General features: G+C 44.1%; 165 protein-coding genes, 3 pseudogenes and 1 riboswitch (1 of these 169 running past the window's edge). Of the genes and pseudogenes, 79 read left to right on the top strand and 89 right to left on the bottom strand.

The window, feature by feature from the left end:
* Positions 1-11 precede the first annotated feature (11 nt).
* The 3 genes from OCV12_RS09830 to OCV12_RS09820 form a co-directional block, all read right to left on the bottom strand.
* Positions 12-1382, bottom strand: a complete 1371-nt coding sequence (locus tag OCV12_RS09830; RefSeq protein ID WP_017631290.1) for an SLC13 family permease — start codon at positions 1380-1382, stop codon at positions 12-14.
* Between the two features lie 196 nt (positions 1383-1578).
* The gene (locus OCV12_RS09825; protein ID WP_261884546.1) at positions 1579-2379 is read right to left on the bottom strand and encodes a SanA/YdcF family protein; all 801 of its coding nucleotides are present in this window, start codon (positions 2377-2379) and stop codon (positions 1579-1581) included.
* Positions 2380-2539: 160 nt separating this feature from the next.
* Complete coding sequence (locus tag OCV12_RS09820; protein WP_009846476.1) at positions 2540-4228, bottom strand: NAD-dependent malic enzyme; 1689 nt, start codon at positions 4226-4228, stop codon at positions 2540-2542.
* 184 nt (positions 4229-4412) lie between these two features.
* Between OCV12_RS09820 and OCV12_RS09815 the strand changes: the two genes are divergently transcribed.
* Both OCV12_RS09815 and OCV12_RS09810 read left to right on the top strand, forming a co-directional pair.
* The gene (locus tag OCV12_RS09815) at positions 4413-6812 is read left to right on the top strand and encodes a helicase-related protein (protein WP_261884545.1); all 2400 of its coding nucleotides are present in this window, start codon (positions 4413-4415) and stop codon (positions 6810-6812) included.
* A gap of 203 nt (positions 6813-7015) precedes the next feature.
* Positions 7016-7393: a transporter gene (locus tag OCV12_RS09810; protein WP_176680991.1), complete on the top strand. Its 378-nt coding sequence runs from the start codon at positions 7016-7018 to the stop codon at positions 7391-7393.
* A gap of 124 nt (positions 7394-7517) precedes the next feature.
* Here the strand turns inward: OCV12_RS09810 and OCV12_RS09805 are convergent, their stop codons facing one another.
* From OCV12_RS09805 to OCV12_RS09775, 7 genes are all read right to left on the bottom strand, one after another.
* Entirely contained in the window at positions 7518-8621 is a 1104-nt protein-coding gene (locus tag OCV12_RS09805; protein ID WP_261884544.1) for a phosphoribosylaminoimidazolesuccinocarboxamide synthase, read from the bottom strand.
* Between the two features lie 237 nt (positions 8622-8858).
* The gene (locus OCV12_RS09800; protein ID WP_261884543.1) at positions 8859-9266 is read right to left on the bottom strand and encodes a SulA-like leucine-rich domain-containing protein; all 408 of its coding nucleotides are present in this window, start codon (positions 9264-9266) and stop codon (positions 8859-8861) included.
* 369 nt (positions 9267-9635) lie between these two features.
* Positions 9636-9824, bottom strand: a complete 189-nt coding sequence (locus tag OCV12_RS09795; protein WP_004733419.1) for a hypothetical protein — start codon at positions 9822-9824, stop codon at positions 9636-9638.
* Positions 9825-9989: 165 nt separating this feature from the next.
* Positions 9990-11105 carry a J domain-containing protein gene (locus tag OCV12_RS09790; protein WP_261884542.1) on the bottom strand — a complete coding sequence of 372 codons (1116 nt, stop codon included), beginning with the start codon at positions 11103-11105 and terminating at the stop codon, positions 9990-9992.
* 157 nt (positions 11106-11262) lie between these two features.
* Positions 11263-11928, bottom strand: coding sequence for an OmpA family protein (locus OCV12_RS09785; RefSeq protein WP_261884541.1), 666 nt, complete (start codon positions 11926-11928; stop codon positions 11263-11265).
* A 113-nt stretch (positions 11929-12041) separates the two neighbouring features.
* Positions 12042-12731, bottom strand: a complete 690-nt coding sequence (locus tag OCV12_RS09780) for a DUF2786 domain-containing protein (RefSeq protein WP_132763329.1) — start codon at positions 12729-12731, stop codon at positions 12042-12044.
* A gap of 209 nt (positions 12732-12940) precedes the next feature.
* Entirely contained in the window at positions 12941-13624 is a 684-nt protein-coding gene (locus OCV12_RS09775) for a DUF3334 family protein (protein ID WP_132763326.1), read from the bottom strand.
* Positions 13625-13846: 222 nt separating this feature from the next.
* Here OCV12_RS09775 and ydiJ point away from each other — a divergent pair, with 222 nt between their 5' ends.
* Together ydiJ and OCV12_RS09765 are read left to right on the top strand one after the other, a co-directional pair.
* A complete protein-coding gene (gene ydiJ / locus OCV12_RS09770) occupies positions 13847-16882 on the top strand; it encodes a D-2-hydroxyglutarate dehydrogenase YdiJ (RefSeq protein ID WP_261884540.1) in 3036 nt (1011 codons plus the stop codon).
* Positions 16883-16949: 67 nt separating this feature from the next.
* Positions 16950-17411, top strand: coding sequence for a methyltransferase family protein (locus tag OCV12_RS09765; protein WP_261884539.1), 462 nt, complete (start codon positions 16950-16952; stop codon positions 17409-17411).
* A gap of 147 nt (positions 17412-17558) precedes the next feature.
* Here OCV12_RS09765 and OCV12_RS09760 read toward each other — a convergent pair whose 3' ends face one another.
* From OCV12_RS09760 to hutC, 6 genes are all read right to left on the bottom strand, one after another.
* Positions 17559-18284 carry a DUF3581 domain-containing protein gene (locus OCV12_RS09760; protein WP_261884538.1) on the bottom strand — a complete coding sequence of 242 codons (726 nt, stop codon included), beginning with the start codon at positions 18282-18284 and terminating at the stop codon, positions 17559-17561.
* A 211-nt stretch (positions 18285-18495) separates the two neighbouring features.
* Positions 18496-20028 (bottom strand): histidine ammonia-lyase, encoded by a 1533-nt coding sequence (hutH, locus tag OCV12_RS09755; RefSeq protein WP_261884537.1) that lies wholly within the window; start codon positions 20026-20028, stop codon positions 18496-18498.
* A gap of 14 nt (positions 20029-20042) precedes the next feature.
* On the bottom strand, positions 20043-21737 hold the full coding sequence (gene hutU / locus OCV12_RS09750; protein WP_261884536.1) for a urocanate hydratase: 1695 nt from the start codon (positions 21735-21737) through the stop codon (positions 20043-20045).
* An 84-nt stretch (positions 21738-21821) separates the two neighbouring features.
* Complete coding sequence (gene hutG / locus OCV12_RS09745) at positions 21822-22850, bottom strand: formimidoylglutamase (RefSeq protein ID WP_261884535.1); 1029 nt, start codon at positions 22848-22850, stop codon at positions 21822-21824.
* On the bottom strand, positions 22837-24081 hold the full coding sequence (hutI, locus tag OCV12_RS09740; protein WP_261884534.1) for an imidazolonepropionase: 1245 nt from the start codon (positions 24079-24081) through the stop codon (positions 22837-22839). The genes hutG and hutI overlap by 14 nt, the downstream gene beginning before the upstream one ends.
* 113 nt (positions 24082-24194) lie before the next feature.
* Positions 24195-24908, bottom strand: coding sequence for a histidine utilization repressor (hutC, locus tag OCV12_RS09735; protein WP_261884533.1), 714 nt, complete (start codon positions 24906-24908; stop codon positions 24195-24197).
* Between the two features lie 181 nt (positions 24909-25089).
* Here hutC and OCV12_RS09730 point away from each other — a divergent pair, with 181 nt between their 5' ends.
* The gene (locus OCV12_RS09730; RefSeq protein ID WP_261884532.1) at positions 25090-25833 is read left to right on the top strand and encodes a sporulation protein; all 744 of its coding nucleotides are present in this window, start codon (positions 25090-25092) and stop codon (positions 25831-25833) included.
* A 91-nt stretch (positions 25834-25924) separates the two neighbouring features.
* Here the strand turns inward: OCV12_RS09730 and OCV12_RS09725 are convergent, their stop codons facing one another.
* Positions 25925-26908, bottom strand: coding sequence for a DUF3187 family protein (locus OCV12_RS09725; RefSeq protein WP_261884531.1), 984 nt, complete (start codon positions 26906-26908; stop codon positions 25925-25927).
* Positions 26909-27270: 362 nt separating this feature from the next.
* On the opposite strand from OCV12_RS09725, the gene thrS reads away from it, so the two are divergent.
* The 6 genes from thrS to OCV12_RS09695 all read left to right on the top strand — a co-directional run bounded on the left by thrS (position 27271) and on the right by OCV12_RS09695 (position 31473).
* Positions 27271-29199, top strand: a complete 1929-nt coding sequence (gene thrS, locus OCV12_RS09720) for a threonine--tRNA ligase (protein WP_176681003.1) — start codon at positions 27271-27273, stop codon at positions 29197-29199.
* Positions 29200-29282: 83 nt separating this feature from the next.
* Positions 29283-29753, top strand: a complete 471-nt coding sequence (gene infC, locus OCV12_RS09715) for a translation initiation factor IF-3 (protein ID WP_008224693.1) — start codon at positions 29283-29285, stop codon at positions 29751-29753.
* Between the two features lie 104 nt (positions 29754-29857).
* Positions 29858-30052, top strand: a complete 195-nt coding sequence (rpmI, locus tag OCV12_RS09710) for a 50S ribosomal protein L35 (protein WP_004738430.1) — start codon at positions 29858-29860, stop codon at positions 30050-30052.
* Between the two features lie 42 nt (positions 30053-30094).
* Positions 30095-30448: a 50S ribosomal protein L20 gene (rplT, locus tag OCV12_RS09705; protein ID WP_004733517.1), complete on the top strand. Its 354-nt coding sequence runs from the start codon at positions 30095-30097 to the stop codon at positions 30446-30448.
* 209 nt (positions 30449-30657) lie between these two features.
* Positions 30658-30975, top strand: a complete 318-nt coding sequence (gene yqfB, locus OCV12_RS09700) for a N(4)-acetylcytidine aminohydrolase (protein WP_261884530.1) — start codon at positions 30658-30660, stop codon at positions 30973-30975.
* A 60-nt stretch (positions 30976-31035) separates the two neighbouring features.
* Positions 31036-31473 (top strand): hypothetical protein, encoded by a 438-nt coding sequence (locus OCV12_RS09695; protein ID WP_261884529.1) that lies wholly within the window; start codon positions 31036-31038, stop codon positions 31471-31473.
* Between the two features lie 103 nt (positions 31474-31576).
* Here OCV12_RS09695 and OCV12_RS09690 read toward each other — a convergent pair whose 3' ends face one another.
* From OCV12_RS09690 to OCV12_RS09670, 5 genes are all read right to left on the bottom strand, one after another.
* The gene (locus tag OCV12_RS09690; RefSeq protein ID WP_261884528.1) at positions 31577-32815 is read right to left on the bottom strand and encodes a leucine-rich repeat-containing protein kinase family protein; all 1239 of its coding nucleotides are present in this window, start codon (positions 32813-32815) and stop codon (positions 31577-31579) included.
* 114 nt (positions 32816-32929) lie between these two features.
* Positions 32930-34504 (bottom strand): ABC-F family ATP-binding cassette domain-containing protein, encoded by a 1575-nt coding sequence (locus OCV12_RS09685; protein WP_261884527.1) that lies wholly within the window; start codon positions 34502-34504, stop codon positions 32930-32932.
* Positions 34505-34992: 488 nt separating this feature from the next.
* Positions 34993-35571: a TetR/AcrR family transcriptional regulator gene (locus OCV12_RS09680; protein ID WP_261884526.1), complete on the bottom strand. Its 579-nt coding sequence runs from the start codon at positions 35569-35571 to the stop codon at positions 34993-34995.
* Positions 35568-37004: a coniferyl aldehyde dehydrogenase gene (locus OCV12_RS09675; protein WP_261884525.1), complete on the bottom strand. Its 1437-nt coding sequence runs from the start codon at positions 37002-37004 to the stop codon at positions 35568-35570. The genes OCV12_RS09680 and OCV12_RS09675 overlap by 4 nt, the downstream gene beginning before the upstream one ends.
* A 234-nt stretch (positions 37005-37238) precedes the next feature.
* Positions 37239-37943: a class I SAM-dependent methyltransferase gene (locus OCV12_RS09670; protein WP_261884524.1), complete on the bottom strand. Its 705-nt coding sequence runs from the start codon at positions 37941-37943 to the stop codon at positions 37239-37241.
* 442 nt (positions 37944-38385) lie between these two features.
* On the opposite strand from OCV12_RS09670, the gene speA reads away from it, so the two are divergent.
* From speA to OCV12_RS09655, 3 genes are all read left to right on the top strand, one after another.
* Positions 38386-40275 (top strand): arginine decarboxylase, encoded by a 1890-nt coding sequence (speA, locus tag OCV12_RS09665; protein ID WP_261885952.1) that lies wholly within the window; start codon positions 38386-38388, stop codon positions 40273-40275.
* A complete protein-coding gene (gene speB, locus OCV12_RS09660) occupies positions 40275-41204 on the top strand; it encodes an agmatinase (RefSeq protein WP_261884523.1) in 930 nt (309 codons plus the stop codon). Before speA ends, speB begins: the two co-directional genes overlap by 1 nt.
* Positions 41205-41867: 663 nt before the next feature.
* Positions 41868-64667: a retention module-containing protein gene (locus OCV12_RS09655; protein ID WP_261884522.1), complete on the top strand. Its 22800-nt coding sequence runs from the start codon at positions 41868-41870 to the stop codon at positions 64665-64667.
* 70 nt (positions 64668-64737) lie between these two features.
* Here OCV12_RS09655 and OCV12_RS09650 read toward each other — a convergent pair whose 3' ends face one another.
* The 5 genes from OCV12_RS09650 to OCV12_RS09630 form a co-directional block, all read right to left on the bottom strand.
* Positions 64738-65502 carry a transporter substrate-binding domain-containing protein gene (locus OCV12_RS09650; RefSeq protein WP_261884521.1) on the bottom strand — a complete coding sequence of 255 codons (765 nt, stop codon included), beginning with the start codon at positions 65500-65502 and terminating at the stop codon, positions 64738-64740.
* Between the two features lie 309 nt (positions 65503-65811).
* Positions 65812-67578, bottom strand: coding sequence for a sodium:solute symporter family protein (locus OCV12_RS09645; protein ID WP_048663527.1), 1767 nt, complete (start codon positions 67576-67578; stop codon positions 65812-65814).
* A gap of 856 nt (positions 67579-68434) precedes the next feature.
* Positions 68435-69061, bottom strand: a complete 627-nt coding sequence (locus OCV12_RS09640; protein WP_017069898.1) for a bifunctional 4-hydroxy-2-oxoglutarate aldolase/2-dehydro-3-deoxy-phosphogluconate aldolase — start codon at positions 69059-69061, stop codon at positions 68435-68437.
* A 73-nt stretch (positions 69062-69134) separates the two neighbouring features.
* Positions 69135-70067, bottom strand: coding sequence for a 2-dehydro-3-deoxygluconokinase (locus OCV12_RS09635; RefSeq protein WP_176681014.1), 933 nt, complete (start codon positions 70065-70067; stop codon positions 69135-69137).
* Positions 70068-70101: 34 nt separating this feature from the next.
* Complete coding sequence (locus tag OCV12_RS09630; protein WP_009846518.1) at positions 70102-70437, bottom strand: cupin domain-containing protein; 336 nt, start codon at positions 70435-70437, stop codon at positions 70102-70104.
* A gap of 332 nt (positions 70438-70769) precedes the next feature.
* Between OCV12_RS09630 and OCV12_RS09625 the strand changes: the two genes are divergently transcribed.
* The 3 genes from OCV12_RS09625 (at position 70770) to OCV12_RS09615 (ending at position 76319) form a co-directional block, all read left to right on the top strand.
* Positions 70770-72977 carry a heparinase II/III domain-containing protein gene (locus OCV12_RS09625; RefSeq protein WP_261884520.1) on the top strand — a complete coding sequence of 736 codons (2208 nt, stop codon included), beginning with the start codon at positions 70770-70772 and terminating at the stop codon, positions 72975-72977.
* A 2-nt stretch (positions 72978-72979) separates the two neighbouring features.
* Complete coding sequence (locus OCV12_RS09620) at positions 72980-75133, top strand: heparinase II/III domain-containing protein (protein WP_261884519.1); 2154 nt, start codon at positions 72980-72982, stop codon at positions 75131-75133.
* A 355-nt stretch (positions 75134-75488) separates the two neighbouring features.
* On the top strand, positions 75489-76319 hold the full coding sequence (locus OCV12_RS09615; protein ID WP_390904522.1) for a fumarylacetoacetate hydrolase family protein: 831 nt from the start codon (positions 75489-75491) through the stop codon (positions 76317-76319).
* A 98-nt stretch (positions 76320-76417) separates the two neighbouring features.
* Here OCV12_RS09615 and phnE (OCV12_RS09610) read toward each other — a convergent pair whose 3' ends face one another.
* The 4 genes from phnE (OCV12_RS09610) to phnD all read right to left on the bottom strand — a co-directional run bounded on the left by phnE (OCV12_RS09610) (position 76418) and on the right by phnD (position 80004).
* The gene (phnE, locus tag OCV12_RS09610) at positions 76418-77248 is read right to left on the bottom strand and encodes a phosphonate ABC transporter, permease protein PhnE (RefSeq protein WP_261884518.1); all 831 of its coding nucleotides are present in this window, start codon (positions 77246-77248) and stop codon (positions 76418-76420) included.
* 10 nt (positions 77249-77258) lie between these two features.
* A complete protein-coding gene (gene phnE, locus OCV12_RS09605) occupies positions 77259-78092 on the bottom strand; it encodes a phosphonate ABC transporter, permease protein PhnE (RefSeq protein ID WP_261884517.1) in 834 nt (277 codons plus the stop codon).
* Positions 78089-78907, bottom strand: coding sequence for a phosphonate ABC transporter ATP-binding protein (gene phnC, locus OCV12_RS09600; protein ID WP_123304921.1), 819 nt, complete (start codon positions 78905-78907; stop codon positions 78089-78091). Before phnC ends, phnE (OCV12_RS09605) begins: the two co-directional genes overlap by 4 nt.
* Before the next feature lie 140 nt (positions 78908-79047).
* Complete coding sequence (phnD, locus tag OCV12_RS09595; protein WP_261884516.1) at positions 79048-80004, bottom strand: phosphate/phosphite/phosphonate ABC transporter substrate-binding protein; 957 nt, start codon at positions 80002-80004, stop codon at positions 79048-79050.
* Positions 80005-80269: 265 nt separating this feature from the next.
* Here phnD and OCV12_RS09590 point away from each other — a divergent pair, with 265 nt between their 5' ends.
* The 7 genes from OCV12_RS09590 (at position 80270) to OCV12_RS09560 (ending at position 94666) form a co-directional block, all read left to right on the top strand.
* On the top strand, positions 80270-80989 hold the full coding sequence (locus OCV12_RS09590; protein WP_123302284.1) for a FadR/GntR family transcriptional regulator: 720 nt from the start codon (positions 80270-80272) through the stop codon (positions 80987-80989).
* 805 nt (positions 80990-81794) lie between these two features.
* Entirely contained in the window at positions 81795-83573 is a 1779-nt protein-coding gene (locus OCV12_RS09585) for a sodium:solute symporter family transporter (RefSeq protein WP_239849192.1), read from the top strand.
* 322 nt (positions 83574-83895) lie between these two features.
* Entirely contained in the window at positions 83896-85974 is a 2079-nt protein-coding gene (locus OCV12_RS09580; protein WP_261884515.1) for a DUF4962 domain-containing protein, read from the top strand.
* A 686-nt stretch (positions 85975-86660) separates the two neighbouring features.
* Entirely contained in the window at positions 86661-87542 is an 882-nt protein-coding gene (locus tag OCV12_RS09575; RefSeq protein ID WP_004733521.1) for an NAD(P)-dependent oxidoreductase, read from the top strand.
* Positions 87543-88741: 1199 nt separating this feature from the next.
* Complete coding sequence (locus OCV12_RS09570; protein ID WP_261885950.1) at positions 88742-90613, top strand: methyl-accepting chemotaxis protein; 1872 nt, start codon at positions 88742-88744, stop codon at positions 90611-90613.
* Positions 90614-90851: 238 nt separating this feature from the next.
* Complete coding sequence (locus OCV12_RS09565) at positions 90852-92603, top strand: polysaccharide lyase family 7 protein (protein ID WP_261884514.1); 1752 nt, start codon at positions 90852-90854, stop codon at positions 92601-92603.
* Positions 92604-93097: 494 nt separating this feature from the next.
* On the top strand, positions 93098-94666 hold the full coding sequence (locus tag OCV12_RS09560) for a polysaccharide lyase family 7 protein (protein WP_123304927.1): 1569 nt from the start codon (positions 93098-93100) through the stop codon (positions 94664-94666).
* A gap of 954 nt (positions 94667-95620) precedes the next feature.
* On the opposite strand, the gene OCV12_RS09555 is transcribed toward OCV12_RS09560, so the two are convergent.
* Entirely contained in the window at positions 95621-96859 is a 1239-nt protein-coding gene (locus OCV12_RS09555; protein ID WP_261884513.1) for a right-handed parallel beta-helix repeat-containing protein, read from the bottom strand.
* A 191-nt stretch (positions 96860-97050) separates the two neighbouring features.
* On the bottom strand, positions 97051-97911 hold the full coding sequence (locus OCV12_RS09550; RefSeq protein WP_176681024.1) for an oligogalacturonate-specific porin KdgM family protein: 861 nt from the start codon (positions 97909-97911) through the stop codon (positions 97051-97053).
* A gap of 509 nt (positions 97912-98420) precedes the next feature.
* Between OCV12_RS09550 and OCV12_RS09545 the strand changes: the two genes are divergently transcribed.
* A complete protein-coding gene (locus OCV12_RS09545) occupies positions 98421-99272 on the top strand; it encodes a polysaccharide lyase family 7 protein (protein ID WP_239849068.1) in 852 nt (283 codons plus the stop codon).
* 65 nt (positions 99273-99337) lie between these two features.
* The gene (locus OCV12_RS09540) at positions 99338-100375 is read left to right on the top strand and encodes a polysaccharide lyase family 7 protein (RefSeq protein WP_239849069.1); all 1038 of its coding nucleotides are present in this window, start codon (positions 99338-99340) and stop codon (positions 100373-100375) included.
* Between the two features lie 278 nt (positions 100376-100653).
* On the opposite strand, the gene OCV12_RS09535 is transcribed toward OCV12_RS09540, so the two are convergent.
* The 3 genes from OCV12_RS09535 to OCV12_RS09525 all read right to left on the bottom strand — a co-directional run bounded on the left by OCV12_RS09535 (position 100654) and on the right by OCV12_RS09525 (position 103844).
* On the bottom strand, positions 100654-102021 hold the full coding sequence (locus tag OCV12_RS09535) for an MATE family efflux transporter (protein WP_261884512.1): 1368 nt from the start codon (positions 102019-102021) through the stop codon (positions 100654-100656).
* 147 nt (positions 102022-102168) lie between these two features.
* Complete coding sequence (locus OCV12_RS09530) at positions 102169-102891, bottom strand: FadR/GntR family transcriptional regulator (RefSeq protein ID WP_017632465.1); 723 nt, start codon at positions 102889-102891, stop codon at positions 102169-102171.
* A 176-nt stretch (positions 102892-103067) separates the two neighbouring features.
* Positions 103068-103844: an SDR family NAD(P)-dependent oxidoreductase gene (locus OCV12_RS09525; protein WP_261884511.1), complete on the bottom strand. Its 777-nt coding sequence runs from the start codon at positions 103842-103844 to the stop codon at positions 103068-103070.
* 342 nt (positions 103845-104186) lie between these two features.
* Here OCV12_RS09525 and OCV12_RS09520 point away from each other — a divergent pair, with 342 nt between their 5' ends.
* The 3 genes from OCV12_RS09520 to OCV12_RS09510 all read left to right on the top strand — a co-directional run bounded on the left by OCV12_RS09520 (position 104187) and on the right by OCV12_RS09510 (position 107750).
* Positions 104187-104906 (top strand): FadR/GntR family transcriptional regulator, encoded by a 720-nt coding sequence (locus tag OCV12_RS09520; protein WP_017632463.1) that lies wholly within the window; start codon positions 104187-104189, stop codon positions 104904-104906.
* Between the two features lie 265 nt (positions 104907-105171).
* Positions 105172-107034, top strand: a complete 1863-nt coding sequence (locus tag OCV12_RS09515; RefSeq protein ID WP_017632462.1) for a DUF294 nucleotidyltransferase-like domain-containing protein — start codon at positions 105172-105174, stop codon at positions 107032-107034.
* On the top strand, positions 107034-107750 hold the full coding sequence (locus OCV12_RS09510) for a 3'-5' exonuclease (protein ID WP_048663523.1): 717 nt from the start codon (positions 107034-107036) through the stop codon (positions 107748-107750). Before OCV12_RS09515 ends, OCV12_RS09510 begins: the two co-directional genes overlap by 1 nt.
* A 133-nt stretch (positions 107751-107883) precedes the next feature.
* Here the strand turns inward: OCV12_RS09510 and OCV12_RS09505 are convergent, their stop codons facing one another.
* The 4 genes from OCV12_RS09505 to OCV12_RS09490 form a co-directional block, all read right to left on the bottom strand.
* Positions 107884-108558 carry an oligogalacturonate-specific porin KdgM family protein gene (locus OCV12_RS09505; protein ID WP_017632460.1) on the bottom strand — a complete coding sequence of 225 codons (675 nt, stop codon included), beginning with the start codon at positions 108556-108558 and terminating at the stop codon, positions 107884-107886.
* 74 nt (positions 108559-108632) lie between these two features.
* Complete coding sequence (locus tag OCV12_RS09500; RefSeq protein WP_123304940.1) at positions 108633-109892, bottom strand: alginate lyase family protein; 1260 nt, start codon at positions 109890-109892, stop codon at positions 108633-108635.
* A 723-nt stretch (positions 109893-110615) separates the two neighbouring features.
* On the bottom strand, positions 110616-112169 hold the full coding sequence (locus OCV12_RS09495) for a methyl-accepting chemotaxis protein (RefSeq protein WP_261884510.1): 1554 nt from the start codon (positions 112167-112169) through the stop codon (positions 110616-110618).
* A 494-nt stretch (positions 112170-112663) separates the two neighbouring features.
* Positions 112664-113275: a toxin-antitoxin system YwqK family antitoxin gene (locus OCV12_RS09490; RefSeq protein WP_261884509.1), complete on the bottom strand. Its 612-nt coding sequence runs from the start codon at positions 113273-113275 to the stop codon at positions 112664-112666.
* Between the two features lie 522 nt (positions 113276-113797).
* Between OCV12_RS09490 and OCV12_RS09485 the strand changes: the two genes are divergently transcribed.
* The 3 genes from OCV12_RS09485 to OCV12_RS09475 all read left to right on the top strand — a co-directional run bounded on the left by OCV12_RS09485 (position 113798) and on the right by OCV12_RS09475 (position 117760).
* On the top strand, positions 113798-115570 hold the full coding sequence (locus OCV12_RS09485; protein WP_026084408.1) for a sodium:solute symporter family transporter: 1773 nt from the start codon (positions 113798-113800) through the stop codon (positions 115568-115570).
* Between the two features lie 144 nt (positions 115571-115714).
* Positions 115715-117331 (top strand): polysaccharide lyase 6 family protein, encoded by a 1617-nt coding sequence (locus OCV12_RS09480; RefSeq protein WP_261884508.1) that lies wholly within the window; start codon positions 115715-115717, stop codon positions 117329-117331.
* Between the two features lie 234 nt (positions 117332-117565).
* A complete protein-coding gene (locus tag OCV12_RS09475; RefSeq protein ID WP_261884507.1) occupies positions 117566-117760 on the top strand; it encodes a hypothetical protein in 195 nt (64 codons plus the stop codon).
* 512 nt (positions 117761-118272) lie between these two features.
* Here OCV12_RS09475 and OCV12_RS09470 read toward each other — a convergent pair.
* Together OCV12_RS09470 and OCV12_RS09465 are read right to left on the bottom strand one after the other, a co-directional pair.
* Entirely contained in the window at positions 118273-120159 is a 1887-nt protein-coding gene (locus OCV12_RS09470) for a methyl-accepting chemotaxis protein (protein ID WP_261884506.1), read from the bottom strand.
* Positions 120160-120504: 345 nt separating this feature from the next.
* The gene (locus OCV12_RS09465) at positions 120505-121014 is read right to left on the bottom strand and encodes a peptide-methionine (S)-S-oxide reductase (protein ID WP_261884505.1); all 510 of its coding nucleotides are present in this window, start codon (positions 121012-121014) and stop codon (positions 120505-120507) included.
* Between the two features lie 300 nt (positions 121015-121314).
* Here OCV12_RS09465 and OCV12_RS09460 point away from each other — a divergent pair, with 300 nt between their 5' ends.
* From OCV12_RS09460 to OCV12_RS09440, 6 genes and pseudogenes are all read left to right on the top strand, one after another.
* Complete coding sequence (locus OCV12_RS09460; RefSeq protein ID WP_261884504.1) at positions 121315-122427, top strand: YcjF family protein; 1113 nt, start codon at positions 121315-121317, stop codon at positions 122425-122427.
* A pseudogene (locus OCV12_RS24960) lies at positions 122414-122657 on the top strand (GTPase family protein); the annotation flags it as partial. The gene OCV12_RS09460 and the pseudogene OCV12_RS24960, both read left to right, overlap by 14 nt.
* Before the next feature lie 83 nt (positions 122658-122740).
* Positions 122741-124099, top strand: a pseudogene (locus OCV12_RS09455) (GTPase family protein); the annotation flags it as partial.
* Between the two features lie 757 nt (positions 124100-124856).
* Positions 124857-126329, top strand: a complete 1473-nt coding sequence (gene tnaA, locus OCV12_RS09450; RefSeq protein WP_261884502.1) for a tryptophanase — start codon at positions 124857-124859, stop codon at positions 126327-126329.
* Between the two features lie 308 nt (positions 126330-126637).
* Positions 126638-127333, top strand: a complete 696-nt coding sequence (locus OCV12_RS09445; protein WP_261884501.1) for a DUF3299 domain-containing protein — start codon at positions 126638-126640, stop codon at positions 127331-127333.
* 53 nt (positions 127334-127386) lie between these two features.
* On the top strand, positions 127387-128712 hold the full coding sequence (locus OCV12_RS09440; protein ID WP_261884500.1) for a metal-dependent hydrolase family protein: 1326 nt from the start codon (positions 127387-127389) through the stop codon (positions 128710-128712).
* A gap of 89 nt (positions 128713-128801) precedes the next feature.
* On the opposite strand, the gene OCV12_RS09435 is transcribed toward OCV12_RS09440, so the two are convergent.
* Complete coding sequence (locus tag OCV12_RS09435) at positions 128802-129680, bottom strand: LysR family transcriptional regulator (RefSeq protein ID WP_239849082.1); 879 nt, start codon at positions 129678-129680, stop codon at positions 128802-128804.
* 303 nt (positions 129681-129983) lie between these two features.
* On the opposite strand from OCV12_RS09435, the gene OCV12_RS09430 reads away from it, so the two are divergent.
* Positions 129984-130223, top strand: a complete 240-nt coding sequence (locus tag OCV12_RS09430) for a hypothetical protein (protein ID WP_261884499.1) — start codon at positions 129984-129986, stop codon at positions 130221-130223.
* A gap of 207 nt (positions 130224-130430) precedes the next feature.
* On the top strand, positions 130431-130748 hold the full coding sequence (locus OCV12_RS09425; protein WP_261884498.1) for a Dabb family protein: 318 nt from the start codon (positions 130431-130433) through the stop codon (positions 130746-130748).
* 93 nt (positions 130749-130841) lie between these two features.
* Here OCV12_RS09425 and OCV12_RS09420 read toward each other — a convergent pair whose 3' ends face one another.
* Together OCV12_RS09420 and OCV12_RS09415 are read right to left on the bottom strand one after the other, a co-directional pair.
* On the bottom strand, positions 130842-132068 hold the full coding sequence (locus OCV12_RS09420; protein ID WP_261884497.1) for a DUF3103 domain-containing protein: 1227 nt from the start codon (positions 132066-132068) through the stop codon (positions 130842-130844).
* A 425-nt stretch (positions 132069-132493) separates the two neighbouring features.
* On the bottom strand, positions 132494-133042 hold the full coding sequence (locus tag OCV12_RS09415) for a DUF3332 family protein (RefSeq protein ID WP_026084404.1): 549 nt from the start codon (positions 133040-133042) through the stop codon (positions 132494-132496).
* Positions 133043-133364: 322 nt separating this feature from the next.
* Between OCV12_RS09415 and OCV12_RS09410 the strand changes: the two genes are divergently transcribed.
* The gene (locus OCV12_RS09410; RefSeq protein WP_261884496.1) at positions 133365-134264 is read left to right on the top strand and encodes a LysR family transcriptional regulator; all 900 of its coding nucleotides are present in this window, start codon (positions 133365-133367) and stop codon (positions 134262-134264) included.
* A gap of 124 nt (positions 134265-134388) precedes the next feature.
* On the opposite strand, the gene OCV12_RS09405 is transcribed toward OCV12_RS09410, so the two are convergent.
* A complete protein-coding gene (locus tag OCV12_RS09405) occupies positions 134389-136212 on the bottom strand; it encodes a M4 family metallopeptidase (protein ID WP_261884495.1) in 1824 nt (607 codons plus the stop codon).
* 1445 nt (positions 136213-137657) lie between these two features.
* The gene (locus OCV12_RS09400) at positions 137658-138683 is read right to left on the bottom strand and encodes an IS110 family RNA-guided transposase (protein ID WP_261884494.1); all 1026 of its coding nucleotides are present in this window, start codon (positions 138681-138683) and stop codon (positions 137658-137660) included.
* A 103-nt stretch (positions 138684-138786) separates the two neighbouring features.
* Between OCV12_RS09400 and OCV12_RS09395 the strand changes: the two genes are divergently transcribed.
* From OCV12_RS09395 to OCV12_RS09310, 18 genes and pseudogenes are all read left to right on the top strand, one after another.
* Complete coding sequence (locus OCV12_RS09395; RefSeq protein ID WP_261884493.1) at positions 138787-139458, top strand: hypothetical protein; 672 nt, start codon at positions 138787-138789, stop codon at positions 139456-139458.
* Between the two features lie 170 nt (positions 139459-139628).
* Positions 139629-140762, top strand: a complete 1134-nt coding sequence (locus OCV12_RS09385) for a hypothetical protein (protein ID WP_261884492.1) — start codon at positions 139629-139631, stop codon at positions 140760-140762.
* Positions 140763-140898: 136 nt separating this feature from the next.
* A complete protein-coding gene (locus OCV12_RS09380) occupies positions 140899-141282 on the top strand; it encodes a hypothetical protein (protein WP_261884491.1) in 384 nt (127 codons plus the stop codon).
* Between the two features lie 135 nt (positions 141283-141417).
* Positions 141418-141756 (top strand): hypothetical protein, encoded by a 339-nt coding sequence (locus OCV12_RS09375; protein WP_261884490.1) that lies wholly within the window; start codon positions 141418-141420, stop codon positions 141754-141756.
* Positions 141757-141856: 100 nt separating this feature from the next.
* Positions 141857-142071: pseudogene (locus tag OCV12_RS24915) on the top strand (hypothetical protein); the annotation flags it as partial.
* A gap of 238 nt (positions 142072-142309) precedes the next feature.
* A complete protein-coding gene (locus OCV12_RS09370; RefSeq protein ID WP_261884489.1) occupies positions 142310-143728 on the top strand; it encodes an SLC13 family permease in 1419 nt (472 codons plus the stop codon).
* Positions 143729-143734: 6 nt separating this feature from the next.
* Positions 143735-145090, top strand: a complete 1356-nt coding sequence (locus OCV12_RS09365) for an ATP-binding protein (RefSeq protein ID WP_261884488.1) — start codon at positions 143735-143737, stop codon at positions 145088-145090.
* Positions 145077-145550 carry a response regulator gene (locus tag OCV12_RS09360; protein ID WP_261884487.1) on the top strand — a complete coding sequence of 158 codons (474 nt, stop codon included), beginning with the start codon at positions 145077-145079 and terminating at the stop codon, positions 145548-145550. The genes OCV12_RS09365 and OCV12_RS09360 overlap by 14 nt, the downstream gene beginning before the upstream one ends.
* A 456-nt stretch (positions 145551-146006) precedes the next feature.
* The gene (locus tag OCV12_RS09355; protein ID WP_261884486.1) at positions 146007-146507 is read left to right on the top strand and encodes an opioid growth factor receptor-related protein; all 501 of its coding nucleotides are present in this window, start codon (positions 146007-146009) and stop codon (positions 146505-146507) included.
* Positions 146508-146561: 54 nt separating this feature from the next.
* On the top strand, positions 146562-146969 hold the full coding sequence (locus OCV12_RS09350) for a GFA family protein (RefSeq protein WP_261884485.1): 408 nt from the start codon (positions 146562-146564) through the stop codon (positions 146967-146969).
* 138 nt (positions 146970-147107) lie between these two features.
* Positions 147108-147548 (top strand): hypothetical protein, encoded by a 441-nt coding sequence (locus tag OCV12_RS09345; RefSeq protein WP_261884484.1) that lies wholly within the window; start codon positions 147108-147110, stop codon positions 147546-147548.
* A gap of 90 nt (positions 147549-147638) precedes the next feature.
* Entirely contained in the window at positions 147639-147851 is a 213-nt protein-coding gene (locus OCV12_RS09340) for a hypothetical protein (protein ID WP_261884483.1), read from the top strand.
* 75 nt (positions 147852-147926) lie between these two features.
* Positions 147927-148505: a DJ-1/PfpI family protein gene (locus OCV12_RS09335; protein WP_261884482.1), complete on the top strand. Its 579-nt coding sequence runs from the start codon at positions 147927-147929 to the stop codon at positions 148503-148505.
* 85 nt (positions 148506-148590) lie between these two features.
* On the top strand, positions 148591-149109 hold the full coding sequence (locus OCV12_RS09330; RefSeq protein ID WP_261884481.1) for a GNAT family N-acetyltransferase: 519 nt from the start codon (positions 148591-148593) through the stop codon (positions 149107-149109).
* A 72-nt stretch (positions 149110-149181) separates the two neighbouring features.
* Positions 149182-149631 (top strand): GNAT family N-acetyltransferase, encoded by a 450-nt coding sequence (locus OCV12_RS09325; protein WP_261884480.1) that lies wholly within the window; start codon positions 149182-149184, stop codon positions 149629-149631.
* Positions 149624-150016, top strand: a complete 393-nt coding sequence (locus OCV12_RS09320; protein WP_261884479.1) for a hypothetical protein — start codon at positions 149624-149626, stop codon at positions 150014-150016. Before OCV12_RS09325 ends, OCV12_RS09320 begins: the two co-directional genes overlap by 8 nt.
* Before the next feature lie 89 nt (positions 150017-150105).
* Complete coding sequence (gene cyaB, locus OCV12_RS09315) at positions 150106-150657, top strand: class IV adenylate cyclase (RefSeq protein WP_261884478.1); 552 nt, start codon at positions 150106-150108, stop codon at positions 150655-150657.
* Between the two features lie 27 nt (positions 150658-150684).
* On the top strand, positions 150685-151167 hold the full coding sequence (locus OCV12_RS09310) for a tetratricopeptide repeat protein (protein ID WP_261884477.1): 483 nt from the start codon (positions 150685-150687) through the stop codon (positions 151165-151167).
* Positions 151168-151265: 98 nt separating this feature from the next.
* Here the strand turns inward: OCV12_RS09310 and OCV12_RS09305 are convergent, their stop codons facing one another.
* Entirely contained in the window at positions 151266-152294 is a 1029-nt protein-coding gene (locus OCV12_RS09305; RefSeq protein WP_108021161.1) for a methionine synthase, read from the bottom strand.
* 69 nt (positions 152295-152363) lie between these two features.
* Positions 152364-153341: a DUF1852 domain-containing protein gene (locus OCV12_RS09300; protein WP_017630558.1), complete on the bottom strand. Its 978-nt coding sequence runs from the start codon at positions 153339-153341 to the stop codon at positions 152364-152366.
* A gap of 318 nt (positions 153342-153659) precedes the next feature.
* On the opposite strand from OCV12_RS09300, the gene OCV12_RS09295 reads away from it, so the two are divergent.
* From OCV12_RS09295 to OCV12_RS09280, 4 genes are all read left to right on the top strand, one after another.
* Positions 153660-154469: a sulfite exporter TauE/SafE family protein gene (locus OCV12_RS09295; RefSeq protein ID WP_261884476.1), complete on the top strand. Its 810-nt coding sequence runs from the start codon at positions 153660-153662 to the stop codon at positions 154467-154469.
* A gap of 198 nt (positions 154470-154667) precedes the next feature.
* A complete protein-coding gene (locus OCV12_RS09290) occupies positions 154668-155060 on the top strand; it encodes a hypothetical protein (RefSeq protein ID WP_261884475.1) in 393 nt (130 codons plus the stop codon).
* 183 nt (positions 155061-155243) lie between these two features.
* Positions 155244-156245 carry a metal-dependent hydrolase gene (locus OCV12_RS09285; protein ID WP_261884474.1) on the top strand — a complete coding sequence of 334 codons (1002 nt, stop codon included), beginning with the start codon at positions 155244-155246 and terminating at the stop codon, positions 156243-156245.
* A 212-nt stretch (positions 156246-156457) separates the two neighbouring features.
* A complete protein-coding gene (locus OCV12_RS09280) occupies positions 156458-158074 on the top strand; it encodes an endonuclease (RefSeq protein ID WP_261884473.1) in 1617 nt (538 codons plus the stop codon).
* A gap of 382 nt (positions 158075-158456) precedes the next feature.
* On the opposite strand, the gene OCV12_RS09275 is transcribed toward OCV12_RS09280, so the two are convergent.
* From OCV12_RS09275 to OCV12_RS09235, 9 genes are all read right to left on the bottom strand, one after another.
* Positions 158457-160148: an alkaline phosphatase family protein gene (locus OCV12_RS09275; RefSeq protein WP_261884472.1), complete on the bottom strand. Its 1692-nt coding sequence runs from the start codon at positions 160146-160148 to the stop codon at positions 158457-158459.
* A gap of 114 nt (positions 160149-160262) precedes the next feature.
* Complete coding sequence (locus OCV12_RS09270; protein ID WP_176681064.1) at positions 160263-160640, bottom strand: hypothetical protein; 378 nt, start codon at positions 160638-160640, stop codon at positions 160263-160265.
* A 100-nt stretch (positions 160641-160740) separates the two neighbouring features.
* Positions 160741-162048, bottom strand: coding sequence for a BatD family protein (locus OCV12_RS09265; RefSeq protein WP_261884471.1), 1308 nt, complete (start codon positions 162046-162048; stop codon positions 160741-160743).
* Positions 162048-163631 carry a vWA domain-containing protein gene (locus tag OCV12_RS09260; protein ID WP_261884470.1) on the bottom strand — a complete coding sequence of 528 codons (1584 nt, stop codon included), beginning with the start codon at positions 163629-163631 and terminating at the stop codon, positions 162048-162050. The genes OCV12_RS09265 and OCV12_RS09260 overlap by 1 nt, the downstream gene beginning before the upstream one ends.
* Complete coding sequence (locus OCV12_RS09255) at positions 163624-164619, bottom strand: VWA domain-containing protein (RefSeq protein ID WP_261884469.1); 996 nt, start codon at positions 164617-164619, stop codon at positions 163624-163626. Before OCV12_RS09255 ends, OCV12_RS09260 begins: the two co-directional genes overlap by 8 nt.
* A complete protein-coding gene (locus tag OCV12_RS09250; RefSeq protein WP_261884468.1) occupies positions 164613-165089 on the bottom strand; it encodes a DUF4381 domain-containing protein in 477 nt (158 codons plus the stop codon). Before OCV12_RS09250 ends, OCV12_RS09255 begins: the two co-directional genes overlap by 7 nt.
* Before the next feature lie 7 nt (positions 165090-165096).
* On the bottom strand, positions 165097-166011 hold the full coding sequence (locus OCV12_RS09245) for a DUF58 domain-containing protein (RefSeq protein WP_261884467.1): 915 nt from the start codon (positions 166009-166011) through the stop codon (positions 165097-165099).
* Between the two features lie 15 nt (positions 166012-166026).
* Positions 166027-166986, bottom strand: a complete 960-nt coding sequence (locus OCV12_RS09240) for an AAA family ATPase (protein ID WP_261884466.1) — start codon at positions 166984-166986, stop codon at positions 166027-166029.
* 175 nt (positions 166987-167161) lie between these two features.
* Positions 167162-168685, bottom strand: coding sequence for an arylsulfatase (locus OCV12_RS09235; RefSeq protein ID WP_261884465.1), 1524 nt, complete (start codon positions 168683-168685; stop codon positions 167162-167164).
* A 151-nt stretch (positions 168686-168836) separates the two neighbouring features.
* Between OCV12_RS09235 and OCV12_RS09230 the strand changes: the two genes are divergently transcribed.
* The 6 genes from OCV12_RS09230 to OCV12_RS09205 all read left to right on the top strand — a co-directional run bounded on the left by OCV12_RS09230 (position 168837) and on the right by OCV12_RS09205 (position 175117).
* Positions 168837-170027 (top strand): GAF domain-containing sensor histidine kinase, encoded by a 1191-nt coding sequence (locus tag OCV12_RS09230; protein WP_176681072.1) that lies wholly within the window; start codon positions 168837-168839, stop codon positions 170025-170027.
* The gene (locus OCV12_RS09225) at positions 170028-170621 is read left to right on the top strand and encodes a response regulator (protein WP_176681073.1); all 594 of its coding nucleotides are present in this window, start codon (positions 170028-170030) and stop codon (positions 170619-170621) included. It begins immediately after the preceding gene.
* Positions 170622-170729: 108 nt separating this feature from the next.
* Complete coding sequence (locus tag OCV12_RS09220) at positions 170730-171917, top strand: anaerobic sulfatase maturase (protein ID WP_261884464.1); 1188 nt, start codon at positions 170730-170732, stop codon at positions 171915-171917.
* A 43-nt stretch (positions 171918-171960) separates the two neighbouring features.
* Positions 171961-173445 (top strand): catalase, encoded by a 1485-nt coding sequence (locus tag OCV12_RS09215; protein WP_261884463.1) that lies wholly within the window; start codon positions 171961-171963, stop codon positions 173443-173445.
* 126 nt (positions 173446-173571) lie between these two features.
* Positions 173572-174084, top strand: coding sequence for a magnesium transporter (locus tag OCV12_RS09210; RefSeq protein WP_176681076.1), 513 nt, complete (start codon positions 173572-173574; stop codon positions 174082-174084).
* Between the two features lies 1 nt (position 174085).
* Positions 174086-175117: an HlyD family secretion protein gene (locus OCV12_RS09205; protein ID WP_239848498.1), complete on the top strand. Its 1032-nt coding sequence runs from the start codon at positions 174086-174088 to the stop codon at positions 175115-175117.
* A 394-nt stretch (positions 175118-175511) separates the two neighbouring features.
* Here the strand turns inward: OCV12_RS09205 and OCV12_RS09200 are convergent, their stop codons facing one another.
* Positions 175512-176984, bottom strand: coding sequence for a carboxypeptidase M32 (locus tag OCV12_RS09200; protein ID WP_261884462.1), 1473 nt, complete (start codon positions 176982-176984; stop codon positions 175512-175514).
* 305 nt (positions 176985-177289) lie between these two features.
* Between OCV12_RS09200 and OCV12_RS09195 the strand changes: the two genes are divergently transcribed.
* Positions 177290-177925, top strand: coding sequence for a LysE family translocator (locus OCV12_RS09195; RefSeq protein WP_048659471.1), 636 nt, complete (start codon positions 177290-177292; stop codon positions 177923-177925).
* A 146-nt stretch (positions 177926-178071) separates the two neighbouring features.
* Here OCV12_RS09195 and OCV12_RS09190 read toward each other — a convergent pair whose 3' ends face one another.
* The 4 genes from OCV12_RS09190 to OCV12_RS09175 form a co-directional block, all read right to left on the bottom strand.
* Positions 178072-179550: an aerolysin family beta-barrel pore-forming toxin gene (locus tag OCV12_RS09190; RefSeq protein WP_261884461.1), complete on the bottom strand. Its 1479-nt coding sequence runs from the start codon at positions 179548-179550 to the stop codon at positions 178072-178074.
* Positions 179551-180100: 550 nt separating this feature from the next.
* The gene (locus tag OCV12_RS09185) at positions 180101-180562 is read right to left on the bottom strand and encodes a hypothetical protein (protein WP_261884460.1); all 462 of its coding nucleotides are present in this window, start codon (positions 180560-180562) and stop codon (positions 180101-180103) included.
* Positions 180559-181365, bottom strand: coding sequence for a winged helix-turn-helix domain-containing protein (locus OCV12_RS09180; RefSeq protein ID WP_261884459.1), 807 nt, complete (start codon positions 181363-181365; stop codon positions 180559-180561). The genes OCV12_RS09185 and OCV12_RS09180 overlap by 4 nt, the downstream gene beginning before the upstream one ends.
* 392 nt (positions 181366-181757) lie before the next feature.
* A complete protein-coding gene (locus OCV12_RS09175) occupies positions 181758-183128 on the bottom strand; it encodes an alanine/glycine:cation symporter family protein (protein WP_261884458.1) in 1371 nt (456 codons plus the stop codon).
* A 130-nt stretch (positions 183129-183258) separates the two neighbouring features.
* Positions 183259-183378, bottom strand: a riboswitch (glycine riboswitch).
* A gap of 608 nt (positions 183379-183986) precedes the next feature.
* Between OCV12_RS09175 and OCV12_RS09170 the strand changes: the two genes are divergently transcribed.
* Both OCV12_RS09170 and OCV12_RS09165 read left to right on the top strand, forming a co-directional pair.
* Complete coding sequence (locus OCV12_RS09170; protein WP_019820347.1) at positions 183987-184721, top strand: chromosome segregation ATPase; 735 nt, start codon at positions 183987-183989, stop codon at positions 184719-184721.
* Between the two features lie 340 nt (positions 184722-185061).
* Positions 185062-185238 (top strand): hypothetical protein, encoded by a 177-nt coding sequence (locus OCV12_RS09165; RefSeq protein WP_261884457.1) that lies wholly within the window; start codon positions 185062-185064, stop codon positions 185236-185238.
* Positions 185239-185353: 115 nt separating this feature from the next.
* Here the strand turns inward: OCV12_RS09165 and OCV12_RS09160 are convergent, their stop codons facing one another.
* The 6 genes from OCV12_RS09160 to OCV12_RS09135 form a co-directional block, all read right to left on the bottom strand.
* On the bottom strand, positions 185354-186895 hold the full coding sequence (locus OCV12_RS09160) for an alanine/glycine:cation symporter family protein (RefSeq protein WP_123296870.1): 1542 nt from the start codon (positions 186893-186895) through the stop codon (positions 185354-185356).
* A gap of 582 nt (positions 186896-187477) precedes the next feature.
* Positions 187478-188653, bottom strand: coding sequence for an ABC transporter permease (locus tag OCV12_RS09155; protein WP_261884456.1), 1176 nt, complete (start codon positions 188651-188653; stop codon positions 187478-187480).
* Entirely contained in the window at positions 188650-189894 is a 1245-nt protein-coding gene (locus tag OCV12_RS09150) for an ABC transporter permease (RefSeq protein ID WP_261884455.1), read from the bottom strand. The genes OCV12_RS09155 and OCV12_RS09150 overlap by 4 nt, the downstream gene beginning before the upstream one ends.
* 7 nt (positions 189895-189901) lie before the next feature.
* Positions 189902-190876 carry an HlyD family secretion protein gene (locus OCV12_RS09145; RefSeq protein ID WP_261884454.1) on the bottom strand — a complete coding sequence of 325 codons (975 nt, stop codon included), beginning with the start codon at positions 190874-190876 and terminating at the stop codon, positions 189902-189904.
* Positions 190877-190879: 3 nt separating this feature from the next.
* The gene (locus tag OCV12_RS09140; protein ID WP_176681087.1) at positions 190880-192337 is read right to left on the bottom strand and encodes a TolC family protein; all 1458 of its coding nucleotides are present in this window, start codon (positions 192335-192337) and stop codon (positions 190880-190882) included.
* 214 nt (positions 192338-192551) lie between these two features.
* Positions 192552-192779 carry a hypothetical protein gene (locus OCV12_RS09135; RefSeq protein ID WP_008220782.1) on the bottom strand — a complete coding sequence of 76 codons (228 nt, stop codon included), beginning with the start codon at positions 192777-192779 and terminating at the stop codon, positions 192552-192554.
* 632 nt (positions 192780-193411) lie between these two features.
* Between OCV12_RS09135 and OCV12_RS09130 the strand changes: the two genes are divergently transcribed.
* The 5 genes from OCV12_RS09130 (at position 193412) to gnd (ending at position 199983) form a co-directional block, all read left to right on the top strand.
* On the top strand, positions 193412-195064 hold the full coding sequence (locus OCV12_RS09130) for an ATP-binding protein (RefSeq protein WP_261884453.1): 1653 nt from the start codon (positions 193412-193414) through the stop codon (positions 195062-195064).
* 69 nt (positions 195065-195133) lie between these two features.
* A complete protein-coding gene (locus OCV12_RS09125) occupies positions 195134-195829 on the top strand; it encodes a response regulator (protein ID WP_261884452.1) in 696 nt (231 codons plus the stop codon).
* 442 nt (positions 195830-196271) lie between these two features.
* A complete protein-coding gene (gene zwf / locus OCV12_RS09120) occupies positions 196272-197774 on the top strand; it encodes a glucose-6-phosphate dehydrogenase (protein ID WP_008220790.1) in 1503 nt (500 codons plus the stop codon).
* Entirely contained in the window at positions 197771-198505 is a 735-nt protein-coding gene (gene pgl, locus OCV12_RS09115) for a 6-phosphogluconolactonase (protein ID WP_123296884.1), read from the top strand. The genes zwf and pgl overlap by 4 nt, the downstream gene beginning before the upstream one ends.
* Positions 198506-198534: 29 nt before the next feature.
* Positions 198535-199983, top strand: a complete 1449-nt coding sequence (gnd, locus tag OCV12_RS09110; RefSeq protein ID WP_017059712.1) for a decarboxylating NADP(+)-dependent phosphogluconate dehydrogenase — start codon at positions 198535-198537, stop codon at positions 199981-199983.
* A 145-nt stretch (positions 199984-200128) separates the two neighbouring features.
* Here the strand turns inward: gnd and OCV12_RS09105 are convergent, their stop codons facing one another.
* Positions 200129-201289, bottom strand: coding sequence for an HD-GYP domain-containing protein (locus tag OCV12_RS09105; protein ID WP_261884451.1), 1161 nt, complete (start codon positions 201287-201289; stop codon positions 200129-200131).
* 389 nt (positions 201290-201678) lie between these two features.
* Between OCV12_RS09105 and OCV12_RS09100 the strand changes: the two genes are divergently transcribed.
* Complete coding sequence (locus OCV12_RS09100; protein WP_102431182.1) at positions 201679-202092, top strand: VF530 family protein; 414 nt, start codon at positions 201679-201681, stop codon at positions 202090-202092.
* Between the two features lie 147 nt (positions 202093-202239).
* Here OCV12_RS09100 and OCV12_RS09095 read toward each other — a convergent pair whose 3' ends face one another.
* The 7 genes from OCV12_RS09095 to OCV12_RS09065 form a co-directional block, all read right to left on the bottom strand.
* The gene (locus OCV12_RS09095) at positions 202240-202431 is read right to left on the bottom strand and encodes a hypothetical protein (protein ID WP_017066914.1); all 192 of its coding nucleotides are present in this window, start codon (positions 202429-202431) and stop codon (positions 202240-202242) included.
* A 255-nt stretch (positions 202432-202686) separates the two neighbouring features.
* Positions 202687-203445: a sulfite exporter TauE/SafE family protein gene (locus tag OCV12_RS09090; protein ID WP_261884450.1), complete on the bottom strand. Its 759-nt coding sequence runs from the start codon at positions 203443-203445 to the stop codon at positions 202687-202689.
* 201 nt (positions 203446-203646) lie between these two features.
* Positions 203647-205167: a tripartite tricarboxylate transporter permease gene (locus OCV12_RS09085; RefSeq protein ID WP_176681091.1), complete on the bottom strand. Its 1521-nt coding sequence runs from the start codon at positions 205165-205167 to the stop codon at positions 203647-203649.
* 10 nt (positions 205168-205177) lie between these two features.
* The gene (locus OCV12_RS09080) at positions 205178-205678 is read right to left on the bottom strand and encodes a tripartite tricarboxylate transporter TctB family protein (protein ID WP_176681947.1); all 501 of its coding nucleotides are present in this window, start codon (positions 205676-205678) and stop codon (positions 205178-205180) included.
* A gap of 247 nt (positions 205679-205925) precedes the next feature.
* Complete coding sequence (locus OCV12_RS09075) at positions 205926-206897, bottom strand: tripartite tricarboxylate transporter substrate binding protein (protein ID WP_176681092.1); 972 nt, start codon at positions 206895-206897, stop codon at positions 205926-205928.
* A 291-nt stretch (positions 206898-207188) separates the two neighbouring features.
* The gene (locus OCV12_RS09070) at positions 207189-210863 is read right to left on the bottom strand and encodes a response regulator (RefSeq protein ID WP_261884449.1); all 3675 of its coding nucleotides are present in this window, start codon (positions 210861-210863) and stop codon (positions 207189-207191) included.
* Positions 210864-210895: 32 nt separating this feature from the next.
* Entirely contained in the window at positions 210896-211939 is a 1044-nt protein-coding gene (locus OCV12_RS09065) for a response regulator (protein ID WP_261884448.1), read from the bottom strand.
* A gap of 319 nt (positions 211940-212258) precedes the next feature.
* On the opposite strand from OCV12_RS09065, the gene OCV12_RS09060 reads away from it, so the two are divergent.
* Entirely contained in the window at positions 212259-213488 is a 1230-nt protein-coding gene (locus OCV12_RS09060) for a hypothetical protein (RefSeq protein ID WP_261884447.1), read from the top strand.
* Positions 213489-213651: 163 nt separating this feature from the next.
* Here OCV12_RS09060 and OCV12_RS09055 read toward each other — a convergent pair whose 3' ends face one another.
* The 12 genes from OCV12_RS09055 to tssF all read right to left on the bottom strand — a co-directional run.
* Complete coding sequence (locus OCV12_RS09055) at positions 213652-214305, bottom strand: protein kinase domain-containing protein (protein WP_261884446.1); 654 nt, start codon at positions 214303-214305, stop codon at positions 213652-213654.
* A gap of 82 nt (positions 214306-214387) precedes the next feature.
* On the bottom strand, positions 214388-217780 hold the full coding sequence (gene tssM / locus OCV12_RS09050; protein WP_261884445.1) for a type VI secretion system membrane subunit TssM: 3393 nt from the start codon (positions 217778-217780) through the stop codon (positions 214388-214390).
* A gap of 2 nt (positions 217781-217782) precedes the next feature.
* Complete coding sequence (gene icmH / locus OCV12_RS09045) at positions 217783-218985, bottom strand: type IVB secretion system protein IcmH/DotU (protein WP_261884444.1); 1203 nt, start codon at positions 218983-218985, stop codon at positions 217783-217785.
* Complete coding sequence (gene tssK, locus OCV12_RS09040) at positions 218985-220316, bottom strand: type VI secretion system baseplate subunit TssK (protein WP_261884443.1); 1332 nt, start codon at positions 220314-220316, stop codon at positions 218985-218987. The genes icmH and tssK overlap by 1 nt, the downstream gene beginning before the upstream one ends.
* A 41-nt stretch (positions 220317-220357) precedes the next feature.
* Positions 220358-220846: a type VI secretion system lipoprotein TssJ gene (gene tssJ, locus OCV12_RS09035; RefSeq protein WP_261884442.1), complete on the bottom strand. Its 489-nt coding sequence runs from the start codon at positions 220844-220846 to the stop codon at positions 220358-220360.
* Entirely contained in the window at positions 220843-221793 is a 951-nt protein-coding gene (locus tag OCV12_RS09030) for an FHA domain-containing protein (protein ID WP_261884441.1), read from the bottom strand. Before OCV12_RS09030 ends, tssJ begins: the two co-directional genes overlap by 4 nt.
* 3 nt (positions 221794-221796) lie before the next feature.
* On the bottom strand, positions 221797-222525 hold the full coding sequence (locus OCV12_RS09025) for a type 2 periplasmic-binding domain-containing protein (RefSeq protein WP_239848177.1): 729 nt from the start codon (positions 222523-222525) through the stop codon (positions 221797-221799).
* Complete coding sequence (locus OCV12_RS09020) at positions 222512-223510, bottom strand: ABC transporter substrate binding protein (RefSeq protein WP_261884440.1); 999 nt, start codon at positions 223508-223510, stop codon at positions 222512-222514. Before OCV12_RS09020 ends, OCV12_RS09025 begins: the two co-directional genes overlap by 14 nt.
* The gene (locus OCV12_RS09015) at positions 223507-226074 is read right to left on the bottom strand and encodes an MFS transporter (protein WP_261884439.1); all 2568 of its coding nucleotides are present in this window, start codon (positions 226072-226074) and stop codon (positions 223507-223509) included. Before OCV12_RS09015 ends, OCV12_RS09020 begins: the two co-directional genes overlap by 4 nt.
* A 10-nt stretch (positions 226075-226084) precedes the next feature.
* Entirely contained in the window at positions 226085-228697 is a 2613-nt protein-coding gene (gene tssH / locus OCV12_RS09010; RefSeq protein ID WP_261884438.1) for a type VI secretion system ATPase TssH, read from the bottom strand.
* 46 nt (positions 228698-228743) lie between these two features.
* Positions 228744-229676: a type VI secretion system baseplate subunit TssG gene (locus OCV12_RS09005; RefSeq protein ID WP_261884437.1), complete on the bottom strand. Its 933-nt coding sequence runs from the start codon at positions 229674-229676 to the stop codon at positions 228744-228746.
* A gap of 64 nt (positions 229677-229740) precedes the next feature.
* Positions 229741-230686: the 3' portion of a type VI secretion system baseplate subunit TssF gene (gene tssF, locus OCV12_RS09000; RefSeq protein WP_176681106.1), read on the bottom strand. 806 nt of this gene lie beyond the right edge of the window; the window shows 946 of its 1752 coding nt (coding positions 807-1752); its start codon lies off the right edge, out of view; it ends in the stop codon at positions 229741-229743.

The raw sequence follows: 230686 nt of genomic DNA, 5'->3' as shown, positions 1-230686 counted from the left end.
GCATTTATTGCTTACCAGAAAATCCAAGCGAACAGTGTCAGTACTAGGATACAAACTAGGTTTAGTACCATACCGATTCGCATCATCTCTTTCTGCTTGATATGACCAGAGGCAAACACAATAGCATTTGGTGGTGTTGCTACAGGAAGCATGAAGGCACAAGACGCAGCAACAGCGATCAGTGCAGACAAGATAACTGGCGACATACCAAGTGCTTCAGCGATGGTTGCGAATACTGGCACCAGAAGCGCTGCACTGGCTGTGTTACTTGCGAATTCAGTTAGGAACACTACGAATGCAACTACCGCTAGAATCGTTAGCAGAACGCCTGCTGTTTCCAAGAAGCCACTTAGTGAGTGTGCTAGGAATACGCTGGTGCCTGTTGCTTTAAGAATGTTACTTAGACAGATACCGCCACCGAACAGGATTAATACACCCCAGTCTGTTGTCTTCTCAACATCTTTCCATTCAACCGCTCTAGAAGCGCCTAATAGTACAATCGCACCAATCGCTACCAAGCTGTCAAACTTAGAGAAACCGCCGATCATTGCATTAATTGGCTTACCAAATATCCAAAGCGTAACCGTTAGCAAGAAGATAGAGAGCGTGATTTTTTTGCTGTTCGTCCACTCTACCGGTGCGTGGTCTAGCTCGAATTTGTGGTCAAGCTTAGGCTTTGTCATCACGTAAAGGATGAACATCGCGATAGGCATCAAGATAAGTGAGATTGGAAGACCTAGCGCCATCCACTCAGTAAAGCTCAAACCCACTTCTGCAGCGGCGATTGCGTTCGGTGGGCTACCCACTAAAGTCGCGATACCACCAATCGATGCACAGTAAGCGATACCCAGCAGCACGAACACGTACGTGTTGCGGTCTTCACTTTGGTCAACTTTGTTCATGATGCCAAGAACAAGGGGAAGCATCATTGCAGTGGTTGCTGTGTTCGAAATCCACATCGACAAACCTGCACTCACACCGAATAGCATGAACACTGCCACCGACATTCTGCCTTTTGCAATCAGCAGTACTTTGTCGGCAATCGCCTTATCGAGCTCTTGCTTGTTGAGCGCAGCAGCAAGGGCAAAACCACCCATGAATAGGAAGATGATTGGGTTCGAGAAGTTCGCCAATGCAGCCGATGTGTTGAACACACCAAACAGCACGGCCAAGAGTGGAACGAGCAGAGCAGTAATGCTGACGTGAATTGCTTCGGTTAACCATAAAACGGCGACAAACACGAGAATACTCAGACCAGTATTGACTTGTGTTTCGAAAGGGAGGGTATTGATTAACAGAGCAAATAACATGAAATTACCAATTAATATCATGCTGTTGCGGGTGAACAACCAGTGTTTCAGTGTAGTAACAAGTGCCGTCATAAGACGCTCCTTTTGTTATCCTCGTTTTATTGGTGCACGACTTCATTGAGCCGTGTTTATTATTTTCGAGGTATATAGCTTGATGTAGGGTCAGACTTTGTTGGGAGAATGTTACTTAAGTTAATAAAGGCGTGTTGGTGTGTTTTTGTGTAACAGTGGGGAAATGTGAGGCAACAAATTCAAAATGTGTAGTTTTCTACACATCCGTCTCTGCTGGGTCTGCAATAGGGTTTGTTGTAGGCTCTACAACAGGGTTTACAGAGGGGTCAGTCATAGGGTTTGGAATCGGAAATGATTCTGGTTTTGGACTCGGTTGAATAGGCTCTTTAGGTCCAAGGAACTTTGGCGTTGTCCCCATAATATACAAGTCTAAGAAGGCTTTGGTACGCGCAAAAACTTCACGTAAACGGATAGAGGTGCCTGAATGGTGAGTAGGACCTGAAACCGCTAAACATTGTGCATGAATATCGTAAGAATTAGCGATAAACAGTGCTCTTTCACAGTGGAATTTCTGAGTGATGATCAGGAAGTTGTCAGTGTCGAAGATCTTTTTAGCGCGAACAATCGAGTCTAATGTCCTAAACCCTGCATAATCGAGATTAATACGTTCATCAGGCACACCGGCTTTCAGCAAATCTCGTTTCATCGTCCACGGTTCATTGTAAGAGCGATGAGCGTTGTCACCACTTAACAGAAACTGGTCGACTTTTTCACGGTCGAAGAGCTCAATCGCGGCTTCAATTCGATACTTATAATAGTCGTTGAGTGTTCTACCCAAATACTTGCTGGTGCCAAGTACCACCGCAACTTCAAGCTCAGGCACTTCATCAACATCGTAAATGATGCGGTCTTCTGCTTGCCATGAAACCCAATAATCGATCGCAATAACCGAAGCGCTGCCTACTAAGAACACGAGGAAAGCGCCAAACAGAAAACCTTGCAGTTTTTTGTAAGCTTTTGATAGGTAGCTACGGTAAATGTGAGAATCGAATTTCACTCTCGGTATGGTCCTTGACTGGGCATTAATTTTTGAGTGCTCGATAATACCAAATAAAAATGAGAAAAATCAGTTAAAAAGACAAGACAGTGTAAAGAAAAAAGCCTCTGCGATTGCAGAGGCTCTTGTAAGAGTGGTATTTGAGAACAAGTACGCTCTATTAGAATGCAGTACGCTTGTAGCGACGGTAAACCGGCTGCCAGAAGTGCTGGTCAATCGCTTGTTGTAGTGCTTCTTCAGTGATCTCTAGTGCAACACCTTGTTCAATCGCTTTCTTACCAACAGCAAAAGCGATCTTCTTAGATACTGTGTGGATCTCTTCCAATGGTGGAAGTAGAGCGCCTGAACCGTTGATTGCTAGCGGAGAACATGTTGCAAGCGCACGGCTCGATTCCATTAGCATTTCGTCAGTGATGCGTGAAGCGTTCACAGCCAGTACACCAAGGCCAATACCTGGGAAGATGTAGCTGTTGTTACACTGAGCGATTGGGTAAGTCGTGCCGTTGTGAACCACTGGCTCAAATGGGCTACCTGTTGCTACAAGTGCTTGGCCATCAGTCCAACGAATGATGTCGTTTGGCGTTGCTTCAACACGGCTAGTTGGGTTCGACAGTGGGAACACGATAGGGCGTTCGCAGTGAAGGTTCATCTCTTTGATAACTTCTTTGCTGAACAGACCCGGCGCACCAGATACACCAACCAATACTGTTGGTTTTGCGTGACGAACAACGTCTAGTAGTGAGAAGCCAGTGCCATCGCTTTCCCAATCTTTAGTATTCGCGTTGGTTTGAACTAGGCGCTGTTGGAAATCAAGCAGGTTCTGCATGCCTTCCTGTAGCAGACCCCAACGGTCAACCATGTAAACTTGAGAGCGTGCTTGTGCATCGCTGATACCTTCAGACACCATTTGAGCAATGATAGCTTCAGCAATACCACAACCCGCAGAACCCGCACCTAAGAAGGTAATACGTTGGTCTGAAAGTTTGCTGTTTGCTGCTTTACATGCTGCAAGTAGAGAACCTACCGTTACTGCTGCTGTACCTTGGATATCATCGTTGAAACAACAGATGCGATCTTTGTAACGCTCAAGCAGTGGCATTGCGTTCTTTTGTGCGAAATCTTCGAACTGAACTAGAGCATCAGGCCAACGACGTTGAACCGCTTGGATGAACTCTTCAACGAATGCATCGTAGTCAGCACCTGTGATACGAGGGTGACGCCAGCCCATGTACATTGGGTCTGCAAGACGTTGAGGGTTATTTGTACCTACATCAAGTACGATTGGTAGCATGTAAGCAGGGCTGATACCGCCACACGCTGTGTAAAGTGCTAGCTTACCGATTGGAATACCCATGCCACCGATACCTTGGTCTCCCAAACCAAGAATGCGCTCACCATCCGTAACCACGATAACTTTAACATTGTGGTTTGTCGCATTATTCAGTAGATCATCGATACGATCGCGGTTCGGGTAAGAGATAAACAGACCACGACCACGACGGTAAATATTTGAGAAGTTCTCACATGCTGCGCCAACCGTTGGCGTGTAAATGATAGGCATCATTTCAGAAATGTGGTTTTGAACTAAACGATAAAAAAGCGTTTCATTAGTGTCTTGGATGTTACGAAGGTAGATATGCTTATCCATATCACTTTCGAAGTTACAATATTGTTTGTATGCACGTCCTACTTGCTCCTGGATTGTTTCGGTTGTTTCCGGTAACAAACCTTCAAGGTTGAAAGAACTGCGCTCTTCAGCAGAGAATGCGCTGCCTTTGTTTAAAAGAGGGGTACTAAGTAGAGCAGGACCAGCATAAGGGATATATAGAGGGCGTTTATCGTTGTTCATTGGATGCCTAATATGGGAGAAAGGGTAACTGAAAAATGATAACGGTTTAGTTATTCAATTGTAAATAGTTTCCCTCCGATCTTAGCAAACAAAATGATATTCTTACCCATGTCCCACACTTATCGAATTTGAACGCCATAATTCGTTATACTTTGCTCACACTTTTTCGCGACGCTTCCTTTTTATGTCTCAACTTCCCATCGATTCTTATCAAAATGTTTTCCATGAACAGATCGCCCATTCTCATCTTGTTGTCGAAGCAGAAACCGGATCGGGCAAATCAACGCGCTTGCCAATTTGGGCATCACAACATGGACGCGTTTTGGTGGTGGAGCCGAGACGTATCGCGTGTACGTCACTTGCGAAATATCTAGCGCAACAATCAGGTGAACAGCTGGGTTCAAAGGTTGGTTATGCGATCAAGCTAGAGTCGGAATACAACGAGCAAACGGACGTTGTGTTTGTGACGCCCGGTATCGCGCTGCGTTGGCTATCTGAAGATGGGCTCGCTGGCTTTGATGTGATTGTGGTAGATGAATTCCATGAGAGACGCTGGGATATCGACTTGCTGGTGGCGATCCTAAAGAAAAAAGCGAATCATCGTTTAGTCATCACATCGGCAACCATTGAGGGTGAGCGTCTTGCTGATTATTTGGATGCGAATCGAATCAGTTGTGAAGGGCGAACTTATCAGGTTGAAATTGAACACAGGGCGAATGAATCCAGAGCTCTGCCGGATAGTCGACATCTAGAGCAGCGCATCGCTGAAGAAGTGAATCATCAACTGATTGCCTCACATGGCGATATCTTGGTTTTCCTACCGGGTAAGAAAGAGATTGTGCAATGTGAGCAAGCCTTGGCAAAGAATCCAGATATCCAAGTCGTTAAATTGCATGCCTCGGTGAGTGATAAAGAGCGAGATCTTGCGTTGTCTGGTCTCAATACTGGCAATAGCTATGATGGCAATAGCGACGATGGCAGCGGATTACGAAAAGTCATCCTTGCGACCAACGTGGCAGAAACCTCATTAACCATTCCTGATATTGGTGTGGTGATCGACTCAGGACTGGAAAGACGCACCGTTCAGCGTAACGGCAGAACCACGCTGATGCTTAAATCCATATCACGGGCTAGCGCCAAACAACGCGCAGGTCGTGCGGGTAGGGTAATGGATGGCGTCTGCGTTCGTTTGTATGGTGAGCATGCGGCGTTGGAATTAGTTACACCGCCTGAGCTACAGCGTGAAGAACTGACCGAACCTATGTTGGCGGCGGCATGTTGTGGTGCGGCTCTAGAGAGTTTGTCTTTCCTCGATCCTATTCCTGAAAAGTCGCTAAACAGCGCAACTCAAACCTTGCTGATGATGGAAGCGATTAACGCCGACCATCAAATTACCGAGCACGGCAAAAAGCTGTATCCGCTGCCGATTGATGCCTTGTATGCCGATATTGTAACTCGCATTAAAACCAAAGCACTCAAAGAAGCGATGGTCGATCTCACGGCTGCGTTGTCTGTGCCTGCTCGCCTGTATCAGTTACCTAGCAATGCAGAACATCTGCAAGCGCTCGCACAACAAGAGAAAGAAGGGTGTGATTTATCCCTGTTAATTCAGATTGTCCGCGGTCGTGATTATCCACACCTTGAAATCGACCAGCAGGCATTGAATGAAGCCCAAGGTTTGGCGAAGCAAATGCGTGAGGTGTTTGAACTTCCGCAGTTAGAGGTTGCCTCTCGCTATCAACGTACCGCGCTACTTGAAACCATTATTCAACTGCACCCCGAATTGGTGTTTGTTCGTCGATTGAAACGAAAAGAAGCGTTTGCCAACGGGATGTTAGAAGTCGTACTCGGTCGCCAGAATCGTTTCCCAGATAATGCGCAAGCGATGTTGGTGTTGGACACTCACAGCTTACCGGGGCGAGGTGTGAAGCAAACACTTACCTTAGCAACGACCACTGCGCCTGTTCCTTTAGAACTCGTTGTTGAAGCAGAATTAGGTGAATGGCAGCAAGGTGACACCGTGGTTAATGATGAGGGCGTGTTCACCGAAATGGCATTGGTTTACGCTGGCCGCTCGATTACGACTAAGCTGGTGGCCGCAGAAGGTCAGTTGTCTTTAAAGCCTATCGTTGATCTCGTGGTAAGTGGTGCTCAACTTCCTGGCTTTGCAAAGGCTCGCACTCAAGAGATTAAGCATTGGCAGCTTTACGTGAAACTTGGGCTGGATGAGCAGACTCAATTTACACCAGAGATCGAACAATTGAGCTTTGAACTATGGTTTATAGAGCAACTGGAAGTATTAGGCGTGACGGATGTTGGCGAGCTGGAAATGTTCGAACATGACGATATTACCTTTGATGGTATACCTACTTGGCTGTATAACGAGTTCTCGGAAAAATACCCGTTTTCATTGTGCCTTGCCGACTTGCAACTTGAGGTGGAATACCTGACTGGAAGGAAGTTGATTTACGTTCATTATCAATCGGGCAGTCGGAAGTTATCACTAAAACGCTGGGAGCTACCCACATGGTCTGGGTGGCGTATTCAGTATAAAAAAGCGAGCCGAATAATTGATATAAAATAGATGGATAAGTTTTATCTCTAAAATATTAATCAAATAGGCGCATATATTATTTTTCGGTGCTTATTATGTTACGGATTTGATTTTTATATGCCTTTTTAACCAATCAAAAGGTCATAAAAGACTATTCTTCTATATCCTATTGCTATAAAGAAAAAGTTGATAGATATTGAGTATATTGTGTTGCCAAAGTGTCGGGGGACATCATGGATAAACAGAAAGAGACGCGTGTAGAGTTTGATTACACAACATTTCTTGGCGCCTCATGCAGTAAAAAATGGACTTTTCTGGAAGCACTCACCACAATTGCGCCAGTGTTCAGTACCGTTTGGCGAGATAGCATTAAAGAGTTGGGCACCCCAGAGGATCGCTTATGGCAGATGGCATTGAAATCAATGTCGACACGTAAAAGCGATGAATCAAACATTGTTACTTTGCTTAAGCTTGCGAAGCTTGAAGGTATCAATGAACTCAAGGTGGTTATGCCATATTCTCTTGAAGAAGAGCAGATCGAGTACATCGAATCTCGCAGTCATTTAGTGATTGCAGGTAATACTGGAGAAGAGTTTACTATCAAGCTGTAATTTCTCAGTATTGCTTAGAGCTTACAGATCTGGATACAGATAAAAGCGTATCAGAAACGTACATGTAGAAAGGGCCTCAGTATTGAGGCCCTTTTTGTATTTTGGTGGTGCTACAGATTTGGTCTTAATCGATCAGTCCGTAGTCTGCACGTAATACGTCGATGATCTCTTGCTTCGGATTGTCGCTCAATACAATCTCAGCACCTGTGATTTTCGCTGCGATATCAAGGTAAGTGCGAGAAAGCGACATTAATGCGTCCAAAGGAAGTTCATTATCACGCGCTAATGCTTCGCGCTCTGGCATACGTTCTTTGTTCAACAGAATGTCTGCATCAGGGAAGTAGTTAAGCAAGAACTGACGGAAACCCTCTTTCGAGTTTTCAACGATGTTGCCATTGTCGTATTCCTGAGTATCCCAAATACGAGATGAATCTGGAGTACCGACTTCGTCCATGTAGATTAGCTTCTCTTTGCCTTGAGCATCGTTCACGTAACCAAACTCAAACTTGGTATCAACGAAGGTTTGGTCTACTTTCGCCAGTGCTTGGCTGATCACGTTGAAGCCTTCTTTTAGTAGCTTTTCGTAATGCGCGATGTCACTTGCTTGAGTAAAGTTGAACGCTGCAAAGTTATCTTCGATGTTGTTACGTGTGATGTTCACATCGTCAGCTTCTGGTACACCAGGAATGCCTTTCAGAATCCCTTTAGTAGAAGGCGTGATGAGTAGCTCAGGCAGCTTCTTGTCTTTCTCTAGGCCTTCAGGCATCTCAATACCGCAGAATTCACGTTCGCCGTTCGCGTACGCACGCCACATAGAACCTGTAATGTATTGACGACAAATCGCTTCAATCATTACTGGGCGAGCTTTTTGTACAATCCATACGAATGGATGAGGGATATCAAGGATATGACTGTCAGCAAGGCCGTTGTCTTTAAACAATTTGAACCAGTGGTTAGAGATAGCATTCAGAGCCGCTCCCTTACCTGGAACACCTTTAAGATTACCTTCACCGCGCCAGATACAATCAAACGCAGAGATACGATCACTGATCACCATGATAGCTAGAGGCGCATCGGGTGCTACGTCGTAGCCTTTCTCTTTAATTAGTCGTTGGCTATCTTCTTCAGTTAACCAGTAGACTGAGCGAACCTTGCCACTGTGGACAGGTTTGTCAGTACGGATTGGTAGGTCATCATTTACGGCAAGAACTTGATCAGCAAGGCTCATTTAGACATTCCTATCTTTTATCAAACGTCATACAGAGAAGTGCGGTGTGCACATGATTAGACGGGCATTATACCCAATCTACTGTTTGCTTCCAGAGAAAAAGCAAACGATTGCTAAATCTATTCATCAAATAAAAACCCCCGCCTAACCATCCGCTGAAAAATTGGTGAATTGTAGGGCAGGGGAAGGCAGTATGTTTGGACTATATTACTGAACTATCTAGCAGAGCTATGTTGCTTAGTGAATGCGCTCTGAATTTGCATCCATAAAGAAGACTTCACATTGAAAGCGCATTCCTAATGTTCTTAGGTATTGCTGGCTGAACTGATCAATCGATGCGCTCGCAACAATCGCACTCGCATTTTTTGAACGGATGGCTTTCTCAACCGTTTCAACTTCCGTCATCTGGTGAGAGGCTTTCATGTGAATAATGCGGTCGCAGCACACGTTGTGTTGCTTAAGCTGCTTAGCCGATGGTCTTGGTGTTTGCGCTGTAAACAGCAACCACTGATGTTGATTGGACAGCAACGCCATTCTTGCGAACAACGCTTCCTCGTTTGAATTTTTGCTTTTACGAGAAACTGATGTAAATGCGCAGTGAACTAGCGGGCTAGAGTGTTGGGCTTTAACGTGTGCTTGAATCATTTTGCTGTCCTTATATACATGCTGTATGTGTATACAGTAGTTTTTGTTGCTTATAAGATCAAGCGTTTTTTGTGGGATTATTGGACGATTTTGCACAGGTAAGGGGATGGTTTTAACTTAAGTAATTGAAATTATTGTCTAAATTAAATTCGAATGAATTTGTTGTTTTGTCTCATAAGTTGAAGAAATGTGAGCTTTATACAGGTGTACACAGTGGTTTTTACAGAAAAGTACTGTATACACCTGTATAGAAGATAAGAAGATAAGAAGATAAGAAGATAAGAAGATAAGAAGATAAGAAGATAAGAAGATAAATCCCAGATACAAAAAAAGCGCCTTGGGCGCTTTCTTATATTTCAACGGTGTAACTTATCTCAGTGTTGCTTGGGAGAGTTTTGCTCTCATTTCCATTTCACCAATATTGAACTGGCGAACATCAATGGTTGCAATATCATTGCACTCTTTACATGCATGATGACACTTACCATCTAGGTAGTCGTGTTTTTTTACTAGGCTTGGCTTTTTGCACCAATCACAAACGCCTTCTATTGTGAACATATTCTCTCCTCACCTGTATATGTCAGGTGTATTTTCGGCGCAAATTATGACACAAGTAAGACCCATTAGTTAATAGTTTGTTACCCGTTTTTGAGAAGGTGATCGATTGCAACACCAATAAAATCGATATCTCCGTGAATTGGAAAGCCAAAGGTGTGTGCTTGTTTACGATTTTGTAACACTTTGTAAAATGGTTTTTAGCGCATTGTTCAAACGTTTCATTTCTTCGTCACATCCATGACCATCAGGATGATAAATTTTCGAGAGTTGTTTGTATCGAACTTTGATGCTTTTTTGGTCAGGGATTGAACTCGGTGTGTACCCAAAAAGAGCACAAGCCACTTGTAATTGATTTAGGCTTTTGCTGTTTTTCTGCTTCTTCAATTCGTGATAAATGGTTTGAAGCTGACGCTTTTGCTGCTTAATGGTGAAATCCTTCGAGCTAAGCTGCGCTTCAAGCGTCTGTTGTTGCTGATTCAATTCGCCAGACTTGAGCACCTGTCTCTTTCGCGAGATCACCAGAGTCGCGCTGATACTCACGATCGCAATCAGTAAGGCCAACGCAGCACCAATCATATAGTCAGAGCTGGTTAGGTTAGAACTGGAGAGGTTAGAGCGTGTCGCTGGGTCAGATAGCATTTGGTCAGATTGAATTTGGCTAGATTGCACTTGCTGAGGTAACCCCTGACTGCTGTCTATTTCAGAGTCGATGCTGTCATCGAGCTGTTCTATTGAAGAGATCTGCTTGGCACGTTGCTGGTTGAATTGTGCTTCTAGAATACGGTTGTAGCCATCTTCTCCATGCGGGTTGTCTTTTAAAGCGGCTTCATACCATAGTTGCGCCTCGTCTAGTGGTTGAAGGAGCTCCTTATCAAGCGAGGATTCGTAGATCTTGGCGACTTCTAGAGGCGCTTGCTTGTTGCCTTGCAGTGCTGCTTTGATGAACCACTCTAAGGCTTGTTTGTTGTCTTGCTCGACACTTGTACCTGCCAAGTACCACTCGCCGAGTTTAAATTGCGCAGCTGCATTGCCATTGTCTGCAGATTGCGAGTACCAATAGAATGCGTCGTCGATATTTTTAGGCACATCGGTTCCCAATTCATACGCTTGCGCCAATTGGTATTGAGAGGCAGGGTCTTGAGGTTGTGAATCTAGTGGCTGCTGAGGGCTACTTTCTGCATGAACCAAATGTGTCGAGAACAGCTGTATCGTGGCAAAGATGAAGGTAAGAAGCAGAGTTCTTAGAGGCGATGATGACAGAAAGTTGGATAGGATAAGCAAAAGATAAGTCTCGTAAAAAAGCCCAGTGCCGATATATCAATATGAATATGCTATGTGGCTGTTAATTAGGTTGTAACGTTTGAGACAAGCGCGACAACTGACAAACAACTATATAGTGGTTAATTCAATAGATAAAGGCGACTGGGCTTTAATCGTGCTACTTAAGCGGCAAGATTTGAATTTCTACGCGACGGTTACAAGCACGACCTTGAGACGTGTTGTTATCACATAGAGGGTAACGTTCACCATTACCACGAGCAATAGCACGACCTGCTGCTACATCTTGAGAGATCAAGAATGCACGAACAGATTCAGCACGACGCTCAGAAAGGATTTGGTTAGTCGACTCACTGCCAGTGCTGTCCGTGTGACCTTCGATCACTAGGCTTGTGTCTGGGTATTCAACCAGGATACGCGCAACGCCGCGAAGTGTGTTGTGAATGCTTGATTCCAAAGCGTAAGAACCAGAATCAAAGCCGATGCCGTTTTCTAGGCGAAGTAGAAGTTGATTCTCACCAACACGTTCTACTTGAACGCCAGAGTTCATTAGCTCTTCACGAAGTGCTGCTTCTTGTCGGTCAAAGTAGTAACCAATACCACCGCCAACAGCCGCACCGCCTGCTGCACCAATAAGTGCACGTTTACCACGGTCTTTAGAGTCACCGGTAGCAGCACCAGCAACGGCACCAGCAAGTGCACCAATTAGAGCGCCTTGAGTTGCAGAGTTCGTCTCAGATTCGCCAGTTGTTGCGTTTTGGCGTTGAGTTGCCTGACAACCCGTTAAAGCGATAGCAAGCGCTAGGGCTAGTGTGATTTTTTTCAACGTATTTTCTCCATCATGTACTTCTGTCAAACAAATGAATTCGAATGACAAACATAGTCCTGTAAATCTTATTGATGGTTTTTATCAATACGTTGAAGCAATGTAAAGCGGCTCTATGATTTAGTTATCTTTTTAGCTGCCTGGGCGCCGGCAACTGGTCGATTAACAGACAATTTACGACCTTTCTTCAGGCCAACTTCATAATCGGCGGTAAGATTTTTCATCGCTTCTCTGAGTTGTTGTTTGAAGGTTTCGCGGTCGATATTTTTGAATTCTTTATCAATGTAGTTATTGATCTTGTTGTTCGACTCGTCATCTGGAGTAATAGTCGGCAGCTTCTCAAGCGCACCTTCAACCCAGCCTGAAACAAACGAGTTCACACGACGTGTCACTTCTAAAGAACCTGTACCTGAACCAGCAAAGCTATTTCTGAATTGGCCAGTGTGCTCATTCAGTTCACGATAAATGATATCGAAAGCGAAGGCAGCGAAGATTGCGCGATCGGCTTCACCAATGAACTCAACACGCTTGAGGCCTTTGTGGTTTAGCAATACGGCTTCTACGCCAAACTTGGTGTTGATACCGCGAATAACACGCAGCAGTGTAGAACTGATATTTGCAGGTAACAGGTGAGTGGATTGAGTTTTCCCCATCTTGATAAATTCAATATCGTCTTTTTCGAGACCATATTTCAGCATCAAGTTATGCGCCATTTTTATCGCATTGGCAGCTTCATTGACGTTCGCAGAATTTCCAAGCTCAAGACACTTGGCAATTTTCTTTAGGGCTTTTTTCTTATCCATCGACTACTTAATCATTACCGCAAATTTTTAAAAGTCCGACATTTTACATGTTTTCGCTGGTAACAGAAAGGCAAAACTCGTTTGAGGCACAAGTGAGGCGGTTAAGATAGGAAAGTAAAAGGCAGCTTGGTTACATAAACAAAAACGCCATCAAGAAGATAGATGGCGTTAGTGACACAGTTTTTTAGAATGACTAGAGCATTCGCAAACTAGATACCCAGTTCATCGAGCAGATCTGCTGCTGAATCGTTGCCTGAGCTTTGTGCTGGTTTGTTCTCTTCCTGCATTTTTTTCTGAGTCGCTTCTAGGATGCTATCTGGACACTCGTCTTCTGCAATTTCAAATTCTTCCAATTGGATGAATTCTGTCTTATCCATAGCAAGCTCGAGGTAGAAGATGTTGTTGTTTTGAGTCGAGAAGGTAACACGACGAGCTTGTGGGCGATCGAGATTGGTATCAACAGAAAGGTTTACTTGCTTGTTCAGTGCTAGCATCTTCGGTTGGTTTTGAGTGATGTTGGTTTGTAGCTCTTTACGGATTTTATTGGTGAAATCACCCACCAGTTGGTTCATCAATTCGCCTAATACATCGCCCACTTCATCTGACGTATGCAGCACGGCTAGCTCATTTTCAGGCATGCCCATGTTACGCATGTAATTGGTATAGATCTCTAGTGCTGCTTTCGACGTAAAATTGATAACAACAAGACCAGAAAAACCGCCGTCAAAAAGAACGAAACAACCGAAATCTGGCTTCAGACTCGTCTTGTTGATCTTTTGAACCATGGCTGAATAGGACACCTGAGAAGCCGTCGCTGAAGTGAGTACGCTTGAGACTGATTGGCATAGCTTAAGAAGAATATCTTCAGTTGTGACTGTTTTGTTTTTTTTCATTGTGATGTGCTCATGGAGATGTCTTAAACAAAATGTTATTCAGTATATTACTACCGAATTAAGACGAAAGTGACTATTTCTCCATTCTTGCACTGAGATTCTGATTTGATCACCTTTTTATATGATCTTAATAGTAGTAAAGTGACGAAATTCAAAGAAAATTATTAAAAATCTCAGATAACCCAATGCTGATAGGATCAGCGAAGTAGGGGCAGGAAGCAAATGTTACCAAGACTTCAACTCAATGCTGATGTCGATCCAGTTGTCGTACGCTTTTTAGATGAACTAAAAACAGCGGGCTTTACTGGCGACATTGAATCTCAATATTCTAGCCGTTTGGCTGTGGCGACTGATAACAGCGTCTATCAGCAATTACCGCAGGCGGTCATCCTTCCTAAAACAACTCAAGACGTTGTACTGCTCGGCAAAGTGGGTTCTAAATCTGCTTACGAACGCGTGACTTTTTCCCCTCGTGGTGGTGGTACCGGAACCAACGGACAATCCTTAACAAAAGGTGTTGTGGTTGACCTATCACGCTACATGAATAAGGTTCTTGAGATTAACGAGAAAGAAGGCTGGGTAAGAGTTCAGTCTGGTGTCGTTAAAGACCAATTGAACGATGCAGTTCGCCCTTATGGTTACTTTTTCTCTCCTGATCTATCAACCAGTAACCGAGCAACCTTGGGTGGCATGATAAACACCGATGCTTCTGGCCAAGGGTCATTGAAGTACGGCAAAACGTCTGATCACGTGTTGTCGCTGCAAGCGGTCTTCGCAGACGGTTCATGTCTAGAATCTGATTTATCACATGGCTTGCCTGATGAAGGTGAATTTGCTCACCATGCACTTGCGGTAACTGAGGCTGTTTGTCGTGACAAGCGTGCTCAAATCTTAGATAAATTCCCTCCGTTGAACCGCTTCTTAACAGGTTACGATCTAAAGAATGCAATCAATGAACAAGATGACAGCTTTGACCTGACTCGTGTCCTATGTGGTGCAGAAGGTTCTTTAGCATTCATTACAGAAGCAAAGCTCAACCTAACGCCGATTCCAAAAGCGCGCACACTGGTTAACGTGAAATACAATACGTTTGACTCTGCGCTGCGCAATGCGCCGTTCATGGTTGAAGCGAAAGCACTGTCTGTTGAAACGGTAGATTCAAGAGTATTGAACCTCGCGAAGCAAGACATTGTTTGGCACACCGTGAGCGATTTGCTGACTGATGTTCCAAACAAAGAAATGCTTGGCATCAACATGGTTGAGTTTGCAGGCCAAGATGAAGCGGAAGTTGAACAACAAGTTCAAGCGCTGACAGCACGCCTTGAAACCATGGTTGAAAGCGAAGAAGCAGGCGTGATTGGCTTCCAAGTGTGTAGCGATTTGGCGAGTATTGGCCGAATCTACAACATGCGCAAGAAAGCGGTAGGTCTATTAGGTGCGGCGAAAGGCCGAGCTAAGCCTGTCGCTTTTGCTGAAGATACCTGTGTACCACCTGAAAACTTGGCGGATTTCATCTCTGAATTCAGAGTTTTACTTGATTCAAAAGAGTTGAACTACGGCATGTTTGGTCACGTTGATGCAGGCGTACTGCACGTTCGCCCAGCCCTAGACTTGTGTGATCCTATGCAAGAAGCCTTGATGCACGAAGTCTCTGATGAAGTGGTTAAGCTGGTGGCGAAATACGGCGGCTTAATGTGGGGCGAACATGGTAAAGGCTTTCGCTCTGAGTATGGTCCAGACTTCTTCGGTGAAGAGCTATTTACCGAATTAAGACGCGTTAAAGCGGCATTCGACCCACACAACAAGATGAACCCAGGCAAGATCTGCACGCCTTTAGAAAGCGACGCTGAATTGGTGAAAGTCACCGACACCAAGCGCGGTTTCTATGATCGTCAGATCGACGTTCAAGTCCGTGACAGCTTTAAGCAAGCAATGGAATGTAACGGCAACGGTTTGTGCTTTAACTACGATACGAGCTCGCCAATGTGTCCTTCAATGAAAGTGACCGCTGACCGTCGTCATTCTCCAAAAGGCCGTGCAGGCTTAGTAAGAGAATGGTTACGTCAACTAACTGAACAAGGCGTCGATATTCTCGATTTAGAGCAAGAAGCGCTGAAGGACAATACACCAGTCAAAACCATGGTGGAACGTGTTCGTAACACGATGAACAAACGCCATGAGTACGACTTCTCACACGAAGTGCACGAAGCAATGAACGGTTGTCTTGCATGTAAAGCGTGTGCGAGCCAGTGTCCGATCAAAGTTGATGTGCCGAGTTTCCGTTCACGATTCTTAAATATCTATTACTCACGTTACCAACGCCCAGCAAAAGATTACTTGGTGGCAAACATTGAAACCATGCTGCCCCTAATGGCGAAAGCGCCAAAAGTCGTTAATGCTGCATTGGGTCAAAAGTGGGTTCAATCTGCAACAGCGAAAACCGTCGGTTATGTCGATGCACCGTTGATGTCAGTACCTACGCTGAAAAATCGTCTGGCGAGCAAAGAGCTGCAACTGTTCGATATTCAATATCTTGAAGGGCTTTCTTCGGAAGAGAAGAAGCAGCATGTATTGATCGTCCAAGACCCGTTTACTAGCTTCTATGATGCCGAGGTGGTTGAAGACTTTGTCACTCTGGCTCAAAAGCTTGGCAAAACTCCGGTCTTACTGCCATTTAAGCCAAATGGTAAAGCACTGCACATCAAAGGCTTCTTAAGCCGTTTTGCACGTGAGGCTAAATCGACGTCTGATTTCTTGTCGATGGTCGCTGATATCGGTATTCCTTTAGTGGGTGTCGACCCTGCACTTGTGCTTTGTTACCGAGATGAGTACGTCGAGATCTTAGCGGATAAGCGTGGCGACTTTGATGTGCTCACCGTGCATGAATGGTTAATGCCATCGCTCGGTGACTTTGAAGCGCGTTCTGCAAGCGAAGAGATGTGGTACTTATTCGCTCACTGTACCGAGAAAACCAAGATGCCAAACGCTGAAAAAGAGTGGGGTGTTATCTTCAAACACTTTGGTGCTGCACTTACCAGCGTTCCTGTCGGCTGTTGTGGCATGGCGGGTACCTTTGGACACGAAGTCGATAAGCTACAAATGTCGAAAGACATATACGGTTTAAGTTGGAAGCCAAGGATGCAGGACTTGCCGAAAGAGCGTTGCTTAGTGACGGGTTATTCCTGCCGAAGCCAAGTGAAGCGTTTTGAGGGTGAGAAGCTTGCCCATCCATTACAGGCGCTCGCAAAAATTCTATAAACTATTTAGCCCAGCAATTGCTGGGCTTTTTTCTAAACTAACAATGGAATTGTTAATAAGGAAAGCTATGAGATTTCTTGAGTTAAAAGTACCACCGGTTGCTCTGTTTATATTGGTAATAGTTGCGTCTTATTTCTGTGCTCAACAACTAAGTACGGCGGCAATAGTATTGCCTTTTAAGCCAGTCGTTTTAGGTATTGGTATCGCATTGAGTGGCGTGGTCGGATTATCAGGTATCTGGGAGTTTCGAAAACGGAAAACCACCGTTAACCCGATCAAAGTCGAAACCGCCTCGGCAGTTGTGGACAGCGGCATCTTCGGTTACACCCGAAACCCAATGTATTTAGGGCTATTCATTTTACTATTCTGCGTTGGCTACTACTTTCAAAACATCTTCAGTATCTTACTCAGCTTTGTGTTCGTTATTTATATGAATCAATTCCAAATCAAACCAGAAGAGCGTGCTCTAGAGCAATTGTTCGGCGCTGAATATGTTGATTACAAACAAAAGGTTAGGCGTTGGATTTAGTGCCTATCTGAGTACTGGTTTGAGTGGTTTAGTGTAGTCACAACTAAAAACTACAAACTAAAAAGCCCAGCTTGAGGGTATCAAGCTGGGCTTTATTGATCTTGTCCTAGAGCTATTTACATTAAGTGGTGTAAATAAGAGTGTCTATTAAGCAGCAGCTGCGAACTGAGCTAGAAACATCTCTTTGCGTTCGTTGAAGCGGTTTACTAGGTCGTCTACAGAAGCTTGGTCGTATGGCTTAAGGCCGCTTGCTACCATGCGCTTCACACCTTTACCTACTACTTCGCCATCTTCTTTGAAATCGAAGTTCAGGGTGACGATGCCGCGCTTACCTTCAACGTCAAAAGTCGCACCAGAGAATTCAACTTCAGGGTGAGACAGGTCTAGGCGAGTAAATTCAACTTCCATGCTCTCGTAAATCACAAGAGGGCGTTGGCAGTTTATCATCATTTGTTGTTCTTCCATAAGAGGAACCATGATGTGTGGGAAGTTCATGCCAGAGAACTTAACGTAGTTTGTTACTACGTGTTCGATGAATGCTTGATCGTGGCTTTTCTCACCTTCACAAGACATGTGTAGGTACTCTTTGCCTTTCTCGTCAACCAGTGAGTTTTCTTTTTGACACTTGTTATCAACGCTTAGTGCAATACCGTTACCAACCATACCTGAAAAATCAAAACGCATTTTTTGGCTGATGCCTTCTTTTTGCAGGAGAACTGCAAACAAAAGATCGCCAGGCACGCAGAAGCGCTTGTTGTCTTCATCGTGAATAGGGTTGAAGTCAGCAGCTACTTTTTTAGCAAAGTGGCTAGCTTGTTCACGAGTGAATTGAAATTGATTGTCTTCAGTAGAAAAGTAAGGTGTCAGAAACATAGTATCGCTATTAGTCATCAAATCTGGGGTGGATTATAGCTAACTAACTTCGTTCTAATGGTCTATCCAGTTAACTTTGCTTATATATCAGTCGATTAGATAAATACGTTGGATGGTATGTGACGATTTTGAGGGGAGTAAGGGCTTGAGTTCAATGCAACAGGGGCCAATCAATAGCCCCTGTTTATATGACGTGCTATTTCGCCAAACCTTAGAAGCTACATAGTAGGCCTTCTGGCATTAGATGGTTATGCACTGATAACTTGAGCAGTAGGTTTGCTTGCTCGATATCAGGTGAGAAGTAACGGTCTTTGTCGTAGAAGCTGACTTTCTCGCGCAGGATTTGTTTTGCTTCTTCTACTCGAGGAGAAGACAGATTTGGTGCTCGGAAGTCTAGTCCTTGTGCTGCTGCTAGGTACTCGACCGCCAAGATTCCACGAGTGTTTTCTGCCATGTTACGAAGACGACGACCCGCAAAGGTTGCCATCGAAACGTGATCCTCTTGGTTAGCGGACGTTGGCAAGCTGTCTACAGAAGCCGGGTGAGCCAGTGTTTTGTTCTCGCTTGCTAACGCTGCTGAAGTGACCTGAGCGATCATAAAGCCTGAGTTAACACCGCCATTATCGACCAAGAAAGGTGGAAGTTTACTTAGTGCACTATCAATCAGCAGTGCCATTCGACGCTCTGACAAGCTACCGATCTCGGCAATGGCTAATGCAAGATTATCGGCAGCCATTGCAACAGGCTCTGCGTGGAAGTTACCGCCTGAAATGATGTCGCCATCGTCAGCGAAAACCAGCGGGTTATCAGATACCGAATTTGCTTCAACGTTTAGCGTTTCTGCTGAGTTACGGATCTGCTGGAGACACGCGCCCATCACTTGAGGCTGACAACGCAGTGAATACGGGTCTTGTACCTTTTCACAGCAAGTGTGTGATTCACCAATTTCACTCTTTTGATCAAGCATATGTCGGTAAGCTAATGCAGCGTCCATTTGTCCACGGTGACCACGAACGCGGTGAATACGAGGATCAAATGGGCGGCGACTACCGAGTGCTGCTTCAACAGACATAGCGCCACAGACAGTTGCAGACGCAAACAGATCTTCTGCTGCGAATAGACCTTCTAACGCAAATGCGGTTGATGCTTGTGTGCCGTTTAGTAGCGCTAAACCTTCTTTCGGTGCGAGCGTGATTGGCTCTAGCCCTGCGATCTTCATCGCTTCTAAACCAGTAATGATTTTGCCGTTATGTCGTGCTTGGCCTTCACCAAGTAGAACAGTACTCATGTGGGCTAGGGGAGCAAGGTCGCCAGATGCGCCAACTGATCCTTTTTGTGGTACACATGGGTAAACCTGCGCGTTCACAAGATCGATAAGAGCATTAATTACTTTGAGGCGGATACCGGAGTAGCCACGAGACAAGCTGTTAATCTTCAGCACCATCATCAAACGTACAGTCTCATCAGACATGAACTTGCCGATGCCTGCCGCGTGAGAAAGTACGATACTTTTTTGTAGAACTTCGAGATCTTCTGGCGCAATTTTGGTGTTTGCTAACAAGCCAAAACCTGTGTTGATGCCATAGACAGTACGATCTTCAGCAATCACTTGTTCGACAACCTGCATGCTCGCTTCAATATCTGGGATTGCAGCAGGGTCGAGTGATAAGTTCACCGGGCTACGACTGATCTTGCGAAGTTCAGATAGGCCTAGAAGTCCTGGTTTAAGTAATAAATTCAACATGTTCTCTCCAGACATTAAAGGCGACGAAGTTCTTCGTTTAGCATAGGTAAATCAAGCTGTTGTTCTTTCGCACACTGCTTGGCAATATCGTAACCCGCATCCGCATGACGCATAACGCCGGTTGCTGGGTCATTGTGAAGTACGCGAGCAATACGTTGTGATGCATCTTCAGAACCGTCACAACAAATCACCATACCTGAGTGTTGCGAGAAGCCCATACCAACGCCGCCACCGTGGTGCAGAGAAACCCATGTTGCGCCGCCTGCTGTGTTTAGTAGTGCGTTCAATAGAGGCCAATCTGATACGGCATCTGATCCATCCATCATGCCTTCTGTTTCGCGGTTCGGGCTTGCAACAGAACCTGAATCTAGGTGGTCACGACCGATCACTACTGGTGCTTTCAGTTCGCCATTTTTCACCATTTCATTGAATGCTTGACCTAAACGTTCACGGTCTTTCAAGCCAACCCAGCAGATACGAGCCGGTAAGCCTTGGAACTGGATACGTTCACGCGCCATGTCTAGCCAGTTGTGCAGATGTGGGTTGTCTGGAATCAGTTCTTTTACTTTTTGATCTGTTTTGTAGATGTCTTCTGGGTCACCAGACAGTGCAGCCCAACGGAATGGACCGATGCCTTCACAGAACAGTTGACGAATATAAGCAGGAACGAAACCTGGGAAATCAAACGCGTTTTCTACGCCTTCTTCCAATGCCATTTGGCGAATGTTGTTACCGTAATCTACGGTCGCAGCGCCGCGATATTGCAGGTCTAGCATCGCTTGAACTTGAATTGCCATGGACTGCTTCGCCGCTTTTACGACTTTTGCTTCATCAATGGTGCGCTCTTGTGCGGCTTTCTCCATCGTCCATCCTTGCGGTAAGTAGCCGTTCAGAGGATCGTGGGCAGAAGTTTGGTCAGTCACGACATCTGGCGTGATGTTGCGCTCTACTAACTCAGGGAACACATCAGCAGCGTTACCAAGTAGGCCAACAGAAATAGGTGTGTCTGACTCTTTAATCATAGCCATCGCTTCATCTAAGCTGGTGGCTTTCTTGTCGACATAACCTGTACGTAGGCGATAGTCGATTCGTGATTCATCACACTCAACCGCAATCATTGAGAAGCCAGCCATGGTAGCTGCAAGAGGCTGAGCGCCACCCATGCCGCCAAGGCCACCTGTGAGTACCCATTTACCTTTGGCTTCGCCTTGGAAGTGTTTCTTCGCGATAGCGACAAAGGTTTCGTAAGTACCTTGAACGATGCCTTGTGATCCGATGTAGATCCAGCTGCCTGCAGTCATTTGGCCATACATCATCAAGCCTTCTTTATCGAGCTCGTTGAAGTGTTCCCAGTTTGCCCAGTGTGGAACAAGGTTCGAGTTAGCGATTAATACGCGAGGTGCGTTTTTATGAGTCGGGAACACGCCTACAGGTTTACCTGACTGGACAAGTAGCGTTTGGTCATCTTCTAAACGTTCTAATACTTCTACAATCTTGTCATAACATTTCCAATCACGCGCGACGCGACCAATACCACCATACACAACCAGTGCATGTGGGTGTTCTGCCACATCAGGATCTAGGTTGTTCATCAGCATACGTAGTGGTGCTTCTGTTAACCAAGATTTAGCGCGCAAAGTGGTGCCATGAGGTGCGCGAATTTCGCGAGTCGTGTCGAGACGAGGGTCACTGTTGTGGTGTTCCGTCATTTTGGAATTCCTTCTGTTTCACGTTATATAGTTGTAGTTGTAGTTGTAGTTGTAGTTGTAGTTGTAGTTATCGGTATAGCTGGATTAGTCACTGGCCATTGCTGAAGCTATATCCCAACACAAACGCGCCGCTAATCGAGCCGTTTGGCAGTCGACGTCGTAGTCTGGGTTGTATTCCGCAATGTCCGCGATAATGAGTTTTTCACTGTGTTTGAAAATCTGTTCTAGAAAAGGTGCGAGCGCTTCATAGCTAACGCCTCTTGCTGCTGGGGCACTGACACCTGGCGCAGTCGCAGCAGGGAATACGTCAAGGTCAATAGTGAGGTAGAGGTAATCACACTCAGCGATGAATTTTTGCAACTTAACCAGTTGAGCTATTTGGTTTACTTGGGTGATATCGCGATCATGTTCGTACCACACACCGAGTTGATCGGCTTTATTGAACAGTGCTTTGGTATTGCTGGCGGCACTCACACCTAGGCAAGCGTAATGGAATGGCCACTGATGTGTGTGGCAGTAATCGCTGATCTGATTAAATGGTGTACCTGAACTGGGTTTAACGTCAGCGATGTCGCTTTCGAATTCTCGAAGGTCAAAGTGAGCATCAAAATTAACGATGCCTATCTTAGGCTTGCGCTCTGGTTGAGCTTTATGTAGATGTTCAGCTAGGCCCTGGAAAGACGCCCAAGCCACTTCGTGACCACCGCCAAGGGTAATCACTTTGTTGGTTGATAGCGCATTGGCAATCACAGAAGCACACTGTTTTTGGCTCACTTCTAATTGACTGTCGTTACATTCAACATCACCAAGATCAGCAATATGTGCATCACTGTGCCAAGCCATATTGGCCAACGCTTGACGAATCAAATTAGGTGCTTGTTTCGCGCCAACACGTCCTTTATTTCTTGCCACTCCAGCATCGCTGGCGAAACCAACCAAGGCAACAGCGTTGTCAGTAAGTTCGTCATTTAAATCAGTACTCTGTACTTGCTTGGTAATGTGATGAATGCGAGTACCGAGTTCGCCATCTTCAAGATCATTGCGTCCCGTCCACACAAAGTTGTGGGTGGTGACTGTAGTTGCGTTAGTGCTGTTGGGTTTAGATTGCGTCATGACATACCTCGCCATTAACAATGCGTTTATGCAGGTGGGGAACACCGACTTGATAGCTTAAGTCGGCAGGGTGCTCGATATTCCAGATAGCCAAGTCCGCAGCGTAGGCGACTTCAATTTTGCCCCTGTCTTGCGATTCGCCAATGGCAGCTGCAGCATGGCAAGTAACACCACGCAACGCTTCTTCAGGCGTCGTACCAAATAACGTGCAGCTCATGTTCATCATCAGTGTTAAATCAGCAAAAGGTGAGGTGCCGGGATTCAAGTCGGTCGCAATTGCCATTGGGATGTTGTGCTCGCGAAGTAGGGCGATTGGTGGCTGTTGAGCCTCTTTCAAGAAGTAGAAAGCACCGGGCAGTAATGTTGCAACTGTGCCTGATTTCGCCAGTGCTTTTACTCCGGTTTCATCTAGGTACTCAACATGATCAACAGAGAGAGCACCGTATTTCGCGGCAAGCGCGCTGCCGCCCATGTTAGAAAGCTGCTCTGTGTGGCCTTTGATCGCTAGCCCATGTTCTTTAGCAGCCGCAAACACACGCTCGGTTTGCTCTAGGTTAAAGCCGATCGATTCACAGAATACGTCGACTGCATCGGCTAGTCCTTGCTCTGCGGCTTTAGGGATGATCTCTTGGCAGACCAGATCAATGTAACGTTCTGGCTGTTCTTTATATTCCGGTGGTACAGCATGTGCTGCAAGGAGTGTGGTGGTGACCTTGATACGACGGTGATTTTCTAAGGCTTTAGCAGCACGTAACATCTTGAGTTCGTCTTCAAGCGTTAAACCGTAGCCTGACTTTACTTCAACGCTGGTGACGCCACTTCTCAGAAGCCCGTCTAATCTAGTCAGCGCCATCTCAACTAACTCGGCTTCTTGTGCTGCTCGAGTCGCCGTTACCGTTGCTAAAATACCACCGCCTTTTTTCGCGATGTCGGTGTAAGACACACCATTTAAACGTTGTTCAAATTCATTGGCGCGATTGCCTGCAAATACAAGGTGAGTGTGGCAGTCAATCAGCCCTGGGGTAACGAGCTTGTTTTTGCAGTCGTAGATGATGTGATCAACAGAGCGGCTAACATCCGCTGTTTCACAATGAAGTGACTCATCGCTTGAGTGAGATAGAGATACGATCTTACCGTTTTCGATAACGATATCTTGAAGGGAAGAAGGTTGATAACCATCTGCTCCCGAGCTCATCGAAACCACTCGTGCATTTTTGAGGATCAAATTCATAATCACCTAGATCTTTGCTAAACAATAAATGTATATACAAATAAATAGGCTAAATACTGACCCGAATCAAGTTGATGTTGCAAAAATGTGATCGGCGATCAGGATGATATTCTTTAATCTAAAACTATCTTAGAGCTTAATTTGTACTTAGAGCCAGGGTGGTAGAGTAATGCAAAGCTGATAAGGCGTTCCTTGCTCCATGTTCTTCTATTGAGAAGCAAGCAAGGTTCTGATTCCGTTAGTTTTAATGCCTGACGGATATTAGAGTCTGGAATGATGGCCTCGACGGTGTGTTCAATCGCACTCAATGGGCAGCTTTTTGAAAGATATTCATTGGGCGTTGAGGTTGAAAAGTCTTGCTCTAGATAGTTTGGAGCAGCTTGAGAGTTCACCCAGCGCGCTTCCAGTTGTATCGGCGTGTTATCGGCAAAGTGGATGATTTCACTATAGAATACTTCTGCATTGATCATCACACCTAACCGTGTGGCGGTGCTTTCATCAGCCTTGATACTATCGTGCTTGATCACTTGGCTTGTGTAGGTTTGGCCACGGTCTTTGATCTCTTGGGCGATGTTGTTGATATCAAGTAGGGGAGATTGCGCTTTTTCCTCTGGCTCACACACAAAAGTGCCCAGTCTTGGCTTCCTGATGAGCTTGCCTTCAGACACAAGATCTCGAATTGCTTTATTCACCGTCATTCGACTCACATTGAACTGCTCTGTGAGTTCGAGTTCGGTGGTAATTTGATAACCCACCGGCCAATGACCATTGCTAATCTTGTCGTCTATGAACTGTTTTATCTGAAGGTAGAGCGGCGCTTTCGACATAATGAAACCTTATTTGACTATACAAATAGAGTAACGGATTTTTTCATGATTTCAACATTTCCTCAGAGGATGTGAGCTTGTTCAACATTGATAGCGCAAATTGCTTGATTCTGTGGGGCAAGTGTCGGAAATTGTCACGCAATAACTATTCGCAAATCAGATAATTAGAAAGGGAAATAATATGTTTAAGAAATTGAAGGCCTCGTTGGGCATCGGTGCGGCAAAGGTCGATACCGTCTTAGATAATATTGACGTTTTCCAAGGTGGCGAGTTGTCTGGCAATGTTCACATCATTGGTGGCGACGTTGAGCAACAAATCGACCTGATCAACTTAGTTCTCAACACAGAAGTGAAAGTCGAAGTAGAAGACAGCACCAGTTACGAAACCTTTTCACTTGGTCGTATTCAAGCTGTAGAGCCTTTCGTTATCCAACCGGGCGAAACCAAACTCGTTCCATTCCGTCTAAAGCTGAATGATGAAACGCCAGTCACTGCATTGAACGCACAAATGAACCAGTGCCATGTGTGGGTAGAAACGAACCTAGATATCGGCTTCGCGATTGACCCTAAAGACCGAGACTTTATCTCCGTTCATCCACTGCCAACAGTTGCTAAAATCATCCAAGGTGTCGAAGCATCGGGCATGGCAATGGTGAAAGCTGATGTAGAGAAGGGCTTCTTGAAAGGCAACAACTTTGCTTCACGTTCGGGTTGTTACCAAGAGATTGAATTCCGTAGCGGCGGCTTTATGAATAACAAAGAGATCGAGCTGTCATTCATCGTTGAAGGCTCTATGGTTCACTGCTTAGCTGAAATCGACCGCTCAATGAGCTTCCGTGGTGACCAATACATCTCATTCAGCTTACCTGCTAATGCAGCTGACTCAGACATTCGTAACGCAGTTTCAAGAATCATGAGCGCGTAGTTGCTCTATCTACTAGTAATGACAACACAGTCGCCAAAGCCGAGCTTAATTGTTCGGCTTTTTTAATCCTTAACCTCGAATTGAAATAGATTTACCACTGATGCCGATAAGCCAATTGAAAGGCGACATCGGTGGAGTTGTCCATATTGAAGATGTTCTCGATGATGGATATCTCAACTGCCGAGCGTTGCATTACATAGCGATAACCAAACATCATTTCATTCGCTGGCTCTGAAAACTCAGTTTCGCCATCTTCTGCGCCTTCATACCAACGATATTCTAGGTGCAATTCATGGTTGTCAAATAGCGTGAGTTGATAGCCGCCCATCCATGACCATGTCGTTTTCTTATGTGAAAAACCATTCTCTACATCTCGATTAGACTGATTCGCCAACCCTAGGCTTGTATAGAAGGTATTGATATCGAGTTGGTATGCATAGTTGAATTGAGCGCTTTGCTCGGTGCTGCTTCCTTCGAATGCACCGTGGCTGACATTGTTATGATAGAGGGAGACACCAAAAGATAAGCCGTGGTTTTCAATATCTATGATTTGGTATTGAGTGTAGAGGGTGAAAGCGCTAGTCAACGTGTCGCCGGAGAAGTCTCGAATATTGATGCCGTGGTCTGGTGCGTAAATATCAAATTGATGTCGTTCCTTTCGATCGCGCCCAGCTTGGTCAATGTCGAATAGGTCATGAAAGTTGATGGTGATTTTGTCGAGGTGATTGTTGGCGGCGTAAAGGTAACGGTAATTGAACTCGACTTGCCACGCTTGAGTTAATTGCCATCGTAAACCAGATTGAAGTTGATTCTGATAATAGTCTAAATGGTAGTCGTGGGAATTGGCCCAGATACTTGCGGCAGTTAACGCGGTAAATATTTCAATTTTATTCTCTTCGAGTGGGAAACCAGAGCGAAGTGTCGGAGTGAGACGAACGGATTGCAATGGTGCTTGGGTGTAACTAATTAAGGGGCCGTAATCTTTATTGGCCCATATCGCTGGAGTGTAAATAGCAGCAGTTATGATTAACGATAAAGAGGGTATGAACGATATTAAAGTAGCCTGTTTCTCCATATGCACCTCATCCGTAATCCGTTACTTCTCTATAGCTTAGTTCTAAATGACTAAATCGAAACTGCTATGTTGGATTAGAGTAGCTCAAGAGTGGGTTTGTAGGAGAGGGAAGGTGTTGGTTAGCATGACAAATTCTTATCTATCGGAGTTATAAGAAAGCCGCGAGAGACCCTCTGTCATTGTCATTTTATATTATTTCGTTACAATGCTCGGATACCTACAAATGGGGCATCTGTATTTGCTTCTATGTGGGTATCTTTATTATGCATATATCTCCGGTCAACATACTCGTTGACTGACAAACATATATTAAACATTTTCATGTGTTGCTTGGTGTGCAACACCACTGTAAAGGACAAATAATGCCAATTATTACTCTTCCTGACGGTAGTCAGCGTCAATTTGACAACCCTGTATCAACTCTAGATGTTGCCCTATCAATCGGTCCTGGTCTTGCGAAAGCAACCATTGCTGGTCGTGTAGACGGCGAGCGTGTTGATGCTTGTGATCTTATCGAAAACGATGCAAGCCTAGAAATCATCACAGCTAAAGATGAAGTTGATGGCCTTGAGATCGTTCGTCACTCTTGTGCTCACCTTTTAGGCCACGCGGTTAAGCAGCTTTTTCCAGAAGCGAAAATGGCGATCGGTCCTACCATCGATAACGGTTTCTACTACGATATCGACCTTGAGCACTCTCTAACGCAAGAAGATCTAGAAAAGATCGAAAAGCGCATGAAAGAGCTAGCGAAGACCAAGTACCAGGTTGTTAAGAAGAAAGTTAGCTGGCAGGAAGCGCGCGACGCATTCGAAGCTCGCGGCGAAACTTACAAGATTGAAATCTTGGACGAGAACGTTTCTAAAGACGATCGTCCAGGTCTGTACCACCACGAAGAATACATCGATATGTGTCGTGGTCCACACGTGCCTAACATGAGCTTCTGTCAGCACTTCACTCTACTTAACGTAGCGGGTGCTTACTGGCGTGGTAATAGTGACAACAAGATGCTTCAACGTATCTACGGCACTGCATTTCACGACAAGAAGGCGCTTAAAGCTCACCTTGTGCGCCTAGAAGAAGCGGCTAAACGTGACCACCGTAAAATCGGTAAAGCGCTTGACCTATTCCACATGCAGCAAGAAGCACCAGGCATGGTGTTCTGGCACCACAACGGTTGGACTATCTTCCGTGAGCTAGAAGTATTTATTCGTCAGAAACTGACTGAGTACGAATACCAAGAAGTTAAAGGCCCATTAATGATGGACCGTGTTCTTTGGGAACGCTCTGGTCACTGGGACAAGTACGCAGAAGCAATGTTCACGACTTCTTCAGAGAACCGTGAATACGCTATCAAGCCAATGAACTGTCCTGGTCACGTTCAAATCTTCAACCAAGGTTTGAAATCTTACCGTGATCTACCGCTACGTATGGCTGAGTTTGGCTCATGTCACCGTAACGAGCCGTCTGGCGCACTTCACGGCATCATGCGTGTTCGTGGCTTCACTCAAGATGATGCTCACGTATTCTGTACTGAAGACCAAGTTCAACAAGAAGTTAAAGCTTGTATTGATATGGTTTACGATACTTACACAACTTTCGGTTTCGAAAACATTGTTGTTAAGCTATCTACTCGTCCAGAACAGCGTGTAGGTTCAGACGAAATGTGGGACCGTGCAGAGGCCGACCTTAAGCAAGCGCTAGAAGCATTAGAGATTGCATACGAGATTCAAGAAGGCGAGGGCGCGTTCTACGGACCTAAGATTGAATTTACTTTGCATGATTGTTTGGACCGCGCATGGCAATGTGGTACAGTGCAGCTCGATTTTGCATTACCAGAACGTTTAGGTGCTACTTACGTAGGTGAAGATAACGAGCGTCACACGCCAGTTATGATCCACCGCGCGATTTTAGGTTCACTAGAACGCTTCATCGGTATTCTTATTGAAGAATACGCTGGTTTCTTCCCAACGTGGTTGGCACCAGAACAAGCGGTTGTAATGGGCATTACAGACAAACAGTCTGAATATGTACAAGAAATTACGAAAAAACTGCAAAAAAGTGGATTTAGAGTCAAAGCAGACTTGAGAAATGAGAAGATTGGCTTTAAAATCCGCGAACATACTTTGAAACGTGTACCGTTCATGCTTGTGTGTGGTGACCAAGAAATGGAAGCCGGCGAAATTGCAGTACGTACACGTAAAGGTAAAGACCTTGGCAAGTTTAAAGTGGATGACTTTATTTCATACATCCAAGCTGAGGTTTCAAGCCGTAAGCTCAATCTGGAGGAATAGCTATTAAAGGCGGAAGACGTGGCCAACAACCGGCCAAACAAAACCAGCACCGTTTAAACGGTGACATTCGTGGCGTTCGTGAAGTGCGTCTAACTGGCGCTGACGGCGAAGCTGTTGGTGTGGTTTCAATCGCTGAAGCGATGGAAGCTGCAAATGAAGCTGGTATGGATCTTGTAGAGATCAGCCCTAACGCCGAGCCGCCAGTTTGTCGTGTGATGGACTACGGTAAGTTCCTCTTCGAGAAGAGCAAAGCTGCGAAAGAGCAGAAGAAGAAGCAAAAACAGGTTCAGATTAAGGAAGTTAAATTCCGTCCTGGAACTGATATTGGAGACTATCAGGTAAAACTACGCAACCTGACTGGTTTCCTAGAAGACGGCAACAAAGTGAAGGTAACAATTCGCTTCCGTGGCCGCGAAATGGCTCACCAAGACATCGGTGTTGACGTTCTTAATCGTTTGAAAGCGGATACTGAAGAATTTGCAGTAGTCGAATCTTTCCCAACGAGAATTGAAGGTCGCCAGATGATCATGGTATTGGCCCCTAAAAAGAAGTAATTAACGGCTTTGCAAGTAATTGAACCCTGCAGCCTCAGGTTGCGGGGTTTTATTCGCCCTAATTACTATGTTATTAACAACTCAACAATGCGGAGTTATTCATCATGCCTAAGATGAAAACCAACAAAGGTGCTGCTAAGCGTTTCCAGAAAACTGCTGGTGGTATTAAGTTTAAGCACGCTGGTAAACGTCACATCCTGACTAAGCGTACTACTAAGAACAAGCGTCAGCTACGTCCGAACTCGATCCTTCCTAAATGTGAAGTTGCTCAAGTTCTACGTATGATGCCATACGCTTAATTCTTTTTAGTTTATAAATTCGTTTAGTTTAGGAGAAGCATAATGCCTCGCGTAAAACGTGGTGTACAAGCTCGTGCACGTCATAAGAAAGTTCTAAAACAAGCTAAAGGTTACTACGGAGCACGTTCACGTGTTTACCGCGTAGCTTTCCAAGCAGTTACCAAAGCTGGTCAATACGCTTACCGTGACCGTCGCAACAAGAAACGTCAATTCCGTCAACTTTGGATTGCACGTATCAACGCGGCATCTCGTCAAAATGGTCTATCTTACAGCCGTTTCATCAACGGTCTTAAGAAAGCATCTATCGAGATCGATCGTAAGATTCTTGCTGACATCGCAGTATTCGACAAAGCAGCATTTGCTGTTCTAGTTGAAAAAGCGAAAGCATCTCTATAATTTAGAGTTAGCTTAAAGGTTTAAGAAAAGGAGAACTTTGGTTCTCCTTTTTTATTGCCTGTATTTAGCTCTGCCGTATTCTCTCGCATCTCGCATCTCGCATCTCGCATCTCGCATCTCGCATCTCGCATCTAATTTTTATTCGCTTGAACAGGCATTCTGGTATATAAACATCTACCTAACCTTTCAATGTTAAGCGATAGAGATAAATGACCGCACCTACCACTATGACGTTCTTCGAGCGTTTTGAAAACGACATCCTTTCAGGCAAAAAGACGATTACTATTCGTGATGAATCTGAGCGCGATTACCTGCCAGGTAGCGTTGTGGAAGTATCAACGCTAGAGCAAGGACGTGTGTTCTGTAATCTTAAAATCATCAGTGTAGAGCCAATCTTGTTTGATGAACTGGGTGAGTTCCATGCTCAGCAAGAGAACATGACGTTAGAAGTTCTGAAGGGCGTAATTCAAGACATCTACCCTGGGATCTCTGAGCTTTATGTTGTCTCTTATGAGTTGGTAGCTTAAGCCTTATTGGATTGGATTGGATTGGATTGGATTGGATTAACTAGCTAGGGATTGCGATTAATGAGTGATAACCAACAGACACTGCTTCAGCTTTACTGCCGCGAACAGCAAGAGCAAAAGTTACTGGATAAACACGACTTAGACAGTGACTTGAGCGAGAGCGCCGATTATTTAAAGTGGTGCGAGAGCAAAAGAAACTTTGTTGCAGAGGATGTCTTAGGGCGTACTTGGGTAAAAAGTTGCCCAGCAGGGTACATTACTGAGGTTCACTTTTATTCGGATGGCAGCCTAACGGAATACCGCTTGTTTGATCGGTTTGAAACTCAAGGTCATTGGTTGCTGAAAGGCGGGTTGCTGCAAGTTGAAATCAGTAAAGGTGACAATCGTTACCAGTTTGATGTGGTTGCGTGTAAAGACTTGAATATCCACTCAGCGGTGGAATATAAAAACCAAGAGCTTCACTCTTACCTTAAGCTTGTTCAGGTGGAAGCTAGTTAACTCGGTTTGACTCATCAAAGTCCAAAAGCAAAAAAGCTAACGTCAAACGTTAGCTTTTTTCATTTCTATCGAACCTTGATTGGCTACTTAGGCTTGGTAGCGCTTATGCGTGATAGTTTTCAAGTTTCTTGTACAGTTCTGAATCTATGTCGCCAGTAGAGCAAACCGTTAATAGGTCTTCAATAAAGTACTTGAGAGCGCGAGCTTCGATGCGTCGAATCCCCTGTTGTTGCTCTTCGGTCAGGTAACCGTAGATAGTCGCTGCGCCAAAATCACCAAAGATCATTTGGCCTTGCTCATTGACTAGGGTGTTGTGCGCATACAAGTCACCGTGACAAACCTTGTTGTCGTGGAGGTGGTTAAATACATCAATCATTTGAGTAACGATGTTGTCGATTTGCGCGATAGGAAGTTCGAAACCTTCTGGGAAAGTATCACGCGTGCAAGTCTCGAGTGTCGGTGGCAAGCCTAGGTTGTAATAGTTGCTTGGGATAAGCTCCATCACCAACGCAAGGTAATCTTGCTCGTCTACTTGGGCGATAGATTTGACTAGGTTGCTATGGTGACCAGCTTGAAGACACGCTTCCAGTTCATCATGTGGGTAACCGTCGCTTGTAACTTCGCCTTTGAATACTTTAACCGCAACTTCCTGAGGGAAATCAAAGTCACTGTTTAACCAATTAGCATGAGATATCACGCCTGAAGCGCCTTGGCCAAGCACTTGATTCAATGAGTAACATTGAGAACTCACCGCTGGCACGTTATCTAAGCTGCTCGGGTGTTTGCAAAATGGATTACCCGCAAACGCTAACCACGCCAGTTTTGGTAGCTTAATAAGGAACTCTGGGAATTCTGTCAGTTGGTTTGCAGACAATCGAACCAGTTCGAGGTTGGATAGGTTTTCCATACTCTCAGGTAAAGTCCGAAGTTGGTTGCCTGCGAGTGCCAGTTTTTGCAGTCGTGGTCTTTCACCTAGTGAGTTCGGTAGAACTTCGATGGCATTGTCGGTCAGAATTAACCAGCGTAATTGAACGGGTAGAGACTCTTCACTCACGGTTTTGATTTGGTTGGTCTTAAAGCCAACCATTTCAAGCTTAGGAAGCGAACCGAGAACATCAGGAAGGTGCGTAAATAGGTTATTCGACGCAAAGATAATACGCAGGTTAGTCAGCTGTGTTAACTGCTGTGGAAGCTCCGACAGCTGATTTCCTGAAAGATCCAGAATCTCTAGTGAATCGGCGAGCTCTAAGATCTCTAATGGAAATTCGGTGAGACCTTCTGACAGTTTTAAGCGCTTAATACCTTTTAGTTGCCCTGATTTTAATTGTTCTAGAGTATGCAAACCTTAGCCTTATGAATAGATGTTCGAGGCGCGTAGTGTACTTGTCTCAATCGAGAAAGGCGAGCACCGGAACGATGCTCGCCTAACTAAGTTCATTGAACGAATCGACGAAGTTTAAAGCTGTATATGATTCTGGCTTACGCCTACCTCCTCCACAAAATCAGCATCATGGCTAACTAGGATGAACGCGCCTTGATATTCACGTAAAGCCGACGCCAGTATTTGCTTTGAGTCGATGTCTAGGTGATTGTCTGGTTCATCGAGCAGCAGTAATGGCGAATCCTGTTGATGGCTGACGATCAACATCGCCAGTTTCATTTTTTCTCCACCGCTTAGGTGAGCTACTTTGCGGTAGACGGAGTCTCGCCTAAACCCGATGCCAGCTAACAAGGTGCGTGCGTCACTTTCTGTCATGCCGCAGCTATGTGTCATCAGGCTATCGAGCATGTTGTCGTAGGTGTTTAACAGTCCAAAGTGTTGATCCAAGTATGCTGTGGTTCCTAAGCGTTTAATGGAGCCTGTATAGTTCGAGTGTTGACCATGAATGGCCTTTAACAGCGTCGACTTTCCACAGCCGTTTGCACCAGTAAGATAACACCGTTCACCTTGTGACATAGAAAAGTTGATGGGAGCGCCAGAACCAAAACTCAGGTGGCAATCTTCAACGGTTAGTAGTGAGTTCTTTTTACTGTTATTGCCCTGTTGCAGATACAACGCTTGTGGTTTGAGTTGCTCCTTTTGTTCTTTTAGAGATTGAAGCTTATGTTGGTTTTGGTCCTTTAAGTTCTTTTGGCTAGTGGCTGATGCCCCTTGAGTTCGTCCTGCTTTGTCTTTCATCGCATCCAATAATATCTTGGGTTGGCTGCCTGACTTTCTGAGTCGGTTACCTTGAGACTCACGTTGCTGTGCTTTTTCTTTATTGGCTTGATCTTGGCGCTCCAGACGTTTCTTTTCGGATTGGTGATACGCAATCTGCTTGTCTAATGCTTCACTTTGGCTCGACATTTGTTTGAAGTAATCATCGTAGTTTCCTCTGTAGAAACGTAACCCCAAACTATTGAGATGGTAGATCCCCTCCATGTGTCTCAATAAGCTTCGATCGTGACTTACGATTAGTATTTTGCCTTCAAACAACTGGCACTGCTCTAATAACCAATTTCGTCCGTCGTTATCCAAATGATTGGAAGGTTCATCGAGAATTAATATGTCGTGATTCGATGTAAATAAGCGATGAAGTTGCAAGAGGGCAAGTTGGCCACCGCTTAATGTGTTGCATGGTGTAGTTAACTCACTGGTTATTTTCAAAGTAGCTAAAAGCTGATGAGTGGTTTCTTGTAAATCCCAATCGTCACCAACGATATTGAAGTGCTGAATTTCGCAGCTACCTTGTTCGATTGCTTGCAAGGCATTGAGCTTGTCAGTGATACCTAAGAAGTCAGCAATGTTGATTTCGCTATCCAAAAGCTCTGAAGGTAATTGTGAGTAAAAGCCGATCGAGCCTTGTCTGGAAACACTGCCTGAGGTCGGTTGCGCTTGCCCTGTGAGTAATGAAAGTAACAACGATTTTCCGGCTCCGTTTCTTCCAACTAAGCCAGTCAGTCGCGAGTTCAAATTGAAGGTGATGTCTTTAAATAGCCATTCACCAGTATCGAGTTGGAATGAGAGATTATTGGCTAAAATAGTAGGCATAAAAATACCTCCCTTTACGTGTAAACGAGTAAAAGGGGTGGGGCGCTTTTCTATATAGACTCCAATGTAGGACTCTAACAATAGATCGCCAAAGACGTTACTTAGGTAGATGACCAATCAAAAATAGAAAACCTGTGATGAGATGATTTCTGTCTTTGAGGTACAGTTCTGCAAGATTCATGTTGTCAAAAGACGGATCTTTTAGAACTTGATTTGTCGCGAAAATAGATGACGAAGTAACGCCCACTAACCCCGAGTGTCCAAATGATTTTTATAAAAATAAATCGGATGTCAGGATGTTAGTACTTCATTATGGCGTTATTCTCTTTTGAAATGATGGTGGGATGTTACTGAAAGAGTGTGCTTAAAGTCAATATGGTGGCTTGATTGAAATGTATCCAAATAATTAAAGCGCCAATATAACCATGAGATAACCATGAGGCGCTTTAGAGTGTTCTTTGAAAGAATAGCTTCGAAGAGTGTGGAGACTACAGGTTTTGTCCGCCGACAGCTCGCCAACACATATCAAAGCTATCATTGATGTACTTGGCTGATTGCTCTTGCGATAACTCGTCCTGCTCGATTAGCCAGTTCGCACAGATCAGAAAGTGGCTATGGATGAAGTGCCTAACGAGATTAATGTCTAACACCATCAACTCTTCGGCTTGCTGTCCTTTCAAAATGATGTCATCGAGTGACGCAAACATCTGCGAGACAATGACTTCACGAGTTTGAGTCGTTGGGTCAAAATGTACATTGGTGAAGAACTTCATGGCGACAGGGTTTTCTAGTGCCCAATCAATCCCTGTCATCCACATGAATTTAAAGGCTTGGTAGCGGTCTTGTTCAGCGATTTCTGTGTGTTGGTCAAGAGTAGAAAATAGCTCTACTTTCAATTCACGAAACAGTTCATCAATTAGTAGAGATTTGTTCTCAAAGTGATGAAACAGCGTCGCTTTTGCTACACCTGCGGTCTTCGCTATCTGCCCAGTAGATGTGCCCTCTAACCCTTGTTGAGAGAAGAGTAGGAGCGCAGCATCTAGGATTTTTTGCCTTTTTGTAATCATCGATTCAGTACTTTGAACATCATTTTCTTGATTGGGTTGTTATATGGAGGGTGCATCAACTTAGTGAAGTTGATCTTGCCTCGAGTCAACACGGTTTTTGCATGGCTAAAGGTCTTGAAGCCTTCAATGCCGTGGTAGTGTCCCATGCCTGAAGGGCCAATACCACCAAATGGCGCGTCTTCCGCTGCCACATGCACCAGAGAGTCGTTAATACAAACGCCTCCTGAGTGTGTCTCCGATAAGAACAGCTCTTGGGTCTGTTTGTCGTGACTCATTAGGTACAGCGCAAGTGGGCGCTCTCTTGTTGTGATGTAGCTGATCGCTTCTTCAATAGAATCATAAGGCACGATAGGCAGAACAGGACCAAACAACTCTTCTTGCATCGCGACCATGTCATCATTCACTTCGGTGAGAAGGTGCGGCGTCATTCTGTGGTTCACGTCGTCTTGTGCCTGCTCGGTGACGGTGTGTACTACAGCACCTTTTGACTTCGCGTCTTCAACAACACCTTGCAAGCGATTGTACTGACGCATGTTAACCACTGAGGTTAAGTCTTTGCTCTCAATTCCCGCTTTATAGAGCTTCTTGAAATAGCGCTTATAAGCCGTGATAAATGCATCGACTTTTTCTCGGGGTAGCAAGATGTAATCAGGTGCAACACAGATTTGACCTGCATTTAAGCTCTTGGCGAATAGGATACGTTCAACCGCGTCAGCGACATCGAAATCTGGGGCAATAATGGTTGGAGACTTTCCGCCAAGTTCAAGTGTCACAGGCGTTAAGTTCGCGGCTGCGGCTTTCATTACGTGCTTACCAACAGCGGTTGAGCCTGTGAACAGGATATGGTCAAACGCTAGCTGACTGAACTTAACGGAAACATCGGCTTCACCTTCGATGATCGCCACTTGATCTTCACTGAAGCCTTCGGCCAACATTGCTTTTAAAACACGGTTGGTCGCAGGAGTAAACTCAGACATCTTGAGCATTGCGGTATTACCTGCCGCCAACGCTGTGATGAGAGGCCCTAAAGCGAGCATCACCGGGAAGTTCCAAGGCACAATAATGCCGACAACACCCACTGGCTGGTAGTGAACGGTTATCTTCGCTGGGGTTAGCATCAAACCAGCTTTACGGCGTGAAGGCTTCAACCACTTCTTAAGGTTCTTATCACTATAATTGATTTGGTGTAAAGAAGGGGTGATATCAGCAATTAAGCTATCGTGCTTTGCTCGGTGGCCATAATCTTCAGATACCGCTTCAATCAATTGCCCTTGGTGGCGCATTAACAACGCTTTCAATACAGACAGGTCTTTTCTTCTCTGCTCAAGCGTTGGGTTAACGTTGTTGCGGTAGTGATCTTGTTGTCGGTTGAATATTTGATCCATGTCGTTGGTGCTCGACGTGTTTGGTTCAAGGTCTAGATTATGGCTCATAGTATCCCCTAAATTCTAAAGCTGACCGATTGGTTGGTCAGTTAAAATTACAAGAAGTTATGGTCGAATACAAGATATAGACAAGAAAAGTTTATTTTTCGTGCAATGAACTGGCGGTTTGGTTGAGTGGGAACAGCAACGAAAAGATTGATATTGGAGAGGAAATAGTAGAAGTATGGAGAGGCGAAGGTGTGCCTTTGACGGAATCAAAGGCACACGTGATTCGCATCAGGATTATGCAGACACTTTCTCGCAACGCATAAAGATGAAGTTAACGTTTTTCGATAGGCGCTCGTACGTTTCTTCTGAGATGGCTTTGGCTTTCTCGTCGATTGTGCCTTCAGTGATTTGTGAAATCAGCAAGCCAGATTGGCTCACCGCTTGGCAAAGTTCGGTTAATGAACGGCGGTAAAAGCTCACCTGAACTGGTGTGCCGACCGTGTTCCATTCTTCTTGAATGAATTCGCGCTCAAAGTAGTTACCTGAAATTGTGCATTCAAAGTCTGCAAAAGGGTGGTGAGTGGAAAACACGATGTAACCGGCCGGTTTTAGAACGCGATAAATGTCATCAAAGATAGGTTTTAGGTCTTCAATGTAATGCAGTACTAATGGGCACACGATGACATCGGCACTGTTGTCGGCTTCTTTGGGCAAGCCAAGTGCAGCATCTTGCGCGTATGCGGTCACGTTGGGGATTTGTTTTCCGTTCACTAAGTCGACCATATCTTGAGACAGATCGGTGCACGTAACTTTGTTGGCACCTTGGTCAATAAACCATTGTGCGTAAATACCTGAGCCGCAACCAAGGTCGACAATATCGAGCCCTTTAACATCGTCTAGTAAGGCTATGGTTGATGGGCGTTCTAATAGGGCGTTGTAAATATTATCGCGAGCAGCAGAGTCGTATTGCTTTGCGTAGGTGGTGTACATTTCGGACATGATTTAACACTCATCAATAGGTATGGAAGAACAGGATACTGACAATCTTGGTGATAGCGAGAGTTGTGATAATGAAGTGCCGATATTTGTCACACCCCTGACTTAACATCACCAAATTAACTTTGAATTTTAGGTGTGATTGCTATTTTATTCACCTGATTTTTTGTTAGAAAGTGCTTTAAATTTAATGCGCTTCCGCCTGATTTTTAGCCTAAAACCTTGTAATTCCTTACCTGTCACTTTAAGTCGATCTGTCGATAAAAAAACGTAATCGTAACCACAAATATCAATGGTTGGACTCACTCTTAATAATATCGGTTAATGCAGCCAACAAATCGTTTTCGAGCGTTTTTTGTTGGGTTATACCTCGCTATTCCAAAGAGGTATCTTCTGTCGATGGCCCTATAGTGTGAGGTCTCTAGAATTGGAAAATTCGGTTAATTTGGAACGCATCCGTGCTGAGTATAATGTAAAGCACTGGAGCCAAGGTTTTTATGGAATTGATGACAACGGTGAGGTGTATGTTTCACCGAGCGAAACGGATCATCAAGTTCCCCTCAGTAAGATCGTAAAACAGTTAGAGCAAAGAAATATTGGTTTACCTGCTCTTGTGCGTTTTCCTCAAATAGTGCATCAACGTGTGCACAATATCTGTAACGCATTTAACCAAGCGATCGACGAATATCAGTACGACAATCGTTACCTACTTGTTTATCCGATTAAAGTTAACCAGCAAAAAGAAGTGGTTGATGAGATCTTAGCGAGCCAAGCTCAATTAGAGCAAAAGCAGTTAGGCCTAGAGGCGGGCAGCAAACCTGAGCTATTAGCAGTATTGGCGCTGGCTCAAAAAGCGAGCTCTGTGATCGTGTGTAACGGTTACAAAGACAGAGAATACATCCGTCTTGCGCTGATTGGTGAGAAGCTAGGGCACAAAGTCTTTATCGTTCTAGAGAAACTGTCCGAGCTTGATCTTGTTCTTTCTGAAGCGAAAGCACTGGGTGTAAAACCTCGTTTGGGTTTACGTATCCGTCTCGCTTCTCAAGGCGCGGGTAAATGGCAAGCAAGTGGTGGTGAGAAGTCGAAGTTTGGCTTGTCTGCATCACAAGTGCTTACCGTTATTGAGCGATTAAAAGCTGAAGACCAGCTGGATGTTCTTGAGCTCGTGCACTTCCACCTAGGTTCGCAAATGGCGAATATTCGTGATGTGCGAAATGGTGTGAGTGAAGCGGCTCGCTTCTACTGTGAACTGCGTGATATTGGCGCTCAACTGAAGTTCTTAGATGTTGGTGGCGGTTTGGCGGTCGATTACGACGGCACACGTAGCCAATCTTCAAACTCAATGAACTACGGCTTGCTTGAGTACGCTCGTAACATCGTGATGACAGTAGGGGATATTTGTAAGCTCTACAATCAGCCACAACCTGTGATTATTTCAGAATCTGGTCGCTCGTTGACTGCTCACCATGCTGTGTTGATCACCAATGTGATTGGTACTGAAAGCTACTCGCCGGAAGATATGACAGCACCAGAAGCAGACGCTCCAATGTTGCTAAACAACATGTGGAAGAACTTCTTAGAGCTCGATGCTGGTAATGATGACCGTGCGTTGATTGAGATCTACAACGACACTCAGAGCGATATTGCAGAAGCGCACAACCAATTTGCGACAGGCATGCTCAATCTTCAGCATCGCGCTTGGGCAGAGCAAATGTCTTTGCGTATTAACTACGAGCTTAGCACTCGCATGAGTACTAAGAACCGTTACCATCGTCCTATTTTGGATGAGTTGAGTGAGCGTTTGGCCGATAAGTTCTTCGTGAACTTCTCTTTGTTCCAATCGTTGCCAGATGCTTGGGGTATTGATCAGGTGTTCCCTGTATTGCCACTGAGCGGTTTAGACAATGCGGATGAGCGTCGTGCTGTGGTGTTGGACATCACTTGTGACTCCGACGGTACGATTGACCAGTATGTTGATGGTCAAGGCATTGAAACTACGTTGCCAGTGCCGGCATGGAACCCAGATGAACCATATCTCATGGGCTTCTTCCTGGTAGGTGCATACCAAGAGATCTTGGGTGATATGCATAACCTATTTGGTGATACGCACAGTGTTGTGGTGAATGTTGATGAGAGCGGCGAAGCAAACATCGACTACATCAACGAAGGCGACACAGTAGAAGACATGATGCGTTACGTTCATATCGATATGGACCTAATTCGTCAGAACTACAAAGAATTGGTAACGGCTAAAGTACCAGCGCAAGAGCAGCAGAGTGTACTTGAAGAGTTAGAGCAAGGCTTGATGGGTTACACCTATCTTGAGGATTTTTAATGAACGATCTATTTACGAAACCAGATTACTCGCTGTACTCAAATGCGATGACGTTTATGCGTCGTCCATTAGTTCAAAACCCAATCGACAACGACGCTGATGTGGTTGTGTTGGGTGCGCCGCTGGATATGGCGACGTCTGGTCGTCCGGGCGCTCGCATGGGACCTGATGCGATTCGCCGTGCATCGGTAAACTTGGCGTGGGAAGGCAAGAAGTTCCCGTGGGACTTCAATGTATTTGAACATACCTCGGTGATTGATGCTGGCGACCTTGTGTTTGATTGTGGTGATGCAGAAGACCTAACTCAGCGCTTAGAAGCGGCTGCTGATGCGATTTTAAATAGCGGTAAAACATTGCTAGGTTTAGGTGGTGATCACTTCATTACACTGCCTTTACTACGAGCGTATGGAAAGAAGTACGGTGAGATGGCGTTGATTCACTTCGATGCTCATACTGACACGTACAACCAAGGTAGCCGCTACGATCACGGTACCATGTTCTACCATGCGCCTAATGAAGGTTTAATCTCGCCTGAGCATTCAGTGCAAATTGGTATTCGTACTGAGTATAAGCAAGAAGGTCACGGCTTTAATGTCATTAATGCGATGGAAGCGAATGATATGAGCGTGGACGAGATCATTGCTCAAGTGAAAGGTATTGTTGGTGATAAACCAGTGTATCTGACGTTTGATATCGACTGTCTGGATCCTGCTTTTGCGCCGGGTACTGGTACGCCAGTGTGTGGTGGTTTGAATTCAGATAAAGTTCTTAAAATCATCCGTGGCCTGCAAGGTATCAACATGGTTGGTATGGACGTTGTAGAAGTTTCTCCAGCGTACGACCAAAGTGAGATTACCGCATTGGCTGGCGCGACGATTGCGCTTGAACTGCTTTATGTTTGGACGGCGAATCGCCTCGCTAAATCATAATCTTTTACAGCTAACAGCATAACGCTGCATACTGATTCAAAAGCCCACCAGGTTTAACTTGGTGGGCTTTTTTGTTTATCACTTCCTGAAAAGAACCTGTGACCAATTTGAAGTGGTTAGCAGTTGTTTATCAGTTGGTTAAAATTCCGACAGATACGCTTTGTGCAACTTATTTAATTGATTTTGATTCGAATTTCACCAACTTTCCTCTGATTAGTGTCTCATAAATGGGAATTACTTCTGCTTTGCTATAAACGCATAGTTTGCCTCAATTAATGCCCCATGTTTGCTAATGATTTATCAACTTTATTGCTGTATATATTTATAAATAATGAGGTGCAATTACATTGTGAATTTATTTGCATATAAATCAGCACCATACTAACTTTTAACTAAGTTTTTCAAACCCCAACAAGAATACCTCGATTTGTGAAAAGACGTCCCTTAGCACAGACATGGCATTTTTTATGGGGAAGACTAGGCTTAAGAGTAAGTAAACTATAAAAAAACAGGTGAAATACTTTTCTCTTTTCAGGCCAGTTGGACGTGACAATGGATTGCCGTTGATGAGAGTTAAGTCTGCATTCAAATGAAACCTGAAATTGCTATTACAAATAATTTTCACAGCGCTCGAAAATAGTGTTTTGTGACAACGGGGGATATATGGATATCGAAGTTTCGCGCCAGGTTGCGGTAGTTGAAGCAGCTAGTGGAGATGTCGTCGTAGTTAAGCCAGACGGTAGCGCAAGAAAAATTTCAGTTGGCGATACCATCCGTGAAAATGAGATCGTGATTACGGCCAACAAGTCAGAACTTGTATTAGGCGTTCAGAATGATTCGATTCCGGTTGCAGAGAATTGTGTCGGTTGTGTTGATGAAAATGCAGCTTGGGTAGACGCCCCAATAGCTGGTGAGGTTAATTTTGACTTACAGCAAGCAGACGCAGAAACCTTTACCGAAGACGACCTCGCTGCTATCCAAGAAGCCATTTTAGGTGGTGCCGATCCGACTCAAATCTTAGAGGCTACAGCGGCTGGTGGCGGACAAGGTTCTGCAAACGCTGGCTTTGTGACGATAGACTATAACTACACAGAAACCCATCCCTCGACATTTTTCGAGACCGCAGGCCTAGAACAACAAACCGTTGATGAAGACAGAGAAGAGTTCAGGTCGATCACTCGCTCATCAGGTGGCCAATCAATCAGTGAAGCTCTTACTGAAGGCTCGATATCTGATAATACTTATCCTCAATCTATCACGACTACAGAAACCATCATTGCTGGTAGTTTAGCGCTCGCTCCAGATTCTTTTGCTCCAGAAACTCTATCCCTCACGTCATTACTCAGTGAGCTAAACAGTGACATAACCTCAAGCGGCCAGCCTGTCACCTTCACTTACGACGCAGCAACCAACTCTATCGTTGGTGTTCAAGGTACCGATACAGTTTTAAGCATCGATATAAATGCCGTCAGTGTTGGAAATAACATTGAGCTTTCTTTAATCACAACGATTTTTCAACCGATTGATCATGTAGCGTCTGTCGGTGGTGGCCAAGTTTCCTATACTGGCGATCAAATAGATATTACCTTCGATATTCAAGGCGAAGACACTGCTGGAAATCCATTAGCAACACCTATCAACACGCAAGTTACCGTATTTGACGGGGTAGATCCGTCTGCTGAAAGTGTGAATATCAGTAACGTTGAAACGAGCAGTGCAGCAATCGAAGGCACGTTCTCCAATATCGGAAGTGACAACCTTCAATCAGCAGTCTTTGATGCAAGTGCATTAGAGCAGTTTGATGGCGTACTCAGTGATAATCAGAACACGCTGGCAAGACTCTCTGATGATGGTACGACGATCACTCTGGCAATCCAAGGTCGTGGCGAGGTGGTTCTCACTATCTCACTTGATACCGATGGCACTTATAAATTTGAGCAGTTTAATCCGATCGAACAGATTGGCACTGACTCACTCTCTTTTTCACTGCCGATCACGGTTACGGACTTTGACCAAGATGTTGTAACCAATATCATTAACATTGAGATTACTGATGGCGATAGCCCGGTTGTGACCAATGTTGACAGTATTGATGTTGATGAAGCTGGTATTGTTGGTGGTTCTCAAGAGGGAACCGCGCCCGTAGCGGGTAGCGGAAGCATCACTGCCGATATTTTTGAAAGCGACATCATCGATCATTACGAGCTTGAACCTGCGGAGTTTAATACTGGTGGCTCTTTAACGTCTAATGGCGAAGCCGTATTGCTTGAGCTTATTGATGAAACTAACGGTGTAAGAACTTACGAAGGCTATGTTGAAGTCAATGGTTCTCGAATTACGGTCTTTGACGTTAAAGTTGATAGTCCGTCATTGGGGAACTATGAATTCACTCTGTACGAAGAGCTTTCTCACCAAGGTGCTGAAGACGCGTTGTTGACCTTTGCTCTGCCTATTTATGCCGTTGATGCGGATGGAGACCGTTCTGCACTATCTGGCGGTTCGAGTACACCAGAAGCCGCTGAGATTCTCGTCAATGTCAAAGATGATGTTGTTGAGCTTGTTGATAAGGTTGAGTCAGTCACTGAGCCAACTTTAGCGGGTGATACTATTGTTTCGTATAACCTGTTCAATTTCGAAGGCGCAGATGGCTCGACAATTCAATCGTTTAACTATGAAGGTGTTGATTACTCACTAGATCAAAGCCTGCTCCCCGATGCTCCCCAGACTTTCAGTTTTACTGAGGGTGTCGTCACTATCTCATTAAACGGTGATTTTAGTTTTGAAGTCGCTCGTGATATCGACCACTCAAGCAGTGAAACGATAGTAAAACAGTTCTCATTTTTAGCTGAAGATGGTGATGGAGATACTGATACCTCAACACTTGAGCTGAGTATTACCGATGGTCAGAACCCAACTATAGATCTGATTCCACCTGTCACTTTATCTGAAACAGATCTTGCTGATGGTTCTACACCAAGCGGAAGTGCAGTGAGCGCAACTGAAACGATTACCTTTACTGCAGGCAGTGATGATGTCGCGAGTTTCCGTATTGAACCAACTGAGTTCAATTTAGGTGGAGCTCTGACGTCTAATGGCTTTGTGGTTGAGATAAAAGAAGACTCTGCTAATCCGGGCACTTATATCGGTTTTATCACTGATGGCTCGAATGCTGAAGTTCCAGTGTTCACCATTAGTTTCTCGGCAGCCACACTAGGCGAATACACCTTTACTCTGCTTGAAGCGTTAGACCATGCGGATGGTTTAGATAATAACGATCTGAGCTTCGATCTACCTGTTTATGCGGTTGATACGGATGGCGACGATTCCTTGGTGTCTCAACTGAATGTGACCATTGGTGATGATGTCCAAATCATGCAAGATGGCACATTAGATATCACTGAGCCAAATCTGGCTGACGGAACCATCACAACCAACACCATTGATGTGATGCCAAATCAAAGTGCTGATGGCGCGACGATCACTCAGTTTACCTATGACGGTGTCGTAAACACACTGGATCAAAGCATTTCAGGCGAGCAGCAATTCAGCTTCACCGAAGGCGAGCTTTATATCACCCTTGAAGGGGAGGTGCGCTTTGAGCCGAACCGAAACTTAGACCACTCGGTGAGTGAAGACATCGTGAAGTCGATTGTGGTCACTTCAAGTGACTTCGATAACGACTCTTTGACTTCAACCGTAACGCTGACGATCACTGATGGTGATAACCCGACGATTGACGTTATTCCAAGTGTTACGCTTTCTGAAACGAATCTGAGTGATGGCTCTGCGCCAAGTGGCAGTGCGGTAAGCTCGACTCAAACTATTACGTTCACCAATCAAAGTGATGATGTTGAGAAATTCCGTATTGAACCAACGGAATTTAATACTAGCGATGATCTTAAATCGAACGGTTTAGCCGTTGAGTTACGAGAAGACCCACAAGGTTCGGGTAATTACATTGGTTTTACGACCAGTGCGACAAACGTCGAAACCACGGTATTTACGCTGAGCTTCTCTAGCACCACATTGGGTGAGTACACATTCACACTTCTCGAAGCCTTGGATCACCAAGACGCCCGTGGCAACAACAACCTCAGTTTTGATTTACCCGTTTACGCGGTAGATAGCGACGGCGATGATTCACTGATGTCTCCGCTAAACGTCACTATCGGCGATGATGTTCAAATCATGCAAGATAGTACGTTAGATATCATCGAACCGAATCTTGCAGATGGCACAGTGACAACTGGTACTGTCGATGTGATGCCAAATCAAAGTGCCGATGGCGCAACGGTGACGCAATTCACTTATGATGGTCAGCTTCGAACGCTTGACCAAAATGATAATGGCGAGCAGCAGTTTAGCTTTACTGAAGGTGAGTTGTTTATCACACTTCAAGGTGAAGTGCGCTTTGAGCCCAATCGTAATCTAGACCACACGTTGAGCGAAGATATCGTGAAGTCGATTGTGGTGACGTCTAGCGATTCTGATAACGATGTATTGACCTCAACCGTCACGCTGACCATTACCGATGGTGAGATCCCGACCATTGATAATGTTCCAACTGTGAACTTGTCGGAAACCAATCTGAGTGACGGCTCTGCGCCAAGTGGCAGCGCGGTTAGCTCAACTCAAACCATTACTTACACCACTCAAAGTGATGATGTGACCAGCTTCCGCATTGAACCGACTGAGTTCAATGTTGGCGGCACTCTCACATCAAACGGATTAGCGGTCGAGCTGAAAGCTGACCCAACCACACCGGGCGGCTACATCGGTTATGTTACGGATGGTTCGAACGTTGAAACCAACGTATTCACGATTAGTTTCTCGGATACCAATTTAGGCCAATACACCTTCACCTTACTTGAAGCGTTAGACCATGTTGATGGTCTCGCAAACAACGATTTGAGTTTCGACTTACCGGTTTACGCCGTTGATAGTGATGGCGATGATTCACTGGTGTCTCAACTTAACGTAACCATTGGTGATGATGTCCAAATCATGCAAGGTGGTACGTTAGATATCACTGAGCCAAATCTTGCTGACGGCACAATCACAACCAATACCATCGATGTGATGCCAAATCAGAGTGCCGATGGTGCGACGATCACTCAGTTCACTTATGACGGTCAAGTGCGAACACTGGATCAAAATGACTCTGGCGAGCAGCAGTTTAGCTTCACAGAAGGTGAGTTATTCATCACTCTTCAAGGTGAAATACGCTTCGAGCCAAATCGTAATTTGGACCACACTGTTAGCGAAGACATCGTGAAGTCGATTGTGGTGACCTCAAGCGATTCAGACAATGACGTACTGACTTCCACAGTGACGCTGACCATTACTGATGGTGATATCCCAACCATTGATGTAATGCCAAGCGTTACTTTGTCTGAAACCAACCTGAGTGACGGTTCTGCACCAAGCGGAAGTGCAGTGAGCGCAACTGAAGCGATTACCTTTACTGCAGGCAGTGATGATGTGGCGAGTTTCCGTATTGAACCAACCGAGTTCAATGTCGGTGGTGTTCTGACGTCCAATGGCTTTGCGGTTGAGATAAAAGAAGACTCTGCTAATCCAGGTACTTACATCGGTTTTATTACCAACGGTTCGAATACTGAAGTTCCCGTATTCACCATTGCCTTCTCTACAAGTACGTTGGGTGAATACACCTTTACCTTACTCGAAGCGCTAGACCATGTGGATGGTTTAGATAACAACGACCTGAGCTTCGATCTGCCTGTTTATGCGGTCGATACGGACGGCGATGATTCATTGGTGTCTCAACTTAACGTGACCATCGGTGATGATGTCCAAATCATGCAAGACGGCACGTTAGATATCATCGAGCCAAATCTGGCCGACGGTACGGTGACAACCAACACCATTGATGTAATGCCAAACCAAAGTGCCGATGGCGCGACCATCACTCAGTTTACCTATGATGGTCAACTACGAACACTTGACCAAAATGACACTGGCGAACAGCAATTCAGCTTCACGGAAGGCGAGTTATATATCACTCTTGAAGGAGAAGTACGCTTTGAGCCGAATCGTAACCTAGACCACTCGGTGAGCGAAGACATCGTGAAATCGATTGTTGTGACTTCAAGCGACTTCGATAACGACTCCCTGACTTCGACCGTAACGCTGACGATAACCGATGGTGATAACCCGACGATTGACGTTATTCCAAGCGTTACTCTTTCTGAAACGAATCTGAGCGATGGCTCTGCTCCAAGTGGCAGCGCGGTAAGCTCTACTCAAACCATCACGTTCACCAACCAAAGTGATGATGTGGTTCGTTTCCGTATTGAGCCAACGGAGTTCAATACTAACGATGATCTTAAATCGAACGGTTTAGCCGTTGAGTTACGCGAAGACCCACAAGGTTCGGGTAATTACATTGGTTTTACGACCAGTGCGACGAATGTCGAAACCACGGTATTTACGATTAGCTTCTCTAGTACCACATTAGGTGAATATACCTTTACCCTGCTTGAGGCTTTGGATCATCAAGATGCCCGTGGTAACAACGACCTCAGTTTTGATCTGCCTGTTTATGCGGTAGACAGTGACGGTGATGATTCAGTGATGTCGTCGTTAAGTGTCACCATCGGTGATGATGTTCAAATCATGCAAGATGGCACATTAGATATCGTTGAACCAAATCTTGCAGATGGCACAGTGACAACTAACACCATTGATGTGATGCCAAACCAAAGTGCCGATGGCGCAACGATCACTCAATTCACTTATGACGGTCAACTTCGAACGCTGGACCAAAATGATAATGGCGAGCAACAGTTTAGCTTCACTGAAGGTGAGTTGTTCATCACTCTTCAAGGTGAAGTGCGCTTTGAGCCTAATCGTAATCTAGACCACACACTGAACGAAGACATCGTGAAATCAATAGTGGTGACGTCTAGTGACTCCGATAACGATGTATTGACCTCAACCGTCACGCTGACCATTACCGATGGTGATATCCCGACCATTGATAATGTTCCAACTGTGAGCTTGTCAGAAACCAATCTGAGTGATGGATCTGCACCAAGCGGCAGCGCGGTTAGCTCAACTCAAACCATTACTTACACTACTCAAAGTGATGATGTGACAAGCTTCCGTATTGAACCAACCGAATTTAATGTTGGTGGCGCTCTCACATCAAATGGATTAGCCGTCGAACTGAAAGCTGATCCAACCACGCCGGGTGGTTACATCGGTTTTGTTACGGATGGTTCGAACGTCGAAACCAACGTATTCACGATTAGCTTTTCAGATACCAATTTAGGCCAATACACCTTCACCTTACTTGAAGCACTCGACCATGTAGATGGCCTCGCAAATAATAATTTGAGTTTCGACTTACCGGTTTACGCGGTCGATAGCGATGGCGATGATTCGTTGGTGTCTCAACTTAACGTAGCCATTGGTGATGATGTACAAATCATGCAGGATGGTACGTTAGATATCACTGAGCCAAACCTTGCAGACGGCACAATCACAACCAATACCATCGATGTGATGCCAAATCAGAGTGCCGATGGTGCGACGATCACTCAGTTTACGTATGACGGGCAAGTTCGAACACTGGATCAAACGGACACTGGTGAGCAGCAATTTAGCTTCACAGAAGGAGAGTTGTTCATCACTCTTGAAGGTGAAGTTCGCTTTGAGCCAAACCGTAATTTGGACCACACGTCTAGCGAAGACATCGTCAAATCGATAGTGGTGACCTCAAGCGATTCAGACAATGACGTACTGACCTCCACAGTGATACTGACCATTACTGATGGTGATATCCCGACGATTGATTCGGTGCCAAGCGTTACGCTTTCGGAAACTAATCTTACGGATGGGTCAGCTCCAAGCGGCAGTGCAGTCAGTCAAACTGAGACGATTACTTTCACCAATCAAAGTGATGATGTAGAAAACTTCCGTATTGAGCCAACCGAGTTCAATATCGGTGGCGCACTGAAATCGAATGGCTTTGCGGTTGAGATAAAAGAAGACTCGGCTAATCCGGGGACTTATATCGGTTTTATTACTGATGGTTCGAACGCTGAAGTTCCTGTATTCACGATCACCTTCTCTACGAGCGTATTGGGCGAATACACCTTTACTTTGCTTGAAGCGTTAGACCATGCGGATGGTTTAGATAACAACGATCTGAGCTTCGATCTGCCTGTTTATGCGGTTGATACAGACGGCGATGATTCATTGGTGTCTCAACTTAACGTGACCATCGGTGATGATGTTCAAATCATGCAAGATGGCACATTAGATATCACTGAGCCAAATCTGGCTGACGGAACCATCACAACCAACACCATTGATGTGATGCCAAACCAAAGTGCTGATGGCGCGACGATCACTCAGTTCACTTATGACGGTGTCGTCAAAACACTCGATCAAAGCATCGTAGGCGAGCAACAGTTTAGTTTCTCAGAAGGTGAGCTATTTATCACCCTTGAAGGTGAAGTGCGCTTTGAGCCGAACCGCGACCTAGACCATTCAGTTAGCGAAGACATCGTGAAGTCGATTGTGGTGACTTCAAGTGATTTTGATAACGATCCGGTGACTTCAACCATTACGTTGACCATTACGGATGGTGACAATCCGACTATTGATGCGGTGCCGAGCGTATCACTTAAAGAAGCGGATCTCGCTGATGGCTCATTGCCAAGTGGTAGTGCTGTTAGCCAAACGCAAACTATCACTTTCACTAATCAAAGTGATGACGTTGAGAAATTCCGTTTAGAGCCAAATGAGTTTAATACTAACAATGCGCTCAAGTCCGATGGCTTGATCATTGAGATTCGAGAAGAGCCAACAGGCTCAGGCAATTACATTGGTTTCACGACTGATATTTCGAATGTCGAAACCACGGTATTTACACTCGATTTCAGCAGTACCACTTTGGGTGAGTACACCTTCACGCTTCTGGAAGCGATTGACCACACACCAATTCAAGGCAATAACGATCTAACATTCAACTTGCCGGTTTACGCGGTTGATAGCGATGGTGATGACTCTGTGATGTCGCCACTGGCCGTGACTATTACTGATGATATTCAAGTGATGGTTAACGACTCTCTCACAATTAAAGAGCCAACGGTTGCAGATTTGGCAGCGGGTACACCGACAACGCCGACCGTTAATGTACTGGATGAAGAAGGTGCTGATGGCACGACCATTACTCAGTTTACTTACGATGGTGGGGCGGTATTAACGCTTGACCAAAATGACACGGGTGAACAGAAATTCGTGGTTGCTGACGGGTCATTGTATATCACTCTTCAAGGTGATATTCGTTTCGAACCAAGTCGTAACCTTGACCATACTGGTGGCGATATCGTTAAGTCGATAGTCGTAACCTCCAGTGATTCTGATAGCGATCTCGTGTCTTCAACGGTAACGCTAACCATTACTGATGGTGATATCCCAACCATTGACACAGTGCCAAGCGTTACGCTGTCAGAAACGAATCTGAGTGACGGATCTGCTCCGAATGCAAGTGCGGTAAGCTCAACTCAAACGATTACCTTTACTAACCAAAGTGATGACGTGACGAGCTTCCGCATTGAACCGACTGAGTTCAATGTTGGCGGTACTCTCACATCAAACGGATTAGCGGTCGAGCTGAAAGCTGACCCAACCACACCGGGTGGCTACATCGGCTTTGTGACAACGGCTCCGAATGTTGAAACTAACGTGTTTACGATTAGCTTCTCGGATACTAATTTAGGCCAATACACCTTCACCTTACTTGAAGCACTAGACCATGTAGATGGCTTAGCGAAGAATGATCTGACTTTTGATCTTCCTGTTTATGCCGTTGATAGCGATGGTGATGACTCACTGGTGTCTCAACTGAATGTGACCATTGGTGATGATGTACAAGTTATGCAAGACCAAGCGCTTAATATTATTGAGCCAACGGTTGCTGATTTGGCTGCGGGTACTCAAACTACAGCGACTGTTGATGTGATGCCTAATCAAAGTGCCGATGGCGCGACGGTGACGCAGTTTACTTATGATGGTCAAGTTCGAACACTGGATCAAACGGACACTGGTGAGCAGCAATTTAGTTTCACAGAAGGTGAGTTGTTCATCACTCTTCAAGGTGAAGTTCGCTTTGAGCCTAATCGTAATCTTGACCACATGCTGAGCGAAGACATCGTGAAGTCGATCGTGGTGACCTCAAGCGATTTAGATAATGATGTGGTGACGTCAACGGTCACTCTGACCATTACTGACGGTGATATCCCAACCATTGATGCAGTGCCAAGCGTTACCTTGTCTGAAACCAACCTAGCAGATGGTTCTACACCAAGTGGCAGTGCTGTCAGTCAAACAGAAACGATTAGCTTCACCAATCAAAGTGATGATATAACCAGTTTCCGTATTGAGCCAACCGAGTTCAATGTGGGTGGTGCACTTAAATCGAATGGATTTGCGGTTGAGGTAAAAGAAGACTCTGCGAATCCGGGCACTTACATAGGTTTTATTACCAATGGTTCGAACGCTGAAGTTCCAGTGTTCACCATTAGTTTCTCTACGAGTAGTTTGGGCGAATACACCTTTACTCTGCTTGAAGCGTTAGACCATGCGGATGGTTTGGATAACAACGATCTGAGCTTTGATCTACCTGTTTACGCTGTCGACAGTGATGGCGATGATTCACTGGTGTCTCAACTCAATGTGACCATTGTTGATGATGTCCAAATCATGCAAGACGGTACGTTAGATATTACTGAGCCAAACCTTGCAGATGGAACCATCACAACCAACACCATTGATGTGATGCCAAACCAAAGTGCTGATGGTGCGACGATCACTGAGTTTTCTTTTGGCGGTATTGTCAAAACACTTGATCAAAGCATCGTAGGTGAGCAGCAATTCAGTTTCACAGAAGGTGAGTTGTTTATTACTCTGCAAGGCCAAGTGCGCTTTGAACCGAATCGCGACCTTGACCATTCAGTTAGCGAAGATATCGTGAAGTCGATAGTAGTGACTTCAAGCGACTTCGATAACGACCCTGTGACTTCAACAGTCACACTAACCATTACTGATGGTGATATTCCAACCATCGATGCGGTGCCAAGCGTTACACTCTCAGAAACAAACCTAGCTGATGGTTCTGCACCAAGTGCCGGCTCGGTCAGCTCAACACAGACGATTACTTTCACCAACCAAAGTGACGATGTTGTTCGCTTCCGTCTGGAACCAACCGAGTTCAACACTAACGATGCACTTAAATCGAATGGTTTAGCGGTTGAACTGCGTGAAGATCCTCAAGGCTCTGGTCAGTATGTTGGTTTTACTACCAGTTCGTCTAATGTGGAGACGACAGTATTTACGTTGGACTTTAACTCCGGAACCTTAGGTGAATACACATTTACTTTAATCGAAGCTCTGGATCATCAAGATGCACGTGGCAACAACGATTTAAGCTTTAATCTGCCTGTGTATGCGGTTGATAGTGATGGCGATGACTCGTTAGTTTCTCAGCTTGGTGTAACCGTTGGTGATGATGTGCAATTGATGCAAGACGGCACAATCACCAGTCGTGAGCCGGCATCAAGTGTTGAAACATCAAATACCTTTGATGTGATGCCAAGCCAAAGTGCTGATGGAGCCAAAGTCACTTCATTTGTTTTCGATGGTAACACTGCAGAAAGCCTTGATTTAAATGTGAATGGTGAACAAGAGTTTGTCTTCACCGAAGGCTCGGTATTTATTACGACGGAGGGTGAGATTCGTTTCGAACCTGTGCGTAATCAAAACCATGCAGGCGGTGACATTACCAAATCTATTGAGGTGACGTCTGTTGATCTTGATGGCGATATTGTTACATCGACAGTGACACTTAAGATTGTTGATGGTGACCTTCCTACAATCGACCTTGTTCCTGGGATTACGTTATCTGAGGTGGATTTGACTGATGGCTCTGCGCCAACAGGCAACCCAGTAACGATGACACAAACCATTACCTATACCGTTGGTAGTGACGACGTCAGTCATTTCAGAATTGACCCTACGCAGTTCAATACCTCAGGGACTTTGAAATCAAACGGTTTAGATGTCGAGATAAAAGAACAACCAGCTAATTCTGGTAATTATATTGGCTTTGTTAAAGACGGTTCTAACGTAGAAACCAACGTCTTCACGATCAGCTTCTCGACGAGCAATTTAGGGCAATACACGTTCACACTGCTTGAGGCATTAGATCATGTAGATGGATTACAAAACAATATACTAAGCTTCGATGTCCCTGTGTTAGCGGTTGATTCGGATGGTGATGATTCTGCAATGTCGCCAATGACTGTTGCGATCACCGATGATGTACAAGGCGTTCAAGATGGTACCTTGAGTATCACTGAGCCTTCATTAGCTGATTTGGCATCGGGTACGCCACCTACGACACCAATTATTGATGTTATGCCAACGCAGAGTGCTGATGGTGCGAAAGTGACACAGTTTGCTTACGATGGTGGCACAGCTGTAACGTTAGACCCAAACATCGCCACAGAACAAGTCTTTACCGTAACCGATGGCTTGCTGTACATCACTATTGAAGGGGAAGTTCGTTTTGAGCCGAGCCGAGATCTAGACCATTCATCTGGCGATATCGTAAGAACGATTGTCGTTACCACCAGTGATTTTGATAACGATACAGATACTGCAGATGTCACTTTGACGATCAAAGACGGTATCGATCCAGTAATTGACGTGGTTCCAGATGTTAACTTATCGGAAGTTAACCTAGCGGATGGCTCGACACCAACTGGTTCTCCGGTCAGTTCGACTCACACAATTACGTATACAGAAGGAAGTGATGACTTTAGTCACTTTAGAATTGCGACCAGCGAATTCAACCCTGGTGATCTGTTGAAATCAAGTGGTCTTGTTGTTCAACTAAAAGAAGATCCTTCTTCTGCTGGTGACTACATTGGTTATACCGATGATGGTATGGGTAACGTTACCGATGTATTTACCATTAGCTTTGATAGTGTAAACAAAGCTCAGTTTACATTTACCTTAATCGAGGCTCTCGATCATCTTGATGGCGTGCTTTACAACGATCTCACGTTCCGTTTGCCTATCTATGCCGTTGATACAGATGATTCTGAATCAACGAAACGCGATGTGGTGGTTACGATAGAAGATGACCTCCAGCAAATGCAAGATGGCTTCTTAACCATTACTGAGCCTAATACTGGTACTCCTACAACGGCTACCGTTGATGTGATGCCAATACCAAGTGCAGACGGTGCGACCATTACGCAGTTTACGTATGACGGTGGCTCTGCAATTACTCTGAATCAAAGTATTAGCGGTGAACAAGAGTTTGTTTTCACGGAAGGTTCACTGTTTGTGACATTAGATGGTGATGTGAGGTTTGAGCCAAATCGAAACCTTGATCACTCAGCAGGCGACATTGTTAAATCGATTGTGTTCACCTCTTCAGATTTTGATAACGACATCTTCTCATCAAAAGTCACTCTCACCATTGTTGATGGTGATGGACCAACAATAGACGTTGTGCCGGGTGTGGCATTATCAGAAAGCTTACTTGCGGATGGTTCTACGCCTAGCGTAAACCCTGTGAGTATGACTCAAACCATTACTTCACTTGCAAGCAGTGATGATATTGCTGAAATAGTGGTGGAAGTAGGGCTGTTCAATACCAACGGCGTGTTGAAGTCGGATGGCCTTGAATTGAGTTTGCGCGAAGACCCTGCAAACTCTGGTGACTACATCGCATTCACGACGGATGGTTCGGGTGTTGAGAAAGTTATCTTCACTCTAGACTTTGATGACATGAATCCGAGCCAATATACGTTTACTCTGCTTGAACGTTTAGACCATGTTGATGGCTTGGGAAATAACGATCTGAGCTTTGATCTTTCTGTTTATGCAGAAGATACCGATGGTGATATTTCTGCGTCTAAACCGCTTACTGTCACTATTACTGATGATGTCCAACTGATGCAGTCAGGTGCGCTCAATATCACAGAGCCAACCACAGGAACACCGACTACAACAGTCTTTGATGTGATGCCTGCGCAAAGTGCAGATGGCGCCACAATCACTAAATTTACCTATGGCAGCCAACCTGAAGAGTCACTAGTACAAACCGACACGGGTGAACAAGAGTTTATGTTCGCTGAAGGTTCCTTGTTTATCAATCTCGAAGGTGATGTACGTTTCGAGCCTAAACGCAACCTCGATCATTCTGGTGGTGACATTGTTAAGACCATTACGGTGACATCGGAAGATAAAGATGGCGACATTGTCACTTCAACAGTGACGCTGACTATTGCAGATGGTGCTCCACCAGTAATAGACACAGTACCAACGGTTGCATTGGAAGAAGCGAATTTAGTCGACGGCTCTTCTCCGGGATTACCCGTGAGCCAAACTGAAACCATTACTTTCACAGCAGGAAGTGATGATGTGAGCTACTTCCGTATTGATACTACTCAGTTCAACACATCTGGCGATCTGAAAGCGGATGGTTTGGTGGTTCAGCTAAAAGAAGATCCTCTGAACAGCGATAATTATATTGGTTACGTTGAAAGCGGCGGTGTACAAACGGATATCTTCACCATCACGTTTAGCAACGTGGTTCTAGGAGAGTACACATTCACCTTGTGGGAAGAGTTAGATCACCTTCCAGTACAGGGTAATAACGATCAAGTTTTCACCTTGCCAGTTATCGCTGTCGACAAAGACAATACTGACTCAGCGATGAAACCGCTAACGGTGACCATTACTGATGATGTGCCAACCATTACTGATACGACTGTTGCAAGTACGTTTGTGGTTGATGAAGATGATTTAGGCACTCTGGCACAAGCAACGGGTTCGTTTGTTACCACAGAAGGCGCAGACCAAGTTGAGGTTTACGAACTGCGTAATATCTCAACGCTGGAAGCAACGCTATCGTCGGGCAGCGAAGGTATTAAGATCACCGAAATTACCGGTGCTGCTAATACGACCACCTACCAAGGGGCAACCGACCCAAGTGGAAAGCCAATTTTCACATTAGTGTTGACTGATGATGGTGCTTACACCTTTACCTTGCTTGGCCCTCTCAATCACGCTACGACACCGAGTAACCTCGATGCATTAACAATACCATTTGATGTTGTTGCCGTTGACGGTGATGGCGATGATTCTAACCAATATGTATTGCCAATCGAGGTGCTAGATGATGTGCCTGTGATGACTGCTCCAACCGGTGAAACGGTTGTTGATGAAGACGATCTTAATGGGATTGGTTCGGATCGTTCTGAAGACGCCATTATTAATGGACTGTTCACCGTCGATGAAGGTGCCGATGGTGTTGTGAAGTATGAGCTGGTTGATGAAGACTTGGTTCTAGCTGGCTTAACTTCCGATGGAGAAGGCTTAGAGTGGTTAACTGTTTCAGAGGTAGGCACAACATTTACCTATGTTGCTCAAACCGTAACGAGTAATGAAGCAGTGTTCGAGATTATTTTCGATACCTCGGATAACAGCTATCAGTTTGAATTGTTTAAACCTCTTAAACACCCTGATGGTGGCGATGAAAACAACATCGAACTTGGTTTCTCAGTTGTGGCTGAAGACTTTGACCAAGACCAATCAAACGCGATTGATCTGACAATCACAGTGACGGATGATGTTCCGTTAGTGACAACTCAGTCGATTACTCGTCTTGAAGGTCAGAATTACAATGGTTCTAAAGTCGATATGTTTGCCAATGCGACGGATGTGGGAGCTGATGGCGCAGCGCTGACTCGCATAGAGGGTATTACCAGCAATGGTGCCGATATTGTGTTCCGAACAGGAAACAATGGGCCATACAGCAGCGGCTTAGATTTAAGTAGTGGCAGCCAAGTGGTTCGAGTCTACGAGCAGACGAATGGAGGAGCTGATACTCGTCAGCTTGGTCGATTACGTATCGACTCAAATGGTGAGGTTGAATTCAGAGCTAATGGTTATCTAGATCATGACGGTCTTGATACCATCGACTTCTCGATTAACGTGATTGCGACGGATGGAGACTTAGACACCTCTGAAACTCCGTTAGATATTTCGATTACTGATAGAGACTCTACAAGAATCGCGCTGAAAGTGACGACCTTCGAGGATGCGGGTAGAGACTCAACCATACCTTACGCAACAGGCGATGAGCCGACTTTTGAGAATGTACAAGATAACCAGATTGATTTACCTGATGCACCAGCGCAAGTTGCGCTGCAAGTGAGTCTGTATGACCAAGACAACGCAGAATCTATTGGGCAGTTGACGATTAAAAGCCCGAACGGAGGTGACAGTCACCAAGGTACTTTTTATTACTTGGATGGTACTAGCTCTCAGTACATTGAATTAGTGCCTGAGCCAAATGGGAGCATTATATTTGGTCCTCCTCAACTCGAACAAAGCTTTGCTCCTAATCCGAATGAACCGAGACAAACTATCGCGACGATAGACAACTTGTTCTTTGTTCCGGACCAACACGCTAGTTCGGATGAAACTGGTGGGCGAGTTCGTTATGAGCTTGAAATTGAGAAAAATGGCAGTACAGATCATACCGTTAATTCAAACTTCAGAATTGAGATTGAAGCGGTAGCGGATATTGCAACGTGGGATGATTCCAACAGCACGTATCAATATCAAGTGAACGAAGATGAAGACGATGTCACGCTGCAACTGAACGCAGTGTCACAAGATAATAGCCAAACTGAAACCATTACCTATGAACTTGAAGCTGTTCAAGGCGACGGGAAGTTTGAGCTGCTTGACCAAAATGGCACAGTGCTTACGCCAGTTAATGGTGTTTATATCATCGCATCTGCTGATATCAATAGCACAGTAGTTAATCCTATTGATAACTTCTCTGGGCAAATTGAGTTCAAAGCGACGGCAATTACGGAAGAGACGCTTAACCCATACGATGATTCAGCTAATGGTGGGGTAGACAAAACGACCGCTCGCTCTGTAGAGCAAAACATCATCATTGATGTGACTGCTGACGCGGATCCTGGCTCGTTCAGTGTTAACCGAATTCGTATTAATGAAGACAATATTGATGATCCAGACTACATAGGTCCTCTGGCGAATAAAGATGCCTTCACATTGGATGAAGTCATCACAATGACTGGGTCAGTGGATACCGATGGTTCTGAAGAACTGTTTGTTCGTATCAGTAATATTACGGAAGGTGCGGTACTCTATTTCCTAGGGACGACTACAGTTGTTCCTACAGTCAGTGGTACCAATTACCAAGAAATTGCGTATGCCGATTTGGCTAACGTGGAAGTTGTTCCAACCAAACATAGCAATGTGGACTTTACCTTTGATGTAACCGGTGTGGTTAAAGACACCGCGAACCTTTCTACAGGTGCGCAAGTCGATGAAGAAATTCTAGGCACTAAAACGGTCAACGTAGAAGTTAAAGGTGTTGCTGATATTCCTTACGGCGGTACCAACGGTACGGCATGGACTGCAATACCTGATACCGATCCTAACCCTGCAAGTGGTGTTCAAACTACCATTCAGGAGAGCCAAAACGGCGATAGCTTTGCTGAGTTGGACTTCACAGTGTTGTCTGGAGAAAGAAGACCTGATACTGGCACTACGCCATTAGCTGACGATGGCTCGGAGTCTATAACCGTTATTCTATCGGGCATTCCAGATGGCGTGATTCTCGAAGACGGCGACGGTACGGTGATCGACCTTAACTTTGTTGGTTACGAGACTGGACCGGGCGGTAGCCCTGATTTATCTAAACCTATCTACGAAGCGAATATTACAGAGGCGGGCAAAACCTCAGGTATTCGCATCAGACCTGTCGACTCATCGACAGAGAATATCCACATTCAAGGTCAAGTGATAGTGACCGAGAACGATGGCCATACCTTAACGTTCGACCAAGAAGTTCGAATACTAGTTGAGCCAAGGATCGATACCTCAGCAACTTACAATACCGTGACCAACGGCGACGAAGATACGGCTATCAATATTGATTGGCACCCAGAAGGTACTGACTATATTGACGATGATGAGCATTTCACTTCTATTATCATCAGTGACATTCCAACGGATGTTGAAAGTGTTGTGGTTAATGGCGATGTAACTTGGGTTTACGATGCTGCCGCAGGTACTTTAACCATTACTCCGAAGAGTGGACAGACGGCAGAAGAATTTACTCAAATTGCGCTGAACAATAATTTTATTCAGATAACACCCGAACAAGATTCAAGTACCGACTTTACGCTTAATACGGTTGTCATGATCGAAGAGCGAGATCATGAATACGTTGACGCTGGCAATCCTGGTCAAGGCATCGTTACCGCGACGATTAACGGTACTATTGATGTTCAAGTGCGACCTGTGGTTGAACCAGAAGATGCTAATAACAAACTTATTGTCGATGATGTTGCTGGGACTGGGGCACTAGCAACCGTAGTTGCTGATGCAAATACTGGCGTGCTTAAGTTCACGACCAATAGCGATAATACATCGGTTACGGATGAGTTCGTCATTCGTTACCAAGAAACAGATGCTTCGTCTGCTATCGAAGAAGTGGACCAGTTAGTTATCCAATTAACAAACGTGGACGACTCGGCGCTATCAGATGATGTGCTTAATCAGTTACTTGTTATTGGTGCCGCTTATGAAGGCAATGGTCGTTGGGTGGTAACCAATGAAGATCTGTTTAGCATTAGTGCACCGAACGGTCTTGCTTTTCCACCTCTATCAGGCACCTCTGGTGTGTTCAATGACATCAAGATGACCATCTATAGTACCGTTATTGATCGAGGTGATGGCGCTGAAACTGAGTCATCAGCTGCGGTTCAGAGGGAAGGCGAGGTGAACTTGTCATTCCCAGAAGTGCTTGTTGGCGGGAACGAGGTAGCTGCAGATATTACGATGACACCAGATAGCGTTGTCGATGCTGTAGAGGATACACAGTTAGACTTAGGAACGGCACTAAATAGTCTGATCACATTCTCCGGTGAAGACGCTTCAACAGACCAAGTGACTATCATTATTGATGACTCTGTGACTATCCCGCCAGGAATAACTTTCCCAATCAGTTTAGGAGGAGGCAGTGATGTTGACTTCGTAAACGGGAAATATGTATTTGAAACAACGGTCGATCAGGGTGTTCCAACGGATTTCTCAGGTCTACTACTTAATCTGCCTGCTGACTATTCTGGCGACTTTAGGTTGCCGTTGACGATAGTAACTAAAGACGTATTGTCGGGTGATGAGAAAACTCTAGTGACAGAAGTGGTCATTAAAGTTGCACCAGATGTTGAAGGCAACCCTGATATCGATGTTACGGTTGTTGGTTCTCTTGACGATTCTCTTATCCCTGTCGATACCGATGGTCAAGCTGGACAAGATCCTGTCGGTTACGAAGATACTTACATTCAGCTTGATTTCAGCACAACCATTGCTGACCAAGTCAGTGGGGTTGAAGGGGGGGATGAAAAATTCACTTCTATTACGCTGACTTTGGATGACACGAGTGTTGGCGCTTTCTATGATGGAACGGGTACGTCTCTTGGCACAACGGTGACCTTTAATGAAGCCCAGATCAGCGCAGGTGCTCTCGATAACGTCTTGTTCCGTCCTGCACTTAATTACCCAACGGGTAACGATATTAATCAGGTACAAGTTAATGTTAGCGGTACGATTACCGATACAGCGACCTACAATGACGCCTCGTCTCCTGTTGGCAGCGCAACTGACACAGATACCTTCTCTACAAGTGTGAACTTTGAAGTGGTCCCTGTCGTGGATGATGTCCAAATCACAGGGCCGGGTAGTGACCCTGATGTTATCGAAATTACGGGTAGCGAAGATCAAGAAATCTCGTTGTCTGGAACTAGCCCGATCTCAATTGGTTTGACGGATTTAGATGGTTCAGAATCCTTTGTTTCCATTAAATTTACTGACGTGCCGGATGGTTTCCAATTCCGAGTCGATAACAATTCAGACTTTACTGTGAAGAATAATGGTGGAGGAGTCTGGAGTGTCCAATTACCGCCTAGCGTGTCAACGTCATTTGATTTAAGTGAGATCTCTGTTCTACCGCCGAAAGATTTCAGTGGTACCTTTGAATTTGGTGTCGAAGTCTTTACTCAAGAGTCTTTGTTAGGTGTTCCAACGAATGCAGGTACGTTGCCGAGCTTTGAAGTCCATGTGCTTCCTGTGGGCGATGATGTTGATACCAATCCAACTGACTCTGTGACTGGCAATGAAGGCCAAAACATTGATATCGAAATCAATGCGACGATTTTGGATAAAGAGCTATCCGCAACAGGCAGTGGCACGTATAGCGAGAATGCGCCAGAAACACTTCGAGTTGAAGTGGCAGGCGTGCCTCAAGATGCGTCTATTTTCTACCCTGATGGTACAACCTTAGCGAGCTACGATCCTGTGACACAGCTATGGACACTGGATGTCTCAGCTCAGTCACTCGATAAGATCGTATTTAATTCTGGGGAACACAATAGCGATACTGGTAATGCGTTGGGCATTACTGGCCCATTGCAGGTCACAGTTCGCTCTGTGGATACCGATGCTGACAATACTGAATACTTGGGTACACCAACCATCTTCGATGTTGATTTAGTGATTGATCCAATTAACGATCAACCGACATTTGTGAATGTGACCAACATTGAGACGCCGGAAGATATTAGCATCGCTATCGATAACTTCAGTATCTACGATGTTGACGCTAACTTTGATAACCCAGATGCGCCATATACGTTGACGTTGGAAATTGATCAAACACTGCCGGGAGCGCAAGGTGTGTTTGAGTTTACGAGCTCACCTGACGTGACGTTTGTATTGCAACCAGACGGTTCATTGGTGGTTACTGGTAAAGAAGCCGACATCAATACCGCATTGACTAATGGGGCCGTGACTTTCAAACCCGACCCAGACCAGAACTATCTCAACCAGAGTGGTTTAGTCACGATCAATGCAACACTCGATGACGGCGGTAATAACGGCTTGATTGACGCGGGTGATCCGAATACAGCACAGACTAACCAAACTACTTTCACCATTAAAGTAACAGAAGTGAATGATGCTCCTGTGGCGACTGATGTTGATTTAGGTTCGATTGCTGAAGATGGTCAAATAGTGATTGTGGAAGGAGACTTGATTGCAGCGAGTTCTGATCTAGAAAATCATAACCTCACTGTAACTGGTGTCACTATTACACAAGGGCAAGGCCAACTAACCCGCTTTGAAAATGCTGGTGGTGCTGATGACGCCGGGATAACTGGACCATTCTGGATATTCACTGCAGCCAATGATTTTAATGGCGATGTGAAGCTCAATTACGACATTATTGATGACGGCACCACCAACGGTGTGGATGATTTCTTAACTGACAATGCTGAAATTAGCCTCGTCGTAACGGAAGTGAATGATGCACCTGTTGCGACAGACGTTGATTTAGGTTCGATTGCTGAAGATGGCCAAATCGTCATTGTAGAAGGAGATTTGATTGCAGCAAGCTCTGACCCAGAAAACCACAACTTAACGGTAACCGGTGTAACTTTGACTCAGGGACAAGGCCAACTAACGCGCTTTGAAAATGCAGGTGGCGCCGATAACGCGGCGATTACCGGAGCATTCTGGATATTTGTAGCGGACAACGATTTTAACGGCGACGTTAAATTCAATTACTCAATTACTGATGACGGTACAACTAATGGCGTGGATGACTTCCTAACCGACAGTGCTGAAATTAGTCTTGAAGTAACCGAAGTGAATGATCAGCCGGTGGCAACGGACATCGACTTAGGCAACATCCTTGAAGAAGGTCAGTTGATCATCAAAGAGGGCGATTTAATTGCTGCGACGAGCGATCCGGAAAATGACACGATTACCGTGACTAATCTGGTGCTCGATGAAGGTCAAGGTCAGCTACAACGCTTCGAGAACGCAGGTGGCGTTGATGACGCTACGATCACTGGCCCATACTGGGTATTTACGGCAGCTGATGAATACAACGGCAACGTTAAGTTTACCTATACCGTAGAGGATGATGGTACAACCAACGGCGCTAATGATTTCCTAACGGATACAGCGGAGATCACCGCGATTGTCGATGGAGTGAATGATACGCCTGTTGTTAATGGTGACAGCGTCACAACCCTTGTCTATGAGGATGTTGGTCAACTGTTGAGTGGTATCAATGTCAGTGACCCTGATTATGTTGATACATTTTCTGATGACTTGATGACAGTCACGCTGACGGTGAATTACGGCACATTAAACGTATCGCTTCCGGCAGTGACGACGGTTGTTGTTAACGGCAACAACACGGGTTCAGTCATCTTAGTGGGGACATTGAGTGACCTGAATGCGTTGATTGATACGCCAACCAGTACAAATGGTGTGTTCCTTGATGCGAGTCTGTCTCCAACCAATAGCATTGGATTAGAAGTTGTCGCTAAAGACAGCGGCAACCCTTCAGGTATTGCGATAGAGACAGCACCTGTGGTTTACAACATCGCGGTGACGCCAGTGGCGAATGCACCAACCCTGTCTATCGATAGTGCGACTAACTACGTGAGAAACATTACTGCGAGTCAGTCTGTGAGTGCGAGTGGCATTCCTTTAGTTGGGATTATCGCGGCCTTAACGGACATTACAGAAGAGCTAACGCTGCATATTAGTGATGTGCCTGCTGGCGCTCAAATCACCAGTACTGCGGGTTCAGTGACGGATCTTGGCGGCGGTGTGTGGGTGGCAACGGCGGATGCAATCGACAGCTTGCAAGCGGTTGGGCTTTCTCAAACTCCAGGTAACTACACACTGAAAGTTGAGGCAGTTTCTGAAGAGACTGACAACAACGATACAGCGACCTCTGCATCGATTGACCTGAACTTGAACATTGTGTCGAATGCGGTTGATATCAACTTGGCTTCGGAAACCGATGATGTTCAGTTACTGGCTGGTGCTAATGCGACTGACTTAACGGGGGGGGCAGGTAATGACCGACTGGAAGGTGGCGCAGGTGACGATACGCTCGTGGGCGGTGATGGTAACGACACTCTCATTGGCGGCGGCGGTTCAGATATTCTAACCGGTGGCGATGGTATGGATTCTTTCGTGTGGCTGAACATCGAAGATGGTGTTGAAGATACGATTACCGACTTTGATTTGTCTGAAGGGGACAGTATTGATTTGCGCGAAGTCTTGCCAGAGCTTAAGAATTCATCTCCAGACATGACTGCATTGCTACAACAGATAGATGCGAAAGTGGAAGGGGATGATATTGAGCTTACGATCAACCCAGATGGTATAGGAACCACAGAGCAAGTGATCGTGGTTGAAGACCTTGCTCCTCAGTTAACACTAAGTGGCACTATGCCTTCGGATATTCTGGATGCATTAGTACAGCAGAATGTGATCACTCACGGTTAACGCGAACCATTAAACCAAAACGAAATAGGCCAGCAATGCTGGCCTATTTTTTATCTAGAACGATAGAAGATTATTTCAGAGAGTTGTGGATCAGAAACTCTTCTTCAACGCCTTTCAATTTCATCTCATCCATAATGAAGTTGACAGTGTTCAGCAAGCGCTGCTCACCTTTAGGAATCAAGTAACCGAATTGGCTGTTGGTGAACGGCGTTTCACAGCGTGTTGCTTCAAGGCGCTCATCTGTCACTTGATAGAACAGACCTTCAGGGGTTTCTGTCACCATGACATCTACTTTGCCTTCCGCAACGGCTTGCGGAACGTCTAGGTTGTTCTCGTAGCGTGTGAAGCTTGCGTTCTGCAAGTTAGCATCTGCAAACATTTCGTTAGTGCCGCCAATATTCACGCCTACACGAACCGAAGACAGATTTACTTTTTCAATGCTGTCGTACTGTTCTGCTTTACCTTTTGCAACTAAGAAACACTTACCAAAGGTCATGTATCCCTGAGTTTGTTCTGCGTTTAACTGACGCTGCATTTTGCGCGTAATACCACCCATCGCGATGTCGTATTTATCGCTGTCGAGGTCGGTCAATAGGTCTTTCCATGTGGTACTAACAATCTGTAATTCGACACCTAGCTGTTCTGCTATGTGCTGTGCGACATCGATGTCATAGCCAGAGTAGGTTTTACCGTCGAAGTAAGAGAAAGGCTTGTAGTCGCCTGTGGTGCCCACACGAAGGGTACCTGATTTTTGAATGTCTTCTAACTGGTCAGCTTGTGCGACACCAGAAAGTGCCAGAGCAATGGAAGCAAGTAATAGTGATGTTTTTTTCATTGTAATTATCGGTTGTGTTTGTCTAGTTGTTAAAAGTAACAGAAAGAAAAGCAGAAAGAGATCAAACCATTGGAAAGTTAAAAATAAAGTGGGATTTTAATTAATCGGGATAAAAATTTGCCTGAACGAGCCCTTGGACTGGCGAAATAGAAGGGGTTGGGGAAGGGGATAAGACTTATCAAAGTGTCAGGTAGGGTAAGAACGATAACTAAGTTGAGAGGCAAACAAAAAGCCCATGCTATCGAATAACATGGGCTTCATTATTGGTTTAACGTGTTAGCTGCTTTCTTTAGCTATTGAGCTATTGAGCTATTTAGCAACTGACTCGTTGTTCATCTTAGCCGGAGCCTTAGATGCGTTAACCAGTAGGATACCAACGGTTAGTACCATCGAACCACATAGTAGGAACAACAAGCGTCCTGTTGGTTCGTTTGGAATCAGAGCCATTGCTAGGATACCGAAACCAGCTGTGCTGATAAGCTTACCAAGCATTGAACGCTGTTTAGTATCTAGGTTTTGTTGCTCTTCACCTTCCGCTACTAGCGGCGTGTTCCAGTTAGTGAATAGTTGGTCAACTTCTTTCTCACGCTCTGGCGTTAGGCCTTTGTAGAAGCGAGAAGTCATGATGAAGTAACCACCAGTGAACACTACGTGAGCTGCTAGGCTTAGACCAACTTTCAAGTCGCTCCATTCACGGCCAGTAAGTGCTGTTTCTAGACCAAATAGGTTCTCGATGTCTTCTGCCTGTAGAGAGATACCGAAGATGTAAGAAACGAAACCACCAACCACTAGAGTAGACCAACCAGCCCAGTCAGGAGTCTTACGAATCCACATACCTAGTAGTACAGGGATAAGCATTGGGAAGCCAATCAACGCACCTACGTTCATCACGATATCGAACAAGCTTAAGTGACGTAGAGAGTTAATGAATAGACCAATCGCGATGATGATAACACCCATCATGATAGTCGTTAGCTTACTTACAATAACCAGCTCTTTCTGAGTCGCGTTTTGACGAAGAATTGGGCTGTAGAAGTTCATTACAAAGATACCAGCGTTACGGTTCAAACCTGAATCCATAGAAGACATCGTTGCAGCGAACATTGCTGACATAAGAAGACCAACCATACCTGCTGGCATTACGTTCTGTACGAATGCTAGGTAAGCAGCATCACCGGCTTTGTCGCCCATTGATGTGTATTGCTCAGCAAACTCAGGCATGAATGCACTTACGTACCAAGGTGGTAGGAACCAGATTAGTGGACCAACAACCATAAGGATACATGCTAGGCCTGCCGCTTTACGTGCGTTTTCACTGTCTTTCGCACATAGGTAACGGTAAGCGTTGATGCTGTTGTTCATTACACCGAACTGCTTCACGAAGATGAACACAACCCAAAGGATGAAGATGCTCATGTAGTTTAGGTTGTTACCTAACATGAAGTCGCCGTCGAAGTTAGCAACGATGTTAGTTAAGCCACCACCGTGGAAGTAAGCTGCAACCGCACAAGTAATTGTCACGGCCATGATTACAAGCATTTGCATGAAATCAGAAGCAACAACCGCCCAAGAGCCGCCCGTTACTGCCATCAATACTAGAACCATACCCGTTACCACAATGGTTGCTTCCATTGGGATGTTGAATACAGCTGCTACGAAGATAGCTAGACCGTTTAGCCAAATACCTGCAGAGATAAGGCTGTCAGGCATACCTGCCCATGTGAAGAACTGTTCAGACGTTTTACCAAAGCGCTGACGAATAGCTTCGATCGCCGTTACCACACGAAGTTGGCGGAACTTTGGAGCGAAGTACATATAGTTCATGAAGTAGCCAAATGCGTTGGCTAAGAATAGGATTACAATAACGAAACCGTCATTGAACGCGCGTCCTGCGGCACCTGTAAACGTCCATGCTGAAAACTGTGTCATGAAGGCTGTTGCACCAACCATCCACCACAACATTTTGCCGCCCCCTCTGAAGTAATCACTAGTCGACGTGGTGAACTTACGGAACATCCAACCAATAGCGATTAAAAAGAAGAAGTAGGCGAGAACAACAAAAGTATCAATAGTCATCTTTTCAGCCTTTTAAATATCATAATTAACTGGGCTTAGATTAACGCGTCCAAAGGTTTATTTGTACTACAATATGCCTTTAGTATGATCCAGGTCGCATTGATTTTTACTTGCTTACGTTGCGCTTGTTTAACTTGTTGTTTTTAAATGATTAAATTGTTCGGCTAATTTGTTTTAGATTCAAAATAAATTGGAGCGCAAATGTTTATATGTATTACAATATAAGCAACAAGCTTTCAGTTTGCCTTATTTATAAGATTTTAATTATAACCGTAACAAATACGCTACAACTGGGCGTGGTTTACGATGGAATTCACGTTAAATTTCAATACTCAATCGCTAAGTCATGTTTGCGACTTTTAAGTATAGCTTATTGTTTTTAAGCCTTTATTTCTGTTTCACGTTTCCCATTTCTTTTTGATTTGACGACGTCTTTAGCGTTTGGACTCTTAGCTTGGCTAATGGGTGGAAATAAGAGTGGGAAGCCGCGCTATCTATAAATAGCTTCAGGTTTAGGCGTTGTGTCTCTTGATGGCGGTTTCTATGATGCTGGATTCTATTGAGAAGACTTCTCTGAGGATAGCTTTCTAAGCACAGCGACAGCTCTGTGAAGCGTTGAGATAGCATGCTACGCAATATTATCGAGTAGTGTGAAGTGGGTGGATGACTTGATTAACAGGAAGGTATTGGAGAGATCTTAATTGGGCATAAACGTCTGGTAGATCAGGAGGATAACCCTAAGTTGCTAAGTCCTCCAAACTTCCGGATATCGATAACAGCAAATACTGAATCCGCGGAACCTTAGAAAACAAAAAGCCTCACCGAGGTGAGGCTTTATCACTAAATCTGAAACAGATTAAGCGTTAACGTGATCAACTGCGTCACGAACAAGTTTGCCTAGCTCGTCCCACTTACCTTCGTCGATAAGGTTAGTTGGAACCATCCAAGTACCGCCACACGCAAGTACAGAAGGGATAGATAGGTATTCGTCTACATTCTTCAAGCTCACACCACCAGTAGGCATGAATTTAACAGGGTAAACCGCTGTTAGTGCTTTAAGCATACCAGTACCGCCAGAAGGCTCAGCAGGGAAGAACTTAAGCGTGCGAAGGCCCATTTCCATTGCTTGCTCAACTAGGCTTGGGTTGTTAACACCCGGTACGATTGCAACACCTTTGTCGATACAGTATTGAACCGTGCGAGGGTTGAAACCTGGGCTTACGATGAAATCAACACCCGCTTCGATAGATGCGTCAACTTGCTCGTTAGTCAGTACCGTACCTGAACCGATTAGCATGTCTGGGAATTCTTTACGCATGATGCGAATCGCTTCGATTGCACATTCTGTACGTAGTGTGATTTCTGCACATGGCATGCCGTTTTCAACCAGTGCTTTGCCTAGGGGGATAGCATCTTCAGCACGGTTGATAGCGATTACAGGGATTACTTTTAGGTTTGCTAGTTGTTCATTTAATGTAGTCATGAATTCTTTCTCACGTTAATAATGGGCCTGCTTTCAACTAAGCAAACCCTTGATTAATAGTTAAAGTGCGCAATTATAGAGACAAATCAGGCGTCGCTTCTAGAGGAATGATAGCACCTGGATGCTGAATCACAGTCCCTGCCACAATATGGCCAGCCAATGCCGCATCGCGCGCGTTTCCACCGCTCAAGCGTTTAGCTAAGAAGCCTGCACTGAACGAGTCGCCAGCGGCTGTTGTATCAACAATGTTGTCTACTGGGTTTGGTGCAACGTACTGAGCGCTTTGGCTTTCAACCACTAGGCAGTCTTTCGCGCCACGCTTAATGATGATTTCTTTCACACCAGACTCAGACGTACGTGCAATACACTGTTCAATGCTTTCGTCGCCGTACAACTCTTGCTCGTCATCGAACGTAAGTAGAGCTGTGTCGGTGTACTTAAGCATTTTCAAGTACCAAGAAATCGCTTCTTGTTGGCTTTCCCACAGTTTAGGACGGTAGTTATTGTCGAAGAATACTTGGCCGCCTTGAGCTTTGAATTTGTCTAAGAAGTTGAATAGCTGCGAGCGTCCATTTTCTGTCAAGATAGCAAGCGTAATACCACTTAGGTAAACCGCGTCAAAAGAGAATAGCTTATCAAGTAGAGCAGGAGTATCTTGCTGATCAAACATGAATTTTGCAGCAGCGTCACTACGCCAGTAGTGGAAGCTACGCTCACCAGTTTCATCGGTCTCGATGTAGTAAAGCCCTGGTTGTTTGTGATCAAGCTGAGCAATTAAGCTCGTGTCGATACCTTCTGCTTGCCACTTTTCCAACATGTCGACACTGAATGGGTCAGTACCTAACGCCGTTACATAGCTTGTTTGGATATCTTGCTCTTTTGTTAAGCGTGACAGGTAAAGTGCTGTATTCAGTGTATCGCCACCAAAACTCTGCTTAAGCCCGTCTTGTTTCTTTTGTAGCTCAACCATGCACTCGCCAATGACCGCGATGTTTAATGATTTCATATGCTTACCTTAGCAACTGAGGTTGCGCTATTCATTATTTTAGGAAATCTTCACGCGCAGGGTTGAAGATATCAAGAAGGATGCTGTCTTGCTCTAGAGCAACCGCACCGTGCATCATGTGTTTACGAGCAAAGTAAGCATCGCCTTCTTTAAGCACTTTCTTCTCGCCTTCGATTTCAGCTTCGAAGCTACCACGAACTACGTAACCGATTTGGTCGTGAATCTCATGAGTATGAGGGTGGCCAATCGCGCCTTTATCGAAACATAGGTGAACAGCCATAAGATCGTCAGTGTAAGCAACGATTTTACGCTTAATGCCGCCGCCAAGTTCTTCCCATGGGTTTTCATCTAGAATAAAGAAAGAGTTCATTGTGTATCTCCTAATCTGTTTAAATCTTTTAAGTGTTACTTAACTGTGTTCATCATAAGGGAATGACTTCAATTGTAATACAATATATCTAAAATTGTGTGATACCGATCAAGCGATACTTTATATAGCCTAAATAAATCAACAACTTAACAAATACCTGTTATTTGCCATTCGCTATCTACATCAATGACTTACAGTGATTTATGTGATTCTACTCATCATTTGGCACTGAATCGCTATAATTAAAGCTCATATTGTATTACTTTATATGGAGTTTGAAAATTTAATCAAAGTTTAAGCAGATAAACTCTTTATTGAGGGTGACAAAGAATATGACGACTAAACCAGTATTGTTGACTGAAGCTGAAATAGAGCAACTTCATCTTGAAGTAGGCCGTTCTAGCTTAATGGGCAAAACCATTGCAGCGAACGCGAAAGACCTAGAAGCGTTCATGCGTTTACCTATTGATGTTCCTGGTCACGGAGAAGCGGGTGGTTACGAACATAACCGCCACAAGCAAAACTACACGTACATGAACTTAGCTGGTCGCATGTTCTTGATCACTAAAGAGCAAAAGTACGCTGACTTTGTTACAGAACTACTAGAAGAATACGCAGACAAATACCTAACGTTTGATTTCCACGTACAGAAAAACACTAACCCTACAGGTCGTTTGTTCCACCAAATCTTGAACGAACACTGCTGGTTAATGTTCTCTAGCTTGGCTTACTCTTGTGTTGCTTCAACACTGACACAAGAGCAGCGTGACAACATTGAGTCTCGCATTTTCGAACCAATGCTAGAAATGTTCACAGTTAAATACGCACACGACTTCGACCGCATCCACAACCACGGTATTTGGGCTGTAGCCGCTGTGGGTATCTGTGGTCTTGCTCTTGGCAAGCGTGAGTACCTTGAAATGTCAGTCTACGGCATTGACCGTAACGACACTGGCGGCTTCTTAGCTCAAATCTCTCAACTGTTTGCACCTTCTGGCTACTACATGGAAGGTCCTTACTACCACCGTTACGCGATTCGCCCAACTTGTGTATTTGCGGAAGTGATTCACCGTCATATGCCTGAAGTGGATATCTACAACTACAAAGGTGGCGTGATTGGTAACACGGTGCAAGCGATGCTGGCGACAGCGTACCCGAACGGCGAATTCCCAGCTCTGAACGATGCATCTCGCACAATGGGCATCACAGACATGGGTGTTCAGGTGGCAGTGAGCGTTTACAGCAAACATTACTCATCTGAAAACTGCGTTGACCAAAACATTCTTGGTATGGCGAAGATTCAAGACGCAGTTTGGATGCACCCATGTGGTCTTGAGCTATCTAAAGCTTATGAAGCGGCGTCTGCTGAGCATGAAATCGGTATGCCTTTCTGGCCAAGTGTTGAATTGAACGAAGGCCCTGAAGGTCACAACGGCGCGCAAGGCTTTATCCGCATGCAGGATAAGAAAGGTGACGTTTCTCAGTTAGTGATGAACTACGGTCAACACGGCATGGGTCATGGCAACTTCGATACGCTGGGTATTTCTTTCTTCAACCGTGGTCAAGAAGTGTTACGTGAATACGGTTTCTGTCGTTGGGTTAATGTGGAGCCAAAATTTGGCGGCCGCTACCTAGATGAAAACAAATCTTACGCTCGTCAAACGATTGCTCACAACGCAGTAACGATTGATGAAAAATGCCAGAACAACTTTGACGTTGAACGTGCAGACGCAGTACACGGTTTACCTCACTTCTTCAAAGTCGAAGACGAGCAAATCAATGGTATGAGTGCGTTTGCTAACGATCACTACCAAGGTTTTGACATGCAACGCAGCGTGTTCATGCTAAATCTTGAAGAGTTGGAATCTCCGCTACTATTGGATCTTTACCGCTTAGATTCTGAGAATGGCGGTGAAGGCGAACACCAATACGACTACTCACACCAATATGCCGGTCAGATTGTTCGTACTAACTTTGAATACCAAGCAAACAAAGAGTTGAACACGCTGGGTAGTGATTTCGGTTACCAACACCTATGGAACGTAGCAAGCGGTGATGTGAATGGCACGGCACTTGTGAGCTGGCTACAAAACAACACCTACTACACATGGTTAGGTACGACGTCTAACGACAATGCTGAAGTTATCTTTACTCGCACTGGCGCGAATGACCCAAGCTTCAACCTACGTTCAGAGCCTGCATTCATTCTACGTAGCAAGGGCGATACAACACTGTTCGCTTCTGTCCTAGAAACGCACGGTTACTTCAACGAAGAGTTCGAGCAATCAGTCAATGCTCGCGGTGTTGTGAAAGACATCAAGGTTGTAGCGCATACAAATGTGGGTTCAGTCGTCGAAATCAGCACAGAGAAATCAAACGTGACAGTGATGATCAGCAACCAGCTTGGTGCGACTGACAAGACTGAACACAAGGTAGAGCTGAACGGCAAAGTATACAGCTGGACAGGCTTCTACTCAGTAGAGACAACGTTACAAGAAACAAATTCAGAAGAACTTAACACTGCAGAGCAGGGGAAATAATAATGAGCTATCAACCACTTTTACTTAACTTTGATGAAGCAGCAGAGCTTCGTAAAGAACTTGGCAAGGATAGCCTTTTAGGTAACGCATTAACTCGTGACATTAAACAAACTGACGCTTACATGGCTGAAGTTGGCATTGAAGTACCAGGTCACGGTGAAGGCGGCGGTTACGAGCACAACCGTCATAAGCAAAACTACATCCATATGGATCTAGCAGGTCGTTTATTCCTTATTACTGAGGAAACAAAGTACCGTGATTACATCGTTGATATGCTAACAGCGTACGCGACGGTATACCCAACATTGGAAAGCAACGTAAGCCGTGACACTAACCCTCCGGGTAAGCTGTTCCACCAAACGTTGAACGAGAACATGTGGATGCTTTACGCTTCTTGTGCGTACAGCTGCATTTACCACACTATCTCTGAAGAGCAGAAGCGCCTTATCGAAGACGATCTTCTTAAGCAAATGATCGAAATGTTCGTTGTTACTTACGCACACGACTTCGATATCGTACACAACCACGGCCTATGGGCAGTGGCTGCGGTAGGTATCTGTGGTTACGCGATCAACGATCAAGAATCTGTAGATAAAGCACTTTATGGCCTGAAATTGGACAAAGTAAGCGGCGGTTTCCTAGCGCAACTTGACCAGCTGTTCTCGCCAGACGGCTACTACATGGAAGGCCCTTACTACCACCGTTTCTCTCTGCGTCCAATCTACCTGTTCGCAGAAGCGATTGAACGTCGTCAACCAGAAATCGGTATTTACGAATTTAACGATTCAGTGATCAAGACAACGTCTTACTCTGTATTCAAAACTGCATTCCCAGACGGCACATTGCCTGCTCTAAATGATTCATCGAAGACGATCTCTATCAACGATGAAGGCGTGATCATGGCGACGTCTGTGTGTTACCACCGTTACGAGCAGACTGAAACTCTGCTTGGTATGGCTGATCACCAAAAAAATGTTTGGGTTCATGCTTCTGGTAAAACACTGTCTGACGCGGTTGATGCAGCAGACGACATCAAACCATTCAACTGGGGTAGCCTGTTTGTAACCGACGGCCCTGAAGGCGAAAAAGGCGGCGTAAGCATCCTGCGTCACCGTGATGAGCAAGACGACGACACAATGGCGTTGATCTGGTTTGGTCAGCACGGTTCAGACCACCAGTACCACTCTGCGTTAGACCATGGTCACTACGACGGCCTGCATCTAAGCGTATTCAACCGTGGCCACGAAGTGCTGCACGATTACGGCTTTGGTCGTTGGGTAAACGTTGAGCCTAAGTTTGGCGGTCGTTACATCCCAGAGAACAAGTCTTACTGTAAGCAGACGGTTGCTCACAACACAGTAACGGTTGATCAGAAAACGCAGAACAACTTCAATACAGCATTGGCTGAGTCTAAGTTTGGTCAGAAGCACTTCTTCGTAGCAGACGACCAGTCTCTACAAGGTATGAGCGGCACGATTTCTGATTACTACACTGGCGTAGATATGCAGCGCAGTGTGATTCTTGCTGATCTTCCTGAGTTCGAAAAGCCGTTAGTAATTGATGTTTACCGCATCGAAGCTGACGCTGAGCACCAGTACGACTTACCAGTTCACCACTCGGGTCAAATCATTCGTACTGACTTCGATTACAACATGGAAAAAACGCTTAAGCCATTAGGTGAAGACAACGGTTACCAACATCTTTGGAACGTTGCTTCAGGCAAAGTGAACGAAGAAGGTTCTCTAGTAAGCTGGCTACATGACAGCAGCTACTACAGCCTAGTAACCAGCGCTAATGCGGGCAGCGAAGTTATCTTTGCTCGCACTGGTGCTAACGATCCAGACTTCAACCTTAAGAGTGAGCCTGCGTTCATTCTACGTCAGTCTGGTCAAAACCATGTGTTTGCTTCTGTATTGGAAACACACGGTTACTTTAACGAGTCTATCGAAGCCTCTGTAGGCGCTCGTGGTCTGGTTAAATCAGTGTCTGTTGTTGGCCATAACAGTGTCGGGACTGTTGTGCGCATTCAAACGACATCTGGCAACACTTACCACTACGGTATTTCAAACCAAGCTGAAGACGCTCAGCAAGCTGCTCACACGGTTGAGTTTGCTGGTGAGACATACTCGTGGGAAGGATCATTTGCTCAACTGTAAATGATCAACACACATACCATTTAACGATGGTGTGTGCTGATATGGTGCTTTGCGGGAACGAAGCGCCATGTCATGTTCGGTTGTAAGGATGTTCACATCTAAGTAACTGAACGAAACTAAAGTCGATGACAAAGAATATCGGAAATAAGTCAAACCGAGTAACTCGTTGCGAGTTGCTCGGTTTTTTTATGTCTGCGATTTGACAGTTCTTTCTTACACGCGTACTGAAATTGACCGTGGGTAATTAGAGTTGCTCGAAGATAACAAGAGTGAGCCGAAGATAACTAGAATAAGTCGAAGATAACCAGAGTGGACTAGAATTTAGATTGGAGATTAATCGATAAGGGAATCAAGCATGAAGGGATTAATAGCGATATTGATGATTTCAAGCGCTGCTTATATCAATGCAGAAACCGTAGTTAAGAACAGCACCGAGGAATTTGTGCGCTATCAATACCAAGACAAAATCAGTTATGGGAAGTTAGTTAAAGGCGATGTGTTACCAATCAGTGGCGATATCTTCGGTGAGTATTCAGTCGCAAAAACCTCGATTCCTCTTGAGTCTGTCGAAGTATTATTGCCTACCAAGCCTGAAAAGGTGTTTGCGGTGGGCATGAACTTCGCCAGCCACTTAGCGTCACCTGCCGATGCGCAGCCCCCTATGTTTCTTAAGCTTCCTTCTTCTTTAACCCTCACAGGCGAACTGATTCAAGTGCCACCGAAGGCGAAGAACGTTCATTTTGAAGGAGAGCTGGTGGTTGTGATTGGTAAAGAGTTGAGCCGAGCCAGTGAAGAAGAAGCGGAACAAGCGATCTTTGGTGTCACTGTGGGTAACGACATTACAGAAAGAAGCTGGCAAGGCGCGGATTTACAATGGTTACGAGCGAAAGCATCCGACGGCTTTGGCCCAATTGGTAATACGATTGTTCGTGGTGTCGATTATAACAAGGTGCAACTGACCACTCGTGTCAACGGCGAGGTTGTGCAGCAAGAAAATACCTCGTTCATGATTCACAAGCCTCGAAAAGTCGTCAGCTATTTGAGCTACTATTTTACCCTCAAGCCAGGCGACCTTATTTTTATGGGCACACCGGGCAGAACGTTTGCTTTATCCGATAAAGACCAAGTAAGTGTCACCATTGAAGGAGTAGGGACTGTCGTCAATGAAGTACGGTTCTCAGAGTGAATTTACCTGTAAAGTCTTTACAAACGAAAAGCCTACTCACTGAGTAGGCTTTGATCTTATTGACTAGCTAACCAACTAGTTAACGTTGCTTTTATTATTTAGATGAGGGCTTTACGTGCTTTGGCTGCCAACCATTCTGAGAAGATAACCGTCACGAGAATCGCGCAGAAGATCACAGTCACTTGAGGCCATGCCAACATCGCCATCGACTCTTGCAGTTTCAAACCAATACCGCCTGCGCCGACCAAGCCTAATACTGTAGATTCACGAATGTTGATGTCCCAACGGAACAGGCTCGTGCCGATAAAACTTGGCATTACTTGAGGAAGAATGCCGTAGTTCAACACTTGCAGTGGAGATGCGCCCGTCGACTGAATCGCCGACATTTGCGTTGCGTTCACTTCTTCAATTGCTTCGTACATCAATTTAGCCACGAAACCAATCGAACGTAGCGCAATCGCGATAATACCTGCCAACAAACCTGGGCCGATGATCGCCACCAAAAGTAGCGCCCAAATTAACGAGTTAATTGAGCGACTTGCCGCGATGATGAACAGCGCAATAGGTCTGATAAACGTCATGCTTGGTGTCGTGTTACGTGCCGCTAAGAACGCAACCGGAAACGCCAGTACGATCCCCAACAATGTGCCAAGTGTTGCGATGTTAATGGTGTCCCACAACGGGCTCCAAAGAGACTCTAAGTAGCTCCATCTTGGTGGCCACATACGTGAAGAGATATCAGCGAGTTGATTCGGTGAGTCAGTGACAAAGTACCAAATCGTATCCTTGTTCATGACTTGCCATGCAAAAACGGTCAAAGCAACAAAGCAAAGCCAGCCAATCCAGAGCATTAGGCTCTGTTTACTATCGTAACGCTGCCATTGGGTACGATTTATAGCGCTTGAAGGTGTGTCATTTAGCGTGCTCATTAGTCGTTCCTTACTGCACATGCTTGCGGATGATGGTAGATAGGTATTCACACAGCATCACGATCACGATAATAATCAATAGAATAGCGGCTGCGGCGCTGTACTCGTAGCGGTCCATTGCTGTATTCAATGTTGCGCCGATACCACCTGCGCCAACAATGCCAATCACAGCAGACTCACGGAAGTTGATGTCGAGTCGGTACATCGAAAGGCCGATAAAGCGCGGCATAACCTGCGCTTGAATCGCATAGTTCACCTGTTGTAGCCAGCTTGCACCGGTTGCACGCATTGCAGTGAGTGGAGCTGGGTCAATGGCTTCAATCTCATCGGCAAACAGTTTCGCAAGAAAGCCGATGGTCGCGAAGGTTAGCGTGACAAAACCAGCAAAGGTACCAAAGCCAAACAGTGCGACACACAGAATCGCGACGATGATCTCTTGTAAGCTACGAGCGATTGAAATAAACGCACGACAGAATAGGTAAACAGGAGTCGGGGCAAGGTTTTTGGCTGCGCCTAATCCGAATGGGATCGAAAGAATGACACCTGCCACGGTTGATGTGAGTGTCATGGTTAAGCTCTCAATCAAACCTTGTGAGATGTTGTTCCAACGACCACCAAAATCTGGGTTCATGAACGCTAAAATGAACTGCCAACCGCGCTCGCTGCCTTCGTAAATTCGAGTCCAGTTTATGTGCACCGATTGAGTTGCAAGGTATAAGTACACCGCAACAATGATGATCAAACTCCAACGCAACCATGGGTTAGAAATCAGTGGCGGCTTGGTCCACTGTGTTGGATATTGCTGTGCTAAGCGCTGAGTTTGATTTGGATATGGTTGAGTCATATTGTTGCCTCAGACAAGCGAGGGTTCGTGATGATCAAATCATCTTCCTCTTCTTCTGCTTGTTGGCTCCAATCTTCTTCACCGTAGATCTGTGTCAGCACGTCTTCGGTGAGTAGGTTTGGCTTATCATCAAACACCACACAACCCGCATTCAGGCCGACAACGCGATCCACAAACTGTTTGGCTAACTGAACATCGTGGATATTGATGATGGCAGGGAGCTGTTGCTCTGAACAAATTTCGCTAATCAAGCGCATGATTTGGCGTGCAGTACGTGGATCAAGTGCCGCGGTTGGCTCATCAATCAACAGTAATTTTGGTTTCTGAGCAAGTGCGCGCGCAATACCAACACGTTGACGCTGACCACCCGACAGAGCATCGGCTCTCTTATTGGCGTGCTCTAACAATCCAACACGGTCGAGTAGGGCATAAGCGGCTTGGATATCTGACTCTGGGAAACGGCGAGTGAAGCTTTGCCAGAAATTCACATATCCTAAACGGCCTGAAAGCACGTTTTCCATTACCGTTAAACGCTCAATCAGTGCGTACTCTTGGAAGATCATCCCAATCTCACGGCGTGATTGTCTTAGTTGACGTTTAGAGAGCGTTTCAAGATTGGTATTGGAAAAGATAACTTCGCCGCTGGTGGGCTCGGTGAGTCGGTTAATACAACGAATAAGCGTTGATTTTCCGGCACCAGATGGGCCAATCAATCCAACAACCTCGCCGGCATTCACCGACAAGCTAACGTTGGTCAGGGCTTTATCAGAACTGGAGTAGTGCTTGGTAAGCCCTTTTAGGGTAAGAGTAGACATAGTATTCCTATAAGACCGGTGTACTAAGCGTTCGCCTGAGGCTGAAATGGGAAGTAAACCGCGGAGAGTGGTGAGTAACTGCAGGCACATGTACCTGCAGCTATCTTTATTGTGTGTTACGGGTTTCGCGTTTGAATCGGTTAGCTACAGGTGTAAGACACTTTGTTTGCTGTATCGATAGTACGAATTACTTCCCAGTGCTCTTGGTAAGTGATTGGAACAAATTTCGCTTCGCCGTTACGCTCAAACTCTTCTTGAAGCTTTGTGCCTTCCCAATCGAAAGTGAAGAAGGCTTTTTGAATCTTCTCTTGCAGCTCTGGCGTTAGGTTGTGTGCTGTGCCGTAAGCCGTTGTTGGGAAGGTTTGAGACTTGTAGATACTCTTGATTTGGTCTTCTTTCACAACTTCACGTGAAAGCATGCGGTTCAATACTGAGTTCGCTACCGCTGCTGCATCGTAGTCTTTGTGTGCAACACCTAAGATAGAGTTGTCGTGCGCACCAGAGAATGCAGGTTTGAAATCACGGTCAGGTTGAAGTTGGTATTCAGCATCTAGAATCGCAGAAGGTGCTTTAAAGCCAGAGTTAGAGGTTTGCGCTGTGAATGCTAGGTTCTTGCCTTTTAGGTCTTCTACTTTCTCAATGCCAGAACTTGGGTGCGTGATGATTTCCATTTCGTAACCGAAAGAGCCATCTTCCGCTGCCATCATGGTAAATGGTGCGAAGCCTGCACAGTTAACCGCTAGTGGTGTAGAACCTGTGTTGAAACCCGCGATATGAAGACGACCTGAACGCATTGCTTCGATTTGAGCCGCGTTATTTTGAACAGGGAAGAAACGAACCGTCTTTTCCGTTGTTTTTTCAAGGTGGCTCAAAAACTCGCTCCACACATCAGCGTATACTGCTGGGTCTTCAACTGGCGTATAAGCAAAAATTAGCGTGTTTGGATCCACCCATTGTGATTCATCTTGAGGAACATCGGCGACCAAGTTGCCAGAGCGATCTTCGTATCGTGTATCCATTGCTAATGCAGAACCAGAAAAAATCAGCGCAGCCGTAATAGCGCTTTTAAGCGTGAGATTCGTTTTTGTCGGTTTCATTATTTCAGTCCAATTGAGTGATTTGTTGGGAGGGAGTATAGAAATCGAGGATGACAAAACCGATGCGTTTTGATGACGGATTTATGAATGGTGTAACATAATGTTTCTGGCTGGGTAAGGTTAGACACTTTGTAAGTGTTTGATTAGTTGAGCAAATTAGTGGGTTGTTATTCGTTGCCATTTTACTCAATTGGCGATAGGTTGAAATACTGTTATAGTGATCCTTAAATAATACATAAACATAACATATAAAATAAGTGAACTTATGGTTAGCACTTTTAATTCAATTTCGGGCTCGAAGCGCAGCCTGCACGTGCAAGTAGCGCGTGAAATCGCTCGTGGAATCTTGTCTGGTGAACTTCCACAAGGTTCTATTATTCCTGGTGAAATGGCGTTGTGTGAACAGTTTGGTATCAGCCGAACGGCACTTCGCGAAGCTGTTAAACTACTGACTTCTAAAGGTCTGTTAGAGTCCCGCCCGAAAATCGGTACTCGTGTAGTGGATCGCGCATACTGGAACTTTCTTGATCCTCAACTGATTGAATGGATGGATGGTCTAACCGACATAGACCAATTCTGTTCTCAGTTTTTGGGCCTTCGCCGTGCGATTGAGCCAGAAGCGTGTGCACTAGCAGCAAGATTTGCAACGGCAGAGCAACGTATCGAGCTTTCAGAGATCTTCCAAAAGATGGTCGAAGTGGATGCTGCTGAAGTGTTTGACCAAGAAAGTTGGACAAACATAGATATTCGTTTCCACAGCTTGATCTTCAATGCGACTGGCAACGATTTCTACCTGCCGTTTGGTAACATCCTGACGACCATGTTCATGAACTTTATCGTGCACTCTTCAGAAGAGGGCAGCACATGTATCAATGAACACCGCAGAATCTATGAAGCGATTATGGCTGGCGACAGTGAAAAAGCACGTACAATGTCAGCTGCGCACCTGCAAGATGCTAACCACCGCTTAGCAACCGCAAGCTAAACACGGTTTTCAGCTTCATTTGAATCACTTACGAGTTCAAATGCACTGTTTATAGTTCTAGTTAACTCTTGATGAGCCTAGACAAAGCTTAAAAAAGGTATGCCACGTGCATGCCTTTTTTGTTTCTAGGGCTCGTGTTGCACCATGTGTAGCACTGTTTTGGTTCACTCCCATCGACCAGTTTCTTGGTTGAATTTTTACCTTCTTACCTCCTTAAATAACCCCTAGCTTTTGTCTTTTTCCGCGCCTCAATTTAGAAGAAATTACGCCGGAAATGCATTCCACTACATGCTACAAGTTCACCAAAATAATTATGCGCCAGCTGTGATTTTTCATCTCACTATATTTTGAAATAACTAAGGTCATAACCGGAATTTTGGCTTCTCTATTTCTATATTTAGGTTGAATTCTAATGAAATTGAGCGCTCTCGATGAGCGAAAATCAATGGTTTATTGTGTGATAAATGTCGGCGATTTGGTGGGTTGTTGGATTTTGTTATTTTTAAAGATTTTATATTTATATGTGTTTGGTTGTATTTGTTATTAAGTGTGTAAAGTCTTGTTTTATTTTAAGTTGTTGATTTTGATGGTATTTGTTGGTTGGCAAGCAAAGTTGGTGCTTCGTTATCCCAAACCGCAGTTATTTCCTTGATGAATTAGCCATATTCCATCCTATGTCATATATATAATTAACTTAATCAATCAAAATAAGATCACCATCACTTATTTGGATTATTGTACTACAAATGAAGTTTCAGGTTTCCTATAGTGCTCGTAACAAATTACAACGGACAAAGGATACACGATGGAACTCAACACGATTATTGTCGGCATTTATTTCCTATTCTTGATCGCGATAGGTTGGATGTTTAGAACATTTACAAGTACCACCAGTGACTACTTCCGCGGGGGCGGTAACATGTTGTGGTGGATGGTTGGTGCAACCGCCTTTATGACCCAGTTTAGTGCATGGACATTCACCGGTGCGGCAGGTAAAGCGTATAACGATGGTTTTGCAGTCGCGGTCATCTTCGTAGCCAACGCATTTGGTTACTTCATGAACTTCGCATACTTCGCTCCTAAATTCCGCCAGCTACGTGTAGTAACGGTAATCGAAGCTATCCGTATGCGTTTCGGCGCAACGAACGAGCAAGTATTCACTTGGTCTTCAATGCCGAACAGTGTTGTTTCTGCGGGTGTTTGGTTAAACGCACTGGCAATCATCGCTTCTGGTATCTTCGGCTTCGACATGACAGCGACTATCTGGATTACTGGCTTGGTTGTATTGGCGATGTCAGTAACAGGTGGTTCATGGGCGGTAATCGCATCTGACTTCATGCAGATGGTTATCATCATGGCGGTAACCGTGACTTGTGCTGTTGTTGCGGTTGTTCAAGGCGGTGGTGTTGGTGAAATCGTAAATAACTTCCCAGTAGCGGAAGGCGGTTCTTTCCTTTCTGGTAACAACATTAACTACCTAAGCATCTTCAGTATTTGGGCATTCTTCATCTTCGTTAAGCAGTTCTCTATTACTAACAACATGCTTAACTCTTACCGTTACCTTGCGGCTAAAGACTCAAAGAACGCGAAGAAAGCAGCACTACTAGCATGTGTGCTAATGCTTTGTGGTGTATTCATCTGGTTCATGCCTTCTTGGTACATTGCAGGTCAAGGTGTAGACCTAGCAGCAGCTTACCCAGATGCAGGTAAGAAAGCCGGTGACTTTGCATACCTATACTTTGTACAAGAATACATGCCAGCAGGTATGGTTGGCCTTCTTGTTGCTGCTATGTTTGCCGCGACAATGTCTTCAATGGATTCTGGTCTAAACCGTAACTCAGGTATTTTCGTTAAGAACTTCTACGAACCAATCGTTCGTAAAGGCAACGCTACTGAGAAAGAGCTAGTAACGGTTTCTAAGATTACTTCTGCCGTGTTTGGTATCGCTATCATCCTTATCGCACAGTTCATCAACTCGCTTAAAGGTTTGAGCTTGTTCGATACAATGATGTATGTGGGCGCACTGATCGGCTTCCCAATGACAATTCCAGCATTCCTTGGCTTCTTCATTAAGAAGACACCAGACTGGGCAGGTTGGGGTACGCTAGTTGTTGGTGGTTTCGTTTCTTACTACGTAGGTTTCGTTGTTAATGCTGAAATGGTGTCGTCAGTCTTCGGTCTAGAAGAGCTAACAAGCCGTGAATGGTCTGATGTTAAGGTTGCTATCGGTCTAATCGGTCACATTACACTGACAGGTGGTTTCTTCATCCTATCTACTCTGTTCTACAAGCCATTAACTGAGAAGCGTCAGGCTGACGTTGATAAGTTCTTCGGTAACCTAGCAACGCCACTTGTTGCTGAGTCAGCGGAACAGAAGAAACTAGACAACAAACAACGTGAGATGCTTGGTAAACTTATCGCAGTTGCGGGTGTTGGTATCATGCTAATGGCTCTACTAACTAACCCAATGTGGGGACGCCTAGTCTTCATCCTATGTGGTGTGATAGTTGGCGGTGTTGGTATGCTGCTAGTTAAAGCTGTCGATGATGGCGGCAAGCAAGCGAAAGCGGTCGCTGAAAGCTAATACATAAAAAACATTTAATAGAATGCGATGCTCGAGAGAGCATCGCATTTTTTTTGCTTTGCAAAGTTGGAAAATCAGTTAGGTCAGGAAGTCTGAATCTCGCTCGCTTAGGGGAGGGCATTGGCGATTTGATGCGAGTATCTACATGGATTGGGTTCGAGCAGGATAACAGGGAGCACTTGCTCTGGAGTGCAACATCAGACCTAAATCACGAAAACTGTAAAAAAGTGTTCAATCGAATCGAAACAGATTTAATTGTCCTACAATAAGACGTATATTATTGCTAATTCCTTTCAGTCAACTTGAATATAAGTGAGTTAGAATGAGCGACCAAAAATCTCTTGATGCAATCAGGAAGATGAAGCTGGAGAATGACACTTCAGCAGGTAATCTTGTAGACCTACTCCCTATCGAAGTACAAAAACGTGACTTCGACCTATCATTCCTAGACAACTTGAGCGAAGCACGTCCACGTCTTCTTGTTCAAGCTGATCAGCTAGAAGAATTCAAAGCAAAAGTGAAAGCTGATGAAGCTCACTGCATGTTTGATGATTTCTACAACAACTCTACCGTTAAGTTCCTTGAGACAGCGCCTTTCGAAGAGCCTCAAGCGTACCCAGCGGAAACAGTAGGCAAAGCTTCTTTGTGGCGTCCTTACTGGCGTCAAATGTACGTTGATTGCCAAATGGCACTGAACGCGACACGTAACCTAGCGATTGCTGGTGTGGTAAAAGAAGACGAAGCGCTAATTGCGAAAGCAAAAGCTTGGACTCTAAAACTGTCTACGTACGATCCAGAAGGTGTGACTTCTCGTGGCTATAACGATGAGGCGGCTTTCCGTGTTATCGCGGCTATGGCTTGGGGTTACGACTGGCTACACGGCTACTTCACAGATGAAGAACGTCAGCAAGTTCAAGATGCTTTGATTGAGCGTCTAGACGAAATCATGCACCACCTAAAAGTGACGGTTGATCTATTGAACAACCCACTAAACAGCCACGGTGTTCGTTCTATCTCTTCTGCTATTATCCCAACGTGTATCGCGCTTTACCACGATCACCCGAAAGCAGGCGAGTACATTGCTTACGCTCTAGAATACTACGCAGTACATTACCCACCATGGGGCGGTGTAGACGGTGGTTGGGCTGAAGGCCCTGACTACTGGAACACGCAAACTGCATTCTTAGGCGAAGCATTCGACCTATTAAAAGCATACTGTGGCGTAGACATGTTCAATAAAACATTCTACGAAAACACAGGTGACTTCCCGCTTTACTGCATGCCTGTTCACTCTAAGCGCGCAAGCTTTTGTGACCAGTCTTCAATCGGTGATTTCCCAGGTCTAAAACTGGCTTATAACATCAAGCACTACGCAGGTGTTAACCAGAAGCCTGAGTACGTTTGGTACTACAACCAACTTAAAGGCCGTGATACTGAAGCGCATACGAAGTTCTACAACTTCGGCTGGTGGGACTTCGGTTACGACGATCTGCGCTTCAACATTCTTTGGGATGCACCAGAAGAGAAAGCGCCATCAAACGATCCATTGTTGAAAGTGTTCCCAATCACTGGCTGGGCTGCATTCCACAACAAGATGACTGAACGTGATAACCATATTCACATGGTATTCAAGTGTTCTCCGTTTGGCTCAATCAGCCACTCTCACGGTGACCAAAACGCATTCACATTGCATGCATTTGGTGAAACGCTAGCGTCAATCACTGGCTACTACGGTGGTTTCGGTGTTGATATGCACACCAAATGGCGTCGTCACACGTTCTCTAAAAACTTGCCATTATTTGGTGGTAAAGGTCAGTACGGCGAGAACAAGAACACAGGTTACGAGAACCACCAAGACCGTTTCTGTATTGAAGCGGGCGGCACTATCTCTGACTTCGACACAGAGTCTGATGTGAAGATGGTTGAAGGTGATGCAACGGCATCTTACAAGTACTTCGTTCCTGAAATCGAATCTTACAAGCGTAAGATCTGGTTTGTTCAAGGTAAAGTATTTGTAATGCAAGACAAGGCGACACTTTCTGAAGAGAAAGACATGACTTGGCTAATGCACACAACTTTCGCAAACGAAGTGGCTGATAAGTCTTTTACTATCCGTGGCGAAGTAGCGCACCTAGACGTAAACTTCATTAACGAGTCTGCTGACAACATTACTTCAGTTAAGAACGTTGAAGGCTTCGGCGAAGTTGACCCATACGAGTTTGAAGATCTTGAAATTCACCGTCACGTTGAAGTGGAATTCAAGCCATCGAAAGAGCACAACATCCTAACGCTTCTTGTTCCTAATAAGAACCAAGGCGAGCAAGTTGAAGTATCTCACAAGCTTGAAGGCAACACGCTACTGCTTAATGTTGACGGCGAAACGGTTTCAATTGAACTGTAATCTGCTGAAATAACAGAAGCGATATATTAAAAACTCCAGGCGAAAGCTTGGAGTTTTTTAGTTTGTAGGGTGAAAAGGGGAACACTGTTAGTTTGGGCGAGATTGGCGATGCTGCATAGCAGTTTAAAGGCATCGCAGTTAACAGGCAGCACAGTTTAAACACATCGCAGGTTACACCGCTGTGTCACAAGCCTCTATTAAAGTGTATTCACACAGGCTCAAACAGCGCGACAACTGCATTTGATAGGCATCTCGATGTCAAACCAATCGATACAGGAGCAATAGTAGGTAAGGGGTTGATGAACTACGCAGATTAAGGGAGAGGGATGTTCCTGCCACGTTTGAGTGCTTGTTTACAGTGAATGCTCTTAGTCATTGACTGCTTTAATACTAACTACTTTAGACTGACTGAAAAAAGAAGCAGTAAGTTAACAATAGTTAGAGGCGTGGCTTATTCTTAATAATCGTATGACATTTAACGTATGTTATTTCATCAATCGGCGAATTTTTGAGTGGGATATCGTTCCTCAAAGTACAAAGCGTGACCATATTCTCTCGTAAAGTGAATCCCCGTCACAACTTGCGTCTAAGCATCGAAGGATTACCCTAAAACTATTGCGTAACGGAAAAGACGTCGTTATTATAATGACCATATAATCATACAATACTATATTTGGAGTTTGAACATGACTAAACCTGTAATCGGTTTCATTGGCCTAGGTCTTATGGGCGGCAACATGGTTGAAAACCTACAAAAGCGCGGCTACCACGTAAACGTAATGGATCTAAGCGCTGAAGCTGTTGCTCGCGTTACAGATCGCGGCAATGCGACTGCATTCACTTCTGCTAAAGAACTAGCTGCTGCAAGTGACATCGTTCAGTTTTGTCTTACAACTTCAGCTGTTGTTGAAAAAATCGTTTACGGCGAAGACGGCGTTCTAGCGGGCATCAAAGAAGGCGCAGTACTAGTAGACTTCGGTACTTCTATCCCTGCTTCTACTAAGAAAATCGGCGCAGCTCTAGCTGAAAAAGGCGCGGGCATGATCGACGCACCTCTAGGTCGTACTCCTGCACACGCTAAAGATGGTCTTCTGAACATCATGGCTGCTGGCGACATGGAAACTTTCAACAAAGTTAAACCTGTTCTTGAAGAGCAAGGCGAAAACGTATTCCACCTAGGTGCTCTAGGTTCAGGTCACGTTACTAAGCTTGTAAACAACTTCATGGGCATGACGACTGTTGCAACTATGTCTCAAGCTTTCGCTGTTGCTCAACGCGCTGGTGTTGATGGCCAACAACTGTTTGACATCATGTCTGCAGGTCCATCTAACTCTCCGTTCATGCAATTCTGTAAGTTCTACGCAGTAGACGGCGAAGAGAAGCTAGGTTTCTCTGTTGCTAACGCTAACAAAGACCTTGGTTACTTCCTTGCTCTTTGTGAAGAGCTAGGTACTGAGTCTCTAATCGCTCAAGGTACTGCAACAAGCCTACAAGCTGCTGTTGACGCAGGCATGGGTAACAACGATGTACCAGTAATCTTCGACTACTTCGCTAAACTAGAGAAGTAATCGACGTACGACCTCGCTAGGGTATTGCCTGTCTTTTAGGCGGCGATACCTCAGCGAGGTTCGTTTTTATCTGAACAAGGTCTAATCTACAAGCTTGTTTTATCTCAAATCCCGCTTTATCCTCGCTCCCTGTTTTATCCTCGCTCCCTGTTTTATCCTTAATACCAGTTTGCTCCCACGGTTTCACTCTCCCTCGTAAAACCCGCAGCCATCAGTATTAATTTTCTCGCTCTACTCTTTTGCTTCTTATTGTTCTACCTAATCAAAACTGTGCCTGTTTCGACTTTCCTTTTATCTCAATTTTGAATGCTGCAAAGCTGCTTGTTAACACTTAACGCCTCCAGAAACGCTTCGTTCTAGACGTGCTTCGCTATGTATCCGCTGACTCTCTATTCTCACATGATCAAATATCTAATACCGTCATTAATCCGCGATAGTTCGTACTGTAGAGCACTAACCAAAACCCGCAGCAATAATCAACAAAACAAAAAAAGCCCACACAGCTGGTGACTATGTGGGCGTATTCGGACGAGCCGTCTGAAAAAACGAATGAACAATCTAAGTGAAGTACCGCTTAACGAGATCCCCCGACAGTTTCTACGTTAACCGTGTTCAATAACCTTAAAGCTAGACGCTTCAATTTCCACTTTGAATTGCACAAAAGCATTCAGAAAGAACTTAAGTTATGATTCAAATACACCATAACTTAAGGCTTATTGTATTACAAATAAATTTTAAGGTTGAATGCCTTTAGTGAATGGTTAGTTAGTGAAAATGTGACTTGAGGCTCACTTTCCTAGTCAGGTGACCGAAAGTGATATGAATAATTTGAGTAGAGGCATTATCGGCGAAGTTTCAGGTAATTATCTGAAAGTTGATCAGTTTTGATTGGTTAATTATTCGTTTCTAATCGCGTTAAAAGTTCAAACTCATAAATGATACCTATGTCACAGGGTGATTTTAACCAGTTTTGATATATCAAGATCGCTCACAGAAAGCGCAGCTAATTAAGCATACAATATTAATTAAATTAATGGTTGTGATGATGGAACGGTATGAACAAGTTTTGCTTCCCGTATCTTCGTGTATCTAAAAAATGACCATTTCATTCGGATGAAAATAATAGACATAGGTTGATATGGATGATGAGTTTTATGAATTCAAAATTGTCTCTAGGGTTTAAAGGAAAATTGATTTTAATGGTGGCGATCGTCAGTTCTAGTGCCTTGGCATTTACTAACTGGTTCACGCTTAACTTGGCGACTGATCAGGTAAACCAAACAATTTATAACGAGATTGATCACTCGCTAACGATAGAAATTAATCAGATTGAAAGTACCGTTCAGCGCACCATAGATACGGTCAATTCCGTTGCACAAGAGTTCATGAAATCTCCATACCAAGTGCCAAATGAAGCCCTGATGCATTACGCGGCTAAGCTCGGTGGCATTGACAAAATTGTAGTGGGTTTTGACGACGGCCGTTCTTACACTTCTCGTCCTTCAGAATCTTTCCCTAACGGTGTTGGAATCAAAGAAAAATACAACCCAACGACTCGCCCTTGGTACCAACAAGCGAAATTGAAATCAGGCTTATTTTTTAGTGATCTGTTTTTCACTAAGAGTACTCAAGTGCCTATGATTGGTGTGACTTACTCATACCAAGATCGCGTGATCATGGCGGACATTCGATTTGATGATTTGGAAGCTCAGCTCAAACAGTTAGATAGCATCTACGAAGCGAAAGGTATCATCGTGGATGAGAGAGGGATGGTTGTCGCATCCACAATAGAAAACGTCCTTCCACAGAGTAATATCTCTTCTGCTGACGCCTTAATGAAACTCAACAAGGCCATCGAACGACCGGATCAATTCATTGAAGGTGTTATTGATGGTAATCAGCGAATCTTGATGGCTAAGAAGGTCGATATTGGCAGCCAGAAAGAGTGGTACATGATTTCAAGTATTGACCCTGAACTTGCGCTCAATCAGCTGAATGGCGTGATGTCAGATGCTCGAATGCTGATTATTGCTTGTGTATTGGGGTCAGTCATATTGATGATTCTACTCCTGAATCGTTTCTACCGCCCAATTGTGTCACTGCGTAAAATTGTTCACGACCTTTCTCAAGGTAATGGCGACCTGACTCAAAGGCTTGCCGAGAAAGGCAATGACGACCTAGGACACATCGCCAAAGACATCAACTTGTTCATCATTGGCCTTCAAGAGATGGTTAAAGACGTGAAATTCAAGAACTCGGATCTTGATACTAAGGTATTAAGTATTCGAGAAGGCTGTAAAGAAACCAGCGATGTACTGAAAGTTCATACCGATGAAACGGTTCAGGTGGTCTCTGCGATTAATGGATTGTCTGAAGCTTCAAGTGAAGTAGAGAAGAACTCACAATCAGCGGCAGAAGCAGCGCGAGATGCGGCCGTGTTCAGTGACGAGACTAAGCAAATTAACACGGTGACAGAAACGTATATCAGTGATCTTGAGAAGCAAGTTTGCACGACGTCTGATGATATTCGTTCTATGGCTAATGAAACACAGAGCATTCAGTCGATAGTGTCTGTGATTGGTGGTATTGCTGAGCAAACCAACTTGCTTGCATTAAACGCATCCATAGAGGCGGCGAGAGCAGGCGAGCATGGTCGAGGTTTTGCTGTGGTGGCTGACGAAGTCCGTGCGCTAGCCAACCGAACTCAAATCAGTACCTCTGAAATAGAAGAGGCGTTATCTGGGTTGCAGTCGAAATCAGATGGCTTGGTCAAATCGATTGAGTTAACCAAGAGCAATTGCGAGATGACTCGTGCTCAAGTTGTCCAAGCGGTAAACATGCTAGCGAAGCTAACGGAACAGATGGAAACCGTGAGTCGTTTCAACAACGATATTTCAGGATCTTCTGTTGAGCAAAATGCGCTGATTCATAGTATCGCTAAGAACATGCATAAGATTGAAAGCTTCGTTGAGGAACTCAATAAGCTAAGCCAAGACCAACTAACAGGATCCGCTGAAATCAAAACACTGAATGGCAGCGTTAGCGAGCTAATGAGTAGCTTTAAAGTCTGACGTTTCTATTAATAAACAATAAAAATCAATGCGTTAATTTTGGTTTTTAGCCTGAGAGCCACTCATAACCTATCGAGTTTAGAGTGGCCTTTCTGCGTTGTTTTTGTCTATAAACCCTCGGTGAAAACTGTTCATATCGCCTCATTTGCCGCATCTCACATTCTGATAAATAGATAATTGACATAAAATAGTACAAATATACATTATCACTCTACTCTTATGGATAAGTGAGATAAATGTGAATAAGCCAATCCTCATCGTCGCGCTCGCTTCGCTCACCTATGGCTGCGGTGGAAGCAGTTCAAATAGTTCAAGTGATAGCAATGACTCTTCTGATAACACCAATCCGGGTACGTCTTTTGGCGTTGTTGCGCCTTATGATATTGCTAAGTATCAAAACATCCTCTCCAGCTCTGACCTTCAGGTATCGGATCCTAACGGCACAGAGGGTAACAAAACCTCTGAAGTGAAAGATGGTGATTTCGATGGTTACATCAGTGATTACTTTTACGCAGATGAAGAGACGGAAAACCTAATTTTTAGAATGGCGAACTATAAGATGCGTTCTGAGGTTCGTGAGGGAGAAAACTTCGATATCAATGAAACGGGTGTAAGACGAAGCCTGTATGCGGAAATAAGCTTACCTGATATCGAACATGCAATGGCGAGTTCACCTGCCGATCATGATGAAGTGACGTTGCTACAAATACACAATAAGGGCACTGATGAGAGTGGGACAGGTTACATCCCTCATCCGTTATTGCGTGTGGTGTGGGAACAAGAGAGGGACGGCCTCACAGGGCATTATTGGGCTGTTATGAAGAAGAATGCAACTGACTGTAGCAGTGCGGCGGACTCTTCGGATTGTTATGCTACTTCATACAATCGTTACGATTTAGGTGAGGCGGAACTGGATAGCTTTACCAAGTTTGATCTTTCTGTTTATGAGAACACACTGTCGATCAAAGTAAATGATGAAGTAAAAGTGAATCAAGACATCGCGTATTGGCAACACCTGTTGAGCTATTTCAAAGCGGGTATCTATAACCAATTCGAGAATGGTGAAGCGACTGCTTACTATCAGGCGCTGAGATACACCACGACTCAAATCAATGGGTCAAACGATTGGGACATTAATGATTGGAAGCTGACCATTCCGGCAAGTAAAGATACTTGGTATGGAAGCGGTGGTGATAGTGCTGCTGAGTTAGAACCGGAACGTTGTGACTCGAGTAAAGATCTTCTTTCAAATGACAGCGACGTGTACCACAGCGATATTAATCTTTCTTACTTCAATGCAGATGAAGGAAGAATGCACTTTAGAGCGGATATGGGATATGGCACCTCTACGCAAAACTCTAGCTATATTCGCTCTGAGCTCAGAGAGCTATACCAAAGCAGTGCTCAACCAGATTGCAGCACCAGCGATGAAGATACGAGTTGGTATTTGGACGACACTAGAACCAACGCAACCAGTCACGAGTTAACCGCAACCCTGAGAATCGAGGACTATCCGAACATTAATAGCCAAGAGCCGAAAGTGGTGCTTGGTCAAATACACGGCTGGAAGATCAATCAAGCCCTAGTGAAGTTGCTTTGGGAAGGTGAGGGTAAGCCAGTACGAGTGATTCTGAACTCTGACTTTGAACGAAACAACCAAGACTGCGGTCATTGCGAACCGTTCAGTGTTGAGTTAGGGACTTATTCGGCCAGTGAAGAATGGCGATATACGATACGAGCCAACCAAGACGGTGTGTACTTAGCAACCCATGACTTAGATGGAACCAACACCGTTTCCCATTCAATCCCTTGGGGACAAGATTACACCGACAAAGATGGGGACACGGTGTCGTTAACATCAGATTGGACATCGGCAGATATTGCTTTCTATTTCAAAGCGGGCATCTATCCACAATTTAAGCCTGATAACGACTATGCCGGTGAGGTATTCGATGTGAGCTTCAGCTCTCTTAGAGCGTCACACTATTGAGTTTCCTGAGACTTGGGACTTGAATGCGATCACTGATGCTTGAGTAGCCTCACTTCTCTTTGAATAGCTAGAACGGTGACTTAAAAGACCACATTGGTTTACAGCAATGTGGTCTTTTTACGTTCTGGGAGGAGGGAGGAGGGAGGAGGGAGGAGGGAGGCAATCGTTGAATTTGATCGTTGAAAAGAACGGATTCACTGGATTCAAAACCTGTTATTTCAGCTGGGGTGTTTTGGTCTTGCTAGTCTATTTCGTATTCAATTTTTTTATATATTGTTTTTATCAATAGGAAGTGTGATCCAGTTAAAGTATGGACAAATCGGAAAGTGTTCCCAGTCTCATTTATTCAACGAAATATTTTATTTGTATTATAAGATTACGTAATATTTTAATGTTATCGCAAATACTGAGAGGGGAATCGCCTTATAGCTCGTGTTTGCTGATTTAGCTTTCACTTACGAACGCTGTCTTTGTATTATAATAATGGATTAAATATGAAACAAATTACTCTAAAAACCTTACTCGCTTCTTCTATTCTACTTGCGGTTGGTTGTGCGAGCACGAGCACGACGACTGCTGATTTTCCAAATAACAAAGAAACGGGTGAAGCGCTTCTAACGCCTGTTTCAGTTGCCGCTAGTAGCCATGATGGTAACGGCCCAGATCGTCTAATTGACCAAGATCTAACAACACGTTGGTCTTCAGCGGGTGACGGTGAGTGGGCAATGCTAGATTATGGTTCAGTTCAAGAATTTGACGCTGTGCAAGCATCATTCAGTAAAGGTAATGAGCGCCAATCTAAGTTTGATATCCAAGTGAGCGTCGATGGTGAAACCTGGACGACGGTACTTGAGAACCAGCTGAGTTCTGGTAAAGCTATCGGCCTTGAGCGTTTCCAATTTGAGCCTGCGGTGAAAGCACGTTACGTAAGATATGTTGGTCACGGTAACACCAAAAACGGTTGGAACAGTGTGACTGGATTAGCCGCAGTTAACTGTAGCATTAACGCATGTCCTGCTAGCCATATCATCACTTCAGACGTGGTAGCTGCAGAAGCGGTAATTATCGCTGAAATGAAAGCGGCAGAAAAAGCACGTAAAGCAGCGCGTAAAGATCTACGCTCTGGTAACTTCGGCGTAGCAGCGGTTTACCCTTGTGAGACTTCGGTTGAATGTGATACGCGCAGCGCACTACCTGTTCCGACAGGCCTACCAGCAACACCCGTTGCCGGTAATGCACCGAGTGAAAACTTCGACATGACTCATTGGTACCTATCTCAACCATTCGATCATGACAAAAACGGCAAGCCTGATGATGTGTCTGAGTGGAACCTTGCAAACGGTTACCAGCACCCTGAAATCTTCTACACAGCGGATGATGGCGGCCTAGTATTCAAGGCTTACGTGAAAGGTGTACGTACCTCTAAAAACACTAAGTACGCACGTACTGAGCTTCGTGAAATGATGCGTCGTGGTGACCAGTCTATTAGCACTAAAGGTGTTAACAAGAACAACTGGGTATTCTCAAGCGCACCTGAATCTGATTTAGAAGCTGCGGCAGGTATTGATGGCGTTCTAGAAGCGACATTGAAAATCGACCACGCAACAACAACGGGTAATGCGAATGAAGTAGGTCGCTTTATCATTGGTCAGATTCACGATCAAAACGATGAGCCGATTCGTTTGTACTACCGTAAATTGCCAAACCAACCAACGGGTGCAGTTTACTTTGCACACGAAAGCCAAGACGCAACAAAAGAGGATTTCTACCCTCTAGTGGGCGATATGACGGCTGAAGTGGGTGAAGATGGTATCGCGCTTGGCGAAGTGTTCAGCTACCGCATTGACGTTAAAGGCAACACGATGACGGTTACGTTAATGCGTGAAGGCAAAGACGACGTTGTACAAGTGGTTGACATGAGCAACAGCGGCTACGACGTTGGCGGCAAGTACATGTACTTCAAAGCGGGTGTTTACAACCAAAACATCAGCGGCGACCTAGACGATTACTCACAAGCGACTTTCTACCAACTAGACGTATCGCACGATCAATACAAAAAGTAGTCTGACCGAATAACACTTAATATTTAAGTTATCGTAATAGCCTCCAACCTCAGGGTTTGGAGGCTTTTTTGTGTGTGTTGTTTGGACGTGAAATTATGATTTTATTGAGTAAAGGGTGAAGGGTAGCTATCAGTGACACAGAATTTAGGACATTATCATCAAGTTCATTCAGTATTAACTTCAGTCATTATCAGTTTCAGTCGCTATTAATCCCCCAAGCGCCGCTCATGATTAATCTCAGCTACTAATAGGTCAACTTGTCGCGGATTCAAACCCAAATAATGTCGTTATGTTTATCGGAATCACCATAGTTCGAAAACTTTGCCCTCGTTCTTAAGGTATTTACCTATGTGCGTTTATTTACGAACATATTATTGTGTGTGGCCTACTAATAAATGTTAGATCGGCTGATTACTCCCGTACTGTTCTTGAAACTGTCACTCTTGGGGTGTTTAGCAAGACTCCTAGAAAAAGCCATAAATAGTGCACTAACTCGTTCATAAATAGAATGGTAGGGTTAGCCATCACTCTATTAGAGCCAATGCTTTATGAAATACTAGACGGGCTCAAGTCGATAATGAACGACTCTATTAGCTCAAGGTTATGTGTTTTAGCGTTAGTTACTTGCAGGTCGTAAATGCCCTGATTGTAGTTGTACGGTGACGCTGAACAATAATTTTCAGGTATTAGTATAGAATTGAGAGACTTTGTCTATCTATGATAGATACAGGGCTTTGAGAGGGTTAGAACAGTAGAATGAAAATTAGCGCTAGAGTTATTCTGGTTTTTAATTAGAGTTAATAAAATAGATATTTGGATTGTTAAATTTAATCGTGTCATAAGCTCTGTGTTTTAAAAAATAAAAAAGCCATAGCAGTTGCTATGGCTTTGAATAAGTCAGGTTCTAAGATAAGCAAACAGCAAGTCAACTTGTCTGTTTTGATATTCCTAGTCTTAGTTCAAGATGTTTTCTTTACCTGCCGCAGTGTTAACTGCAGATGGTTGTGCGTAAATAGCTGTATTTCTAAAATCGCTAGTGTTGTCTGCTGAAAGTAGGGTTTTATAACCATTGAACGTATTACTTTCGACAGTTACATTACAGGTGTTGTTATTTTCGCTAACCTTTATTTCCCCACCGCTAGAATCACCAACTTTAATTCCGCCCACATCACTACCACCCGACTTAATAGTGAACGTATTATTTGTGATTTGTGAACCAAATCGCGCGTTGTTACTACTACAGTTAATACGAATTGCATTATTTTGGATACTGCCACTTAAACCGACAAATTCGCTATTGTCTAATGTAAAGTAACCTCGAGAGAATAACCAACTTGCTTTTTTAGTACCTAGATCATCTTCGGTAATTCCGTTTGCATCGAACTTTAGGTTTTCAAGTGCTACAGGATCTGAATCTTTACCAATTTTACCAATGATGATCGCACCAGTTTCATTATCTGAAGTACCTGCTGACTCTCTACCAAAACATCCGGCCAAATTATCATTGGCAAAAGTCATGTTTTTGATACTAGCACCGGGTGCAGTGACATCAATACAAGCATCTCCGGTAATTGTTACCAAACTAGCACCATCAAGTATAACGGCTTTGTTTAACTCGATAACGCCAGTATCAAATGTACCTTGAGATGATAGTTCAATAGTTGCGCCTTCTTCTGCTGATGCAATCGCAGCGTTCACATCATCGACTGATTTAGGTTTTCCATCATCGGCATTTTCTAATGCAGTTATAACAGATTCATCTGTAATCTCTGTTGCTGAGTAAGCTGTTTCTACGTCATCTTTTTCACATGTCATATCTAGCTGTTGCTCAGTCACTGTGTAAGTACAGTCCTTACCTTCAAAGGAAACAACACCTTCTTCTTCAGCAGTATATATTGAACTCTCAAAAGTGAAGCCATTAGCTACGTCTCCACTGTAAATGCTTAGAGCACGAGTACCTTCTTCATCATTATCAAAGCGATATGGTGAAGTTCCGCTGAGTGACTGTGCAGCAACAGCACCACCTGTCAGATCCCAATAGACGTTTTCTATAGAGTAAACTTCAACAGGTTCAACAGGTTCAACAGGGTCAGTTCCGCCTGGGTCTGTTGGAATAGGTAAACCATCACTGTTACAACCAAATAATAAACCTGTCGAAAGAGCGACAGCAGTAGCGATTTTAGAAATCTGCATAAAATATTCTCTTTATGATATTAAATCCGTATGTAAACCACATAAGAAATAGATAATGAATAGGCGTTAAATATTTTTTAGGATTAAACAATATTTATTAGAACGTCCTATTCTTTAAAATAAAGTAATTAAATATGCCCCAAAATTTTACAAGAGGAGAGGGGTGCTTTAATAAATTGACTATTTTCTAATTAGAATGAGTAAGCAACGCCAACACGGTATTTTGCTTCGCGATCTTTAGAAGACGAACTGATATCAGATGACCAGATTTCAGCAAAAGGTTTCCAAGAACCGAATTTGTAGTTAACTTTTAAGCCTGCATCCCATTCCCAGTCATCGCTGTTGTAAAGCAGTACGTTATCCAAAGATTTCACGTAGTTTGCTTCGTAAGAAAGACCAAGTTTAGGTAGAGATTGAATTTTGTAAGAACCCGTTAGTGTGACTTTTGATTTCTGTGCTGATTCTAAACGCTCACCAGTCTCTGAATCTTTGTCACCAAATTGAGTGTGATTACGGAAATCAGCATACTCGTGACGGTAACGAATAGCCGTTGTTAGACCCATGTCTGCTTTATAGCCAACACGGAATTGAGGTTTGTAAGTGACCTTTTTCATTTTCCAGTCACCGCCGTTGTAGTTCGGCTCATCCCAGTCCCAAGCGATTGGCATACCTACTTGTAGATACCAGTTGTTATCGACCTTGTAAGTTGCTGTATTCTCGACTTCCATGCCGTAAATGTACCAGTTGCCATCATAGAAGCTTCTACTGTTCGCTGATTTAACTTCGCCAGAGTCTGCGTCGTAGTAAGAGTCGTCAGTATGGAATTTAACTTCAAGGCCAGTTGAGTGCTTCCACTTATCAGATAGCTTAAAGCTGTGGCCTAGTTTCACGCGGTGCTGGTGGCGAGCGTCAACATGAGCTTCATCTCCATTAGTTTTTGTATAGTCAGTCGCTGCACGATACTCATAACGGTAATCAAGTGTTGTTGCTGATGCCATGCCTGCAAATAAAGTTGTTGCCACTGCGATAGCAACCGTATTCATTTTTTTCATCATTACTCTCATATTTTTAGATTTAAAATTAAGTAAAGGTAGGGTTTTTCTTCCGAGCTACTTAATAACTCATACAATAATCTTATATGTTAAGTTTATGAAAAACCGTGAGCTAGGTTGAAATTCGAATAAATTGGATATTGACTAGTTTGTTAATTCAGTTGTGAGTCACTGATTTTTGGAATGGTATATACACAAAACGGCATAATTTGTTAATTATGGTTGCTCTTGGTTAACAAATTTAACTTTTTACCGCCTGTTTATATCAAAACGTTATGAATATCCCACTTTCAGTGCTGTGTTTAATGTCAATAATGACAGCCCTCTCAATTTTTCAATGTTGCCGAGAAATGCAAAATCCATGTGATAAAATAATACAAATGTTTTATGGGTTGATGTGGCGATATGTGACTCCCAACTATCAGATAAATCGATTTTTTATCTTTTTGGTTGTTCTGTTTTTGGTCGCCATGCTTTGAATGTTTATCCAATGGATGGTTAAAAGAAAAATGAAAAACCTAGTATGTTTGGCGATAACGGCGTCACTTTCCCTCGGCGCACATGCTTCTGATATGGGAGTTCCTGCTGACTACAGTCAGTTTCAAGACATTCTCAAACTCTCTAAGCTGCAAATGTCTGATCCAGAAGGGAAACCTGGGAACAAGAAAGATTATGCGAGCAAAGGCAACTTTGATGGCGTTGTGTTTGAACACTTCTATGTTGATGAACCCACTCAAGCATTGGTCTTTAAAATGGCGGGTTACAAGAATCGCAGTGAGATTCGCGTCAATGACAATTTTAAGGTCGATGAGCCTAATAAGTACCATCATCTGAGTGCTGAGTTTATGCCCATTAATCCTCGTGATTCGGTAAAAAACAGCGAAAAAAAACGTGATGAAATGACGTACCTGCAAGTGCATAACAAAGGGACGTACTACGATGGAAAACCAGGTTCTCATGGTGAAGGGTATATTCCCCATCCTTTAGTTCGTGTGGTTTATGACGCCGACCGAAGTGGTAAGACAGATTGGTATTGGGCAATCATTAAAAATAATGCCGTTAACTGTAGTTCAAAGAGTGGAAATAAAGGCTCAACGGAATGCAAAAAGGCTTATATAAAATTACCATTGGGGCCAATAGCTGAAAAAGGCGCAGATAAGTTCGATATTTATGTCGGCAACCAAAGGTTAATTATTAACCATAACGGCAGCACTGTTGTTAATCATGACATTAGTTATTGGAAAGATATGGTTAGCTATTATAAAGCGGGCGTTTATAACCAATTCAAAAATGGTGAAAGCGAAGCTCACTTTTACAATTTAGTTTATTCAATTAAAGATTCACCTGTTATTACCAACTAGTTTTCTTACACCTAGTTAATATTAATGGGTTTACAAATACTCGTTTGTTATTAAGGATAATTTGGATGTTCAAAAAAAATATGCTTGCTATAGCTTTGCTATCAGCAGTTCCTATTGTGTCATTTGCGAATAATGGTGTGTCTTATCCAGTTCCCGCTGATAAGTTTGATATGCGTAATTGGAAAATAACGATCCCTTCAGATATTAACGAAGATGGACGTGTTGATGAAATCGAAGGGGTAGCAATGATGAGCTACTCACATAGCGATTTCTTCCATCTTGATAAAGACGGTAATCTCGTCTTTGAAGTACAAAACCAAGCGATTACCACGAAGAACTCGAAAAACGCACGCTCTGAATTACGCCAGATGCCACGCGGTGCTGATTTCTCAATCGATACGGCTGACAAAGGAAACCAGTGGGCATTATCAAGCCACCCAGCGGCGAGTGAATACAGTGCGGTTGGTGGGACATTAGAAGCGACACTAAAAGTGAATCACGTTGCGATTAATGCTAAGCACCCAGAAAGGTATCCAGCTCACTCAGTGGTTGTTGGTCAGATACACGCGAAGAAACACGATGCTTTGATCAAAGCAAAAACAGGTTACGGCCATGGTAACGAACCCCTAAAGATCTTCTATAAGAAGTTTCCTGATCAAGAGATGGGCTCAGTCTTTTGGAACTATGAACGTAACTTAGAGAAGAAAGATCCTAACCGTGCTGATATTGCTTACCCAGTTTGGGGCAATACTTGGGAAAACCCAACAGAACCTGGTGAAGCGGGAATTGCTCTAGGTGAAGAGTTCAGCTACAAAGTGGAAGTGAAGGGTACAATGATGTACCTCACATTTGAAACGGCTCGCCACGATACGGTTAAGTATGAAATCGACTTGAGCAAGGGCATTGACGAACTTGATTCGCCAACAGGTTATGCGGAAGATGACTTTTACTATAAAGCGGGTGCGTACGGTCAATGTAGTGTAAGCGACTCTCACCCAGTTTGGGGCCCAGGTTGTGCTGGCACTGGCGATTTCGCTGTCGATAAAAAGAACGGCGATTACAACAGTGTGACTTTCTCAGCCCTTAAGCTGAACGGCAAATAGTACATGCCATCACCAGTAGGCTAGCAGGGTTAACCAGAATCTAGCCATGGTAGATGTTTTCTTAAGACCACTTAAACGAATGTTGAGTGGTCTTTTTGTTTTATAGGAGTTTTAAACCAGCGAGAGCGTAGTGAAGCTTATCAATGAAAGGTACAGCCAAAACAATACAACCTTGCCAAAGGACAAGGTTGTATTCAGAAAGCTTAGACAGAGCTTAGATATCTTTTAGAGATAACTCTGACCCTTAGAGTCAGTTCGAGATGAACGACATACCATCACTAGTCATACATCAACTCATTGGCCTTGTTTGCATCAAACTCTTTAAGAGATTTACGCGCCAAGTGACGGAATGGGAAGGCTTTGACTATCTCTTCGAATGGTTGGATGGCAAATGCCCAAAAGATGGAGCCGTCTAAACCAAAGATGATCAATGCGCAAAGCGGGATTGAAACGACCCATTGACCCGTAAAGTTGATTTTGAATACGTCAGTGGTTTTGCCTAATGCTCTTAATACGTGCCCGTGAACGGTGTTGTAACCACGAACGATTGGCAAGAAGATGTAGAGTGGGGCAATAACAGCCAAAGCTTGATAAGTCGAGGCGTCAAGATCTGGGTAAATATCGCCAATCACCAAACTTAAACCTGCAAACATCACCGCACAAACCACAGAAATACCAACCGCCACATCAATACTGCTATCAACGTTTTTGGTTAGGTCATCCATTTTCTTCGAACCGATCGCTTGGCTGATCGTAATCGCGGAAGAATGGGCCCAAGCCGTAATGAATTGAGTACCGGCACGTATCCACGGCATCACCAGAGTAATCGCTACGTAAGCATTAATATTGAGCTGTGAGTACAACAGCTGATAGATCGTCGCGCCAATCGAAAGCATGGTCACGTTCGCTGCGACAGGGAAAATCTCAATGAAGTGACGACGGATGTTAGTGATGAACTCTGACTTTTCAGTATCCAGTTTCAACGACACAGATGAATCGTAATGCACACATAGAATCAAATACACAAGACGAATCGTAATGGCGATAACACTGCCTAGTGCTGCACCTTGTACACCAATCCCTTCAAAGTTTGAGAAGCCATGAATAAGCACATAAGAGAGCACAGCGTTGACAGGCAGTTCGATTAAGTAACCTTTAAACGGAACCTTAGTTCTGCCCAGTCCATTAAACAAGGCAATGATTACTTGTGTTAAGGCTGTGAAGATCACCAGATATTTTGAGATGTCTAGATAATGACTGATCTCAAGGTGAAGTGTCTTATCGTCGGTTAGGGCTTGGATTAGAGGTTGTTCAAAAAAGGTCAGCAGAAGCCAAAACATCGATGCGACGCCAACATTGATGAACAGACCCGCCCAAAATGCTTTGGATAGTGAAGAGCTGACACCAGAACCGACTGCGCGGCTGAGAACCAGCTGGGTACCATTAGCCAACGCCATTTGAATACCCAACACAAACGCGATGATGGTCGTGGCAATGCCCATTGCAGCAAGAGGTATTTCACCAAGGGGAGAAACCAATAGCGTGTCGATCATCAACATCGACTGCATCAGTAATGCGTTTAAGGCGAGGGGCCAGGCGAGAGAGAAGTTTTTCCTTACGTACGATTGCGAAGACACAAACAACACCTTATGTGTATAACCGTAAGCTTTCTCTGAGACGACCCGACTTCAAGGTTTAAAGATGAAACACTACGGTATGGATGGTAAAAAATTGGACGCTAAAATGTGACTGACTCGTGTATTGATATACACGAGTCAGTGGGTAAATATTGGTTATGCGATGGCGAGTTCAACCCGAGATAGCTTTTGGTTTTCATCGTCTAGTAACACTTGTGAGGCTATTCGAGCCTGCTGGGCGTTACCCGACATAATCGCATCGTATATCGCTTTATGCTCTTCTAAACAGAAGCGACCGCCTTCGGCTGAATGGTCGATAAATTGCTTGAAGATTGTCGACAGAATATTCGCGAATGGGATGTAGAACTGATTACCTGTCGATAAGAAAATCGTTTGGTGAAACAGGTGGTCGTTGGTTGTCCACTCTTCATAATCAAAGCTATTGGCCGCAATAGTCATTTTTTGGAACAGAATCGAAAGCTCTTTGCGTTGCTCTACCGTGGCGTTGGTTGCTGCTAGCGCACACGCTTCTGGGTCAATCGCTTTTCTTAAGCCTAAGAACTGAGACAAGAAGGGTTTGGTGTCTTCTAAGTCTTGAATCCAGTACAGCAATTGCGGATCTAAGAAGTGCCATTGCGTTCTTGGCTTGATACGAGTGCCGACTTTCGGCTTTGACTCAATCAACCCCTTTGCAGAAAGTAGCTTGGTTGATTCTCGAAGGGCAGTTCTGCTTACTCCAAAGATATCGCACAGCTCCATTTCGCTAGGTAACTTTTGATTTTCTTGTAACTCGCCAGATAAGATCTTACGAGCAATTTGTCGCGCCACTTGAACATGAATTCGGCGGCTTGAATCTTCCACCAATGTAAATATTGACATTTAAACCACCTGAAATTGAAACTTTAAAAACAAAAAAAGCCAGACGAATCTGGCGTTTTGATGTCAGTGTATACGTCTAATATAGCGTGAGGTTTTGCCTCATCTATTAAGGTCTTGTGACCTAATGTAATGTGTAACTTAAAGTGCTGCCTTAAAGCTGAGCTACAGCCGTTAAGCTAAGGCGCTATCTGTCCGCCGTTGACATCCAAGATTTGTCCTGTGATGTAACCGCTGCAAGCATGGGATGCAAAGAAAGCAAAAGTCGGTGCAACTTCTTCGATATCGCCAAAGCGCCCCATTGGGATGTTGCTAGCAATGTTCGATTTTAGCTCGTCGCTTTTACCATCGTGAAATGCAGTATCGATAGTGCCCGGAGAAACAATGTTGAAACGGATATTGTCTTTCGCAAACTCTTTCACCCAGTTACGGTGAATGTCGTGTAACCACGCTTTTGAAGCTGCATAGATGCCAGCACCCACACCGCCACCTTCACGAGCGGCAATCGAACCCGTGCTGATAACACACGATGTTTGCCCCGACTCAGCAGCAGAAGCACGTAAGTGGGGGATAGAGAACTTGGTTGTCATTAATGCAGAGCGAACGTTGAGATCCATGACTCGTTCATAAAACTCGTCATCGATACTTTCTAGATTTGCACGACCGCCTAAGCCACCTGCGTTATTGATCAAGACATCCATGCCACCAAAATGCTCAGTGAACTCTTTAACTAATCTTTCGCACTCTGATGTGTCCATCAGATTTGCTGGGAAAAACGCAACATCACCACCCAGTGCAGTGAGTTCTGTTAGAACGTCATCCACTTTTTGGCTGAAAGCACGACTATTGATGCCAATCTTTGCACCATACTTTGCAAAAATACGTGCGGTAGCTAAGCCCATACCAGCGGTAGAGCCAGTAATTAGAATGCGTTTGCCTTTTAAATCGTTAAACATCAGAGTCGCCTATATTGTAGATTATTTGCGTGAATAAATCATACAATAACACTTGCCATATTCAAGGGTGTTCATCTCAAAACCGATCATTAACGACATAAATAGTGAGAGTAAGAGTGGTTTTGTGAGTTTGCGCATACTCAAAAAGTGTAAATAAGAACTATTTGTATGAATAAATAGATTGAAGAGGTCTAATGTGTTGAATAGGTATAAGGTGAGTGAAATATTGCTCTAGACTATATCAGGAGTGACCTCACGTTATTCTTATACTGAGTTGGTGCAGATATAAATCAGTGCTATAGTCCGGGTTAAATAATACATATCTAATAAGTAAGTAGACACATGGCTGGCTCTTTCAATTCGATTTCAGGCTCTAAGCGAAGCCTTCATGTGCAAGTTGCACGTGAAATCGCTCGTGGTATTTTGTCGGGCAATTTGCCTCAAGGTTCTATTATCCCTGGTGAAATGGCTCTGTGTGAGCAATTTGGTATCAGTAGAACAGCATTAAGAGAAGCGGTGAAACTTCTGACTTCAAAAGGTCTACTAGAATCTCGTCCTAAGATTGGTACTCGTGTGGTTGACCGCGCATTCTGGAACTTCCTCGATCCACAATTGATCGAGTGGATGGATGGCCTAGCTGACACTGACCAATTTTGTCACCAGTTCTTAGGCTTACGCCGTGCGATTGAGCCAGAAGCGTGTGCGTTGGCTGCTCAATTTGCGAGCGCTGAGCAACGTATTGAACTATCGGGTATTTTCCAACAGATGGTAGAAATCTCGAGTGCCGAAGAATTCGACCAAGAGAGTTGGTTAGATATCGACATGAAGTTCCACAGCTTGATTTTCAACGCAACGGGCAACGACTTCTACCTGCCGTTTGGTAATATCTTGACGACGATGTTTGTTAACTTTATTTCTCACTCTTCTGAAGAGGGAAGTACGTGTATTAACGAACACCGTCAAATTTATGAAGCAATCATGGCGGGTAACAGTGATAAAGCGCGCCAAGCGTCTGCAAGTCACCTGTTGGAAACGAACCACAGACTACCAGTCGCTAGCTGATTGTTTTAAAAAGCTTTTGTTTTAAAAAGACTTTGGTTTTAGAAAGACCCTGATTTAAAAACGATTTTTATTTTTTGGATCTTAAACAAAACAGAAAGCACTCTTAAAAAAGCACGTTCAATACGTGCTTTTTTTGTCTTTAAATTTGATGAAAACCTGACCAGTGTCCAATATTTAATCTATTATTTGCCGTTTTATTAAAATCACTAGTAACCAGTATTTTAAGTTATATAATAATACTAATTAAATTATTGTGAGTGTGATTATGCCCCAGTCTCTGCTGCCAAATATTCTTCAATTCATCGGTCAGATAGATCCTTTCGATAAGATCCCTAAAGAAGCACTTCGTGAACTTGCCTCTAATGTTCAGATCACTTACCTCGGCAAAGGGGATGTGGTTGATCTGTGTGAGTCGGGTAAAGAGAAGTCGCTCTATATCATTCGAACGGGCTCGATGGAGCAGAGAAAATCAGATGGCGTACTTCGTGCGCGCTTAGGCAGTGAAGATTTGTTCGGCTTTACGTTCTTAGATTCTGAAGTAAACGACGAGAAAGGCTATCGAGCCGTCGCCATCGAAAACACCTTACTTTATGTGATTCCACACTCGGCACTTCAAACGCTGTTCAAGGCATTTCCAAGTTGTGCAGAACACTTTGCATCACAGGCTCAGGTTCGCTTGAAGTCGGCGCTTGATGTGGTGTGGTCAAATAAAGAGAAGGGTTTGTTCATTCGTAAGGTTGAAGAGGTGGCAAGCGGGCAGGTGGCCATCGTTAAGTCTGAGCAAACCATCCAATCGGTCGCGGTAGAAATGCTGCATCAACGCTCTCCTTGTGCGGTGATTTATGAAGGTGAAACCATTGTTGGCTTGATCACCGACCGTGATATGACCAAACGCGTGATTGCGCACGGTGTTAGCACTGAAAATTTAATCTCTGAGGTAATGACGCATTCTCCACTCACGGTAAAACCGGACGATCTTGTGTTGCATGCCGCATCTATCATGATGCAATTCAACATTCGTAACCTGCCTGTAGTGAAAGAGAACAAAGTCGTTGGCCTTCTGACGACGTCTCACTTAGTTCAAAATCACCGTGTTCAAGCGATCTTCTTAATCGAGAAAATCAAATACGCGGGCAGCGTGAAAACCATGTCTTCCTTCACTTCAGAGCGACAAGCAATCTTTGAAGCGCTGGTGGAAGGTAAGGTTGCACCGGAAACGGTCGGCAAGGTAATGACCATGATTATGGATGCCTACACACGCCGATTGATTCAGATCGCGATTGATAAGTTGGGCCCACCGCCGTGTGATTTCTCATGGATTGTTGCAGGTTCGCATGCTCGTAACGAAGTTCACATGCTCTCTGATCAAGACAGTGCGATCGTACTGGCAGACGATGCAACCGACAGTGATCGTATTTACTTCAAACACTTAGCCATGATGGTGACCAACGGCTTAGCGAGCTGTGACTACCCACTCTGTCCGGGTAAATTCATGGCAGCGACGCCAAAATGGTGTCAACCGCTCAGCGTATGGAAGCACTACTATAAAAAGTGGGTGGCAAACCCTGAGTACGAACGCTTACTTAACATCAGTGTGTTCCTAGAGATTCGTACAATTTACGGCAATAGTGAATTTGAAGGCATTCTTCGTGATGAACTGCATAATAATATTCGCAGCAATCGTGAGTTCTTAAGCACGTTGGTGAAAGATGCGGTGAATACCAACCCGCCTTTGGGTATCTTCAATAGCTTGGTACTTGAGAAGTCAGGTGAGAACAAGAAAACACTTAACGTGAAGAAGTACGCTATTAATTTGATCATCGATTTAGCGCGTATTTACGGTCTGGCGGTGGAGTGTGATTTGTCGGCAACGGACGAACGCTTTGCTGCTGCCAATGAAAAAGGCATGTTGAGCGATGATGCGTTCAAGAACATCCTTGGCGCGTATCAGTTCATTCTGTCTTTCCGTTTCGGCCACCAATTAGAAGCGTTGAAGAACGGGGAAGTGCCAGACAACAATATCAACCCAGACAGCTTTGGTAGCTTTGAACGTAAGCACTTGAAAGATGCCTTTAGAATCATTGCCGACCTTCAAGAAGCGGCGAAAATTCGTTTCGGAGCGCGTTAATGAAAGCCTTGTTGAACTACTTTCATCCGCTTGAGCGAATAAAACGCAAGCGTAAGCAATATCTGGGTACGGTTAAGCTGCCAGAAGCGTTACATGATCTGGTAGAACAGCCTTGTCCTGAAATGACGGATTTGGCTAAAGACAGCGACTATATTGTGTTGGATCTTGAAACCACAGGCTTAGACAGTGAGCAAGATCTTATCTTGTCTATGGGATGGGTCGATGTGGTGAAAGGACGAATCGATTTGGCTTCGGCCAAGCATATCTACCTGAACAATGATTCTCAGATCAACGCTGAAACTGCGGTAATTAACCACATCACACCACAGATGTTAGAAGAGGGGGCATCCATTCATGATGCGATGCTCACTTTCTTCGAAGCAGCGAAAGGCAAGATTATTGTTGCACACGCTTGTGTGGTCGAAGAGAAGTTCATTAGCCAATATTTGCTGAGATGTTATGGCTTAAGGCAACTGCCTTTACTTTGGTTGGATACATTGTGTATTGAGAAGAGCATGGAGAAAGCGATCAGCAACCATGAAGAAGTGGACTTAACTCTGGCTGGGACGCGTGCAAGGTATGGGCTTCCGGAGTACAACAGCCACAATGCACTAGCCGATGCCGTCTCGACCGCAGAGTTGTTTTTAGCTCAACAGAAGAGAGTCGTGCCTAACGATGAAGTGACCGTTTCATTTCTTTATCGGATCAGTCACTAAGGACAGAAGCCCCACGTACTCGATTCTTGTTTGAATGAGCCGAGTTTAAACGATAAAAAGCCAGCGATTAAGCTGGCTTTTGTTTAGGTCTTAGAAAATTAGGACAGTAATTATCTTAGATTTTTAATGCCTCTTAGAAGCTGTAAGTGATACCTACACGGCTACGTAGTTGACGGTCACGGCTGTCTTGAACGTTACCGAACTCAACGTATGGACGCCAGCTCCAGTCAGCCTCTTTGTAACCCACTTTAAGGTTGTAATCCCACTCGTTGTCAGCACCGCCGCCGCCAGTCCACTCATTATCAATGAAGTCTTCTGCGTAGTTAGCTTCGAAGCCGAACTGCCAAGCATTCCAGTTGTAATCGATGTTACCTGTTACTTTACTGCGGTTCTTGTTGTCGTTTGAAGAATCAGAGGTGTAGTCACGGAACTCGTGACGGTAGCGAAGCTTCGCTTTTACACCTGAATCGAAAGAGTATTGAACACGTACTTGTGGTTTGTAGGTTACGCTATCAGAACCAAATGTTACTGGCATACTTGGTTGGATTAACCAGTGATCGCTGATTTTGAATTTGTAGCCGTATTCAAACTCGTTGTCCGCTGCTTCCCACTCAGAGAAAGGCTTACCTTTTTGCTTCATTTCAGCGCCAAAGAAGTGGTTGTCTACAGAACCGCTCATTTTGATACGGCTTGCCCAGTCTTCAGAACCATGTTTGTACTCTTGGCGTGCGTCAAGTGATGCTGCTGATACGCTGCCTGCAAATAGAGTAGCGACGACAGCTAAAGCGATTTTATTATTTTTTAACATTGTTATGTTCCACTGTTTTTAATTAAAAATGGTTGTTCAAGGGGCGGTTACCAAGCCCCTTGTAGTTATTTGGATTAAAGCTTCGGGTAAAGCAGTTCTACATCTCGTTGAGCCCAAACTTCCGCTAGGTTCTTCTTAACCGTGAACTCGCTGAAGTCAGTTTCTGTTGCCAGTTTCACCCACTCAGGGTTTTCCATAGCAACACCGGCTTTCAGGTAAAGCGGAGTCATGCGTTCAACGCGACGACGTTCATCTTTTTGTGTGTATGGCCACTCTTTCGACAGGTCGTTGTAGTCAGCCATTAGCTGAATACCTGTGTCTAAAGAGCCACCTTTTTTGTTTGTGTAGTTCCAAAGATCGATGCCGACTTTGTCACCGATCTGAGCCATACCGACCAATGGGTCTAGGCTGAAGTAGTGGTAGTGGTAAGCACGTGTACGTTCGATTTCATGGGGCTGAGAGCCATCTTTTTCGAATTGTGTGTCGATACGCATTTTGCCTTTCTGAACCATCTGCTTAGCCAGTGCGTCGTTACCAATAAAGTAAGAAACGCCTGCTACTTGATAGTCGTACCAAGTGCCGTGGTTGTTTTCTGCGTAAGCTTCGCCTTTAGGGCCACCAGACAGATCATCGATGATTAACCAATCTAGATATTCGCTGTACCACTGAGTGATTTGCGTTTCATCAGACTCAGTCCACGTTGGTGATTGAGACAGAATGGCGATTGAATCCAGCATGCGGTCAGTCAGTGTTCTGGTATCGATGATTCCACCGCGGCGACCTTCAGCAACGCCAGGCACACCTTGTCCGTAGTTCACGTTCGGGTTCATCTTCGTATCTTCATTGAAGAACCAAGTTCTTACATATTCGATACCTTGCTGAGCGTATTTTTCGTCTTGGCTAAAGTAGTAGGCGATCGCTAATGCGCGAACAGAACGGGTGAAGTGGCCAATACGTTTTGAGTCAGTTTCGTCAGTTTTTGATGCTGGGTTGGTTTTTCCGTCATGGCGTACCCATGGAAGCCCATCTTCTTTTGATTCATCAGGCCACCAGTAAGGGCTGATGCTCATGTAATCGTTTTTGCTACCGCTTGGCGGAACCATGCCTTTATCAGCAACGCTGAAAGGACCATCGTTCATTGCTAGTTCTGCTTCTTCAATCAGCTTGGTGTAAGCGTCTTTCATTGAATCAGAAGCTTTATCTGACTGAAGAAGAGTGCGGTTCGCTTCTAATGTTGCTTCATCGAGGAAAACGAATTCAGCGGCCATAGCTTGTGAACCGAAAGTGATAGCACCAATACAGGCAGCCAGATGTAGGAGTCGGGGGGCTTTCATATTTACGCCTTTTGTTTTGAATTAAAATAATACAAATATGGTAGCGATCCGAGGCGTGATGATCTGTGAATTAGATCGTGTTGTAGTGACAAAACCACTATTTACAAAGGGTTACAAAGTTAAGGGTTGATATAACATCATGTTTTTATTGGTTAATTCATCTTGATAAGTCTGTTTATAAAGTTCTTGTTTATCAATAAATGTGCGCTACAGCAAAAAATTGAATCTTTAGATGTTATTTTTATTTGTAATACATTATTATTTACTAACTTTATGTAGCAACACTTATCTTTCGTATGTTGAATATATGTAGATTCAACAAACAACCGCTAAGTAGTGAAGTAAAGTGGATAGAGGAACGGATAGTTCAAAGGACGAGGCATTTGCTTGAGGTGATAAAAGCTTCAATCAGAGCTGGTTTGAAATGTAGTAGGCAAGGCAGTGACATCGCCTGCTATATAGAATCGAATTTAGTTAAGACGGTTAACGCCTCTCTAAATCGATGAAAAAAAGAAATCGTTGAAGTGCTTGCAAGAGCATTTTGATTATTGCTCCCAACTATTCTAATTATAACTTCTGCTTTCATTTAGAAAGGTAGGAGATGGTAGTCGAAGATCTGCCCTTGCGCTCATGTTGATACAGGCAACATGAGCGTTTTTTTATCTGGAATTTGAGTAAAGAGTCGTTTGAGGCTCAATAAGCGTGTAAACCGCGGTTTAAAAGCTAGGCTCTTAGGTTGATGACAGCTCGCTCAAGTGCGTCGGTTTGTTCTACCACAGACGTTGCAGAAGCGGCGTTTTTCGACGCTCCCGTTACATTGGCCAATGTTAGCTGCTTAATGGCACCCACGTTTTCAATGATCTCTGAGGTAACAGCGCTTTGCTCTTTCATTGCATTCGCCACTTCCAAACTGTTGTTTAAAATCGTTTCCATGTCAGCGATAACAGAAGTGATTCTTGAATGCGCATTCTCACAAGAGTCGACGCTGCTGTTGCCTTTCTCACAACAACTTTGAATCGTATTAACGACCGTTTGTGTTTGGTCTTGAACGCCTTGGATTATCTTTGAGATCTCTTCGGTCGAAAGTTGTGTTCGGCCAGCCAACGTTCTTACTTCATCTGCCACCACCGCAAAACCACGGCCTTGTTCTCCCGCACGAGCTGCCTCGATGGCTGCATTGAGAGCAAGTAGGTTGGTTTGTTCTGCGATGTCTTTAATCACTTCTAATACAGTATTGATCTTCTCTGAGTGAACAGAAAGGCGATTCACTTCTTCACTGGCACTGACAAGATCAGTCGATAGGGTATTGATGGTGTCTCTGGTGAATGCCACATTATTCAGACCTTCGTTTGCCGTAGCGAAACTGGTTTGCGCATTGGATGAAGCGTTTTCACTGTTGGTCGCTACGTTTTGAATATTGCTGCCCATCTGGTTTATCGCGGTCGCAATGTTCTCGGTCTGTTGCTGCTGTTTGTTTAAAGCACTCTCAACTTCCATTCCGTCATGTTGTAGCTGGTTCGAAATATTGCCGAGCTCTTTAATAGAGCCCTGAACTTGGCCGACGAGCTGACGAATATCAGTAAGGACTGTATTAAATGCCTTTGCGATATCGGCAATCTCATCCGATCCCTTGTCTTCAGCTCTTACGGTAAAGTCGCGCTGTTGGGCGACGAGCATCATGGTTGAGTTCAGCGAGGCTATTTTCTTTGCTACGCGAGATGAGATGCCAAAAGACAGCGCCATCAATAACGCAGCGACGGTAATAATGGAGCTTACAATGAAGGTGGTAATGGTTTGCTGAATCGATTCGACTTGCTGTTCTAATCGGCCTTCAACGTTGATGAATATAGAGAGAATATCTTCAAACAGCATTTTCATTTCTGATTTCAGTTCAGCGACTTTGGCGGGGTTGCGGTCGATGGCATCGACCATTAACGAAAAGTCTTTGTTGTATTGCTTTACTTCAAGTGTCAACTTCTCTAACTCAGGGACTGCGATATCAGACTCTTTAAGCAAGACTGAGAAACCGCCCATAAGTTGTTGAAAGTGAGAGTACTCTTGAGCAAACACTGGCTTGAGCGTTTTATCGTGGCTTATCAGAAGCTCTAATTCTGTTCGATTGAGCTGAAGCATAGAGACTTCGAGTGACTTTACCTTGATCAGCGTTTTCTCAAGTTTGATCAGTTTTAGATTGGCCAGTTCTGTAAATGAAACCACGATCAGTAAAGACAGGATGGATAAACAAGTAAGGCTAATTAGGGAAGTTTTAATTTTCATAGACGGGCACCAAAGCAAACAATATTACTCAACAACGTATTTGGAATCGTGTTTCTCTAATTTGCGTGTTAAATAGCTTATGAGGACGAAAAATGAGATCTGACTCGCAACGGAAACGTTTGCTAACAGTATTTTATAAAATGATTATTAACAAGTTAAATATTCATTATTTCAATGACTATTGGTGATCTTTTTGTCACTAAGAGGCTGTTTTGGCGCTAGAGATCGCTTTGTCACTAACAGATTGGTGGAAGTCAGCTGGAAGAGAAAGGAATACAACAAGCGGGAGAGGGAAGGCACTGTCTAGGGGCAAAAAAATACGAGCATTCACGTCGGTTTACATGAATGCTCGTTTCTAGTGTCGATTTGTTTGAGAGAAAGGCTATCTAACAACCATAGTATGAGTTTTTGTGGCTATGTTTTAGGTTACGCATTTCTCTATAAGCGACATAAAGTAGGCTTAGCTTTTATGAAGACCTAGCGACTGAGCAAATCTAGCTTTGAGTCGGCATCCACACTTGTTTTGACGTGATTTTCTGGTCTTTGAACGTCAGTTCTTCGACCTTGTCGCCGTTAGAGTTCCAGCGAGTCAGTTTCCCGTTCGCCATTTCACCGTCACTGAATTTCGCTTGGCTCGCCTTATTGCCATTCGGGTAGTAGTCAGTGACCTGACCATCTTTTTGTCCGTCACTGTATTCTGCCGTTAGGCTTTGTTCGCCATTTGGATACCATCGAGAGGCAACACCTGATAGTTCGTTGTCTTTATAGTTGAGCTCGGCTTTCTTCTGCCCGTTGGGATACCAGGTTTCTGCCTTGCCTTGTAATTCACCTTTAACGTAATTCACTTTAGAAGCGACTTGGCCATTTGGATACCAACTGGTTTCTAAACCAAGTTCTAGGCCGTCGGCAAATTGAGCTTGGGTCGCGACTTGTCCGTTATCGAACTTCTCTTCAAACTGACCAGTAAAGGGTTTTGAATGGTTTACTTGATAAGCCAAGCCTTTACGCATCTGTAAATAGTCGACAGCATCTTCGCGTGATGTAGCTGCATAACTCATAGAAGACATCGTACTAAGAGCAATCAATATAGGGATGTATTTCTTCATAATGACACCTTTTTATTGGACAGGGGAAAGTGTAACCGGTGTGTTAAAAGCATTTCACTTCAGTGGCCGACTGTCAGTATCTATTAGTGGTTTTCAAGTTTTCATTATTAGCGGTCTAATGAAGGGAACTTTTCAAAGCGAAATTTGACTATAAATTTGTGATATTTGTAATACAAATGTGTCGCGTATATTCATTTTCATAAACTATATCTAGCGGTGTTTCCGTTGTTCGCATATGAAAATTTTCCGTAACGATTAACCGTTTTTAACAACTGTTATCAGTGTTTTAGTGACTTTGTTCTTATTTTACGGGGTTTTGATGAGTTTCCGGCGCTGGAGTCTGCACTAAGTTGATGAAAAGGTGCTCCCAGGCGGTGCAAATTTGAACTCGATCACTTGTATGATTAATTGAGAGTCAGACTGTAAGATCATTGTCACGCATTTAAATTATTGTAGTACAAATATGCTTGCCATCTATCTATAGTGACCCTAACAAAAAACATAAATAAAAAGGTCTTAAAGATGGAACTCAATACCCTGATAGTTGGCATCTATTTCCTATTCTTAATTGCGATAGGGTGGATGTTTAGAACGTTTACAAGTACGACAAGTGATTACTTCCGCGGAGGAGGTAACATGCTGTGGTGGATGGTAGGTGCAACAGCATTTATGACCCAGTTCAGTGCGTGGACATTTACCGGCGCCGCAGGTAAAGCTTTTACCGATGGTTTTGCGGTAGCGATTATCTTCATTGCTAACGCGTTCGGTTACTTAATGAACTACCTTTACTTCGCTCCTAAGTTCCGTCAACTGCGTGTTGTGACGGTAATTGAAGCGATTCGCATGCGTTTTGGTAAAGTGAATGAGCAAGTATTCACTTGGTCTGGTATGCCAAACAGCGTTATCTCCGCAGGTATCTGGTTGAATGGTCTAGCGATCATCGCATCGGGTATCTTCGGCTTTGATATGACAACAACGATTATCCTAACGGGTCTGGTTGTACTGATCATGTCAGTGACGGGTGGCTCTTGGGCGGTAATCGCATCTGACTTTATGCAGATGGTTATCATCATGGCAGTAACGGTGACATGTGCAGTCGTTGCTATTTACCACGGTGGCGGTGTTACGCAGATCGTTAGCGACTTCCCAACGGACTCGTTCATCACGGGTGACAACCTTAACTACATGAGCATCTTCAGCATCTGGGCTGTGTTCATCTTCTTAAAGCAGTTCAGCATTACCAACAACATGCTTAACTCTTACCGTTACCTTGCTGCGAAAGACTCAAACAACGCACGTAAAGCCGCTCTACTTGCATGTGTACTAATGACGCTTGGTCCAATCATCTGGTTCATGCCTTCTTGGTTCATGGCTGGTCAAGGTGTTGATTTAGCAGCAGCTTACCCTGAAGCTGGCAGCAAAGCCGCTGACTTCGCTTACCTTTACTTCGTTCAAGAATACATGCCAGCAGGTATGGTTGGTCTTCTGATTGCCGCTATGTTCGCAGCAACCATGTCTTCAATGGACTCTGGTCTAAACCGTAACTCAGGTATCTTCGTTAAGAACTTCTATGAGCCGATTCTTCGCCCTAAAGCGACAGAGAAAGAGCTAATGGTTGTGTCTAAACTAACGTCTACTTTCTTCGGCATCGCTATCATCTTGGTTGCTCTGTTCATCAACTCTCTTAAAGGTCTGAGCCTTTTCGACACCATGATGTACGTGGGCGCATTGATAGGCTTCCCAATGACGATTCCAGCATTCTGTGGCTTCTTCATCCGTAAAACACCGGATTGGGCAGGTTGGGGCACGCTAGTTGTAGGTGGTGTGGTTTCTTACTTCGTAGGTTTCGTTATCACTGCTGACATGATCCAAAACTGGTTCGGTCTAAACGAGCTAACAGGCCGTGAGTGGGCTGACCTGAAAGTGGCTATCGGCCTTATCGGTCACATCGTATTTACTGCTGGCTTCTTCGTACTATCAACACTGTTCTACAAGCCTCTTGCTGAGCACCGTGAGAAAGACGTGGACAAGTTCTTCAACAACCTAGCGACACCATTGGTTGCTGAGAGTAACGAGCAGAAGAAACTGGATAACAAGCAACGTCGTATGTTGGGTTCACTTATCGCAGTTGCAGGTGTGGGCGTAATGACAATGTTCGTACTGCCTAACCCAATGTGGGGACGCATGGTGTTCGTTCTTTGTGGCTTGATTGTATTCTCTGTTGGTTTGCTGCTTGTTAAAGCGGTGGATGACAAGGTCGAGAAGCAAGACGAAGTAACCCCAGCTGAAAGCTAAATCCTTATCCCTCAAGAGATACGGCTTCAACAAGACGACAAGTCTTAAGAAATTATAAGTTCAAACAAAGAAAACTTTAATAAAACGGTCACCAGTTAGGGTGGCCGTTATTTTGGTAATCCATTATTTAATGTGAGATGTAAGATGAAGAAAAAATTAATTTCGGTAAGCATTATTAGCGCGTTTACGTTAGCTTTCGCGACAGGCTGCACGACTCAAGAAAAAGCAGCACCCGTAATCAACGCAGCTGAGCAAGCGGTGCCTTCGATCAGCGAAATTGACCGTAGCTACTTACTAACTAGTGACCGCTTAACTGAGGTTGATGGCAATACACTAGACGTTGCGTCAGAAGAACAAGTGGCTGCACTAAAAGCGCAATTTGAAAACCTAAAAGATGGCGACGAAGTTGTTATCCCTAACGATAAATACGCGAACTTAGGTCAAGTGACGATTACTGCAAATGACATCACCATCAAAGCTGAACAAGCAGGTTCTGCGTGGATCACTGGCTTGATCCAGTTTGAATTGAAAGGTGATGACATCACGCTTGATGGCCTAGTGTTTACGGAAGGTGGTCCAAACGAGCGTTTTGGCGCAGTACGCATGATGGGTAATGGCAACACGCTGCAAAACTCAACATTCTACTACTTCAACCACGATTACACGTACGAGCCAGATGAGCGTCGCTCTGAGTATCCAAAGTACCTTTGGGTTTCTCTATGGGGTAAAGACGGCAAAGTGATTAACAACCGTTTCGAAGGTAAGCAAAAGCGCGGTACTTTGATTGGCGTTCAAAAGGACGACACGTCAGACAACCACCTGATCGCGAACAACATCTTTATGGATCAAAAGCCGAACCAGTTTAATGAATTCGATATCAAAGAAGCGATTCGTTACAACGGCAACAGCTGGGAAGCGATCCGTATCGGCGATTCTAAATCTTCACAGTGGGATTCAAGCTCTAAGTTTGTAAACAACCTGATGATCGATATGGATGGTGAGCGTGAGCTTATCTCTATTAAGTCGGGCGACAACACGATTTCAGGTAACACAATCTTCCAAAGTGCGGCACTGATTTCATTGCGTCACGGTAAAGGCAACACGGTTGAGAACAACATGATCTTGGGTAACGAGAAACGCCTAACGGGCGGCATTCGTATCTACGATGAAGACCATGTGATCCGCAACAACTACATTGCTAACACTCGTGGCCGTGATGGTGTGATTGAAGGCAACGCTGACCTACGTGGCGGTATCGTGATTAACACGGGCATCATCGACGTAGCGAATGGCGAGCAGTTAGATCAATCGGTGAAAGGCAAAGAGCTTAACAAGCAATGGACTCCGAAAAACATCACTATTGAAAACAACTCTCTAGTCGATACTGAGTGGGGCATTGTTTACGGTAACCAAAGCCACCGTGTAAGCCTGTTTAACAACGCAGAAGTTGAAGGCATCTATGCAGGTGTGGACGTGGCGTTCAAACACAACGTGGTTGATAACTCGCAATCTCCTGAGTTTGTAAGTGTGCGTGCCACTCACGACTTCCCATTAGTGGGTGCGACTTACACAGACGAAACTTACGTGGGTCAAGTGACGGACTCTGAGCTGATTGAAAGCTACTCGGTTGAACTACCAAAAGTAGCGGTCGAAAACGGCATGAATGCTTACCAAGGTGAAGGTGCAGATGTGTCTAAACTGGCAGTGGTAACGGCTGAAACAGCAGGGCCAAATTACGTGCTTGAGAACACAAAGAAGTAACGCAGAATAAAGTCAGTTTTTAACTGGCAACGATAAAAACGAGCCCCGGAGCGTGTCAGCGTTCTGGGGCTTTTATGTTTTGGAAATTGTCATTTTCCTGTGCATCCTCTGAAAATTATTAATAATGGGCGTCTTCGTACAAAAAGTGACCACATGTGAGGTGCCCAGTTAATGTGTTCGAGTTCTCCTATCCATAATGCAGTCTTAAATTTACTGAAAAGCCAAGGATTCTCGATGCAGGAAGCATCTCTCATCACCAAAGCAGAAACGGAATATCTAACGTGCCGTGACAGACAAGTCGTCGAGCGTTGGAATATGAGCCGATGTCATTCTGAACACGCTAAGTCGGTGTCTTACGTTCAAAAATACAAGCTGATTGAGTATCTACTCGTGCTTAAATCGTCGAACCCTTCATTCTCCCAAATGTAACTGACTGAGCGAGGCTTATATGCACTTAACGACGATAAGACAAGCGATGACACAACCAGGAATACAGCAGTTACTGATAGCCAACCGTTTCAAAATCACTCCAGACCAATCAAATCATGAGAGTGGTTGTGCTTGCTCCATTAAGCCTCTTTCTCTTGTACGAGATTACGCCTACGGAACCCATTACTACTTGCTTTGTCCTCAATGTAAGCGCATTGAGGTGACGAGTATGAAAAAGACAAGCTGAGCTGAAGAAACGCTGAGCAGAGGAAACGGAGAGTCACTGCTGATCACTTCTTATGTTCTTAAACTCCCGTTCTCTAGATACCCGTATTGGCATTGACGAGTGAAAGAAAAATACACCCGATAGCAAAGAAGCTTACTAAGTTAATTAATGGCATGGTAAACCTAATTTGATGTTTGGATTTTGAATTGAGGAAAGGGAGTCAGAGTTGCCTAACTCCCTCGAGTTTTGCTTAGCTATAAGCCAAAAGCCAAAAGCTATTTACGATTTAGCCGAGCTTGAATGCTGATATTTCCACATCGAGTTCGTTAGCAAGCCCCGATAACTTCACCGCTTGAGAGGCAGCATCCTTCGCTTCTAACGCTAATTCATCAGACACAGCACGAATCCCTTCGGTGTTGATGGTGATTTCATTGGTCACAATGCTTTGTTCCTCTGCTGCCGCCGCGATTTGCGCAGCCATATCTGAAATCAAATCAACCGCTGAGTTAATGCTGGTGATGTTGGTCGAAGCTGTCGTTGCAACCGTAACACTTTCCATCGCTTTATTCTGACTTTGGCCCATCACCTTAACGGCATTGCTGGTGGTGGATTGAAGCAGCTCAATCGTTTGTTGAATCTCTTGCGTTGATGCGTGCGTGCGCTGTGACAACACACGTACTTCATCCGCAACAACTGCAAAGCCTCGTCCTTGCTCGCCAGCTCTGGCAGCTTCAATTGCTGCATTAAGGGCAAGTAGATTAGTTTGCTCAGCAATGTCTTGGATCGTCGATAGAATCGCATTGATGCTTGTCGCGTGCGTTTCTAGTTTGAGTATCACATCGGTTGCTGTCTGGACTTCGGTCGCCAGTTCCTCAATGGACGTTTGTGAGTTCGTCACTTGAGAGGCGCCTTCATGACAAGCTTCAACCGCTACTTGAGAATTCTGAGCGGTATTTTCTGCATTCGAGGCAATCTCTGAAGTGGCTGCTGACATTTCACCTACAGCGGTCGCCACCATGTTTACTTCATCTTGCTGCGTGATAATGCGGACACTGCGCGCTTCGGCTTGTTGAGACGTTATCTTAGCTTGCTGATTGAGCGACGCCGATATCGCCTTTAAGGTCGTGACCATACCGTGCATCTTGGATACAAAGGTATTGAAGTTATTGGCCAGTTGACCCACTTCGTCATCAGAACGTGGGTTGATTCGTTGTGTTAAATCTCCTTCGCCAGAAGCAATCTCTTCAAGCGAGTCTCGAACGGCCAGCAGATCTTTGAACAGGTACGAAATCAAAGACAGAACCAACGCAATGAGAACGATCGTTAAAATCACCGCGGTAATGATCAATTGATGTCGGAACGCCTTGTATCCAGCTTCTTCGGTCGCTCTGTCCATTTGAATGGCGAACAACCAATGGCTATCTGGAATCTTCTTAACGTAAAAGAGTTGTGGCTCAGCGTCTTGATTGAAAATATCAATGCGATGTTTCTCTTCCGCGTTGAGAATGAAGTCAAGGGTTAGGTCTCTGTGAATATGAGTCGTAGGTTGCATGAGAAGGGGAGAAGAAGGGTGCGCAACTAATGTACCGTCATATTCATCGATCAACATTGGTGTAGCATTCTCACCAATATCGAGGTTCACAATGTTTGAAATAAGGTTTTCAACGTCCAAGTCTGCTGCGATAACGCCTTGAAGTTTTCCATTGCGAGTGACAGGCGCAGCAATGGTGATCACCATTTTCCCGGTCACTTTATCTTTGTAAGCTTTACTGGTCACTGGCTCATTGGAACTTGCGCCTTTTTGGTACCAAAGTTCGCTTCTGGCATCGGTGTTTGATTTCAGCTCGGTATTATTCGAGCTAAAAAGCGCGCCGTGAGTATTGCCAAAAGTGACTTCTTGAAAATGGCCGTTTTCTTTAGCTTGTATCAAAGCGCGTTCAATATTTCCGGCTTCTAGCAGCGCACCTGTACTGACAATGATGTTGGTTCTGATATCGATCCATTGTTTGATCGACTCGGTTTCGGCATGAATGATGCCATCGGCTCTAAGGTATGTTGAGTTATGGTTTTGCTCGTATTGTTCAGAGGTGGATTGCCACGTGAGCAGTGTTGCCATGACGACGATGGCCGACGTGAAAGCAAAGGTTATTTTCTGTTTTAAGGACAGATTCATATAACACCTGTAAGTCTTGATGTTGCACTATTGCGGCGGCGTAAGTTATTACATTCAAGCTTTTGAGATCTATGAGATTCTGCCCAAAGACGTGTTTTTCAGATTATTCCTACTGCCCTGTGGGAGAATTATGAAGTCTTGGTTCTGAAAATCATGTAATAGGGAGGGCGTATTAAGGAGAGTGATTTGACGGGTTTCTGGGTACTGTTTCGTTCCAAATAGACTGGAAAAAGCCCCAACAGTGAGTGCCTGTTAGGGCTTTTTAGTGTTCTGTTTATAGCTTCTAAGATATTTAGATTCGAGGTTATAAGCTAAATTTCTTAGAAGCTAGGCTTGAGGCTCAAGTTAGGATTTATATTTATATAGCAGATCCCAAGGGATATGGCATAAGTGATGATCTTCAGGAAAGTGGCTTAAGTGATGCTGGTGGATATCGTCACTGGCGACGTATTTGGTTAATGGCAAAACCTCTAGAGCGATTCGGTCTGCGTCTTCACGTGATGCAATGTAGCGCTCGGCTTCCGCTAAGTGTTGAGCGTCAGTGCTGTAAACACCGGTGCGATACTTCTCGCCCACATCGACACCTTGTTTGTTTACGCTGTATGGGTCGATGATTTCAAACAGATGTTCCATCAGAACCGTGACGGATGTGATGCTTGGGTCAAACTCAATCTGCACACACTCAGCGTAGCCATCGTAAGCGTTTTGGTTGTCATCGCTTTTTGATGCTTCGTTTTCTTTTGGCTGGGCGCTGCCATTGGCGCGGCCTGCTTCTGTGCTGATCACACCGGGCACATACTTGATGAACTCTTGCACACCCCACAAGCATCCGCCTGCTAAATAAATTTGTTCCATACTTCTCTTTGGGCTCTCTGTGTTTTTTGCTAGCTTTTAACTGATGGCTGTTGATTACTAATAGACGACTTCAACTGTTACAGCGTCAAGCATATCAATAGCTTGGAGCATGCTTAAATACGTGATAGAACCGTATATAAAACAGGCTTATAAAAACAAGTGCTTAAGCATTGTAAATCAGCACGACTGAACAAACGTGTCACTGAACAAACTTAAGCTAAAGGCGATAACACGATTATATAAGTCATCGCACCTTGTCACCAACCCGAATCTCAACATCAAGTGAGCGTTAGTCTAACCATGTTTGATCAAATAAAAGACTTCATTAATCCGAGCAAGAACCCCGATCTCACTCAGGCTCATGAATATCAGCGTAAACATCTGCCGACCTTGTGGCTGTTGGGTAAAACGGGCGCGGGCAAGTCATCGTTTATTCAAGCGGTCACTGGGGATTCCTCTGTTGAAGTGGGTAACGGTTTTGCGCCATGCACCATGACGGCAATGTCGTATGCGTTTCCACAAGACAAACCGGTCATGCGCTTTCTCGATACCCGAGGTTTGGGTGAGGCCGATTATGATCCTACAGACGATCTTCAAGAGATCGGTCAAGCGGGTAATGCGCTTGTCGTGGTGATGAAAGTCGATGAGCCTGAACAATCCGCGGTGCTTGCTGCTCTGCAACAGATTAAAAAGCAAAAGAAGATTAAGCACTTGTTGCTTGTTCATACCGCTGTGTTGTCTTCCAATGAAGCAGACCGCGCAAGGCAAATTCAATTCAACACCAATCAAATAGAAAAGGTGTGGGGAAAGGGATTTGAATCGGTCGCGGTGGATTTTGAAACGGATGGATCTAGCAACAACAGTGGCGCAATCTACAATTATGAAGCCTTGATTGAAAAGCTGACCAACATCCTTCCTGTTATCGGAATGATGGTGGTCGACAAAGAGCATTCAACTCAAGAAGAAGCCAACTTTGACCAAGTAGAAAACGAAGTGCTTTGGTATGCAGGAAGTGCGGCCGCCAGTGACTTGATTCCGGGTGTTGGCTTAGTGTCTGTGCCTGCGATTCAAGCGAAAATGCTCCACAGTTTGGCAAACCAATATGGGGTGGAATGGAACAAGAGAGTCTTTAGCGAGTTGATAGGTACCTTGGGAAGCAGCTTTGCATTACAGTACGGAATGAAGCTCGGCACTCGACAACTGATAAAGTTGATTCCGGTTTACGGTCAAACGGTCGGAGCGGTAGCAGCTGCGGCCATGAGTTTCGGCACCAGTTATGGTTTAGGTCGAGCGGCTTGTTTTTACTTCTATCATAAGAACAAAGGTGAAGAAGTGTCTGAACAAGAGATGCAAAAGATCTACAAAGAATCCATGAAAAAAGGTAAGGCGGCGTCGGGCTATGAAGAAAATTAGAAACCTATTTCGATTACTGGCCGTTTTGTCGAGTGGCCGTTGGGGCATAGCTCTGATTTCGGCTATCTTCCCCAGCATTATCATGATGGGCTTTGGTCTTTTCTTGGCGGTCAAATATGGTTACTTATTGGAAATGTCGATTGCCATTGCAGTGAGTACCTTGCTGTTCACCATTCCTTTATTCATTTCTAGCCGCTCTTCTCGCAAACCAACTTATAGCAATGCGTCTGCAAACCCTGCGAGTGAGGGTGAAACCGAATCATCGCCTAAGAGTGCTGACACTGATGTGTTAGTAAACGATGCGTTAGTAAAGGACGCGATGGTCAAAGCATCCGATGAATGGTCGCAAGCAGAGCTGTTGATTTGGAATGACTCGAAACACTATGTGCGTCAGCAATTAAGTAACGAGATAGAGTGGGGCAACCTAGACCAAACCGGTTTAGAGGTACTTGAATTCGTCGCTAAAAAGTTTGATAAGAAATCACTCGATTTTTCGATTCCTGAAGGGCTTAAGTTATTTGAAGAGGTCAGCCGCCGCTACAAGTTGGTGGTGAAAGAACACATTCCGGGTATTGAGTATCTTAAGGTTTCTTACATCAAAGCGGGCTATGAAGCCTATGACAAATACGGCGAGCTAGGTCAGAAGATCTTCAAAGCGGCTATCTGGGGGAACCACCTCAAAAACTTGTATTTGAACCCTCTGAAAGTGATTTCTGATTTAGGTCGAGAGCAAGCGACATCTACCATGACCAAAGGTGTGGTCGATGACATGCAACACGCCGCCAAACAAGCCTTGTTAGATGAAGTGGCTGCGGTCGCGATTGATCTTTATAGCGGGCGATTCAGCATTGAAGACGAAGCGTTAACAGCATCTGATGTTTCAGAAGTCGACGAGAAACGTTTTGCCCCTGAATTAGAGCCCGTGCGAATTGTGCTGGTGGGGCAAACAAGTTCGGGTAAATCCTCTCTGATTAATGCCCTTAAGCAAGAGCTGGTTGCTGAAGTCGACGTTCTGCCATCAACCGATACTTCAACTGTTTACAACGCGTTTGTCGATGACAATGACGTTCGAGTGGTTGATCTGCAAGGGCTTGATGGCAACGCCAAAACCGAAGCGCAGATGCTTAAAGAGATGACTCAAGCCGATGTGGTGCTTTGGGTGCTTAAAGCCAATCAATCGGCACGTGAGCTGGATACACAGTTGAAGGGCAAGTTTGACGCTTTCTATGACGATCCGAAGAACATCTCACGTAAGAAGCCAATACTTGTGTCCGTTGTGAATCAGGTCGACAGACTAAAGCCTGTTGATGAATGGCAGCCGCCTTATGATTTGGATAACCCAACATCGGCGAAGGCTAAGATTATCGCTCAAGCGCTCGAATACAATCAAAAACTGTTACAGCCGGACATTGCTTTACCACTGGCGATTGCTCCTGAAAAGGCGCAGTTTGGTTTAGATGCTTTAAGGCAGACGTTGCTTGAGCGTATCGCTGACGCAAACAACGTGCAGAGAAATCGCCAACGTTTTGAAGCAATGAAAAGAGGGACGTCGGTTAAAGGACAGCTGAATAAAGCGGTAAAAGCCGGTAAGAAGGTGGCACCCAGTGCGCTGAAAGCCGCGACACCGAAGTTAGCTGAAATGGCGATTAAACAAGTGGTTAAGAAGAAGTAACCCGATTTAATGGCAATAGCTATGGCAACAACAATAGTAACCAAGCTCTGATAAAGCTGAAGAAGAAGTTAACCGAACTCAGTGATTATCAGAGCTTGTTTTTATCGACCATTAGTTATTATTAAAGCTCTATTACTGCAGTTGTTTTTCTGTTCTTAGTTAATTCCACGAACTAGTTTAATAGTATTTAAACTGACGATATTCACACTTTATATAACACGCTATCGTATTTAATTACCATTCTAAATATTGATCACATTTATACTTTCTTTCGCTGTATTTATAAAAAAATTGCACTATATTTAAATTTCGGATCACCTTGATTTCAACGTAGGGATATATTGTGAACATGTATCTGAAATGGCAATCAACAACATGGCTAACCTTGTTAGCTTGGTATACTTTAGATCACCAGCTCTCGTTCCACCTTTCTTCAGAGTAGTACCCTCTAGGCGTCACGCGCCAGCAGAGCCTATGAGCTTTGCCCAATCCTGTTAATTTCGTCTTTAAGAAATTTAGTAACTCATGCGTTTAGTATTTATTTTTATGCATGGAGATCTTGTCTCTTAGTCATTATTAATTGGAAACTAATCAATACATCATTGATTAAATAATCTATTTCTAGCTATTAATTTTTATCGTAATTGTCACGAGAATAATCGTGCATGAAATAAAATTAATGGTGATGACTCGTGACATCTAAAACAATGAATTTCGCTTTTTCGCCTTAGGCTGAATTTGTTGAAAAGGTACTATTATGGAAAACTTCAAACATCTACCAGAACCGTTTCGTATTCGCGTTGTAGAGCCAGTAAAAAGAACAACTCGCGCTTACCGTGAACAAGCCATTGTCGAAGCGGGCATGAATCCGTTTCTACTCGACAGTGATGACGTGTTCATCGATTTGCTGACCGATAGCGGTACGGGTTCAATCACACAACGTATGCAAGCAGCGATGTTGATGGGTGATGAAGCCTACAGTGGTAGTCGCAGTTACTATGCACTGTCGAACGCGGTGAAAGATATCTTCGGCTATGAGTTGACTATTCCTACTCACCAAGGTCGTGGCGCGGAGCAGATTTACATTCCTGTTCTGATTAAGAAGCGTGAAATGGAGAAAGAACTCGATCGCAGCAAAATGGTCGCTTTGTCGAATTACTTCTTCGATACCACGCAAGGCCACACTCAAGTGAATTGCTGCGTGGCGAAGAACGTTTATACCAAGGAAGCGTTTGATACCTCAGTGAATGCCGACTTCAAAGGCAACTTCGATATCGTGAAATTGGAAGAGGCGATCTTAGAAGCGGGCGCTGCCAACGTTCCTTACATTGTGAGCACCATTACCTGTAACTCAGCTGGTGGACAGCCTGTCTCTATCGCCAACCTCAAAGCCGTGTATGAGATTGCACAGAAGTACGATATTCCAGTGATCATGGACTCTGCACGCTACGCTGAAAATGCTTACTTCATTCAGCAACGTGAAGCCGGTTATCAAGATTGGACTATCGAACAAATCACTCGTGAGTCCTACAAATACGCGGATGGTTTGGCTATGTCGGCTAAGAAAGACGCAATGGTACAAATGGGTGGTTTGTTGTGCTTCAAAGATGACTCTTTCATAGATGTGTACACAGAGTGTCGAACTTTGTGTGTCGTGCAAGAAGGCTTCCCAACCTATGGTGGCTTAGAGGGCGGTGCAATGGAACGCCTTGCGGTTGGCCTCTATGACGGTATGCGTCAAGATTGGTTGGAGTATCGCATCGGTCAGGTTCAATATCTCGTTGATGGCTTAGAAGCGATAGGTATCGTGTGTCAGCAAGCGGGCGGTCATGCTGCGTTTGTGGATGCGGGTAAACTGCTTCCTCATATTCCAGCAGGTCAATTCCCCGCACATGCGTTGGCGTGTGAACTGTACAAAGTGGCAGGCATAAGAGCGGTTGAGATTGGCTCGTTATTGCAAGGCCGTGACCCGGTAACGGGAGAGCAGCATCCATGTCCTGCAGAGCTATTGCGTTTAACCATTCCACGCGCGACTTACACACAAACACACATGGATTTCATTATTGAAGCGTTCGAGAAAGTGAAAGAGAACGCAAGCAAAGTCAAAGGGCTCGACTTTACCTATGAACCGCCAGTGTTAAGACACTTTACGGCGCGCTTGAAAGAGGTAGAGATAAGCGAGAAACAAGCAGGAAAAAAGAATGAACAAACGCTCGAAGAAGCATTTTAAAATAAAAACATAAGCGAATAGTCACAGACCAAAGAGCCGTTTTTTAGCGGCTCTTTTTTTGTGGGTGCTCTTTTATTTTTGGAGCTCTTTTTACTTTGGGAGCTCTTTAGCTGAGAGAGTTCTTTCTATTGTTGGAAAAGCAGAAATTGAGAGAACAGCAGAAATCAAAATACGTAGGATCCGATCCTACAAGAGAGATAAACGTAAAATCGGCGCACCTCATATAATTCCATTCATCGCCTAGGTCGTTATCGATGAGCAAGGCTTTAAAAGATTGTTTACTCAGTGGAATAGTAGAAGGGTTGTGTATGAAGATTAAAGTTTTGATGGCGTTATTGGTGGCTCTAACTGGATATTTGATGACGTCTAACTCCGTTCACAGTTCGAATATCCAAAAGAACAATGCTGATCTCAATTGGGATGCGTTAATCAAACCAACCAAAGAAATTCAGAACCCTTTTGAAGACCTCTCATACGAAAACATTACCTTGTTACGAGAGTACGCGGGTTTCCAGGATGCGATCAAAGCGGGTGACTTAGACAGTGACCCCAAATACAGCGACTACATCAATAACCAAGTGCACAAAATCGCAGATGTTTTGCTCGATGAAGGGCTCGATGCAAACAAGCTCTACGACTTGCGAAACCAGATGATCGCGCTCAACGAAGAACGTTTTTATACTCCGAACCCTAAAGTTTTGGACAAGAACTGGAAGCTGGGCGGTTACATGGTACCGATTGATTTTGAAGGGCTTTCTGTTACCAAGTTCTTTCTCGTACCTATCGCTGGCCAATGCATTCACACACCTGCGCCACCTGCGAATCAGATCATACTGGTCAACTACCCAGAAGGGATCGTGATGTCCTCTTTAGAGGCGCCATTGTTCATTGAAGGGACATTGCAGAGCGAGTTAAACATCGACCAAGGCAATTACTACGATGGAACAAACAGTGTGGAAAGCATTTACCACATGACGGCGACTAACGTTGCATTTCTAAACTGATTCACTTGATCCAATTGACACTAATCCAATCCAAATTACTTAGGTTTATCGTTATGCTTTACAAAAAAACAGTGATCTCTTCTTTAATCTTGTCGGCGCTTTCTTTCTCTTCACTTGCAGCAGAAAGCGTATTGATCAAAGACGTCAAAATATTCGACGGCACCACCAACGGCCTAACATCCAACATGGATGTTCTGGTTGAAGGTAACACCATTAAATCGATTGGTGAGAACCTTGACCAACAAGGTGTAACGTCAGTGATTCAAGGTGAGGGTAAAACACTGACACCTGGCTTTATTGATGCTCACGTGCATCTATCGCTCCAGTTGGGTTTCGGCGAAATGATGGTGGCAGACGAGTACCGTTTTGCCATTGGTCAGGTTGAAGAATCTGAAGCCATGTTGATGCGTGGTTTCACTACCGCTCGTGACATGGGCGGTAATACTTTCTCTCTAAAGAAAGCGATTGATTCAGACATGGTCAATGGCCCAAGAATCTACCCGTCTGGTGGCGTTCTAACGCAAACAGGTGGTCACGCTGACTATCGTATGCCTAATAGCCTGTCTAAGTTACACACCAATGATCCTGACCCATTTGTTCGTGGTGGGCACACCGAGATTGTTGATGGTCAGTCTCAAGTATTAACAGGCGCTCGTGAACAACTGCGTAAAGGTGCAAGTCAGGTCAAAATCTTAGTTGGAGGCGGAGCTGCTTCACCAACGGATCCTCTTGATGTGACTCAGTTCTTGCCAGAAGAGGTGGATGTGGCAGTAAGAGCCGCAGATAACTGGAACACTTATGTCGCTGCGCACGTGTACAACAATCACGGGATTCGTATGGCGCTGGATAACGGCGTGAAATCGATTGAGCACGCTAACTTCATCAGCGAAGAAAACCTCGACTTATTAATAGAGAAAGACGCGTGGTTGAGCGTTCAAACCTTGGTATACATCAACACACCCGCAGGAGTGAACGAAAGCCAGAAAGCCAAGTTCGCACAAGCGTTTGATGGCTTAGATAATACGTTCTCGCTTATCAAGAAGAAGGGATACAAGAAGATAGCCTTCGGTACGGATGTGATTGCCGATCACTCATTAATGGCGCGTCAAAACGAAGAGTTTACCAACCGTACCAAGTGGTTCTCAAACTACGAAATCCTTCGCCAAGCGACTTCTGGTAACGCGGCGCTGCTTGAAATGTCTGGCCCTAGAAACCCATATGAAGGGAAGCTTGGTGTCGTAAAAGAGGGCGCACTGGCGGATTTGATTTTGGTTGATGGTAACCCGTTGGAAGACTTGTCGGTATTAACTAACCCAACAGACAACTTCGACATGATCATGAAAAACGGGACTATCTACAAAAACACGACTCAAGACTAAGTAACTCGATGGTTGTCGATTGATATCAAACGCTGAATCGTGAATTAACAAAGGGCCTACTGATGAAGTAGGCCCTTATTGGTTCGTGGTTACTTGTTTTGCAATACTGACTTGAGGATCTTCAAAAGCCATTGGTTCACAGGTGCGTCTTTTTGTGAACGACGACAGCTCATCACATAACTGACACCGATAGTCAGCTTCTCGGGTAAATCAATGCTTCGACAGCCTTCTGGCACACTGCCATCTAAGGTGATCCCAAAATAGTCAGACTTCAACACCACATCGTGGATCATGGCGGGGTGGTCGACTTCAACTTTTGGCGTGACGTTGAAACCGACGTTTCTGAGCCTGTCGATAATTGGGTATTTATTGTCATTCCACCCAGGAGTCTTGAACAGAATGATTGGGTAGTTAACCAATGACTCAAAGGTTTGTGCTTCGTGGTCATTTCGAACGAAGAACACCGCTTTGCCTTTGCCTATTTCCTTCTGTGAAATGGATTGCGGCAAGCCTTCATCAAAGTAGTGAACCGCGACAGCGTCTTCACCGTCGATGAGCCTGTTTTTAACATTGGTTCCCCATCTCACAAAGGAATAGTGGGCATGTGGCGCTTCTTGGCTGAGTGCGAAGTAGAGCTTAGATCCGTAGCGTTCCCAAAACAGGGTATTGGCGTAAATTTTGATGTCGCCCTGATAAGTCTCAGGAGTGAACACTTGGTGCTTGATGGCTTCGACACTCGTGAGTATCTGCTCAAAGTTTTCGATATTGGTTTCGACAAAAGTCGTTGGCTCAAACCCGTGTTTGGTTTGAATAAACAAGGGGTCATCAAGCTGCAATTTTAGCTTCGACAGGTTCTTGCTGATCGCCCCAGAGGTTTTTCCTAGCGACTCTGCAACCAAACCAACATTGCGAAGCTCATACATACGTTTGATGACCAAGATATTCTGAATATCGAGATTGATGTCCACAAGCACTCCGAATTGGTTAGGTGATTACGATGCGATTCTTTGTTGCGAATGAAGCGTTAAAGCATAAAAGCGCGACAACAGAGAAACGTAAAAGCATCTGACTCTAATATCATAGTCATGAGTTCTAAGTTTTAAGACAGCACAACGTCAAGATGTGAACTATTTCGTTGATTTATCGAGCAAGTTTCCATTTTGTAAATCTTGCTTTTCCTCGAATGGCCTGCATCCGGTTGTTAAAGTTACCTCAACAAAGAAACACAGTAACTAAACGAACATAATATTAAAAATAACGAGGGGTGATGTATGAACAAGTTAATCGCACTAGGCTTGATGGCTATTTCAATGAATACTGCTTTTGCGGCTGATGGAACCTATACAGGCACCATTGATATGACAATGAGCCAAGGCAATCAGGTAAATGTAGAGCGTGTTGAGTCTGACCTTACTCTTGAAGGAAGAAATGACGCGAGCAATGGCGGAATAAAATTCCAAAAGAACGTTGATCAAGACCAAGCGATTCAATTAACGGGTCGCCGTGACTAACGCTTAATCTGTGCTTACCATGTCCATGGAAAATGCTGTGCCCTCGGGTGCAGCGTTTTTCGTTTTAGAGTCTTTTATAAAATTTATTCATCTAGCCTTGGCTGTATCTGTAACCTGTGGCATTTTGTCTTTCTATTAACGTTAACTTGCGATTGGGTGTTTGCTCGAATGACACACCAGTAAACGAAGACTCGAAAAGGACTAGGAATGAATCGAAAAGAAACGGGAATGATTCGTCATATTTTGCTGATTAAGTTTAAACAAGATGCAGAAGTTTCTGAAATAGAGAAGCTGAAAGGACTGTTTGAAGCAATGCCAAGCAAGGTGGAAGGTGTGACTTCAGTCGAGTGGGGGCTAAATGACAGCCCAGAAAACAAGAACCAAGGTTATACCCATTCGGTACTAATGACGTTCGTTGATGAAGCAGGTCGTCAGAACTACCTTCCACATCCAGAGCATGATGCGCTGAAAGATGTGTTTCGTCCGCTTCTAGAAGACATCATTGTGTTTGATTACTCCCTGTAATTCGCTTGTCTTTGGTTCTCGATCTGTCTGAGTGACCTTTGACAACAAAGAGTTAGGGCTTAGTGATTAAGCCCTAACGAAATAAGAAACAATTTACTCTGTTGGTGAAATCGTGACAGGGGCGAATGAAGCAACCGCATTTCCGCCAGCGCCCGGGCGATCAACGTAAGGGGTGTTTTGCATTAAGGTGTAGTACACGTCTACGAAGTCATCGTCATTCACTAATACGCCTTCAGGAATCACATCAATGATCTTACCTGTGATTTGCGCAATGATCGCATACCCTTGAACTTCTGGGTCAGGAATCATCTTCAATATCTCTTCTGCGGCTTCGACTAGTAGCTTGGCTAACGCTTTGTAATCTGTGCCGTCATCGTGCTCCATCAAAATCATATCGGCAGCGCCCCAACGGTAACGAGGCCAGAAGATCACGGTTTGATTTGGGTAATACGTCTGTTTGTCGTAGTCCAGATAAGGCATCTCAACCAGATCAATCTGTGGTTCTAAACGACTTGAATCGACACCTGTCACTATGGCATAGATTTCAGCTTTGCCAGAGATCCACGGTTCTTGGTCGACAGCCAAACGGATTTTCGTTAACTGTGTGGTGTTCAACGGCTCAGGTTCAGACATCGCCATCGAGCGTTGAGCTTTGCCCATAAAGGTTTGTTTTTGAGCCTTACTGTTTTTACTCCCTTCACTGTCGCTGGTGGTTTTGGAGCCGGAATTGATTTGTGTTGCAGTACCTAATTTGTTCATCTCGGCCTGCATCGCCATTAAGCCTGCTTTGAGTTCTTCTGAGCCGTTGCTATCAATAACAAACACAGGAACGTCGGGCATTTGGTACACATCTAACTCATGTACTTGCCCATACACATCGTACGCTTCGATGTATTGCCAATTTGAATCATCACCAGAGGGTTCGTAAGCAAACAGCGGGCTCTCACCATTCTTCCAAGCTTCAATCATCGCTTCATCGGCCATGCGAATCTCTAACACAGAGTCACTGAAGTCGTTGATCCCTTTCATCTTGCGGTAGCTAAGATCGGCTTTCTGCATTTTGCTTGAAAACGCGGAGTAGGGCTTGTCTGAGTTCAGCTTGTCTATCGGCGTAGACAGCTGCTTTTCTGTTATCTGATCTTTTAGAGAAAGCTCAAGATCCGAGTAGCGGGCACTGATTTGCAACGCCAAAGATTGCTTTTGTGCTGAGGAGTTCTCTGAAAGAGAGCGTGCGTCTGTCGTATCGATATTGTTTGCATAGGACTGGAAGCCAACCACTGTTGTTGCAAGCACCATACTGATAGAGAAAGATGGTCTCATAAATAATCCTTATTTTAATTTTTATCATTAATAGAGCATTTGCCCTATAAGGATTAACCTATCAGTAAGGTGAATGTGTTTAAAAGTTAGACAGCTTATTTTTATTTCGTTGTGCAGCACAGGATCTCAATTTAAATAATTTATAAAATATTAAGTGTGTGACGACTTGATATATCCAAATTTATAAACCAATCAGTAGTTAATTAACAAAATTATTAACTGTATAGGCTGGGTATATATGTCTGTAGGTTCAAAAGAGTACGCTCAGGTATGAGGGTATCTATTGGCTTGTATAGGGCAGATAAGAAAAAGGGCTAGCGCTTGGCTAACCCTTTTATGTTTATAAGCGAACGGCAATGCTTATAAAGACTGACTGTTGTTGGTGTATCTATTATCTCATTACAGAGCGGCGTTATATCAGCGCTTTAGCCCTGAGATTGCTCTGCGGATGCCATGTACATTTGCATCTCTTCTAAGCTTGTTTTTGCGATAACTTGGTTATCAATAGAGTAGTGAACTTCATCGCCAAAGCGCTCGCCCGTTAATGTCGCGTGAGAGCCGTCGTTGTAAGTTAGCTCAATTGCGATTTGGTCTTCGTTGATCACTCTCATCTCACTGTGGTCAATCACATGCTTTGCCAGCGGGTCGATCGGCGCTTCAGTTAGGCTGTCATCCAGTTGGTCATTAACATCAATGTACGTATCTACTTTGGTGTCAAAGATGTGAGGCTTTTTGTTGATTGGGTTCTTACCCGTCCAAAATTCCAGTGAGTTAAATACGATGTAATCGGCGGCAACGGTAATACCGTAAGCAGGGGCAAGTAACATGTTTAGGCCACCACGAGCGTAACGGTTATCAACGGCTTTCACGTTAAATTCCATTAGTTTTCCGGTTACGGCATTGCTGCCCACACAACCAAATAAGGTCACAAGGCTCATTGAGATTATTATCGGTTTTGCAAATCGGTTAATCATTATCTATTTCTACACGTGTCTGTTTAGGAACGGATAATTATGTCAAAGTCATCTGCGTTCTAATATAACGCCACGCCTATACTTGATATCAGAAAATCCTATATCTCTATATAAACCAACACCTTGCTTATTCGCTTTGTTTGTTTCCTTTGCTATTTCGTTCGATCCTACCGTACTAGTTCGTGTTATTTACACTTGGTGTTTTTACAATGAACTGTCATGACCATAACTGAATGATGGGAATTGAACAGGATAATAGAGGGCAAGTTAAACGATATTAATTCTCCGTTTATTCATATAAATGACCGCCTAAAGGGCTCGAATGAAACGATTTAATCTGAACCTCATCTATTACTTTATTGCGATATATGAAGAAGGAAACTTAACGTACGCAGCAGAGCGGCTCAACATCTCACAACCTAGCCTCAGTGCTCATTTGAAGCAACTTCGAGACGAGTATCGTGATCTGCTCTTCGTTAGAAAATCGTACACGCTTGAACCGACGCCAGTTGCTAACGACTTGTACCCAATCTTTAAGCAAGCGCACAAACTGGTCTCTCATTCGTTGCCTGAAACGCACGACTTTGAACCCAAAGAGTGCAGTTACACGTTTAGAATTGCCGCGATGAGCATTTCAAGCAGTGTGACGCTGCCGCAAGTTCTGGATAGGATTCAGAAAGAAGCACCAGACTGCGTGATAGAAATCGTGAACATCAAAGAAGACATGGCGACCGACATTCGAGAGAAAAAGATCGATCTTGTTGTCGACTTAACCAGCGCACATCCAACCTTATTAAGCCAAGAGGTCTGGAGCGACGAGTTATGTATCGTGTGTAGCCAAAACCACTCGAACATCGACGAGCAAGTCAGCTTAGAGCGATACCTTTCAGAAAAGCACGTGACGCTCACACATGATAACTACCGAGTGAACCAGCTTTCCGACTTTCACAGCCCAATCTTTTCAGAGAGGAAAGTAGCAAGAAAGCTGAATTCGATAGCTGACTTCTCTGAGACCATCTACAACAGTGATTGGATTGCCACCTTCCCTAAAAGTGTGGCGAAAGCGTACTTCGATGAAGAAAAAATAAAGATGTTTGAACTGCCATTCGAATACAACAAGCCATCATTGAGTGTGTATTGGCACAGCAACCGTAACGACGACATCGTAAACCGATGGTTAAGAGAACTGTTTACCAGTGAGATCTTAAAACTGTCTGCGTGATCAATGTGGCTTCTTAATTGGTCATCTAAGTCTCTAGAACAATCTAGCCTTTTAATAAGCAATAAAGCCTACTCATGTGAGTAGGCTTTGTTATTGGTTGCTACCTTAAGCGCTACGTTCTAACTCAATCTAAACGCAACGTTAGGCCAGAGTAGTTCGAGTACCCGCGAAGTAACACATGATAAGTCACGCCCGGTTGCGCGCTCACACTGCACTGTTCATTATTGCCAGCGCGATAAGGGCGACAGTCGTAACTGGGTGTGGTTGGCTTGCTTCCCGATTTCACGTAAAGGTCGGCATCGCCTGAACCGCCCGACATTGAAACTGTCACGCTTGATGCAGAATCCACGGTGAAGGTGTAGAAGCTCTCTGAGGATTGATTCCCGCTTAGGTTCGAAATCGGTGTGCCTTTCGTTAGCACATTGCCAGTAGGAGGCGTGACACCACAGCTTGCATTTACGCCTACGGTGTTAAAGGCATCTTCAACATCGGCAACCACATAACCCATGTCTGCTGCGGCTTTCGCAACGCCACACGCACCGGCATCAAAGGTACTGTTTGCCGTCCAATACAGTTGGTTTGCGACTGTGAATATTTCAAATCCCTTACGTACATTCCAACCTGATTTGTTCGCTAAAAGGTAAAAGGCGCGGTTATAAACACCGCTAGACAAGTGAACGTTCAAACCGTCGTAGTATTCAGAGGCATGATCAATCGAGCGGCCATCTTTTGATGGTTGGTCAAAGTAACGCAAGCCACCTTCCGATTTGAATATGTCGCTACCCACAATCCAATCCACATTGCCACGCAGATAGTATTCAGCCGCTTCGCCCGCAATATCAGAGAAGGCTTCGTTAATACCGCCCGACATGTTTCTGTAAACAAGCCCCGAGTTCTGCTCTGTGAACCCGTGACTGACTTCGTGAGCACTCACGTTAATATCGACCAATGGATAGAAGGTGCTGCCACCATCGCCAAAGGTCATTGATGAACCATTCCAAAACGCATTCTCGTAATTCGAGCTGTAGTGAACACGCATGGTCAACTGGAAGGTTAACGGCGAGGTGTTCATCCACTCTTTGTACATATCAAACACGACGTTACCGAAGTAGTGCGCATCGTTAAGAGGCGAGTAAGCACCGTTAATGTATTTGTGATCGGTGTAGTTGGTTCCGTCGGCACAGTTGTAGCTGTAGGCAGCGCTGCCAGATGTTCCGTGGTTCAAGTTGACCGTCTTAACCGAATCGTTTTCTAACTTACACGTCGTGCCTGTTTTGTCGATGGAAAAGCTAGGGAAGTCACTGCCATATTCATATCGAGTGGTTTTGAGGTTACCACCGGGGCCAGTACCAGACGATTTAGCATGGTTTAATCCATTCCATTTTTGGATTACTTCGCCAGTCATGGCATCAATAAAGTAAAAAGGGCGCTCTGGATAAGAGGAAGCGATAAAGAAATCGACCAGATACACCATTTGCGCGGTTTGGTTCTCGTCCAGTCTCACCATGAGTTTTGCATTTTTGTTTTCAATCGACTTTTTGCCGACAGTAAACGTGCGGTGAGAGGAAATCGCAGCTTCAATCGCTTGTTCCTGATTCAGTTTTGGCGCGATGCTGGATAAGTCTCCACTGATCCCTTGTGCCATTGAGCCAAATACCTGAGTGGGTTGGTTTTTGGAAAGGGTGGCGACAACGGAGGTATCAAAGACGGGTAAACCTAGGTGAGTTTGCTGATAGCGGACTTTCGTTTTCCCATTGGGCAATACCACCCGTTTTACTTCAGAAAAACCTAATTCTAGTGGGGCAACACTCTTCGACTGCGCGACGAGGCTTTGTTGTAGCAGTGTATCGTTATCGACTCTGACCATTTCTGCAGCGTGTGCAGTAAAGCCGAAAGACGTACCTAGAATGGCTGCTATTTTCCAGCTTAATTGACGTTGTTGGTTCATTTTACGTTCCTGATTTTAATATAAACTCCTTCTTCCCAACGGCTTTATAGGAAGTCTATATGCAACACACAAATGCCATGTGTTGCGAATCAAGATTGGAAGAGCATTTCGGCTTATGACAAGTTTTTATTAGAGATTTAATTTTAGAGTATGTAATTCAAAGTTTACAAAAGTTCTTATTGATCAAATTGTTTTTATAAAATTAAATTTTATTATTTATCGTAAACGTATGAAGGGGCGGGAGTTATTAAAATCCGCTTTGTTTGAATCTATAGAATGAATTTCTCTAAGTTAACTTCGATATTTTTCTGTTTTTATCTTAATTATTATTTTATAAATAACCAAGTTTTTATAAGTTAAATATTGTCTTTATTATCAATAGCAAACTTGTTTTAACAATATCACTAATTACAGTTCTCACCTTTTTTAACACTTAGTCTCGTTAGATAGGAAAACATCTACATTTTCATGTCCAATCACAAACTAAGAAAGATAACTCATTGTTATTAATCGAGTAAGTCGCTTAAGATAGGCAGCATAAGAAACTAGACAGAAAAATTCTGCATTTAAATACAGAATTTCTCTGTCTAATAGCTGTTATGAAGTGCTCACTTTTTAACTGAAAGTGAGCATTTCAAGCGATTAGTAACAACCGTACTCATTACACGTAGAGGAAAAACTGTTGCCGTTCGAGTCAGTACCCGACGTAAATGTAGAGTTTCCAACTCTGTTTGTGGTGCTATTCCAAGAGTTGCCATCAGCCGATGTACCGTTGGTAAATGTAGAGTTCCCAATTGTTGTACTAGTTTGATTCCAATTTGAACCTGTTCTGCTATTACTACCTTGCACGGTGGTAGTATTTCCATACTTTTGCACGCTGTACGTATTACCACTGTCATCGTAACAAGTTTTAAAGGATTCTGAGCCGATACAGTTTGCATAGCTTGTTGCTGGTAAAGCTAATAGAAGTGTGAAGAACAATTTTTTCATGTGTACTGCCTTTTTTAATTTTTGCGAATGATATACGGTTAGTTTAATGAGGTCAACGTACGCATTTCATAACAAAGCGTTTAAGACGGATTCCCAACGTTTGGCATTTTCGGTTTGATTCAGCTTTAGTGTTTACGGCACAATGGTTTAGGTCGGGTGGCCTGCGTTGCTCACCACTTAACGCGGCTACATGGATTCCCCCCAGGTTGTCAAACATCCGCTAAACTTATGTTGATGGGTTTTGGACTGCCGCTCTACATTCGGCCTACTTATCGACGATTCGCATACGTCGTGGCCCTGATGACTTTGCGCGACTGCGGTGCCTTATTCGTTAGATGACATCTAGTGTGTCCGCCGCATTAACAGGCTCTCCGCAAGTGGTCTTAACCTATCTCCATCATTAGCGTCTGCAATGACCCGGTGGGTTTAACTCTTTATGCTGCTTAAGTTTTTACTTAAGCAGCATAGTTTTCATATTCTGTTTGATTGTGTAAAAGCGACCATATAATCCGTGCGTTCTTCGCAGCAAGTGCCACTATCGCTCGGTTCATTCCTCTTCGTTCTAGAACGCCGCGACACCACTGACTTAACTTATCTTGCTTGTCGCCAAGATTGGCAATCACGGTCCTTGCTCCGTGAACTAATAGTGTTCGTAAGTATTTGTCGCCGTGTTTGGTTATCCGACCTAAGCGAGGCTTTCCTCCCGTCGAATATTGCTTTGGTACTAAGCCTAGCCAAGCAGAGAAATCGCGACTTCTATCAAATTGAGAGCCATTACCTATCGAAGCGAGTATCGCTGTTGCAGTTTGCGGCCCGATACCTCGAACCTTAATCACTCGTTGAACATTAGCGCTGACCTTAGCAAAAGAATCGAACACTTGCTCAGTCTCGGCGATACGTTGATTGAGTTCGTCAAGGTGGTGATAAGCATCGGCTATCACCGTTCTTGCGAGGTGTGGTAGTTCACTTTCTGCATCTTCGAGCATTAAGGGAACCTGTCTCATCAATGAAGAGCGACCAACAGGAATGATTAATCCGAATTCAGAGAGTAGGGCACGCATGCGATTCATAAGCGCGGTGCGTTCACGAACCCAATGCTCTCTCATTCTATGTACCGATAAGATGGCTTGTTGATCGGGGGATTTTATGGGCACAAAGCGAGTAGGTGGACGCTGAACAGCTTCGCAGATAGCTACTGCATCGTTAAGGTCGTTCTTCCCTTTAGTTCGATAAGGAACCACGTATTTAACAGCCATAATGCGGGTGTCGTGACCAAGTTTATTGAGTGTTCTTGCCCAATAATGTGCACCACCACACGCTTCAACGCCTATACGCATGAGTGGCATATTTGCTATTGTAGTCAGTAGTTTAGAGCGAGTTACCGACTTATGAAGTATGACCTTACCATTTTGGTCTACGGCATGAAGACTAAAGTGGTTTTTAGCTAGGTCGATACCGCAGAAATAAGAGTAATCAGACATGGTGCCTCCGATGTATTTAAGTACCACATAAGTGTGGCAGATCCTCGGGAGGGGGAATCCATGTCATTCGTTAGGGCTCTGGAACAATTTGAGTTAGGTAAATATGGATAACGAAGAAATAAAAAAAAGCGTAAAAGACTATTTTACTAAAGCGTGTGAGGTTTTAGACCGCACTCGCTATCAACAGGAGCCTGCATACGTTGACGCTCTAATCGGACGTTTGGATGGCACGCTTTATTTGGGTGATGATCAAGGTTTTATTCGCTTTAAGCCCACAGTAGTCGCAGATCGTGGACCGGCTTCCGCGGAAAGTTTATATGGTGCTGATTTTGCGATTGTATTTGAAAGTACAGAGGTGAAAGAGCCGATAAAAAAAGCGATTTTCTCCCAAGCAAAAAATGGGGATGCTACAAAATTACCTAAAAAAGATGCTGAAAAGTTAGATGAGCAGTGCGCCAAAATGGCAAGATTTACTGGTCACTATATGGTTTTTGAAGCCCCTATGAAAGATGGTGCTATGCCTACTATTCGGTTTGGTAAACCTAGCAAAAAATCGTGGGATAAAGGCAAAAATAATAGTATTAGATTAGACGATTACTTCTTGGACTATATCTTGTCGTGCAAGCATGGAGATAAGCGACATAACTTTATTAAGAATGTCGCAGCCAGTAATTTGAAAGGCTTAACGGTTGACGTCAACGGTATTGATTATACTCCGACCCCACCCGCAAGAAAGAAAAAGAATAATAGGAATAGAGGTAATAAATTGGGTTAGAGCCCATACAAACAATTTAAGAGTGATTCTCCACGCTTGGCATTTTCGGTTTGGGTTTAGTATAGTGTTTAAGGTGTATAAATTGAGTGCTGTGGTAGCGTGGCTCACACCTTAATTGGGCGTATATGCCAGAGCGTCCCATGTTTATAGCAAGTTAGGTAAAAGCTAGGATGAAAGTATTTCAATTAGACGGCCCTACATGGGCTTTCTTTACCCCAGAACAGATGTATGGTGAGCAAGCTAAACTACGTGCTGCAAACAAGAATTACATAAATGCAGACTTATACATGCTTACGAGAATGAATAAGATATATTTCAATGTAAAAAAGACCAAGGTTAACTACGATGGAACTATATCCGCTCAGATTTTCGTTGGGAACTCAGATCTAAAACAGTTTGAAAGAAAAGCTGTGAAGATTCCGTTAATTCATTTTACATATGAAATTCCCAGTTTTAAACGGGAGTTTACTACCCCAAATCACTGCTTTTTTCGTTTGTTATATAGACAGTACGAGCCAAAGAGCCAGTTCAAGAGAAAACTAGTTTTAATCGCTAAAAAACTACATGCCAAGGGCATGTTACCTAATATCGCTTTGTTTTATATTATGAGAGCCGTATTCTCTACCGAGGTTCGTGTGTTTCATGATAGTCCATACCAAATAAATGTTTACGATCCCCTTATCGAATGCACTTCTAATGATGAGAAAGCTGAAGTTTATCGTAGAAAGAACCCTGAAACATATAGCCTCAACAATGCTGATTGGGACTTGGAAAAACGAAGTAAAGTCGACTTCTCGAATCTTCCTGGTTTTACTGAGCAGTACAATTCAACGTATATGGTTGATCAAATTGCCAATGTATTTGAAGTTGATGTAGGTGGACAAGAAGTATTGTACATTGGAAAGACAGAGCAGGAAGATTTTGCTAGGTTGGTTTCCCATGACAAATTGAACAAAACAAATGCACTTCACCTTAGGGATGAATACAAAGCTAATGTCGTCCATCTACTTGGATTTAGGTACTGTGACATATTTGGTTCTGTAGCTTGTCAGTCAAACATAAAGAAAAGCGATGCAATCACAATAGCAGAAGCAACATTGATTAATTACTTTAAGCCACAAGATAATACGCACTATGTTGATGATTCAGGTGCAAATGAGTGGAAGCATAGAAAGTTATTAAAACGTAAACACTATCAACGAGTGGATCTGCTACTAGATATCGATGGCCAATATACCAAGTTCTACACTACGTATCTCGGCCATAAGGGCGAGTCATCCCATAGTATGGGCTATAAAGTTTAAAACCAGGCATACAAGCATTTAATAGTGATTCCTAACGCTTGGGATTTTTGGTTTTAAATTTGAGTACAGTGTTTACGGTGGCATGGTTGAGTTTTGTGGTAGCGTTACTCAAACCTTAATTGGGCGTTAAATGTATATGAATATTCCTAATTTAATCGCAGTAATCACGTTAATGTTTATTGTGACAAGTGTTCAAAGTGAAAGTATGAATGATGATTCTGATTGGAAGTTAAAGGTTCGTTATGAGAGAGAAACGACCCCATACAGCCATTTCACCGTTTTAGCTGAAGGCGTTTGTGGTGAAATGAAAGAAGGCTTCTCTTGCCCCAAAGGTAATGCCATTATGGGAATAAAAGTGTGGGCTAATGACATTGACGAGCCTCCATATATGGTAACAAGTATTGGAAACCAAATCGGCTTTAAGGTGACAGGTGAAATTCAAATATATTCTACTGAGCCAGAAGAGCCTCCTAGAGAAAACCCGTATGGATATGACATTCAATTCACTCCATTCGACTAGAAATACATTTAACAAGGACTTTAAACGAAACTAAAACAGTGGGTTAGGTTTCGCTTCGCTGCACATTTTAACCCACTATTTTAGTCCACTTAAGGCGGCGTTAGGCGTCTAATACGAAAATATTGAAGATTGAATATGAAATTATATGATAGTTATTCCGAACAATTGGTTATCGACTACTTTAAAGGTGTCTCAAATACTGTTGGGGCAGTCGCTCTAGGTATTTTTGGTGGTTTAGTTAGCGTTGAGGGAAGTCAAAAACTAGCAATGTTGATATTTATCGTTCTGTGTTCTTGGTGTTATACACAGGCTTATGAGTATCGCCGCTTGCTGAAGCTTGAGCGTATCAGGCCGCAATATAGTTTGCTTCTGAAGCACGGTTGGCTAGCTGTATTTTCTCTAGCTCTGATAGGTTTGGTAGCGGTTGGTGTTATTGATAAAAGCCTGTTCTTCACCGGTTTAGTCGTCGCCTAACAAACGACTATGGAGTCAATGATTAGTTTTTGGCTGTATTTTCATCCCACATGGCGCCATCTCTCAGCATAGAGTTAAGGGTCAGTTTCACGGAGGAAACATGACAAGCGACCAACTATTGGAAAGGCACTTTATAGCAGTGCCGGCATTCACTAACCTCATTCTTTAAAAGCTTATTTGGCTGCGAACTATCTGAATGCTTATTTCGCTAAATAAGACAATGTGTGGCTTAAAACGAGTGAGCTGATAGACCAAACTGAGATTGAAGTTTTAGGCGAGTACTCTGCAACGGTGCAAGCGCCGAAGTTTACGGATCTCCCACGCAAAGGCGAACGTTTGCTTTTTGTTTCTCGGAATTTAATTGCAACAGTAAACGACATACAAACGTAGAGGTAGCGCACAGAATCGAAAAAGGGGATATCGTGATCACGCAATCATTGATCTAGCCGAGAGTGAGATAGTGACAAGAGTTCGATAATTCGTTGTCGGATCCAAATTAGAACTGTAAATCTAATTTCTAAGTAGTTGTTATCTCAGGAAGAGTTTTTGTGCTATGCGCCCCTATATTAAATACATTATCCCTATTTTAATTCCTTTCATTATCCTCGTAATGCCGCTATCAGCGTTTCCATTTGAAGGCCTTACGATTATTCAACAACGCGTTATTGCGATCTTTTTATTAGCGGCATTGTGCTGGGTGTTCGAGCCTATCCCGATTTACGCGACGTCTGTTGTTATTATCGTTCTGCAATTATTGATGTTGTCGGATAAAGGGCTGATCTTTTTAAGGTTTGATCATGGGGAAGAACATTTTGGTGAGCTGTTAAAATACAGCGATATCATGGCGACATTCGCTAGCCCAATCATCATGCTGTTTTTAGGTGGTTTCTTCTTAGCGATGGCTGCCACTAAATATCGATTAGACGTAAACTTAGCTCGCGTGTTGTTGAAGCCATTTGGACAAGACCCAAAGTTTGTGATGCTCGGCTTAATGTTGATCACTGGTATCTTTTCGATGTTTATGTCTAACACGGCAACAACGGCAATGATGCTATCCATTTTAACGCCGGTGCTGGCTGTGTTTGGTCCGAAAGACCCCGGTCGTGTAGCGTTTGCGCTTTGTATTCCTGTTGCCGCTAACATCGGTGGCATTGGTACCCCGATCGGTACCCCTCCGAACGCTATCGCACTTAAATATTTAGTTGGCGATAACCTAATTACGTTCGGCGAATGGATGGCATTTGGTGTGCCGTTTGTCGTGATTATGATGGCGTTAGCGTGGTTTTTAATCGGCTTTATGTACAAAGCTGACCAAAAGAAAATCGAACTAAGTATTAAAGGTAAATTCCTTAAAACACCCAAAGCCATTGCGGTGTACGTCACTTTTGCGCTCACCATCATTCTTTGGTTAATGGGCTCAAGCCATGGCATGAACTCTTATACCGTCGCTCTGATTCCAGTTGCTGTGTTCTCTCTTACTGGGATCATCAATAAAGAAGACCTGAAGAAAATTTCTTGGGACGTATTGTGGCTTGTATCAGGTGGTATTGCGCTTGGTTTAGCGCTCGATAAAACTGGCTTAGCAAAGCTCGTGGTACACAGTATTCCGTTTGATGCTTACTCACCCTATGTGGTGTTGTTCGGGGCGGCGTTCTTGTGTTTGGTAATGGCAAACTTTATGTCTCATACCGCAACGGCTAACTTGTTAATGCCAATTATGGCTGCATTAGGTTCGTCTATGGCTTCACTCACGCCACTAGGTGGTGAGTTAACGTTAATTCTGGTTGTGACTTTTGCCGCTTCATTAGGTATGTCGCTACCAATCAGTACGCCACCGAATGCGTTGGCTCATGCCACTGGTCATGTGCAAAGTAATCAAATGGCCAGAATCGGTATTATTTTGGGTGTGGTTGGTGTGCTATTGAGCTTTGTTATGGTGTGGGTGCTACATTCAATTGGTCACATAGGGTAACGATACGTGTATCAACAAAAGTTAGAAGCACTGATCGATCGCTATTTTAACCACACAGAACGTCGGGTGACGTGCTGTGCCGGTAACACCATTATTGAACAATCAGCGTTAAACACTCGTTTATATTATGTGTTGAGTGGAGAACTGGAAGGGTTTTATTCCGATGCGAATACACCGCAAGTGCGAGTATTTAGCGCGGGGAGTGGGGCTTTTATAGGCGTTCATAGCTTCTTTTCTGGTAATTGGACAGCATCTTCAACGGTTGTTGCTAAAACCGATGTTGAGTTAGCGTGGATCGATAAAGACACGCCTGCAGAAGATGAACGTAAATTTGGTCCTCTTACCGCACAGTTCACACCTGTGATTGTCAATGAGTTGTCGCGTCGTCAACGCCGCGCAACACAGGAAGCGATCGCGAAACAAAAAGCGCTAGAGAAGTTACATACTGCTGAGCAAATGACGACCTTGGGTCAATTAGCTGCTGGGATTGCTCATGAACTTAACAATGCTATTGGTGTAGTAAATAGTAAATCTGGTCGACTTGAAACGGTCATCATGGATCTACTTGAAGAAGTGCATCCAGAAGCCAGTCAATTTTTCGATTTTGGGTTAATGCATGGTCAGAAAACGTCGTCGTTAGAAGCACGAACACGTGGGCGACAATTTGAAAGAAAATATGGTTTAGACAAAAACATTGCTCGCTCTCTTGCAAAGGCGATTCCAATTGACGCTTTATCTGCAACAGACGTTATTTCAAAGCATTGGCTGAAAAACCCAGAAGAAGCGATTCGTTTTTGGCAGATGGGCTGTGATTTACATGATTTACGTTTGGCATCTAGACACACCGTCGGCATCGTAAAATCGGTTAAACAACTTGGCAGAGTTGATATTGACACCGAAGAAGCGGTTGATATTAACGACTCCATTAACCATGCCTTATCGTTGTTACAAAGTGAGTTACGTAGAGTGTCTGTGCGATTGAGCCCAGCAGATTTGCCGACTTTTAAAGGCTCGAAAACAGAGCTCGTTCAGATTTGGGTCAACATTGTAAAGAATGCTTGTGATGCAATGTCGAATTCAGACGATGCCGCAATAGAGATTCAAACCAGATTAAGTAAGAAAAGAATATTAGTTACGATCGCGAATAATGGCCCTGAGATAGACGAGGCGACTCGTAGAAAGGTATTTCAGCCTAACTTCACCACTAAAAAAGGTGGTTTATCGTTTGGATTGGGCTTGGGTTTATCAGTAGTTAAGCGGATTGTGGCAGGTTATGGCGGAAGTATCATTGTGAAAAGTGATGCTTCTAAAACGGTATTTAGAATCAAGTTACCAATAGAGGGTGAACATGGAGAAGCTTAATTTAATCTGTGTCGATGACCAGAGAGAAGTACTGAGCGCAGTGATACAAGATTTAGAGCCGCTGGCGAGTTGGCTGAATATTGAAGATTGTGAATCAGCGCAAGAAGTGCTTGATCTCATTGATGAACTTGACGCAGAAGGCGAACACATTACCGTCATCGTGTCTGATCATGTGATGCCAGGGAAAACGGGTGTGGAGTTACTCACGGAAGTGTTCCATGACAGCCGCTTTACGAATACAAAGAAAATTCTTCTTACGGGGCAGGCCACTCATACTGATACCATCAATGCGATTAATGCAGCAGGCATCGACCGTTACTTTGAAAAGCCTTGGCAAGCAAGCACATTAGTTCAGTGCATTCGTACTCTTGTCACTGAGTACATATTTGATCAAGGGCTTGATTATACGGACTATCAGAATGAGCTTGACCAGCAGGTTGTGTTGAGACGCTTGCGTTAGTCTCTTATGTTAGCGACTTACGCTAGTCACTTATGTCAGTCGCTTGAAATTATATGCATCGAAGGACGCTTTCTGAAGGATTTTGTCTTTGAAAGATGTAATCTTTCGGTGCATATATTACCTATCTCTTTTAGTCGTTCAGGTTTTAGTACTCAGTTATTAACACACTGATTGCATGCTTAAGTATAAAACTCATACGCTACGCCAACGGATGCCTTGTGTTTTCTTCACGAACGATTCCCTGAACATGCAGCAGAACTAAAATGTGTCGCAGAGTACCAGTGTCGTTTGTTAGGAAAGTAAGTCGAATGTATTCAAAAGTGATTCCTAATACGTGGTATGTGAAGTTCGAAGTCAGATCGGTACTTACAACGTAAATGACTAGGCTTTCCACGGCTTACTGCGTAATAATGCATTCGCCCACAAGTGGTGGTTTATAGTCAGTAGGATTTTAAAATGAGTGAGATTACTCGCTTTATCTCTGGTGTAGTGCCAGATAAATTTGGTCGTAATATTGAACAGTTGTTAGCTTATAATCACTTTTGGTTGGAGCATGACCATAAGTATATCCAAGTGTTTTTCCCCATCGATGAAGGGACTAAGTTTAATCAACATGCACCGTTGGTTACTCAAGAGGATAGGGTGATTTTTGCTAACTCAGAAGATCTTCGCACAGCTCATCTACAAGTGCTTGACCTGATGCTTGAATTTTGGGGCATGCAGCGAGACGGAAGTGAGATATCGTCATTATTGCCACTTAGCCCGGCAAACCATGTATGGTTGAAGAATCATGACCATAACCAGCTTCGACTAACGAGAGCTATTCGCAGTTTATACTTGCTAGGCAATGAAGAGGTTGCGACCAACTTATGTGACTTCTTGGTCGCAGCAGCGAATGAAAATGGTTCTGTCTCTGATAAAACGGTGCAATATTGGCGTAATGCGTTAAATAGTTAGAAGCCGCAATAGCCAGTGGGTTAACACACTGTATTAAAGGGAAGGAGACTCAGGATGAGTACAGATTTTAAAGGATCGTGTTTGTGTGGCAGTGTTCGTTTTTCAGTTGAAGGGTTCAGCGAAAAAGCCGCCAACTGCCATTGTTCAATGTGCCGAAAATTCCATGGTGCCGCTTTTGGGACGCTTGTTGGTGTACAAGGCTTAAACTGGCTTTCTGGCAAAGATCGACTCAAAGAGTTTGTCGCATCAAACGGCACAACGCGAACATTCTGCTCCAACTGTGGATCAAGCCTTGGCTTCAGAGTTCAAGGTGAACCTCTTGAAAATATCGAGTTGGCGATATCAACGTTCGATGTCGATATTCCTGTCAAAATTGATGCTCAGATTTATACAAACTACAAAGCGAATTGGTGTGAATTACAGGCCGAGTTAAGCGTTTTTCCAGAAGGGCGCTCAACCTAAGGTGCAGAATCCGTTAGTCAGTGAACAAAGATCCAAATTCAATCTGTGTTATACATCAAAGTTGATATTATTTTATCTAACTCATTACTTTTCATTATGTTAGGGTTCTTCTTATTTTTATAAGAAGGCGACTAGATTATGAAAAAGGGATTTGTTATCGCTGTATCAATTGGCTTTGTTGTCTTCTTCCTCGTTGGCCGCGAACTTCAATGGTTCGGGTCCAGTAATTCTGAGTCGTTCCCTAAACTTCCTAATAGTCCTCAATTTGTGCCTTCTACTGATTTTGACGGTGAGTGGCTAGGTCGCCGTATTAACACCACTGGCAATAATATGTGTGAACGCACAACCATCACCGGATTCATTAGTGAGGGTAAAGCCATGCTAAGGCTTACCTACAACGGAACACCATTAGAAGGTTGGGTGACGGAAAGTGGCGACTTACGTTTATATGCCAAACATCGCCAGTGGGATTATCGTTTTTCTGCAACTGGCAACAGCAAGAGATTTGATGGTCGTTGGCATTTAACCAATGGCCCATGCCATGGGACTTGGTTTATAGAAAAGGTCGATGACAAGTAAGGTTGTTAGTGCATTATATACTTGGAATAACTTAAACAATATCCACACGCATGTGTACGATTTAGTTTAAACATATAGATAGGGAAACCCATGAGGATTGTGATTTTTATCGCTACAGTGATTTTAGTTAAATCAATTGAAGCAAAGTTTGGGCACACCTATAACATCTTTTCAGATCCACTAGATATCAAGTTAGCCGCTCTCGATGTTGTCTTGTGGGTTTCAGTCTACTTTGGTTTATCTCTTGTTTATGAAAAGGGGAAAGGCATCCTGGCTAAAATGGGTAAAGTTAAGAATCCTTAATGGGGTGTATGAATTAGCCGGACAAGATGTTTATGGTAAATTCTAGTTATTAATGAAGTTGTACATGGAGGTGCAATGAACATCGGAATCTATATTTATAATCAAGCAGAAGTTCTCGACTTCTCTGGCCCGTTTGAAGTTTTCAGTACAGCAAAGCGCTTAGGTGCTGAAGATCTAAATGTGTTTTTAATCTCCGAAACTGCAGAACAGGTTATAGCTCGCGGCGGTTTTAAGGTATTGCCTGACTACTCGTTAACTAACCACCCCAAAATAGATTTGTTGATGGTCGTTGGTGGTGTACATACTGACGAAATGAACAAGCCAAATGTGCTCAATTGGATATCTTCTGTTTCAGAATTGGCCTCACAAGTCGTGTCTGTTTGTACTGGTGCATTTCTTTTAGCTAAAGCAGGTTTACTTGAGGGGTTAACAGTAACCACTCATTGGGAAGACATCTTCGACTTAGCGCAGCAATTCCCAAGTTTAAATGTGATCAGTGATAAACGATGGGTGGCGTCAGGTAAATTCACTACATCTGGCGGTATCTCGGCAGGTATAGATATGAGCTTACATTTGGTATCAGTACATAACGGCCTACAGTTTGCCAAGAAAGTTGCGCGTCAAATGGAGTACAGTTGGCTGGAATGTACATAGCTAACCCTTCAAAGATGAATCTACGTGTGTTGTGTATTTTATGTGTTGGTTTGGGTGATTAAGCACAATTGAAAAAGGACATTACATGGACATTAAAATAGGAACATTGTCTGATGTTGAAGGAATTACAGATATCTTCAACTTTTATATTGAACATACCAATGCTCGCTTTGAAGAAGAGAAGTTTACGTTGGAAAATCGACAGCAATGGTTCTCTCAATTCTCGAGCAATAGTAAATATCAACTTTACGTCGCAACCGAAAACGACTCGCTACTTGGTTTCGCATGCTCTCAACAATACAGAGCTACATCGGCATTTGAAGATACAGCTGAAGTCACCATTTATTTAACTGAAGATGCAAAAGGTAAAGGGATAGGCTCTAAGTTGTATTCTCAGCTCTTCGCATCAATCATTGATTTCGGTGTTCATCGAGTTCTTTCCGGTGTGGCATTACCTAATGAGGCATCTATCGCTCTGCATAAGCATTTTGGCTTTCGAGAAGTTGGTGTGTTCAATGAATATGCAAAGAAAAATGGCCAATACATCAGTTCAATGTGGTTGGAAAAGGCTTTAGACGCAGATATGTCTCTTAAATCTTCTTAACGTTTTTGATTCAATACTTATGGCATTTTTGGATGCAGTATTAGGGAGCAACTTGAAGGTAAGGAAAACAATATGGAAGTAAAGCTGGTCAAAGGTTCAGATCCTCAATTCGCTGAGCTAATTACCAAAACAAATATGGCGAGTTACTATCAGGCTCGCGGCATCGCTTGGGGTCATAGTCAGTTTTTACGAAGTTGGGATGAGTTGGATAACTATGAAGCCTATGTTGGTGGTAACCGTATTGGAGTTATTCGATTCAGCTATACCAGTGACACCACGTTTCTCAGAGACTTTCAGATATTAGCTGAACACCAAGGCAGAGGCTTTGGTGCTAAGTGTTTAGATTTAGTGATCGAACATGCGAACAATCAAGCATCGACTCAGTTAGTGCTACGTGTGTTCAGTGAGAATCCCGCTATTAAGCTTTATCAATCAAAAGGCTTCACCAAACTTTCCGAGGTTAAAGGCTTGGTTGAAATGGAGCTACGTTTGGATTCACAACAAGGAAGGCACCATGGTTAGCCGCATCCAATTAAATTTTGTTAAATACTTATTTTCAGAGCTGCTGTTTATTGCTATTGCATTAGGCCTTATCTATTGGATATCAGGCGGTGAACGTTCATCGTTGCTAACCATAGGGCTGATAGTTTGTGTTCCTCCACTAATAAAAATTCTAATGTTGTGGTGGAAGCTTCGCGATAGCTCATTTGAAATCACGAACGGTCACGTACGTTTAAATGGCGTTGCTTGTGACGTGACTTTACAGCGTAGCTTTCTTCCGTTTGAAATTGGCTCATTCATCAAGCTTTCATACACAAAAGGTGCGATGCAGAAACACAATATTTACCTTTCTAAAGGCTCTATGAGCCAAGAAGAATGGCAGCGTGTGTTAGCGTGTCGAACATAGTTCCACAGCTTTAGCTTGTGTTGTGCGCCAGTTTGTATTTTAGGTTCTGGTGGTGTGCTAGTATCCATTTTTTTGCACCGAGCTAGTATATGTCTAACGACCATTTCCAGGGTAAATACGAAGTAGAGCTTAAGTATCGCCTCGATTCTAAATCAGAATTCTTGAAGACATTGAGTATTATTCCCCATGAAGTGATGCTCCAAGATAACCTTGAGTGCGATTGGTATTTCGATAGCCCAGACAGAAGCTTACAAGCTCAAAACAAGAGTTTATGTATTCGCACAATGGAACCGTCGGGCATTAAGCTATGGATTGTAAAAGGCCCAGAGTCTGACCGATGCGAAGCGACAAACATCACCGATGCGTCGAATGCCAAGAGCATGCTTGAGAACTTGGGTTACGAAGTGATCCTAAAAGCGCAGAAGACACGCAGTATCTACTTTGTGGGCGAATTTCATATTACTGTCGACTCACTAACGGGTATCGGTGATTTTGCAGAGTTCGCTATCATGACGGATGATGAGTCTAAGTTATCGGTTTACAAAGATGAATTGGAGTTATTAGCCAGTCGGTTTGGGCTTACCCAATCAGCACTACAAACTCAATCTTACAAACAGATGTTCGAGGAAATGAACGCATAGCACAGCACTTAAGCGGTAGGGAGAGTTATGGACACCATTATCAAACAAGCCATCGAGTTACGTAAAGAGGCCAAGTATCAAGAGTCACGAAATTTGTTAGCGACACTGTTCGATGATGAACAGTATGCTGCGAAAGCGCACTTGCAGATAGCTTGGTCTTACGACAATCAAGGTAAAGAACAGCAGGCTATCGAGCATTATTTGCTGTCTCTTTTGGGCGAGCTTACTTCTACAGAACGCTTTGATGCGCTTTTCGGGTTGGCGAGTACTTATCGAAGCCTCGGCCTGTATGCAGAGGCTTTAAGCTATTTTGAACAGACGATGGCTGAGTATCCTGATTCCCTTGAAGTTCAGCCTTTCTACGCGATGTGTCTGTATAATTTAGGCCGACATAAAGAAGCAACGTCTCTGTTGCTTGAGTTGTTGGTGTCTACGACCAATAGCGATGCGATCAAAGAGTACCAACGAGCGATCACCTTATACGCTCAAGATTTAGATAAAACTTGGTAAACAGCCTGCGAGTAGTACGCCTCACTTAATACGAGAAAAGCCTAAGCATCATTCGATACTTAGGCTTCAAGATTTAGTTTTTCTATTCAGATCAGCCGTTACGCTGAAAGCTCTTTACGAACGATCTCTGCGCCAGCGCTGAGTGCATTCAGCTTAGCTGAAGCAATGTCGCGAGGCAGGGGAGCCATACCGCAGTTAGTACAAGGATAGAGCTTGTCTGCATCAACATACTTAAGTGTTTCTCTGAGAGTGCTAGCCACTTCTTCCGGTGTTTCAATAGAGTCTGTAGCAACATCAATTGCGCCAACCATTACTTTCTTACCGCGAACAAGTTCAAGCAATTCAAGAGGTACATGAGAGTTGTGGCACTCTAACGAGATGATATCGATATTTGATTGCTGCAGCTTAGGGAATACTTCTTCATATTGGCGCCACTCAGTGCCCAATGTCTTTTTCCAATCTGTGTTTGCTTTAATGCCGTAGCCATAGCAAATGTGTACAGCGGTTTCGCATTTAAGCCCTTCAATGGCTCTTTCCAAACAAGCGATTCCCCAATCATTCACTTCATCAAAGAACACGTTAAATGCGGGTTCATCGAACTGAATAATATCCACGCCTGCAGCTTCAAGTTCTTTGGCTTCTTCGTTGAGGATCTTTGCAAATTCCCACGCCAGTTTTTCACGGCTTTGGTAATGCGCATCGTAAAGTGTATCAATCATGGTCATCGGCCCCGGCAAAGCCCATTTGATCGGTTGGTCTGTTTGCTGGCGTAAGAATTTAGCATCTTCAACAAACACCGATTTCTGACGAGAAACTGGGCCAACAACCGTCGGTACACTCGCATCGTAGCGGTCGCGGATCTTAACCGTTTCACGCTTCTCGAAATCGACACCATTCAGGTGTTCAATGAAGGTCGTTACAAAGTGCTGACGGGTTTGTTCGCCATCACTCACGATATCGATGCCGGCTTGTTGTTGTTCATGCAGAGACACTCGTAGTGCATCCTGTTTGCCATCCGTTAATTCGTCGCCTTCCAGTTTCCATGGAGACCAAAGTGTTTCTGGTTGTGCTAGCCAAGATGGCTTTGGCAAGCTGCCTGCAGTTGAAGTCGGTAATAGTGTTTTCATAATAATTCTGCCTGTCCTTAGATTCCCATAGTGGATCGTACGTTTCCTAATGCGCGTAAAGTAGAACGATTACAGCGCGTAGTTGGCAGACCAGTTTTCTAGTACCGACTGGTATGGCTTAATGAAGTTCTCTTCTGCGAACTTACCTTGTTCAACAGCTAGCTTGCTTCGTTCTTCTCGGTCATACACGATTTGAGTCAGTGAGTGATCCAAGTTTTTCAAGTTTGGTTGGTAGCAGTTACCCGCAACAGCGTTCGCGTTGTAGATCTCAGGGCGGTAGATCTTCTGGAAAGTACCCATAGTGCTAATGGTGCTGATAAGCTCTAGGTTAGAGTAATCGTTCAGCAGATCACCAAAGAAATAGAAAGCCAGAGGAGCAACACTATTTGGCGGCATGAAATAACGAACCTGTAATCCCATCTTCTTGAAATATTGTTCAGTTAAAGAAGACTCATTCGGTTGGTATTCAAAGCCTAATACAGGGTGTTGATTTTCAGTACGGTAATAAGTTTTATTATCTGAAACACTCAAACAAATAACCGGTGGTTTCTTAAAGTTCTCTTTGTATGCTTGAGAGTTTACGAAATATTTAAACAGCTTGCCGTGTAAATCACCAAAATCGGCTGGAATACTGAATTTATCTTGGCCTTTATTATGATCTAAAAGTAATACACTGAAGTCATAATCACGAACATAAGAAGAGAAGTTATTCCCGATAATACCTTCAATGCGCTCGTTCGTTTTGTGGTCCAGGATGTTTGTTTTCAGCACTTCAATTGAAGGGAAGGCTTCGCCGTTGCTTTCAATGTCCATATCGACAGAAATGATTTCAAGCTCTACAGAGTAGCGGTCGCCCTTTGGGTTGTCCCAGTGTGCTAAGGCATTGAAACTGTTGTCAATCATCTGTAGTGCGTTACGTAAGTTCGCTTGACGGCTGTCGCCACGAGCCAAGTTAGCAAAGTTAGTTGTGATACGCGTGCTGTCTGCAGGCTGGTAGTTTTCGTCGAGGCTAATGCTCTTAATCGTAAAGTTAAATTCATTATTCATGTTGATCTGGTATCCCAATTCGTTGTCTGATTCTCTCGGTCTTTAATATTTAAGTGCTTTATTTTTGCGTGTGACCGGATTAAGAATCGAGGCTGTCTTCACTAAAAGTTTCGTATTAATTTATTTGCTTAAGGTTTTTATACGTTGATGGGAGTGGGATTAATAATGGTATTACTTCACATTCATCATGAAGAATTTTCATGATCTATATGTTTGAATATTCAAGTCGGTGTCAGTTATATTAATTAGCTTAATGGAAATATAACCACATTAATGTTGTGTTATTTAAGATAATTAATTGAATAAGAGATGGATGAAATGAGTGAATTGCTGTTGTTGATTTTCTACTGTGCGTTATTAGGCAGTGGTGTTGGTTTTCTTGCCGGGCTTTTGGGCATTGGTGGAGGGCTGATTATAGTTCCAGTGTTAAGCAGCATTTTACTTTATTTGGACGTTTTACCATCAGACCAAGTTGTTGTCGCTGCGATTGCGACCTCACTGGCTTCGATTCTATTTACTTCAACCTCATCTGCGCTCGCTCACCACAAGAACGGTAACGTGCCTTGGGATTTAGCACCTTGGATCATGTTGGGCGTTGCCCTTGGTGCTTTGGTTAGTGGTTTTATGGCGGCGTTATTACCGGAAAAGGTTGTTCGTATCGTGTTTGCTGTGAGCGTGGTTCTTATCGCGATTAAGATGTTCTTAAGCAGCAAAAGCGACGCGCCTAAAGAGCGAAAGCTACCGAATAAAGGCGTATTAACAGTTCTGACAACCATTACGGGTGGCTTGTCTGCAATGATAGGGATTGGTGGCGGTGCATTACTCGTTCCATTGCTTACGTTCTTTTCGGTCGATATGAAAAAGGCGATTGGCTGTGCGTCTGCGTGTGGCATTGTCATCGCGCTATTTGGCTCTATCGGCTACATCACGTCGGGCAGTAGCCACTTTGCTCTAACTGATGGCTTTGCAGGTTTTGTTTATTTACCAGCGCTGTTGGGTATCGTGTGTACGTCTTGGTTCACCGCACCTTTAGGTGCAAAAGCGACAAACCATTTACCCGTTCCAACCATCAAGAAGATCTTCTCAGTACTGTTGGTTGTTATCGCGGGAAGTATGGTGGCTCGTTAATTTCAGACAGTTCATGATCTATTCGGCTGATGACTTAATTAGATATTTATGTGTGAAACACCACGTAAATGTCTAATTGCGATCTGAGCCCTTCAATAGTGTAATTCAGTCCTTTGAATGCATCACCATTCATAATAAACTTATCCCGTTTTATAAATATCTCGAATGTACTCAAGCATTTACTCAAAGGAATCTATGATGGCACGGGAAATCTCATTTAAAAGTAATGGGCCGCAATGGAACGTTGTTTTATCAATGACGATAACCTATGCGATCGTATCTCTGATGATCAGTTTCTTGTATCAAACTGAATTGCAGCTTTTTCCTTTCATCACCTCAATTACCCTCATGACTTTGGTTTACATGTTTGCCTCAAGGCTCACGAAAAGCCACTTGTGCTTAGACGATGGGAACGTGTATTTGCATGGTATTAAGGCGAACCTAGTGGTTAAAAAGTCTTTGTTCGGTTATTCCTTTATTGAAGTGAAATCCTTAACCGAAAAAGGTTACCACAAGGTGAATATTCGCAAAGGGCAGGTTGAGCTATCTGATTGGGATCTGTTGTTGAGTAAGGCGACACAATCACGCTGATCAGATACGAGTTAATGAGAGCCGAATAAGAGCAGTCATCAGGCTGCTCTTTTTTGTTTGTCAGTCTACATTTATACGATTATGTCTATGAGTATGTTGACAAAATCTTGTTGTTTAACTGGATTCACTGCTATAGCTAAATGTACTTGTTCAGTTCAAGGGAATGCAAAAAGTGGGTGATTTATGGATCCGTTAACGCAGGGCGTACTAGGTGCTTCTTTGTCACAATCGGCGAGTAAAAAACAACATTTGGTGGTCGCTGGGGTTTTAGGTTTGCTCTCAGGAATGGCGCCAGATTTAGATGCGTTTATTCGATCGGAGAGTGATCCTTTACTCGCATTGGAGTTCCATCGACAGTTTACTCACTCACTTTTATTTATTCCTATTGGCAGCTTGATTTGCGCTCTGGTTTTGTACCCTTTGATTGCAAAAAGGCGGGGTCTCTCATTTAAACAGAGTTGGTTGTATTGCGCGTTAGGCTATGGCACACATGCTTTACTCGATTCTTGTACTACGTATGGCACCCAACTGTTCTGGCCGCTCACCAATGAACGTTATGCTTGGAATACCATTTCGATTATCGACCCTGTCTATACACTTCCCATCTTAATATTGCTTGTGTTTGCAACATGGAAGCGAGTCCCTTGGTTAGCTCGTATTGCGTTTCTGTGGGCTTTGATTTATCCAACGTTAGGCATGATACAAAGGGATAGGGCAGAAGCGATAGGATGGCAATTAGCACAAGAACGCCAGCATGCACCTATTCGTTTAGAGGCTAAGCCGAGCTTTGCAAATATCTTAGTGTGGAAAGTGGTTTACGAAACAGAATCTCGATACTACGTAGATGCTGTTCGAGTCGGCACTTCTGCTAAAATCTATCCTGGAGACTCTATTGCTAAACTGAATGTGCGTCTGGATTTCCCGTGGCTTGACCCTAATTCACAACAAGCAAAAGACATTGAGCGTTTTCGCTGGTTCTCAAATGGTTACGTGGCACAAGATCCAATGGATGAGCTACGTGTTATCGATGTTCGATATTCGATTGTTCCAAACCAACTGCAAGCACTTTGGAGCATCAAGTTGTCTCAATCTGCCGATGCGGAGGCACACATAAAGTACGAAACCCACAGGGACAACACACCTGAATCGAGACAGATCTTTTTAGATATGTTGAAAGGCGATTAATGGTTAGAGATCTTGAGAGTAAAAAGGCTGAGCCAGATAAGCTGGTCAGCTTTTTTTTCGTTTATTTAACTGGTCGAAGTTATATAGCTTTACATCACATATATTAATAAAACCCATAATGCTTACATTTATAAATGTGATGTATATCTCCATTCATTTTTTGATTACTTTCTAAGCTTAGTTGGTTTTTATCCAATTAAACAGAAGGTTATATGATAAATAGAATAATAACACTAAGTGGCGTTGCATTACTTTGTTCAACGAGTGCACATGCGCAAATGCAAAATGGAAGTTTCGAAAACTGGGAAGGAAACGTACCATCTGGTTGGAGTGTGATTGACTCCGGCATTGCACTTTCGCTCTCTACCGATCCTGTAAATAACGGCAGTTCTTCAGCACAAGTAACAGTGAATACAAGTACTCAAAGTAATACCGATTTTCTTCAAACGATACGTGTTGAACAAGGGAAAACTTATGATTTCTCTGTCGATGTTTACCACACGGAAGGCAACGTGAAAGCTCGCCTTTTTGTTGATGGCTATTTAGGTTACTCGAATAATGGTTTAACGAATCAGTGGCAAGTATTGACTCACTCGTACAACGCTACGAGCACTAAAGATATCGTTGTGGGCGTACGATTTTATGATGATGCAGGTTTTGAAGGTTCGGAAGTGGTGTATTTAGATAACTTTCAGCCTACGGAGACTCCACCAACACAAAGCTGCAATGACACAAGTGCCGCACTCACGCTAGCGACGGATAACTATGGTTCTGAAACCAGTTGGTCTCTCAAAAACTCAGTTTCTCAAACTCTTTTTTCTGGTTCAGATTATCAAAGTAACACCATCAATGAAGTGGAAATGTGTTTAGCGGATGGTAGCTACATCCTAGAAGTCTCAGACTCTTATGGGGATGGAATGTGCTGCAGTGTGGGGAATGGTTCATACAGTTTGTCGGTAAACGGAACCGTTGTGGCATCTGGTGGTGATTTCCAAGCAAGTCAGAGTACAGAATTTACGATTGGTAGCTCAACTACACCACCAACTGAACCTCCAGTGTTAGGTGAGTATTACAAAGACGCTGAAGGCAAAATGGGCTTTGCGTTAAAAACGGCCTTGTATCAAATTATTGATAATCATAGTAGTCAGGGTTACACCGCTATTTGGACGTTGGTGTCTGAGGCTGACCTAGACGCATACTATGACACTGATGGGTCGATTCTCGATATGTATTCGGAGAAACCTTCAGGCTCAGATTCAATCCAATTTACTAAGGTGGCCGATCAATGTGGTCAATACAGAAAAGAAGGTGATTGCTACAACCGTGAGCACTCATTCCCGAAAAGCTGGTTTGGTGGGAAAGTCGAGCCAATGAACTCTGACGGTCACCATTTATTTGCCACTGACGGCTACGTTAACTCGAAACGTAGTAATTGGCCATTTGGTGAGGTGAGTAGCGCGACATACACATCAAGCAATGGTTCTAAGTTAGGCAATGCAGCGAACTCTCTTGGTTATGTGGGTACGGTGTTTGAGCCAATTGATGAGTTTAAAGGTGATTTCGCAAGAGCATATTTCTACATGGCAACACGCTATGAAAATGAAATCGCTAATTGGGAAGGGAACTCAACAAGCTCTGACGCCGTTCTGGATGGAACCAATACAACCGTTTTTGAACCTTGGCTACTTACTATGCTAAAGCGTTGGCATTCTGATGACCCAGTAAGCCAAAAAGAAATCGATCGAAATAAGGCGGTACATGATTTTCAAGGGAATCGTAATCCGTTTATTGACCATCCAGAGTTTGTAAGCCAAATCTGGGGAAATTAATCGGAATATAACCACCGTGACAATGGTTTCATGATTATTGAATTGAGCCCAACCCTTTGTTTGGGCTTTTTTATTGAGAGGCAGTAGAGAACATGATTTTAAATATTTGAAAAAAGCATATTGTCTGAAGACCCGCATACTTGTCAGTGATCTGCACCATCAATACTGGACGCTACGTTAAGCGACTTTCCATACCTTTAGTTATCTCTGAATTGTTAATTTAGGGGAAGCTGTAGCTCATTCATGCCCCATTGTGCGCCAGAGCAAGATTGAACCTGACTTTAAGTTGTACAATTTGACTTGTTTTTTCTAATGACAAATTCTCTAGCCATGTGGCCAGGCTTTCTTATCCGCTACGTATCTCATAACTGAAACTTATGGGTTAAGGAACGACCTCTGTGAGTACGCTTCCTGTCGAACCTGACGGAAAGTTGATTTCCATAAATTGAGAGATAGTTGGCGCGATATCATAAGGGGTGACTTCCCGGTGAACTTTAGCACCTTTGATATCCATTCCTGCAAAAAAGATAGGAACGAAAGTATCATAGCGCCATGGAGACCCGTGAACTGAAGCTACTTTCAAACCATCAAAGTTGTTGATGTAAACATTTGGGTTGTAAACCACATAGATATCTCCAGAACGAGTGGGGTGATGGTTGTTAGCCACTAGTCGATTAATACGCGTATCTGAAAGTTGACCTTTCATAATATCTGTCGCTGTAATTGTTTGATTAATACCATCGATGTTTTCTAATGCGCGGGCGATAGCAGTCTGAACCTCTGACACTTTATAGCCTTTTGATTCAATCAGTTCATGGTTCAGGTATAGGTAGGGATCGGCATATTGGCGAACAACATCCTCACCTAATCCAAAACGCTTCTTTACCACTTCAAAAACGCCTGACTGTTTCATTTTTTCAATGCCAAAATAGTCAGCTTTATTCCCACCTAACGCATTCACGTAGCCCGGGACGTCAGGGGCTCCGTGATCTGCTGACAACACTATAAGTGTGTTATCAAGCCCAACCGTTTTGTCCACATGAGCGAATAGATCCTCTAATGTGCGGTCAAGACGTATTAGGTTGTCTTCTGCCTCGATACTAGAAGGGCCATACATATGGATGACATAATCAGTCGCTGAGAAACTAACCGAAAGGTAATCGGGGTATTCACCTTGACCTAAACTTTCTGAGTCAATGACAGATTTTGCAAAATCTGCAACGATCTCATCGCCTGCTGGGCTTACGCTCAATAGTGTAGTGAAGTATGGGTAGTTAGCTGGACCATAAGGGTGAGGGAAGCTACGACTAAAACTGGCTAAGTCAATTTTATATTCGACATCACCATCATCAGAAAATAGATACTTTTCTTGGGGTAGAGTGAGTTCCCATCGCTTACCGCTGTACTGTTGAGTAAAATCCTTGGCATTCCACTCGTTAACCCAAGCTGGGTTCTTGTCGTAGTAATAATCACTCGTTACAAATGCGCCGGCAGATTTAGAGAACCAAAAAGCTTTGCCTAATTCACCGCCTAAAGACACAGCCCCTCTGTCTTTAAAAGAGACAGAAAAGGCGCGAGACTTACCATGATAGGCTTTAACAATTTCGTCTCCAATTGTAGAAGTGTGGATATTTAACGGTGACCGACCATCGCCTTGTGCTGCGCGTTGGGTAGAATCGATCTCTGTTGATTGATCGATGTCAGCATCGATTGCCAATAAGTTGTAGTTAGTATCCTCGATATTGTACACCACACGTTCTTGAGCTCGGTCGTACCATACATTACCAATCATGCCGTTTACTGCGGGAGGTGCGCCTGTAGCAAGGGCTGCGTGTCCTACAATCGTTTCTGTGTTCGCATGTTGGTAGTGTGCATTCGTATAGTGAACGCCCTCATCTAAGAGCAGCCTAAAACCACCTTCACCAAAATTGTGTTTAAATCGATTGGGTAAGTCACCACGCAGCGCGTCAACGGTAAGCTGCAGAATGAGTTTTGGCTGGGTTTCGTTTGCGATGACAGCACCTGAAGAAAATAACATGCTGAGTGCAAGGGTACTAACGACAAGGTTCTTCATATTGTTAATCCAGTTTTCGATATGGTTACGCTCCAAAACGAGCTTTTCTCTCTACGTTCAGATTCATCACTGCATGCTGTAATCGTGTCCAATCACTAACTGCTTTGGTGCATTCTAAGTATCATGACGAATGTAGTCTTTGGCTAGATCTTCCGAGCGGGTACTGGTGATCCAACATTTTACTTCCTCGATCTTGCCATCGTCTTCTCGTGTATACATATCAGACACAGAAAAAGGCGGAATCACAGCGATAGAATCGATTGCAACGGCTTGTTCTTTTTCATCAAACGCGATGCAACGAACTTTGACGGCTTCTGCGTAGGAGACTTTAATTCGCCAATGAGTATCTGAGAGTGGTTGAATTTCATCCCCAGTAATAACGAATGGTTTGTTTGGCCGCTTTTCTTCTGCTTCAGGCGTAGCGGTATCTTTTGCAAGTGCATTCGTGCAGGTTAATGCGGCAAAAAAAAATAGGATTTTGTTAAATTTCATATTAACAACTCTTTGTGGTTGACCGTGTAAGTAACTCAAACATTACATTGATTACTAAAAGAGATTAACTAGGACTTTCCCTAGTCCTAGCTTTACGAATTTACGCAGGATTGATCGGCTTTAATCGGTACTTTACTCGCCATTGTTGTCTGACTTCATTCGTTAACACCCAAACAACTATGTAGCGTTTTAAATGCCACTGACCTTGTTTGTTAGTACGGATGCCATTTTTCAGTGTTGGGTAATGGTTTAGGTCATAAATTCCATGATATGAAAACCATTGATAAAGTGCTTGGCTGGCACATTTTTTTGTCCCTACAGCAACCCAAAAAATGGTTATTAAGCGTTTTACAAAAGAAGAGTGAAGGGCAGTTTGATTCTGCACTTTTAACACTTTCCATAAGTGAGAAAACTTAAAACGTAAACGCCATAAGCCAAGCACAACTAACAACCCTAAAATGAGTGTTTTACGTTGTTCTTCCAACCACAGCTTTATATTTGAACTCCATAGCTCAATACGCTGATCTAAAGGCAAAGGTGGTGCAGAGTTGACCTCCACCGTTATGGCTGGCAGCGAAATTTTCTCTACTTTACGTTTTGTTGTGTTCCACCACTGGAATGACAGTTCAGGTAGGGTGTATTGCCCTTTGTGAACAAATCGATAGTGAATATCTGTAATGCGTGTGCCAGTCATATCTGCGCGGAATGTTTGGGTTGTCGTTTGGCTATTGCCAGTACGAATTTCAACGTCTTCAATCTGGTTAATCAATGGCAGTTCTGAAATATAGTGCCCTGGCAAATCAGCAACATTGAGAGAGACTGAACGGGTTACCGCGCCGCCTTCAGTGATCTCTACGTCACTGACAGTTTGCTCTACTGTGACGTTAGGAGAGGCAATCTTACCTTTCGCAGCCTCAGGAAGTGCTTTTACCGTGATCTTCAATGGCTGTGTTGGAATAGTAACCACGTTGTCACTACGGCCAAGGGTGATGTTGATACCTGGTAAAGTGAACTCTCCAGGTTTAGCTGGAAATAGTTCTAACTTTAATGCTGCTTTTTCAACACGTTTGCCGTTTTCTGTTGGCCTAGTGTATTGCCAAAATGTGGTGGTTTGCTCAAAAAAGAGATCTTTGGCTGAAATCGTTTCAACGTTGATGACATCAGTAATGGCTGCGTCACTGAGAAGTTCTAGGAAAACGGTATGGCGTTGCCTCTCTGTAAAGGTTTCACTACCTAGAGCCCAGCGGGCATGGTACTGCGTATTCACTGTGTTTGGCGGTTGAGAAGATGCAAGCGACAGTGGATCATTTGTAGAGATGGATGCTTGAGCACTTAAACTTGCCATGAGTATCATGCCAAAAGCGATGGCGGTCCCTATATCATCGATGAAACGTTTGAACGTGCCCATTACTTCACCTCCTGTTGGGTGTGCTCGCCGACCAAAACGGGTTTGTCTATTTGCTGCAGTTGAATAGAGAACTTATTGCGAAGGAACACTTCAGGGTTGGATTTAACTTGCTCCAGCCAAATTTTAGTCAAATGCTCTTCTGCCATTAAATCTGCACTGTTGATGACTTCAATTTTGTCTTCAGGTTCTTCAATTCCCATATCTTCTTCTAGTGTGGAAATGACATCGGCAGTCATGTCCTCTCCGGCGGTGCCTTGGCCTTGCGCACGATCAGCCATGAGGTCGAAAATCTCTTCAAGCAAATCAAGGTTGTGAAGTGCTTGTGGGTGCTGTGGGTCTAATTCTAATACTTGTTCAAACCAACGCTCTGATGAACGAAAACGGTCAATATGCAAATAAGCAAGAGCCACTTTGTAGCGTTTTTCGAGAGAGTCCGGCTGATTGTTGAGCATGGTCAGCGCCCATTCCCACTGCTGATTGCGCATGAGGGATTCAATTTTCCAATCAGGATCGATGAAGGCTTGTGCAGCACATGCATAATTGCCTTGGTTATAAAACCATTGTCCTTGCTGATCTGGCGTGAGGAAGAGCCTCATTGACAGTGAATCACACGTGGTGAGATCAGTCGACGACTTTGCTAAAGCCGGGCTTGGTTGAAAGGCACTGAGAGCAACAATACTGATCAATACGCTAGGAACCCAACGGATACTCCAGCCTCGGCGAAACCAAAGTAAACTAAACAGCAGAGCAGGGAAGACGAGATAAAATCCGGCTTCTTGCCATTGTATATCTTCATCCATTGGATCAAAGTAACTGAAGCTGTCTATCCATCGGCTAATACTTTGAACGTCGCTATGGTCAGGAGTACTTTGAATTAGACGGACATCCGAGGGAGAACCGACAGTTTCGTTGTAACCAAATTTCCAAACGATCATTTGATCACGGTAGGTACGTTCATAATTCTCTATGGCTTGAGCAGCACTGTTATCGAGGCTGTCTGTTACAACGACAATGCTTGCTGGGATGCTACTCTCTGTCTGTTGCTGGGCAATCTGATCCAAGACAGCTGGCAGGTTTTTCCCTTGTCTAGGGACGAGGTTTGTTGATAAAGAAGAAAGATACAGTTCAAGCACTTCCCGATCCTCTGTCGGTGGAATGAGCATATGAGCGCTGCCAGCATAGACATACGCACCAATAATCCCATCAGATTTGTATTCTAATAGGTCGGATAACTTCAATTTGGCATTTTCAAGGCGACTTGGTGCAATATCGGACTCACCCATTGAACGTGATAAATCAACCACAAATAGAATCGGCGAATGGTTTTTTGCGTGGGTATCAGGTTCTGGCTGCCATGTTGGACCTGCCACAATGATAGTCAGCAGACCTAGGAAAAGTGGTAGCAAGTTCTGAGGAGAAAACCAACGCGTTTGGCTTTCTCCTGCATTGAGAAATGGCAACAGGTGAGCGGCGATAGGAAGCCGTTCACTGTTGTCTACTTTTCTCTTGAGGACATAGACCAAAATGCCTAAAGGAATGGCTAACAAAAGTAACCATGGTCGAATGAAATGAAATTCAGCCATTTTTGTCTCCTTTATTCGTATTACTTTGCCCGCGAAGTGCAGCAACAACTAATGTCAGTAGGTTGAGGAATAAACTGACAATAAGTGGCCAGTAATAGAGTTCGACTTTTGGCCGTATGGTGTAACTATCAAAAAGCGTTGCTTCGAGCTCGTTTAGTGCGCTATATACTTCAACTAAATCTTGCCCATTGAGCGCTTCAAATACCTGGCCGCCAGTGTAATTGGCAATACGCTCTAACATTTCTAAGTCGATGCTATCCTCACCAACGTTGGTTGCGTCGCCAATGGCAATGGGGTAGATAGTAATGTCGTTTTCACCCGCAAAATGGGCTGCGTCAATGGGAGGGTAGTTGCTGGTGGTATCACGGCCATCCGTCATGAGGATCAATACTTTGTTGGCACTGTTTGAATGTTCGAAGTGATTGACGGCCACACCAATCGCATCACCGAGGGCGGTTCCCGCTCCTGCCATTCGTACGTCCATTTCATTGAGTAGCTGAGCAATAATAGCGAAGTCATCAGTAAATGGGGCTTGTAGGTAGGCGTCATCGCCAAATGCAATCAAGCCGATTCGATCACCTTCGCGTTGTGATAAAAATTCGTCCAACAGTAACTTAACGCCATCGACGCGGCGAACGTTGATACCGTCTGCATCGACAAAATCGCGAGCCTCCATAGATCCGGAAAGATCGACGGCCACCATCATTTCACGACCACTTTTTTCTATTGAAACGGGCTCACCTAGCCAAACAGGTTTTGTTGCAGCGATAACCAAACTTAGGTATGTCACCACAATAAGAAGACGTTGCCACCAAATAGGTGACATCACCACAGCGCCAGAAGTTGGTTTAGAACCTGTGACTTTAACTAACTTATCGAAGTGACTAAAACGCAGTGCGGTCTGACGAGTGAAGTGTTTGGGACTCAGAAAAATCACTAAAGGTAGCAAAATCAGCAGACTGAATAGAGGATAAGTGAGGGTTAACATGTCACCTCCTTAAACCAACGTCTGATCGCTTGTCGCTCGAGATCTGTAAGAGTGGGTGATGCGCGATAGCTGCTTTCCATTAATTGAGAGACCTGCACTGAATGTAGTTTGGTAGCACTGCTTTGACATATGAATTGAGCAAACTCCTGGTTGGTCATTGTGCCGATATCGGACTTAGGCCAGTGTTGATGTGCTAGCTGCTTCATTAACTGCGCAATAGCGGCAATGTTCTGTTGGTGTTCGTATTTCTGAAACAACGCCCAAGCTTCGCGTAAGTAGGTACGCTTAAGATATTGGTGATAACGATGAGCAATATAGCCAAATACCACAACGATGCTTGTGAGCCCAATGAACAGCCACGTGATCGTTTGTGGATACCACGAAATAGCTTGAGGCGGAGAAATCCATTCCGCTCGCTTTACTAGATGACTACCAAACTCGACAATTTGGCCTTGTGTAAAATTACCCATAAAATGCCTATTGTTTGGTCAGTGAAAGTAATTGTGTCCAAGCATCCTGCTGAGTCGTCATATCAAGCAATGCCAAACGATGGCGTATAAAGTGCTCTGATAGCGATTGTTTTTGCTCTTGGACGTACTGTTCATAACGAGCTCTGATAGGTCGATCGCTTTTCTTCAGTTCGACTTGATAGCTTTCATTGCCCATGACTAGATTCTGCTTAGGGAATTGTTCTTCCAGCGGATCGGTAATTCGGATGCCCACTAGACTATTTTGACGAGCTAACTTATCAATCATTACGCTTGAATCTCGTTGGTCGTAGTCGCTGAAGTCACTAAAAATAAAACACTGGCTCTCTTTTAATCCAAGATCGACTAAGTGCTTTAATGCGTCTTCTAAATTGGGGGCCTTTTTAGACACTATCCAATTTGGGAGTTTGTTTGATTGATCTATGATCGCAGATAAAAGAGCCATGAGCGCTTTTTCCCCGCGTCGAAATGGTAACGTGACTATGTCACTGTCGGTAAGAATGACAGCGCCTACGCGATCGCCATGATGACAAGCTGCGCCCGCAGCAATTGCTGCAGCTTCACAAGCAATGGCAGATTTCATGTGGCCATCGGACGCAAAAAACATACGAGTTCTAAGATCGATGAGCAGAGCGATATTCTTATCGTTTTCCTCAGCGTAAACTCGTAAATAGGGTTGACCCGTTCGTTGTGTTACTTTCCAGTCAATACAGCGAACATCATCACCTGCGTAGTAGTGACGAAGTTCGACAAAATCCAACCCTCTGCCACGTTGTTGACTGCGATGCTTACCAGTAAGAGGAGTCAACTTTTGGTAAGGGGGTTGCCACGAAATCTTACGCCCTAGCAAGGTTAGCTCTGCAAGCCTTTCTGAAGTCGGATAGATACGAAGATCGACGGTCATAAAGCCTCCTCGCGATTAAGAAAATGCAACGCAATTTAGAAGTTGATCGATGACTTGCTCAGCATCTACTCCTTGATTTTGAGAAGTAAAACTCAATACCAAGCGGTGGCGAAGTACTGAATGGGCCACCGCTCTTACGTTGTCCGGCGTCACGTAATCTTGACCGTTTAACCATGCGTGAGCACGTGAACATTTGTCTAACGCGATAGTTGCACGAGGGCTAGCCCCCAACTCAATCCACTGGCTAAGCTGTTCGTCACACTTGTCTGGGTAGCGAGTCGCATCGATTAGGTCGACAATGTATTGATCTACATGTTCGGCGACATGAATATTATCAATATGACGGCGTGCCTCTAGCACTTGTTCGATGGTCATGAGCGGTTCGCTCCTAGTGGAGTCTTGGTTCTCAATCCGCAAGAGTTTGAGCATGTTTTTTTCAGCGTCTTTGCTTGGATAATCAATCAAGATCTGCATTAAGAAACGATCCATCTGCGCTTCAGGCAGTGGGTAGGTACCTTCTTGTTCAACTGGGTTTTGTGTGGCGAGAACCATGAACAGTTCTGGTAATTTGTGTGTTTCTCCTGCTATCGAAACTTGTTTTTCTGCCATCGCTTCAAGCAGTGCTGATTGCACCTTAGCTGGAGCTCGGTTGATTTCATCGGCCAGCAAAAGGTGAGTAAATACAGGACCTTTTTTGAATGTCAGCGATTGAGTATTACTTTCGTAAACTTCGCTACCCGTGATGTCAGCAGGAAGCATATCCGGTGTGAACTGAATGCGGTTTAGATCGGAATCTAATTGGCTAGCCATTACGCTTACACTGCGGGTTTTAGCGAGACCAGGTAAACCTTGGAGAAGAACATGACCGTTGGCAAGCAGAGCGATGACTAACTGCTCAACAGGCTTTTCCTGGCCAAGCACGCGCAAATTAATTTTCTCTTGTAACGTAATAAAGTGGTTGTTTTGTACGCTCACGCTATCTCCTTGGGGGCGTAGTTTAGCCCGAAGGCTGAAGTAGAACTATTCAAAGCTGTTAGAGTAATAACTGTGAAGGTGGTGATGAACTAGGAGTATTACTAAACGAGCTTCAGAACGAGAAAAGGTGCGCATTAAGCGCACCTTTGTTTATGTACCCAATGATTGAGGAGGTTTATTCCTCGCGATAAGGTAGAGAAGACAGCACTCGGTCTAAGTTGAATGCAGTTGGCTCCTGACGCAGTGGGAATTCGTTAAACGTCTGTAGTAGGCCTGCCACTTCAACTTGGATTGGAACGAAGTGGAACATACGTTCTGCGTACCAACGTAGGTACATCCCTGAGTGTTCTGGCGCTTCCTCATATGGGTCTGCACGTAGGTCAACCAGTTCTGGCCAAGTAGAGGCTAGACGTGGAGCGAACCAGCTCTCTTCTGTTGGATGGATAAAGGTTGCTTTGATCTTACCAACGCGAACCGCTTCTAAGTTACCTGTTTCAGCAAAGTAGAAAATCTCGTTACGTTCAGTGTCTTCGTTGTTGAACCACGCGTTAGTATGGTCGTAGCCATCAATGTAAACGTCATGTTTTGTCTTGAACGACTCTTGAACATCTTTAACACCAGCAATTGTTGCTAGAGTAGTAAACAAGTCTTCATGAGACTGGATACCGTTGTTACGAGCACCTTCAGGGATGTGACCGGGCCAGCTAACCATGAATGGTACACGCACACCACCTTCAGACGTCAGGCCTTTCTCACCTTTAAACGGTGTGTTACCGCCATCTGGCCAAGACATCTTCTCTGCACCGTTGTCGGTAGTGAAGATGATAACTGTGTTGTCACGTTGACCGGTTTCCTCTAGCTTTTCTAGAATCTCACCCACGTAGTGGTCTAGTTCAGCCATACCATCTGCGTACAGACCGTAGCCAGTTTTACCTTGCCACTCTTCGCTTAGGTGAGTCCATACGTGCATTCGAGATGGGTTATACCACATGAAGAATGGGTCATCGGTCTTGGCAAAGTCCTCTAGGTAATCCAGAGCCATGTCCGTTAGTTCACGGTCGATGGTCTCCATGCGCTTCTTAGTGAGAGGTCCTGCCGACTCAGTTGGGCCATCGGCTGTGCCCGTGACAATACCACGAGGGCCGAAGCGTTCGAAAAACTCTGGATCTTGTGGGTAATCCGGGTGTTCTGGCTCTTCTTCAGCGTTTAGGTGGTAGAGGTTGCCATAGAAGAAATCAAAACCGCGGCGGTGAGGCATCATGTGCTCACGGTCACCAAGGTGATTTTTACCAAGTTGTACATTGAAGTAACCTTGCTCTTTAAGCACTTCAGCCAGCGTTGGATCATCTTGGTGAATACCGACCGGAGAGCCTGGCAGGCCCACATTTAGAAGACCTGTACGAACAGGAAGTTGGCCAGTTAGGAATGCTGCACGACCAGCAGTTGAGCTTGGTTGACCATAGTGGTCAGTGAAAAGCATGCCTTCATTTGCGATACGGTCGATGTTTGGCGTTTTGTAGCCCATCATGCCCAGGTTGTAGGCAGAGGTGTTTGACCAACCTATGTCATCGGCCATGATGACGAGTATATTTGGTTTCTCTGAAGTGTTTTTTGCTATTGCTGGTGCTGCAGCAACGGTAGCTAATGCAGCAGTGCTGAGCACGGTTTTCTTTAGTAAGCTTTTAGAAAGGGTTTTCATAAGATGCTCCTGAAATAAGATGAGCACAGTATGTTTTTTTTCCAAAATGAACTGAACTAGGACAATTCCTAAACGAATTGAAGTTGAGCTACTTACTTAAAATACTACTAGGTATTTTGGGTGTTGCTGTTTATGGTAATGAAGTTCATTAATGAAAAGAGGTTTACAAATGCTATCTGATTCAATCACTTCAGCATTAATATCCATGTCTAGTCGGTTATTAAATTCTCCAACAGCACAAATGGAAGAAACCATCATAGAGACGCTACATGAATGTCGAATTGCTTTAAAAGTCGACCGTATATCATGCTTGCCTATTGAACAAACCAGAATACGTGACTGGCGATTTTATGAGGCTGCGGGAGAAGGCGTTCCCAGAGTCAAATCTCAACTTCCGGAATCCTTGGTTTTAGAATATCGTCGGCATATCCAAGCGGGAGTTGTTGTATCAAGTGAGGAATCACCAGAACTGCTTGAGCTCGCTAGTCACTTACAGGATGAAAATCCGCTGCGTCATATATTGGTTCCAATAACTGCTATGGGGAAACCATGGGGCTTATTGGCCTGTGCAAATTTTAGTGAGGTAGACGGCTATTCAGAAGAGTTTATAAACGCGGCGACAGTGCTGGGTAATATGATTGCATCCAGTATTGAGCGTGTACGTCATTATGAGCAGCTAATAAAAAGCCGCCAAGATGTAGTTGAGAGAAACAAACGCATCATTGGAGAACGAGAAAGAGAACGACAGAATATTGCGCGCGATTTACATGATGATTTCAGCCAACGCCTTGCTTCTTTAGGGATCGAGCTCAGTCTTGTCTCTAGTATTTGTGATGAAACCACAAGACCTGCGCTAATGAAGTGCGCCAATGAACTCGCATCAATCACCAAAGATGTTCAGCATCTGTCTCGTCATTTGCACCCAGTGGTCATAGAAAGAGTAGGGCTTAATGCCGCTATCCAATCTCATGCTGAACAAGTAGCCGAACGCTCAGGGTTGTACTTATCGATTGAGCTTGATGACGATACTTCTTTTAACAATGATGTTTCATTGCATGTCTATCGCATTATCCAAGAAGCGTTATCCAACATTGTGAAACACGCAAATGCTTCTGCAGTAACAATCACGTTAAAGCCATATAGCTGCGGGCGCGTAGAATTGTCGATTCGAGACGACGGTATCGGAATCGATCAAGAGCAAACATATACTCAATCTCCTTCGCTAGGTCTTCAATCTATGATTGAACGCGGAGAATTGATTGGTGGAGAATTGGTTATTAAACGTAATGATCCAAAAGCAGGAACTACAGTTAAATTATCCATAAAAACAAGTGAGGTATAAATGGCAACCGTTGTAATTGCAGATGACCACCAGATAGTCAGTGAAGGTATTGCCCGCTTAGTGGACTTAACCCACCAAGTTGTCGGGATTAGCGTTGACGCAACAGAGCTACTTCAGCTTGTTAAGCAACATCAGCCCGACTTAATTATTACCGATATTTCTATGCCTGGTATGCAGCTAAACACTACGCTTTCACTGCTTAAGCGAACTTCGCCAAACAGTAAACTTGTTTGCTTATCTATGCATGATGAACCAGAGATCGTTAAGGCTGCATATCAATATGGTGCTGACGGGTATGTACTGAAACATCAAGCCGGTTTTGAGCTAGCAGCGACGATGAAAAATGTACTCGCCGGAGAACGCTACATACCAGATGAGTTGAAAAGCATTATTGAGCAAAAGACGGATTTGACCGCCAGACAAGTTGATATCCTTAAACTATTAGCTCAAGGTTTTTCTGCGAAGAAAGTGGCTTTGGAGCTTAATATTTCTTCTAAAACGGTCGAATACCACAAATACAAGATGATCGAACAACTTGAACTTGCTAGTGCATCTGAGCTTATTGCTTGGGCTCACAGTCGAAAGTTCATCTAACTTACCCGCCACCTCTCTAATCCATATCTCCTCCCGTTAGGAAATGTCCTAGTGGTCTAATTTAGGCCGCCTAAGGATAATTATCCTAAATCCAACAGGAGCGCAGATATGACGATGACATCACCACACCCATTCCACCTTTTGGTTAAGCCTGTTGGCTCAAAATGTAACTTAGATTGTCACTATTGTTACTACTTGAGAAAAGAAGAGCGTTATCAGTCAGGTGCGACAATGCAGATGTCAGACGCTCTCTTGGAAACATATGTCCAGCAATACATCGCTGCTCAGCCAAAACACATCAAATTTGTTGATTTCAGTTGGCAAGGTGGGGAGCCTGCACTGCGCGGTCTTGAATTTTACGAAAGAGCTGTAGAACTGCAGAAAAAATATGCTCGTTCAGGTATGACGATCTCAAACACATTCCAAAGTAATGGAACTCTGATCAACGAGAAATGGGCGAAATTCTTCAAAAAGAATAATTTCTTGATCGGACTTAGTATTGATGGTGACGAGCTAAATCATGACTTAGGCCGACCTGACGTAAAAGGGAATGGCAGCTACTCACGAGTATTACGTGGCCTCTCCAAGCTGCAAAAACATAAAGTACAGTTCAATACCTTGACCGTTGTGCATAACGACAACGCGCATCTAGGTAAGCAAACCTATCAGACACTCAAAAAATTAGGTTCTAACGTCATTCAGTTTCAGCCTTGCGTTGAGCACTCCCTTGATCGTCGTGGGGAAAAAGACTGGTCTTTGACCCCACATCAGTGGGGGCACTTTTTGTGTGATGTATTCGATGAGTGGCGCAAAGAAGACGTGGGGAAAGTACACATTCAGTTTTTTGAGAACACGCTCGGTATTCTTGCGGGTCAACCAAGTCAAATGTGTTTCCATTCGGAAACTTGTGGCCAACAAATGATGCTAGAACATGATGGCAGTATTTACTCTTGTGACCACTATAGCTATGAAAATCATAAAGTTGGCGATATAGAATCGGTAGATTTAGGCGCTCTAGCATCCTCCTCGAAGCAAGTTGAATTTGGTTTAAACAAGTGGAAGTCACTGCCTAAGCGGTGCCGAGAGTGCGATTTCAGACCAATGTGCAATGGCGGCTGCCCAAAAGAGCGTACTTCTCTTACCGCAGACCTTGAGCCGGGTTTAAATCATTTATGTTTTGGATATAAAAAATTCTTTGTGCACGCAATGCCTTATTTTGCCGCAATGCTAGAGGCAATCAAGCTAGGACACCCGGCTGCAGTTTATCCCATGTTCGTAAAGCGTATTACGGCGTAGTTTTGAGTAAGTGTTAATTTTCAATCATTAAGGAACGAAGTCAATGAAAAATAAACTCACCACAGCAGCAGGTTGTCCTGTTGCACATAACCAAAATGTAATGACTGCGGGTAAACGTGGTCCGATGCTTTTGCAAGATGTCTGGTTTTTGGAAAAGCTTGCACATTTTGACCGTGAAGTGATTCCTGAACGTCGAATGCATGCGAAAGGTTCTGGGGCTTATGGCAAATTCACAGTGACTAACGATATTACCAAGTATTCGAAGGCGTCAATTTTCTCTGAAATTGGCAAAACAACCGAACTGTTTGCTCGCTTTACAACGGTTGCAGGCGAGAGAGGAGCTGCAGACGCTGAGCGTGATATTCGTGGTTTCGCACTTAAGTTCTATACAGAAGAGGGAAACTGGGACTTAGTGGGTAACAACACTCCGGTATTCTTTTTACGAGATCCACTCAAGTTTCCGGACTTGAATCACGCGGTAAAGCGCGATCCGCGCACTAATATGCGCAGCGCCGAAAATAATTGGGACTTTTGGACGTCACTTCCTGAAGCATTCCATCAAGTGACGATTGTGATGAGTGATCGAGGTCTTCCAGCAACGTACCGTCATATGAATGGTTACGGTAGCCATACCTTCAGTATGATCAATTCAGACAACGAACGTGTTTGGGTGAAGTTCCACTTCAAAACACAGCAGGGAATCAAGAACCTGACGGATCAAGAAGCAGAGACACTGATTGGTCAAGACCGAGAAAGCCATCATCGTGATCTCTACGATAGCATCGAAAATGGAGAGTTCCCGAAATGGACGATGCAAATCCAAGTGATGACAGAGAAAGAAGCGAACGACGTTGAGTTCAACCCATTTGATCTAACAAAAGTATGGCCTCATGCGCGTTTTCCGTTGATTGAAGTCGGGGAGCTTGAGCTCAACCGCAATCCAGAAAACTTCTTTGCAGAAGTTGAGCAATCAGCATTTAACCCTGCCGCTATCGTACCCGGAATTGGATTCTCTCCAGACCGAATGTTGCAAGGTCGTTTATTTGCTTACGGTGATGCGCAGCGTTACCGTTTGGGCGTTAATCATCATCAAATTCCAGTGAATGCGCCACGTTGCCCTGTGCATAGCTACCATCGTGATGGTGCGATGCGTGTTGACGGCAACTTTGGTTCAACCAAAGGCTATGAGCCGAACCAGTATGGAGAATGGGCACAGCAATCAGAGCATGCTGAACCTGCGCTAGAACTAGAGGGCGAAGTGAACCATTGGGATCATCGTGAAGACACGGATTACTTCACTCAAGCAGGCAATTTGTTCCGAATTATGACATCGAGTGAACAGAAGAGTCTATTTGAAAATACAGCACGTTCAATTAGCTCTGCCTCTAGGAAAGTGCAACTGAAACATGTTCAACATGCACTTCTCGCCGATCGTAATTACGCGCAAGGCTTAGCGAAATTATTGGGTTTTGAACTCTCCGAGATGGAGGGGGAGCATGTTATTGCTCAAAGTGACGTGGAAGTATGATGGATGGTTTTTTAGTTTCCCGGAATCGTTGGGGTTTACACTTGTTCAGCCGCAATATTTGTGAAGTAATGGTCTAAGGTAAGTCTACAGCGCCTCAAATATGGGGCGCTTACGAAGGTAAAATGTATGTCTCGTAGCAAAGTGAAAAACGATACTAGGGATGGGGTCGAGGAAGCAAACAAAGGCAATAAAATCATCGGGTTCGCAATGTGGTTGATAAAAGCTATTGTGATATTGGCGGTATTAATTGGAAGTTCAATTGGTTTGTCTAAGCTTGGTACTATCCATGGAAAAACTCTTCCTGAGAACTACTTTATTGATGGTTATCCCACTATTTTGAAGCTGCTTGATTCTGAAGTATTTATGGGATTTGTATTTTTTGTAACCGTCGCCATTATTGTGTATGTCCTTTATCTGCTTTGGGAATTGCATGAAATTGCAGTGCATAAGTCCGCGAAAATGTCGAGTGCTCACACACAAATTGTATTTGCTCTTTCACTGTGTGGTCTGTTTATAGATAAAACGTGGTGGGTTTTAGCCATCATCATTGCTTTTGCGCGTTGGGACGTATTAGCCGAAGCGATTTCGTCCATAATTCGAAATGGTCGTACTGTGATCTCTACGAATAAGGAGCAGTAAGATGAAAGAAATAATGCTTCCATATATTCTAGTTTGTTGGATCTTAGTTAAAATAGGTGTCGTTAAATGGACGCTACGTAACGCTACAATCATTGTTGCGATAGGTTTGACGCTCGCGTTTGCTTTGTTTACGGCACACCGATTTTGGTCTCCTGCAGATCTAACCGATAGTACGACAGTGAAAGCGCCACATGCCGTTTTAAGTCCATTAATTGGACAAGAAGTTGAACAAGTTTTCGTGGATCATAATCAGGTAGTCAAAAAAGGCGATTTAATATACACCCTGCGTTCGGTTGACACTGAATCTCAAATGATAGGATTAGACGCAGAGAAGAAGGCGGCAAAAGCTGAAATACTCGCACTCACTCATCAGATTGCTAACGATGAAAAGAACCTTGATCGTTTAACCCAACTTGGTGACTTTTCACAAGAATCAGAACGAGATAACCTACGGACACGTATCGACACTACTAACGCTCAAATTGCGTCAGCCAATGCAAAAATTTTGAGTATTGAGGCTCAGATTGCAACAGCAGAATGGCAAAATGAGCGAAGAGAAGTTCGTGCTCCTTTTGATGGGCAGCTTTCAATCTCGAACATTGTTGATGGTACGCGTGTAGGTAACATGCACTTATACAACACTAATAAGAAATTTGTAGAAATGCGTATTGCTGACCAAACCTATCGCGGACTCAAAGTCGGTCAATTTGCAGAGTTTTATGTGAATGCATACCCAGGTGAGATATTCCGTGGCCGTGTACATAGTTTAACCACTGGTACGGGTGAAGCACGTGTTTCTGTCATGAATGGTTCGCAACATGTACGCCAACACGTTGGGAACAATATGAACGATCATGGCCGAACAATTGTGATTGAATTTGATGAACCAGAGGGATACAACATTCCAATTGGGGCTACTGGTTCCGGATGGGTTTCTGCAACAAAACCTCATCCAATGCTTGGTTTCATGGATATTATCGGTGCAGCAACGGTTAGGCTTAAATCTTACAAAGCTTACTTATCAGCAATTTAACATTACAAATCGACTATAGATGTAGTAGATAAAGGAGTTTAGCCAATCTGTTGTAGATTGGTTAAACTTAGCAGCTTGAATAGCCATCTAACATTCTCTAGTCATCTTTCACGTTGTTTTGGATACTTAACATACACCGTTAAATGTTTAGTGGATAAGAAAGTTTGGCCACTAGATTAAAGGTCTTGCTATAGTTTAAGTCATTCGTTAAATGCTAATTTAGCAACCCGTATAACTTAGTTTTGTCCAATTCCGTTCTAGTAGGTATCAGAATATTCTGTGATTGTTAAGTTCGATGAAGGGATAAATCCTTCAAATCAACCTAAGTATGTTTTGAAAATGTGATTAAAAAGGCTGAATCAATAAACTGATCAGCCTCTATCGATTTATTCCATTAAAGGTAACGGCTTCTCAAGTGATCTTTAAAGTACTGTGCATTCAAGGTTTCACCTGTTGCGCCTTTCACCAAATCATCAGTGGTGAGTAGGCTGCCTTTACTCCAAATATTCGACTCTAACCAAGTGAAGATAGGGGATAGGTCACCGCTTTCAATTACTGAGTTCACATCGATTGTTTTCTTCATTGAAGCCATGAACTGAGCCGCGTACATCGCACCTAGTGTGTAAGACGGGAAGTAGCCGAATGCGCCGTCTGTCCAGTGGATGTCTTGCATACAGCCATTAGTGAAGTTGCCTTGAGTGCTTAAACCAAGGTAAGACTGCATCTTAGTATTCCAAAGTTCAGGGACATCAGTATGTTTGATTTTGCCGTTTATCAGGTCACGTTCAATCTCGTAACGTAAGATAACGTGTGCAGGGTAGGTCAGCTCATCGGCATCAACACGGATGAAGTCTTTCTTCACGCGAGTGTAGATCTTCTGGAAGTTATCTTTCTCAAACTCAGAACCAGAGAACTGTCGTCCAGCTAGATTCGCCAAGTGCCCGATGAACGGATCGCTGCGGCCAACTTGCATCTCGAAGAACAAAGACTGAGATTCATGGATACCCATAGAGCGAGCTTCACCTGCGGGTTGGCCAGCTAGGTGTTTAGGTAAGCCTTGCTCATAACGTGCGTGACCTGTTTCGTGGACGATGCCCATTAAGCTTTGAACGAATTCGGCTTCATCGTAGCGAGTCGTGATACGCACGTCTGACGGTACACCGCCACAGAATGGGTGAACACTTTCATCTAATCGGCCGTGTTCAAAATCGAATTGAAGTAGCTTCATGACTTCTAGGCCAAGTGCTTTCTGTTTCTCTGTCGAGTAGATACCCGATGGCGCGTTAAATTGCTCGCTTGATTGCTTTTCGATCACTTCGTCAATCAGGCTTGGTAGCCAAGTTTTAACGTCTGCAAATAAGATATCCAGTGAAGCAGAACTGGTGCCCGGCTCATAGATGTCCAGCATCGCATCATAAGGAGTTAAGTTAGCAGCATCTGCGCGAATTTGTGCTTCTTCACGTGATAGCTCAACCACTTCACGCCAGTTCTTTTCAAAACCAACCCAGTCGTTTTCTCCACGTTGGCTACGCCACGCATGCTCACACTTTGAACCCGCTAGAGATTTCGCTTCAACCAGTTTTTCTGGAAGTAGGTTAGCTTGTTGCCATTGGCGTTTTATTTCACGAAGTGATGATTGTTGGTCGTTGTTCAGTGCTTCGTTTTCAGCGTCTGCAATCCAATCGCCAAGTTGTGGCTGAGTCATCAAGCCGTGAATATGAACAGAAAGCTCGGCCATCGCTTCACTGCGAGCTTGGTTACCGCCAGCTGGCATCATGGAAGCTTGGTCCCAACCACAAATAGAAGCTAGGTGTTGAAAGCGTGAACATTTTTGAGAGTGTTCGACTAGTTTTTTGAATGCGCTCATTTGACTACTCTTAATTTGGTTTCTTTAAATGACCCATAAGGCTGCATCAGTTTAAGGGGCATCTCGATGTTTAGTACTTTGAAGTTGGTCACTTCACTTTGTTTTTGAGGCTGTTCTTCTCAGTAGAAGATATAGCCTAAACAAGATAGGGCAGTGATATGCCAGTAATTTACTATTTGTTAACAAATTAAACTGTACCATTGTGCACAAAATCAGTGAGTTGTATAGCTGACGGCAATTGTTGCTTGCGAATTGTTCAGATACACGGTATTGATGATAGATCGCTGAACAAGAATGACAATGATATGGATATTTTGAACTTTGAGGCATTTCTGATTGCCATCACTATTTTAACGCTAACGCCGGGTTTAGACACGGCATTGGTAATTCGTAATACGAGCCGTTCTGGCTTATCTGACGGTGTGATGACCAGCTTTGGTATCTGTAGCGGTCTTTATGTGCACGCCTTTTTCTCTGCAGTGGGTATCTCTGCGATTCTTGCTCAATCAGCTGAACTCTTTCAAGCCGTTAAAATGGTGGGTGCGGTTTACCTGATTTGGCTTGGTTTAAGCAGTTTACGCGCTTTGATGAAAAATGGTGGTGGGTTGAAGGTTGGCGAGCAAGCTCATCAAGCCTACAGTGCAAAACGTTCTTTGCGTGAAGGTTTCTTATCTAATGTGCTTAACCCGAAAACGGCGGTTTTCTACTTGGCTTTTCTGCCTCAATTCGTAAACCCTGAAGGCTCGCCGTTATTACAATCTATGTTGATGGCTTCGGTCCACTTTATGATTGCGATGGTGTGGCAATGTGGCTTAGCTGGCGCGCTTAACTCGGCTAAAAACTTACTAAAGAATGCGAGCTTTATGAAGTGGATGGAAGGTGTGACTGGCATGGTGCTGGTGGGACTGGGTGTTAAGCTTCTGATGGAAGAACCTGTGTAGTTCACCTTTTTTAATAGAACATATGAAAGCCCACGACGTGTCGTGGGCTTTTGCGTTTTGTTGTTTGTAGAACTTTGTGTCGCTCTTATTAAACAACCTAGTTCTTCACAACGTAGTTATTTACAGTCTAGCTATTCACAATCTAACTATTCAACGACGCTGATGTTCATCTCAGCACCTTCGAAACCTAAGTCACTCAACTCATCAGCATTGAAGTTGGTGGTAACTTCAATATCGCCAATGCGTTCAGTCGTTTCATTGACGGAGTCGGTACTTCTTTTGCTGCGTAGATTGTTGGTAATCGGTGTTGCTTGGCCAATCTCAATGGTGCCTGCAAATTGAGAGTCTGCGTAGAAATCACCCGACACGTAAGAGTGGAATGGACGTAAGCTTCCGCCTGTTGCGTATTGCATGCTAGATAAGCCCGCTTCTTTGATTGCCCAACCCCAATCCCACCATTTGGTTTCACCTGGAATGTATCGGTGATCCCATTGGTAGCGAATGTCTGCAGATTTCTCACCACCGCGACCCATAGTGAAGGTGTGACCTTTGTAAGGGCGGTTGTCCGGATGTGTATGCCATGCGTTGCCACCCCAACGAAGGAAGCCGTTAAACTCAACATCGTAACTAATATCAGCGTTGAATCGGTACGGGTAGGAGATACTTGAACGATACAACTCGACTCGAATCGGCAGCTCTGAGTTGGCTGGAACCATTGGGCGCGCTTGAAGTGTCACTTGTTCGCTAGTAGAGCCGCCATTGGATTTAGAGAAGCTTTGGTTGGCTTCAAATTTAACGGTGAGCTTAGTTTCGCCAACAAGAGGCCACTTAAACGTATTCTCTGTTTGAACACTTTGTGAGAATCCGTAGCTGTTCGTTTTCGACCAGTTTGTTGATTCATCCACTTTCAGGTCGACAACCACTTGCTGAGCGATATTACTGTTGTTTCTTGCCGTCGCGTAAACCGTCTTCACTAGTTCACGGTCTGATTCGATAACATCGCCATGCCAAAAGTTGTCGTCGTTAACGGTGTAGGCAAAGTTATCGACGGTGATTTTAGTTTTTTCCCCACAGCGATAACCACTACAAGAACCACCATTGTTTCCTTGTATCACCCAGCTGTCGCCAGAGCGGTTGATCGTCATGTCTTCACCCACGTACTGACTATTATTGCCGCCAACCCATGCGTAACCTAGGTTATGAGCCAAATAGCTTAACGGACGAACAAAATCATTACGGTTATTGACCAGCTCATATTGAACATCCAACTCGCTGCCTTCTGGAACCGATTTAGCAGAGTAGTTTGGAATTTCAGACTGGTCATTGTTCGGATAACAGAACGTTTTGCCGTTGGTTGTGTCTTGTTTAATAAGGCCATTGTATCCCGGGCCCATGATCACCCAGTTTCCTTTTAAGCCTGTGATCTGCCAAGTGCCCATTCTAGCCAGCAAAGCGCTCTTTTGCTCTTCGGCTTCAAAACGGTCTAACGGGCGATAGCCAGAGCGACATACATCGTCACCAAGTTGGTCATGGACTATTTGGTCTGGGTAAATTTTTGCGTTTACGCCAGTAGATAGAACAGACAACACTGCGGTTGCTAAGAGACTTCTGTTTATTCGGATCATTAACAATTCCCTCATTTGTAATTTTTCTATTTTGATAACGTTTTTTGTGCCGTGCAGTTAACAAGACAAGTTCACTTTTTCATGTTGATAAATAGATAGATACTGAAAAGGGTTGAATTAAATTACCCTGTTAATTCAATGGCTTGTATTGTTTTATTTGTTTATTCGGTGAAAGAGGCTGTAATTGAAAAGAAATTCTTTGATAGGGCTCAAACCGTTTTTAGAAAAATGAGGCGTGATGATTGATACATTCACGTCAAATAGTTTTTAACGTGGTCTATCGCGGGTGAAATGAATGGTTAAGTACGAGAGAAGACATATTATTCACATCGCTTTTATTTGATGTAAATATCAACAGGAGAGCGATAAATGAGACTGGGATTTTAAAATTTAATCCAGTGTTTTAAACATTCGATTAATTGAATTCTCAAAATACAAGAGATGTTTATTGATGTAGTAATAAATATAACCATCCGTTTTTTATGTGTAATATTCAGAACGGTGTTAATTAAAACGAAGTGAATTCAGCTGGTGGCCAAACGGAGATAAATTATCGTTTAGCCAAAAGTTGTGTTCTTCCTGTATTACATGTTCGAATGATGGCAAATAAATCATTTGAACTTAATATATCAACCTTCAATGTTAAAGGGTCATTGTTGATAAGTAGGTAGGGCGACAATAAGCTGTCATTCATGGTTTTATTTATTTTTTGCACGGAGACTAAGTCGATAGTGCCGGCTATTGAAAAGAACAGGGATTGAGAAGGACCAGCTTCTCCTCTAAATCGTAGAACAATCGGGTCGGGCATGTTGTTATCTTGGACGGACATAAGATGCAGAACCTTGTTATCACTTATTTTGGTGAGCCCATCGGTTCGTAATACATTTCCATCTAACACAAGATCTACCACGCTATGTTGATAACGGTGCTCTTCTTGGGGCGGAGATGAAGGAATACTCCATATACCAATCAATAAGGCTAGCGAGGAAAACAGAGCTAGAAATGGCATCATAATTGGCCTCTCTTTAGGAATAATTCTATCTCTTCACTCGCTCGATCTAATTGCGTGGCTGTGTAAAAGATATTGATGGACTGACGTGTTGTCTTGTTGAGCATGGAGAGTTCTGAATAGCCTGGCTCATCGCTGATGTAGGCGACGCAATCGCATTGGTATTTGTAGAGAATGGCTTCGAGTTCTGGACTCAAGGACATCTCTGTTTCTTGAAAAACTTGTACCTGCCCAACCCATTGCTCATTAAGTCGGTTAAAGGGGGTGATATCACCAAGGCTTTTATCGTGAACCTTAGCAAAAGCCAACAGTGCCGAGGACAACAGCAAACAGCCCGTTATGAAGTAACACAGTCTGTTTTTGTATAAGCTGACCTGAGAATAGGCAAGTGAAGTCGATTTGGATTCAGGTGTATCGTTGTTAGCAATAGAGGCAGCAATATTACTTTGACTGAGTGGGACTTTGTCACTCACAGGAGTGAGAGGAACAGTGGTTTCGCTTTGTGGTTGCGAGTCAATAAAGACGCATTCATCAATAAGTCGGTAACCTACCTTTGGCACCGTGACGATGGGTGTTTCTCTGATGCCAAGCTTAACGAACCCTTGGCGAAGTAAGCTGATACACTTCGCCAGTGACGTATCCCCAATGAACTCACTTCCCCATGCGAAACTAATAATATCTTGTTTGTTCACAATCTCGGGCGAGTTTTTAAGTAATAACTCTAAAACGCGAGTCTCACGATATCCTATTTTAATAGAACGTTCGTCGTTATAAATACGGTTTTTAATCGGGTCGAATCTGATCATATAGCCAACGTTTTATTTTTATTATAATTCTCTCAACAATTTAAATGACTATAAACTGACTATTATATGAATTAAAGTCACATGTTTTATTCTGGTGTGTTTTTGAGTGGTCAAAACAAAATCGCTCCTTATTTGTTTATGAAAGAAACTCTACCATTTAGTCATAATCTATTAAATATAAGTAATATCTAATTAAGTGTTAGTTTTATTAGTGAGCTTTTAATTAGAGATTTTTGGATTAATCTTTGTCTATAAATTAATTAGAACAGTGCTCCAATTAAAGTCTTATTTTATTTGTGGGTAAAAGATAGTAATAAATTAGTCAGTTTAAGTATTGAATAGATATAAAAAAGCCCGCATTTGAATGCGGGCTTTGGTTCAATCAATTCTGATTATGCTTTAACAGCTTCACAATTGTTTGAAGACGTTAAAGGTTTGAAGAATAGTTTTGTTTCTTCGATAACCACGTGGCGTAGCAAGATAAGGCCGATTAGGTTTGGAATTGCCATCAGGCCGTTCACGATATCTGCCATTATCCAGATCATGTCGAGCTTCAAGAATGCACCAGAAGCCACCAACGCAATGAAGATGATCTTGTAAGGTAGGACTGCTTTAGTACCTAGCAAGAAAACAACACAACGCTCGCCGTAGTAGTTCCAACCTAAAATCGTAGTAAACGCAAAGAAGATTAGGCCAACAGAAACCAGCATTGGGCCAAGCGTGTCTGCGTTCAGACCAATAGCAAATGCATGAGTGGTCATCGCAGCACCTGAAAGGTCAGTCTGCCAAGCGCCGGTTAAGATAAGCGCCAAACCAGTCATCGTACAAATGATGATGGTGTCGAAGAAAGTACCTGTCATAGAGACAAGGCCTTGTTTCACGCATGAATCTGTTTTTGCCGCCGCAGCAGCCATTGGTGCGCTACCTAAACCAGATTCATTAGAGAATACACCACGAGCAATACCCGATTGGATAGCAAGCATGATGCTCGCACCAAAGAAACCGCCTGTCGCCGCTGTATTAGTAAACGCAGAGGTAACAACAAGGGTAATGGCATTCAGTAGTTGGTCTGCATTTGAAACCAAAACGCTCAAACACGCGACAATGTACATAACCGCCATGGTCGGAACCACTTTTCCTGCAACCTTAGCAATAGATTGAATACCACCAAGCGTTACCACTGCCACCAATATCGTTAGAACAACAGCAGACATCTCACGCGAAGCGCCAAATGATATTTCAGTAGCGTCCAAAATAGCGTTAACTTGTGGGAAGGTACCAATACCGAAGCAGGCAACACCCAAAGCGAACACAGCGAACATTACCGCCAAGATTCTTGAGCCCACACCGTATTGAAGGTAGTACATAGGGCCGCCAACCATTTCGCCATTGCTATCGGTTCTGCGGTATTTAACAGCAAGTAGACATTCTGCGTATTTGGTCGCCATGCCAAATACAGCGGCAAGCCACATCCAGAATAGGGCACCAGGGCCACCAATCTTGATTGCGGTCGCTACACCAACGATGTTACCAGTACCAATGGTCGCTGAAAGCGCGGTACACAAAGCGGCAAAACTTGATACGTCACCCGTACCGGATTTGTCTTTGCTGAATACCATTTTTAGCGCGGTTGGGAGGTGTCTAAACTGGAGTAAGCCTAAGCGAAAAGTAAAGTAGATACCTGTACCCACTAGCAGAATAAGTAGTGGTGGTCCCCAAACGAATTGGTTGATGGTTTGTAGTGTAGCTTGTAGGTGGTTCATAGATTCCCCTTAATAAATTAAAAAATTTAAGGAGAAGAGGGAAGGCAGTGCAGATCACAGGGATCGGTATCACTACTTAATACATACGGATTTCTAGATAGAATTCTTTTGTTAATTAAGGCTTGTTGCTTTCCACTCCTCTGTCCTTTTGCCTGAGAGTTTCACTTAGCGAATCACTTATAGATAAGTAACGGGCACTAAGCTTGCTCCTTCGGCGACCGATCTAACGGTTCTCTCCAGAGGTTCCTCCAACGACAGTCCTCACTTTTCTGGATTTCTCCAGCATAAAGCACCTGAAAGATTTACTTCTTCGGCGGGTCAATCTAACTAAATGTTAAAGTTTAGTTAAAAACCACTCTCCTGCAGTCTTCATCGGAACAATTACCTAAATAATTAGGTAATCTGTAAGCGTATCCTAGATCATATAAAATGTGATGTCAGCTACAAAATATCTGTTTGCACAAATGTTGTTCAACTAAATGATCAAACAACGCGACTCTGACGTAACTTGCTTATTTAAATGGTATAAAATAGGGAAACAAGGAGGAGTTATGACTCGACTAATAGCGATTGTTTTTTTATTGGCTTTGGCATTTGTATTGTTTCGTTACCGGACCAACGAAAAACTGCAAAAATGGGTAGTGATAGTTATCGTTAGCAGCTTCCTTTTGTATACTGCCTGCTTGATGATTTCGGAGTTAACGCGTTAAACCGTCTGTGAGCAGATGGGATGAACGTGTTAGTAAAGCGCAAGTGCTTCTGACTTGAGCGATAGGTTTAACTGAACCTACATAATCAGTATTGGTATTAGTGCCAGTGACCGCGTAACGTTAAACATATTTTTGGGAGTACCCGCTAGTGAACCAGCAATCTGGACAAAGCGAACAAGATGAAGTGGTTGTTATTGAAGAACGCGATAAGCGCAGTCAGCTCTATATCGGCATTGCTGCGGTTATAGGTTTAGCATTGGGTGGCTTAATCGGTTCGACAGTGACGGCTTCGAAGTGGGAGTCCACTTATCAGGTACTCGAAACCCGTTATCAAGAAGTGCGCGACAGCAAAACAGAATTGATGACGTCGGTTGAAGCTAAGGTGGCAAAAGTCGATACCGAGATCGACGCCAAAGTAGAAGTTGCGCTAGCTAAGCAGGCTGAAGAACACCAAAAAGAACTCCAAGAGTTAGCGAAACAATCTGCAGTTTTAGAGAAAGCGAATTACTCGTTAGAACAGCAGTTAAACGAACAAAAGCAAACGCTAGACAAAACCGAGCAAGATAACCAGAAGCTAAACCGTCAGGCGGATATGCAGTCGACCTTGTTTGAACGCTCTCGTGAGCTGTTCCGTAAAGAATTACAAATATCTCAAGAGCTTGAAAAGCTTGAGAAGGAAAGAGACGAGCTTGAACAGAACCTTGGTTCACTTAAGAAAGCGTGTGATGTGTTCTTAGATGGCACCTCATGGGATGCGAAATCTGACGCGTGTGAGAAGCAAGATAACGCGAACTCTCGCCTAAGTGACATCAGACAAATGATTGAAGTCCACACCATGGATCTTAAGCAAATCAAAACACTAACCGAAGAGATGGGTTTATAAGCTCAAACCTTTAATTCATCGTCTTTAGCTATAACTATTCCAACGCCCACATCATGTTAATGGTGTGGGCGTTTTTCGTTCCCGGCTACTTTTGTAGGGGATTAGTTCAATGTATGACTAGCCAGGAGAGTTATACGTTGAAGACCCGTTTTCACACTATTACCAAGTTATTCGTGATTAGAGCCGTAAAATGGTTTTAATATGTGATCAATTGAATACTTGGTGACTTTGCACGCATATTTATAAGGTTGAGAAACAGCATAATAGCGATGTTCTAGGATGAACACGCGGTCTGTTGTCATTCTGTGATTAGACCATCTCAATGGACAGGGATTAAACCATGAATGAATATCTGTGTGAGAACTGCACCGTAGCCTATTGTTTTGATGATTGTAATTCGCCATTAGCGCAACGAGAAATGATTGAAGTAGAAGAGCTGGTGGATCGTAAAAAACTAAGCCAAGATCCCGAACGGCTTGAACAAGAAAAGCCAGATACAAAAATCCCTACGAGCTAAACCTTAAGCCAGTAGGGATTTTAGGTTATTGCAGTACTGTTCTCGCTTTCTCAAGCAAAGGGTATTACAAAAATTTTTAGAACAGTGTTATTTGACGATAAGCACTGAAGAGAAGTTATTTCTCGTAAGTTTTGATTTCGCCAGATTTCACGCGAGCAACAAATGATTGCAGTTCTTTCTTAACAACAGGCATCAAGAAGTATAGACCTAGGATGTTAAAGATAGACATTGCAAAGATAGCTGCATCAGAGAAGTCGATTACCGCGCCAAATTGAATGGTCGCGCCAATCACAACGAACACACAGAACATCACTTTGAATACGAGTTCTGTTGCCTTTCCTTCACCAAATAGGTAAGTCCATGCTTTAAGACCGTAGTACGACCAAGAAATCATGGTAGAGAACGCAAACATGATAACGGCTAGGGCTAGTGTGTATTTGAAGAAGCCTGCAGTTTCAGTGAATGATGCTGCAGTTAGGGTTACACCCGTTAGGCCTGTACCATCGAATGGACCTGTGTTTAGGCCTGCGATAGTGATAACCAATGCTGTCATTGTACAAATGATTACCGTATCAACGAACGGTTCTAATAGTGATACTAGACCTTCAGTGATTGGCTCTTTTGTTTTAACCGCTGAGTGAGCAATAGCTGCTGAACCAACACCTGCTTCATTCGAGAACGTCGCACGTTTCAAGCCTTGAATTAACGCACCAATGAATCCACCAACCACACCTTCACCAGTAAATGCACCTGTAAAGATTGCACTGAACGCAGGGCCAACTTGATCAAGGTTAGAACCGATAACAATCACAGCCATACCGATATATAGCGCAGCCATCCAAGGCACAACTTTTTCAGTTACCGATGCAATAGAAGGCATACCACCAACAATTACAGAGAAAACCAAAGCGGCTAACACAAGGCCAGTGATAACACCGTATTCGCTTGGAATATCAAAAGCATAAGTCAACATTGCATGAGCTTGGTTGGCTTGGAACATGTTACCGCCACCCAAAGAACCCAAGATACACATCAGTGCGAAACCGATAGCCAGTACCTTACCGAGTCCACCTAAACCTCTTTCACCAAGACCTTGGCTTAGGTAGTACATAGGACCACCTGAAACAACGCCTGACGGTAAGATAGTTCGGTATTTCACACCTAAGGTACACTCACAGAACTTAGAAGCCATCCCGAGGATGCCACACAAGATCATCCAGAATGTTGCCCCAGGGCCACCAATCGCAAGCGCGGCACCTACACCAGCAATGTTACCAAGACCTACCGTTCCTGAAAGAGCGGTTGTTAGAGCTTGAAAGTGAGAAACCTCGCCATCTTCTTTCGATTTAGGGTCGGTGTACTTACCTTTAATGATGTCGATAGCCATGCCGACACGTTTAAATTGAACGAAGCCAAAATAAACAGTAAAGATGAGTGCAGCAAGTAATAGCCACCCAACAATAATCGGGAAGTTGGCTTCACCTACTGGCACGCTTTTAAATATTAATCCAACGAACCATCCTGTGTACTCGTTGAAAAATCCATCAACACTTTGGCTTAAGTTGCTAATGGCTTGATTAAATGACCCTTCTTCTGCAAATGCACTGGAACTAAACAATAATATAAACCCAAAAAATAATTCTCTTATGTTTTTCATGGTTTTCCCTGCTTTTTATTAAATTATGTTTGTTGCTGTTGTGTTTGTTTTGTATTTCAATAGCTTATATATTTCTTTGGTAGCGACAAAAGCTCTGTTGCTAAGTCAAAATGCGAAATAAATATAACTACTAATCACGTTTTATATGGAGATCCTTTCGGTACGTCCATCAATGAGACTATGATATTCGGCTTATCAAGTCTTATTGATAACCCTATACATAAAAATAATGTCATCAAAGAAATTTTTACAATAAATTTACAATTATTCGGGTTTTGTCATCATTTTGGAATAAGTCGATGATTTTCGAGTTTGAAAAGGCATATGCAGTGATGGCAATAGCGGCAGGTGAATTTTGTTAGGAAGGCGGTTTATCCTTGTTTAAAGCGATTCCTTAGATCTTGAGGTGTGATTCACGATCAAATCGCTCTAAACCTGATGGAAGAGAGTGAAGGAAGTTTGAATACTTGATATGTTTTTGGCGGCTTCTAACCATTCGATAGTTAACGAGCTTGAAACTTGAAGGCATTAAAAAAGCCCTTAATCAGAGCTTTTTTAATGGTTTTCGATGAGTCAAACAGCTTAACTACTGTTGCTGGTACTCGTACTACTGATAACGACGCTTTTACTCGATTTGTGGTAGAGCTTAAGTGCTAACAACGAACCCCATAGAGCAACTTGTCCCCATAACAGCGTCCATTGAGGTGCGACTTCTTGCCATGAAGCGCCCATCTGATTCAGCGCCAAGAAACCTTGAATAGCAGGGGTACTTGGGAATAGTTCTGATAGCATTACCAACCACTGTGGCATCATTTCAACAGGCCAGATAAATCCAGACGAGAAGATAAGCGGCATTGAACTGATTAACACAACAACCGTGACTAACTCTCTTCGTGGCACTAACTCACCGATAAAAATGCCAATCAAACAGCTGGCCAATAAGAAGGGCAGTAACAAGGTTAAAATCTGTGAGATTGAGGCGAGTAGGTTAATCCCGTACATCGAAAAGCTGGCGCCGAAGTAGTACATCGATAATAAGTAGTAGATGCCTACTAAGGTGCAACAGCGAGCAAGGATTAGTTTGGCTGGATGAATTCTGCTCCAATAGCCGAATGTGGATTGAGCATTTTGCGTTGCAGCAACTAAACCAGAAGCCATGGCTAAGGTTTGTTGCAGAATCAACACAAATACAGCAGGCACAACATAATCGATGTATCCCATGCGACTATTGAAGGTTGGTTTTAGGTTCAAGCTAAAGGCGCTGTAACCTTTGGCTGCTGACTCTAACGGCACACCTTCGACTAGCAAGTGGCTGACTTTAACTTGTGCGGCTAACGTGCCTCCGGCTTTGGCTAACCCTTCAACAATGGTTCCGTACACTAAGAAGTAAGACGCATCACCCGCATAAGAGAGCGTAGGGCTCTTTCCAAGAAGTAGATCTTTATAGAAATCTTCTGGGATGACGATGAACCCGCCAATCTCTTGGTTCAACACAGCTTGTTTCGCATCTTCAATGGTGGAATCTCGACGAACCAAATCGATTTGTGAGGTCGCATCGACCATTCTTTCTAACTGGTAGCTGCTTTGGCTCTTATCTAGGTTCACCACCGACGCTTTCAATTGTTGAGGTACTTGATTTGCGTAAGGCAACGGATACAAGAATGAATAGAAGACCACGCCACCAAATACGGTGAGCAAGACAACTGGGTTGCGAAGTACCGCTAACAGTTCTTGTTTTAGCAGTTGAGTAAAGCTCATTGTTTTACTCCTTGTTCTGCATCTTGTGCTTTAGCTGAGAGTGATGCTTGCGCTAGATGTTTCTTAATTAACAACATAACCACCAATGCAGGAACCGCATACCACAACATAGAAGTGAGGCTGATTAACGATTGTGCTGCGCTCACGCCATAACTGGACTGAGCCGTTTGTACTTCGATGTAGTGACTCACTGGCAGTAAGCTTCTCCAAACTTGAGCTGCCGTGTTCATGTCGGTTACTGGGAAAGTAATCCCCATGAAAGCGAAGCTTGGTGCTGTAAAGGCACCGGCGAAACTCATCGCTCTTGCTGGATCGAGCGTCAAGAAGAAGAACAAGCAACCCATAATGATACAGCTGACAACCGTTAGTAGTTGAGCAACCGTTAAAGCCATGAAGCTGCCGTTAAATGGCCAGTCGAGCAGACGATAGAACCAAAAGCTAAACGCAATACCAAACGCTAAAAACAGAGCCACGTAAGGGGTTAACGTTGAAACTAACGACTTCGCAGGAGAGTGTGAAAGCCATGCCTTTAGCCCACGAGCTCGAACGTTTGCAGTTAACACCAGTATCGTGCCGACCACAATCATGATTTGCCATAAAGCAGGAATAACGGCAGATACCAAGAACTGAGCGTAACTAGTGTTCTTGTTAAACAATGGGGTGATTTGGCTTTGTACCGTGACAGCTTGCCCCAATGCTGATTGCACCGTGGTATCACCGTGTGAAAGCTGTTTAACGACTTCAAGCTGAGCGTTAAAAGTCCCTTGAGCTTGTAACAGCGCTGAGTTGACCAGTTTACCTATCAAGATGAATTGACTGTTGTAGAACACAGACACTTGAGGGTTCAAACCTAGGTAGAGATCGCGGTCGAAGTGTTTTGGTATCACAACGTAACCGTAGATATCGCGCTCAATCATCGCCTTAGCGGCTTCGCTCACTGAACTGTATTTCTGAGTCACTTGTAGGGTAGGTGACGCATCAACAAGACGAGTGAACTGTTGCGATATTTGACTGTGTTCAAGATCAACCACAGCGACGGGTAAATCACGAGCGATGCCTTGCGAGAAAATCAGCCAAATACTCGCTGCAAGCAGCAAGGGTATCCAAGTTAGACACGACAACAACCACTTGTCTTTGCGAACTATCGCCCACTGTCTAAGCAAGGTACTCGTCACCTTGTGATGATCAGGTGAATAAGAGCCTGTAGATTGTGCTCCTGTAGATCGAAAGTTAGCAGACATAAGTCACCTAAAGCTCAACCACAAGGCTCATACCCATGCGCAGTGTTTCGTCTGTGTCGACAGGGCGTGCTTCTACTTCGAATGTACGTAAATCAAAGCCTTGCGATGCATCGGTTGAACGCCAAGTCGCGAAATCACCCATTACGGCAATATGAGTCACTTTAAAGGTCAGTGATTTGTCTAGAGCAGGGAGGTAAGCATCAAACTGCGTGCCTTTTTCAAAGTGCTTCAACATGTCTTCACGAACGTTAAGTACCGCCCATGCGTCTTGAGTATCGATAACGGTGACAACAGGGAAACCTTGCGGCGCTAATTCACCACTGCTTAGCAATACTTGAGACACTTCACCACTAAACCAGCTGTGGATCTGTGTGTCTTTTGCGTAGGCTTCAACTTCTGCCACTGCACCTGCAGCCATTAAGGCTTTTTGAGCAGCAGCAACTTTGGTTTCATCACGAGCACCTTCTTGCGCCAACTGGTACATCTGGAAGGCAGCACTTTCTGTGTATTTCGCGGCTTGCCACTGTGTTTTGGCTTCGTCACGCTTTTGTTCAGCGACGACACCATCGTTGTAAAGGTTATTTACACGTTGGTAGGTTTTGTTCATCAGATCGGCAGCAGCTTTAGCTTTCAGCCATTGGTCTTTAGCGGCTTGGATTTGCTGAGTACGTGCGCCATTTTCGGCTTCTTGAGCTAATGCGCCAGCGGCTTTCTGGCCAGCTTTCGCTTGTTCTAATTTAGCGTCGATCTCTGGGCTAAGTAGAGAGAAGATCAATTCACCTTTCTCAACAGAGTCGCCTTTGCGCACGAATACTTGGTCAATTCGGCCTGGTACTTTAGAAGAGATGCTGTATTGCTGCGCATCGATTTGGCCTTGAAGCTTAACCGGTTGAGGCTGATACGCTTGGTAAAAACTGTATCCGACCCAGCCAATAATGCCGATACCAACTATAGATAGAAGAAGGGGCTTAATAGGTTTCATGAGTTATCCTTTTGACTGGCTAGCGGTGTCTGTTTTTGAGTCGAAATCAGACGTAACAGAAGAAGTTAAGTAACTTGAGTAAGCATTCATTTCGCTGGTGAGCGCCAAAAGCTTGTTGAGGGAGATAAGATATTTGAATCGCGCAGCAGATTGCTGTGTCTTAATGCTCGCAAGGTATAGCTCTGCATCAACCACTTCTAACGAGTTAGACAGCCCTTGAGTGAACGCTTTTTTGCGAAGAGATAGATTCTCTTGAGCTAACGACAAGCTAGAATTGAGCCCTTGAACCTCTTCAATCGCTTGCTTCGCTTCAAGATAGGTCTTTTGTACCAAAACGGTTAAGTCTTGTTTGGCTTGTGACTTAAGGAATTGCACCTGTGAAACTGCACTGTGCGCAGCGGCTACCTTATCAGAGCGTCCAGAGGTATCGATCAGCGGTACGTTCACACCAATGCCGACTAACCAATCCGGTTTCATTTCACTCGCCAACGAGTCGTCCTCGTAAAGGCTGTAATCACCGTAAAGGTAGACTTCTGGGTAGTATTTGCCTTTTTCAGCTTTGATTAAGCTGCTTGCTTGTTTCTCTTTCGCATCAAGGATCTTAAGGCCGGGGTAGGTCATCAGTGTTTGATCAATGAACACATCCATATGAGGAAGGTTCTTGTTGATAAACAGTTGCTCTGAAGGTTCAACACTCTGGCTTTGGCCAAGAATTTGAGTCAGTGCTAACTGAGCAATCTTGAGGTCATTTTCAGCCTTAGTACGTTCAACGACTGCTTTATCTAAAGAGGCATCCGCTTGTAAACGTTCAACTCGTGCGATTTGCCCTTGTTGTTCCATCTTGATGGCGAAATCTCGGTGCTGAGTTAAGCCTGCTTCTACGGCCTGACGCGTTTTCACAACGTCTTCCGCTAAGATTACTGAGAAGTAGTATTTGCTTAAGTCTTCGTAGCGAGCCTGCTTTTCCATCAAGAGTTGGCTTTGCGCTTCTTCGCTTTTACCTTCAGCTGCGGTTTGTGCTGCGTTAATTCGTCCGCCTGTAAAAATAGGCCAAACTGCGCGAATTGAAGAGCTGAAGATGTCTTGTTCGGTGATGGTGGAGGTGATACCTCCGAGAGATGAAACTAGCCCGGGAGCAATGGCTCCAATACCAGATAAGCCAGCTGGTACGCCACTTAGGCTATCTGCAAACTGTTCGCCATTGATGGTCACGTCACTATCAAGGTGAGTGTAGTTAGCGCCAAGCGTGACAGAAGGCAGGTTAAGGCTTCCAGTTGCATTTTGAAGGTGTTGATAACGCTCAACATTAGCTTGTTGAGCTGCAAGAGAGTTGTTGTTCTCTTGGAGTATTTGCCACGCCTCAGAAAAAGTGAGCGGGGCAGCATAGCTTGGCGAACTGATAGCACCGATAAGAATACTGGCAATCGCAAGGCGTCGGAATGTCGGTTTGGTCATCTGCATTAAATACCAAATTAGAGTATTAGCTCTAATGTTAACAGGGGGATAATCATTTGTCTTGAACAGATTACCTCATATGAACAATTAGCATAGCCGCTCGTTAATATAATGTGAATGCTATTAAGGGTTTAATGGTTGGAGAAAAGAAACAAAAAGAGCACGACGAATCGTGCTCTTTAAGTTCAGTATAGAAGGGTTTACTACAAATTGATTGGCGCTATTTAAAGCTTGGACAATGGTGATCGGCGCGCCACACCAATTGTCTTGAACCTTGCATCGTTTGTAGTAAATCTCTACCTGACATTTGCGGGAAAGCTAACAATACTTTTAGATCGAGAGGGGATGTCTCGTTCTTCTCATATGCTCTGACATGAGTGAAAGTAGATTGTAAGTTTTTGAACAACATAGCCTTTGTTAGGCAGATTCCAAAATTATCGCGTTTCATTGCCTGGTTTCCTTTTCAACAATGTTTATAGGTTATGTTTTTTATCCTGTTTCTATTGGACGTTGCCACTGATCGATACTTCCTGCTCATCAATGCTTTATTATTGGGTGCTGCTTTTATCAGTCACCTCTTCGTTGTCTAACTAGCCGGTTGTCTAACTATCCGAGTGTCAAATAGCGATGGATGAATAGGGGAGAATAGTTAATCCGTTTGTTCATCATTCGTAACGGCGAGCGCGCAACTTTTACTTATCGGTACGTCCAGCGAGTGAGGGTTTGTTGCTTTTATGTTAACCGAAGTTCCGGGTTAAACGCTGTCTAAAAATTGCAACGTATAGCTTGGCAACAATAAACTCCTTCATATGCAACCATTATAATTGTATTTATTTTAAACAACCTAAAAAACACCTAAAAGCTTAGTGATCTAGCTCGATATTTATTCGTTTATTTGTCTTTTTAAGCTAATCCGTTCTAAAAGTGAGCGATTGTTTGGGCCGTATAACGTAAAGGAATATCAATTAATAATCTGGTCAATTATTTAGTTGAGTAACAGTCACAAATTCGTATAAGCGCAAAGGTCATAAGATTAACTTGGTGTTAACATTAATCGTTAAGCACTAGGGACGGTTTTATATGAAATGGAGTAGCATCAGTTTCCGTAAAAGGTTACTGATTATCATGACGGTCACTGGCCTCGTTGAGCTGTTGATACTCTCAGCGGCAGGTTTTTCTTATATCAAACAATCTCAAGAGCAAGAGATGGGTTTGAAAGCGCTCGGTGTGGCCGAATTTCTCTCCGAATCACCGCTAGTCACCCGCATTATTCAAGAAAATGGAACCTTGGATGCTGATGGCATTCCTCACGTTTTATCTGAAGAGACCCAAGTAAAGTTTCGAAACCTCACGCAGTTAATTGGTGCGGCGTTTATTGTTGTCGGTGATGAGAAAGGCATTCGCTTGATTCACCCATACGACGACAGGTTGGGTAAACCCATGCGTGGCGGAGATAACCAGAAAGCATTGGTATTGGGTGAGTCTTACGTATCGACGGCAAAAGGTTCGCTCGGGTTTTCAGTTCGTGGTAAATCGGCCGTCAAAGACTCGAATGATGCTGTCATCGGCGTGGTATCGGTTGGTTATCTCTTAGATTCGCTGCAAGACAGAATTGAACCTTATTTAGCCTTTTTGATCGTGATGGCCTTGCTGGTGGTTGCCGTTAACGCATTGATTTCAAGCTATGTGTCTCGTCGCTTTCAGCGTGCTATTTTGGGCTTTGAGCCAGAAGAGATAGGCCGTTTATACGTTGAGCTCGATGTGACCATGAGTACCGTGAAAGAGGGTATTTTAAGTATCGATAAGAACGGTATTTTGCGCTCAATAAACAAGAGTGCCTGCGATATCTTGTCTATTGATAGAGATAAAGCGCTCAACCAGAAGCGTCTTTCAGATGTGTTAGCTGGCAGTGATTTAGAGCAGCTGTTATCGACGGGTGATACTGATCATGATGTTGAGCTTTACCTGAATAACAAACGAATCATTGCTAACCGTAGCCCGATTATTGTAGCTGGTGAAGTGGTTGGCGCGGTGTCCAGTTTCCGTTTACGAGATGAGATTAATGACTTAACGGATCAGCTATCTCAAACTAAAGAATATGCGGATCTATTGCGTTCGCAAACACATGAACACCAGAACAAGTTGAATACCATTAGCGGCTTGATTCAGATGGGTGAGTTGGAATCTGTTCAGCAGTTGATTGGACAAGAAACGGCCCACTATCAAAGCCTGATCGAGTTCTTAAGAGAAACGGTCAAAGACCCACTGATTGCGGGCATGTTGTTAGGCAAAACAGAACGCGCACGTGAGATTGGTTTAGAGCTTAAAGTCGAAGAAGGTTCGAGGCTTGAGGCGCTGCCAAGCCGTTTAAATGCGGATGACGTTGTCACTATTCTCGGTAACCTGATCGATAACGCGTTTGATGCCACCATGATGGCGATTAAACAAGAAGGGCAAATAGCCCCTGCGCGCCGCGTGATTGATGTGTCTATCAGTGATTTTGGCAATGAAATCATCGTTGAAGTGGAAGATAAAGGTTGTGGTTTACCAAAACACTTGGCTACCAATGACTTGACTGAAAAAGGCGTGTCGAGCAAAGCGAAACAGAATCGTGGTGTCGGCTTATATTTGATTAAGCAGTTAGCCGACCGCTACCAAGGGCTATTAGAAATGGTTGATAACCCTGACTTTGGTTCACGCATGACGGTTTATCTACCAAAAGAAGAACAATAATAATTAAGCACGAAACGATCGAGTGACGATCATCGTGACAGGAATACAATGGTTAAAGGAAGAACATAAATGAACGCAATCACGAGAGTCATGGTCATTGAAGATGATATTGCGATTGCAGAGCTTCACCATCGTTATTTAGAACAGATGGGAGGCTTTGATGTGGTTGGTATCGCGACCACACAGTCTGAAGCCTTAATGCAGCTCGATATCTTGAAGCCTGATTTGGTGCTTTTGGATGTTTATCTGCCGGATGGGTGTGGGCTCGATATTCTTAATCACGTTCGCGGCAGCAATCAAGGCTGTGATGTTATTTTGATTACCGCAGCACGTGACGTCGATACTTTGCAGCAAGCGATGCGTGGCGGAGTCGTCGACTATCTACTCAAACCTGTAATGTTTCCTCGCTTGGAAGCGGCGCTGAAAAAGTACCAATCACAGCAGCAAGAATTTGAAAGCGTGTCTGACCTTAACCAAGACTTGGTCGACAAGATGTTGCAAGCCAATGCGAAAGCAGACTCAGCGAAAGTATCGACGTTACCCAAAGGGATCGACGGTGTAACACTCGATAAGATTCGTGCGATATTTCAACAAGTTGACGCGACGAATATCACGGCTGATGAAGCGGGGGAGCGTATTGGTGCAAGCCGAACCACTGCCAGACGCTACCTAGAATTCTTGATCACGACCGGTGAATTGGTTGCCGATTTAAACTACGGCACCGTTGGTCGTCCTGAACGTTGCTATAACAAAGCAAAAAGATAAGGTCGCGCAAGAAGCTCTCTTCATCCGAAGACGCCTTTACATTCCAAGTAAACTGTAAAACCAGTTGAATAAGCTGGTTTTAGTTTCCCTTTTAACATCCACAAGTCACTCCACAGACCAGATGCCATTCTTTCTTGACTACAATGTTTGAGAATGCCGATTTGCTGCTATTTCTACCTTTGTGAACTGAGCTATCGATTAGAATTTGTTCGAAATGAGTCAATATTTAATCGATTGCTTTCACAGTGGTTGATGTAAATCAAATACTCATAGACAATACTGTCCCGAATAGAGGTGATAGCATTCACCCTCGTTTACCAAACGCATTCTCAAGTGTAATAGGCACTCGCTATTGATGTAATAGCTAAGACCTATTATCTATTTTCGTATGTCGCTGATACCGTTGGCGAATACTAAAAACCTTGTTTTTATAGGAAAGATGATGGTAATACCTGAAAACAGCAGCATCGTTATTTTTGGTGCGTCGGGAGATCTAACTTACCGCAAGTTAATTCCTGCTTTGTACCACCTGTATGCTAGCAATCAACTACCAGAATCCTTTGCGATTCTTGGAGTGAGCCGTACTGAGTACAGCGATGAGTCTTACCGTGAGAAGCTGAAGAAGTCTCTTCAGGAAATGGAACAAACTGAACCTGAGACGCTGAATGCATTTATTGAACATTTGCATTACCAAGCGATCAACACTTCAGATGTCGAAGATTACGCTCGTTTAGCACAACGTCTAGACAAGCTTGAGCAAGACTACCAATTCGAAAACCATAACACACTGTTCTACTTGGCAACGCCGCCAAGCCTATACGGTGTGATCCCAGCAAACCTTGCTGCGCATGGCCTGAACGATGAAACGAACGGCTGGCGTCGTCTGATCATCGAGAAGCCATTTGGTTACGACCTAGCTTCTGCTCAAGCGTTAGATGAAGAGATCCATCATCACTTCCAAGAACACCAGATCTACCGTATCGACCACTACCTTGGTAAAGAAACGGTACAAAACCTTCTAGTGCTTCGTTTCTCAAACGCGATGTTTGAACCACTGTGGAACCGTAACTTTATTGAATACGTTGAAATCACAGGTGCTGAGTTCCTTGGCGTTGAAGAACGTGGCGGATACTACGACGGTTCTGGTGCAGTTCGTGACATGTTCCAAAACCACCTGTTACAAGTGTTAGCGATGGTTGGTATGGAGCCACCTGCTCAAATCAATGCGGATTCAATTCGTGACGAAGTGGTTAAAGTACTTCAATGTCTGAAACCTCTTGAGGAAGATGATCTACGTAAAGATCTCGTTCTTGGTCAATACACAGCTTCAGACGTTCGCGGCCAGCACTTGCTTGGTTACCGTGAAGAGCCGGGTGTAGCAGACGATTCTCGTACTGAAACGTACATTGGTCTTAAAGCGCACATCAACAACTGGCGCTGGAATGGTGTTCCTTTCTACGTTCGTACGGGTAAACGCTTACCAACGCGCGTCACGGAAATCGTGATTCACTTTAAGAACACGCCACACCCAGTATTTGGTCAAGATGCACCAGAGAACAAACTGATTATCCGTATCCAACCGGACGAAGGTATTCAGATGAGCTTTGGCTTGAAAGAGCCGGGCGCAGGCTTCAAAGCAAAAGAAGTGAAAATGAACTTCTCTTACTCTGACTTGCCTGAAACTCAAATGCTAACGGCTTACGAGCGTCTTCTTCTTGATGCACTTAACGGCGATGCAACTCTGTTTGCACGTACCGATGCAGTAGAAGCGTGTTGGAAGTACGTTCAACCAATCTTAGACTTCAAGCAAGATCCTCAAGCACTGTTTGGCTATGCTTGTGGTACTTGGGGCCCACAGGAAGCGGATGAACTTCTGCAACGTGATGGCCGCGCATGGCGTTTCCCATGCAAAAACTTAACAGATACGGACTACTGTGAACTATGATCAATCACAAGATCTTTGCAACGCCAGAATTGGTTGTTGAAACTCTAGCAAACGAAATGAAAGCGTACAGCGAGCAGGGTAAACCTGTTCACATTTCATTGTCTGGTGGCAGCACGCCAAAAATGCTTTTTAAGCTTTTAGCTCAAGCACCATACGCAGAAGGCATTCAATGGAATAACCTTCACTTCTGGTGGGGCGACGAACGTTGCGTTGCACCAGACGACGCTGAAAGCAACTTCGGTGAAGCTAACGCGCTCTTATTTTCGAAACTAAAAGAGTTTACTCAAGTGAACCTTCCTGCTGAAAACATCCACCGCATCCGTGGTGAAGATGAACCTAAAGCAGAAGCAGAGCGTTTCGCAAAAGAGATGGCAGACGTAATCCCAACAGAAAACGGCACGCCAGTTTTCGATTGGATTCTGCTAGGTGTTGGCGCTGATGGCCACACAGCCTCACTATTCCCGGGTGCAACCAACTACCAAGATGAGAACCTGTCTGTACTGGCTTCTCACCCTGAGTCTGGTCAAATCCGTGTTTCTAAAACCGCAAAAGTTTTAGAAGCAGCAAAACGAATCAGCTACCTAGTACTGGGTGCAGGTAAAGTTGAGATCGTTAAAGAAATTCATACTACTCCTGCTTCAGAGTTGCCTTACCCGGCAGCGAAAATCCAGTCTAAAACAGGCGAGACAGAGTGGTTCCTAGATTCAAATGCAGCAAGTGCTATCGCATAAGTGCGAATAGCCGCAAGGAGATATAAATAATGAAAGGTGATATCGGTGTAATTGGCCTAGCAGTAATGGGTCAGAACCTTATCCTAAACATGAACGACCACGGCTTCAAAGTTGTGGCTCACAACCGTACTGCTGCGAAAGTAGACGAGTTCCTAGAAGGCCCAGCTAAAGGTACTAACATTGTTGGTGCTTACTCTCTAGAAGAGCTAGTTGAAAAGCTAGAAGCGCCACGTAAAGTGATGCTTATGGTTCGTGCTGGTGATGTTGTAGACACGTTCATCGAAAACCTAATCCCACTTCTAGACGAAGGCGACATCATCATTGATGGTGGTAACACTAACTACCCTGACACTAACCGTCGTGTAGCGCATTGTCGTGAGAAAGGCATCCACTTCATCGGTACTGGTGTATCTGGTGGTGAAGAAGGTGCTCGTTTCGGTCCTTCAATCATGCCAGGCGGCGCGGCTGAAGCTTGGGAAGCGGTTAAGCCAATCTTCCAAGGTATCTCTGCAAAAACTGACGCTGGCGAGCCTTGTTGTGACTGGGTTGGTAACGACGGTGCTGGTCACTTCGTTAAGATGGTACATAACGGCATCGAATACGGTGACATGCAGCTTATCACTGAAGCATACCAGTTCATGAAAGATGGTCTAGGTATGTCTGCGGACGAGATGCAAGCAGTATTTGCTGACTGGAACAAGACTGAGCTAGACAGCTACCTAGTTGAAATCACTGCTGACATCCTTGGCTACAAAGATGAAGACGGTGAAGCGCTAGTTGAGAAGATCCTAGACACTGCAGGCCAAAAAGGTACGGGTAAGTGGACTGGTATCAACGCTCTAGACCTAGGTATCCCACTAACTCTAATCTCTGAGTCTGTATTCTCTCGTTGCCTGTCTGCTCTTAAAGACCAACGTGTTGAAGCTGAAGCTTTGTTTGAGAAAACAATCACTCCAGTTGAAGGCGACAAGCAAGAGTGGGTTGATGCACTACGTCAAGCTCTACTGGCTTCTAAGATCATTTCTTACGCTCAAGGTTTCATGCTAATGCGTGAAGCGTCGAACGAAAACGGCTGGGACCTAAACTACGGTAACGTAGCTCTTATGTGGCGTGGTGGTTGTATCATCCGTTCTGCATTCCTAGGCAACATCCGTGATGCGTACGAAGCAAATCCAGACATCGCGTTCCTAGGTTCTGACGAGTACTTCAAAAACATCCTACAAGGCAGCCTAGTAGCATGGCGCAAAGTAGCAGCGAAATCTCTAGAGTCTGGTATCCCAATGCCATGTACGATTTCTGCGCTATCTTTCCTAGACGGTTACACAACAGCACGTCTACCAGCGAACCTGCTTCAAGCTCAACGTGACTACTTCGGTGCTCACACTTACGAGCGTACTGACCGTCCACGTGGTGAATTCTTCCACACAAACTGGACTGGTACAGGCGGCGACACTGCTTCTACAACTTACGACGTATAATCGTTAGTTAGAATCAGTTAAGAACGTGTTTGTTCTTTCAGCTGAAAACTAGAAAATAAAAGGATGCCAATTGGCATCCTTTTTTGTTGGCTCGCGTTTTCTTTGGTCTACACAACCAAAGCGTTACAGTTCAAGGCGTCACAGTTCAAGCCATCATGGCTTGGGGTTTTACATCGTCGTTGTATTGCTCCCGAATTGCCATAAAGCCGTCTAGGTTCTGTTTAAGCGCCTCAACACATTCAGGGTCGAACATTGAACCGTTGTGCGCTTCAATGTATTCCATGACTTCATCGAGTGACCATGCGTGCTTGTAGGCTCTTTTACTCATGAGCGCATCAAATACATCCGCGAGCGTTACAATTCGTGCTTCAAGTGGAATCGCAGTATGACTTAACCCATCGGGTAATCCGGAACCATCAAACCGTTCGTGGTGATGACGCACAATATTCTTAATGAACTGAATTTCATCAGAACACATAGAGCAGTGGTGGGAGAGGGACACGACATCGTTAATCATCTCTTCACCATACAAAGTGTGATTGTTCATGATGGCTCTTTCTTCTGCTGAAAAACGGCACGTGCTGAACAACACGTTATCAGGGATTCGATATTTTCCTATGTCGTGGAAGGGGGCGTATAAACGAATACGATGAATGAACTGGTGTGTGATTTCATTATTACTCTGGGACATCGTTCTAGCGATCTGTTCACTGTATTTCCCCATGCGAATCAGATGCTCTTTGGTTTCAGGGTCGCGAGCGTGTCCCATGTTTAAGGCGATCGCTAATGACGACTGAAAGTGACGTTGCCTTTCAAACAACTGAACAAACAAACTCGAGATGAGCTGAGAGATATAGGCAATATCACACTGGATATATTCCTTAGCAAAAAAGTCCGTTGACGATGCATTGATAAACACAAATCCAAGATTACTTTCTTGATAGTGAATGGGCGTTGTATAGCTGCTTTGGTGCCCGAGTTGGAGTAAGTGTGAAATTTGTTTGGTCGGTTTGATCGAGGTGAGATCGTGGATGATTCGAGTATCGAGAGATTCAGCCATTCGCGATAAAGCTGATTCTGGTTTAAGTTCTTGTTCTACGTAGCGATGTTCTGCTTCTTGGCACAGCGTGTCTGAAACAAAGTAATTCGATGCTCTGTTTTCGCTGCATAGTACAACGGAAAGCCGAGATAATGTGGGGTAATGTTCACGAGCTAGCCGAAAAAGGTCATCAACAATGGCGATAATGTCCTTATCTTGAGCGGCTACTCTGTTGAGCTGGGAGTAGTCAAACATGTTACAAGCCAACCTTTATTTATAGTTATATCATTGTTTATTCGAGTTATTTGTTATTTTTAGTATCGATTAAAAAATAGCATTGCGTTCTGATAAAATACAATATCATTACGATATAAATGGTTATTTCATTGTATTACCCTCATTTTTGTTAACTGGTACTTTTATCGGTTCTTGGATCTGAAAAAAGGGAAAGAGGTTGATGGTAATTCAGGCGTTAAGTGACCATTTTGAAATTAAATGAAAAGATAAATAGGATAACGTGCATGCTTTATGCCATCATAAAGGCATAAATAAGGGCAATGGATGTAATGCCTAAGTGATTGAGCTAGAAGCGGTCAGTGATGACGGTGTTCTAGAGTATATTCAAGGCCGTGAGCTGCCTTGAAAAAGGTAATGTTATGACTGAAGAAGAAAGAATCGAACTGCAACAAAATAACCCTCTACACGGCTTAAAGCTTGAGACCATGATCACTGAGTTAGTGGATCACTATGGTTGGGAAATTTTGGATGCGGCAATGCGCATGAACTGCTTTAACACTAAGCCGACTGTAGCAAGCGCTGTTAAATATCTGAAGAAGACGGAATGGGCTCGTGAGAAGGTTGAAAACTTCTACCTTTACCGTTTTAAGCGTATGCCTAAAGCATCAGACATCGAATACCAGATGCCTCCGCGTTCACGTACATTCCGTCACGGGTTAGAACCTCGTGAGCCAATGGAATTAACGGTTGAGTCTATCCAGGCTTCTCAAGCTAAAGCGGCATCGGCATTTAAAGCTCGCCGTGGCGGTAACGGTCGTAACTTTCGTCGTTAAGAACAGGCGTCGCTAATAAAGACGCGTCATTAATAACGCCGTCTAATCAGCCAAAAGCGATAAGCAAAAAATACAAAAGGAGCCTAAGTGCTCCTTTTTTAACGTGTGTACTTAGTTCAAGCGTGTAAAGCTTGTTGTACTTGAGTCTTAAGCTTCGCGGTTCTTTCTTTGATTCTTCCAAAGATCGGTGACATAAACGATAGCACTGATAAGCAAGAAGAGCGCTGACACAGAAAACAGAGCGGGCATTTTTAGAATCCACGCGAATGTGGCAGCGAGAAAAGCGACAAAGCAAATGAGTCGACTTGATGACATGACATGACCGAGTTTAATGTTCATAACGCCTCCTAATGAAGTCTCACTTTCGACAGGAGAATTATCCCACTTTCCGTAAAAGAAAGGCTAAAAAACAGTCTAAATTGTTATCAAATTTACTAATTAAAGGACTCGTCTCACATATATCGATACGGTTATTTTATAAGCAATAAAATAGCGACATAGGTAATGTGAGAGTCAGCTTTCCCGCTGTGTTTTCCAGTTAGAATTAGATTCAGTCTCGGGTTTAATTAGTGTCAAACCGACTTAGTATAAAGCCTAGTTAGTATAGAAAAAGTAAGCGGTGATTAAGAAACTCGCGATGATCACTGTGTTACGAACATACTGTTGTGGGATTCGGCGAGAGATTTTTGCCGAGTAATACCCACCAACTAAGGTCCCCATCAAAACAGCCATGCCTGATGGCCAATCAATCGAGCCATTTATGATAAATAACACGATCGCCGCAAGTGATGCACAAGCTGACACGAGCAGCTTTATACCATTCATTACGTTGATATTGGTGTAACCCGCCAGAGCCAAGTAGCTCAATGTGACGATTCCCAACCCTGCATTAAAGTAGCCGCCATAGATACACACGATCAAAAGCAATAAAGCGGAAAAGAAGGCGCCAGCGCTGGTGGCGTGTTTATGTTTTGCTGTTGCTTGTTTCAGCCATTTATTCAACGTTCCACCAAAGGTGAAAAGAAGGGCGGCAAACAGTAACAACCAAGGCACAGATTGAGTAAACAAAGCCTCTGGTGTGTGCAGCAATAAGAAAGCCCCAATACCACCGCCAACCACACATAAAGCAATGGTCAGTTTAAGTTGTTTGGTGCCCGATTGGATCTCATGACGTAGTGCATAAGCGCCACTGATGTAGCCTGCGCAGGATGCAAAGGTATTGGTCGCGTTGGCTGCAATAGGCGGCACGCCAGCAAACAATAGAGCGGGGAAGGTGATGAAGCTGCCTCCTCCTGCAATAGAGTTAAGCACGCCACCAACCACGCCTGATAAGAATAGAATCATCCAATCCATAGTTTTAGAATCCAATGCGTTAAATGACTGGTTACCTTACTTGATTTTGATATGAATATCAGAGCTGCAGGGCTTGAAAGTGCGAGTTTGTGAGTGTGCTACCATCTTAGAGTTGTGTTTGCTCTTAACGGCAGGCACGAAAAAAGGAGCCTGAGGCTCCTTTTAGATTTCGAATTGTGTTCAATGTGTTCGAGGTGTTGATTACACTTCGACAGGTTTCGCTTTAAAGCTCTTGAATAGCTTAACCAGAATCGGGCTAGAAAGAACCAATACCGCCAAGATAGTGAACGTCATAGTGATAGGGCGTTCCCACAAGAAGCTAAGCTCTCCATCGCTGATCATCAGTGCTCGTCTTAAGTTTTCTTCCATCAAGCCACCTAAGATAAAGCCAAGCAATAACGGGGCGAGTGGGAAGTTGGCAAGCCTTAATGCTATTGCTGCCATCGCGACTAGTAGCATCACAAATACGTCCATCGTGTTGAAAGACACCAAGTAAACGCCAGTGATTGAGAAGAAGATGATCATTGGTAGTAGCACTGTTCTTGGTACTGCCAGTAGCTTAGAGATATAAGGGATCAAAGGCAGATTCAAGATAACCAGTACGATGTTGCCAAAGTACATAGAGATAATCACCGACCAGAATACATCTGGGTGTTCAACGAACAGGCGAGGCCCCGGTTGGATGCCGTAAGCGATCAATGCACCTAGCATGATAGCCGTTGTACCAGAGCCCGGAATACCCAGCGTCAGTAGCGGAACGAATGAACCACTTGATGCGGCGTTGTTTGCCGACTCTGGAGCAACAAGACCACGAATACTGCCTTTACCAAACTCTTTCTGTTTGTCTTTCGGTGCAAGGCTACGCTCCATGCCGTAACTTAAGAAAGCAGCGATGGTTGCGCCAGCACCCGGAAGTACGCCAGTAAAGAAGCCAAGGATTGAAGAGCGAATTGATACCGGTGCGACTTCTTTGATCTCTTCTTTAGTTACTTTCATGCTGCCAATATCAGACATCTTTTTGCTTTCTTCAGCGCTGTTGTCTTGCTCAGGCTTAAGAATACCCATTAAGGTTTCACCAAGCGCGAACGTCGCCATCGCCAGCAATAGGAAGCTGAAGCCATCCATTAGATCCGTGAGGCCAAATGTGAAACGTTCAACACCAACGCCTTTGTCGATACCTACCGTTGAAAGCATCAAGCCTAAGATAGTCATCATCCATGCCTTGATAACCTGTCCTGGGCCTGCAAACGCTGCTACAGCTGATAAACCTAATAGCATTAGTGCGAAGTAGTCCGAAGACTGGAAGCTCAATGACACGCTTGCTAGAGCAGGCGCAGCGATCAAAAGCATGATTGCTGAAAGTGTGCCGCCAGTAAAAGAAGAGTAAGCAGCAAGGGCCAGTGCTTTACCTGCTTGGCCTTTTTGGGCCATTGGGTAGCCGTCGAACGCTGTTACCACAGTAGAAGAACAGCCCGGAGCGTTGATTAGGATTGATGATGTTGAACCACCAAACACCGCACCGTAGTAAACACCTGCCATCAAAATAAGACCAGACGATGGATCTAGGCCATAAGTGATAGGGATCATCAGAGCAATGGCTGAGATTGGACCTAGTCCCGGCAGCATCCCGATGAAGGTACCTACGAAACAGCCTACGATTACCATCATGATGTTCATTGGCATCACAGCGGTAGAAAGTCCTTGTAAAATTCCGTCTAACATAATGTTATCCCTACCAAAGAGTGAAGATTAAACCAGGCTCTAGGTAGATATCTAAGCCTTGAGTTAAAAGAAGAAAGAACGCGATAACGAAAGGAAACGACGCGCCAAACAAGATAGATTTACGGCGCTCACCCAATAGGTAGAAGCCCGCTAATAGGAAGAAGCTTGTTGCTAGAACGAAGCCAAGATATGTCAATCCAACGCCATAAAATGCCATCAGTACTAAGAAACCAATCAGTAGCTTCCAGTTTAAAGGTGCGGTTTCACACTTGAGCTTTTTGTCTGGCTGACCAGTCACAAGCAGGATCAGCGACAGCCCGATACCGATGAAAGTCAGCAGGGTAGGCAGTGTTCTCGCGGTAAAGGGTTCATATTCATCACCGGGAAACAGCGGAATCAGGGTGGTTTGGTAGCCGTAGCACAAGCACGCCAGCATAAAGATCAAAGCTCCGAGGCGATCGCCTGAAAGCAAAGATTCCTTACTGAAAAATTTGGTTGGTAAGTCCGACATATCCAACTCCATTTGGGTGGTGTAGAAAAGTAAAAAACCGTACATGAGCGAGTCAATGAAATGTCTGGGATCACTAACCGAAGGTAAGCGAATTACGATGCTTGAACTTAGCAAGCCACTTGCATTTACAACGAATCAGCAAGCGCGAGTAATACGTCTACGAATAAACAAAGGAGTTTGAAGTTAACTCATGTACGGCGAAACAAGGAAAGAGTAAGAGGGCACAAAGTCCCTCTATCGTTGTTGGTTATTTCAAGAAACCAAGCTCACGCATTAGGTCGCCCATCTGTTTTTCTTGATCTTCTAGGAAGGCGTAGAAATCTTTGTCCGCTTTGTAGTTATCGATCCAACCGTTACGGTCACGAACCACTTGCCACTCATCGGTTTTGTACATTTTGCCTAGGGCTTCATTCCACTCATCGATCTTCGCTTGGCTAGTGTTTGGAGCCGCGAAGAAGCCACGCCAGTTAGCGAATACAGTTTCGTTGCCGTATTCGGTTAGTGTTGGAATGTCTGGTGCTGCATCAAGACGTTTTGGTGCCGTTACAGCCAGTACTTTCACCTGTCCAGACTTAGACATCTCTAGTACTTCACCAAGGCCAGTTGAAAGCAGTTGGGTTTCGCCAGAAAGCAGTGCAGCCATTGCTTTACCGCCCGCATCGTAAGCAATGTAGCGAACCTTTTTCGCATCAAAACCTTCGCCCTTGAACGCCGCAGCAACTACAAGGTGGTCCATGCTGCCACGAGCTGAACCGCCAGCAATTTTTACTTTGCGAGGGTTGGTTTCGAATTCTTTTACTACGTCTTCCCATGTGTTGTATTTAGAATCAGCAGACGCAACGATTGCGCCGTAATCGGCAATGGTTGCAGCAACAGGTGTTAGGTCACGGAAAGACTGTGGGAAAATACCCGTCAGAGAGCGCACAACGATAGGTGTTGAGTTCACCATCAGCGTGTCTTCTTGGCGTTGAGCCGTTTCAATTAGGTGTGCAATGGCTTTACCGCCGCCGCCACCAGATAGGTTTTGGAAAGAGACATTTTCTACGATGTCTGATTTCACCAGTACATCACCAGTACCACGAGCTGTCATATCCCAACCGCCGCCCGCGCCACCAGGGATTAGGAAGTGGATTTTCTCTACGTCAGCAGCAAAAGTGTTGAAAGAAAAGGTTGCTGCGATGATAGAAGCCGCAAGAGTAGGTTTCAGTGCCTTGAACATGGTTCACGTTCCTTATGTAGGGGATCTCTTCAATGGAGAGAAACTTATGTTTATATCCAGCTACTAAACACACGAGTAGGGTATCGCTTAGTAGATGAAGCTAAAGTTAACGGTGTGTTAACGAATTGTCTGCAATGCGGCGATATTGAGAATAAAGAACATTGGGTGAATAAAGTTCATAAAGTTCACGGCAAGGTGAAGGTGGCGTTGCTATTAGATACAGATAAAAAAGAGAGCCACTTGGGCTCTCTTTAACGGTTTGTAGCTTAAGACATATTTAGTATTTTGGGCTCATGATGAGTTGGCTAGTGTTGAGCCTTTGAGCAGTTCAGTCGCTGTATCGAAGTCAAACTCTTCTAGCGAATTTTCCAACCTCTTGAACTCAGAAGGTGTTAATCCAACCACCGTACCGTCCTCAATGTTAAGAATGATGTTGAGTGCTTCAGTGTCATCATTGGCAACGGCTTCTAACAACTGATGGTACAACTCAGTATCTGGCTGATTCGTTGCTGAGTCAGCACCTGCATCTTGTTCATTGGAGTTGTCGGTTGTGGTTGCTGTTTGGAATACTGCGTTGGAGATCCCCTGACTGATCTCAATCGTAGTTTTAATAACGTTCTGTTTTAGTTCGTCATCGGTAAGTTCGGACTCCAGCTTTTCACACAAGCTATGTAAATCGCTCGCACCTAGGTTACCAGCCACACCTTTAAGGGTGTGCAAGTAACGCTGCTGAGCAGTACTTGATAGCTCAGCAGTTAAGGTATCTTCGTCAGAATATGCTTCAACAAATCGCTTCAATAACTTCATGTAGAGCTTGTGATTGTTACTCGCCCGCATCAATCCCATGTTGGTATCGAGACCATTAATGGCAGGCAATGCCTCTGGTTCACTCTCTGAACGGTTGTCATCTTGTGGAGTTACACTCGACTCTTGCAACAAAACATTGAATTGCACGGGGTTAGATGGTGAAACCCAATTAGCCAAGGTTGCGAACATAGAGCCGACATCAATCGGTTTCGCAATGATGTCACTCATTCCACAGTTGAGTGCTTTCTCTTTATCTCGTTCCATCACGTTTGCGGTCATTGCGATGATAGGAGTTTGAGTGTCTCTTATTTCGTTACGAATATGCTCTGTCGCCTCGTATCCGTCCATAATCGGCATTTGGCAATCCATCAAAACGCCATCGAAAGGGGTCTCGTCAGCGATAGCTTGTTGATAAAGCTCGATGGCTTGTTGTCCGTTCTCAGCAATGGTGACTTTAATCTGTTGTCCTTCTAATAGCTCAGTGGCTAGCTCTTGGTTTATCTCGTTGTCTTCAACCAACAAGATGTTAGCACCAGCCAGTTGTTGAACATTGGCAAGCTGGTTCTGTTGTTCCAATTCACTGCGAGATACGCAGTCTGAGTCCAGCCCGTAGAGGGATACGATAGAGTCATAAAGGTGAGACGAAGTAATCGGCTTATCCAAAATACTTGGAACGTCGAATCCTCTTTGGGTAATGGCCTCGGCAAGCTCTTCACGACCGTAAGCGGTGAGCATCATTATTTTCGGCTCTTTACTCAGTGATAATCCGTGATTGAGCGATTCTAACAGGTCAACACCATCGCGTTTAGGCATTTTCCAATCTGAGATAATCAGATCAAAGGGCTTGTTGTTAGCATCTGCAGTGTGCAATTCCACTAAGGCTTCATCCACAGAGGCGCTTAACGTTGGAGTCAACTTGAGAGACTCGAGAATATCGCCGACGATCAAGCGCGCACTGGAGTTGTCATCAACAACTAGCACTTTTAGATGATTAATCGAAGCAGGAACCACCACTCGGTTTTGGGTTATTGAGTGACTAACGCGAGTCGCAATCGTAAATGAGAAGGTTGAGCCTTTACCAAGCTCAGTCGTCACTTGGATGTCTCCGCCCATTAGTTGGCTAAGCTCTTTACTGATTGCCAAACCTAAGCCAGTACCACCATATTTTCGGGTGGTAGAGCTATCGGCTTGAGTGAATTTGTTGAACAGCTTAGCGGCTTGTTCTTGTGTCATACCAATGCCACTGTCTGAAACAGCAAAATTGAGCTTGATGTCATCGCCATTTCTTTCTTCGACCGAGATTGAAATTTTCACTTCGCCTTTCTCTGTGAACTTAACGGCGTTGTTACTTAGGTTGATCAGGATTTGACCAAGCCTTAATGGGTCACCAATCAGATTGGTTGGCACGTCACGGTCTACTTGGATAAGCAACTCTAAGCCACGCTCAGAAGCTCGCAGGCCAACTAGATTGGTGATGTTATCGAGTACGTTCTCGAGGTGAAAATCAACGTTCTCTATGTCTAATTTACCCGCTTCGATTTTAGAGAAGTCGAGAATGTCGTTGATCAGGCCGAGTAGGGTGTCTGACGAGAGTTTTACTTTGTGTATGTAGTTACGCTGCGCTTTAGTCAAATCAGTCTTCAGTGCCAAGTAGCTCATACCAATGATGGCATTCATTGGTGTGCGAATTTCATGGCTCATGTTCGCTAAGAAATCCGATTTAGCATGGTTGGCCGCATCGGCTTCGTCACGTGCTACGGCTAAGTTTGTGGCAAAGTGCTCAAGGGCTGAGTGAGCTTTATTGGCGAGTAATCCCATCAACATAATGATAAAGAAGAAGATCAGGCCACCAATTGCTAGATGGGAAGAGACACTTGAAGAGTCTTTTACGCTGTCACTTTCTGCCATGTAAGCTTCGACGACTAAGTCGTGCAGTTGAGTGAAATTGGCGTTCATTTCCTTCAGCACTTGATGGCTGAGTAGCTGAGCTCTGGCTAGGTTGGTAAATTCTTCTTCGTAGAATGTGACGTGTTGATCAAATGCGGTAATTTTCATTTCTGGGGCGTATCGCGTTAACAATTCGCGCGCTTCAAGCGACACCGATTGCATCTCACCAATTAATGTAAAAACTTGCTCGGATATGATGGATTGGTCATCCGATTTAGCTAACGAAAAATCACGATTCAGTTGCTCTGATTGGCTTAATAGCGTTTGAATCACCAACAGGTTTTCACCAATTGTAAGTTGAGATGAAAGGCGATCTTGAGCATGCCCGATTTGTTCGTTGAGATCAGTTAACAGCCCTTGTTGTTGCTCATTAAGAGCCGTTGAAGCACGCGATAATTCTATGCCACTGCGAGAGACTTGTTTGGTGATGGATGTTTTGAGTTGTACTGCCGAGCTCGACAAGCCTTGCAGTTGAACCAAGTTGGTGTAGTAACGGTTTTGAGCTTGTTGGACGGTCTGCAGTAATTCAGCGCCCTTAGGATCTTTGACTTCATTTGAAAGCTGCGAGATTAACGAAGCGATCTTCTGAATCTCAATCTTCGTTAATGTGTAAATTTTTGGCGAACCGGTTAGAAGAAACTCTTTTTCTAAGTTTTGCACTGTGGCACTGAGTGTTGTCAGCCCACCGATTTTCATCACTCGGTTGGCTTGTCCCTCGCTTAATGTTCTTAGCTGCTTCACGTCCTGGCTAACGGTATTGATCGTGTCTTTGTGAGAGCTTTGCATCTCAGTGAGAAGATCGGTCGCCGCCAGCGACTTTCGATTCATGCGGTCGCGAGCAGTGTCACTTAATTCAATTAACTCAGTGTATTGACTGAATTGGTCTAAATATTTATCGAGTGACAGTTGTGCATGCTGATCGTCATTATGCGCCGCAAAGGTTTCGACTAGCTGTTTCGTTAGCTCAGCTTCTTTGTTAAAGAGTTGCGCTGATTGAGGCTTTCGCTCGTTACTAAAAGAGAGTTCGTGGACTCGGAGCTTATCAAGAGAGGTTAGTAGCTGAGTGCTTACGGCGTAGTCCTCGATACCAACAAAGCGATTGTTTAGGTTAAACCACGCAGCAACAGCCACCGAAAACAGCACTATGGTAGCGACGATAAAAGAGATTAGGATCTTTTTAGAATCAGAGGCGAATCTAGAAACAGTATTCATAAAGTACCTGTGTGTATAAAGTACCAGGGTACTTAGTGTTCTTGTTCATCAGTAAAAGAGTCTTTGATGGTGAGCATCTCGTCGAGCTTACTAATGAAGATAGGGACCAAGTTAGGGTCGAAGTGTTGTCCAGCTTGTTCTTGTATGAGTCCAATCGCTTTTTCAATCGGCCATGCTTCTTTATATGGACGTTCGCTGGTTAGGGCATCGAACACATCTGCAATGGCAACAATGCGAGCACTTAGAGGAATATCTTCGCCTGACAGCTTATGAGGGTAGCCACTGCCATCCCACTTTTCATGGTGGTAAAGGGCGATTTCTTGGGCGAGTTTCAGCAATTTAGAGTCGTTGTCTCCAATAATATCCCCGCCAATGGTGACGTGTGTTTGCATGATTGCCCACTCATCCTCATCTAGCTTACCGGGTTTACCCAATATGCGGTCAGGAATACCGATTTTACCAATATCGTGCATTGGCGCTGCTTGGAATAATAATTCTACCCATTCTTCACTGACGTCTAACTGTTGGGCAAGAATCTTAGAGTAGTAACTCATTCTTACAACGTGCATACCGGTTTCGTTGTCCTTATATTCAGCAGCGCGGCCAAGCTTGCGGATAATCTCAAGGCGGCTCATCGCTAATGCTTCCGTTCTCTGCCTAACCTTACGAGAGAGCGCTAGATTTTGGTCGTACAGGGAAATGTGTGTCACTACACGAGCTTTCACAATAGGTGGGCTGACGGGTTTGGTGATGTAATCCACGGCTCCGAGTTCGAAGCCTTTTTGTTCGTCGACCACATCGGTTTTAGCGGTAACGAAGATAACGGGGATGTCAGATGTGACAGGGTCGCTTTTAAGCCTGCGGCAAACTTCATAACCATCCATTTCTGGCATCATGATGTCGAGAAGAATGAGATGGGGCTTTGGCGATGAGGCGGCGATTTTCAATGCCTTTTCACCGGATGTCGCCGCTTTGATTTTAAAGTCGTCGTTCAGAATCCCTGAGAGGGTATGGATGTTATCCGGGATGTCATCAACAACCAAAATAATCGGTTTTTCTGTCGTAATTTGATTCATTTTTCGTCCCTAAAAAATTTAATCAGATTGCTATGTTCTATGCTAATAAAGCGTAGTGGAATTTGGTGGAAATGCATGATTTCTGGAGGGTTAATTGTTGGTTTTGGAATCTAAAAGGAAATAATGGTGAACCTTTCTATGAATAGATATTTTATATGTTAACCTTTATTTAACAAAGAATAACTACATGGATTGTGTAGTAGTGCGATCAAGGTTGAATAGTTCAGGTTTTAGTTAGCAGACCGAATGATTCAGGGGTACTTAGTCGTTCAAGTAACTTTTCAAATCTATCGTGGACTTGTTACAGGGAGAACGTACGATGCCGAATACAGGGCTGACCCTCATTCAGAAAGACATGCTATCGCTGTTTGCGAATGCTGATTTGGTGGGTGTCACTAAAGTAGATAAAGTTAAGATGGCAGTTGCCGCTGCAACAGAAGTAGACAGCTTAACAGGTACCATTACCGAGGGTGTTACAGGAAGTGGAACCAGCCTCGCGGGTATGATTGAAAACATAACTGAGCAGATTAAAGAGAAATTCCTCGATTACGCTAAGAGCATAACCAGCATCGCGATGGACGACATTAAGGCGCAGATACTGAGTATGATTCCAAGCTTGGTTAAGCGGATTTTTGCAGATTTAGCACCTGCTATCGATGACATAAAAGAAGCCGCCACGCGGATTTACTCGGCGTTGGGCAAAGCTGTAAACAACCACAAAACTCGTCACTTGAGCTCTATGACAACAACGCGTGTTGGTGCTGATGTGATAGATAAAATCCGTGGTGAGATTCGTGCAGTAGCCATCCAAGACTCAATGATCGCATTGGCTCATGGTGGTGTGATTGCGATTAATCTTGCGAGCTCAGGTATTGGCGCAACGGTGACCAGTATTGTTAAAGCTGTACTTTCTATCTTCAACTTTTTCCGCGGTTTATACGACAAATGGGTAATGGAACGTAAGTTTCGCAAGTTTAAGCAAGAGTGTGTGATGCTTAATCAAAAGCGAGACGTTATCGGCGCGAACTTCTTCCGTGACTGGTTCAAAATGAAGATGGAAGAGATCCCTGTGATCGCGTCCTACATGGTTTGCATGCCTTGTTACAGTTCACCATATAACTTTTTATCTATCACAGACATTACGCCACCACCTCCGAACATGAAGACGCGATTAACTCGAAGAATTAAGCGCAAGTTTGGCTTTAAGGTGAACACAGATCCTTCTGTGATTAAGTTATCTTTCCAGAAGTCGACATTGAGTGCATACGCTACGCTACAAGAAGAAGCCAAGGCGTTTATTGCTAATGGTGAAATCGCGTTAGAGAGTAATAAGCCCGGAGTGAAGCAGGTGTTGAACGCAGCACGTGGTGAGCCTAACTTTATACCGGGAACGGATGAAAAAGCGTTTACCAAGGCAGTAAGAAAGCAGCAGGTTAAGAATTTCTTCAATGGCATAACGATCAAAGAGAGTGTAAAAGAAAGCCTAGCGCCTAAAGCACTTGCAGCGACGGTTGCTGGAGGGTTGGAATCACTTTTAGTGCCCGAATAACTCTTAGTGTCCGAATAACTCCTAGCGCCCTAAAAACTCCTAGTGCACTAAAAACTGAGCCACCAAGGTTAAAAATAAGGCTTAATGAGTTTAAAACAAATGCAAAAAGCGGATGATCAATCATCCGCTTTTTGTTGTCTGTAGAACTGTAGATATGGTCGGTTTATCTATGCTGTTTTAATAGAATCTGATATCGACTTGGCAGTGCAATATCATCTAATAGTTCTTCTAATATGACGGCGAGCGCGAACCAATCATCCAACTTGTTTGTGACTGACTGGTGCCTAGAGTATCGAGGAGTGCAGCTGTCAAAGCGAAGTACAGAGCGTTCAGTTCCTATTTTAGTGACAGAGCCAAAGTCGATGAGTTGAGCTTGTCCTTGTGAGCCACAAATAACGTTGGAAGGTTTGATATCACCATGAACGAAACCTAACGTGTGGATTTGGTTTATGACCTTTTCTAGCGCGTTCAGCCCGTGATAAAGCAAAGGCTGTGTGGCCTGTGAATTGGTTTGAATTTCCAATAGTGTTTGACCATCAATGTAAGAAAGCACTAAGCAGTCATTGTTGTGGCTAGAAAAGTAATCACAATATTGCGGCCAGGTGTCTTGTTTATTAGAGTCTGTATTGAAAGTAGTATTGGAGTAGAGAAACTCCGCCTCTTGTTTTAGAAAGTGACGATGCTTTAGCTGTTGAGCGTATTTAATAGTTACCAGTCCCCAACTAGGGTGCTGGGCTCTGAAAACTCGTGAACTTAAACGAGTGAGTTCAGTGTAACCGTGACGCTGGAGCACTTTCTGAAGTTGCTCATCGTTCAAATTACTCTGTTTAGAAGAGGTAAGGTCTTCGGAGAATTGAGCTCGCCTCGATAGGGAAGGCGAGCTATTTGAAGAAGCGTTACTAGATCCCACTTGGCAGAGAGAATCCAGAGAAGAAGCCCGGTACAAACGGATTCGATTGACCTTGAGTTTTAATGGTTAGCTTCACCTTGCTGTCGCCATAAACAAACTCAACCTGAGTGTCTTGTGCAGAGGTAAAATTCACGTTTGGTTCGAACAAGCGGAACCAACTCCATGTGCCTTTCACGGTGTTCTGCCCAATTGTTGAGTCCTGCGCATTGAGTTGAACGCCTAGCTTCTCAATAAACTTCGCGTCACCTTGCCATGATTGTTGGCTCCATAGCGTTGGGCCATGACGATAGGTAAAGATCGGCTTATCTGAAATGATCGAAAACTCCGTGATGTTGGGCGTCATATCAACGGCTTTCAACTGGAAGTTAATCAGGATATTGGATGGATCGGCTAAGAATAGGGCGCTCTTTATATCAGCAGCCTTATCCATCATCGTCCAAACGTCAGGTGTGATCGATAAGCCCGTGCCTGGAAGTAGCCCCGGTAAATAAGGCGCTTCGTCGCTGTCCTTAACGAATCCATTCAAGCGAGTTTGAGAGAACTTGTCGACAATCCCGTTGGTCACGAAGAAGGCTTTGACATCTGCCACACTGACATCCGATTTAGATTTTCGGTTGAATGGATAGAATGAAGCTAAACGCTGTTGATAAGGCTGATAAATTTCATTCGACCAAGCTGTATTCAGATAGTCGTGAGCCAGCGACATTACCGTTTCATTGCTTTGGTGTACCACCTTATTAATCAGCTCTTCAGCGACCTCTAAATGACTGTTGGATAGGCTGGAGAGTGAAGCAATAGGGTTTCCAGCTTGTAACGTAACGGACAGCGTATCAAAGGCGACCTTTTGCGGCTCCTTAGTTTCGTAAAACTTGTCTCCCCATTTTTTAGCATTGATAAACGCCGTAAGAAGGTTATCTATTGGCTTCTTACCTTGGTCATTGGCCGATACCTGTTTCTTGTATGCTTGGAAGCTAAGAGATATCTGGCGAGCAGATTCTTTCTTGTCAGGATCTTGAATCGGCATGCTTGCAGGGTCTTGCTCTTTGTCATCCTTCGCAGGGATTTCAAGCTCCACATAGGTGTATTTAGCGATGGTTGAATACAAACTGACGAGCGGGTTATTGCTCGCTTCTGACAGGCTCGTTAACGCATTTTTCAGTTGCGTTGGATCGGCTACTTCTTTGACTTCGACATTACGAACTAAATCACGCCAATAGTTGATGTAGTCGTTCTGGTAAGTCTGCTTTAACTCTCGACTGATTCGATGAAGTTCTAACGCACTAGGATAAGCGCCAGCCACACCTTCATACGACTGCAAAGCGGACTTAAGCGTAGGAGAGTTCACCGATAAATCGAGTTCATTAAAGCCAGTTGGCGTATAGATATATGGAACCAAGTAGCCAGCGTAACTTGGCGAAAATTGAAGTACTGAGCCGAAGTTGTCACCTAATTCACCGCGAATATCGACGCGTTTGGCATAGGCTGTCGAACTTTGGATATGTTCGTACAGTAGGGTTTCAATGCCCGTTTGGGTGATGACTTTCTTGGCAAGACTTTCTAAATCATGATTCGATTTTATCGGCGTCAGGTTACGCGCAAAGATGTCATTAAGCAGCACGTCTAATTGAGCGATGTTGACGCTATCAGCTTCACCTTGATCTTGCAGAGTACGAACGTAGTAGTTCTTAAGCTCTTGGACGTTGGTTCTGTCTTTGCTAAACAGTAAACGATAGTTATTAAGTAAAGAGAGAGTCTGTGATTGATCTTCTAAGTTCACATAGACGAACAAGTCTTTCTCGAGTGTGTTCTCCATAGAAGGAATCAGGACTTGTTGTAGCTCTGTGAAGTATGCTTCTTCGACTTCTTCCTTGATACTTGGGTTTGGCATAAACGGCAAGCTATACCAAGGTTCAGGTTGATTATAAAGGTTGTAGATTCGCTGCAGTGAGAACAGATTTGGAATATTGTCCGCCATGTTTTCGATGTCGTAAGGCGATGCCGAGATGGCTTCCTTATAACGTTCTAACATCACATCGGCTCTGGTCTCGCGTTGGTTCTGGAAGTCAAAGTCGAACTTAATCACCAGCAATACCGCGGCAAGTAAGCCAATCCAAGAGAGTGTAAACAGCACTTGATTGACGAGCAGGGTGTTCTCTTTGCGCCTGTTTACGCCGACCAGTTCGTGCTCCGATAGAATCACGTGAGTCATCAGGTATTGGGCAAACAAAGTCTGATTAACCGGGATTTGCTCATTCTGCTGATAATGCTCGTGACCGACAGAGTAAGAGACAGCACTCGCTAGTAAGTCTGATTGTGCTGAGCTTTGACCATCATGAGTGAAGTAAAAGCCTCTGAATTGCAATGCATCACTAAGTTGCTCTCCACGATACAAGCGATTTAGGAATAACCAAAGGTTCTGTTTCAACAAGCCAAACTGGAAAGGGGCGCTAGCAATAGAGTTTCGGTAATCTTGATTCAATTGACCCGCAAGTGCATTACTCATGTTCGCTATCAGTTCACTGATTAAGTGATCATATTCATCATTAAACCAGTTGGCATCGATGCCACCGTGTATCGAATAAGGAGCGGTAGCACCGAATACTTCATCGCGTTTCGACTCATCAAAAGCGGAGAAGAACTGACAAAAATCGCTGATGCTGCCCATATTGGAGATAACGTTATATATCGGAAGGCTGACCCCAAATGCTTGATTAAATGTCTTTATCGTTGATTTGAGTTCGTCAGCTTGCTGCGTAATCTGTTCATTGTTTTCCAATAGTGAGGAAACGTCGGTGGTAAGTAATAAGCCATTGGCCGCTTGTCTTGGTCGCCACGCGGTTAGGGACTGGCACAGTGTTTTCAGGTACTCAGGATGTTGGTCTTCACCCATACTGATTGATACCAAAATTGAATGCTCACTGACCCAAAACAGGATAGGGAATTCGATGTCATTGCCGAAATCATCAAGTTTATAAGCCTCATAACCCATCTGAGTGATGATGCTTTTGTCTTTGTTCGGGTTTTGACTTAACAGCAAATAGATAGGCTGGTCGTAACGACTGGTTAAGCGAGTTTTGCGCTTTTGCCCGCTGATCATACGCTTGAAATGGTTTGCTAGTTGCTTTTGTCTTTTCTGAATCAGTTCTTTGTCTAGTGACTCTTCTTGTGATTTTGCGCTGCGCTTAATGAGCACCCAGTAGCCAATAAAGCCGATAAGCGTGGATATAATGGCGACAGTCGTCAGCGCCCACACCAAATAAGCATTGAGTGGTGTTAATAGAATGACGCTAGAGGCGACGGTAAAAAAGGCGACAGAGGCTAGGGCAGAAATGCCTACTGTTTTTTTTACATTGCCTGACTTGTTTGATTTGGCATCCGGCATAATCAGTTAGACTCTTCCTTGTTTAAGTCATGCGCAGAAGTGCGAACAATAATGGCGTTTATTTGATCGTTTTCTACGTACCATGCTTTGGTCGTTCTCGCTTCTTCTGAGGTGTTTGCTCTCAATATCACTCGGTAGTATTTTTTGTAAGGCGAGATAATTGGCTCATAAGCGGACGGAGATAGGTTATTAATGAACGCTTGAGCATTTTTCTTACTTGAGAATGTCGCGAGCTGTACCAACCAATTGGCTGTGCTTGGTATGAAGTTGTTGGTTTGTGAGGCTTCTACCGCGTCGGCTTTACTCGCGTGACGAGGTGGGCTCTCCAAGTCGTTATCTTGGCTGATGAAGACGATGTCTTTGATTTCGCCAGACAAAACGTAACGTTGGCTAAAGTTTGGTAAGAAGGTGAAATCTCTTGCTCGTTGCTCATGGGTTTTGGTGTACCAAAATTCCGTTAAGCCAATACTGGTTGCTATCAGACAAAAGAAAAACAAACTGGTGATGAAGTAACGCTTACGTCTGGTCGGTTTTCTAACTTCAGGTAGCTTTACTTTAGTGCGGCAGTGAACGCCACTGGCAGTACGATATTGGCTGATGGTTTGTTCTAACTGATGTACGAACGCTTTTAGCTGTTCAGCGCCGCCTTCACGATATTGGCCTTTGAACCCAATATTGATGAATAGGTAGATGATCTCCAAAAGATCGATCAGCTTGTGTGGTTGTCTTGCGGCTTTTTCTGCGACAGAGAAGAACAGTTCGCCACCGTTACGCATACCAAACAGTTCACTCAGCAGGGTTTTGTTTTCCCAGCCTCGTTTCTCTCCCCATTCGGTGTAGATGATGAATTCATCAATCACCACCGCATACAAAAAGCAGAGCTTGTCGATAACGGCTATAGGGTAGGTAAGCTCAGTCGCTTGAGCCTTTATGTCGTTAATGCCCTGAATAAACTGCTCTCGGAAGGCGGTTAAATCTTCTGGCTCAGACAGTGTTGATATTTTGAGTGTCTTAGTCAGCAAATCACTACTGATGTTGATCAGTTGATTTTCTGCCTTATCAAAGTGACGCAGAAACTCTTCTTGGGTGCTGGTGGAGTGTACCGCCACCAATTTAGAAAGAGCCTGGTCAGACTCTGTATTCGCAGAGCCTTTAGACGCTTTATCGATGACCAGTGTTTCTTCGTCTAAATAATCCATAGCCATTATCTCAACGCGTACAGAACGACTTCGAGAGCAGGTATGCGAGCGTCGACGTGCAGTGCAATCGCATCACGAGTATCAAGCATATCGAGCCAGTTTCTGTCTTTGGTATCGACCTCAAAATACGCGACGCCTTGCATCGGCTTCAGCTCACTTGGCGCGATAGGCAGTGGCGTTAAAGAGATACCAGACAGCGAGCTACGAACGAGTTCTACAATTTTATTGTTACTGCTGAGCTTCGCGGAAATAGGGAACAGCTCATTTAGCTCTGTACTGCTGATGTCGGATTTGACACTCAGAACGAAACGACGGTTATAAACGCTGCTTGGATCTTTGATTAATGTGCGAAGTAGGCGGCGTTTTTCAAACAGTGAAATATCCCACTTGAACTCAATGACCGAATCTTGTTGAACGAGTGTCAGTAAGTTTCTTAGGCTTGAAAACAGCGGGTTAAAGTTGTCGTAGAGCTTGTCATATTTTAACGGTTGGCACTCATCAGGAATCGCCGGTGTTAACGCCATGACTTGAGCTTCAAACTGTTTCAATTTTGAATACAGTTCATGCGTCGGGTATTTGGTGTTACTGATGGTTAATTCAAACCACGGTAGCCAAGTGTTGAGCGTTTGAAGCCACAAGAAGTCTTGCATCATAGATTGAGGACTTTTTTGCCCTTGGCCAGCTTCGATACGTTTCAGAAGGTTTTGAGCCCGATTACTGACCAGCGCATGAATTTCTTTGACTCGTTCGCTAAGGAGAGTTGAGGCTCCGTAATGTAAGCAAGCTGGAATGAAGGCTCTATCAAGCATCACTTCATCAGAGTCACTGATTTCTAAGATCTTAGCGACGGGAATTAGGGTGAATCCAGAAGTGTCTTCTCCCGCGAATTTTAGGCCGATATTAAGCTGAGCGACATCAACTTCGGCACTGGCGTTTTCAGAAGTTGAGGTATCGAATACGTTGATTGAGCGGGTGATGTAGCGGCTCTGTTCTTGACCGTCTTCACTGTAGTCATTGTTGCCTTGCAAAGAGATTGGCAGAGCAAGATAAACAATGGTTTCAATCGTACCCTGCGGAATGTCGACGACGATTTCTTGCTTGAGATTAAACTGGGTTCCATCAGGGAACACACCAGAACAACTTGGGATAGACAGCTTACCGATCTTTAATAGATCGTGGTTCAGCACTAATTCGGTGATGCCAAAGAAAGGGGCAAAACCAGCCAGTGTTTCGATGTTCTGACGAATGTAGTTTTGCACATAGCGGTCTTGCTGCTGAAAGTGCTGAGGCGCAATAAACATCCCTTCTTGCCACACTACTTTTTTGAAAGCGTCCACGTAAAATCCTTTTCTATTATTTTTATATATTGGCTTTTTTATTAAAAGATTTGCCACCAGCTCGAGTCAGGCTGTATCAAGGCCAACTCTGCTTTCTTCCCTGTAATTGTTAACTCTAACGTTTGCTCTGGGTCGGAAGGCATCATCAAAACGGTTTTGGTTGTGCCGTTTTGGTAATCCGCGAATTCGACCAGTGCTGCAATGTACTGAGTGTTCTTATTGATATCTAACGTCAGTTTTTGTTCTGAGCTCGGCAGTACAATGGGTAATACCTGCTTTGAAACTAGGTTTGCTGCCAGTAACTGCAAGTCATTGTTGTATAAATCAATAAACGGAAGTTGTTTGAACAGTTGTTGATCCGTTAATTGGTAAAGCCTAACCACTACAGGGTTGGCTTGGTCGTCATTGTATTGGTTGACTGTCGCATCCGCTTTAACGGTCAACGAGTATTGAGTGACAACAGGAGCAGGGTCCGATGAAGAACATGCTGCTATCAGTAAACAAAGCGATAAGAGTATGAGGCGTTTCATTCTCTCTCCTCACTTTGCTTTTGCATGTTCTCCATAAACAGCGCTTTGAACTGACGTCTAAAATCTCCGTTGTCTTGGCGGTGTTGGAAGTGCTTTCTGTAGATCTTCCAATACTTCTTATCTTTATTGGTAAAAATGCCGCTACTTACGTACTCACTAAACTGGTTCTCAAGTTGCTTTGGTGCAAATTCATTGAGGAACTGATCAACCGTCTGTTCTAACGCGTCGAACAGTGCTTTTTGTTGGAGCTGTGGATTCTGTAAGTACTGTTGGTTTTTCTCGGTTAGCGTAATGAGCTTGTCGATCGACTCTTCTATACGTGTGTTGTTATCAACATTAACCGGTAAGTACTCTAGTTCAGCAGAAGAGAGGGCGTTGCTATCGCCATGAGCAATTTCGTCCACTTCAATGTTGGGTACAACTTTGTCGTCGTCTAAATCTTCAAAAGGGTCAGACGAGAAGGGATCGTCACTCAATACGTTCTTCGAAGAGAAGTTTGAGGCTTTCTTAACGGTTGCGACTTCTGGTGCGTCATCTAAAAAGTCTGTGTCGCTGTCGTCCAGTTTTAAGTTGAAAGGTTCTATAAAAGTATCATCCTGTGTGGTATTGTTGGTCGCGCTCACTTTTGGGTCACTTAATAGGCTCACTAACAGTGTGTAACCGCCCAATTTGATGATGTCACCATCGGTAATGACGTACTCTTTATCTTTTGCCAGTGACTTGTCGTTCAACGAAACGCCGTTGTTACTGATGTCTTTAATCACGTAACCACGATCAGTGGGGTAGAGTTCGCAGTGAGTTCGAGAGATCCATTTCGTTTGATCGGGTAGCGCAATATCACATGATGGGGAACGACCTAAGCTTCCGCCACTTTCTGGCAGATACGACACTCTAGAGGAAACAACCTCTTCAGCAGGTACAGAAATCATGTGGACACTGATGGACAATGGCTACTCCTTGCACTTGGATATGGCTGAGTTAAAACTATCTAGGAAACCTGAGTAGGTTTTAAGGAATCGATTCGAAAAATAGACCCCCATATCCTTGGTATCTAAATTCGTCGAATTGAAGTAATCGAGTGGTAAAGAGGCTTTATCCAATTCTCTTTTAAAGACCAACTCATCCTCTAAAACAACATCAATTTCCCTTTGTTTTAAAAGTCTTAGTAATACTTTAGCATCTCGTGGCTGCTTAACGACGTTAAATCCATTACGTTTTAGCCAAAACCATTTGTTTGAGCCAAATTTGGCAGAAAAGTTAAGGTTTAACTTTGACAATTCATCAACCTTCGGCTCCACTCCTGGGCCAAAATACCAATTTAAAGTTTGCTTCGCGATAGGCGCAGAGAGCGTTGCGTATTCATCTCGTTCTGAGGTTTTGGTTGCAACGAAGAAACCGTGTTGGCTGCCGCTATGAACACGCAATTGCGCATCAGACCAAGTGGTCATTGTCAGCTGATAAGGTTGTCCCATCATACCTAAGGCACATTTAACCTTGTCTAAGGCGATTCCTTGCATTGAGGCATTTTCATAGGTTTGGTACGGCGGCCAATCTTGCGTGGTCAGCATTAGACGAGATGGCCCAATTTTGACTTGAGCAGAGGCACTCACCGACCAAAACGTCGAGATGAGTAGGGTGACTAAAGATAGTCTGATGGTAGAGGCTCTAGTTAACATCATTAGAGTGTCCTATCACTTCAGAGATCTTCAAGATTGACACTGGCGGGTAATAGTCGAGCTTATGTGCGGCCTCGATATTAACAATATAGGAATATTGGCTTAGTGACTCTATCGGAATGTCTGAAGCTTTTTGAGTTCCTTTCAATATGTTCTTCGCTTTGTATCCAGCAAATTGACCAACATTGTAGTAACGGCTGACAATACCAAATAAGGCCTTATGGTTTCTTATTGGGCTTTCGGTGGCCGAGAATGTGGGGATACCTTTCGAGTGTAGCCCTGATACGACTTCCCCTCCTTGGGTGATGATGTATGAATCAGGTGGTAAATAAGCCATATCGACACCATCACGTTTCATATTATTTATCGTGAGGTTAATTAAGTCGCTGTTTGACTTACTTTTATCAATGTTTAATGGGTACAACATAACACGCTTATTATAAATTTCCGATAACTCCATCATTTTATTTGCGGTGATAATCGAATTATTTTCGTCAGCGTTATATATAACCCCAAGGCTTGAAATGTTATTGAGCTTTTCTATCGCTTTGAATTGTATTTCATGGGGTACGATATGCGATACACCAGTAAAGTTTCTCTCTTTTGATGATAAATCAGCGATCAACTTTGAACCTACAGGGTCGGTAACAATGCTGAATACAACGGGCGTGGAGTTATTCAGTCTAAATTCACTAGGGTTAGTGTAAGTCCCTAATAAATTCAAGGTTATAGTGGTGCCGAACGAATAAATGAGATCAGCATCTTTATATTCTAAATCCATAATATGTTGTTTGAGCTGTGCTTTATCTCTATTAGCATCAAGAATCGTAAACCTTACATCAACGTGTTGGGATAAATAATCCATGAAGCCTTGTTCGGCATCGGTTACCCCTCGCCATAATAAAAGAATGACGTGTTTTTCGTCACTTTTAGCGAGCGAGAGTGGGGTCATTAAAATAAAGCTAAGAACGAACACTATAAATCTCATGATTGAACCCCTAGCTTTTGTTTATCCGACTTCAGAAATATTGAGAAAAAGACAATTAAGCTAAAGGAGCTTGCTAGTAGTGATGCGCCAAATATAAGAATAGTTTGGTCATAGCCAAAGATGCTCAAACACACCCCGGCTAGCATTGGACCTGCGATATTACCGATGCGCTCAGTCAATCTGAATATGCCGATGATTTTTCCTTTCTCGATTCCTTGACCTGAAAGTAGATCGATAACCAAAGGTATTTGTGGAGAAACACAGATGCCATGAGCAATACCAATAATTATCACGATCAGCAGTAACCCCAATGTGCCTTGAAAGAAATAGAAATTAAGTAAGGCGAGGGATGAAAGTAGTCCACCAATAAAGATAAAGGCCATTTTGTTTTTGAGTTTGTCGACCAGAATGGCACTCAATGGCGAAATTAATATGATGGCGAGACCGTAAGCCATAATCACACGCCCTGAAACAGAGCTGCTTTCTCCAAGGAATTGCAGGTAAACAGGGCAGATGTAGTAGAGGAATCCTGTGAGGACGATCTTCGCTGGTATCGCGCTGAATATCGTGATCAAGGCAAAATACTTATTGCTCAACAGCAGCTTAAAGTCTTTTAACTTAACGGGCTTACTTGAATTACTGGTGTTCGATTTTTCGAAAAACACATACACGAGTAACACACTGAGTGTTGCCAATAATCCTGCAAGCATAAACGTTTCTGAATAGCCCAGCTTCTCAGCGAGAATCCCACCAATCGCGGCACCACATAACGAACCAGAGAAGAAGGCTGACAAGAAAGTCGCCATGCCTTTGGTGCGGTTAGTGTCGTTAGTCGTATCGGACACATAGCCCTGTGCCGAAATGAATACGATGCCGTAGCCAACGGCAGTAAAGGCGCGAGCGACGAGTAACAGTTCAAGAGACTGAATGAAAGCAGTCGCGACTAGGCCAATACAGGTGATGAGCCCACCTGTCATTAGTGAGTGTCTTCTGCCTACTTTGTCTGACCAATAACCCGCAAACGGTAGAGAGATAGCCCAGCACAACATGAATAGGGAGATCGGTAAGCTCGTGACAAGGTTTTCAGGAATCCAGCCAGTAGTGTTTTCGAGCGAAGAGACGAATCTTGGAAAAAAGGCCAGCGAAGACGCTTCAGAGAACACCAATAAAAACAGCGGCAGTCGAATGAATCTGAAGTCTTGTTTGTCGATATCTTGCGATGGCTGACTTGGGTTGAGCTTGGTGATCGCTTGGTTAGTGAGGTTAAGCAGTTTGCCAATTTCATCGCGGGTCGAGATCTTCGCCAAATGATTCACAATGTCTCGGTTCACCAACATGAACACTTTCTTTACTTGGTTCCATGGTGAAATAATCATGAAATTACACATAAACAGAATGATTTCAGCCACTACAAGACAAGAGGCAACCAACACGGTAATTATATCCATGACGCTCTCTTTGAGCAGGTTGATGATCAAGTTGTTATCAGTGGTTACGTTCAATTGAATCGTATGGCTGTTGTTGAGTGAAAATGTCGATTCTCGAATGGAAGGGTGTTCAACGTGCTCTGCTGGGTAACGATAAGAAGTGCCAGACTGTCCTTTGAAGTTAATCGAGAGAATTTCGCTATGATGATCAACGAAGAAAGCAAACTCCTCTTCTAAGCCATGCAGTTTGTCGTCAGGAACTCCCTTATCAAGTAACCCTTTGATCATTTGATTTAATGAGTCGCCAATTAGGTTTGATTTCTGCTCGAGTTTTACTTCGTAGAGTTGGGAAAATTTGTCTAGAGATTGATACGAAACCCCTAGGTTGGCGACGATCGTTAGAAGGATAGCAAGTGAGATGATAAACACCGGAAAGTGTTTTGTTTTTAGCTTTTCAAACTTAGACAGTGAGTTTGGGGATTGCAGTGCTTTGTGAGCTTGAGTAATGGTCGGAAGCAATTCATCCGAATCAGAGGCGGATTCAAATATCGCGGTTGCGCCTTTTACTCGGCCAACAATACCTTCTAATAGATATTTCAAGGCGACAAACGCGAATAAGCAAGAGAGCAGTATCCAAATCGCCGAATAGAGAAACTGAAGTTTGAGCAAGAAGGTTTTTTGTTGCTCTAACAGAGTCGTGGAGTAGTAGAGCTTAACTTGGCCTTCTACTAATCCAAAGGAATTGGTGATGTCTAGTGATAGCTGACGGTCACTTTCTTGATTCCCCTCTCCGGTACCAAACAGTCGTTCACCCGACGTTGAGACGACCACCAAAGCGGTAATACCATCAACGATTTTTAAACGGCGATCCAACATGCTTTGTATGTTTGATATTGCTGAGAGCGGCAAGCCTAAACTGATGGCTTGGTTGATGTCGTTATGTGTCTCTTCCAACACAATTTCATAGATGGAATCGGAGGTTTCAGTCAGCCTTTTTTCGAAATTGAAATAGTTGAGTGTTGCATTTAAGGTGATGGAAAACAGCAAAACCGCCATGATGGCCAGCATCAACTTAACCCGAAGAGACAGGTTAAGTAATGAAGGTTTGGTCAAGGTTTGGCTGGCTTTGCTGTTCATTGGTTAAGACCTACTTAATAGATAAATCAAAGTCGGCACTGTTGTTCGTCGCGCTAACAGTCACTTGAGTAATCGGTTCGCTACGGCTGAGTCGACCAATACATTCTTCAGCCAATCTAGGCATCAATGAACGATTAATGATTTGCTCAACGGCACGGCCACCGGTCGTAGGATCGGTATTACGGTCAACCACGAACTGAATGAAATCTGCATCCCAAGTGAATGAAGCCTGATATTGCTCCGCAAGTTTCTTCTTGATTCGATTGAGCGAAATCTCAGTGATCTTCGCTAGCTCTTCATCATTAAGCGGGTAGTAAGGAACAATAGTGGTTCGACCTAAGAAAGCAGGTTTAAAGTATTGCTGCAGGTCTGGACGAATGGATTCAAGTAGCTCGTCGTTGTCAATACGGTCTGGAGACTTAGCACACACGTCACAGATAGCTTGATCGGCGGCATTCGACGTCATAATGATGATGGTATTTTTGAAGTCGACGGTTCGGCCTTCACTGTCTTTGATATGGCCTTTATCAAAAATTTGATAGAACAAGTCATGTACGCCAGGGTGTGCTTTCTCCATCTCATCCAATAGAAGCACTGAGTATGGATTGCGTCGGATTGCTTCTGTTAACACACCACCTTCACCAAAGCCGACATAACCCGCAGGTGAGCCGAGCAACATTGAGATCTTATGTTCCTCTTTAAACTCGGTCATGTTGATCACGGTAAGGTCGTTGCTACCTCCGTACAGTTGCTCCGCAAGTGCCATGGCGGTTTCGGTTTTACCCACACCACTTGGGCCACACATTAAGAACACACCAATAGGTTTACGATTATCGGTTAAACCTGCTCTAGAGATGCGAATAGCCTTTGCGAGCTCATTCTTCGCAACATCTTGACCAATGACTCGGGTATTGAGTTCGTCTTCTAAGGTTAGTAACTTAGCGATTTCATCACTCATCATGTTACCAACTGGGATACCTGTCCAATTGGCAATCACTTGAGCGATAGTGTTGTCGTCAACCATGGCATAAACCAAAGGCTCTTCACCTTGCAAGCCTGCTAATTCGGTTCGCAGAGCATCAAGTTGCTTCTGCTTGGTGGCGTCGACCGCATCTTGCTCTTGTTCTTCAGTGATCTCTTGTTGAACTGTTTTGATTTGATCGACTAATTCAATCTCTTTTTCCCAACGGGTGTAATACGCAGATAATGCTTGTTGGTTTTCTTCGATAGATTGTGCCAGTTCTTTGATGACTTCTGCGCTGTTTGAGAATAGGGCATCTTCTTTTTCTAGCGCTGACTTTTCATTTTCTTGGTAACGAATAGTTTGCTCTAGCGTTTCCAGTACCTCAGGCTTAGCACCTTGAGTCAGTGCGATTCGAGCACTGGCGGTATCAAGCAGACTGATCGCTTTATCTGGCAGTTGGCGACTTGGCAGGTAACGGATCGATAAGTTAACCGCAGCTTCGATCGCAGATTCAGCGATAAATGCACCATGGTGAGCTTGCAGTGAAGCAGCTACACCACGCAGCATCTGCATTGCATCCTCGGCGTTTGGCTCTTCAATGGTCACAACTTGGAATCGACGTGTGAGTGCAGGGTCTTTTTCGAAGTACTTCTTGTATTCGGCCCACGTTGTGGCGGCAATGGTTTTGAATTCACCACGTGCTAGCGCTGGCTTTAGAAGGTTGGCTGCATCGTTTTGTCCGGCAGCACCGCCAGCACCAATAAGTGTATGGGCTTCATCGATGAACACAATGATCGGTACTTCAGAGCTTTTCACTTCGTTGATGACATCTTTCAGGCGGTTTTCAAACTCGCCTTTAACGCTCGCACCCGCTTGCAGTAGCCCGAGATCCAGAGAGTGGATTTGTACGCCTTGTAGTGCGCTTGGTACTTCGTCTGCTGCAATCCTTAGTGCTAATCCTTCAACAACAGCGGTTTTACCTACACCGGGTTCACCGACCATGATTGGGTTGTTTTGGCGTTTACGACACAGGATATCAATCGCTTTTCTGACTTCGGCATTACGGCCAGAAATAGGATCAATATTTCCGTCAATCGCTTGCTGAGTCAGGTTAACGGTATATTTGCTTAATGCGTCGTTACCCGCAGGCGTGGTATCAACTGAACCGTTAGCAGAAGGCGCGGCAGTGTTACGTGCAATCGGGGTTTTCTTGATCAGACCTTGTAGAGACTCTAGTGATACGCTGCTTAATGCCTCAAGTTGTAGTGTGCTCACACCGAGCACATTCTGCTGCATCAAAGCTTGAATGAGGTGCAAACTGACTATCTCACCGTGGCCGTAGTTTACGGAAGCGATCATCCAAGCATCTTTGATTAACTCAGTTAAGCTGTGGCTTAATGTTGGCTGACCTTCATTGCCCTTCGGCAACATGGATATTTTCTTTGTCAGCTCATTGACTAGCGCATCTAATGAGAGCTTTTGAGACTCGCACAATGCCATGATCTTAGGATCTTTCTGGGAGATGAGTTGCAGAATCCAGTGTTCTGTTTCTATCGCTCCAACACCTTGGTTCATCGCCGCGCCCGCAGACGCTTCCAGTGCTTGCTTAAGCTCGGGAGATAGCTTTCCTACTAAGTTAGTGAGAGTTACTTGTGTCATAGTCAATTCCTTGTATCTCTATAATCTATACATTCCGTATTACGAACTACAAAAGCAAAATCTTTACGGTTTCATTGGGGTTACGCTCAGGGGCTAGGTAGTCAATCTCACCCAAACGAGCAGCCATAGAAACGTTGCTTGATAAACGGGGTCTGGTTAAATATGAACGCTTAACGTTCAGGTAAATGGCAACGGGCGTGCTGTCTTTTAAATAATGCTGCGTCAAAGACAACACCGCTTTAGCAAACTGGTCATCTTGCTGAATCTCGAGAAACTCATTTCTGTTTTTTGGGGTAACAAAAATACTCAAATTGTTGAAATGGGCGAGGCAGGTCTTTCCAACTAAAAAACCTTGGCCTAGACGACTGTTGAAGTCGCGGTTAGTACCGATTCGAGTCAATGAATCTGAAGGTAGAAGGCGTCGTTCAAAGGCTTTACATTCAACCTCAATCGAATATGGAAAAAAGTCATTTAAGATCTTTTTCAATGTGGTTAGACTGCGACTTTGTTGGCTCAGAAGAAGCGAGTATTGCAGATACTCTTTATGTTCTTTCCCTAGCGCAGCAAAGTGATTCAATAATGCTGTTTTCTTTGGGTTTTGTTCGCTTTCAACGAGCAGCCAACGTCGTGCATTGGTTCGATAGGTAATTTCGAAGTGTCTTTGATTGAACACGTCCAGAAAATCTTGCAGAGAATGATCTTCGTTGTGTATCGCCGCTAATAGCTCTTCGTAAATGTAATTCGGTATCACGCCTTTGACGCCAGAAAGCGCTTGTTTCGCTAGTCTGAGCTTGGCTTTATTTCCCTTCAACGAAAAATATTGAATCTCCTGAGGGTTGCCCGTTGGCATTGCTTCAGACTTCAATTGAATCTGTAACGGCGTAGTACTTTGGGACTGAAGTTGCTCCAACAACCGCATCGCCTGTGAAAAGTCGTATTTTTCAGGCTGAGTCGCTAAATCCTCGATGAAGTGCTTCATATCATCTCCCTATGACCATCGCTTTGGCTATCTATAGCTGACGGTGTTGCCGATATTCGTTGCGTTATAGACACAATTGACTACCGTGAATTTTCGGGTACTTTTTGACGATACCATCTCGTCCGTAAATACGGATCTTTAGCTGGATGTATCGGTCAAAACTACAAAATTGTTGGAAGAAGCGGTTCAACACATCGGCAAATGCCAAGTAGGGTGATGTGGCATCAAGCGTCAATTCAATCTCAGTACCGGGAGAGAACACGTTTTTTCCCAACACACGAATAGCCGATACTTGGGAGTTAAATGTGATCGAGTGAATCATCTGAATTTCAGCACTTGATACCTGTTCTCGGCTGCACAAACTCAACATGTGTTTGAGGTCCGCGACTGGGTTGCTCGATTGCACCAAAGACGAAAAGTTGGTGTTCAACAAACTAATAAATTCCCAATGGATGTTTTGGTCAACTTCCTTGGTGATGGGCGCTGAAGGTGGGTAAATAGGTGAAAACTCACCAGGTAAGTCGATGCTTTCTAGGCATTCTAACGTACCGCTTACGCCACACGCCTGCTTACCATTCGTGCACAGTAAGTTGGTGCCGAGCAGTTTACTAAATTCAGTATTGGGCGTTTCCGATAACGAGATTGCGATGCTCATTTCACCGAAGTGATTATGTTTACTTTGCCAGTAGTCGTATTGTTGATTGTGAGAATATTTCTCTTTAAAAAGCGGGACTAAAGGTATCTCGCCATTGGGCGTAATCTCATAAACATTCTGAATTTCAATGATTTCGATATTGTTGTCGCTGTGTGCGTCTGCATTGACCGGAACTGAAAGGGTTCGGTGATCGTAAGGGATCGGTTCGCCTGTTTGTTCGAACAAGTTAATTGCGGGCATCACGTTCAGTTTGAAAACATCTTTGTTGAACAGGCGGATAAACTCAGACGGTAATGAGGACATGAACAAATTGATTACGATTTCAGACTCGTCAAATTGGCTCGCGTATTCGGCA

It is taken from the genome of Vibrio pomeroyi, assembly GCF_024347595.1.
Lineage (GTDB): Bacteria > Pseudomonadota > Gammaproteobacteria > Enterobacterales > Vibrionaceae > Vibrio > Vibrio pomeroyi.
This window is presented reverse-complemented; position numbering and strand designations above follow the sequence as displayed.

Bases quoted from the DNA above. Each gene is read 5' to 3' on its own strand.
- OCV12_RS09830 (WP_017631290.1), bottom strand. From the start codon at position 1,382: ATGACGGCACTTGTTACTACACTGAAACACTGGTTGTTCACCCGCAAC.
- OCV12_RS09820 (WP_009846476.1), bottom strand. From the start codon at position 4,228: ATGAACAACGATAAACGCCCTCTATATATCCCTTATGCTGGTCCTGCT.
- OCV12_RS09815 (WP_261884545.1), top strand. From the start codon at position 4,413: ATGTCTCAACTTCCCATCGATTCTTATCAAAATGTTTTCCATGAACAG.
- OCV12_RS09810 (WP_176680991.1), top strand. From the start codon at position 7,016: ATGGATAAACAGAAAGAGACGCGTGTAGAGTTTGATTACACAACATTT.
- OCV12_RS09805 (WP_261884544.1), bottom strand. From the start codon at position 8,621: ATGAGCCTTGCTGATCAAGTTCTTGCCGTAAATGATGACCTACCAATC.
- OCV12_RS09800 (WP_261884543.1), bottom strand. From the start codon at position 9,266: ATGATTCAAGCACACGTTAAAGCCCAACACTCTAGCCCGCTAGTTCAC.
- OCV12_RS09795 (WP_004733419.1), bottom strand. From the start codon at position 9,824: ATGTTCACAATAGAAGGCGTTTGTGATTGGTGCAAAAAGCCAAGCCTA.
- OCV12_RS09780 (WP_132763329.1), bottom strand. From the start codon at position 12,731: ATGGATAAGAAAAAAGCCCTAAAGAAAATTGCCAAGTGTCTTGAGCTT.
- OCV12_RS09775 (WP_132763326.1), bottom strand. From the start codon at position 13,624: ATGAAAAAAAACAAAACAGTCACAACTGAAGATATTCTTCTTAAGCTA.
- ydiJ (WP_261884540.1), top strand. From the start codon at position 13,847: ATGTTACCAAGACTTCAACTCAATGCTGATGTCGATCCAGTTGTCGTA.
- OCV12_RS09765 (WP_261884539.1), top strand. From the start codon at position 16,950: ATGAGATTTCTTGAGTTAAAAGTACCACCGGTTGCTCTGTTTATATTG.
- OCV12_RS09760 (WP_261884538.1), bottom strand. From the start codon at position 18,284: ATGTTTCTGACACCTTACTTTTCTACTGAAGACAATCAATTTCAATTC.
- hutH (WP_261884537.1), bottom strand. From the start codon at position 20,028: ATGTTGAATTTATTACTTAAACCAGGACTTCTAGGCCTATCTGAACTT.
- hutU (WP_261884536.1), bottom strand. From the start codon at position 21,737: ATGACGGAACACCACAACAGTGACCCTCGTCTCGACACGACTCGCGAA.
- hutG (WP_261884535.1), bottom strand. From the start codon at position 22,850: ATGACGCAATCTAAACCCAACAGCACTAACGCAACTACAGTCACCACC.
- hutI (WP_261884534.1), bottom strand. From the start codon at position 24,081: ATGAATTTGATCCTCAAAAATGCACGAGTGGTTTCGATGAGCTCGGGA.
- hutC (WP_261884533.1), bottom strand. From the start codon at position 24,908: ATGTCGAAAGCGCCGCTCTACCTTCAGATAAAACAGTTCATAGACGAC.
- OCV12_RS09730 (WP_261884532.1), top strand. From the start codon at position 25,090: ATGTTTAAGAAATTGAAGGCCTCGTTGGGCATCGGTGCGGCAAAGGTC.
- OCV12_RS09725 (WP_261884531.1), bottom strand. From the start codon at position 26,908: ATGGAGAAACAGGCTACTTTAATATCGTTCATACCCTCTTTATCGTTA.
- thrS (WP_176681003.1), top strand. From the start codon at position 27,271: ATGCCAATTATTACTCTTCCTGACGGTAGTCAGCGTCAATTTGACAAC.
- rpmI (WP_004738430.1), top strand. From the start codon at position 29,858: ATGCCTAAGATGAAAACCAACAAAGGTGCTGCTAAGCGTTTCCAGAAA.
- rplT (WP_004733517.1), top strand. From the start codon at position 30,095: ATGCCTCGCGTAAAACGTGGTGTACAAGCTCGTGCACGTCATAAGAAA.
- yqfB (WP_261884530.1), top strand. From the start codon at position 30,658: ATGACCGCACCTACCACTATGACGTTCTTCGAGCGTTTTGAAAACGAC.
- OCV12_RS09695 (WP_261884529.1), top strand. From the start codon at position 31,036: ATGAGTGATAACCAACAGACACTGCTTCAGCTTTACTGCCGCGAACAG.
- OCV12_RS09685 (WP_261884527.1), bottom strand. From the start codon at position 34,504: ATGCCTACTATTTTAGCCAATAATCTCTCATTCCAACTCGATACTGGT.
- OCV12_RS09680 (WP_261884526.1), bottom strand. From the start codon at position 35,571: ATGATTACAAAAAGGCAAAAAATCCTAGATGCTGCGCTCCTACTCTTC.
- OCV12_RS09675 (WP_261884525.1), bottom strand. From the start codon at position 37,004: ATGAGCCATAATCTAGACCTTGAACCAAACACGTCGAGCACCAACGAC.
- OCV12_RS09670 (WP_261884524.1), bottom strand. From the start codon at position 37,943: ATGTCCGAAATGTACACCACCTACGCAAAGCAATACGACTCTGCTGCT.
- speB (WP_261884523.1), top strand. From the start codon at position 40,275: ATGAACGATCTATTTACGAAACCAGATTACTCGCTGTACTCAAATGCG.
- OCV12_RS09655 (WP_261884522.1), top strand. From the start codon at position 41,868: ATGGATATCGAAGTTTCGCGCCAGGTTGCGGTAGTTGAAGCAGCTAGT.
- OCV12_RS09650 (WP_261884521.1), bottom strand. From the start codon at position 65,502: ATGAAAAAAACATCACTATTACTTGCTTCCATTGCTCTGGCACTTTCT.
- OCV12_RS09645 (WP_048663527.1), bottom strand. From the start codon at position 67,578: ATGACTATTGATACTTTTGTTGTTCTCGCCTACTTCTTCTTTTTAATC.
- OCV12_RS09640 (WP_017069898.1), bottom strand. From the start codon at position 69,061: ATGACTACATTAAATGAACAACTAGCAAACCTAAAAGTAATCCCTGTA.
- OCV12_RS09635 (WP_176681014.1), bottom strand. From the start codon at position 70,067: ATGAAATCATTAAACATCGCGGTCATTGGCGAGTGCATGGTTGAGCTA.
- OCV12_RS09630 (WP_009846518.1), bottom strand. From the start codon at position 70,437: ATGAACTCTTTCTTTATTCTAGATGAAAACCCATGGGAAGAACTTGGC.
- OCV12_RS09625 (WP_261884520.1), top strand. From the start codon at position 70,770: ATGACGACTAAACCAGTATTGTTGACTGAAGCTGAAATAGAGCAACTT.
- OCV12_RS09620 (WP_261884519.1), top strand. From the start codon at position 72,980: ATGAGCTATCAACCACTTTTACTTAACTTTGATGAAGCAGCAGAGCTT.
- OCV12_RS09615 (WP_390904522.1), top strand. From the start codon at position 75,489: ATGAAGGGATTAATAGCGATATTGATGATTTCAAGCGCTGCTTATATC.
- phnE (WP_261884518.1), bottom strand. From the start codon at position 77,248: ATGAGCACGCTAAATGACACACCTTCAAGCGCTATAAATCGTACCCAA.
- phnE (WP_261884517.1), bottom strand. From the start codon at position 78,092: ATGACTCAACCATATCCAAATCAAACTCAGCGCTTAGCACAGCAATAT.
- phnC (WP_123304921.1), bottom strand. From the start codon at position 78,907: ATGTCTACTCTTACCCTAAAAGGGCTTACCAAGCACTACTCCAGTTCT.
- phnD (WP_261884516.1), bottom strand. From the start codon at position 80,004: ATGAAACCGACAAAAACGAATCTCACGCTTAAAAGCGCTATTACGGCT.
- OCV12_RS09590 (WP_123302284.1), top strand. From the start codon at position 80,270: ATGGTTAGCACTTTTAATTCAATTTCGGGCTCGAAGCGCAGCCTGCAC.
- OCV12_RS09585 (WP_239849192.1), top strand. From the start codon at position 81,795: ATGGAACTCAACACGATTATTGTCGGCATTTATTTCCTATTCTTGATC.
- OCV12_RS09580 (WP_261884515.1), top strand. From the start codon at position 83,896: ATGAGCGACCAAAAATCTCTTGATGCAATCAGGAAGATGAAGCTGGAG.
- OCV12_RS09575 (WP_004733521.1), top strand. From the start codon at position 86,661: ATGACTAAACCTGTAATCGGTTTCATTGGCCTAGGTCTTATGGGCGGC.
- OCV12_RS09570 (WP_261885950.1), top strand. From the start codon at position 88,742: ATGGTGGCGATCGTCAGTTCTAGTGCCTTGGCATTTACTAACTGGTTC.
- OCV12_RS09560 (WP_123304927.1), top strand. From the start codon at position 93,098: ATGAAACAAATTACTCTAAAAACCTTACTCGCTTCTTCTATTCTACTT.
- OCV12_RS09555 (WP_261884513.1), bottom strand. From the start codon at position 96,859: ATGCAGATTTCTAAAATCGCTACTGCTGTCGCTCTTTCGACAGGTTTA.
- OCV12_RS09550 (WP_176681024.1), bottom strand. From the start codon at position 97,911: ATGAAAAAAATGAATACGGTTGCTATCGCAGTGGCAACAACTTTATTT.
- OCV12_RS09545 (WP_239849068.1), top strand. From the start codon at position 98,421: ATGAAAAACCTAGTATGTTTGGCGATAACGGCGTCACTTTCCCTCGGC.
- OCV12_RS09540 (WP_239849069.1), top strand. From the start codon at position 99,338: ATGTTCAAAAAAAATATGCTTGCTATAGCTTTGCTATCAGCAGTTCCT.
- OCV12_RS09530 (WP_017632465.1), bottom strand. From the start codon at position 102,891: ATGTCAATATTTACATTGGTGGAAGATTCAAGCCGCCGAATTCATGTT.
- OCV12_RS09525 (WP_261884511.1), bottom strand. From the start codon at position 103,844: ATGTTTAACGATTTAAAAGGCAAACGCATTCTAATTACTGGCTCTACC.
- OCV12_RS09520 (WP_017632463.1), top strand. From the start codon at position 104,187: ATGGCTGGCTCTTTCAATTCGATTTCAGGCTCTAAGCGAAGCCTTCAT.
- OCV12_RS09515 (WP_017632462.1), top strand. From the start codon at position 105,172: ATGCCCCAGTCTCTGCTGCCAAATATTCTTCAATTCATCGGTCAGATA.
- OCV12_RS09510 (WP_048663523.1), top strand. From the start codon at position 107,034: ATGAAAGCCTTGTTGAACTACTTTCATCCGCTTGAGCGAATAAAACGC.
- OCV12_RS09505 (WP_017632460.1), bottom strand. From the start codon at position 108,558: ATGTTAAAAAATAATAAAATCGCTTTAGCTGTCGTCGCTACTCTATTT.
- OCV12_RS09500 (WP_123304940.1), bottom strand. From the start codon at position 109,892: ATGAAAGCCCCCCGACTCCTACATCTGGCTGCCTGTATTGGTGCTATC.
- OCV12_RS09495 (WP_261884510.1), bottom strand. From the start codon at position 112,169: ATGAAAATTAAAACTTCCCTAATTAGCCTTACTTGTTTATCCATCCTG.
- OCV12_RS09490 (WP_261884509.1), bottom strand. From the start codon at position 113,275: ATGAAGAAATACATCCCTATATTGATTGCTCTTAGTACGATGTCTTCT.
- OCV12_RS09485 (WP_026084408.1), top strand. From the start codon at position 113,798: ATGGAACTCAATACCCTGATAGTTGGCATCTATTTCCTATTCTTAATT.
- OCV12_RS09480 (WP_261884508.1), top strand. From the start codon at position 115,715: ATGAAGAAAAAATTAATTTCGGTAAGCATTATTAGCGCGTTTACGTTA.
- OCV12_RS09475 (WP_261884507.1), top strand. From the start codon at position 117,566: ATGCAGGAAGCATCTCTCATCACCAAAGCAGAAACGGAATATCTAACG.
- OCV12_RS09470 (WP_261884506.1), bottom strand. From the start codon at position 120,159: ATGAATCTGTCCTTAAAACAGAAAATAACCTTTGCTTTCACGTCGGCC.
- OCV12_RS09465 (WP_261884505.1), bottom strand. From the start codon at position 121,014: ATGGAACAAATTTATTTAGCAGGCGGATGCTTGTGGGGTGTGCAAGAG.
- OCV12_RS09460 (WP_261884504.1), top strand. From the start codon at position 121,315: ATGTTTGATCAAATAAAAGACTTCATTAATCCGAGCAAGAACCCCGAT.
- tnaA (WP_261884502.1), top strand. From the start codon at position 124,857: ATGGAAAACTTCAAACATCTACCAGAACCGTTTCGTATTCGCGTTGTA.
- OCV12_RS09445 (WP_261884501.1), top strand. From the start codon at position 126,638: ATGAAGATTAAAGTTTTGATGGCGTTATTGGTGGCTCTAACTGGATAT.
- OCV12_RS09440 (WP_261884500.1), top strand. From the start codon at position 127,387: ATGCTTTACAAAAAAACAGTGATCTCTTCTTTAATCTTGTCGGCGCTT.
- OCV12_RS09430 (WP_261884499.1), top strand. From the start codon at position 129,984: ATGAACAAGTTAATCGCACTAGGCTTGATGGCTATTTCAATGAATACT.
- OCV12_RS09425 (WP_261884498.1), top strand. From the start codon at position 130,431: ATGAATCGAAAAGAAACGGGAATGATTCGTCATATTTTGCTGATTAAG.
- OCV12_RS09420 (WP_261884497.1), bottom strand. From the start codon at position 132,068: ATGAGACCATCTTTCTCTATCAGTATGGTGCTTGCAACAACAGTGGTT.
- OCV12_RS09415 (WP_026084404.1), bottom strand. From the start codon at position 133,042: ATGATTAACCGATTTGCAAAACCGATAATAATCTCAATGAGCCTTGTG.
- OCV12_RS09410 (WP_261884496.1), top strand. From the start codon at position 133,365: ATGAAACGATTTAATCTGAACCTCATCTATTACTTTATTGCGATATAT.
- OCV12_RS09405 (WP_261884495.1), bottom strand. From the start codon at position 136,212: ATGAACCAACAACGTCAATTAAGCTGGAAAATAGCAGCCATTCTAGGT.
- OCV12_RS09400 (WP_261884494.1), bottom strand. From the start codon at position 138,683: ATGTCTGATTACTCTTATTTCTGCGGTATCGACCTAGCTAAAAACCAC.
- OCV12_RS09395 (WP_261884493.1), top strand. From the start codon at position 138,787: ATGGATAACGAAGAAATAAAAAAAAGCGTAAAAGACTATTTTACTAAA.
- OCV12_RS09385 (WP_261884492.1), top strand. From the start codon at position 139,629: ATGAAAGTATTTCAATTAGACGGCCCTACATGGGCTTTCTTTACCCCA.
- OCV12_RS09380 (WP_261884491.1), top strand. From the start codon at position 140,899: ATGAATATTCCTAATTTAATCGCAGTAATCACGTTAATGTTTATTGTG.
- OCV12_RS09375 (WP_261884490.1), top strand. From the start codon at position 141,418: ATGAAATTATATGATAGTTATTCCGAACAATTGGTTATCGACTACTTT.
- OCV12_RS09370 (WP_261884489.1), top strand. From the start codon at position 142,310: ATGCGCCCCTATATTAAATACATTATCCCTATTTTAATTCCTTTCATT.
- OCV12_RS09360 (WP_261884487.1), top strand. From the start codon at position 145,077: ATGGAGAAGCTTAATTTAATCTGTGTCGATGACCAGAGAGAAGTACTG.
- OCV12_RS09355 (WP_261884486.1), top strand. From the start codon at position 146,007: ATGAGTGAGATTACTCGCTTTATCTCTGGTGTAGTGCCAGATAAATTT.
- OCV12_RS09350 (WP_261884485.1), top strand. From the start codon at position 146,562: ATGAGTACAGATTTTAAAGGATCGTGTTTGTGTGGCAGTGTTCGTTTT.
- OCV12_RS09345 (WP_261884484.1), top strand. From the start codon at position 147,108: ATGAAAAAGGGATTTGTTATCGCTGTATCAATTGGCTTTGTTGTCTTC.
- OCV12_RS09340 (WP_261884483.1), top strand. From the start codon at position 147,639: ATGAGGATTGTGATTTTTATCGCTACAGTGATTTTAGTTAAATCAATT.
- OCV12_RS09335 (WP_261884482.1), top strand. From the start codon at position 147,927: ATGAACATCGGAATCTATATTTATAATCAAGCAGAAGTTCTCGACTTC.
- OCV12_RS09330 (WP_261884481.1), top strand. From the start codon at position 148,591: ATGGACATTAAAATAGGAACATTGTCTGATGTTGAAGGAATTACAGAT.
- OCV12_RS09325 (WP_261884480.1), top strand. From the start codon at position 149,182: ATGGAAGTAAAGCTGGTCAAAGGTTCAGATCCTCAATTCGCTGAGCTA.
- OCV12_RS09320 (WP_261884479.1), top strand. From the start codon at position 149,624: ATGGTTAGCCGCATCCAATTAAATTTTGTTAAATACTTATTTTCAGAG.
- cyaB (WP_261884478.1), top strand. From the start codon at position 150,106: ATGTCTAACGACCATTTCCAGGGTAAATACGAAGTAGAGCTTAAGTAT.
- OCV12_RS09310 (WP_261884477.1), top strand. From the start codon at position 150,685: ATGGACACCATTATCAAACAAGCCATCGAGTTACGTAAAGAGGCCAAG.
- OCV12_RS09305 (WP_108021161.1), bottom strand. From the start codon at position 152,294: ATGAAAACACTATTACCGACTTCAACTGCAGGCAGCTTGCCAAAGCCA.
- OCV12_RS09300 (WP_017630558.1), bottom strand. From the start codon at position 153,341: ATGAATAATGAATTTAACTTTACGATTAAGAGCATTAGCCTCGACGAA.
- OCV12_RS09295 (WP_261884476.1), top strand. From the start codon at position 153,660: ATGAGTGAATTGCTGTTGTTGATTTTCTACTGTGCGTTATTAGGCAGT.
- OCV12_RS09290 (WP_261884475.1), top strand. From the start codon at position 154,668: ATGGCACGGGAAATCTCATTTAAAAGTAATGGGCCGCAATGGAACGTT.
- OCV12_RS09285 (WP_261884474.1), top strand. From the start codon at position 155,244: ATGGATCCGTTAACGCAGGGCGTACTAGGTGCTTCTTTGTCACAATCG.
- OCV12_RS09280 (WP_261884473.1), top strand. From the start codon at position 156,458: ATGATAAATAGAATAATAACACTAAGTGGCGTTGCATTACTTTGTTCA.
- OCV12_RS09275 (WP_261884472.1), bottom strand. From the start codon at position 160,148: ATGAAGAACCTTGTCGTTAGTACCCTTGCACTCAGCATGTTATTTTCT.
- OCV12_RS09270 (WP_176681064.1), bottom strand. From the start codon at position 160,640: ATGAAATTTAACAAAATCCTATTTTTTTTTGCCGCATTAACCTGCACG.
- OCV12_RS09265 (WP_261884471.1), bottom strand. From the start codon at position 162,048: ATGGGCACGTTCAAACGTTTCATCGATGATATAGGGACCGCCATCGCT.
- OCV12_RS09260 (WP_261884470.1), bottom strand. From the start codon at position 163,631: ATGGCTGAATTTCATTTCATTCGACCATGGTTACTTTTGTTAGCCATT.
- OCV12_RS09255 (WP_261884469.1), bottom strand. From the start codon at position 164,619: ATGTTAACCCTCACTTATCCTCTATTCAGTCTGCTGATTTTGCTACCT.
- OCV12_RS09250 (WP_261884468.1), bottom strand. From the start codon at position 165,089: ATGGGTAATTTTACACAAGGCCAAATTGTCGAGTTTGGTAGTCATCTA.
- OCV12_RS09245 (WP_261884467.1), bottom strand. From the start codon at position 166,011: ATGACCGTCGATCTTCGTATCTATCCGACTTCAGAAAGGCTTGCAGAG.
- OCV12_RS09235 (WP_261884465.1), bottom strand. From the start codon at position 168,685: ATGAAAACCCTTTCTAAAAGCTTACTAAAGAAAACCGTGCTCAGCACT.
- OCV12_RS09230 (WP_176681072.1), top strand. From the start codon at position 168,837: ATGAAAAGAGGTTTACAAATGCTATCTGATTCAATCACTTCAGCATTA.
- OCV12_RS09225 (WP_176681073.1), top strand. From the start codon at position 170,028: ATGGCAACCGTTGTAATTGCAGATGACCACCAGATAGTCAGTGAAGGT.
- OCV12_RS09220 (WP_261884464.1), top strand. From the start codon at position 170,730: ATGACGATGACATCACCACACCCATTCCACCTTTTGGTTAAGCCTGTT.
- OCV12_RS09215 (WP_261884463.1), top strand. From the start codon at position 171,961: ATGAAAAATAAACTCACCACAGCAGCAGGTTGTCCTGTTGCACATAAC.
- OCV12_RS09210 (WP_176681076.1), top strand. From the start codon at position 173,572: ATGTCTCGTAGCAAAGTGAAAAACGATACTAGGGATGGGGTCGAGGAA.
- OCV12_RS09205 (WP_239848498.1), top strand. From the start codon at position 174,086: ATGAAAGAAATAATGCTTCCATATATTCTAGTTTGTTGGATCTTAGTT.
- OCV12_RS09200 (WP_261884462.1), bottom strand. From the start codon at position 176,984: ATGAGCGCATTCAAAAAACTAGTCGAACACTCTCAAAAATGTTCACGC.
- OCV12_RS09195 (WP_048659471.1), top strand. From the start codon at position 177,290: ATGGATATTTTGAACTTTGAGGCATTTCTGATTGCCATCACTATTTTA.
- OCV12_RS09190 (WP_261884461.1), bottom strand. From the start codon at position 179,550: ATGATCCGAATAAACAGAAGTCTCTTAGCAACCGCAGTGTTGTCTGTT.
- OCV12_RS09185 (WP_261884460.1), bottom strand. From the start codon at position 180,562: ATGATGCCATTTCTAGCTCTGTTTTCCTCGCTAGCCTTATTGATTGGT.
- OCV12_RS09180 (WP_261884459.1), bottom strand. From the start codon at position 181,365: ATGATCAGATTCGACCCGATTAAAAACCGTATTTATAACGACGAACGT.
- OCV12_RS09175 (WP_261884458.1), bottom strand. From the start codon at position 183,128: ATGAACCACCTACAAGCTACACTACAAACCATCAACCAATTCGTTTGG.
- OCV12_RS09165 (WP_261884457.1), top strand. From the start codon at position 185,062: ATGAATGAATATCTGTGTGAGAACTGCACCGTAGCCTATTGTTTTGAT.
- OCV12_RS09160 (WP_123296870.1), bottom strand. From the start codon at position 186,895: ATGAAAAACATAAGAGAATTATTTTTTGGGTTTATATTATTGTTTAGT.
- OCV12_RS09155 (WP_261884456.1), bottom strand. From the start codon at position 188,653: ATGAGCTTTACTCAACTGCTAAAACAAGAACTGTTAGCGGTACTTCGC.
- OCV12_RS09150 (WP_261884455.1), bottom strand. From the start codon at position 189,894: ATGTCTGCTAACTTTCGATCTACAGGAGCACAATCTACAGGCTCTTAT.
- OCV12_RS09145 (WP_261884454.1), bottom strand. From the start codon at position 190,876: ATGAAACCTATTAAGCCCCTTCTTCTATCTATAGTTGGTATCGGCATT.
- OCV12_RS09140 (WP_176681087.1), bottom strand. From the start codon at position 192,337: ATGCAGATGACCAAACCGACATTCCGACGCCTTGCGATTGCCAGTATT.
- OCV12_RS09135 (WP_008220782.1), bottom strand. From the start codon at position 192,779: ATGAAACGCGATAATTTTGGAATCTGCCTAACAAAGGCTATGTTGTTC.
- OCV12_RS09130 (WP_261884453.1), top strand. From the start codon at position 193,412: ATGAAATGGAGTAGCATCAGTTTCCGTAAAAGGTTACTGATTATCATG.
- OCV12_RS09125 (WP_261884452.1), top strand. From the start codon at position 195,134: ATGAACGCAATCACGAGAGTCATGGTCATTGAAGATGATATTGCGATT.
- zwf (WP_008220790.1), top strand. From the start codon at position 196,272: ATGGTAATACCTGAAAACAGCAGCATCGTTATTTTTGGTGCGTCGGGA.
- pgl (WP_123296884.1), top strand. From the start codon at position 197,771: ATGATCAATCACAAGATCTTTGCAACGCCAGAATTGGTTGTTGAAACT.
- gnd (WP_017059712.1), top strand. From the start codon at position 198,535: ATGAAAGGTGATATCGGTGTAATTGGCCTAGCAGTAATGGGTCAGAAC.
- OCV12_RS09100 (WP_102431182.1), top strand. From the start codon at position 201,679: ATGACTGAAGAAGAAAGAATCGAACTGCAACAAAATAACCCTCTACAC.
- OCV12_RS09095 (WP_017066914.1), bottom strand. From the start codon at position 202,431: ATGAACATTAAACTCGGTCATGTCATGTCATCAAGTCGACTCATTTGC.
- OCV12_RS09090 (WP_261884450.1), bottom strand. From the start codon at position 203,445: ATGGATTGGATGATTCTATTCTTATCAGGCGTGGTTGGTGGCGTGCTT.
- OCV12_RS09085 (WP_176681091.1), bottom strand. From the start codon at position 205,167: ATGTTAGACGGAATTTTACAAGGACTTTCTACCGCTGTGATGCCAATG.
- OCV12_RS09080 (WP_176681947.1), bottom strand. From the start codon at position 205,678: ATGTCGGACTTACCAACCAAATTTTTCAGTAAGGAATCTTTGCTTTCA.
- OCV12_RS09075 (WP_176681092.1), bottom strand. From the start codon at position 206,897: ATGTTCAAGGCACTGAAACCTACTCTTGCGGCTTCTATCATCGCAGCA.
- OCV12_RS09070 (WP_261884449.1), bottom strand. From the start codon at position 210,863: ATGAATACTGTTTCTAGATTCGCCTCTGATTCTAAAAAGATCCTAATC.
- OCV12_RS09065 (WP_261884448.1), bottom strand. From the start codon at position 211,939: ATGAATCAAATTACGACAGAAAAACCGATTATTTTGGTTGTTGATGAC.
- OCV12_RS09060 (WP_261884447.1), top strand. From the start codon at position 212,259: ATGCCGAATACAGGGCTGACCCTCATTCAGAAAGACATGCTATCGCTG.
- tssM (WP_261884445.1), bottom strand. From the start codon at position 217,780: ATGCCGGATGCCAAATCAAACAAGTCAGGCAATGTAAAAAAAACAGTA.
- icmH (WP_261884444.1), bottom strand. From the start codon at position 218,985: ATGGCTATGGATTATTTAGACGAAGAAACACTGGTCATCGATAAAGCG.
- tssJ (WP_261884442.1), bottom strand. From the start codon at position 220,846: ATGAAACGCCTCATACTCTTATCGCTTTGTTTACTGATAGCAGCATGT.
- OCV12_RS09025 (WP_239848177.1), bottom strand. From the start codon at position 222,525: ATGATGTTAACTAGAGCCTCTACCATCAGACTATCTTTAGTCACCCTA.
- OCV12_RS09020 (WP_261884440.1), bottom strand. From the start codon at position 223,510: ATGAGATTTATAGTGTTCGTTCTTAGCTTTATTTTAATGACCCCACTC.
- OCV12_RS09015 (WP_261884439.1), bottom strand. From the start codon at position 226,074: ATGAACAGCAAAGCCAGCCAAACCTTGACCAAACCTTCATTACTTAAC.
- tssH (WP_261884438.1), bottom strand. From the start codon at position 228,697: ATGACACAAGTAACTCTCACTAACTTAGTAGGAAAGCTATCTCCCGAG.
- OCV12_RS09005 (WP_261884437.1), bottom strand. From the start codon at position 229,676: ATGAAGCACTTCATCGAGGATTTAGCGACTCAGCCTGAAAAATACGAC.